General features: G+C 55.7%; 177 protein-coding genes, 2 tRNA genes, 1 riboswitch and 1 other annotated feature (1 of these 181 running past the window's edge). Of the genes, 93 read left to right on the top strand and 86 right to left on the bottom strand.

The annotated features are described in order from the left end of the window. Positions 1-88 precede the first annotated feature (88 nt). The 6 genes from CAUR_RS07620 to CAUR_RS07595 all read left to right on the top strand — a co-directional run bounded on the left by CAUR_RS07620 (position 89) and on the right by CAUR_RS07595 (position 4,993). Complete coding sequence (locus CAUR_RS07620; protein ID WP_012257344.1) at positions 89-637, top strand: GNAT family N-acetyltransferase; 549 nt, start codon at positions 89-91, stop codon at positions 635-637. A 113-nt stretch (positions 638-750) separates the two neighbouring features. Beyond that, the gene (locus tag CAUR_RS07615) at positions 751-1,524 is read left to right on the top strand and encodes a class I SAM-dependent methyltransferase (protein ID WP_012257343.1); all 774 of its coding nucleotides are present in this window, start codon (positions 751-753) and stop codon (positions 1,522-1,524) included. Between the two features lie 69 nt (positions 1,525-1,593). After that, a riboswitch (SAM riboswitch) is annotated at positions 1,594-1,700 on the top strand. Positions 1,701-1,774: 74 nt separating this feature from the next. Continuing rightward, on the top strand, positions 1,775-2,971 hold the full coding sequence (locus tag CAUR_RS07610; protein WP_012257342.1) for a trans-sulfuration enzyme family protein: 1,197 nt from the start codon (positions 1,775-1,777) through the stop codon (positions 2,969-2,971). Positions 2,972-2,974: 3 nt separating this feature from the next. Next, positions 2,975-3,898 carry a methylenetetrahydrofolate reductase gene (locus CAUR_RS07605; RefSeq protein WP_012257341.1) on the top strand — a complete coding sequence of 308 codons (924 nt, stop codon included), beginning with the start codon at positions 2,975-2,977 and terminating at the stop codon, positions 3,896-3,898. A 36-nt stretch (positions 3,899-3,934) separates the two neighbouring features. After that, positions 3,935-4,711 (top strand): type I methionyl aminopeptidase, encoded by a 777-nt coding sequence (gene map, locus CAUR_RS07600; protein WP_044233851.1) that lies wholly within the window; start codon positions 3,935-3,937, stop codon positions 4,709-4,711. 18 nt (positions 4,712-4,729) lie between these two features. After that, complete coding sequence (locus CAUR_RS07595; RefSeq protein ID WP_012257339.1) at positions 4,730-4,993, top strand: hypothetical protein; 264 nt, start codon at positions 4,730-4,732, stop codon at positions 4,991-4,993. 38 nt (positions 4,994-5,031) lie between these two features. Here CAUR_RS07595 and CAUR_RS07590 read toward each other — a convergent pair whose 3' ends face one another. Further along, positions 5,032-5,475 carry a hypothetical protein gene (locus tag CAUR_RS07590; RefSeq protein WP_015909063.1) on the bottom strand — a complete coding sequence of 148 codons (444 nt, stop codon included), beginning with the start codon at positions 5,473-5,475 and terminating at the stop codon, positions 5,032-5,034. Between the two features lie 424 nt (positions 5,476-5,899). On the opposite strand from CAUR_RS07590, the gene CAUR_RS07585 reads away from it, so the two are divergent. Beyond that, the gene (locus CAUR_RS07585) at positions 5,900-6,196 is read left to right on the top strand and encodes a YggT family protein (RefSeq protein ID WP_012257337.1); all 297 of its coding nucleotides are present in this window, start codon (positions 5,900-5,902) and stop codon (positions 6,194-6,196) included. Further along, complete coding sequence (locus CAUR_RS07580) at positions 6,193-6,579, top strand: hypothetical protein (protein WP_012257336.1); 387 nt, start codon at positions 6,193-6,195, stop codon at positions 6,577-6,579. The genes CAUR_RS07585 and CAUR_RS07580 overlap by 4 nt, the downstream gene beginning before the upstream one ends. A gap of 79 nt (positions 6,580-6,658) precedes the next feature. On the opposite strand, the gene CAUR_RS07575 is transcribed toward CAUR_RS07580, so the two are convergent. Continuing rightward, positions 6,659-7,072 (bottom strand): META domain-containing protein, encoded by a 414-nt coding sequence (locus CAUR_RS07575; protein WP_015909062.1) that lies wholly within the window; start codon positions 7,070-7,072, stop codon positions 6,659-6,661. Positions 7,073-7,300: 228 nt separating this feature from the next. Here CAUR_RS07575 and csx15 point away from each other — a divergent pair, with 228 nt between their 5' ends. Further along, positions 7,301-7,687 carry a CRISPR-associated protein Csx15 gene (gene csx15 / locus CAUR_RS07570; RefSeq protein WP_012257334.1) on the top strand — a complete coding sequence of 129 codons (387 nt, stop codon included), beginning with the start codon at positions 7,301-7,303 and terminating at the stop codon, positions 7,685-7,687. A gap of 19 nt (positions 7,688-7,706) precedes the next feature. Beyond that, entirely contained in the window at positions 7,707-8,873 is a 1,167-nt protein-coding gene (locus CAUR_RS07565) for a cysteine desulfurase family protein (RefSeq protein ID WP_012257333.1), read from the top strand. A 487-nt stretch (positions 8,874-9,360) separates the two neighbouring features. Here CAUR_RS07565 and glnA read toward each other — a convergent pair whose 3' ends face one another. Both glnA and CAUR_RS07555 read right to left on the bottom strand, forming a co-directional pair. Continuing rightward, on the bottom strand, positions 9,361-10,782 hold the full coding sequence (glnA, locus tag CAUR_RS07560) for a type I glutamate--ammonia ligase (protein ID WP_012257332.1): 1,422 nt from the start codon (positions 10,780-10,782) through the stop codon (positions 9,361-9,363). Positions 10,783-11,224: 442 nt separating this feature from the next. Further along, positions 11,225-12,043, bottom strand: coding sequence for a hypothetical protein (locus CAUR_RS07555; RefSeq protein ID WP_012257331.1), 819 nt, complete (start codon positions 12,041-12,043; stop codon positions 11,225-11,227). 358 nt (positions 12,044-12,401) lie between these two features. Between CAUR_RS07555 and CAUR_RS07550 the strand changes: the two genes are divergently transcribed. After that, on the top strand, positions 12,402-15,353 hold the full coding sequence (locus CAUR_RS07550; RefSeq protein ID WP_012257330.1) for a G8 domain-containing protein: 2,952 nt from the start codon (positions 12,402-12,404) through the stop codon (positions 15,351-15,353). Positions 15,354-15,661: 308 nt separating this feature from the next. Here CAUR_RS07550 and CAUR_RS07545 read toward each other — a convergent pair whose 3' ends face one another. Continuing rightward, a complete protein-coding gene (locus CAUR_RS07545; RefSeq protein ID WP_012257329.1) occupies positions 15,662-17,872 on the bottom strand; it encodes a glucosidase family protein in 2,211 nt (736 codons plus the stop codon). A gap of 332 nt (positions 17,873-18,204) precedes the next feature. Here CAUR_RS07545 and CAUR_RS07540 point away from each other — a divergent pair, with 332 nt between their 5' ends. After that, positions 18,205-19,908: an esterase/lipase family protein gene (locus CAUR_RS07540; RefSeq protein WP_012257328.1), complete on the top strand. Its 1,704-nt coding sequence runs from the start codon at positions 18,205-18,207 to the stop codon at positions 19,906-19,908. 288 nt (positions 19,909-20,196) lie between these two features. Further along, on the top strand, positions 20,197-21,615 hold the full coding sequence (locus CAUR_RS07535; RefSeq protein ID WP_015909061.1) for an aspartate ammonia-lyase: 1,419 nt from the start codon (positions 20,197-20,199) through the stop codon (positions 21,613-21,615). Positions 21,616-21,896: 281 nt separating this feature from the next. Here the strand turns inward: CAUR_RS07535 and CAUR_RS07530 are convergent, their stop codons facing one another. The 5 genes from CAUR_RS07530 to CAUR_RS07510 form a co-directional block, all read right to left on the bottom strand. Continuing rightward, complete coding sequence (locus CAUR_RS07530; RefSeq protein ID WP_012257326.1) at positions 21,897-24,287, bottom strand: ATP-binding protein; 2,391 nt, start codon at positions 24,285-24,287, stop codon at positions 21,897-21,899. 118 nt (positions 24,288-24,405) lie between these two features. Continuing rightward, the gene (locus CAUR_RS07525) at positions 24,406-25,335 is read right to left on the bottom strand and encodes an A/G-specific adenine glycosylase (RefSeq protein WP_242605097.1); all 930 of its coding nucleotides are present in this window, start codon (positions 25,333-25,335) and stop codon (positions 24,406-24,408) included. A gap of 17 nt (positions 25,336-25,352) precedes the next feature. Then, on the bottom strand, positions 25,353-27,719 hold the full coding sequence (locus CAUR_RS07520; RefSeq protein ID WP_012257324.1) for a RelA/SpoT family protein: 2,367 nt from the start codon (positions 27,717-27,719) through the stop codon (positions 25,353-25,355). A 399-nt stretch (positions 27,720-28,118) separates the two neighbouring features. Continuing rightward, on the bottom strand, positions 28,119-28,847 hold the full coding sequence (locus CAUR_RS07515; protein WP_012257323.1) for an MBL fold metallo-hydrolase: 729 nt from the start codon (positions 28,845-28,847) through the stop codon (positions 28,119-28,121). 352 nt (positions 28,848-29,199) lie between these two features. Further along, entirely contained in the window at positions 29,200-30,444 is a 1,245-nt protein-coding gene (locus tag CAUR_RS07510; RefSeq protein ID WP_012257322.1) for a hypothetical protein, read from the bottom strand. A 108-nt stretch (positions 30,445-30,552) separates the two neighbouring features. Here CAUR_RS07510 and CAUR_RS07505 point away from each other — a divergent pair, with 108 nt between their 5' ends. The 4 genes from CAUR_RS07505 (at position 30,553) to CAUR_RS07490 (ending at position 35,801) form a co-directional block, all read left to right on the top strand. Next, the gene (locus CAUR_RS07505) at positions 30,553-31,743 is read left to right on the top strand and encodes a class I SAM-dependent methyltransferase (protein WP_012257321.1); all 1,191 of its coding nucleotides are present in this window, start codon (positions 30,553-30,555) and stop codon (positions 31,741-31,743) included. Between the two features lie 37 nt (positions 31,744-31,780). Continuing rightward, positions 31,781-32,995 (top strand): MFS transporter, encoded by a 1,215-nt coding sequence (locus CAUR_RS07500; protein WP_012257320.1) that lies wholly within the window; start codon positions 31,781-31,783, stop codon positions 32,993-32,995. A 109-nt stretch (positions 32,996-33,104) separates the two neighbouring features. Then, positions 33,105-34,031, top strand: a complete 927-nt coding sequence (locus tag CAUR_RS07495; protein WP_012257319.1) for a branched-chain amino acid transaminase — start codon at positions 33,105-33,107, stop codon at positions 34,029-34,031. A gap of 1,065 nt (positions 34,032-35,096) precedes the next feature. Continuing rightward, a complete protein-coding gene (locus tag CAUR_RS07490; protein WP_012257318.1) occupies positions 35,097-35,801 on the top strand; it encodes a hypothetical protein in 705 nt (234 codons plus the stop codon). A 471-nt stretch (positions 35,802-36,272) separates the two neighbouring features. Here the strand turns inward: CAUR_RS07490 and fabZ are convergent, their stop codons facing one another. From fabZ to CAUR_RS07465, 5 genes are all read right to left on the bottom strand, one after another. Further along, positions 36,273-36,707 (bottom strand): 3-hydroxyacyl-ACP dehydratase FabZ, encoded by a 435-nt coding sequence (gene fabZ / locus CAUR_RS07485; RefSeq protein WP_012257317.1) that lies wholly within the window; start codon positions 36,705-36,707, stop codon positions 36,273-36,275. Positions 36,708-36,739: 32 nt separating this feature from the next. Then, positions 36,740-37,501: a class I SAM-dependent methyltransferase gene (locus CAUR_RS07480; RefSeq protein ID WP_012257316.1), complete on the bottom strand. Its 762-nt coding sequence runs from the start codon at positions 37,499-37,501 to the stop codon at positions 36,740-36,742. Between the two features lie 47 nt (positions 37,502-37,548). Beyond that, a complete protein-coding gene (locus tag CAUR_RS07475; protein ID WP_012257315.1) occupies positions 37,549-38,013 on the bottom strand; it encodes a hypothetical protein in 465 nt (154 codons plus the stop codon). A gap of 530 nt (positions 38,014-38,543) precedes the next feature. Beyond that, positions 38,544-39,596 carry a sortase gene (locus CAUR_RS07470; protein WP_012257314.1) on the bottom strand — a complete coding sequence of 351 codons (1,053 nt, stop codon included), beginning with the start codon at positions 39,594-39,596 and terminating at the stop codon, positions 38,544-38,546. 22 nt (positions 39,597-39,618) lie between these two features. Continuing rightward, positions 39,619-40,788, bottom strand: a complete 1,170-nt coding sequence (locus CAUR_RS07465; RefSeq protein WP_012257313.1) for a M20/M25/M40 family metallo-hydrolase — start codon at positions 40,786-40,788, stop codon at positions 39,619-39,621. Between the two features lie 2,595 nt (positions 40,789-43,383). On the opposite strand from CAUR_RS07465, the gene asnS reads away from it, so the two are divergent. Next, positions 43,384-44,706, top strand: a complete 1,323-nt coding sequence (gene asnS, locus CAUR_RS07460; protein WP_012257312.1) for an asparagine--tRNA ligase — start codon at positions 43,384-43,386, stop codon at positions 44,704-44,706. A 131-nt stretch (positions 44,707-44,837) separates the two neighbouring features. Here asnS and CAUR_RS07455 read toward each other — a convergent pair whose 3' ends face one another. The 7 genes from CAUR_RS07455 to CAUR_RS07425 form a co-directional block, all read right to left on the bottom strand. Beyond that, positions 44,838-45,278 (bottom strand): hypothetical protein, encoded by a 441-nt coding sequence (locus CAUR_RS07455; protein WP_012257311.1) that lies wholly within the window; start codon positions 45,276-45,278, stop codon positions 44,838-44,840. 78 nt (positions 45,279-45,356) lie between these two features. After that, positions 45,357-45,647 (bottom strand): Asp-tRNA(Asn)/Glu-tRNA(Gln) amidotransferase subunit GatC, encoded by a 291-nt coding sequence (gene gatC, locus CAUR_RS07450; protein WP_012257310.1) that lies wholly within the window; start codon positions 45,645-45,647, stop codon positions 45,357-45,359. A 21-nt stretch (positions 45,648-45,668) separates the two neighbouring features. Then, entirely contained in the window at positions 45,669-46,307 is a 639-nt protein-coding gene (locus CAUR_RS07445; protein WP_012257309.1) for a CDP-alcohol phosphatidyltransferase family protein, read from the bottom strand. A gap of 40 nt (positions 46,308-46,347) precedes the next feature. Beyond that, complete coding sequence (locus tag CAUR_RS07440; RefSeq protein WP_015909057.1) at positions 46,348-47,259, bottom strand: carbohydrate kinase family protein; 912 nt, start codon at positions 47,257-47,259, stop codon at positions 46,348-46,350. Between the two features lie 10 nt (positions 47,260-47,269). Beyond that, on the bottom strand, positions 47,270-48,376 hold the full coding sequence (locus CAUR_RS07435; RefSeq protein WP_012257307.1) for a ParB/RepB/Spo0J family partition protein: 1,107 nt from the start codon (positions 48,374-48,376) through the stop codon (positions 47,270-47,272). Then, positions 48,373-49,170, bottom strand: coding sequence for a ParA family protein (locus tag CAUR_RS07430; protein ID WP_015909056.1), 798 nt, complete (start codon positions 49,168-49,170; stop codon positions 48,373-48,375). Before CAUR_RS07430 ends, CAUR_RS07435 begins: the two co-directional genes overlap by 4 nt. A gap of 65 nt (positions 49,171-49,235) precedes the next feature. Continuing rightward, on the bottom strand, positions 49,236-50,639 hold the full coding sequence (locus CAUR_RS07425; protein WP_012257305.1) for a peptidoglycan DD-metalloendopeptidase family protein: 1,404 nt from the start codon (positions 50,637-50,639) through the stop codon (positions 49,236-49,238). A 164-nt stretch (positions 50,640-50,803) separates the two neighbouring features. On the opposite strand from CAUR_RS07425, the gene CAUR_RS07420 reads away from it, so the two are divergent. Beyond that, positions 50,804-51,382: a bifunctional nuclease family protein gene (locus tag CAUR_RS07420; RefSeq protein WP_012660668.1), complete on the top strand. Its 579-nt coding sequence runs from the start codon at positions 50,804-50,806 to the stop codon at positions 51,380-51,382. Positions 51,383-51,738: 356 nt separating this feature from the next. Then, positions 51,739-52,374: a xanthine phosphoribosyltransferase gene (gene xpt / locus CAUR_RS07415; RefSeq protein WP_012257303.1), complete on the top strand. Its 636-nt coding sequence runs from the start codon at positions 51,739-51,741 to the stop codon at positions 52,372-52,374. 102 nt (positions 52,375-52,476) lie between these two features. On the opposite strand, the gene ruvA is transcribed toward xpt, so the two are convergent. After that, positions 52,477-53,064, bottom strand: coding sequence for a Holliday junction branch migration protein RuvA (gene ruvA, locus CAUR_RS07410; RefSeq protein ID WP_012257302.1), 588 nt, complete (start codon positions 53,062-53,064; stop codon positions 52,477-52,479). A 49-nt stretch (positions 53,065-53,113) separates the two neighbouring features. Between ruvA and CAUR_RS07405 the strand changes: the two genes are divergently transcribed. Beyond that, positions 53,114-53,554: a methyltransferase family protein gene (locus CAUR_RS07405; protein WP_012257301.1), complete on the top strand. Its 441-nt coding sequence runs from the start codon at positions 53,114-53,116 to the stop codon at positions 53,552-53,554. 28 nt (positions 53,555-53,582) lie between these two features. Here the strand turns inward: CAUR_RS07405 and CAUR_RS07400 are convergent, their stop codons facing one another. Next, complete coding sequence (locus tag CAUR_RS07400; RefSeq protein WP_012257300.1) at positions 53,583-54,854, bottom strand: MgtC/SapB family protein; 1,272 nt, start codon at positions 54,852-54,854, stop codon at positions 53,583-53,585. Positions 54,855-54,857: 3 nt separating this feature from the next. Beyond that, the gene (locus CAUR_RS07395; RefSeq protein WP_012257299.1) at positions 54,858-55,664 is read right to left on the bottom strand and encodes a DUF429 domain-containing protein; all 807 of its coding nucleotides are present in this window, start codon (positions 55,662-55,664) and stop codon (positions 54,858-54,860) included. An 80-nt stretch (positions 55,665-55,744) separates the two neighbouring features. Between CAUR_RS07395 and CAUR_RS07390 the strand changes: the two genes are divergently transcribed. Next, positions 55,745-56,197 (top strand): chemotaxis protein CheW, encoded by a 453-nt coding sequence (locus CAUR_RS07390; RefSeq protein WP_012257298.1) that lies wholly within the window; start codon positions 55,745-55,747, stop codon positions 56,195-56,197. Between the two features lie 63 nt (positions 56,198-56,260). Here CAUR_RS07390 and CAUR_RS07385 read toward each other — a convergent pair whose 3' ends face one another. Next, positions 56,261-57,775 carry a phytoene desaturase family protein gene (locus CAUR_RS07385; RefSeq protein WP_012257297.1) on the bottom strand — a complete coding sequence of 505 codons (1,515 nt, stop codon included), beginning with the start codon at positions 57,773-57,775 and terminating at the stop codon, positions 56,261-56,263. Positions 57,776-58,768: 993 nt separating this feature from the next. Then, a complete protein-coding gene (locus CAUR_RS07380) occupies positions 58,769-59,191 on the bottom strand; it encodes a YbjN domain-containing protein (protein WP_012257296.1) in 423 nt (140 codons plus the stop codon). A 299-nt stretch (positions 59,192-59,490) separates the two neighbouring features. Continuing rightward, positions 59,491-59,755: a binding site (T-box leader), on the top strand. A 54-nt stretch (positions 59,756-59,809) separates the two neighbouring features. Here CAUR_RS07380 and CAUR_RS07375 point away from each other — a divergent pair. After that, positions 59,810-61,171 carry a TrpB-like pyridoxal phosphate-dependent enzyme gene (locus tag CAUR_RS07375; protein ID WP_012257295.1) on the top strand — a complete coding sequence of 454 codons (1,362 nt, stop codon included), beginning with the start codon at positions 59,810-59,812 and terminating at the stop codon, positions 61,169-61,171. Between the two features lie 59 nt (positions 61,172-61,230). Here CAUR_RS07375 and CAUR_RS07370 read toward each other — a convergent pair whose 3' ends face one another. Beyond that, entirely contained in the window at positions 61,231-63,183 is a 1,953-nt protein-coding gene (locus CAUR_RS07370; RefSeq protein ID WP_012257294.1) for a glucosidase family protein, read from the bottom strand. Positions 63,184-63,263: 80 nt separating this feature from the next. On the opposite strand from CAUR_RS07370, the gene trpS reads away from it, so the two are divergent. From trpS to CAUR_RS07355, 3 genes are all read left to right on the top strand, one after another. Beyond that, positions 63,264-64,274: a tryptophan--tRNA ligase gene (gene trpS / locus CAUR_RS07365; RefSeq protein WP_012257293.1), complete on the top strand. Its 1,011-nt coding sequence runs from the start codon at positions 63,264-63,266 to the stop codon at positions 64,272-64,274. 8 nt (positions 64,275-64,282) lie between these two features. Beyond that, positions 64,283-65,794 (top strand): anthranilate synthase component I, encoded by a 1,512-nt coding sequence (gene trpE / locus CAUR_RS07360; RefSeq protein ID WP_012257292.1) that lies wholly within the window; start codon positions 64,283-64,285, stop codon positions 65,792-65,794. Positions 65,795-65,994: 200 nt separating this feature from the next. Then, a complete protein-coding gene (locus tag CAUR_RS07355) occupies positions 65,995-66,558 on the top strand; it encodes a methylated-DNA--[protein]-cysteine S-methyltransferase (protein WP_012257291.1) in 564 nt (187 codons plus the stop codon). 471 nt (positions 66,559-67,029) lie between these two features. Here the strand turns inward: CAUR_RS07355 and CAUR_RS07350 are convergent. Continuing rightward, positions 67,030-67,106, bottom strand: a tRNA-Arg gene (locus tag CAUR_RS07350). 662 nt (positions 67,107-67,768) lie between these two features. Here CAUR_RS07350 and CAUR_RS07340 point away from each other — a divergent pair. From CAUR_RS07340 to CAUR_RS07325, 4 genes are all read left to right on the top strand, one after another. After that, positions 67,769-68,557, top strand: a complete 789-nt coding sequence (locus CAUR_RS07340; RefSeq protein WP_012257289.1) for a DUF4397 domain-containing protein — start codon at positions 67,769-67,771, stop codon at positions 68,555-68,557. Between the two features lie 218 nt (positions 68,558-68,775). Next, the gene (locus CAUR_RS07335) at positions 68,776-68,973 is read left to right on the top strand and encodes a hypothetical protein (RefSeq protein ID WP_012257288.1); all 198 of its coding nucleotides are present in this window, start codon (positions 68,776-68,778) and stop codon (positions 68,971-68,973) included. A 705-nt stretch (positions 68,974-69,678) separates the two neighbouring features. Beyond that, the gene (locus CAUR_RS07330; RefSeq protein ID WP_012257287.1) at positions 69,679-69,894 is read left to right on the top strand and encodes a hypothetical protein; all 216 of its coding nucleotides are present in this window, start codon (positions 69,679-69,681) and stop codon (positions 69,892-69,894) included. A gap of 1,380 nt (positions 69,895-71,274) precedes the next feature. Then, complete coding sequence (locus CAUR_RS07325; RefSeq protein WP_012257286.1) at positions 71,275-72,273, top strand: IS701 family transposase; 999 nt, start codon at positions 71,275-71,277, stop codon at positions 72,271-72,273. Between the two features lie 7 nt (positions 72,274-72,280). Here the strand turns inward: CAUR_RS07325 and nadB are convergent, their stop codons facing one another. Together nadB and nadA are read right to left on the bottom strand one after the other, a co-directional pair. Beyond that, entirely contained in the window at positions 72,281-73,933 is a 1,653-nt protein-coding gene (gene nadB, locus CAUR_RS07320; RefSeq protein WP_242605096.1) for an L-aspartate oxidase, read from the bottom strand. 56 nt (positions 73,934-73,989) lie between these two features. Continuing rightward, a complete protein-coding gene (gene nadA / locus CAUR_RS07315) occupies positions 73,990-74,961 on the bottom strand; it encodes a quinolinate synthase NadA (protein WP_012257284.1) in 972 nt (323 codons plus the stop codon). 306 nt (positions 74,962-75,267) lie between these two features. Between nadA and CAUR_RS07310 the strand changes: the two genes are divergently transcribed. Beyond that, complete coding sequence (locus CAUR_RS07310) at positions 75,268-79,479, top strand: adenylate/guanylate cyclase domain-containing protein (RefSeq protein ID WP_012257283.1); 4,212 nt, start codon at positions 75,268-75,270, stop codon at positions 79,477-79,479. 32 nt (positions 79,480-79,511) lie between these two features. Beyond that, positions 79,512-83,057 carry a peptidase gene (locus CAUR_RS07305; protein WP_012257282.1) on the top strand — a complete coding sequence of 1,182 codons (3,546 nt, stop codon included), beginning with the start codon at positions 79,512-79,514 and terminating at the stop codon, positions 83,055-83,057. A gap of 246 nt (positions 83,058-83,303) precedes the next feature. Here CAUR_RS07305 and CAUR_RS07300 read toward each other — a convergent pair whose 3' ends face one another. From CAUR_RS07300 to CAUR_RS07290, 3 genes are all read right to left on the bottom strand, one after another. Further along, positions 83,304-83,960 carry a response regulator gene (locus CAUR_RS07300; RefSeq protein ID WP_012257281.1) on the bottom strand — a complete coding sequence of 219 codons (657 nt, stop codon included), beginning with the start codon at positions 83,958-83,960 and terminating at the stop codon, positions 83,304-83,306. 2 nt (positions 83,961-83,962) lie between these two features. After that, positions 83,963-85,975, bottom strand: coding sequence for a sensor histidine kinase (locus CAUR_RS07295; protein ID WP_012660665.1), 2,013 nt, complete (start codon positions 85,973-85,975; stop codon positions 83,963-83,965). A gap of 213 nt (positions 85,976-86,188) precedes the next feature. Then, positions 86,189-86,941, bottom strand: a complete 753-nt coding sequence (locus CAUR_RS07290; protein WP_012257279.1) for an LLM class F420-dependent oxidoreductase — start codon at positions 86,939-86,941, stop codon at positions 86,189-86,191. A 152-nt stretch (positions 86,942-87,093) separates the two neighbouring features. Between CAUR_RS07290 and CAUR_RS07285 the strand changes: the two genes are divergently transcribed. The 3 genes from CAUR_RS07285 to hpf all read left to right on the top strand — a co-directional run bounded on the left by CAUR_RS07285 (position 87,094) and on the right by hpf (position 89,716). After that, positions 87,094-88,002, top strand: coding sequence for an MBL fold metallo-hydrolase (locus CAUR_RS07285; RefSeq protein WP_012257278.1), 909 nt, complete (start codon positions 87,094-87,096; stop codon positions 88,000-88,002). Then, positions 87,999-88,841 carry an MBL fold metallo-hydrolase gene (locus CAUR_RS07280; RefSeq protein ID WP_012257277.1) on the top strand — a complete coding sequence of 281 codons (843 nt, stop codon included), beginning with the start codon at positions 87,999-88,001 and terminating at the stop codon, positions 88,839-88,841. Before CAUR_RS07285 ends, CAUR_RS07280 begins: the two co-directional genes overlap by 4 nt. A gap of 281 nt (positions 88,842-89,122) precedes the next feature. Next, positions 89,123-89,716: a ribosome hibernation-promoting factor, HPF/YfiA family gene (gene hpf, locus CAUR_RS07275; RefSeq protein WP_012257276.1), complete on the top strand. Its 594-nt coding sequence runs from the start codon at positions 89,123-89,125 to the stop codon at positions 89,714-89,716. Positions 89,717-89,894: 178 nt separating this feature from the next. On the opposite strand, the gene CAUR_RS07270 is transcribed toward hpf, so the two are convergent. The 6 genes from CAUR_RS07270 to CAUR_RS07245 all read right to left on the bottom strand — a co-directional run bounded on the left by CAUR_RS07270 (position 89,895) and on the right by CAUR_RS07245 (position 106,476). Next, a complete protein-coding gene (locus tag CAUR_RS07270) occupies positions 89,895-90,281 on the bottom strand; it encodes a DUF4190 domain-containing protein (RefSeq protein ID WP_012660664.1) in 387 nt (128 codons plus the stop codon). Positions 90,282-90,299: 18 nt separating this feature from the next. After that, the gene (gene trpC, locus CAUR_RS07265; RefSeq protein ID WP_012660663.1) at positions 90,300-91,112 is read right to left on the bottom strand and encodes an indole-3-glycerol phosphate synthase TrpC; all 813 of its coding nucleotides are present in this window, start codon (positions 91,110-91,112) and stop codon (positions 90,300-90,302) included. A 923-nt stretch (positions 91,113-92,035) separates the two neighbouring features. Continuing rightward, the gene (locus CAUR_RS07260; protein ID WP_012257273.1) at positions 92,036-93,202 is read right to left on the bottom strand and encodes a C45 family autoproteolytic acyltransferase/hydrolase; all 1,167 of its coding nucleotides are present in this window, start codon (positions 93,200-93,202) and stop codon (positions 92,036-92,038) included. 480 nt (positions 93,203-93,682) lie between these two features. Further along, entirely contained in the window at positions 93,683-93,937 is a 255-nt protein-coding gene (locus tag CAUR_RS07255; protein WP_162015858.1) for a hypothetical protein, read from the bottom strand. A gap of 898 nt (positions 93,938-94,835) precedes the next feature. Further along, positions 94,836-104,273 (bottom strand): Calx-beta domain-containing protein, encoded by a 9,438-nt coding sequence (locus CAUR_RS07250; protein WP_012257272.1) that lies wholly within the window; start codon positions 104,271-104,273, stop codon positions 94,836-94,838. Beyond that, a complete protein-coding gene (locus CAUR_RS07245) occupies positions 104,221-106,476 on the bottom strand; it encodes an ATP-binding protein (RefSeq protein WP_012257271.1) in 2,256 nt (751 codons plus the stop codon). The genes CAUR_RS07250 and CAUR_RS07245 overlap by 53 nt, the downstream gene beginning before the upstream one ends. Positions 106,477-106,835: 359 nt before the next feature. Between CAUR_RS07245 and CAUR_RS07240 the strand changes: the two genes are divergently transcribed. Together CAUR_RS07240 and CAUR_RS07235 are read left to right on the top strand one after the other, a co-directional pair. Then, on the top strand, positions 106,836-107,588 hold the full coding sequence (locus CAUR_RS07240) for an MBL fold metallo-hydrolase (RefSeq protein ID WP_012257270.1): 753 nt from the start codon (positions 106,836-106,838) through the stop codon (positions 107,586-107,588). Between the two features lie 24 nt (positions 107,589-107,612). Then, positions 107,613-108,731: a glycosyltransferase family 4 protein gene (locus tag CAUR_RS07235; protein WP_012257269.1), complete on the top strand. Its 1,119-nt coding sequence runs from the start codon at positions 107,613-107,615 to the stop codon at positions 108,729-108,731. A 38-nt stretch (positions 108,732-108,769) separates the two neighbouring features. On the opposite strand, the gene CAUR_RS07230 is transcribed toward CAUR_RS07235, so the two are convergent. After that, positions 108,770-109,696 (bottom strand): eIF2B alpha/beta/delta subunit family protein, encoded by a 927-nt coding sequence (locus CAUR_RS07230; protein WP_012257268.1) that lies wholly within the window; start codon positions 109,694-109,696, stop codon positions 108,770-108,772. 104 nt (positions 109,697-109,800) lie between these two features. Continuing rightward, on the bottom strand, positions 109,801-112,194 hold the full coding sequence (locus tag CAUR_RS07225; protein ID WP_012257267.1) for a hybrid sensor histidine kinase/response regulator: 2,394 nt from the start codon (positions 112,192-112,194) through the stop codon (positions 109,801-109,803). 130 nt (positions 112,195-112,324) lie between these two features. Between CAUR_RS07225 and CAUR_RS07220 the strand changes: the two genes are divergently transcribed. The 4 genes from CAUR_RS07220 (at position 112,325) to CAUR_RS07205 (ending at position 116,427) form a co-directional block, all read left to right on the top strand. After that, the gene (locus CAUR_RS07220; protein WP_012257266.1) at positions 112,325-113,299 is read left to right on the top strand and encodes a carbohydrate kinase family protein; all 975 of its coding nucleotides are present in this window, start codon (positions 112,325-112,327) and stop codon (positions 113,297-113,299) included. Between the two features lie 21 nt (positions 113,300-113,320). Next, on the top strand, positions 113,321-114,175 hold the full coding sequence (locus CAUR_RS07215; protein WP_012257265.1) for a BtpA/SgcQ family protein: 855 nt from the start codon (positions 113,321-113,323) through the stop codon (positions 114,173-114,175). A 1,165-nt stretch (positions 114,176-115,340) separates the two neighbouring features. Then, the gene (locus CAUR_RS07210; RefSeq protein WP_012257264.1) at positions 115,341-116,129 is read left to right on the top strand and encodes a hypothetical protein; all 789 of its coding nucleotides are present in this window, start codon (positions 115,341-115,343) and stop codon (positions 116,127-116,129) included. A 109-nt stretch (positions 116,130-116,238) separates the two neighbouring features. Continuing rightward, the gene (locus CAUR_RS07205; RefSeq protein ID WP_242605095.1) at positions 116,239-116,427 is read left to right on the top strand and encodes a hypothetical protein; all 189 of its coding nucleotides are present in this window, start codon (positions 116,239-116,241) and stop codon (positions 116,425-116,427) included. 109 nt (positions 116,428-116,536) lie between these two features. Here CAUR_RS07205 and accC read toward each other — a convergent pair whose 3' ends face one another. From accC to CAUR_RS07185, 4 genes are all read right to left on the bottom strand, one after another. Then, a complete protein-coding gene (gene accC, locus CAUR_RS07200; protein ID WP_012257262.1) occupies positions 116,537-118,327 on the bottom strand; it encodes an acetyl-CoA carboxylase biotin carboxylase subunit in 1,791 nt (596 codons plus the stop codon). A 77-nt stretch (positions 118,328-118,404) separates the two neighbouring features. After that, on the bottom strand, positions 118,405-119,991 hold the full coding sequence (locus tag CAUR_RS07195; protein ID WP_012257261.1) for an amidase: 1,587 nt from the start codon (positions 119,989-119,991) through the stop codon (positions 118,405-118,407). A 376-nt stretch (positions 119,992-120,367) separates the two neighbouring features. Further along, positions 120,368-121,648 carry a flavin monoamine oxidase family protein gene (locus tag CAUR_RS07190; RefSeq protein ID WP_012660660.1) on the bottom strand — a complete coding sequence of 427 codons (1,281 nt, stop codon included), beginning with the start codon at positions 121,646-121,648 and terminating at the stop codon, positions 120,368-120,370. Next, positions 121,629-123,089 (bottom strand): NAD-dependent succinate-semialdehyde dehydrogenase, encoded by a 1,461-nt coding sequence (locus CAUR_RS07185; protein ID WP_012257259.1) that lies wholly within the window; start codon positions 123,087-123,089, stop codon positions 121,629-121,631. The genes CAUR_RS07190 and CAUR_RS07185 overlap by 20 nt, the downstream gene beginning before the upstream one ends. A 245-nt stretch (positions 123,090-123,334) precedes the next feature. Between CAUR_RS07185 and CAUR_RS07180 the strand changes: the two genes are divergently transcribed. Together CAUR_RS07180 and CAUR_RS07175 are read left to right on the top strand one after the other, a co-directional pair. Next, positions 123,335-125,428 carry an NAD(+) synthase gene (locus CAUR_RS07180; RefSeq protein ID WP_012257258.1) on the top strand — a complete coding sequence of 698 codons (2,094 nt, stop codon included), beginning with the start codon at positions 123,335-123,337 and terminating at the stop codon, positions 125,426-125,428. 218 nt (positions 125,429-125,646) lie between these two features. Next, positions 125,647-126,387, top strand: coding sequence for a class I SAM-dependent methyltransferase (locus tag CAUR_RS07175; RefSeq protein WP_012257257.1), 741 nt, complete (start codon positions 125,647-125,649; stop codon positions 126,385-126,387). A 75-nt stretch (positions 126,388-126,462) separates the two neighbouring features. Here the strand turns inward: CAUR_RS07175 and CAUR_RS07170 are convergent, their stop codons facing one another. Then, complete coding sequence (locus CAUR_RS07170) at positions 126,463-127,932, bottom strand: CARDB domain-containing protein (RefSeq protein WP_012257256.1); 1,470 nt, start codon at positions 127,930-127,932, stop codon at positions 126,463-126,465. A 252-nt stretch (positions 127,933-128,184) separates the two neighbouring features. On the opposite strand from CAUR_RS07170, the gene CAUR_RS07165 reads away from it, so the two are divergent. Further along, positions 128,185-128,619, top strand: a complete 435-nt coding sequence (locus CAUR_RS07165; protein ID WP_012257255.1) for a carboxypeptidase-like regulatory domain-containing protein — start codon at positions 128,185-128,187, stop codon at positions 128,617-128,619. 10 nt (positions 128,620-128,629) lie between these two features. Here the strand turns inward: CAUR_RS07165 and CAUR_RS07160 are convergent, their stop codons facing one another. The 3 genes from CAUR_RS07160 to CAUR_RS07150 are packed head-to-tail and all read right to left on the bottom strand — an operon-like array spanning position 128,630 to position 132,346. Beyond that, positions 128,630-129,808: a glycosyltransferase family 4 protein gene (locus CAUR_RS07160; protein WP_012257254.1), complete on the bottom strand. Its 1,179-nt coding sequence runs from the start codon at positions 129,806-129,808 to the stop codon at positions 128,630-128,632. A gap of 10 nt (positions 129,809-129,818) precedes the next feature. Next, entirely contained in the window at positions 129,819-131,078 is a 1,260-nt protein-coding gene (locus CAUR_RS07155) for a polysaccharide pyruvyl transferase family protein (RefSeq protein WP_012257253.1), read from the bottom strand. After that, a complete protein-coding gene (locus CAUR_RS07150; RefSeq protein WP_012257252.1) occupies positions 131,075-132,346 on the bottom strand; it encodes a lipopolysaccharide biosynthesis protein in 1,272 nt (423 codons plus the stop codon). Before CAUR_RS07150 ends, CAUR_RS07155 begins: the two co-directional genes overlap by 4 nt. A 528-nt stretch (positions 132,347-132,874) precedes the next feature. On the opposite strand from CAUR_RS07150, the gene CAUR_RS07145 reads away from it, so the two are divergent. Next, positions 132,875-133,363 (top strand): hypothetical protein, encoded by a 489-nt coding sequence (locus CAUR_RS07145; protein WP_012257251.1) that lies wholly within the window; start codon positions 132,875-132,877, stop codon positions 133,361-133,363. Between the two features lie 192 nt (positions 133,364-133,555). On the opposite strand, the gene CAUR_RS07140 is transcribed toward CAUR_RS07145, so the two are convergent. The 6 genes from CAUR_RS07140 to CAUR_RS07115 all read right to left on the bottom strand — a co-directional run bounded on the left by CAUR_RS07140 (position 133,556) and on the right by CAUR_RS07115 (position 141,615). Beyond that, positions 133,556-135,073, bottom strand: coding sequence for a YifB family Mg chelatase-like AAA ATPase (locus tag CAUR_RS07140; protein ID WP_012257250.1), 1,518 nt, complete (start codon positions 135,071-135,073; stop codon positions 133,556-133,558). A 136-nt stretch (positions 135,074-135,209) separates the two neighbouring features. Next, positions 135,210-136,169 (bottom strand): ABC transporter permease, encoded by a 960-nt coding sequence (locus tag CAUR_RS07135; RefSeq protein ID WP_012257249.1) that lies wholly within the window; start codon positions 136,167-136,169, stop codon positions 135,210-135,212. Then, positions 136,166-138,181 (bottom strand): dipeptide ABC transporter ATP-binding protein, encoded by a 2,016-nt coding sequence (locus CAUR_RS07130; RefSeq protein WP_012257248.1) that lies wholly within the window; start codon positions 138,179-138,181, stop codon positions 136,166-136,168. The genes CAUR_RS07135 and CAUR_RS07130 overlap by 4 nt, the downstream gene beginning before the upstream one ends. Then, positions 138,181-139,020 (bottom strand): ABC transporter permease, encoded by an 840-nt coding sequence (locus tag CAUR_RS07125; protein WP_012257247.1) that lies wholly within the window; start codon positions 139,018-139,020, stop codon positions 138,181-138,183. Before CAUR_RS07125 ends, CAUR_RS07130 begins: the two co-directional genes overlap by 1 nt. Positions 139,021-139,395: 375 nt before the next feature. After that, positions 139,396-141,015 (bottom strand): ABC transporter substrate-binding protein, encoded by a 1,620-nt coding sequence (locus CAUR_RS07120; RefSeq protein WP_012257246.1) that lies wholly within the window; start codon positions 141,013-141,015, stop codon positions 139,396-139,398. A 108-nt stretch (positions 141,016-141,123) separates the two neighbouring features. Further along, the gene (locus CAUR_RS07115) at positions 141,124-141,615 is read right to left on the bottom strand and encodes a DUF427 domain-containing protein (protein WP_012257245.1); all 492 of its coding nucleotides are present in this window, start codon (positions 141,613-141,615) and stop codon (positions 141,124-141,126) included. Between the two features lie 813 nt (positions 141,616-142,428). On the opposite strand from CAUR_RS07115, the gene recA reads away from it, so the two are divergent. Both recA and CAUR_RS07105 read left to right on the top strand, forming a co-directional pair. Next, complete coding sequence (gene recA, locus CAUR_RS07110) at positions 142,429-143,484, top strand: recombinase RecA (protein ID WP_012257243.1); 1,056 nt, start codon at positions 142,429-142,431, stop codon at positions 143,482-143,484. A 932-nt stretch (positions 143,485-144,416) separates the two neighbouring features. Further along, on the top strand, positions 144,417-144,560 hold the full coding sequence (locus CAUR_RS07105) for a hypothetical protein (RefSeq protein ID WP_157866404.1): 144 nt from the start codon (positions 144,417-144,419) through the stop codon (positions 144,558-144,560). Positions 144,561-144,849: 289 nt separating this feature from the next. On the opposite strand, the gene CAUR_RS07100 is transcribed toward CAUR_RS07105, so the two are convergent. From CAUR_RS07100 to CAUR_RS07045, 12 genes are all read right to left on the bottom strand, one after another. After that, positions 144,850-145,071 (bottom strand): tautomerase family protein, encoded by a 222-nt coding sequence (locus CAUR_RS07100; protein ID WP_012257242.1) that lies wholly within the window; start codon positions 145,069-145,071, stop codon positions 144,850-144,852. An 11-nt stretch (positions 145,072-145,082) separates the two neighbouring features. Continuing rightward, complete coding sequence (locus tag CAUR_RS07095; RefSeq protein WP_012257241.1) at positions 145,083-145,904, bottom strand: 2-keto-4-pentenoate hydratase; 822 nt, start codon at positions 145,902-145,904, stop codon at positions 145,083-145,085. Continuing rightward, the gene (locus tag CAUR_RS07090; protein ID WP_012257240.1) at positions 145,886-147,343 is read right to left on the bottom strand and encodes an aldehyde dehydrogenase; all 1,458 of its coding nucleotides are present in this window, start codon (positions 147,341-147,343) and stop codon (positions 145,886-145,888) included. The genes CAUR_RS07095 and CAUR_RS07090 overlap by 19 nt, the downstream gene beginning before the upstream one ends. Next, entirely contained in the window at positions 147,340-148,074 is a 735-nt protein-coding gene (locus tag CAUR_RS07085) for a 2-keto-4-pentenoate hydratase (RefSeq protein ID WP_012257239.1), read from the bottom strand. Before CAUR_RS07085 ends, CAUR_RS07090 begins: the two co-directional genes overlap by 4 nt. Before the next feature lie 60 nt (positions 148,075-148,134). Beyond that, positions 148,135-148,353 (bottom strand): tautomerase family protein, encoded by a 219-nt coding sequence (locus CAUR_RS07080; protein WP_012257238.1) that lies wholly within the window; start codon positions 148,351-148,353, stop codon positions 148,135-148,137. A gap of 12 nt (positions 148,354-148,365) precedes the next feature. Then, the gene (locus CAUR_RS07075) at positions 148,366-149,205 is read right to left on the bottom strand and encodes an alpha/beta fold hydrolase (protein WP_012257237.1); all 840 of its coding nucleotides are present in this window, start codon (positions 149,203-149,205) and stop codon (positions 148,366-148,368) included. 83 nt (positions 149,206-149,288) lie between these two features. After that, positions 149,289-149,792 carry a flavin reductase family protein gene (locus CAUR_RS07070; protein WP_012257236.1) on the bottom strand — a complete coding sequence of 168 codons (504 nt, stop codon included), beginning with the start codon at positions 149,790-149,792 and terminating at the stop codon, positions 149,289-149,291. Then, positions 149,789-150,820, bottom strand: coding sequence for a 4-hydroxy-2-oxovalerate aldolase (gene dmpG / locus CAUR_RS07065; RefSeq protein WP_012257235.1), 1,032 nt, complete (start codon positions 150,818-150,820; stop codon positions 149,789-149,791). The genes CAUR_RS07070 and dmpG overlap by 4 nt, the downstream gene beginning before the upstream one ends. Continuing rightward, positions 150,817-151,734, bottom strand: coding sequence for an acetaldehyde dehydrogenase (acetylating) (locus CAUR_RS07060; RefSeq protein WP_012257234.1), 918 nt, complete (start codon positions 151,732-151,734; stop codon positions 150,817-150,819). The genes dmpG and CAUR_RS07060 overlap by 4 nt, the downstream gene beginning before the upstream one ends. Continuing rightward, positions 151,686-152,492, bottom strand: a complete 807-nt coding sequence (locus tag CAUR_RS07055; RefSeq protein WP_012257233.1) for an IclR family transcriptional regulator — start codon at positions 152,490-152,492, stop codon at positions 151,686-151,688. The genes CAUR_RS07060 and CAUR_RS07055 overlap by 49 nt, the downstream gene beginning before the upstream one ends. A gap of 93 nt (positions 152,493-152,585) precedes the next feature. Beyond that, positions 152,586-153,566, bottom strand: a complete 981-nt coding sequence (locus tag CAUR_RS07050; protein WP_012257232.1) for a catechol 2,3-dioxygenase — start codon at positions 153,564-153,566, stop codon at positions 152,586-152,588. Positions 153,567-153,587: 21 nt separating this feature from the next. After that, positions 153,588-155,183, bottom strand: coding sequence for a 4-hydroxyphenylacetate 3-hydroxylase N-terminal domain-containing protein (locus tag CAUR_RS07045; RefSeq protein ID WP_012257231.1), 1,596 nt, complete (start codon positions 155,181-155,183; stop codon positions 153,588-153,590). 229 nt (positions 155,184-155,412) lie between these two features. On the opposite strand from CAUR_RS07045, the gene CAUR_RS07040 reads away from it, so the two are divergent. The 4 genes from CAUR_RS07040 to CAUR_RS07025 all read left to right on the top strand — a co-directional run bounded on the left by CAUR_RS07040 (position 155,413) and on the right by CAUR_RS07025 (position 160,548). After that, positions 155,413-156,219, top strand: coding sequence for an enoyl-CoA hydratase (locus tag CAUR_RS07040; RefSeq protein ID WP_012257230.1), 807 nt, complete (start codon positions 155,413-155,415; stop codon positions 156,217-156,219). A 533-nt stretch (positions 156,220-156,752) separates the two neighbouring features. Then, positions 156,753-158,291 carry a sulfatase family protein gene (locus CAUR_RS07035; protein WP_012257229.1) on the top strand — a complete coding sequence of 513 codons (1,539 nt, stop codon included), beginning with the start codon at positions 156,753-156,755 and terminating at the stop codon, positions 158,289-158,291. A gap of 5 nt (positions 158,292-158,296) precedes the next feature. Then, complete coding sequence (gene lgt, locus CAUR_RS07030) at positions 158,297-159,142, top strand: prolipoprotein diacylglyceryl transferase (RefSeq protein ID WP_012257228.1); 846 nt, start codon at positions 158,297-158,299, stop codon at positions 159,140-159,142. Further along, positions 159,139-160,548 (top strand): alkaline phosphatase family protein, encoded by a 1,410-nt coding sequence (locus CAUR_RS07025; RefSeq protein WP_012257227.1) that lies wholly within the window; start codon positions 159,139-159,141, stop codon positions 160,546-160,548. The genes lgt and CAUR_RS07025 overlap by 4 nt, the downstream gene beginning before the upstream one ends. Positions 160,549-160,635: 87 nt before the next feature. On the opposite strand, the gene CAUR_RS07020 is transcribed toward CAUR_RS07025, so the two are convergent. Together CAUR_RS07020 and CAUR_RS07015 are read right to left on the bottom strand one after the other, a co-directional pair. Beyond that, a tRNA-Glu gene (locus CAUR_RS07020) sits at positions 160,636-160,712 on the bottom strand. A 154-nt stretch (positions 160,713-160,866) separates the two neighbouring features. Then, positions 160,867-161,430: a hypothetical protein gene (locus CAUR_RS07015; RefSeq protein ID WP_012257226.1), complete on the bottom strand. Its 564-nt coding sequence runs from the start codon at positions 161,428-161,430 to the stop codon at positions 160,867-160,869. A 171-nt stretch (positions 161,431-161,601) separates the two neighbouring features. On the opposite strand from CAUR_RS07015, the gene cysK reads away from it, so the two are divergent. After that, positions 161,602-162,531, top strand: a complete 930-nt coding sequence (gene cysK / locus CAUR_RS07010) for a cysteine synthase A (RefSeq protein ID WP_012257225.1) — start codon at positions 161,602-161,604, stop codon at positions 162,529-162,531. A gap of 131 nt (positions 162,532-162,662) precedes the next feature. Here the strand turns inward: cysK and CAUR_RS21740 are convergent, their stop codons facing one another. Further along, positions 162,663-162,785 carry a hypothetical protein gene (locus tag CAUR_RS21740; protein ID WP_273067780.1) on the bottom strand — a complete coding sequence of 41 codons (123 nt, stop codon included), beginning with the start codon at positions 162,783-162,785 and terminating at the stop codon, positions 162,663-162,665. 149 nt (positions 162,786-162,934) lie between these two features. On the opposite strand from CAUR_RS21740, the gene CAUR_RS07000 reads away from it, so the two are divergent. The 16 genes from CAUR_RS07000 (at position 162,935) to CAUR_RS06925 (ending at position 186,446) form a co-directional block, all read left to right on the top strand. After that, positions 162,935-170,407, top strand: a complete 7,473-nt coding sequence (locus CAUR_RS07000) for a DUF2298 domain-containing protein (protein WP_012660655.1) — start codon at positions 162,935-162,937, stop codon at positions 170,405-170,407. Then, a complete protein-coding gene (locus CAUR_RS06995; RefSeq protein ID WP_012257222.1) occupies positions 170,404-172,848 on the top strand; it encodes a DUF2298 domain-containing protein in 2,445 nt (814 codons plus the stop codon). Before CAUR_RS07000 ends, CAUR_RS06995 begins: the two co-directional genes overlap by 4 nt. A gap of 92 nt (positions 172,849-172,940) precedes the next feature. After that, positions 172,941-174,602: a phytoene desaturase family protein gene (locus CAUR_RS06990; RefSeq protein ID WP_012257221.1), complete on the top strand. Its 1,662-nt coding sequence runs from the start codon at positions 172,941-172,943 to the stop codon at positions 174,600-174,602. A gap of 354 nt (positions 174,603-174,956) precedes the next feature. Beyond that, complete coding sequence (locus CAUR_RS06985; protein WP_242605094.1) at positions 174,957-175,922, top strand: sugar-binding transcriptional regulator; 966 nt, start codon at positions 174,957-174,959, stop codon at positions 175,920-175,922. A 17-nt stretch (positions 175,923-175,939) separates the two neighbouring features. Beyond that, positions 175,940-176,944, top strand: a complete 1,005-nt coding sequence (locus CAUR_RS06980; RefSeq protein ID WP_012257219.1) for a thiamine pyrophosphate-dependent dehydrogenase E1 component subunit alpha — start codon at positions 175,940-175,942, stop codon at positions 176,942-176,944. After that, positions 176,937-177,923 carry an alpha-ketoacid dehydrogenase subunit beta gene (locus tag CAUR_RS06975; protein WP_012257218.1) on the top strand — a complete coding sequence of 329 codons (987 nt, stop codon included), beginning with the start codon at positions 176,937-176,939 and terminating at the stop codon, positions 177,921-177,923. Before CAUR_RS06980 ends, CAUR_RS06975 begins: the two co-directional genes overlap by 8 nt. Before the next feature lie 7 nt (positions 177,924-177,930). Further along, positions 177,931-179,316 (top strand): dihydrolipoamide acetyltransferase family protein, encoded by a 1,386-nt coding sequence (locus tag CAUR_RS06970; protein ID WP_012257217.1) that lies wholly within the window; start codon positions 177,931-177,933, stop codon positions 179,314-179,316. Between the two features lie 13 nt (positions 179,317-179,329). Continuing rightward, on the top strand, positions 179,330-179,803 hold the full coding sequence (locus CAUR_RS06965; protein ID WP_012660654.1) for a transcriptional regulator GutM: 474 nt from the start codon (positions 179,330-179,332) through the stop codon (positions 179,801-179,803). Positions 179,804-179,888: 85 nt separating this feature from the next. Further along, positions 179,889-180,437, top strand: coding sequence for a PTS glucitol/sorbitol transporter subunit IIC (gene srlA, locus CAUR_RS06960; RefSeq protein WP_012257215.1), 549 nt, complete (start codon positions 179,889-179,891; stop codon positions 180,435-180,437). An 11-nt stretch (positions 180,438-180,448) separates the two neighbouring features. Beyond that, positions 180,449-180,982: a PTS glucitol/sorbitol transporter subunit IIB gene (locus tag CAUR_RS06955; RefSeq protein WP_012257214.1), complete on the top strand. Its 534-nt coding sequence runs from the start codon at positions 180,449-180,451 to the stop codon at positions 180,980-180,982. 72 nt (positions 180,983-181,054) lie between these two features. After that, positions 181,055-181,441, top strand: coding sequence for a PTS glucitol/sorbitol transporter subunit IIB (locus CAUR_RS06950; RefSeq protein WP_012257213.1), 387 nt, complete (start codon positions 181,055-181,057; stop codon positions 181,439-181,441). 17 nt (positions 181,442-181,458) lie between these two features. Then, positions 181,459-181,824 (top strand): PTS glucitol/sorbitol transporter subunit IIA, encoded by a 366-nt coding sequence (locus tag CAUR_RS06945; RefSeq protein WP_012257212.1) that lies wholly within the window; start codon positions 181,459-181,461, stop codon positions 181,822-181,824. Between the two features lie 214 nt (positions 181,825-182,038). Next, the gene (locus CAUR_RS06940; RefSeq protein WP_012257211.1) at positions 182,039-183,343 is read left to right on the top strand and encodes an NAD(P)H-dependent oxidoreductase; all 1,305 of its coding nucleotides are present in this window, start codon (positions 182,039-182,041) and stop codon (positions 183,341-183,343) included. A gap of 2 nt (positions 183,344-183,345) precedes the next feature. After that, a complete protein-coding gene (locus CAUR_RS06935) occupies positions 183,346-183,645 on the top strand; it encodes an HPr family phosphocarrier protein (protein WP_012257210.1) in 300 nt (99 codons plus the stop codon). A 34-nt stretch (positions 183,646-183,679) separates the two neighbouring features. Next, a complete protein-coding gene (gene ptsP / locus CAUR_RS06930; protein WP_012257209.1) occupies positions 183,680-185,422 on the top strand; it encodes a phosphoenolpyruvate--protein phosphotransferase in 1,743 nt (580 codons plus the stop codon). A 262-nt stretch (positions 185,423-185,684) separates the two neighbouring features. Further along, a complete protein-coding gene (locus tag CAUR_RS06925; RefSeq protein WP_012257208.1) occupies positions 185,685-186,446 on the top strand; it encodes a metalloregulator ArsR/SmtB family transcription factor in 762 nt (253 codons plus the stop codon). Between the two features lie 94 nt (positions 186,447-186,540). On the opposite strand, the gene CAUR_RS06920 is transcribed toward CAUR_RS06925, so the two are convergent. Genes CAUR_RS06920 through dhaL form a run of 5 tightly spaced genes read right to left on the bottom strand, consistent with a single transcriptional unit; the run spans position 186,541 to position 189,868 of the window. Further along, positions 186,541-186,864 carry a cupin domain-containing protein gene (locus CAUR_RS06920; RefSeq protein ID WP_012660653.1) on the bottom strand — a complete coding sequence of 108 codons (324 nt, stop codon included), beginning with the start codon at positions 186,862-186,864 and terminating at the stop codon, positions 186,541-186,543. Between the two features lie 14 nt (positions 186,865-186,878). Next, entirely contained in the window at positions 186,879-188,543 is a 1,665-nt protein-coding gene (gene ptsP / locus CAUR_RS06915; RefSeq protein WP_242605093.1) for a phosphoenolpyruvate--protein phosphotransferase, read from the bottom strand. An 11-nt stretch (positions 188,544-188,554) separates the two neighbouring features. Then, a complete protein-coding gene (locus CAUR_RS06910) occupies positions 188,555-188,827 on the bottom strand; it encodes an HPr family phosphocarrier protein (protein WP_012660651.1) in 273 nt (90 codons plus the stop codon). Positions 188,828-188,831: 4 nt separating this feature from the next. Beyond that, positions 188,832-189,224: a dihydroxyacetone kinase phosphoryl donor subunit DhaM gene (dhaM, locus tag CAUR_RS06905; protein WP_012257204.1), complete on the bottom strand. Its 393-nt coding sequence runs from the start codon at positions 189,222-189,224 to the stop codon at positions 188,832-188,834. Next, complete coding sequence (gene dhaL, locus CAUR_RS06900) at positions 189,221-189,868, bottom strand: dihydroxyacetone kinase subunit DhaL (protein ID WP_012257203.1); 648 nt, start codon at positions 189,866-189,868, stop codon at positions 189,221-189,223. The genes dhaM and dhaL overlap by 4 nt, the downstream gene beginning before the upstream one ends. A gap of 370 nt (positions 189,869-190,238) precedes the next feature. Here dhaL and CAUR_RS06895 point away from each other — a divergent pair, with 370 nt between their 5' ends. Further along, positions 190,239-190,931, top strand: coding sequence for a glycosyltransferase family 2 protein (locus CAUR_RS06895; RefSeq protein ID WP_012660650.1), 693 nt, complete (start codon positions 190,239-190,241; stop codon positions 190,929-190,931). A 26-nt stretch (positions 190,932-190,957) separates the two neighbouring features. On the opposite strand, the gene CAUR_RS21735 is transcribed toward CAUR_RS06895, so the two are convergent. Then, positions 190,958-191,092: a hypothetical protein gene (locus tag CAUR_RS21735; RefSeq protein WP_273067795.1), complete on the bottom strand. Its 135-nt coding sequence runs from the start codon at positions 191,090-191,092 to the stop codon at positions 190,958-190,960. Between the two features lie 252 nt (positions 191,093-191,344). On the opposite strand from CAUR_RS21735, the gene CAUR_RS06890 reads away from it, so the two are divergent. From CAUR_RS06890 to pxpB, 4 genes are read left to right on the top strand one after another with little or no spacing between them, the layout of a single operon-like run. After that, positions 191,345-192,625 (top strand): glycosyltransferase, encoded by a 1,281-nt coding sequence (locus tag CAUR_RS06890; RefSeq protein ID WP_012257201.1) that lies wholly within the window; start codon positions 191,345-191,347, stop codon positions 192,623-192,625. After that, on the top strand, positions 192,622-193,782 hold the full coding sequence (locus CAUR_RS06885; RefSeq protein ID WP_083772618.1) for an MFS transporter: 1,161 nt from the start codon (positions 192,622-192,624) through the stop codon (positions 193,780-193,782). Before CAUR_RS06890 ends, CAUR_RS06885 begins: the two co-directional genes overlap by 4 nt. Before the next feature lie 7 nt (positions 193,783-193,789). Then, a complete protein-coding gene (locus CAUR_RS06880; protein ID WP_012257199.1) occupies positions 193,790-194,551 on the top strand; it encodes a LamB/YcsF family protein in 762 nt (253 codons plus the stop codon). Beyond that, entirely contained in the window at positions 194,548-195,192 is a 645-nt protein-coding gene (gene pxpB, locus CAUR_RS06875) for a 5-oxoprolinase subunit PxpB (RefSeq protein ID WP_012257198.1), read from the top strand. Before CAUR_RS06880 ends, pxpB begins: the two co-directional genes overlap by 4 nt. Positions 195,193-195,728: 536 nt before the next feature. Here pxpB and pulA read toward each other — a convergent pair. Beyond that, positions 195,729-199,280, bottom strand: coding sequence for a pullulanase-type alpha-1,6-glucosidase (pulA, locus tag CAUR_RS06870; protein ID WP_012257197.1), 3,552 nt, complete (start codon positions 199,278-199,280; stop codon positions 195,729-195,731). A gap of 118 nt (positions 199,281-199,398) precedes the next feature. Then, a complete protein-coding gene (locus CAUR_RS06865; protein ID WP_012257196.1) occupies positions 199,399-199,971 on the bottom strand; it encodes a DUF1997 domain-containing protein in 573 nt (190 codons plus the stop codon). A gap of 192 nt (positions 199,972-200,163) precedes the next feature. Here CAUR_RS06865 and CAUR_RS06860 point away from each other — a divergent pair, with 192 nt between their 5' ends. From CAUR_RS06860 to CAUR_RS06830, 7 genes are all read left to right on the top strand, one after another. Continuing rightward, on the top strand, positions 200,164-200,409 hold the full coding sequence (locus CAUR_RS06860; RefSeq protein WP_012257195.1) for a hypothetical protein: 246 nt from the start codon (positions 200,164-200,166) through the stop codon (positions 200,407-200,409). A 203-nt stretch (positions 200,410-200,612) separates the two neighbouring features. Beyond that, complete coding sequence (gene proS / locus CAUR_RS06855; RefSeq protein WP_012257194.1) at positions 200,613-202,055, top strand: proline--tRNA ligase; 1,443 nt, start codon at positions 200,613-200,615, stop codon at positions 202,053-202,055. Between the two features lie 30 nt (positions 202,056-202,085). Further along, the gene (locus CAUR_RS06850) at positions 202,086-202,931 is read left to right on the top strand and encodes an STAS domain-containing protein (protein WP_012257193.1); all 846 of its coding nucleotides are present in this window, start codon (positions 202,086-202,088) and stop codon (positions 202,929-202,931) included. A gap of 15 nt (positions 202,932-202,946) precedes the next feature. After that, positions 202,947-203,810, top strand: coding sequence for an STAS domain-containing protein (locus tag CAUR_RS06845; protein ID WP_012257192.1), 864 nt, complete (start codon positions 202,947-202,949; stop codon positions 203,808-203,810). 130 nt (positions 203,811-203,940) lie between these two features. Next, complete coding sequence (locus tag CAUR_RS06840) at positions 203,941-204,819, top strand: STAS domain-containing protein (RefSeq protein WP_012257191.1); 879 nt, start codon at positions 203,941-203,943, stop codon at positions 204,817-204,819. Positions 204,820-205,049: 230 nt separating this feature from the next. Beyond that, positions 205,050-207,377 carry a sodium-translocating pyrophosphatase gene (locus CAUR_RS06835; protein WP_012257190.1) on the top strand — a complete coding sequence of 776 codons (2,328 nt, stop codon included), beginning with the start codon at positions 205,050-205,052 and terminating at the stop codon, positions 207,375-207,377. 409 nt (positions 207,378-207,786) lie between these two features. Then, on the top strand, positions 207,787-210,027 hold the full coding sequence (locus CAUR_RS06830) for an ATP-dependent helicase (RefSeq protein WP_012257189.1): 2,241 nt from the start codon (positions 207,787-207,789) through the stop codon (positions 210,025-210,027). On the opposite strand, the gene CAUR_RS06825 is transcribed toward CAUR_RS06830, so the two are convergent. Next, positions 210,014-210,919: a LysR family transcriptional regulator gene (locus tag CAUR_RS06825; protein WP_012257188.1), complete on the bottom strand. Its 906-nt coding sequence runs from the start codon at positions 210,917-210,919 to the stop codon at positions 210,014-210,016. The two genes, CAUR_RS06830 and CAUR_RS06825, sit on opposite strands and share 14 nt — an antisense overlap. Positions 210,920-211,170: 251 nt before the next feature. On the opposite strand from CAUR_RS06825, the gene CAUR_RS06820 reads away from it, so the two are divergent. From CAUR_RS06820 to CAUR_RS06800, 5 genes are all read left to right on the top strand, one after another. After that, complete coding sequence (locus CAUR_RS06820) at positions 211,171-212,232, top strand: ATP-binding protein (protein ID WP_012257187.1); 1,062 nt, start codon at positions 211,171-211,173, stop codon at positions 212,230-212,232. A gap of 345 nt (positions 212,233-212,577) precedes the next feature. Beyond that, a complete protein-coding gene (locus CAUR_RS06815) occupies positions 212,578-212,736 on the top strand; it encodes a Flp family type IVb pilin (protein WP_012660648.1) in 159 nt (52 codons plus the stop codon). A 292-nt stretch (positions 212,737-213,028) separates the two neighbouring features. Further along, complete coding sequence (locus CAUR_RS06810; protein ID WP_012257185.1) at positions 213,029-214,936, top strand: VanW family protein; 1,908 nt, start codon at positions 213,029-213,031, stop codon at positions 214,934-214,936. Between the two features lie 643 nt (positions 214,937-215,579). After that, a complete protein-coding gene (gene arsS, locus CAUR_RS06805; protein ID WP_012257184.1) occupies positions 215,580-216,602 on the top strand; it encodes an arsenosugar biosynthesis radical SAM (seleno)protein ArsS in 1,023 nt (340 codons plus the stop codon). Between the two features lie 20 nt (positions 216,603-216,622). Further along, positions 216,623-217,288: a TIGR04282 family arsenosugar biosynthesis glycosyltransferase gene (locus CAUR_RS06800; RefSeq protein WP_012660647.1), complete on the top strand. Its 666-nt coding sequence runs from the start codon at positions 216,623-216,625 to the stop codon at positions 217,286-217,288. Between the two features lie 88 nt (positions 217,289-217,376). On the opposite strand, the gene CAUR_RS06795 is transcribed toward CAUR_RS06800, so the two are convergent. Next, positions 217,377-217,841, bottom strand: a complete 465-nt coding sequence (locus CAUR_RS06795) for a GNAT family N-acetyltransferase (protein ID WP_012257182.1) — start codon at positions 217,839-217,841, stop codon at positions 217,377-217,379. A gap of 221 nt (positions 217,842-218,062) precedes the next feature. Between CAUR_RS06795 and CAUR_RS06790 the strand changes: the two genes are divergently transcribed. The 3 genes from CAUR_RS06790 to CAUR_RS06780 all read left to right on the top strand — a co-directional run bounded on the left by CAUR_RS06790 (position 218,063) and on the right by CAUR_RS06780 (position 221,353). Next, positions 218,063-219,295 (top strand): multidrug effflux MFS transporter, encoded by a 1,233-nt coding sequence (locus CAUR_RS06790; protein WP_012257181.1) that lies wholly within the window; start codon positions 218,063-218,065, stop codon positions 219,293-219,295. A 663-nt stretch (positions 219,296-219,958) separates the two neighbouring features. Further along, on the top strand, positions 219,959-220,435 hold the full coding sequence (locus tag CAUR_RS06785; RefSeq protein WP_242605091.1) for an SRPBCC family protein: 477 nt from the start codon (positions 219,959-219,961) through the stop codon (positions 220,433-220,435). A 96-nt stretch (positions 220,436-220,531) separates the two neighbouring features. Continuing rightward, positions 220,532-221,353 (top strand): DUF92 domain-containing protein, encoded by an 822-nt coding sequence (locus tag CAUR_RS06780; protein ID WP_012257179.1) that lies wholly within the window; start codon positions 220,532-220,534, stop codon positions 221,351-221,353. A gap of 300 nt (positions 221,354-221,653) precedes the next feature. Here CAUR_RS06780 and CAUR_RS06775 read toward each other — a convergent pair whose 3' ends face one another. Both CAUR_RS06775 and CAUR_RS06770 read right to left on the bottom strand, forming a co-directional pair. After that, on the bottom strand, positions 221,654-222,181 hold the full coding sequence (locus tag CAUR_RS06775; protein WP_012257178.1) for a PspC domain-containing protein: 528 nt from the start codon (positions 222,179-222,181) through the stop codon (positions 221,654-221,656). 225 nt (positions 222,182-222,406) lie between these two features. Next, positions 222,407-222,979: a macro domain-containing protein gene (locus CAUR_RS06770; RefSeq protein WP_012257177.1), complete on the bottom strand. Its 573-nt coding sequence runs from the start codon at positions 222,977-222,979 to the stop codon at positions 222,407-222,409. A 209-nt stretch (positions 222,980-223,188) separates the two neighbouring features. Between CAUR_RS06770 and rsfS the strand changes: the two genes are divergently transcribed. The 5 genes from rsfS (at position 223,189) to CAUR_RS06745 (ending at position 227,474) form a co-directional block, all read left to right on the top strand. Continuing rightward, positions 223,189-223,521, top strand: a complete 333-nt coding sequence (gene rsfS, locus CAUR_RS06765) for a ribosome silencing factor (RefSeq protein WP_012257176.1) — start codon at positions 223,189-223,191, stop codon at positions 223,519-223,521. An 8-nt stretch (positions 223,522-223,529) separates the two neighbouring features. Further along, complete coding sequence (locus CAUR_RS06760; protein WP_012257175.1) at positions 223,530-223,745, top strand: hypothetical protein; 216 nt, start codon at positions 223,530-223,532, stop codon at positions 223,743-223,745. A gap of 124 nt (positions 223,746-223,869) precedes the next feature. Then, positions 223,870-224,571, top strand: coding sequence for an SDR family NAD(P)-dependent oxidoreductase (locus CAUR_RS06755; protein WP_012257174.1), 702 nt, complete (start codon positions 223,870-223,872; stop codon positions 224,569-224,571). Positions 224,572-224,666: 95 nt separating this feature from the next. After that, on the top strand, positions 224,667-225,524 hold the full coding sequence (locus tag CAUR_RS06750) for a PAS domain-containing protein (protein WP_012257173.1): 858 nt from the start codon (positions 224,667-224,669) through the stop codon (positions 225,522-225,524). A 996-nt stretch (positions 225,525-226,520) separates the two neighbouring features. Continuing rightward, complete coding sequence (locus CAUR_RS06745) at positions 226,521-227,474, top strand: tyrosine-type recombinase/integrase (protein ID WP_012257172.1); 954 nt, start codon at positions 226,521-226,523, stop codon at positions 227,472-227,474. A gap of 62 nt (positions 227,475-227,536) precedes the next feature. Here CAUR_RS06745 and CAUR_RS06740 read toward each other — a convergent pair whose 3' ends face one another. The 3 genes in view from CAUR_RS06740 to obgE are tightly spaced (at most 3 nt apart) and all read right to left on the bottom strand, a layout consistent with a single transcriptional unit that may run on beyond the window. Beyond that, positions 227,537-228,358: an alpha/beta fold hydrolase gene (locus tag CAUR_RS06740; protein WP_012257171.1), complete on the bottom strand. Its 822-nt coding sequence runs from the start codon at positions 228,356-228,358 to the stop codon at positions 227,537-227,539. A gap of 3 nt (positions 228,359-228,361) precedes the next feature. Then, positions 228,362-229,843 carry a S10 family peptidase gene (locus CAUR_RS06735; protein WP_012257170.1) on the bottom strand — a complete coding sequence of 494 codons (1,482 nt, stop codon included), beginning with the start codon at positions 229,841-229,843 and terminating at the stop codon, positions 228,362-228,364. Further along, on the bottom strand, positions 229,840-230,686 hold the 3' portion of the coding sequence (gene obgE, locus CAUR_RS06730; protein ID WP_012257169.1) for a GTPase ObgE. The gene runs 473 nt beyond the window's last position; the window shows 847 of its 1,320 coding nt (coding positions 474-1,320); its start codon lies beyond the right edge, outside the window; it ends in the stop codon at positions 229,840-229,842. The genes CAUR_RS06735 and obgE overlap by 4 nt, the downstream gene beginning before the upstream one ends.

Raw genomic sequence — 230,686 nt, 5'->3', positions numbered from 1 at the left:
CGGGGAGTAACCCGACTGTAACTTCATGTGGTATATTTCACACACTTCATACAACAGATTTCCTCATCAACCCAGCAGGAGGTCGGGCATGGTTCAACGCAGCGCAGCGATGAGCAATGTAGCGCTAAAGGACAATCGACAGGTCACCATTCGGGCACTCGTGGAAAGTGACCGGGCAGCGCTGACAGAATTTGGCTTAAGTCTTCCCAAAGATGATCTCCTCTATCTGGAAGAAGATTTTACCAACCCCGAAATTATTACCCGCCTGGTAAATGCCTCGTTCGCCGAAAACTGGCGGCAGATGGTGGCCATTGCCGATGATGGCTCAATCGCTGCCTATGCATCAGCACGCCGGGTACCGGGCTGGTCGAACCATGTCGCCGAACTTCGCCTGCTCGTCAAGCCGGGATGGCGGCGCTGTGGCCTTGGCATGCAGATGGCGCAGGCCATTGTCGAAGCAGCTCGTGATTTAGGTGCGCAAAAGGTGACAGTAGCGATGTTAGCGGCGTTGAAAGCCGGTCAGGCCATCTTCTCGCGCCTGGGATTCGCGGTTGAAGGTCAGTTGACACGCCACGCCATTGATCGCAACGGCGATCTGCACGATGTGGTGATTATGTCGGCGTTTTTGAAGGTGTGATCATCCAATACAGGCAGCAACAGTCTCACGTCTCATCTCTGGCACAGTGGCAGGTTACGAACCCGATATTAAGAGCGGCTCTTTTCCCTGTCAATGTTTTACGGAGATTATGAATGAAACGTTTTTTGAGCGTATTACCCAACGACGTAAAACGGCCATTGCGTAATGCTCGTGACTTTGTGATTAGAGTGAAAAACCTGATGTTATACCAGGGCAAAAACCATTTTTGCCCTGTTTGTCAGAAATCATTACGTGCATTTGCACCTTACGGTCGGTCACGCCGTAAAGGTGCTTTGTGCATTTATTGCGGTTCTTTAGAGCGTCATCGGCTATTATGGCTCTATTTAACCCAAAAAACTGACTTGTTTGATGGCAGACCAAAGGATGTTCTTCATATTGCGCCAGAACCATGTTTCAAACCAATCTTTCACCAAAAGCTAGGGTCTGGTTATATCACGGCTGATCTGAACGACGATCACGTGATGGTAAAAATGGATATCACGAATATTCAGTATCCTGATGCGTCCTTTGATGTGATACTGTGCAGCCATGTTCTCGAGCATGTGCCAGATGATCGAAAAGCCATGCGCGAGTTCTGGAGAGTCCTGAAACCAACCGGTTGGGCAATCCTGTTAGTGCCGATTATGGCCGAAGTGACGTTTGAGGATCCCAGCATTGTCGATCCACAAGCACGATTTATTGCCTTTGGACAGGAAGACCATGTTCGTGTGTATGGACGAGATTTTCCCGACCGGTTACGTGGGGCAGGTTTTACTGTGCAAACAACCACGGTTACCGATCTCGTCCCCGACCCTGAAGCAGCCGTGCAGATGGGTTTAACCAAAGATAGTGGAGAGATCTACTTTTGCACAAAACTTCCCGGGTAATTGTCTGTGCTTCCCCCATTGACAACAACCTGTTCCCCTGCTATACTCACCACCAATTGCAGAACGCTGCACTCATCCAGAGCGGTGGAGGGACCGGCCCTGCGAAACCGCGCCAACCCGGCGGAAGTGAACCTGACGGGTGGCAACTCCGGCAGCATAAAGCTGGCAGATGAGAGGAGAGCGGCGTCTTCCCGTTAATCGGTAGAAGAACGTCATCTGACCTCTCGTCGCCTTGATGAGAGGTTTTCTTATGGCTATCGATCAGTTTACCGGACCCAGTACGGCCGCAGTTCACGCGGGTGAACCGCGTCAGCGTGCATTTGATGCCATCACCCCACCGGTTGTTCACAGTGCCACCTACACCTTCCGTGATAGCGCTGAGTTGATCGCTTTCCAGTCAGGCGACCTGGAGCGTGAAGAGTACGGTCGCTACGGCAATCCGACTGTACGAGCCGTTGAAGCGCGATTAGCCGCTCTCGAATCACCAACGGCACCTGCCGCAGCACTGCTTTGCGCTTCCGGGATGAATGCATTAACGACGGTGATGCTGGCACTTCTCCCATCAGGAAGCCACGTTATTCTGACCGATGACGGTTATCGGCGCACCCGCCAGTTCGTGCGTACCATGCTGGCCCGGCTGGGTGTGACGCATAGCGTTGTAGCTGCCGCCGATCCTGCCGCGATTGCGGCTGCTATCGAGCCGGGACGCACTCGCCTGATTGTTACGGAAGCGCCTACCAATCCTTACCTGCGGGTGATCGATCTGGCTGCCGTGGCAAGCATTGCCCGCGAGCATCGGATTAAGACGCTCATCGATGCCACCTTCGCTACCCCCTACAATATGCGGCCACTGGAATACGGGATCGACCTGGTGGTGCATAGCTGTAGCAAATATCTGGCAGGTCACAACGATCTGCTGGCCGGTGTGATCATTGGTCGGCCACCCATCATCAGTGCGCTGCGCGAAACTCAGGGTATCCTCGGTGGTATCTGTGATCCGCATACCGCGTATCTGCTCGGTCGTGGGTTGAAGACCTTCGCCCTGCGCATGGAGCGCCACAATCACAATGGTCAGGCAGTAGCCGAATTTCTGGCCCGTCATCCACGGGTAAGCCGGGTGCATTATCCGGGATTACCCGAACACCCCGACCACGCCGTCGCCCGTGCCCAAATGCGCGGCTTTGGCGGCGTTGTCTCATTTGAAGTAGTCGGCGATTTGCAGAGTGCCATGGCTGTGGTCGACCGGTTGCGTCTGCCGTACATTGCACCGAGCTTTGGTGGTGTTGAAAGCCTGGTTGAACAACCGGCACTTATGAGTTACTATGAATTGAGTAGTGAAGAACGGCTGGCGGTGGGTATTCGCGACAACCTCATCCGCCTTTCGTGCGGGATTGAGGATGTGAGTGACTTGATCGCCGATCTGCAACAGGCTCTTGCCGACGAATAACCTATGCATTCTACCCTTCAGCGCCGGCTCGCTGCCGGCCAGATTGTCGTTACCGGCGAGATTGCACCGCCAAAGGGGGCGGCACGTAGCCATCTCGAAGCATTGGCCCGCAACATTCGCGATTATGTCGATGCGGTCAATTTGACCGACAACCAGCGCGGTATTGCCCGCATGTCGTCGCTGGGTGGGAGTGTCATTTTGCAACAACTCGGCATTGAGCCGATCATGCAGATGACCTGCCAGCATCGCAATCGGATTGCCCTGCAAGCCGATGCGCTCAGTGCAGCGGCCCTTGGTGTTCGTAATTTACTGGCAATGACGGGTGACCATCCCCGGATTGGCGACCATCCAGAGGCCAAAAATGTCCTCGATCTCAATTCATTCCAACTGATCCGGGTCTTACGCACGCTACGCGATCAGGCGACGTTCCAATCCGGTACGCCGCTCAAAGAGGCGCCACGATTCTTTATCGGCAGCGTCGCGAACCCCAATGTTGAACGGGCTGCCCGCCTTGAGAAAAAGATCGAGGCCGGTGCCGAATTTGTCCAAACGCAACTCATCTTCGATGTCGGGCGATTCCGGCAGTGGATGGCCGATGTACGCGCAGCCGGTTTACACCAACAGGCGTATATTCTGGCCGGCGTGATGATCTTGCGTCGACCGCACTCGGCCATCTACCTGCGCGATCACCTGCCCGGTACCCTTATGCCGGAGACGGTGATTGAGCGAATGCAGCGGGCTACCGACAGCGAAGCGGAAGGGATCACCCTGGCTGCCGAACTGGTCAACGAGCTACTCAGCGTAGAAGGTGTGGCCGGCGTTCACATTATGTCGGTTGACTGGACGCGGGCGATTCCACGGGTCGTGGAACAGGCCGGTCTGTTACCCCGGCCACCGGTACCGTCAACCGAAGAGAATGTGCTATAACATATGTAGTACATGCTGATCGATGAAAGTACCACTATGGCTATCATTTTAAAATCTCCTGCCCAGATAGAACTCCTACGTGCTGCCGGTCAACTGGTGCGGCAGACGTTTCAGGTGCTGCGTGAGCATATTCGGCCAGGGGTAACGACGGCTGAACTCGATGCAATTGCCGAAGAGTTCATTCGCTCGCACGGGGCCGAGCCGGTATACAAAGGGTATGTACCCGCCGGACGGCGGAACTACATTCCCCCTTTTCCAGGCACGATCTGCGCTTCGATTAACGACGTGATTTGTCACGGTATTCCGAGCAAGCGTGATCGCCTCCGCCAGGGTGATATTGTCGGCATCGATATCGGGCTACGCCTCAACGGCTGGATCGGCGATGCGTGCGAGACCTTTGCTGTCGGCGAGGTTGATGATGAGACGCAACGACTCCTCGACGTGACCCGGCGTTGCCTTGAATTGGGGATTGAGCAGGCACGGGTAGGCAACCCCTTGCGGGCAATCGGTGCCGCAATTCAGCGCCACGCTGAAGCGAATGGCTTTTCGGTGGTGCGCGAATATACCGGTCATGGCCTGGGGCGTAATCTCCACGAAGAACCGACCATTCTGCATTACGACGATCCCCAGCAGACCCGCAAAATCGTCGCCGGGATGGTGTTCACAATCGAACCGATGATCAACGCCGGCACAGCCGCAACTAAAGTTGATCGCGATGGCTGGACGGTGCGCACTGCTGATGGCAAGCGGTCAGCGCAGTTCGAGCATACGCTGGCTATCACCGAAGAAGGGCCGATTATTCTGACGGCCTGAGCAGGAGGGGGATCAACGATGACGCTCGAAGAAGCTTTGATCGCAGCACTCGCTGCCGGTGATCGATCACGTGCCATCGAGATCGCGACCGAGTTGCATGCCCGTGGTATCGATGTACAGGCTATTGAGGCTGCACTGGCTGCCCAACCTCAGCTTGAAGAGCAGCTTTGGGCAACGCTCAACGAAGTTATCCCGATTTCACGGCGCGCACTAAAGCGACGAGCGATCCGTGCCGCCGAAGAACGGGATTGGGGGAACTGGGAAGAAGGGCGTCGTCGTTGATCTGGAGAAATGCGTATCCTGCGCTCTCACCCGACCTGCTATTGCACCCGGTAGATGACGATGGTCTGCTCACCACTATCGTCGCGAAGCATGATTTCTACCTGATCAGGACGGAGTAATCCACGCGACAAGGGATCGTAATTCGGCACACCCTCGATATAGTAGTAGTAGACGTTGCCCTCGTAGTGGAAACCCCGCACATTACTTGAGCGCACGAAAACTCCTGGTTTGACTTCGATGACGGGATCGATGATCAATCCGCTAAGACGACCCTGAATTTCATCGGTCAACCGAGACAAATCCGGTGTCGTGGTCAACGACGGGCGCGGTGGTGCGGATAACAATAGCCAGACAAGTACGCTTAGTAGCAGGCACAACTCTAACCCCACCATGATAAAAAAGAGGTTAGCGCGACCTGATCGCCAGAGATTCGTTATGGTTATTCGCTGCTCTGCCCCAACCGACGCCATTGGCTTGATCATGACGATTTCCTTGTGCACGTGACTGGATACCGGTTCTTGTGACTGTCATGCAGGCCAGGAAGTTAAGTGAGTATAGTGTAACAAACCACCGTAACCAATGCCATAGGTCTTCGGTCATATTTTGCTGAGAATAATCAACGTATCTGAAAGAACGTATCTCACCACTCTACCGTTACCGATGCCAGATGTGGCCGAAGATATGACATCAAGTGAGTTTCGCGATCAGAACTACACCACCACCCGACCAAAGCGCATCAGTTGCAACAATCTTTTAGATGAGAGGGTCTCATTACTGTCGAAACAGATACGGTACAATCTCTTGTGGAGTTTTCTCGTCTCACAAGCATTTTCTGCACAATGCCTGCCTGTAGCGCTTAATAGACGTACAATAGCTCTGTAAAGTTCCATCTATAGGATTATTGCGATGAATCGGCGACTGTTGGATCTCTTGCGAGAAGGTATTGCCCTGCTGGGTGGTGCACTTGGCGGTTTACTCGTGGTGCGGCTGGTGCTGAAATTGCTGGCCGCCCGACCCGACAGCCCGGCGGTGACCTGGCTCTACCATCTGACCGACCCTATCGTGGCAGCACTGGCAATGATGGATCGCGATCAACCTCGTTTTGGGGCAATTCTGGAACTGAGCACGCTAGCAACCCTTGTCTTGATTGTAAGCCTGACGGCCCTGATCTGGGTTGGCCTGGGAAGGATGCAGCACCAATGAGTGAGCAAATTGCGACAATCTTAAGCTGGTTACTCGTCATCATGTTGGTTTGTTTGACGCTTGCGGTTACGGTGCTCTGGCTGATCTGGCAACGGTTACGAAACCTGAATGTACCGCCGGATGCCGGTTTTTTTGAAACGATGCATTATCTGCCCATCGCACTGCCCATTGCCCTCGATTTGCTCGATTTTGGTCTTGACATTCTGGCAGCTCCGGTTAGCTGGCTGCTACTCGACCGACTGGGCTTGCGCGGCTTACGCAATAAAGCTGCGGTTGAAGCCCTCATTCCATTGACACAACCGATTCCTGTCTTCACACTGGGCTGGTTTATTGCCCGTCTGACCGGTTTGGGCAAGACGATTCTCGAAGAACAACGGCAATAGGCGCGAGTGAGGGGTAATGATGCATGCCCCTCACTCTACGGCACATTACCCGTCCGGTTACCGCATGGGCAACGGCGGATTAAAATGCCTGGAAGCGGAGACGAACAACACCATGTTCATCGCGCAGGGTCAGCGTCCCGGCGTTTAATTCGTACTGCGTTACAGCCTGCAACGCCTGATGAAACATCATCTCCTGAGTAGTCACTGCATCATCGGCGCAGGCCATCAGAGTCGTCACCACGTCGCTGATAGAGATTGTCGTTCCTTCAACACGATAGCTACCGCTAAAGGAATTACAACCGGCAAATCCGCTTATACGTCCGGTGTTATCAAACGCCATCGATAACGCCTGTTCTGATGGTAACGGTGGTTGACCCTCAAGTTCGATCAACTGCCACTGTCTATTGGTAAGATCAGTGGTGGGTATGCTACGATTCGTACAGGCTACCAGGAACATAACCAGTAGGAGCATTATTACCCGGATTGCACTCATAGGAAGATGTCCTTTCATCGTTCTGGTACATTCGGCGATGTGTCTGTTGATGCCTGTCTCCCCAGAACTCGCTGTTGGGCGGTGACGTCAGGCTATCAGTCAATCTCCAAACGTGAATCAACAGGCAAATGTTCCACAACCATTCACAACAAGCGACCCATCGCCAGCACTCTATCAATCAGTCTGCGCTACAATAGATAGAGAGATACGTCATACAAGGATTGAAAGATGATTATCCTAAACTATGCCCATCCCATCACCGCAGCGCAGCAAGAACAAATCGTTGCATTGACCGGCCAGCACATTGATCGATTGCTTGACATTCCCAGTCAAATCGATCAGCAACAGCCGTTACTCCCGCAAATCGTCGCCATGGCCGATGCTGCCGGTCTTTCGCCTCAGCAATGGCAGAGCGAAGCGATCCTGGTTAATCTCCCAGCTCTCAACTTCAGTGCCGCTGCCCTGCTGGCCGAGCTGCATGGCCGCATGGGATACTTCCCGCCGGTATTGCGAATTCGTCCAATAGCCGGTTCGTTGCCGCCTCGCTACGAAGTGGCCGAAATACTCAATCTCCAGGTGCTACGCGACGAAGCACGTACCCGTCGTGCTCAATAACCTTGCCGGAGAACCGTCTATGAATAGTCGCCTGATTTACCTTGACTACGCTGCCACAACACCGCTCGATCCACGAGTACTGGAAGCGATGATGCCATTCCTGACCGGCATGAGTGGAAACGCATCCAGCATCCATCAGGTTGGCCGGGCTGCATTGCAGGCGTTGGACGATGCGCGTGAGCAGGTAGCGCTGGTGTTAGGGTGTCAGCCAAAAGAGATTGTCTTTACCGGCGGCGGGAGTGAAAGCATTAATCTGGCCATCAAAGGGGTGGCCATGGCGCTACGGGCCCAGGGCAAAACCCATCTCATTAGCAGTACCATCGAACATCACGCCGTTCTCCATGCACTCGACTACCTGGTGGAATATGAGGGGTTTACGGTAACCCTGCTACCGGTTGATCGCACCGGTCGCGTCCAACCTGCCGATCTCAGTACTGCAATCCGCCCCGAAACCGCGCTCGTCTCGGTGATGTATGCCAACAATGAGACGGGTGTCATCCAGCCGATCACCGAGCTGGCAGCCATCTGCCGCGAGCGTGGCGTGCTCTTTCACACGGATGCAGTGCAGGCACCCGGCCAGTTACCGCTGGATGTGCATGCGTTGGGGGTTGACCTCCTGAGTCTAACCGCCCACAAGTTTTACGGGCCGCAGGGGGTAGGTGTATTGTATCTGCGCCGGGGAACACCGCTGGTGCCACAGATCAACGGTGGCGCTCAGGAACGCCGCCGCCGGGCCGGTACGGAGAACATCGCCGGTATTGTGGGGTTGGCCAAAGCCTTGAGCATTGCCGAGAGCGAGCGTACCGCGCACGCGAATCGATTACGAGCATTGAGTGAACGCCTGATTGACGGGGTGCTTACCCGCATTCCACAATCGTGGCTGAATGGCGACCGCCAGACCCGACTACCGGGCATCGTTAATGTAGGTTTCGCCTGTATTGAGACCGAAAGCCTCTTACTGCTGCTCGACCAGCGCGGCATCTGTGCCAGTTCAGGAAGTGCCTGCACCTCTGGCTCACTCGAACCGTCGCACGTCTTACTGGCAATGGGTCTCTCACCCGACGAAGCCAACGGCTCGATCCGCTTCTCCCTGGGCCGCCAGACCACCGATGAGCAGATTGACACTCTGCTCGATCTGTTACCCGATCTGGTCGCGCAATTGCGAACGCTGACGCCGTGTGCGTGATGCCGGGAGTGCATACCTGGCGTGCATTGTTTCTATGCTCTCTGTTTGATGAGAATATCTGCCCACCCATCAATCAAACCGGCAAAGGCTAGCGGGACACTCGAGCAACCGGTTTGTGTGAAGAGGGATAGCTGGATCACCGCTTACGCTGGGGATGCGCCGGGTCCACTTCTGCGCTTAGGATGGGGTGGAGGGTAATGGGTTAGCGTGGATCATATTCCCATGCGCCCAGGTATGCTCGTAACCGTCACAACGCGCATCGGGAGTAGAGCATTATGGGCGGCGCGAAGGCATGGCTTCTGCACGCCAGACTACGCGACACGAGAATACCTGCGTAATCGATCCGCATCAGAAGGCGAGGTATTGTCGTCACTTACCCCACCCGACAATGCTTCGGATGGGGGCGGTATTCATAGCAGGCTCGCGTGAGCAAAACAGAAGGGGCGCACCTGGAATGCGCCCCTTCTGTTGCGTATGTAGCGGGCTATTAAGCGTCGTAATACATCATGAACTCATACGGATGCGGGCGCAGCGACAGACCGACAGCCTCTTTGCGCTTGGTTTCGATGTACGTTTCGAGCAGATCGGTCGTGAAGACATTGCCCTTGAGCAGGAAGTGATAATCCTGTTCGAGTGCATCAAGGGCTTCGGTGAGCGAGCCGGGTGTGCTGCGAATGTCGCCCTTCTCTTCCGGTGAGAGTTCGTAGATGTCAACATCGAGCGGCGGTGGCGGCTCAATCTTGTTCTGGATACCGTCGAGACCGGCCAGCATCATAGCAGCGAAGGCGAGATACGGGTTGCACATCGCATCCGGCGCCCGGAATTCGATACGGCGCGCCTTGGGTGATGAGCTATAGGTCGGAATACGGATCGCCGCCGAGCGATTGCGCATCGAGTAGACAAGATTGATCGGAGCCTCGAAGCCCGGTACCAGCCGGCGATAGCTATTGGTGGTCGGGGCACAAATTGCCAGCAGCGCCGGAGCGTGCTTGAGAATACCGCCGATGTAGTACTGGGCCGTCTTCGAGAGCAGAGCGTATTGCGTCTCATCGAAGAAGAGCGGCTCGCCATCTTTCCAGAGGCTTTGGTGGGTGTGCATACCCGATCCATTGTCGCCGAAGATCGGCTTTGGCATAAAGGTAGCACTGTAGCCGTGCGCACGAGCGACATTGCGCACAATATACTTGTACTTCTGCACCTTGTCGGCCATATTGACCAGCGAGTCAAAGCGCATATCGATCTCGCACTGACCGGCGGTTGCCACTTCGTGATGGTGCAGCTCAATCTCGATCCCGATCTCCATCATCTTCAGGATCATCTCTGAGCGAATATCCTGAAGGGTATCGGTGGGTGGAACCGGGAAGTAGCCCTCTTTGTGGCGGATGCGGTAGCCCTTGTTGCCACCCGGTATTTCAGCGCCGGTATTCCAGACCGCTTCCGGGCTGTCGATATAGTAGAAACCGTGGTTGGCTCCCTGACCGAAGCGTACATCACTGAAGAGGAAGAATTCAGCTTCCGGCCCGAAGTAGGCGGTATCGGCAATACCGGTCGTCTTGAGATAGGCCTCGGCCTTTTTAGCAACCGTGCGCGGGTCGCGGCTGTAGGGCTGGCGGGTGATGGGATCGATAATGTCACAGATCAGTACCAGTGTTGGCACACTGAGGGTGGGATCGATAAATGCCGTTGATGGATCGGGCACCATCAACATATCGCTCTCGTTGATGGCTTGAAAACCCTTGATCGACGACCCATCAAAGCCCAAACCCTCGCGAATCATATCTTCAGTCAGCCGCGAGGCCGGCAGCGAATAGTGCTGCCACCCACCAAAGAGATCGGTAAAGCGGGTATCAACTATTTGAATTCCCTTGGCTTTGATCAATTCGATAACGCCCTTCGCATCCATCGTCATACAAGTCTACTCCTTGCTACACTAGAACGAACGCGGTCCTGCAGAACGAACGTGGTCCTAAAACAGGCAACGACGCCGTGGTACATTTGTGACCAGCGGCGTCGTATTCTTCCTGTCGGTATCCGTAATTGGGAAGCAGATGATACGCGACAAGCGTGGCAATCGGCACACCCGCTACAACCGAAGCTTTCAACGCGATGCGGCATCGCAACGCCGAAATGTCAACGGTTAAGCCGGGCCACATCAGTGTTGGCCGGAGCGCCTACGCAGGCGACGTGCAACATCTGCACCCATTGGGTAGTATAGCGAGCCAGGAGTATCGTTACTACGTTGAGAGGGTACAATCTTCACCATTGCCGGATTGGATGCTTTGCCTAATGTGCAGTGCTTACCGGGGCGTGCCTGACCGCCAGGTACAATGGGACATCATACGATGGCTGCATCACACGGCCCGTAAGCCAGTCTGGTCTGAAGAAGCAAACAGTGCTTTAGCCAATGGTACATACGCCGCTGCACGACGCACATAGTCACGTGCGGTCGGGTTGTTGCGAATGGCAACCGGATCAACGATGCCCTGATTGTGCCAGGCGGCCAGCGTTCGCCACGAAACCGGTTGCCCCTCCATCACCGCCCGCCAGACCCCGCGCTCAAGGTTCGCGGCCAGATAGTGTACTGCCAGTTCGTCGTTACTGATCTCCGCCGTCAATGCGGCGAACAAAGCTCGCTGATCGGAAAATGTCGTCGGATCAATCTGGCTGCCTGTAACTTGCAACGGGATACGCAGCACACGACCATCGGCGAGTGGTACCTCGCCAGACAGAATCTCGGCGGCAACCGAAGGGCGTAAATTGGCCGGCCAGACACTAAAATTGGCTCCCCAACCGTGTAAATTGAGCTGCTGTTGGGCACCCTGGTAGAGCGGTGTCACCATTCGCAGCGGTGGCACCAGCTCTTCCGCCCAGCCAAAATTCTCGTTGTAAAGAATGGTTGCAATCACGACCGCAAACTCGCGATCACTCATCCCTGACAGATGGGGGTGGTTGTGTCGGGCCGCAGCATCCAAAATGGTGCTGCGCAATCGCCGCATCCGGGCCGCAAATTCGGGGCGCACGAATGCTTCTATGGTCGGGCCAGGGCGAGTTGGCGGCGCGGCACGCACCTGTCGCCAGGCAGAATGTGCATGGACTGGGCTAAACCACAACGCCGCGTGATCTACGCCGATCAGGCAGAGCAATACCACGATCACAAGCAAGCGTCGCATAGACACCTCTCCCGCCTGTATGATACGCACACCGCTCTGGCAATAGTCAACAGTCCGCAGACGGATATTCGTGCCGGTAGCTCCTATGTACAAAGACGTAAAAAGGCTCGCTTGTGTTCTGGTCAACATACGAGGGGTCATCAAACAGAGGACGCACAAAGTACTATTGCCGGTACGTATTATTGTTCGTTATGCTGAAAAGAGAGTGTGATGATAGCGGAACGATCCGTGAGCGCACAATGATGTGATCGCATTCCACCCTGCGCCGGTGCAGAGCCTTTACGTTTCGTTGAGGTGTATTGTCCGCATCAAGTCATTATTCACAATCTGTCAACAACCCTGGAAAGGCGCAAACGGCATGGTTCGTTCTCGCTTCATTCACGTCAGCCTTCTGCTTGCCTGTTGCACTCTTGTGATCGCCGTTATTGCCGGCTCGTCCGTATCGCTGATTGCCGCACCGACCAAACCGCAGGTCTCCCTCAGTCAGGCGCAAACCTACGATCTGCACATTAATGCCGGAACTACGATCAACTGGTTCAATGCCGACTCGGTGCCGCATCGCCTCCGTGCGGTTGATGGTAGCTGGGAAACGCCGGTGATTGCACCCGGCGAACAGATCAATCAACCGTTCACGACAGCCGGTTTGTCGGCATTCCTGTGTGATTTCGATCCTGCCATGCGGGGCACTATTGTTGTACAGTCTACCCACGCTGTCTTTGTCCCGCTCGTGGCGAATATCACCGCTGAACGCTGGTCTGACCCGGCAACGTGGGGTGGCCGGTTACCCCAGGCCGGGGATGCCGTGACCATCCCGGCAGGCAAGGTGGTGCTCCTTGATGTCAGCCCACCACCGTTGCAGAGTTTGTTGATCGAAGGTGAATTGCGCTTTGATCGGCAAAATCTCAATCTCACTGTGGGCTGGATCATGCTGCACGGTCGCGGACGGCTACAGATCGGTACGCCGACGGAGCCGTTCACCCAGCGGGCAACCATTACCCTGACTGCGGCAAACCTGGATGAAGATGTGATGGGTATGGGAACCCGTGGCATTCTGCTGATGGGTGGAACGTTTGAAGCCTATGGTCAGACTCCAGATCGTATCTGGACGCGACTGGCCGATCACGCCGCTACCGGAAGCACAACCCTCACCCTTGCCGAGCCGGTTAACTGGCAGACCGGCGATCAGATCGTGATTGCGCCGACCGACTTCTACGGTGTCGCGGAGACTGAACGGTTGACCGTACAGGCGGCGAATGAAACGCAGGTAGCGCTGACGACTCCGTTGCAGAAGGAGCGTTGGGGGCGGTTGCAGTATGTCAGTCCGACCGGAATGACGTTGACGCCAACGACAGAGGTGACCCCGCTGGTGCTCGATGAACGGGCTGAGGTGGGGATACTCTCGCGGCGGATTGTGATCCAGGGTGCCGATGATGAGCGCTGGCGCAATGATCGCTTTGGCGCACACATTATGGTGATGGGAAACGGTGTCCTGCGCCTCAACGGGGTTGAACTGCGTCGAATGGGTCAGGGAGGCCGGTTTGGGCGCTACCCAATCCACTTCCATATGCTCTCGTATGCGGCAGATGGGAGTTTGATCGGGGATGCAACTCAGCAATTGGTTGCGAATTCCAGCATCTGGAACTCAGCCAACCGCTGTATCACCATTCACGGTACCAACGGCACCACCATTCGCAACAATATCTGTTACGACATCGCCGGACACGCGATCTTCCTGGAGGATGCTGTTGAACGCCGTAACCTGATCGAGAACAACCTGGTCTTGAAGGTACGTCAACCACCTGTACTGCTGTTGAACCACGACCGTGAAGCATTTCGCCGTGGCCCGTCCGGTTTCTGGATCACCAACCCCGATAACATTGTGCGCGGGAATGTGGCAGCAGATGCAGCCGGCAATGGTTTCTGGCTGGCTTTTCCCGAACGTCCACTCGGATCAAATAAACTGGTTCCGATCCGCCCCGCCAATACGCGATTGGGTATTTTCAGTCACAACGTTGCCCACTCGAACGGCAAGCCCGGCATTAATCTCGACTTTGCGCCGTTTGATGATGCGGGCAATACACGCGAGAGCAGGTACATACCAACCAGTGACGAAGGACCAGATCGGTACAACGCCAATCGAGTACGCTTCACGTTTAGTGACATCACAACGTACAAAAACAACGACAACGGTCTGTGGAATCGAACCTCCTGGCCTGATTATGTTCGCTTCGTCTCAGCCGATAATACCGGGATGTTTTTTGCCGGCGCTGGCGATGATGGCAACATTCGCGACTCGCTCATCGTTGGCGTGAGTCTGAGCAATCGAACGCCAACACCGATCCACGATCAACCGAATGCGGCGGTAGCCAGCTATCACAGCACCTTCGACATCTTCGACAACGTGATTGTCAATTTTGCGCTTTCCCCTCGTCTTGATCGGGCAAGCGGTGCTTTTGCCACCAACGACTACTATACCCGTCCGGTTGATCGGGGGCTGATACGCAATCCCAACAACATCCTGATCAACAGCCATCCGGGCCGCCGAGTCATTTCGCCCAATATCAACACCCCGGTCGGTAACGCGGCCATTGCCGGGGCACTCTGGGACCCGCACGGCTACTGGGGGCCGGCAGGTAACTACTGGGTGTATGATATTCCTTTCCTGACCGCAGGCAAATCCTGTGTGCCGGTCAGTGGTGAAGATCATACAAAGAGTTGCAACGGGCCATACTTTGGTGTCTTTGGCTTCAGAGTAGATGGAAGTCCTCTCTTCGAGCCGAGAATGCCGCTGACTATCTCCCGACTTGATGCCGGCAACCAGATCATCGATCAGTGGATCGTCGAGGATGGCAGCGGAGGTAGTCGCAATACGTTCAACATCGTGGCCCATATGCGCCACTTCGCTGCTGTGCCCAATGGTCGCTACCGGATAGAGTTTCGCGATGCGGTAACAGCACTGCCTCCCCCAACGCAAGAGGTCAAACTGAACCTTTCTAACATGCACACGACAGCCGACAAATTGATTCTGGCCGTGCCATTCAGCGGGAGCCGGACTGTGCAGGCGTATCTCACAACCCGCGAGTTGTATTGGGACGTTCAGCAGTTGGGAACGCCGGTACGCTATCTGACGCAAGTTCATTCGTTCGCTTCCCTGCTCACAACCGATAACAGCTTCTGGCAAGACAACGCCAGCAATCAGGTGTGGGTCAATGTGAGTGGTGGGATGGCGTTACCAGGGGGTGAACCGGCTAACCCCTTGTCGGATGAAGCGCTGTATCGGGTGACGTACCTGCGCATCTTCGCGCCGTAGTTGGAGCGGGTGATGAGAGGTTCGCTAAACAGCCGAACCTCTCACACTACTGCCCAGGCGGATGGCAACGTCAGACAGACCTGCTCTGCCCGCTCGTCGTCGCTATGACCCGCAGGTAAACCGCTGCGACCCGCTCCTGATCGTGAGCACGGCTGGCGCGACACGAGCAATGTATCCGGCAACGGTCTCCTCGCCGAAACGTGATCATGCTGCGTGTGGAGCGGAACCGCTGGTTCTGCGTTTCCAGGCTCAGGTGTGGTGGCAGAGTGATTGTCGGATCACGCCACCCACATCGACCTATCAGAAAGTCACCACGAAACAGTGACCATCACATTCAAGCGATCAAGCGCCACACCGGCATAGCGACTATTCCTGATATATTCGATAGTCGGAGTCACCGGCTGACCGGCAACGGTCATGGTGATCGCTTCACCGGCAGTTTCGGGCAAGAGGAAGCGCACATAGGCAGTGCGACCACTCCCGGTCACATATAACTGCATGCTCTGATCATTGCGTTGCCAGCGATAGGCGACATAACCATCGGATGCCGGATAGCGGGCAACCACTTCAACCCGGGTGATAGCCGGCTCTACCGGCCAGCGCGGGCTAATAATCGCGTCATCGTAGCGGCTGGCCTCATCAACAATGCCGGCCAGACCTTCAAACAAGGCCCCTAGCATTGCGCTGGACCCCCAACCGTCGGTAGGAATCGTATCAGGACCGGAAATACCGGGCCGACCGTCGGGGTAGTACCACAAATACGACGCATTTGTCAGCCGGAGCAAATTGGCGTAGCGACGCAGGATATCGAGACCATACGGCTCGAAGCCGAAGGTAAAGGCGCCACGGGCCAGCTCACCGCCGACTAACGGCATAATGCCGCCATTCACATACTCGCCGGGTTGTTCGCCTTTACCACCCGCCATCCCGAAACTACCTGCCGGGAACGGTGGATCGATACTGTACCACTCGGCGAAGGCACGATTGAAGTCACGGCGGGCATAATAACTCTCGACAATGGCCTGAGCCTGACCAACCGAGAGCACGCGCCGGTTGAGCGCATAGGCATTGGAGAGACTGATCTGATTTGACGCATCCACACCAACCGGAGCGAAGGTGGGGTCCTCTGGCACAAAATGGGTAAAGAAGCGCCCATTCCAGGCCAGATCGTTCAGCCGCTGCATGATCTCGTCAGAGAGCTGAAAATAGCGCTCGACCCGTGATTGTTCGCCAACCCGCTGTTCGATGCGGGCCAGCAACATCAGGGCATAAGCCAGCCCGGTATTATCGCCGTGGAAGGTACCCCAAATCGTATCGGGTTCGATCCAGTGGCGTGGTGCCGGTTTACCATCAGGGCTGATCGTGGTGGGGCCATAGGCAAAATCCCACATATCAATCGTATAGGGACGGCGTACCAATCCCCGCTCGGCATTCCAGCGCAGAGGATTGGTAGTGATGTAGTCGACAGCCCGACGCAACGCCGGCAAATGGCTACGCAACCATTCATCATCACCGGTCATCTGCCAGGCTTCGTATACGCCCTGAATGTAGAGAAATTCGACATCCGACTCCACCTCTTTGCGGAACGCCTGCACATAGCGGTCGGGATAATCGATCACATCAGGGAGGCTACCATCGGGTAACTGCGCATCACGAAAAGCGTCCAGCAGGCTGGTGACATCGTGCTCGAAATAGCGAAAGCCACGTCCCTGGTATACGTGATCACGAAGCCAGAGTAACGGGTTGTCGGGCGAACGATACCCGCTGATGAGACGACCGTTCAGTTCATAGCTCACCCGCGCCTCGGCCATCAGTCGCCGAATACGTGGGTATAACGAGTCGATGTCACTTTGCCCGCTGATCAATCTGGTTTGGGCGTCAAGAGTGACGATCTGACTGCGAGCACCGGCCAGCCTGCCATTGATCAGAGCTATCGCCCACTGCGGCCCCAACGCACCTCCTGCCGGCAACACAATCTCCCCTACGCCGTCTACGATGGTAGTTTGCCCTTGCGCACTCAGACGCGCTTTGGCATCGTAGAGCTGGACATCAACCACACCACTGTAATCAGGAACCTGTACTGTGATGGGAATGGGTTGTAGTGGCTGAACCATCGTCGCGGATTTGGCTACCGTTAGCGAGGCACGTTGTGGCGCAGGAGCCAATTCAACGACCGCCGCAGGGATCTGTTCGCGCCAGTTCGTCGGTAGCAGCTCGGCGACTGCACCGCCATTTTCGAGGGCTACAATTTTGATGGTAGCAAAGTACTGGACCAGCGCATCATCAACCCAGCGTGGTTCGCTTAAGGGGGGGCCAACTCGCGTACCGCCTGCTGCCTGCCATGCGCTACGGAATGGCTCGTTAACTGTTTCAGGTGCCGGCTCAGGCGTTGAACTGCAACTGATGAGTACTGTGATGATCAGGAACCAGAGAAAATGTCGTTTCATAACAGGCATTATAGCGGAATCTGGCAAACGTAACGCATGCGCAGTAGAACGGACAACGACAGCGAGTGTCATCCGAAGTGATGAACCTGTTGCAAACCATCGAAGTTTCAGCGACATGGCCACACGATGCGGTATCACCCTGACCGCAGATTGAACAATGCAACGCAAGACGGGCATCGATCACGGTTGGGACGGAGGCATAGCCCCCGCACTCCAAACATCGCAACACACCATCCTCGCAAACGCCCTATTCATACACTTTCCCCCTTGCAGCGAGCATTGCTCTCGCGTATACTGGTGATACTACGTCAAACATATCGGTCATATCGCAGACCTGCAATCTACCAGATCGCACAACAATCCCGTCTCCCCTCCGCGCAATGGAAGATGGACAAGGAGCCAGTATGTCGCGTCTACCCGTGATCTTCATCCCCGGCTTCACCGGTTCGTTCAACCTGCCGGTCCTGCTCGATTGGCGCGGTCCGACGTTAAATGGATGGAACTTTCCGCCATTTGTTGATTACGGGAAGACCTTCTTGCAAACCTTTACTCAGGCCGGTTATCGCCGTAATCGTGATCTCTTTGTGGCATTCTACGATTGGCGCAAACCGGTTGAAGAGAGCGCACGTCGCTACCTGATTGGATGGATCGACAGGGCAAAGAAAGCAGCCAATGCCAGCAAGGTTATCCTCATCGGTCATAGTATGGGTGGTTTAGTTGCCCGCAGCTACATTCAGTCACCGGAATACCCTGCACGTAATGATGTAGCCCGCTTGATCACACTCGGCACCCCGCACCGCGGCTCGGCAGAAGCCTACACCGCCTGGGCCGGTGCAGAACCTCACGCCGATGAGACGCTGCGCACCGTTTTCGCCGTCTACCTGTGGTATTTGCGCCATATCCACCCTATCCAGACCGAACTCGACAAGGTGAAGACGATCCACACGCAGGTGCCCGGTGTGCGCGATTTACTGCCGGTGGAAGACTATCTGTTAAGTGGCAACCCTCCGCAATTCAAACCGCTGAGCAGTATGGTCTCCCGTAATTTGTGGGGAGAGATGGCGAATCAGGTGACGGCAATTACCACGCTGACGCAGCGTGTTCCGGTGACCACCATTACCGGTGTCGGTTTTAATACGCTGAACACAATTCTGGTTGGGCCACCCCCAGACGATCATCCACTGCGCTACGCCGACGGTGTACCGCTTCAGCGCCACTACGATGCGCAGGGTGACGGCACTGTACTCCAACGCATGGCGACTGTGCCCCAGGCCAACAATCTCCCTGCAATTACGGTGAGCCACGGTGCGCTACCCGATAGTCCCCAAGCCCTGTCCTTAATCTTCCGAGAGCTGGGCATTGCCCCCGACGTGCTAGGCGCTGCTCCTACCCCAACACCATCCCCCACCCCACGGCTGATCATTATGACAGCTTCGCCGGTCGAGGTAGAGGTTGAGGTACCAGCCGGTCAACCACTGGCACCAGCCGGCGTGTTAGGTACCGGCGAAAAACGCGCAGCCCGTCGCAGTCGCCGGGTACGAGCACGAAATTATGGGCATGCGGGCAAGGCGCTCAATCTGGTCGTTATCGACAATCCAACCGCCGGTGATTATCGATTGATGTTACACGGTACCGACTACGGCCACGTTACGATTGGCGCTATGCTCACCGGTACAGGCGAACCGCCGGTGTTGGGTGGGGTCGGTTCGACAGCAGCGGCTGAACCAATGATCACCACCATCGAGAGTGAGGTTGCCCCCACGACCGATCTATTCTACACCTGCACCGTCTTGAGCACCTCTGACATCCCCCAACTCCAGTTTGATGCCCGCAGCACCATGGCCGCGGCGGTAGACAGGCTCGGTACAGCGATGAGTGAACGCGGTGGTGTGTTGGGAGCGGCCCCCATCGGTGACGACCGACTGCGCAGTGTCCTCAGTGGCGAGCCAGCCGCAGTAGAGGCAATCATGGCTCTACCACCAGCCGAGCGCCATCAGGCCATTGATCAGTTGATCGAGCTGTGCAAAGAAATGGTTGGCGATGACCGTGATCGGGCATTAGGGATGATCACAGCCTTGACTCAGGTGCGCAACGAGGTTGGTCGTTAGCGCAAGCGACTTCGCTTGCCGGGATGGGGGACACACCTGCGTTCGTCCATCATCTGTACTACGGTGTGGAGCAGGCTGGAAGCCAGCGCCACCACCCGCGCTGGCGCTTGCGCCATGATGTGCATCGTATACTACCAGATTTGACCGGCAATAGTACGCACGGAATGCACCACGACCGGTGCGACTGTATCTCGCCTGCGTTATGATACAATCGCCCTGTAACGCGACACAATCCATGCGAGACAGGAATGCATGGTCGCTTCCTGCTGCATGAAAGGAGCTGAACTCATGGCTGAAGGTTATCGCATTGAACGCGACTCGTTAGGCGAGATGCAGGTACCGGCTAATGCCCTCTACGGTGCCCAAACGCAGCGTGCGGTGCTGAACTTCCCGGTGAGCGGGATGCGGCCCTACCCGGCCTTCGTCTGGGCCCAGACGATGATCAAACGAGCCGCTGCTGAAGTGAACCGCGACCTTGGTCTGCTTGATCCGCAGATCGCCAACGCCATTATTCAGGCCGCCGAAGAAGTCCTGGCCGGCCAACACGCCGATCAGTTTGTCGTCGATCCGTTTCAGGCCGGCGCCGGTACGTCTCACAACATGAACGTCAACGAAGTGCTGGCCAACCGGGCTAACCAGATTCTCGGCTACAGCCTCGACGATCCGAAGAAACCGGTCAGCCCGAACGACCACGTCAACATGGCGCAATCGACGAACGATACCATTCCAACCGCAATCCGCCTGGGTTGTTTGTGGCGTCTACCCGAACTGATCGCCGCTATTGATGACCTCGCCGATGCGCTTGAACAAAAAGCGATTGAATTCGACGATGTCGTCAAATCGGGGCGCACCCACCTGCAAGATGCTGTTCCGGTGCGGCTCGGCCAGGAGTTCGGTGCATACGCCAAGGCCGTGCGCAACGACATGGAGCGCATCGTCACTGCCGCCAATCGGCTCCGTCGGCTAGGCATCGGCGGCACAGCCACCGGCACCGGTCTCAACGCGCACCCGGAATACCACAGCCGCATGGTCGCCAAACTCAGTGAACTCACCGGTCATGAACTTGTCTCGTCGGGGAACCTGTTCGAGTCGATGCAAAGCATGGCCGATCCCGCCGATTTCTCGGCCAGCCTGCGCACCCTCTGCATCACGCTGGGCCGCATCGCCAACGACTTCCGGCTCCTCTCTTCCGGCCCGGCGACCGGTCTCGACGAAATCCGGCTACCTGCCGTCCAACCCGGTTCCTCGATTATGCCGGGTAAAGTCAATCCGGTATTGGCCGAAATGCTGAACATGGCCTGCTACCACGTGCAGGGTTGTGACCTGACCGTAGCCCTGGCGGCACAGGCCGGTCAGCTCGAACTGAACGTGATGATGCCAATCATTGCGCACAACCTGTTTGAGATGATGCATGTGCTGATCGGCGCAATCAATGCCTTCACGACGAAGTGTGTGGTTGGCATCACCGCCAATCGCGAGAAGGCGGCGGGCTGGCTGGCGAAGAATGCCATTCTGGTAACGGCGCTGAACCCCGTGATCGGATATCTGAACGGTGCAGCGGTCGCGAAAGAGGCGATGGCTACCGGCAAAACCATCAAAGAAGTGGTGGTCGAAAAGGGTCTCCTTACCGCCGAACAGGTCGATGAACTCCTCGATGTACGGAAGATGACCGAAGGCGGGATTCAGGGCATTGCCGCAGCCGGTTAAGGCGCTCTGACCTGAACCAGAGATACAAGCGAGGGGTGGCCTGGAGCCGCCCCTCGCTACATTATGATCTGAAACACGGTGATTCTGACTCTTGTGATCGACGATGTACATCGTTCAGGCGTCATATTTGTACCGAAATGGCACCATCGGGCTTCTGGTCGGTCGTCGCAATGCGAGAGAGTTGGTTCAGCGCATCCGCGATCAAATGCGGTACCAGAGTGATGGCGTGTCATCATTTCTGCCGCACCAGAAGTGAAAAGAAGACAACCACGCACCTTATCTCAACGCGCCGTTTCGACGAAGCCTGCCAATGCGCGTTTGGCCCGTTCGCGGTCGTGATAGGCTGCCTGAACCGTCGTCATCAGCTCCTCGGCAGAGAACGGTTTACGCAACACGGCATACGCACCGCTGGCCGCCATTGCCGCAACCTGATCGGGTTCGATCTGGCCGGTGAACAAGATGATACTCGCCGTAGGATCGTAGGTGCGTAACACATTGAGGAGGCTGATCCCATCGAGTTCGGGCATCACGACATCGGTCAAAACAATATCGAACGGATTGGAGGTATAGATGGCTACGGCCTCTGCACTGTGTGCGCAATAGGTCACCTGATGACCCGCCTGTTCCAAAAGGGCGGTAAGTGTGCGGGCAGCAGCTTCATCATCATCAATCACCAGCATGCGCAGCGAGGGGATCGGGGCCTTGCTCGTTTCACTTTCCTCTTCTTGCACAATAGGTAGACGGATCGTCATCGTCGTCCCCTTCCCGACCTCGCTCTCGACATCAAAGTGGCCGTTGTGGTTTTTGATGATGCCATACGAAACGGCCAGACCCAGACCGGTACCCGATTGACTACCGGTGGTATTCTTGGTGGTCACAAACGGCTGGAAAATCTGGCGACGTACCGCTTCAGGGATGCCGCAACCGGTATCAGTAACCTGCAAGGTAATCCATTCGTTATCCGAGGTCAGTGATACGGTTAGCGTCCCCCCCTGCGGTTTCATCGCATCACGTGCATTGGTGAGCAGATTCAAAAAGACTTGAGAAATCTGACCAGAATCACAGATAGTCGGTGGTACCATATCGATCTGCCGGACAACGCGAATATTATGCTTACGGAGTTCTATCTCCATAAGAGTGAGCGTTCCATCAACAACTTCGCGCAGATCAGACAATTCCCGACGCGAGTCGCGGCGGCGGGCAAAGGTGAGCAGGCTGCCGGTAATGCTGCGACCACGCTTACAGGTGTCGAGCACGACCTTCAAAGCCTCGTTCTTCATTTCGACATCATCGTCGGCCAGGCCGAGTTGTGCATACCCCAGCATTCCCGAAAGCAGGTTGTTGAATTCGTGGGCAATACTGGCGGCAAATGTACCCACCGCAGCCAGTTTGGCCGAACGCCCCAGCTCGGTTTGCGATTCCTGCCAGCGACGAAAGAGGCGGGCATTCTGGATTACAGCAGTAGCGTGACGGGCAAACGCTGCCAGTAGACGTTGTTCGTCCTCTTTCAGCCCCCGTACCGTCTCAAATGCCAGACAAACGGCACCAAGTGGGGCTTGCTCGCCGAGCAGCGGAAGCATAATCACTGCCTGCCATGTTGAACGTTCGGTCAAGGCAGCCACCGGCGCCAGCATCTGAACTTGCTGATTGGTGAAGAGTGTCACCCGCTTCTGTTCCAGGGCTGTTTCATAGGCTTGCGGGAGCGGTACCGGTTGCGGTCCGACCCCTTCGGTAGAGACGGGTAAATGGTGGGAAGCGACTAACTGAAGGTTACCCTGGTCATCGTAAAGGGTAACCCAGGCGCAATCGGCTTCCATCAGAGCACTCAACCGTTCACCCAACAGATTGAGCATTGTCGGCACATCACGGCTGGTCATGAGTGCGACAATCAGGCTATGCAAATGATCGGTCTGACGCGACAAGGTGCGGAGACGGGCATTAGCCGTTTGCAATTGCGTATCAGCAACGCGCAAAGCCTCTTCTAACCTGTACTGACGACGCAGGCTGATTTGAACCATCGCCAGCGGTGCCATCCCCAACGCAAAAGCCCACACCTCCTGTTGCCAGAGAATAGCCAGCATCCCCCCCAGCGGAGCAAAGATCAGGGCATACCAGCCAGCGTCATCGATACGCCACCGCAATGCCAGCAGAAAACGCTCATCAGTGACCGGAGAAGACAGGCTGGCACTGGCCACCCGTTCAATCGAATAGATCACAAAGCCGCAGCCAATCAGGCCGATCAAAGCAAAAGGTGAGGCAATATCAGCACCAAAGGGATGCTGCTGCACAAATAGCATAAGCACCACGCTGCCGGCGGTAAGAGCGATCCAGCGAATAGAGGCCAGCGCCAGCGCCTGCCACCATGGGGACTGACGCGCCAGGGTGCCGGCGACTGCCCCTATCGCAGTTGCCAGCAAAAAGAGGGGCCATGGCAAAACGATCATGGCACTGATCAACAAGACCAGAGTCACGGCCAGTGGGCGGTCATGCTGGCGCACAATCGTCAACGCCTCAAAGATGGTAAGTCCAAGGGCAAACAGAATGGTGGCCAGCCAGGCAGCCAGATCAAATGCTGCCGGCGGGGCCAGCAAACTCGAAATGACTCCGACCAGCGCAGCAGCACTCCACAATCCGATCAGCGTACCACGCAAGGATGACGGAATGGTGTGCATGAAATTCTCTCCTCAACAGATGGCGAAATTGCCCGGGCAAGGATGGAAAACGGAACGTTGATGGGGCAACTCCTCGTTGTATATGTTGTTCAGTTAATGGTTCCTGTTATGCCCTCTTTCACTCTGGCAAACGCACTCCCTGATCGGTGATAATCAGTAATCCATCACGCGCCAGATCGGTCACCAGCCCTTGTAACCAGTCCTCGTGGTCGGCAGTGAAATCCGGGCGTAAGCGTTGACCCAATTCGGCTAACGGCAATACATCTCCCACCGGCAAGTCGCGGAGCACGGCAATAATACGCCCACGGTACCAGCGTCGCGAACCGACAAACGTCTCACCAGACCGTGACTCAGCCACCCGCTTCAGGGGTACTGGTGACATCATTGTATTGACCAGATCGCCATCCGCAACAATCGCATCGGCGTAAGCCCGACAATACTGACGTAGAGGGCAACGCCAGCACGCCGGATTGGACGTTGTGCAAATCAGGGCACCCAATTCCATGATAGCCTGATTCCACATCCAGCCCTGTCCGACCGGCAATAAGGTTTCGGCGTGAACCAGCAGCACTGCATCGGATGGTGTCGGAAGCAGGTCAGAACCGACACATAATCGACGTACAACGCGGCGAATATTAGTATCGAGAAACACGACATCCTGCTCGAACGCAAAACAGGCAATCGCACCGGCAGTGTAAGGGCCGATACCGGGCAATGTACGCAACACCGCCACCGAATCTGGCACTTTACCACCGTATTGTTCGACAATAATCTGCGCTGCCCGTTGCAGATTCACTGCGCGCCGGTTATAGCCAAGACCGGCCCACAACCGGATCACTTCAGCAGTTGGAGCGGAGGCCAGTGCTTTCAGGGTGGGGAAAGTAGCTAAAAAGGCGTGATATTTTGGAATAACCCGGTCAACTTGTGTTTGTTGAAGCATGATCTCGGCGACCATAATCGCGTATGGATCGCGAGTACGTCGCCATGGCAGATCGCGCGCGTTACCGGCAAACCATTCAAGCAGTGCAGAACGAAGAGCCGCTAGCATCAGATTTCGATCAATGATCATGTTTTACGGTAGACATCAATGACATCGGGTATTCGATTAAGCTTTTCAATCAATGGTGACAGTTGAGCCATCGATTGCAACGAAACCGTGACATTCAACACAGTACGCCCATTGGCCCAGCGCTTCCCCTGATTGATATCGGTAATATTGATCCCGGCGTCTGCAATCACATTTGAAATATCGCGCCATAAGCCAACCCGATCCCACGCTTCAATGCGTAACGGTACCGGGAACCATTGATTGGGGCCAGAACCATTCCCCCAACAGACCGGCATCAAGCGATTTCGTTCAGAGGCGCTTAGATTCTGAATCGTGCGACAATCGGTACGATGAACCGTCACTCCCCGACCACGAGTTGTAAAGCCAACGATTGGCTCACCGAACACCGGATTACAACAGCGGGCAAGGCGTGACGCAATTTTGCCGGTACCCTCAAGGTAGATTTCGCCGCTGGCACTGACTCGCGCCATGGGCTGAGTCGGCGCAGGTGGCGACGGCGGCGGCGCAGTCTCCTGAGCACCGAGCAATTTCTGCACCAACGCTCGTTCGTTCAGATCATCGACCCCAATTTGATAGAAGAGGTCTTCAACCGAACGTACTGTAGGCCCGGCCAGTTCAACCAGCTTCTCGAAACTGACCTGCATCAGGCCAAAGCGTTTCAGCTCTTTTTCGAGCATCTCGCGGCCAGCGATAATATTCTCTTCACGTTCGAGACGACGGAAATAGCGCTTAATATGGTTGCGGGCCGAGGGAGTCTTCACAAAACGTAGCCAGTCACGGCTGGGGCCACGTTGATTCTTCGAGGTCAAAATCTCGACAATCTCACCATTCCGCAACTGATAATCAAGTGGCACCATGCGGTCATTGACCCTGGCCCCAATACAACGGTGGCCGACCTCGGAGTGGATGCGATAGGCAAAATCGACCGGCGTTGAACCTTCAGGCAGGTCGATGATCTTACCCTTCGGTGTGAAGACAAACACGCACTCTTCAAATTCGGCGCGCAACATATCGACAAATTCGCGGTCGGTAGTTTCGTTGCGCCAGGAGATCAGTTCACGCAACCAGCGAATTTTGTTTTCGTAATCGCGATCACTGCGCGAATTGAAGCCCTCTTTATAACGCCAGTGGGCAGCAATCCCGTGTTCGGCCTCTTCGTGCATCTTCGTCGAGCGAATCTGCACTTCACAGTGCAAACCCTCCGGCAGGATCACGGTCGTATGGATGGAGCGGTAAGAACTCTCTTTGGGGGCAGCGATGTAGTCATCGAACTCTTGCATCACCGGCGTCCAGTTCATCTTGCCATGCACCACGCCTAAGGCCTGATAGCATGCTCCCACTTCGTTGTTGGGATCATCGACAATAATGCGCACGGCGAGCTGATCGTAGATGCGCTCAAGTGGCACCCCTTTGCGCTCCATCTTACGCCAGATCGAGTAGATATGCTTCGAGCGCCCGGTAACCTCTGCCTTAATACCTTCGCGGGCAAGCATCTCTTTCAATTGGGCAATGACCTTTTGCACAATGCGGTCACGGGCCTCTTTGCGCATGGCCAGGCCACGGGCAATTTCCTGATAACGGTCGGGATGCAGCGTTTTGAATGCCAGATCCTCTAGCTCCGATTTCATCTGCCACATACCAAGACGGTGGGCCAGAGGCGCATAGATTTCAAGGGTTTCCCGCGCCACCCGTTGCTGCTTTTGCGGCGGTGTGGCGTGAATAGTGCGCATATTGTGGAGCCGGTCGGCCAGCTTGATCAAAACTACCCGCGGGTCGTCGGCTGACGCAATAATCAATTTTCGGTACGTGCCAGCCTGTGCCTCTTCTTTACTCTTGCTCTCGTAACCGGAGAGTTTAGTCACCCCATCAACCAGACTGGCGACTTGCTGACCGAAAAATTGCTCTATGACCGAAATCGGGACACCGCTGTCCTCCACCACATCGTGCAAGAGGGCCGCGGCAATCGATTCGGTGTCAAGACGTAGATCGAGCAAGATGATGGCAACTTCAATTGGATGATCAATGTACGGCTGGCCTGATTGCCGTCGCTGCCCCTCGTGGGCAACAGCGGCGAACGCATACGAGCGGCGGATCAGATCGAAATCGGCTGAGGGGAGATACTCTCGGTGGCGGGAAATCAGAGCTTCAACTGAAGGTGAATGATATGCATTAATGAATGCTGTTTGAACCGACTCGAGTGATGCCTGACAACCACGACGTTGCTGTTGTTCAACAAGCGAAAACATCACCGGGTGGTTGAGCAATTCAGCCGATAATGGCGGCAAATCAGACATCATCCTCGTATGAGTCGACGAAGTTAATGTTAGTTCTGGCGAATGAGCGGTAATCGCTACATCATCCATAATCCGCTCCTATCCAGGCAGACTATTCACTGCCGTTTACAGGCAGTGAATGGGCAGGCCGGACGTACATGGAATGCCAATATGTATGATCTGAACACGACTTCGCCGCTACACGGATAATCTCGCAAAGACTATCTTTACTATCTGATACGAAGTGATTCTTGATCAAAAACGCCCGGCGTGCAACGCCAGGCCGCGTCCTCCATAATCGACGATCATCCGCGATCGCGACATATATACTCTTTATTTATGTAGCATAACACTCGCAAGCAGCAATGTCAAGCTGCGTCATATCGCACGGGAATTTCTTAATGCTTGGACGGGAGCAAGTGAAAGGCATCGAAAACCCGGATGCTTGCACCTGGATGAACGAATTCAGATCGTTATGTTTGTAGTACATCATCGCTTCGCCACAGCCGCAGCGTAGGCTTGCAGAGCACTTCCTGCGGCACCGGTGATAGCCGGCCCGTGGCCAAAACAGATCGTAGTACAGTCGTAGCGTGCCAGGCGCGAAATACTGTTGATTTCGGTATTCAGGTCTTCAATGACCAGTGGTAATTGTAACGACTTATCACGATGCATAACAGCATCGGCGACGAAGAGGGTCTTTTGCACGCGCCAGTACAGGCCGATTTGACCGGCGCTGTGACCAGGGATGTGAATCACCTGGAGACCTCCGGCCACCGGGATGATCTCGTTATCGGCGATGAGATGATCGACCCGCGCCGGTTGAATGGTTCGTGGCAAGAGCATCCTGGCAAGGCTGAAAGCCAGGCGATTGAACAGACCTGGAGAGCCATGCAGGGTTGGGCGTAGACACTGCCCCTGCGCAACCAGGTCGGCATCAGCAGGATGCATCCAAATCTGCGCCTGCGTGTATCTTTGTAATACCGCCAGATTACCGGCGTGATCGACATGATGGTGGGTTACGATGATATGCTTCACCTCTGCCGGCGTGCGGTCCAGTGCTGTCAACCCGGCCAGCACACCGGCGCCATGATCAGGATAACCGGTGTCGATCAGAGTCACACCTTCAGCCGTTAGCAAAAAGAACACGTTTACCGAAGTAAGTGGCATTGGCAGGGTCAGTTCGTACAAACCTGGAATAATCAGGCGTGGTGTTGCCATAGAACCTCACAGTGAGCAGATCTATCAGACGGCGGTCATGCACTTTCCAGGTTACCGTTTTAGATAATCTGCTCTCCGCATTGGCGAAATAACACAGACGTCTCACCCATTCGGCCCCTTACTTTACCCTTCGTCTTCATCATCACATGTTGGCAATAAGGACAACTCAGACACAGGTTTGACTATCAGCCGTAATGTTTCCTATCAGAGCCTTAGTAAACGACTCGATCATCTTCACATGAGACAACAGTGCGGAAGCGCGACTTCCGCACTGCGGTTGTATACGCTTTACTGAATGTATGAGAAGTGTATCCAGCAAAGCTCGCTGAACGCGGGTGTTGTCGGCCAGGTATCAGTAATTTTCCAGGAGCCACTGGCGCCAACCGGCATCAAACTCTTCATAGGTAATACCGAAGGCTTTTTGCAATGCTTTATCATAAAATTCGATACCGGTACCGGGTGTATCACGCACAGCAGCGGCAAACCGCCAGAACCCATCAAGTCCACCCTGCGTCTCGACAATGTACGCAACCAGCGAATAAGCGAACCCGTAGGCCAGGCCACGATCAACTTCAAGGGTGGTCATATGATCCATATCCTGTGGGCGGACACCACCGTTGGGATCAACCAGGGGAATAATGCGCCCCATCCGCACCGCAGCACTCACTGCATTCCGGCGCGGATTATTCGCGACATATTCAGCCAAACCTTCGCTCATCCAATCAGTGATGCGATATTCCTGCGCAAACGCCCGCGTGTACGCCCAGTGGGTCAATTCGTGCACAATCGTGCTGTAGAGTTCCGCTTCCCATCCCACATTCGGATCGTAGAAACCGAAGGCGTAGGAGAAGGGGGCAAAGATGTCGATCCGATCATTCCGTGGCCGTGATCCGGCGGAGTACCAGGCCAGCGAGTTTGGATTGACGGGAGGCGTAATGCCGAAAATCGGGCGGAGATACACATTGAATTTGTTTTCCGGAGTACGGCCCAGCGTATCGATCACCTGCTGTCGCGCTCGGACAACCATGTCCTCGATGATTGTGTTGACTTCGGCAGCCCATTCGTAGGTGTTGAGTGTGAAGTATTCGTTTTCGATCCGAATCTTCTCACCAAGCTGCTCCTCGGTCGGCTCACTCATCACCCAACGACCATCTTCAATCTGGCGGAAGAGAATATCACGGCGATAGCCGCCATCGTCAATTGCCGCTTGCCAGAAGCCATGGTCACGTGGTTTGACCTCAAGCACGCGCATCCGACCGAACCGGCTGCCGGCGAACGACGACTCTTGAAAGGTGTTGAAACGCTCTTCGACCAGCCGACGGAACGGAGCATTCGTTTGATCAACGACCGAACGCAGGAGTTCAATATTATTGGTATTGTATGCTTCAATATAGCTATCAAGCGCCTGTTGGATACCGGCTGCGACCACTTCCGGTGTTAACTCGGTTGTCACCGGTGTTGGCTCAGAAACCGGTACACTTGTTGCCGGTACAGCGGTTGGTACTGCCTCCGTTGCCGTTGGTGTTGGTGCTGGTTGATTGGTACACGCAACCAGCATCAAAGCGATCAAGATGATAAACCAGCCAGTCCTACGCATTATGACCCTCCCGAACAGAATCTGATGAAGACACTTTATTGTACCGCGCTTCAGTTCACTTTAGAGTATAGTATTTTGTAATTGTTGGCGACAGGTTGTTAAGCGTTTATGGATCAAGACCTTATTCGCTGGCTCAGCTCGCCAGAAGGAAGCGCCGTACTGGCCGATCTGGCGATACGTGACATACGTGAGGCGACCATCCTGAGTGAACTCAATCGGCTGCGGCGTTCACTGCCGGCGGCGCGAGCACGAGCTGCTATTGAGCAGGCATTGCTACGGCGACGGGCAATCAGCAAATTCCCCCAGGCAGACCGGATGCTCTTTACGCGCGAGGCACTGGCACAGGCGTCAGCAGCGCCTGTGGCCGCACATCGTGCCCGGCGGCTGGCCCAGGCCGGCAATGTAGCCGATCTCGGTTGCGGGATTGGCGGTGACACCATTGCACTGGCCGATGCCGGAGCGCAGGTGATCGCCGTCGAGCGCGATCCAATCAGGTTGGCGCTGGCGCGATTCAACGTTGAAGTGCTTGGGCTTGGTTCGCGAGTATCCTTTCTTGAGCGTGATTTGCTGCGCGAGCCGCTACCGTTAGCGGCAGCACTCTTCTGCGACCCGGCCCGGCGGAGTGGAGAGCGACGCCTGTTCGATCCTGATGATTTTCAGCCACCGCTCAGCCATGTACTGAGCTGGCGGCAACACACACCGGCTTTGGCGGTGAAATTAGCGCCGGGCATTCAACGTAGCGTCGTGCCGGAGGATGCAGAAGTAGAATTCGTGTCGCTTGATGGCGACCTGAAAGAGGCTGTTATCTGGTGTGGGCCATGTGCTACCACCAGTCGGCGGGCAACGGTGCTGGGTAGCGACGGGTCAATGTCAACCATGATCGCTGATGCAACGACAGCGCCATCATTAAGCCCACCATTAGCCGTGCTCTACGAACCAGACCCGGCTGTGATCCGGGCAGGATTGGTGGCTGAACTGGCACATCAACTCGGTGCGTATCAACTGGCACCCGATATTGCCTATCTCACCGCTCATACCGCCTTGCCAACCCCTTTTGCCCGCGCCTGGCCTATTATCACCTGGATACCGTTCCAACTCAAACGCCTGCGCGCATTAGTCCGAGAGCTTGATGCCGGTGTTGTTACTGTGAAGAAGCGCGGATCGCCACTCGACACCGATAGCCTGGCCCGTCAGCTCAGTGGTTCGGGGCAACGACACCTGGTGGTTGTCCTCACCCAAATGCCCGATGGGCCAATCGCGATTATCTGTAGCGCAGATCGTGCAGATATGGTAACGTAGGAACAGAATTGTTTGACTCATCAGAAAGTTAACCGATATGAACCTCTCGCGCTCAACTCGCTATCGGGGATTGATCATCCTGATCGTCATCAACTTTATGATGTATGCCGGCTTCTTCATGGTCATTCCCCTGGTCTCGGTACATTATGTGCAAACAATGGGTTTTGCTGCGGTGACGGTCGGGCTGGCGCTGGCACTTCGTCAACTCGTCCAGCAGGGGGTCAGCGTAGGCGGTGGGGTACTGTCGGATCGATTTGGCGGGCGCGGCCTGATCACCGCCGGCGTCCTGGTGCGGGCCGTCGGCTTCGCCAGCCTGGCCTTTGCCGACACACCGCTCCTGCTCTTCGGATCAATGTTGCTCTCGGCGCTCGGCGGTGCGCTCTTCGAGGCACCCAGTCGCGCCGGGATCGCTGCGCTAACCACGGAAGAAGAGCGGGCGCGGGCTTTTTCCATCAACGGCGTCGGTGGTGGGCTGGGCATGGTGATTGGCCCGTTTCTCGGTGCACTGCTGCTCGACTACGGTTTCAGTACCGTCGCGTTGGCTGCTGCCGCCTGTTTTGCCTTCATTGGCGCGATTACACTGTTCCTGCCACCGATTGAAACGGCGACCGACCGTAATCGGCTCGGTTTTGGGCTTGGGCTGGCACTGCGTGATCGGCCATTCCTTGCTTTCACTGCCCTTCTCATGGGGTACTGGTTTATGTGGGTACAGTTGACGATTAGTTTGCCACTGGTAGGTGAACGACTGGCCAATGCTGCCGATGCTGTGCGCTGGATTTACGGCATTAATGCAGGAATGACCGTCATCTTACAAATACCGGTCATTAGCTTATTCGAGCGCTGGCTGCGTCCGCTTAGCATCTTAATCCTCGGCATTGCTCTGATGGCGTTTGGCCTGGGGATGGTTGCGCTGGCCGGCTCCTTTCCACTCCTCATCGGATGTGTCATCATCTTCACCTTTGGCACTCTCCTCGCCACACCGGCGCAGCAGAGCGTGGCAGCGGCGTTGGCCGACAAACGAGCACTCGGTTCATACTTCGGAGTCAATGCACTTGCGCTAGCGGTAGGTGGTGGACTGGGCAATCTGAGCGGTGGCATGTTGATCGATCTGGCCGCTGCATTCAATCTGCCCGCATTGCCATGGCTGGCGTTTGCCGGGATTGGGTTCATCAGCGCCGTTGGGCTTACAATACTCGGCAACTACTTGCAATTGCGCAGTGCAACAGCGCAACTGGTTGGCATGCATCGCTAACGTTAGGCGCCACAACCGCGCAGCCAGACGGTGCATTCAGAACAGACCTACAGACCACAAGGTACAATATCCGATGTATACATCGCGCTAACTAGAAAGGAAACAAGCCGTGCCCAACAATCGTTTTGCCTTCTTCAACGGCGAGATTGTCCCTATCGAGCAGGCACAGGTCAGTGTGATGACCAATGCGCTCAATTATGGTACCGGTTGCTTTGAAGGGATACGCGGCTACTGGAACCCTGACCATCAACAGCTCTATGTCTTTTGTCTGCGAGAACACATGGAGCGCCTCCATCGCTCGGCCCGTATCTTGATGATGAAATTACCCTACAGCACTGAAGAATTATGTCAAATTACAATTGAGCTGTTGCGACGAGAAGCCTTTCGCGAAGATGTCTACATCCGACCACTCCTCTACAAGAGCGATCCGGCCATTGCCGTTCAGTTGCACGGCCTGACCGACAGCTTCACAATGTTTGCCGTCGGGTTCGGACAATACCTGGCCGGTTCAGCAATCAAAGCCTGTATTTCATCGTGGCGACGGATCGACGATAACATCATTCCCTCGCGGGCCAAAGCCTGTGGCGCCTACCTCAATTCGGCGCTGGCGAAGAGTGAGGCGTTGCTGAACGGTTATGATGAAGCCATTGTGCTGAGTAATGATGGTCACGTCGCCGAGGCATCAGCAGCGAACCTCTTTATCGTGCGAAATGGAGTGTTGATCACGCCACCGACCAGTGGAGATATTCTGGAAGGGATTACACGCCAGGTGGTGATGGAGTTAGCGCGCAATCAATTGGGCATTCCGGTGCGTGAGGCGCCAATTGACCGTACCGAACTCTACGTGGCCGAGGAAGCCTTCTTTTGTGGTACCGGTGCTGAGATCAAGCCTATTGTTGAGATTGACCGGCGCCCGATAGGTGACGGGACGGTTGGGCCGATTGGGAGAATGCTGGTTAATCTCTACGCCGATGTGGTGCGTGGTCGGGTGAAGAAATACCAGCACTGGTGTACACCGGTGTATGAACTGGCATAAATCGCTTTCCGGTTTCTTATCACTATAGCAGGTTATGAGATACAGCAGGAGCGGGTTGAGTAAACTCGCTCCTGTCGGCATGGATAAGCCATCAATCACCGTGTGACCGGTAGAGCAAAGAGCAACTCCGGCGAGGTGAACTGATACCAGCGCTTGCTCCACGACGTGCAACGTTTAGATGCCATCCCCGTGCTGCCACACCCACAGCCACCAGTGGGTCGTCAAAGACACGGGTGAGCCGGTTTAGTGCGTCTGTGTTCAGGTGCAGCACACTTTCGTTACGTTCAGAAGTGATCTGCGGCCCGCCCCCACCATAACTCACCCCTGCCGGCAGCGGATACTTACGGTGCAGGGCAGGTCAGTGCCTGCCGGGCCGGGTGGTGGCCGAGCCGGAGGCTCGTGCTCCCAGGGGGCAGGTCAGTTTGTGCACTCCGCAACCCACCCCCACCCGCACCTGCTCCCGCTGGAGGCTTCTCGTTACCTATCATGCAGATAACGTCCTCACTGCGTAGGTACGAATGGCCTCACGATGACCATCGCCAGGGAAGACGCCTGCACAACCGCAAAACGGCTCTGAACCAGCGACTATCCCACCGATAGAAAGTAGGGGCGCACGGTTGCGCGTCCCTCTACCGGCCACGGCTGGTACGTAACAAGAGTGATGCGGTTCTTGATACATTATACCAACTCTTGCTCAACAATATGCATCGTTCAGGTGTGTCACCAACGAGTCACCGGTGGGTTATCGTCGGCGTGGTCGTAGGGGCACGGCATGCCGTGCCCCTACGCTCCTGTCATACCAGCGCTGGGTGCCAGCGCTGCATCGTTCAGGTGCAGCACCGGAGCCGGTGTTGATTGGCAAGCATGGTCACGTGTGCGCTGATCACACATTTGATATGATTTGCAATATCGTTATATTTCACCACTCTGCCAGCCTCTTGATCAGAATGATTAACCGCTCCCGTTCATTGTCGCAGCAATCAATACCTGGCTTGTCAAAGAGTATGATATGCAATATAATGAACTACATTCACAAGCGTTGGATAACATAACGGGAGGCGTGCAATGGAGATGGAATATTCGCTGGCGCTGGCGCTGGAGGATTACCTCCCGGTGATCTTCTCGCTGGTTGGAGTGTGGTTTATCGCTCGCACCGTCTCGCAACTTGACCGCGGTCTGGGGAGCATGGTCTACGTCGGTCTGGGCTTACTTGCCGTTGGTGGCGTTTTAAAAGCAACATGGAAATTACTCATGGCAATCAACGGCACTGATATTCCTCTCTTCAGTCAGGCACTCTTTCCAATGATCGCTCCCGGCTTTACCCTTATTGCCACAGCAGTCTACAGCTATACGCGCCAGTTGCAGGGCAAACCAGGACTGCGCCGGCCATGGCTCGTGCCACTGATTGTGATTGCTTTGTTTGGCGGTGGTTCGGCATTGATTGCAAGTAATGGTGGGCCGTGGCGTGTGCCACTCATTATGCTGGCAACGCTTGGTAACACCGCTCTCTTACTGATGCTGGCGATAGGCGCCTGGCGACGCAATATGCGTCCGCTGGCAGTAGTGTTCGTGATCGTGCTCCTCACCATCATCGGTATGTCGCAGATGGCAAATAACGTACCACAAACGATTCCAGTGCAGTGGTTCGAGCAGATTGTGCAAACACTGGCTCAGCTTGCCTTCTGTCTGGGAACCTGGCAGCTTACCCGGCAAATGGAGCAAGAAGTTCCGGCGCGCAGGCTGGCCCTGGCCAATTCAAGGCTGTCTTGAGCGTTTGATTGAGGGGTAGTTCACTGCGTTCCAGGGAACATAGACTGTTGCGTAAGTCGAGCAGGGGCCAGCGTATGTGCCCCTGCTCACGTGTTGGCAGTTCATCAACAACAAGCGAGGGTAACCCAAGTTGCTACCTTATTTCACCACAGAGACACGGAGGATGTAGATAACTCGGATTGCTTCCGAGAGATGTGACGTAGCCGTCTACAGGAACTGGCTGCACCCCATATCGTTCGTGCAGTTACGCCATACGGTATTGAGTGCGGCTTCGTACTATTCATCCTGACCATCAGCCTCCATAGCCTGCTCATAGCGTAGGTGACAACTTGAGCGGGGGTTATCACTCAGCCAGATGAACAACCGTGCGTATAACCGACGCGCACGCTATCGGCGCTTTGATACAGGTAGCTTGAGTCAATTCTCAAAGACAGACATTCGTAAGCCGTCCAGTCGCAAACCCATACCTTGCTAGCGCGAAGGATCGGTCAGCGCAAAGAGCAATTCGGCCTCGCAGGCCAGTTGATCGGCGACCGTAGCGCGGGCCTGGCCTTTACCGACTCCACGCCGCATCTTCTCCAGTTGCACTTCCAGACGCAACGTATCGCCAGGTCGCACCACGCGCTTGAAGCGTGCGCCATCGATACCGGCAAAGAGCACCAGCTTGCCGGCGTTTTCCGGTGCACTCAGAGCAGCCACTGCCCCGGTTTGGGCCAGTGCTTCCAGTATCAGCACACCGGGCATGATCGGATTGCCGGGAAAATGCCCCTGAAAGTATGGTTCATTGGCCGATACCAGCTTTTCACCTACCGCACGCACACCCGGCTCTAGCTCCATAATCCGGTCAACAAGGAGAAAGGGGTAGCGGTGAGGAATGAGCGCCATGATCTCTTGAATTGACAGCATAACACAAGACTCCTTCAGACTACAGGCGCAGCTTAGCGCCGGGGAGAAGCAACGGCAATCAGACGCGGACTGCCTGACGAGTATGGTTCGAGATCGTAACTCCCATAGACTGCGCGAAGGGTAAAACCGGCACGGGCCAGCAGATGTTCAAGCTCGAAGCGGTAGAGCCAGCGCATGGTGAACTGCATCGTGCGTCGGGTAAGTGTACCGTTCGCAGCGGTTTCATCATAGATAAAGGTTACGTGGCTTATCTGCTCCGCCGCATCACTCTCGATGACGACAAATTTTTGCACAAAACAACCATCGAGTTCGTAACTGCGCTCAAGCTGTACCCGACCATCTTCGCGAGTGATTGCCAGCGGATCGGGGTTGAAGAGATCGATAATCAACGTCCCCCGCCGGGTCAATGCCCGACGAACAACCGCCAGTGTGGCCAATTGATCTTCGATGGTTGTCAAATGCATGAAGGAATTTACAGCCACAAATGCTAACGGAAACTGATGTTCAGGCAATATGACACTCCGCACATCAGCTTCAAGCAGTGTTACCCGGTCGAGTAAGCCTTCCGCATGCAATCGTTCACGTGCCAGGGCCAACATTGCCGGCGAGAGATCGACGCCGGTCAGTTGAAAGCCGGCACTGGCCAGCGGCAGCAGCACGCGGCCAGTACCACACATCAGCTCAAGGATCGGCCCACCGGTACGCCGTGCCCATTCACGGTAGAAGGGAATGTCGTCGTGAAAGTGGCGAAAATCGGCATCATAATAGCGGGCAAATGGATCGTACAAGTGCATATGATTTCAAGTAGATGAGAGGTGTAAATACGCCGGTCACTAATCGCCTATGGATTGAGCACCAAAAACAGCACACCAAAGACAAAACCAATCACGATCAGGCCCAGAATCCCGAAGAGGAGAATGCGCGGATCGATAATCGGCTCAAAGCGTGGCGCACCTGGAAGCTGGGTCGCAGACGTCGGCATGCGCGGCGGCTCAGGTGGCGGTGGCGGAACACGAAAAACCTCTTCTGGCGATGAGGGGGGCATACGGAAGGTATCGTCGGATCGCGGTATCGGTAGTGAGTCACGACCTTCAGCCGCCCGCCGCAGCGCACCAACGATGCTGCTCCCAATCGAGAAGACGATGATAAGAACAATAATCGCAATGAAGAGTTCGGTTGTGCCAATCGGTATACCCGTCTGAAAACTGAGCCAGCGAGCCAGGGGTGGTAGAAATGACGGGGCCAGCACAAACAGGAGAAATATAACCCAGCCGAACCAGCCTGAGCCACGACGACGCTCTTCCATATGAATTCGCGGGCGATGACTGGCGATGTCAGACACCAGCAGACGCCCGCTCCTCCTTTCTAGCCATATCAGAGATCGCAGTCCATTTGTTCGACAGCTTTCATCTTACGTTCAAACTCCCCAGTGGGGGGATGATTGTATTGTACGTTGTCAGAGAAGTCGTTGGCCACAAGGATAGCGAGAAGGTCACAGTTCTATCTTAACCCAGGTTGCCAACTATGCTGTGAGCAGGCCACGGAAGGCTGACTACCAGGATGAACAACACGACGCTGCGCACAACCTCGTGCAGCGTACCTGACCGGTATGCATCGTTTGGGTCGCAGCCAGTTCCGTAGACACACTACGTCACGCACATCTGGTATGCCCATCCTCCATGTCTCTGTGGTGATATAAGGGAGCACCTTGGGTGACGATCTATCCGCGTTCATCCGCCTCACCCGCGTCCATCCGTGTTCCACCCATCCCCCCGTCGCGATCAACGATCCGCACCGCTGTGGTGACGTAAGGGGGCAACCTGGATTATCTTAATTTCACGAATCGGCAACCGGTGCTGCCCGAACGATCAGGCGGTGTGAATAGACGCCGATTGGCACACAGGTGATCAGGGTCAGCGTTTCGCGACTGGTCGGCGCCAGAACCCACGTCTCATCAGGAAGCACTGTGAGCACTTCGCGGACAGTATAGCGCCTGATTTGTCCATTGACAGTTAGCAGAACCTCATCGCCAACTGTGATCGCGGGCAATTGATTGAAGATGATGCCCCGGTAGCCGACATGGCCGGCAATCACAATATTACCGGTCGTACCGGGATAGCCGCTGATCGGCCAGTAATGAACAGCCGTATAGCGTGGCACATCCCAGGCCCCAAAGGAAAAGCCAGCACTCACGACAGCCGTATCAACTCCGATCCGTGGCACCTGCACACGGGTAGGGCGTACCGCCGACCAGGCTGCATCAGGGGTAGCCACCGCCTGCATAGCCCACTCTGGCGCCGGATTGGCTGCCAGCCATTCGCGTCCCAAATGACCGAGCAAGACTTGATAGCGGGGGGGATTCTGCGGATGCCACTCGAAACGGGCACGCTCAAAGAACTGCACCAGACGAGGCTGACCGTTGTTGTCGATGTATTCAAACGGCTCTGAAAGCGGAAAGCCAAATGTCGGTAAGCCACCATTCGCCCACCAAAACGAACGGAACGCACCACTCAGACTGTGACCGGTTTCAGGAAAGAAATCGGCATTGGGTGGTGGGGCAGAAAGTGGCGCAAATGCCGGATGTGTCGCCAGCGCCGCCGCCGCCCACCGACCGAGATGCCCAACCTGCACCAGCGCCAGTTCAGCGTGCCATTCAAACCTGGCCCGCTCGAAGTATTGCACAGGGCGGCCATCTTCGATGAACACCTCGGTGAGGGGATAACCAAAAATCGGCAACCCTCCCTGTCGATCATAGAACTCACGAAACGCATACGCCAGCGTATGACCAGTTTCACGAAACAAGATCGGCGTGCCGGCAGCAGTATTCGCAGTAACCGGCACGGGTGAGAGGATCAACACCATCAGGAGAACAACGAGCAGTTTACGCATATGTATTGAATCCGCATCCTCATCATATCGTTTCAAGGGTATTTGCTGCCAGCGAAAGCAGAAGTAGCGCCTGCATTCCCCGACTCAGGTTAAACGGCAAAATATACTCATCGGTACGATGGGCATTGCCACCATCAGTCAAACCAACACAAACCGCAGGCATCCCCAGACTCAATGGAATATTGGCATCGGTGCTGCTCTGCTGAAATGAAATCTGCGCACCGACCATTTGATAGGCTGCGACTGCGGCCTGAACCAGCGGATGTTCACGAGGGATAGCACCTGAAGGCCGATCTCCCACTTTAGTAAGCTGAATGTGCACATCCGGGTACTCAAGCGCAACTTCTTCGACCAGACGATACACTTCATTGACCAGATCGGTGAGCGCTGCCGACGATACCGAGCGTAGATCGAGGAGCATGTTGGCGTGCTGGGCAATTGTATTCACCGACGTGCCACCACTGATGGTACCGATATTAAACGTAGTACGGGGAGACGATGGTACCTGCAATTCGGTTAACCTAGCAGCCAGCCGAACCAGAACGTGAATGGCGCTCGGTGTACCAAAATTTCCCCACGAGTGACCACCAGGGCCGGTGGCTTCAATCCGAAACCGACGGACACCAATCGCCTGATGGTGAAGCGACCCGAAATCGCAACCTTCAATGACGACCACCGTACTCAGACGGGTTCGCAAGCGCTCAACCACCCTGCGCATACCGCGGAGATCGCCCAGACCCTCTTCACCAACATTGGCTACAAACCAGATGTCGCTGGTATTGGGCAGATCAAAGCGCTGATACATCTCAGCCAGGCGCAGCAAGCCGGCAACACCTGCGCTATTGTCACCGATACCGGGGCCATACACTCGTTCACCTTCATAACGAATCGAGAGATCGGTATCGGCTGGAAAAACGGTATCAAGGTGAGCCGAGATCAACAGTCCTGGACGTGCGGTACTACCCGGGCGGCGGCCATACACATTTCCCAGATCATCAACCTCGACATCGTGCAGACCGAGGGCTTGCATACGCTGGCTGACAAGCAATGAGCGTGGTCGTTCAGCAAACGTTGGCGCCGGAACCTGTTGAATTTCAATTGCCGTAGCCAGTGTTGGCCGATAGTCGGCAAGATCAGTCAAAGCAGCCCGCACAGCGGGGTGAGTATACCATTGCTGAACGACAGCTTTCATCGCCTGATCCTTCTGTTGTTCGATAATTCACTCCGGAAATAGATCATCTTTTGGCTGGCACGGGATGTTTTTGTAGCAAACACAACTTGTTTACGACGTATTTCCGTCGCACCTTACGCAGCATATCGGTAGATTGCTTCGCGGGAAGAAACTGACCCTTGCGCTTCATATGACTCAACACGATAACCACACTCGGAAGTTGCAACACAGACGAAAGGTGATATGGTTGTTTTGTTCAGCAAAGCAGTACAGCTGCCAATGGGTAACGCTCTGAATTGCTTAGCCAACAATCTTTACTCGCATCGTTGCATATCAACGCACACTAGCATACATCATCATAACGTTCCCTCGGACTATGTTGTTATCCCGAACCGGCCACCGTCTGGGTGTGGTATTTGATACAATAGTTCCCGTTGCACCGCTTTGCACTGCTGATTTCTGGACTGACAATATAGCACAGAATGCCAACACCCGCAAAGGTGTTCGACAAGCAACACCTCGCTGTCAGTCTTGCCCGAAGCTGAACGTATCATAGCCCAAGTTGCTACCTTTATCACCACAGAGGCACGGAGGACACAGAGGATGGGCATAACTCGAGTTGCTACCGTAAGGCGTGAAGGAGCGTGTCTGAGGGAACTGGCTGCTATCCACATGGTTTATACAGTTCAGTTATGCTGCACGGTGTTGTGCGCAGCGTGCAGTCAGCCTCACGTGGCCTGCGCACAGGGTAGGTGGCAACCTGGATTATCATTATCATAATCCAAGTTGCCATCTTACGTCACCACAGCGGTGCGGAGCGTTGAGCGCGACAGGGAGAGGGGTGGAACACGGATGGACGCGGGTTTGGCGGATGCACGCGGATAGATCGTCACCCAGGGTGCTCCCTTCTATCACCACAGCGACACGGCGGATGAGCATCCCAGATGGCCGTGACGTCGTGCGTCTACGAAACGGGCTGCGACCCAAACGATTCATACCGGTCAGGTACGCTGCACGATGTGGGGCGCAGGGTCGTGCTGTTCATCATGGCAGTCAGCCTCACGTGGCCTGCGCACAGGGTAGGTGGCAACCTGGATTATCATTATCATAATCCAAGTTGCCATCTTACGTCACCACAGCGGTGCGGAGCGTTGAGCGCGACAGGGAGAGAGGTGGAACACGGATGGACGCGGGTTTGGCGGATGCACGCGGATAGATCGTCACCCAGGGTGCTCCCTTCTATCACCACAGCGACACGGCGGATGAGCATCCCAGATGGCCGTGACGTCGTGCGTCTACGAAACGGGCTGCGACCCAAACGATTCATACCGGTCAGGTACGCTGCACGATGTGGGGCGCAGGGTCGTGCTGTTCATCATCGCAGGTAGTCTTTCGTGGCCTGCTCACAGTGTAGGTAGCAACCTGGATTATCATTATCATAATCCAAGTTGCCATCTTACGTCACCACAGCGGTGCGGAGCGTTGAGCGCGACAGGGAGAGGGGTGGAACACGGATGGACGCGGGTTTGGCGGATGCACGCGGATAGATCGTCACCCAGGGTGCTCCCTTCTATCACCACAGCGACACGGCGGATGAGCATCCCAGATGGCCGTGACGTCGTGCGTCTACGAAACGGGCTGCGACCCAAACGATTCATACCGGTCAGGTACGCTGCACGATGTGGGGCGCAGGGTCGTGCTGTTCATCATGGCAGTCAGCCTCACGTGGCCTGCTCACAGGGTAGGTAGCAACCTGGATTATCATTATCATAATCCAAGTTGCCATCTTACGTCACCACAGCGGTGCGGGGCGTTGAGCGCGACAGGGAGAGGGGTGGAACACGGATGGACGCGGGTTTGGCGGATGCACGCGGATAGATCGTCACCCAGGGTGCTCCCTTCTATCACCACAGCGACACGGCGGATGAGCATCCCAGATGGCCGTGACGTCGTGCGTCTACGAAACGGGCTGCGACCCAAACGATTCATACCGGTCAGGTACGCTGCACGATGTGGGGCGCAGGGTCGTGCTGTTCATCATCGCAGGTAGTCTTTCGTGGCCTGCTCACAGTGTAGGTGGCAACCTGGATTATCATTATCATAATCCAAGTTGCCATCTTACGTCACCACAGCGGTGCGGAGCGTTGAGCGCGACAGGGAGAGGGGTGGAACACGGATGGACGCGGGTTTGGCGGATGCACGCGGATAGATCGTCACCCAGGGTGCTCCCTTCTATCACCACAGCGACACGGCGGATGAGCATCCCAGATGGCCGTGACGTCGTGCGTCTACGAAACGGGCTGCGACCCAAACGATTCATACCGGTCAGGTACGCTGCACGATGTGGGGCGCAGGGTCGTGCTGTTCATCATGGCAGTCAGCCTCACGTGGCCTGCTCACAGTGTAGGTGGCAACCTGGATTATCATACCATCAGCACTAACCACACTTTACCGACCGGATTTGATACAGCAAATTATCGGTCAAAGGAATCTAATCACATTCGCCACCGGCAATTGTGGCCTGGGCGAACACCTGCCGACCAATTTGCCAGCTATGCCAGATCGTGGCATACTGACGCTGTAGAAAGACAAGACAGATAGCGATAAGGAGCGTCTATGTCGCTGTTGCCAACTGCAACCGTTGCGACCATTGCCCGTTACGTTGGTCAGCGCGTTACTCTGGCCGGCTGGGTCTACCACAAGACCGAGAAAGGTAAACTGATCTTTATTCTCTTGCGCGACGGTAGTGGAACAATTCAATGTGTCACATTTAAGAAAAACGTCAGTGAAGAGACCTTTGCTACCGCACAATCACTCACCCAAGAGAGTTCTTGTCGTATCACCGGCAGCGTGCGAGCCGACGAGCGAGCGCCGGGTGGGTACGAACTTGATGTTGAGTCAATTGAACTCATTGGCCCTAGCCACGAATATCCAATCACTCCCAAAGAGCACGGGGTTGAATTTCTGATGGCACACCGCCACCTGTGGGTACGTTCGGCGAAGCAGCACGCCATCCTACGGATTCGGGCCGAGGTCATTGCCGCTGCCCAGGAGTGGTTGAACGAGCAGGGGTTTGTGCGCTTCGACACCCCGATCCTAACCGCGACTGCGGCTGAAGGCACCACAAATCTGTTTGCAACCGACTATTTCGATCTGGGCAAAGCGTATCTGGCCCAGACCGGTCAACTCTACGTTGAAGCCGGTATGATGGCGTTTGGGAAGGTATACTGCTTTGGCCCAACCTTCCGCGCCGAGAAGAGCAAGACTCGCCGGCATCTAACCGAATTCTGGATGATCGAGCCGGAAGTAGCCTTCGCCGATCACGAAGACAACATGCGTCTTCAAGAGGAATTTGTCAGCGCAATTGTGGCCCGTGTGCTGGAGCGGCGACGAGACGATTTGCAGACCCTGGAGCGTGACACGACCCTGCTCGAACAGGTACGACCGCCGTTTCCGCGGATTACCTACGATGAGGCTATCGAGTTGATCGCTGCGCACCAGGGGGAAGTGGAAGGTGCCGACCCATTGCCGTGGGGCGAAGATTTCGGTGCTCCTCACGAAACCTTGATTGCCTCGAAGTTTGATCGCCCGGTCTTCGTTGAACGTTTCCCATCGGCGGTTAAGGCCTTCTACATGCAACCGGACCCGGAACGCCCAGAAGTTGCGTTGTGTGCCGATCTGTTGGCTCCGGAGGGATACGGTGAGATTATCGGTGGTTCACAGCGCATTCACGACCCGATCCTTCTCGAGCAACGCATCCGTGAACACGGTCTGCGCATTGAAGACTACGAGTGGTATCTCGATCTCCGCCGCTATGGGACAGTGCCACACAGTGGCTTTGGCATGGGCATTGAGCGCGTCGTAGCCTGGATTACCGGCACTCGCCACATTCGGGAAACAATACCGTTCCCACGCCAACTGTATCGCATCTATCCATAAAGGAGATACGACCGGTAGAGCTACTTCCATCAAGCAGCCAGACACAATAATCAGCGCGGAGGGGAAAGGAGTGTTCCCCTCCGCGCTGACTGTTTTAGCTTGTGATAGAGCGTGGGATCAAACCGGAAATGTTACTGCCGTACCACCGTTCGCCGCACCTGCTCGACTGCACGTTGAGCAGTGGTCAGGTATGCCGCATAGACACCAGCCCGATTGAAAGCCAGCGGCGTCGCTGCACCAACGGCAAGAAGTGCCGGTACCCAGAAGAGAACGAAGAACTGCGCCAGCCAGGCAAAGAGCAGACCACCACCGATCAGGGTATTGAGCAACGCGGTGCTTCCACGTTGAGTATACCCGTATCCCAGCAATTCACGAAGGTTAGCGATCAGGAGTAACAGCCCGGCAAATGCGCCAAAATGCATCGTCAGGCCGATGTTAAAAAACCGCATCAGAAAATACACCAGCAACCCGAAAACAATCACGCCCAGAATGATCAGGTATACCGGCTTAACCGGATAGCCGCCGATCACAACATACGGGCGTCGTGGGCCATTACCATAGTTGCCGTACATCGTCGTATCCTTTCGTAATGGATAACATCACTATTACTGCCGGTACGACGTTCACCAATGGGCAAAAGTTGCACCTGTTCACTCGTCAAACACTGCCCGTACCCGAAACATACCATCTTGCTGATCGGGGGCATTTGCCAGGGCCTGTTCCTGGGTCAACATCTCGCCTACCACATCAGGTCGCCAGACCGTCGTTAACCCGGTGACCTGCGCAGTTGGTGGCACATTGCTGACATCGACTTCCTGCAACATCGCGATATAATCAAGGATCGCTGAGAGTTGCGCCTGCATCAGAGCAATTTCTTCATCCGACAACGCAATCCGGGCGAGTCGGGCCACGTGACGAACTTCTGCTTCAGAGAGCGCCATAGGAACCTCTATATGTTACAACTAGATAATCCCAGATTCCTTTCGCAGTTTGGGATCGCGAGCCGAACCAACCAGCATCTGACGAGTGTATAACAGGCGCTGTACGGCAGTAATGTGGGATGCAATACCCACCGCAATAACCGCCCATTCCAGCACCGGTCGATCAGGAAAAAACGGCATCAATATCAGACCAATGAGCAGCAGACCGAGCTTCTCCTGTCGTCCGGCAAATCCAACGTTGCAGGAAGCAAGCTTCCCGGTCGCCTCTGCCCGAGCACGGACGTAGCTAGCCATCACCATTCCAAAGATCGCAAACAGCGTCCAAACCGGTGCGACCACTCCCGATAGCATCAGCCCTCCCATGACAAAGGCCTCCGCGTAGCGGTCGGTCACATGATCGAGCACTGTTCCATACTCGCTGGCCATCCCACTTGCGCGAGCAGTTGCACCATCCAGCACGTCAGCAAATCCCATGAGCAAGATAACGACAATGCCCCACCAAAACTCACGTTGCGAGAGCAGATAACCGGCCAGCACACTGAACAGCAGACTCAGATAGGTTAGTATATTTGGGTGAATCCCCAAACGGGAGCAAAAATGACCAAGCGGAAGCGAGGCCTGTTCATAAAACTGACGAAAACGAGCAAGAAATGGCATCATTGGCACTCTTCCTTTACTGACGATCTCTCTGAACTACACCTTACAACTTGGACTGTAACAACAAAGACATTGTCCGACGTTCTACTTCTCCTAAGGAGATCGGTGCATCAGGTCCGGTATATTCAATCCAGATTGACGCCGTCGCAGCACCGGTACAACCGGCCCGGAAGAGATCGTGTGGTGCAGAGAGATAGGAGTGAATAAAACCGGCCATGTAGGTATCTCCAGCACCGGTCGGATCGCGGGCATCGGTCGCATAAGCCGGGACAGGAATGGAACGTTCACCATCATCGATATGGGAACCTGCCTCAGCGATTGTCACAATAGCAATCGCGCAACCAGTTTCGCGTAGGCGACGCGCTGCCGCTGCCGGATCGACCCGCGGATCGATCCCGGTAATCACTTTTGTTTCTACCTCGTTTGCCTTAATCACGTGACAGAGCGGCGCAATGGCAGCAAAATCGTCTGGCAAGAAGTGTTCGATCCGCCCATCGACACCAAATCGCCGGAGGAGGCCCTGTGGATCAAGAAAGATCGGGGCATCAGTTCGATCTCGAATAGATCGGATCAGGTCAAGGGGCGTCTCTTGCAAGATCGGGCCAACAATCACGGCTGACGCACTGGTAACGATGTCAGGCACGGTCTGGATTGGCTCGGCAACACCGAGCACATCAAGCGTCCGATCTCCGCGCGTATCATAGACCAGCTTAAAGCCACCAGTCTGGGCCGATAATGAGACAAACGGTGTGATACCGTAGCGCAACAGATCAGACTGAAACCGATCAGCATAATCAGGTCCAACCCGGCCAACCAGCGCGGTCGTTCGACCCAGGCGACTGAGCGCCAGACAGGCATTCGTCGAACAACCAGAGAGAACACGTCCGCCGGTAGACACCACCGGTGTAATAATCTCGTCGTATACCGGATTTCCAAAAGCAACAATCATTGTCATACGATTACCACTAACTATTCCCAGACAGACGATCATACAAACCCTGTAACTGTTCGTCATCGTACAGGGTAATTGTTACTTTAATCGTGCGCCCGCTACGGGCGATCTGAACTGGCGTTTGCAGCAACTCTTCAAACATCTGTTGCGCCATCTGATCCTCTGGTGAACGAGTAGCGGGTAGGCGTTGGCGTTCTGGTGATGAAATCGTCCTGCCTGGAGAAGGCATCTTCCCGCCAAGTGGTTCTACCACCTGCGCCAGAGCCGTTTCCAGATCAACGCCACCGGTGAGCGCTTTGCAGAGCCGATCAGTCTCAGTCAAGCCAAGGTGATGGGTGACAATCGCTTCACAGGCGGCGTTTTGAAGCTGGGCATCACCGATCTGAAGCAGGGCGAGAGCCTGCGCCGGCTCAAGCTGACCAGCGCAAAGTGCATGACGGGTAGATGCTGCCAGGCCGGGTTGAGCCGCGATCTCACAAAGATGCTCGATCTCACGAACAGAGAGAGCACGCTCTTTGATTAATGCAAGCGCAGCCTGCTGATCCGTTGCGTCCTCGATCCGCAACAGTGCCCGCCCATGTCCGGCACTAATTGTGCCATCGAGGAGAGCCTGACGAGCCACGGGAGAGAGGCGCAACAGGCGACGACTATTGACAATTGCCACGCGACTCTTGCCGACACGCCGGGCAATTTCTTCATCGCTCAAGCCAAACTCACGCCGCAAGGTTTCGTAGGCCTGAGCCTCTTCCAGGGGGTTAAGGTCAGCCCGTTGGACATTTTCAACTAGCGCCAATTCGAGAAATTGTTGCGGTGTCGCATTTTTTATGATTGCCGGAATGGTAGCAAGACCGGCCATACGGGCAGCGCGTAGCCTGCGCTCGCCGGCGATCAGTTCATAGCCCCCCTGCTGGTCTTCACTCACGATGATCGGCTGGAGCACGCCATGGGTCTGAATTGAAGCCACCAGTTCAGCGAGCGTGGTCTCATCAAAGGCAGTACGGGGTTGGGCACGGTTAGCCTTGATTGCCGAGACCGGCAATTCCCGCACCGGTGTCTGATCAAGTGATGCGGCAGGAATGAGAGCATCGAGTCCACTTCCCAGTCCACGCTTCCGGCTCATACGACTCGTTCCTCCCGTCCGATCAATTCTTCGGTTAACAGGGAATAGGCTTGTGCACCACGACCATGCGGATCATATTCGTAGGCGATACGTCCATGACTGGGAGCTTCACTAAGCCGTACACTGCGCGGGATCAGGGTACGACAGATGAGGCGGGGAAAGTAGCGTTGCACCTCATCTACCACTTGTTGCGCCAGATTGGTACGACCATCGTACATCGTCATTACTACACCAAGGATGCGCAGGGTAGGGTTCAGACTCTCCCGAACTCGTTCCAGGGTCATCTTAAGCTGTGCCAATCCTTCCAGGGCCAGATATTCACACTGGAGCGGGATCAGAACGGCACTGGCAGCGCAGAGCGCGTTCACAGTGAGTAACCCAAGTGATGGTGGACAGTCGATAACGATCCAGTCGTAGCGCTGCAAAAGTGGCACCAGGCCATCACGAAGTCGCCACTCGCGCCGTTCTACGTTTACCAGCTCAATGGCAGCGCCTGCCAGTTCTTGATCGGCAGGAATGATGTCCAGTCTTTCCCGGCCACTTGAACGAGGAATTGTTTCTGGTGGTGCACCACCGAGCAAGAGATCGTAGGTCGTTACTGTCAGTGAGGTCTTCGCAATCCCAAGGCTGGTAGTGGCATTCCCCTGAGGATCGATATCAACGAGGAGAACACGTAAGCCTCGCCGGGCAAGTTCGCCGGCGAGGTTAACGGCGGTCGTCGTTTTGCCAACCCCACCTTTCTGGTTGGCAATCGCGATGATATGTGGTTGTGAATGGGTTAGATGTTGTTTCACGTGAAACACCTGCCTCAAGCAGCCACTCTGAGCGCTATTGTACCACAGGCAGGCACAAAACAACATCAAGGAAGATAACGCAATGGATTGACGGCACGCCCATTGACGAGAATGGTGAAGTGTAGATGAACGCCGGTTGAATAGCCGCCTCCAGCGCGATCATAGGTACTTCCCATATAGCCAATTAGTTGTCCGGCACTCACTTCCTGTCCGACCCGCACAACTGGCTGGGCAATGAGATGACCGTAGATCGTTTCGATACCGCCAGGATGCCGAATCTTGACGCAATACCCATAACCACTACACCATCCTGCCTCACGTACCCGTCCACTACTCGCTGCAACGATTGGTGTCCAGGCACGATTGGCAATATCTATCCCGTTATGAAATCCACCCCAACGTGGCCCGAAACCAGAGGTCAACACCCCTCGTGCAGGCCAGACCCAGCGCGGTGGAGGCGGCGGAAAATCGCGGACTTCCGGAAGGGCTGCGACTTGCGCCGGATCAACCTCTAACAAATCACTCCGAATCCAGCCGGTAATATCGCCGATTTCAATCTTTACCCAATCATTGTACCGCCCCCGCAAAGCCACCTGCCGACCGGCTGCCAACTGCGCCTGCCGTGGATGATCAGTGCTTGGGCCGGATCGAACATTTGTTTCATCCACCAGTACAATACCAACCGGCTCGGCACGACGCTGGGCAAACGCAGCCTCCTGTTCATTTGACCACGGCAATCGACCACCTGGAATAAATATTTCGCGGCCTATTACCAATTGACCGCCAGGCAACCGATTCGGTGCAAAAGTGGCTATAGCTTCCGGTGCCACACCGTAGCGCTCGGCCAGTCCCGCAAGGGTCTCTCCTTCAACGACCGTATGTGTTAACCCAGCCAGGTGTGGTATGCGCAACGGTTGTCCAACCCGCAACGCATCGCCACGATCCAGTTGGTTTGTCCACACTAACGTGCTGAGAGGAATCTGATAGCGCTCGGCTACCTCTGCCAGCGTTTCGTTCTCAGCCAGCATGTGGGTTGTTTGAAAAGCGGTCAATACCGGCTGAGGCGCCCGTAGCGCCGGCGCAATTGGTTCTGGCTCGACTGTCTTTGAGGGGGTATGACGTACCGCCGGCGCAATTCGTACTATCTGCTCTGCCGGCACTACTGAAGACAATTGCGTCACTATCGCGTCAGACACCTCACGGGGATTTGTCAGCGATTGAAGAGGAAGTGTTCGATCAACGATCAAAACGCCAAGTACCCCAACTATCAGCAAGATATGAGCTAACTGCCGGGAAAGGCGGAGCTGCCAGCGTAACGCTCGTGACCGGATCGAACCTTCGACAGAGGGTTGCGTAGCAACCCAGTAGCCATCGCGTACATGGCGAACAGTCCGCCGCGCCGCAGCCAGCCGCCGCTTGCTGCGCAACCATCGCTCTAACCATGGAGGATGATGAAATACTACGTGCATGCTTCTACTCTCACCTTCTCTGTAGAGCATACACGTAGTAGACTGCTTTGTCAATCTTGACGGCATCTTTCATCGCATGATAAGATATAAGCGTAGAATTTTCCGCTGCCCAGTCCGGCGTCGCTTTGGCTTCCGGTGATGGGCGTTCCATGAAAGGCCGGCTAATGATACGAGTCGTTGTCGATAGTATCCGTGTCAGCCTGTTGACGCAGAGCCGGGTCGTCGTTCTCCGCGAAACCGAAGGGAATCGCTACCTGCCCATCTGGATCGGCCAGTTTGAAGCCGATGCCATCGCGATGGCCATTCAGGGTCACGAACCGCAACGACCGATGACCCACGACCTGCTCAAGGCTGCCATCAGCGAGTTAGACGGACTTGTCCGTCAAATCTATATCAGCGATATTCGCGATAATACGTTCTTTGCACGTATCCTGATCGATCAGGCCGGGCGGACGGTTGAGCTTGATGCGCGACCCAGTGATGCTATTGCACTTGCTGAGCGAGTACAGGCCCCTATCTTTGTTGCTGCTCATGTGCTGGATCAGGCAGGGGTCCTCTTTGATGAGGAAGAGCAGTCAGATGATGCTGTTCCTCCTACACCGGTATCACGCAACGAGGAGCCTGCGTCAGAGGCGTCCTCTGAGCCTGAACCTGAGCTGAATGAAGACTCCCTCTCCATCTTCCGCAATTTCATTAATACTCTTGATCTCAATGACCGTGACCGGCCTGGTGAGAAGTCTTGAAGTCTGTTAGATGGTGTTTAACAGAGGGCGGTTAAACCGCCCTCTGTTATTTTGACCGGCTTGTGGATAACTTGCGATATTATGTGGAAAACTTGGACTGTTTGTGGATAACCTGCGGAACAAGTCGTTGATAGCTCGTGGAGGATTTGCGTAAGACACTTCGTACATTGTTTTGATCACTCCTTTTGTGGATAGACGTTCACAAGTCGTCCACATGCGGTTTGAGGCATTAGAATAAGCTGGAAAGACTGCTGTCCACACTTTCCACAAGCCTACGATCATGACGAATTTCTTCTTGCGCTTTATTATTTTGATGTTAAGGGAGTTACCTGTTTATAGTGGTGTGGATATATCCTATGCAACTGGTTGAACGCTTTTTGTGCGAACCCTTTCCTCCGCTTGCTCAACGTATCATCCAGGAGGGTGTTGTTGTTAATGATCGTATCCTCAAGATCGATCACTTCCTCAACCATCGGATTGATACAGACCTGATGTCTGCTATTGGTGTTGAACTGGCAACTCGCTTACAACCATTTGCCGCTGAGTTAATTCTGACCGCAGAGGCAAGTGGTATTCCACCGGCGCTGGCCACAGCCCTTGCTGCCCGGTTGCCTCTCGTGTATGCGAAAAAGTACGATCCCGATGTTCCAGTGCCGGCATTGACCCGCCATATCCATTCACCAACCCGTGATCGTCAGGTTCAACTGGCAATCTCAGCCCGCTTTATTCCTGCGGGGAGTCGTGTGGCGATTGTCGATGATTTTCTGGCTAATGGTCGTACTGCACTGGCTTTGGCCGATATGGTGTACGAGGCTGGAGCTACTGTGGTTGCCGCAGCATTTGTGGTTGAAAAGCAGTTTCAAGAAGGGCGGTTGTTGCTGCAAAAGCTGGGAGTCCCTATCATCTCGCTGGCACAGATTACGCGCTTTGTTGATGGCAGGCCTCTTATTTATGGCTGGCCATCATCTGTGCCGGGACAATCAGACGGGTAGGTTGTTCCTATCGGAAACCTGTAGTCCCGTGGGCGAATGACAGAGATATTGATTGGCTTACCCTGATACGGAAAAAGAGCGCACGGTCAGTTTTGCTTCTGTTCAGGCACTACCAAAATAGCGTAATGCCAGTCGTAAGCGCTCTTCCAGGGTTGGCGGGGCATCTCCCGGTAGGGCCGCAATTGCTGCGGCTGCTTCTGTAGCGCTGTACCCTAGACTGATCAGGATGTCGGTCAGCTCACGGTCGAGAGTGCTCACGTTGCCTGGAGTCGTGCCGGATAGCTGGCGCAAATCGATCTTACCCCGGAGTTCCAGCACAATCCGTTCGGCAGTCTTCTTGCCGATTCCTGGCACTCGTGCCAGGCGTGCTATATCGCCACCGGCAATACTCTTTTGTATCTCATCGGGAGAGCCACTCGATAGCAGGTTTAAGGCGATTTTGGGGCCTACTCCGCTGACACCAATCAACTGCTCGAACAGGTTGCGTTGAGCTGGATCGCTAAAACCGTATAATGTCAGCGCGTCTTCACGTACAATGAGCAGGGTGTAGAGGAATGTTTCACTACCGATCTGACCAACAGCATTCAAAGTAGAACGCGGAGCGTAGATGAGAAGTCCCACCCCACCGGTCTCGACGATCAGGTGGTCGATACCGATGCTCTGAATGATGCCGCGGATTGATGCAATCATACTATGCAGTCCTTACACACTATTGTTTGAAGAGAGGTTTCGGGTGAAGATGCGTTCGCCATTCTACTCAATAAGTCTGGTGCTTGCTCAGTTTGGATGTTTGGGTGTTATTGTGCTGAGTGGCCCCCTTATCCCAACGTCGCTACTCCCACTGTGCTTGCTGGTAGCCGGTTTGGCTTTAGGCCTGTGGGCTTTGTTCACAATGCGTCTTCGCCGTCTCTCGGTCTTCCCTGATCCCTTGCCCCACACCGAACTGATAAGTTCCGGCCCTTATCGTCTCGTTCGTCATCCAATGTACACTAGCCTGCTCCTCGCCACCCTGGGCTGGATACTGGCGTTGCCTGTATGGTGGCGCTGGGGATTGTGGTTTGGTCTGTTGATTGTCCTCATCACTAAGCTGACGTATGAAGAGCAGTTACTCCAGTCTCGGTTTGCTGACTACCAGACGTATCAACAACGCACCTGGCGACTGTTTCCATGGATCTGGTGATGGTAGTCGTCATCAGCGATATGCGATCTTACCATGGCCAGAGCAGTCCGACCAGCATGGCACATGTCATTAATGTGAATATAGGCGCCATGGCCTTTCGCAAGAGGCTTGAACCTCCGCCAAGGACAATCCCTCCTTTCACCAGGGTGTTGGTCAGGACGGCAGTACCGATAGCCCGCGCTGCGGTCTGCTCGCCAATTCCGTCTCTAACTGTTGCCAGCTCGCTGAGTGAGAGGGTTATCGCATCCACGTCAACTAATCCGCCAAAGATGCTGGAGAGATAAATTCCGGCATCACCAAACCAGGTTCGCGCCAGGTTTGCGCCGATCAGGATGGCGGCGTACAGTAAGCTGAAACCGATAGCCGACCGTAGCTCCAGCGGATTGCTAAGCGTTAGACTGCTCGAATCGTTGCCCTGCGCTTGTTTTACTAACCAGAGACTCCCAATCAGGCAAGCACTGCCGCCGATGGCAATGATTGGCCATAGAAAGGGAAGGACATTCGGTGCAATCGCACCGGTTAGGATCGCCACTCGCAGGAACATAACACTCCACGCCAGAAGAATGGCCAGCGCATACGCCCGACTCAACGCTGGTTCGCTGTGACTACGCTGTGTATTACTCAGGGTTACTGCCGTTGATGAGACGATTCCGCCGATGATGCCGGTTAATGCAATACCGCGGGTTGCCCCAATGATCTTGTGTAGCGCATAGCCGCTGAAGTTGAAGGTCGAAATGAGGACAACCAGAAACCATATCTTCTGGGGATTGATGACATCAAATGGCGCCGGAGCTACTGATGTGCTGGGCAGGATCGGCAAGATGATCGCACTGATTGCCGCCAGTGTTAGGGCCGCTTGCATGTCTTGGGTACTGAGCCGATGTGCGAAATCGTGTAGGCGACTTTTCAATGCCAGTAAGCCCGCAGTTGCTACCCCTACAGCCGTGGCTAGTGTTCCGTACCCCCAGGCAATCAGGCCACCGCACAGGAGTGTAGTAATGAGCGCCATCTCACTGGTTAGCCCCAGTCCTTCCTGACCACTGCCTACAACATACGCGGCAATTAATAGTCCCCCTACGATGACTATCAGAGCAGCAAAGATGATCGGTGCCTGTAGGGTAATGCCTGCTAACCCTCCTGCACAACCAATGAGACCAACGATGGCATACGTGCGCACGCCGGCAAATAACTCGCCAACGCCGGTGTAGGCATGCTCGCGTTGTAAGCCGATCAATGCCCCGATGAGCAAGGCCAGGCCAAATTGATAGAAGAGTTCGGTTGTGGTTCGACTGTCGAACATAGCCTATCCCTGATTGATCGGCGCTGCTGGGGTCTTTTGTTCGTACCAGTATGGGGTAAAAATTGCCCCACCGTCAACTGTGCCGAAGCTGCGACATCTCGCTGCTCCCCAACGATGACCATAGAGCGCAATGTAGGCACATAGTACCGCATCGGCTTCGTCTTCGATAGCTTTGAGTGCCGTTGCACCTGTATCGCTCAGATCAACCTTCTCCCAGATGCGGTCAACGCCAATCAGCGGCGGATCGGCGTGGATCAAACTGCCCAGCAGGTCGAGATACCGCCGCAGTTCGTGTCGCCGACTGACTAAGGAACGTCCCTGGCGCGCTTTGTATTGCAGAATCCGGGGCAACCCGAAGAGAACGATGGTTGCCGGGTGTGGAAAGACTTCAACAATCAATCGCCCGCCGCCCCCGCTCTCAATCGTTGGTGTGTAGCAGAATCCATCACTGGCCAGTGCAGCAATGATTTCCTCGCCACGCAAACCACCGTAACGTCGCAGCAACTGTCGGTTTGCCGGGTGTGGCCCGGCGTGATACTGACGAAACGCTGCCGCTAACTCGGCTTCAGCCAGACGCCGACCGGTCTCATTTGGTACGAGGAGTGGAGCGTCAATGGCCAGGATGGCCGGCGCATCGCCACAGGTAGCGCGAATTGTCGCCACAATCTCTGCGGTCGTCTTCAAATGGTGTGGACGAACTATCAGATGCGCGCCACTCGGTGTACCCCAGGCTGCCGCCAGGCCACTGGGATTGCGCTCTGACCACGCCAGGTCCAGGCCGAGATAGATGGTTGTCGGTGGAACGTTCATTGCTGGTTGCCTGATTATAACGCCGGTAGCCGGTTATTTAGAGTACAGTATAGTCAAATCTGAACGACAGGGAGGTCAATATGGGTACAATAAATCCCCCCTCAACGGCAATGACCATCGTTTGCCGGATTGGAAGCCGGTTTGTTGCACTGCCAATGCAGACAGTAGTTCATACCGCTCGTTTCGCTGAACTAACGCCTGCCAGCGATGTCTCGGCAATCGTTTGTGGTGTGGTCTCGGTGCATAGTGCGACAGTACCGGTTATCGATGGCCGTTCGCTGCTCGGTGAGCCACCTGGCTACGATCTCGGTAGCTATATTCTGCTGGCTGCTTCAGATATTGATCAGCCGCCAGAAATCGGCCTACTGGTTGATGAGGTGATGAGCATCCATCGGGTGGGTGCCGATGGCCTGGCACCGGTTGATCACATCGACGGTATTTCATGCGGTGTGATCCGTGATCTGCCGCAGCCTGCGTTACTGCTTGATGTCGATGAGCTGTTTGCACTGGCCCACGGCAGTGCCCGCGATTAAGGTTTTGAATGGATGGGTGCCGGGCGTTGCCCCGGGGCAACGCCCACGCTGATGCCTGGCAGGCTAATGGGCAACCGCGGTTGTCTGGTGAAGCGGTAGGTCTTCACCGATAAAATGTACAGCGCTCTTCGCTGCTTCCAGAATGGTCATCAAGCCACTACCTGGATGGACTGCCCCACCGATCCAGTAGAGGTTGCGTGCGCCATTGTGGCGGATATGCGGGCGAAAAGGGCCGAGTTGACTCCAACTGTGAATCAAATTGAAGACTGCACCCAGATAGGTGTGGTGCTCGTCACGCCATGTCTCCGCAGTGTACCGTCGTTCAACGACAATGTGGCGTTCAACGTCTTCAAAGCCGAGTTTGGCCATCTGCCGGATAATCAGGTCGCGATAGCGCTGCTCGACCGCTGCCCAATCGACCGGATAGCGCAGGTTAGGAACTGGTACCAGCACGAAGAGGGTGCTGTGTCCGGGCGGCGCGTTGGTTGGATCAACGATAGTCGGGTTGCATACGTAGAATGATGGGTCATCTTCATCCAGAACGGCACTCTTCGCCCACAAAGGATCGTTGCGACGAATGTTGGCCGACAGGTAGAGTTGATGGTGTGGCAGATGATCCCAACGCCGGTTAACGCCCAGGTAGAGCATAAAGGTCGAGCATGAAAACTCCATCGAGTTGAGCTTCTGGTCGGTGTATGTGCCGCGTGCGTGGGGCGGAATAATATGAGTGAGCGCGTGACCAAAATCGGCATTCACGACTACTGCATCAGCCTTTATCCGTTCGCCACCGACCAGCTCAACGCCGCAGGCCCGTCCCTCTTCTACCAGTACTTGCTTCACCGGACTGTTGTAGTGAATAACAACACCCAGGTCGGTTGCAGCTTTCGCCAGGCCGGCGGCCAGGGCACGGAAGCCGCCACGCGGGTGCCAGATGCCGTCGGCAAATTCGAGAAAGGTTACCAGGCTGAACACGCTGGAACACGCGGTTGGGTGCATGCCCAGATATTTGGCCTGGTATGACAGCGCGTAGACGACCCGTTCGTCGCGGAAGAAGCGCTTGAAGTGATCGTATAAGCTCTCCCAGGGGCGGAAGGCCAGCGCAGCCGCGATCTCGCGAGGTTTCAAGTAGCCGAGTGGACTGCGCACCGGTGTGCCCAGGTATGGTTCATAACCGACCACATTCTTACGGATATGCTCGATATACCAGCGCTCAAACTCTGCCGGCAATGCTGGATCAAAGCGGGCCAACTGTGCTTTGAAGGCTGCAATGTTTGAGGTCAAATCAAGATATTCACCATCCCAAAAGCGAATGCGGGTATTTGGATCGAGCCGGATGAGCGTGACATAATCGCTGAAACGTAACCCGGCACTGCTAAACAACTCATCGTAGACCCGTGGCACTTGCAAGATCGTTGGCCCCGTGTCGAAATGGTAATCACCGAGTGAGAAGCCGCGCATGCGTCCACCCGGACGATCAACTGCTTCAAAGATTTCAACCTGATAGCCCTGACCGGCTAAGCGAATGGCGGTAGCCATCCCACCAGGGCCGGCGCCGACAATAACAATTCGTGGTGACACTCCCTACTCCTCTATATGATGATGAAAACATGTACTCCTGTTTGAGTATACACCGCTTTTGATAGCCGGTCACGCTGGCTATTGGGTGTTTCTGACGCTGCTGCGAATACACCGGGGTGACTCTTGGCAACAATGGCTCGTATCAGGAGGGGCAGCAGTGGGGCGGGTTATTAACCTCATCCACCAGATTTCCACAACTCCTGATAACGGTGCCTCTGGGGGATGTATTTCATCGTATCGTATCCTGCCACGGCATGCAGTCTCTGAAAAATGTCCTTCTCTGCGGATGTTGTTCTGATTGGGGTAGTTGATCTTCCATCTCACCAGTGAGGCCCCAGGAGAGAGGTTGTTGAAAACAGTCCTCCTGGTCTGTCTTGGGAGAGATGTACTGTATCGCAAAGCTCTTCGTCTCTTGTTGTAACGAGATGGGTATAACGTCCATTCACACCACATGTGTCTGGCTTCTCAATGCCTTCCCCTGCTGTACCGGGAATGCACAGGGTTATCGGCGAATAAAACCTCACATGTTGAGGAGATTGTGGATAAATGGTGGAATTTGTGGATAACATGAATGCTGATCGTTGGTTCGTTGGACGTTAACACATATCTAATGCCTGGTTAATCCAGAGCTAATCTGTGCAAGCTACGATACTGTGCGTCAGGCGATCTGATTTGCGGTGGTCGTCGCCGGGCAAAAATCTCCTAATCTACACACCGCCCCCCATCCCCCTCTCTCCGGCCACCGATGTGTGGGTGGCCGTTTGCGATTCATGCAGGTATCGCATTGGGCATGAATATCGTGAAATGCAAGGCGTTTACGTTTTCCACGATCATGAATTGCGAGAAGGGAGCATGAATTGCATCCTCCTTTCTCGTTGTGCATATACAGGTATAGAAGATGTGGCAAACTCAGGTTCGGAGCCGGTTCATAGCCTCCGAAGGGCCGATCCGTCTGGAGCTGTGTGGTACGGTGATGAGAGGATGATCGCCTGATCAGGCAATCACGTCGGTTTCATCCTTTGCCAGAGCCGCACGCACGTGGTCAATGAACGTTCGGGTAGCAAAGATGATATTCCGTCGCGTGACACCACCAGACACCACGAGATAGCCGTCGAAGCCAATGTCGCCACTGCGATCAACATAACTTCGTACAATGTGCAGCTCGTCGTTGATACGATTGACGTACAGTATTCGGTCAGCCAGATCACGGTCAGGGTTGGCGCGAAACTGAGACATGAAACGAATTTGCTCGCCCTCACGGATCGGAAAGACCCAAACCCGGAAACCCTGACGGAGACAAACATCACCATCACTGTCCAGTTCAACGTCAAAGTAGGCGTCGTTGTAAAGCTGGAATAGCCACGCTCGGTTGACGTGTGCCGGATAGACAAGCTCTTCAGGCTGGGCGCCAGTCATAAGATGACCCTTTCTCTGCATTAGAACACAGTTCACGACAGCATTGTCCGTTGCCGGCCTGATGAATTGCAGAGGACCTGGATCAATGTTCTGGCACTTCGCTCTTGAGCAATTCAGACAGGAGTATGGTTGCGGGCATACTGTTGCTTGCTATTATAGCAATCTGACTTGTTTTTGACTATAACTATCAGTGCTGGCAACTGTCCGATCCCATTGCGCGTGAGCACGGTGGCAGCACAGCAGGTAACCGGCATTGACACTCCCGAACGTGAATGGTATACTACGGCCACGTAAAAGAATAACCGACGTTGATCAGGAAGAGTAGCGAGTGTGGCGACAATCCAGCGAGCCGATGATGGTGTGAGATCGGCACGTTCGGCGCTCGTGAATGGGCCTGTGAGTCGCACGGCGAACCGGGTTTGTCCCGCAGTAGTCGCTGCCGGAGACGCCACCGTTATCAGGGCGCTAGGTGTGAAGCGGCTTTGCCGACAGCACCTGTAGAGTGCGTCGCTTGCGTGAGCGGCGGCGAACGAGAGTGGCACCGCGGTTTTTCCCGTCTCTCGACCAGTTCGGTCGAGAGATTTTTTTATTCGTCTGTTGCAGCAAGGAGAGGTGTCTGTGGAAACGGTCAAGTATCTACTCAGTGAAGATCGCCTGCCGGAGACCTGGTACAACATCGCTGCCGATTTGCCATCGCTGCCGCCGCCGCCATTGCATCCGGCGACGGGTCAACCCATTGGCCCCGCCGATCTGGCGCCACTCTTTCCGATGGAGCTGATTAAGCAAGAGGTGAGTACCGAGCGCGCTATCCCAATTCCCGATGAGGTACGGGCCATCTATCGACAGTGGCGGCCAACACCGCTCTTCCGTGCGCGCCGGTTAGAGAAAGCCCTTGATACGCCGGCTCGTATCTACTACAAGTACGAAGGGGTTAGCCCTGCCGGTAGCCACAAACCGAATACCGCGGTGGCTCAGGCGTATTACAACAAGCAAGAAGGAGTCCGCCGCCTGGTCACCGAAACCGGTGCTGGTCAGTGGGGGTCTTCCCTCGCCTTCGCCGGTGCGCTCTTCGGGCTTGAGGTTGAAGTCTTTATGGTGAAGGTGAGCTACAATCAGAAGCCGTATCGCCGGGCGCTGATGGAAACATACGGCGCACGGGTGGTGGCAAGCCCCAGCACCGAGACGGCTGCCGGACGGGCTATTCTGGCGCAAGACCCCGACAGCACCGGGAGTCTTGGTATTGCGATTTCTGAAGCAGTAGAAGTTGCTGCGCAGCGTGATGATACGCGCTATGCGTTGGGTAGTGTGCTCAACCACGTGCTGCTCCATCAGACGGTGATCGGGCAGGAGGCAATGATCCAGATGGAGATGGCCGGTGATTATCCCGATGTGGTGGTTGGCTGTACCGGAGGTGGTTCAAACTTTGCTGGCATCGCCTTCCCCTTCATCGGTGCGAAGCTGCGCGGTGAACGTCCGTTGCGCGTGGTTGCCGTTGAACCGGCAGCCTGTCCGTCGCTGACCAAAGGGAAGTATGCCTATGACTACGGTGATACTGCTCATCTGACACCGCTGGTCAAGATGCATACCCTTGGCAGCAGCTTTGTGCCCCCCGGTATTCACGCCGGTGGCCTACGCTATCACGGCATGGCACCGCTGGTTAGTCATTTGCTTGAAATTGGGGCAATTGAAGCGATTGCGATCCAGCAGCTTGAAACCTTTGCTGCCGGTGTGCAGTTCGCCCGTACCGAGGGCATCTTGCCTGCCCCTGAAGCAAACCACGCCATTGCCGGTGTGATCCGCGAGGCGCTCCGCTGCAAGGAAGAGGGTAAGAGCGAGGTTATTCTCTTCAATCTCTGCGGCCACGGCCATTTCGATTTGCAGGCCTACATGGATTATCAGGCGGGGCGGTTGCGTGACTACGAGTATTCTGACGCCGAGGTGGCAATGGCGCTGGCCGGTTTGCCTTCAGTTGGGGCCTAAGCTGATTAGCCGCGAGGCGCATGGTTGTGCGCCTCGCGGTAGCAGGGGTACAGCGGGTACTAGCGACGGGGTTTCAGCGTGGCCGCGACGTTGATGATTGGGCCGGTAGCATCGATGACCAGATAACGGCTAAACCCGATCTGCTCGATCTGCACCGGTAACGGCGAGTCGTTCAGTAACACGATGCTGGGTTCTGTGTTGGATGGTAAGAGCAGACGTAACCGAAATGATTCACCACTGCCGGTTGCTGTCAGCTCAAGTCGTGCCGGTTGAAGATTACTGGCCGGCGTTAACCGCCACTGGTAAGCGACATAGCCATCACTAGCGGCGTAGCGGGCGACAGCGTAGACATCACGAATTTCGTGTATCGGATCGGCTGACCAACGTGGGGAAAGGGTGACTGACTGAAAACCGATATAGCGGTCTTCGATGCCGGCGGCGCCTTCGATCAAGGCTCCCAGCATCGCACTGGAACCCCAGCCGTCGGTTGGTAAAAACTCGTTGACCGGGGCAATACCACCGGTGGGGTAGTACCAGAGATATGTGGCACCGGTGCGTTCAATCAGGTCAATGTAGCGTTGTAAGATGTTGAAGCCATACGCTTCGTAGCCATAGCGAAACGCGCCGCGTGCCAGTTCGCCGCCAACGAGCGGCATGACACCACCGTTGACATATTCGCCGGGTCGCTCACCCAGGCGTCCATTCATACCGAAGGCGCCTGCCGGGAAGGGAGGATCGATGCTATACCATTCGGCAAAGGCAATCCGGTTGGGGTCATTCAACCGACGTAGATACTCGGCAATGATCGCCCGCCCCTGCGTCTCGGTTAAAACGCCGCGATTGAGGGCAATTGCGTTCGAGAGACTTAATTGATTGGCTTCATCAACACCAGGTACATCGTAGGGGACGAGTTTCACATGGTGCGTGTAAAAGCGTCCATTCCAGCTCAGCGCATTGAGGCGCGTCATCAGATCGGTAGCGATAATCCGGCGCACTGCGGCCAGATCACGCTGCCCGGCAGCCTCTTCCATCAGCGCCAGGGCATGCAGCGCCGCCGCCAGACCGGTATTGTCACCGTGGAAAATGCCCCATTTGGTCTGCTCATCGATCCAGTGACGCGGCCCCAACTCGCCGTTGTTCGGGTTAACCATCGGCGAGCCATATTCAAAGTCCCAGGTGTCGATGGTAAAGGGTCGCTTGACCAGGCCCAGGGTTGCATCCCAACGCAGCGGATCACGCATCGTGTAATCGATGGCGCGTTGAGCTGCCGGCAACATTCGCAACATCCATTCAGTGTCACCGGTCACCTGCCAGGTCTCGAAGATCAACTGAACGAACAGATATTCAACATCAGCTTCGACCGGTGTGCGGAAGGCGGGAATGCCCCATTCCGGGCGGGCCAGAAAGTCCGGCAGGCTACCATCTGCGGCCTGGACCCGGGCAAAGGCTTCAGGCAGCGAGCGCAGATCGTTCTCAAAATAGCGGAAAGCCCGGTTTTGGTAGTAGTGATCACGCAACCAGAGCAACGGGCTGTCGGGAGAACGATAGCCGGCTACGGGTTGTCCATCAAGCAGATAGCTCAATCTGTCGGCTGCCATGAATTGGCGAACAGTCGGGTACAACCGATCGTAGCCGGCCACGCCGCTGCGCAGTGTGGTCTCGGCTTCAAGCCGGTAGAGTGTTCCGTTTGCTACCATCTGGCCATCGGCAGTGAAGAGAGCTGCCCAGTGCGCACCCAGCGCACCGCGCGGCGTCACTTCAACCCATCCCTGCCCATCGCTGACTGTCAGCGGAAAAGCACCGGCAAAGCGCGCACGGCTGTCGAACACAATAAGATGGGCTGGCCCTGTATAATCATCGATCCGAATTGCAACTGGTGCCGGGATCAATGGTTGTACCGTTGGATTGAGACTGGTAAAACTGGCACCACTCTCTGCCCGTACTGGCGGTGTTGGTGTACTCACGGTGCCAAGTACGACGATCAGCAGGAAGAGGAAGAGAAATCGTTTCATTGCATACCTGATATGAAAGCGATACCTGACATTGCTTAGTATAGCATGTTTCGCATTGTAGCCTTAAGGAGAGAAACCCTATGACGCGCAAACCTCGTGTCTTCTCAGGCATCCAGCCGTCGGGCAACCTGCATATCGGTAACTATCTGGGTGCGATCCAGCAATGGGTTGCCGGGCAGGGCCAGAAGACCAATTTCATCTGTATCGTCGATCTGCATGCGATCACCGTACCGCAAGACCCAGCCGACTTGCGTCGCCAGACCCGCGAGTTAGCCGCCTTGTTGCTGGCTTGTGGTATCGATCCGCAGCAGACGACGCTCTTCGTGCAGAGTCACGTGCGGGCGCATGCCGAGTGTTCGTGGGTGTTCAGTTGTATCACACCGCTTGGCTGGCTCGAACGCATGACCCAGTACAAGACGAAAGCGCAGAAGCAAGAGAGCGTGATGACCGGTTTGCTCACCTATCCGGTCTTGATGGCGGCAGACATTCTGCTCTACGATGCCGACGAGGTGCCGGTTGGCGAGGACCAAAAGCAGCATATCGAGCTGACCCGCGATCTCGCGCAGCGCTTCAATTATCTCTTTGGGGAAACCTTTGTTATTCCCAAACCAGTCATTCGCGAGAGCGGCGCTCGCATTATGGGCCTCAACGATCCGACAGTCAAGATGAGCAAATCGGAAACAACCCGTGGTCATGCGATTCGCATTGTTGACGATCCCGACGAGATTCGCTGGGCGATCAAGCGGGCAGTTACCGACTCCTACAACGAGATTCGCTTTAGCGATGACCCTGATCGTGCCGGGGTGAATAATCTGTTGCAAATCTATGAATTGCTGACCGGGCGTAGCCGACCAGAGATCGAAGCACACTTTGCCGGTAAGGGGTATGGTGCGCTGAAGCGAGAACTCACCGAGGTAGTGATTGAGTCGTTGCGCCCGATCCGCGAGCGCTACTACCAGTTGATGAACGATCCGGCGGAGCTTGATCGTATACTGGCGATTGGCGCCGAACAGGCACGTGCCGTGGCTGAACCGAAGATGACGCTTATCCTTGAGCGGGTAGGCTTCGTATTACCCAATGACCGTAGATAAGGAATTGTATGTACTATCCAACCCTCGATCAATTACAGGAGTTACGCCAGCAGGGTAATCTCTGCCCCATTTATCGCGAGATTATGGCTGATCTGGAGACGCCAGTATCAGCCTATCTCAAGATCGCTCAGGGTGGGCTGGGCTTTCTCCTCGAAAGTGTGACCGGTGGTCAGAATATCGGTCGCTACTCGTTCATCGGCAGCGATCCGTATATGGTGCTGCGTATGCACGACGGTGTGGCCCAGGCGACCCATGGCGGTTACAAGCAGACCCTCACCTACACCGATCCGTTGATCGTGCTGGAAAGTTATCTGAACGCCTACCGCCCGATTCGCCTGCCCAATCTACCGATCTTCGTCGGTGGTGCGGTCGGCTATCTCAATTATGAGTCGGCGCGCTACTTCGAGCGCCTGCCGGTACCTCCAGTGCGCCCATACGATATGCCCGATAGCTGGTGGATGTTTGTTGATACGCTGCTGGCCTTTGATCACGTGCGCCACAAGATTATCGTTATTTCGCACGTTCATCTCGATGTCGAAGACCTTGCCGCTGAGTATCAGCGCGCCGTGCAGCGGATCGAGACCCTGATCGCACGTTTACAACGCCCGCTACCGCCGGGTATTGGCTTGAGCCTGCGCAACTACGAACCACACAACACACCGGCGCGGGTGATGACCAACCCTATCGTCTCGAATCGGACCGAGGCCGAATTTAAGGCGGCGGTGCTGCGGGCGAAAGAGTACATCATGGCCGGCGACATCTTCCAGGTGCAGATTTCGCAGCGCTTCAGCAAAGCCACCAGCGCCGATAGCTTCACCATCTATCGGGCATTGCGCACGATCAATCCTTCACCGTACATGTTTTACATCCGTACCGGCGAAGGTGATCTGGTTGGGGCATCGCCTGAGATGCTGGTACAGGTCCGCGATGGGAAGGTGACCACGCGCCCTATCGCCGGAACCCGCTGGCGTGGTCGTGATGCGGCTGAAGATGAACAACTGGCTGCCGATCTCCTGGCCGACGAAAAGGAGCGGGCTGAGCATCTGATGCTGGTTGATCTGGGACGCAATGATCTGGGACGCATCAGCCAGCCCGGTACGGTTCAGGTGCCGGTGTTCATGACCATCGAGAAGTATAGCCACGTTCAACATATTGTGTCAGAAGTGACCGGTCTGTTGCGGGCTGACTTGAAACCAATCGATGCGTTGCGAGCCTGTTTCCCTGCCGGCACCGTGACCGGCGCACCGAAGATCCGGTCGATGGAGATCATTGCCGAACTTGAAGGTGAGCAGCGGGGGATTTATGCCGGTGCCGTTGGTCATCTCGGTTTTAACGGTGACCTCGATACCTGCATTGCACTCCGCACGCTGATTGTCAAAGACGGTATTGCCTATGCCCAGGCCGCTGCCGGTGTGGTAGCCGACAGTACGCCGGAGTATGAGTTTAACGAAAGCTGTAATAAAGCAGCCGCTTCGTTGCGGGCTATTGATCTGGCCGAAGAGCTACAGGCCGGTGGCTAGAGGCTGGCTCGCAGCTTAGAGTGTTGCACCAGATGAATGTACGTGCCGCAGCTCACGGGGGTGAAAGCGCAACCCTCGCCCCCGTGAGCTGAAGGCATGATGGGCTTGTCTGGCAAACGATGGTTGAATACGTGCCAGAGACATATCGCACGGGGTTGCAGTCGGGTGATGCTGGCAATAGCTGATCGGAAGTTGCCCCCATGCCAAATCACGACTCTCAAGCACGAGATGATAAACGTGCTGCTCGTGTCAGACCGATACGAGAGGTTGCATATGCAGATAGCCCCCTCGGTCGAGTGTTGGTAGCTGCGACCGATAGCGGTCTCTGTGCGGTCTATTTAGGTGATGATGACGCAGCACTGCTGGCTACACTCCACGCTAGCTTTCCGGTAGCGGGCACTGCCGCTGGTGTTCTGGCGGAGACTGCGGCATCGGCAATTGCAGCCTATCTGCGCAACGAGGCACCGCTCCCCGCCTTCCCACTTGATCCAATTGGTACCCCCTTTCAACAACTGGTCTGGCAGGCGCTTTGTACGATCCCGCGTGGGAGCACCCGTACCTACGGTCAGCTAGCTCAGGAGTTAGGATTACCAACCGGCGCTGCACGGGCAGTCGGACGGGCCTGTGCGAGCAATTCACTGGCGATAGTGGTGCCCTGTCATCGTGCCCTGGGGAGCGATGGCAGGCTCCATGGCTTTCGCTGGGGGATCGAGCGCAAGCGTGCGTTGCTGGCCCTTGAAGGGGTATTCCTGCCGCTTCTGTAGTATCAAATCTGGTGCTACAGCGGTCATACATGCTGGTACCGCACCTGATCACAGAGGCGTGGAACCAGTGTAATCGCTGTACGTGTCGTGGGATCACACGCTGGAGTGGATACCGTTACCGAGAGGGTTCCCCGTATTCGCCTGGTTTGGAGTGCGGCAGCCATACTGTCGCAACAGCCGCGCTCACGATCAGATGCGGGCTACAGCGGTACCCTGGATGGCGATGGCGCTACGAGCAGTCGCGTCGTATGGAACCAGACTGACCAGGCGTGAATCTAACGGTGTGTGAGGGGTGCGCGGATCGGAGGGAAGGGGTAGATGCCCCAACGACGATTGATGACCCCATGTTCATGAAAATTTGACATAAAAGAGCATGCGTAGGCACGACATATACATTGCCTGGCGCTACTAGAGGGAGTGATCGGCGACATTGCTGAAAAGATATAAGCCCACCATATTTGGTGGGCTTACTGGCGACCCCGGTGCGATTCGAACGCACGACCTTTTCCTCCGCAGGGAAACGCTCTAATCCACTGAGCTACGGGGTCGTATTCCGTTTGCCCGTGCATTATAGCATAGTTTGGCTCATGATGCAAATGCCTGCTGAAGGTTTTCCGGCCATACCAGAACCTGTTTTACGTGCTGCGAACGATGCGTTCCATTGAATGGCAACCTCACCTGATGTAGAAGTCATCACTTGTGAGCACACCATCATGCCGGCGGCGATCGCAGATACAGAGAACGGCGTTTCGGCTGTACCCACCGTGGTATGACCTGCCGGTGTGGATATGGTGTTCAGGTTGGGTTGCCGGTGACGCATGGTTTGGCGTGCGGAAGGCCACGCTGCCGCATCCACCGTGCGCACTGACAGGCGTGGATCGCGGCGCGTACCGGTGCCGGTACGTGACCCTTGTTACACCAGATTTGAGGTCATTCCTGGCACCACCACCCTCGCTGAGCGCGACCAAAGCCAGAACGCTCAGCCGGTCTACCTCACGTTCGATTTCGATAGAGAGAGTCGTGTCGCCCCTGGCATATACCAGACGACGTAACGCCACTTTGATGAATTTAAAGAACTCACGTTTTGCATACATCCACTCATCACCCTCCTGCGTAAAGAGAGGTGAAGCCAGAAATTGTGCAATCAATTTTCAAAAGATTGGCAATTCTGGGACAAAGGGGATCGACATTGTACAAGGAGGAGTGTTTCATGGCTCGTAAACTGTTCACCGCTCTGACCACGGCGTTACTGTTCGCTCTGTTGATCGTTCCGGCAGCCTTTGCCCAAAGTGGCACTGCCAAAGTTCGCGTCATTCACGCTTCACCCGATGCACCCGCAGTAGATGTGTTTGTCAATGGCAATGCGGTGCTCACAAACGTCGGCTTTTTCGCCGCCAGCCCGTATCTTGACTTACCGGCGGGTACTTACCGGGTACAGGTTGCCCCAACCGGGGCCGGTGCTGGTTCGGCAGTGATTGATGCGAATCTGACCATTGAAGCTGGTCGTGCTTACACGGTTGCTGCGGTTGGGCCGGTGGCCAGCATTCAACCACAGGTCATTGTCGATAACCTGAGCGCTCCTGCGGCCGGTCAGGCAAAAGTGCGCGTGTATCACTTCTCCCCCGATGCGCCGGCAGTAGATGTCAAGCTGGCGAATGGCACCACGCTGATCAGCAATCTGGCCTTCCCCAATGCCAGCGACTACCTCGAAGTGCCGGCTGGGACCTATGATTTGCAGGTAACGCCGGCAGGTGGCAGCGCAGTCGTTATCAACCTGCCGGGAACCACTGTTGATGCCGGTCAGATTTACAGTGTCTTCGCCACCAACTTTGTGGCCAACATCACTCCTCAGCTCGCGGTGACTGCACCGGTCACGACGGCTGCACCGGCAGCTCTGCCGACAACCGGTGGTGATACCCTGCCGTTGGTTGCTCTGTTGGTGATGGCTCTGGCATTAACTGTCGTGGGTGGATTGACTGTGCGCCGCAGCATGCGCTAATCTATTCTGCGCGCGTTTGGTTGTGAGAGAGTAACATCGCCTGCACCATTTGGATCAGGAACCTCACGTCTCGATCAGGAGCGATGTAACAGTCGCTCCTGATTTGTACTTGACATCACATGTGAATTAGTGTATAATTGACAATAAGAGGTTGCCGAACACCTCTTTCTTTTATCGGGATAAATAGTGTTAAAATAACACTTTTAAGGAGGGACGCTATGATAACCCTTGCTCTGCTTGGTCTCATCGTATTCGTGGGCGCAACGGTGGTAGGGATAGCGCTCCCTCGCCCTGTATCGCCGCCGGTTATCTATGTGCGGACTGAAGTACCGCCTCATAACGGGGAAGGAGATGCCGGTTTTGGGTTGTTGATTTTTTTGATCCTGGCTGTCGTTGTGGCACTTGCGGCGCAGTAGAACTTATTTCACCTGAGTTGCTATCTATATTGTGAGCAGGCCACGGAGGCTGACTGCCAGGAACATCACGACATTGCACGCAACACCGTGTGGCGTAACCGCATGAACGATGCGAGGAGCAGCCAGTTCCTATGGCCGCACTTTGTCACGCCTCACTGTAGTAACCCAGGTTATACCCATCCTCTGTGTCCTCCGTGTCTCTGTGGTGATAAAGGTAGCAATTTGGGTTATTTCATAAAAGCTGCGCTATCATGCTACCCAACCATCACACAGGCTCATGAACGCTTGCCAATCACCAACGACAGTATATCCTGCTCCCAGTCTACCGGTATGACAGCGCGAAGGGTTTATGCCTGTCTCCAGTGCCATCACGCGCTGGATTAGCTGCCTTGCCCGCTCGTTATGCGCGTGTTGCGCGGTGTAGAGTGCGGCAGCCATGCTGCCGCAACGGCTGTGCTCACGATCCGGTTCGTGGCAGGCGTTGATCCTGCTGGCGACGAGGATACTGTGGGGCTTGTCACAATCACCGAGTCTGTCAGTAATAAATTGAGATAGCTTCTGGTAGCTGTTTTTTGGAATAAGTTCTAGTGTCACCGGGCAAAATTGAAACTTCAGGCTCTATCTTAACCTTTTGGTAACGACTTCGTAACACCGTGTCACTATTCTGATACCAAGACTTGTCGTAGACATTCGATGGAGCCTGCAATGCGCACTCGTCTCAAACTGAAACCCGGTCAGCGTGGCACCAAGAAGCTACAGGCAATGTATGGGGATCGTCTCGTCTGTGTCCGCTATCGATATGATATCGAGACTGGTCGCCGTTTCAAAACGATTGAATTGATCGTAGATGAAAAAGCCTGGTCACCGCGAGATCATGACGAGGAGCAGTTTGGTCGCATTGGGGACGTTGCGGCCGATTGATTCCCTGGCAATTGCTTGCCGGCGATATGTGAGCCGTTAAATAGGGGTTTGACCTCTGCTTAGGGCAGGGTGTGGCACCGTGCATATATGGGGTGTTTCAGGGAGTGATACCAGCTCTTATGCAAAGGTGGGCCTGGTTCAGGGAATACCTCTGGGCTGAAGTAGCGCACCCCCGATATGCCGAATCAGCGTTCCCGCTCCGCCCAACGTTGGATCACGTCTCGGTGTGGATACCATTGCCAGATAGAGTTCCCCGTGGCGCGTTACCTGGCGTGTGGCAGCCACGCTGCCGCGTCAGCCGTGCTTTCGCTCCGGTGCGGGTCGTGGCGTTTGCTCCGTGAGTCACGCGACACCGTGCGGACATCATCGATAGAAGATGTGACCTGAGCACATCTGGAAGTAGCGGAGTCTTGGCTTAGGGGCACCACCTCTCTCTGCACCGCGGACGCGCCGTATCAGCGTTCACAATCCGCACACAGTGGGATCACGTTTCAGCGTGGATACCGTTGCCAGACAGGGTTACCTGTGTCGTGGCGTTTGGCGTGCAGCAGCACGGCTATCGCAGCAGCCGTGCTTTCGATCAGGTGCGAGTGGCAGCGATTGCTCCGTGAGTCACGAGAACAAGTGTGGTCATCACACGTCTGTCAGGCTTGACCATCCGTGATGAGTTGCCGCGTGTGAGCGGTGGTGTGGGTTGGGGTGCAATCGTTCAGTCTGCCTGTCAACCTTTTTCTCTCGTTCTGTGACAGTAGAAAGGCCACCCCTCGGAGTGTGGCAATAGCTATCATCGGACTGATGAGCAGTAATGCACAGTATCAGTGAAGATTTGATATAAGCCGGGCTTTTCGCCCATCTTACCCGCAGAATTGAACACATCAGATCAAATCTTGACCAATACGGTGCAGCTTCACCGCGACTCTCAATCGTCCTTAGTCAGCCCAGCCCCTGCACGGCGTTTTGTTCCCATGGGGCAGACTGCCAGGCCACGCTTATGCTTCCCCGTCATCAGGAGCACGTACCGACACGGGTACGTGCTGTAAACCGTACCTGCCGGTACACGCGATGAATGCGGCAGCCTGGCTTTCGCACGCCAAACCGTGCGCCACGGGCAATCCGGTCGGAAAACCGTACCCACGCCGGCGTGTGATACCACGGCGTGGGTAGTGTAACTGCCGTTCTCTGTATCTGCGCTCGGACCACTGTTGTCGGCGTGGTGGTGCAACCACGAGCGATGATATATGGCAAACCAGATTTGATATCAGCAGGAGTTACGCAGTTCCTTCCCGATGAAGTATACGTGAGGCGATAAACCGTGTTCACACTTGTTGCACTTGTCGCTCCGTCTCCCGTGTTTCTGGCTGACGATGGAGGTGTACGCTGATGAACCCACCGAAATGTGACGAACTGGATTATATCCACGTTCTGGTCGCAGCGCAGCACGTGTTCAGCAATACAGCAGCAGCACGCTGCCATCCGGGAGCGCCCACGAACCGTCCGGCGCATGCTGCCTCCACGCGTCTGCTGCACCGGTGTCGTGCGGATGGCACTGCCGTGTGGGACGAGGTACGCCCCTGGGTGTCATTGACCACGGGCTGCTTGATGATCGACGACACGACGCTGGACAAGCCATATAGTCGGGCGATGGAGCTGGTTACCCGCCATTGGTCGGGGAAACATCAGCGGGTGGTGGTAGGTATCAATCTGATCAGGATGCTGTGGACTGATGGGAATGCCCACCTGCCCTGTGACTTCCGTATCGACGACAACGCCCACGATGGGTTGACCAAGAACGACCACGTCCGGGCGATGGTGCAGGCGGCGGCCGCACGCGGGTTTCAGCCTCGCCTGCTTGCCTTCGCCAGCTGGTATGCGAGCCTGGAGAACCTGACGCTGGTGCGCTCGCTGCCCTGGCAGTGGCTGACCCACCTGAACGCCAATCGCCTGGGTGATCCTGATGGGTCGGGCAACCGACCGATCCGGGACGTCCCGATTCCGGCTGCGGGCACCATCGTGCATCTGAAGGGCTATGGCTTCATCAAGGTGGTCGCGATAGCCACCCCAGCCGGTGGCAGTGACGACTGGGCCACGAGCGACCTGGCGATGCGTGCCGACCAGTGGGTGGAGGACGCCCGGTACCGGTGGCGGATCGAAGCGTACCATCGCGGGATCACGCAGTACTGTGGCATTGAACGCGCCCAGCACCGCGCCGCTCGTGCCCAGCGGAATCACATCGGTCTGGCGCTGCGGGCCTTCCTCCGCCTGGCATGGCACCGGTTGCGGACAGGCACGTCGTGGTTTGAGGCCACAGCCGCCATCGTCCGTGAGGCGATACGAGCCTACCTGGCTCATCCACGCTCTACCCAGCTCTCAACTGCGTAACTCCTGATCAGATCAAGACATGCGTCCCCTGTCGCTCGTGGCTAACCGCCGTCGGCGGTGCAATCGTCGGCACAAACGCGGGTTCGGCGTCACGTCGCAGGATGGTATGTTTGCGCCAGGCTTCCTCTGATTGCGGGTAATCCTGCCGGAAGTGGCCACCACGGCTCTCAGTACGCAACAAGGCCGCAGTGACGATCAGCCGTGCCGTCAGTCCGGCATTAACAGCAGTGATGTGATCGGCTTCGTCTGGCCCGGCACTGATTGGCCACTCTGCCAGCCTTGCCAGTGCGCTTCGAAGGGTTGATCCGTCTCGCAATGGCCCGGCGGCTCGCATGATTTCGGCCAGTGTAGAGCGCCAATCGGCAGGAAGTGGCGTGGTAATTGGTGCTATCGGAAGCGGATCAGGCATAGGAACGGCTTGCCCGCGATAGGTAGCGGCGGCTTCACCGGCCCGGCGACCAAAGACAAGGCATTCGAGTAACGAGTTGCTGGCCAGCCGATTCGCGCCATGCACACCCGTACAGGCGACCTCACCGGCAGCGAAGAGTCCCGGCAGATTGGTTGCGCCACTCAAATCGGTACGTACCCCTCCCATGAGGTAGTGGGCTGCCGGTGCCACCGGAATCGGATCTCGCACCGGATCAATACCGTCGGCCCGTAAACGGGCACAAATGGTCGGAAAATGATGCTCGATCTGATCAGGTGGCAGATGGGTCAAATCGAGCAAGACGTGATCGCAGCCTTCCTCCTGCATTGCTGCAACAATGCCGCGCGTTACCACATCGCGGGGTGCCAGTTCGGCACGCGGATCGTAGGCCGGCATAAAGCGCCGACCGGTTGGCGTGTAGAGCAATCCACCCTCACCACGGGCAGCTTCGGTGATCAGAAAGCCATAACCGGCGCGGGTGCGATAGACCGTAGGATGAAATTGCACAAACTCCATATCGGCAATCTCGGCTCCGGCGCGGTAGGCCAGCGCAATGCCTTCACCGAGTGCCGTTGGTTGATTACTGGTTAGCCCGTACAACGCACCAGCGCCGCCACTGGCCAGCACGGTTGCCGCCGCCAACACTCGCCACCACGACCCATCAGCCTGGCGTACCAGCGCTCCGACCACGCGCTCATCGGCAGTTAACAATTCGACCGCCTGGGCCTGCTCGCGCACACTGATGAGTGGCGTGGCACGCACTCGCTCGATCAACACCTGGGTTACAGCCCGCCCGGTTGCGTCGCCGACGTGAACAATGCGCCGCCGGGAATGCCCTCCTTCCAGCCCTAACGCAAATTGATCGGCATCGCGCTCGAAAGGTACCCCCAACATCGCCAGCTCACGCATCAGTGCCGGTGCTTCGTGGGCAAGCACTGCCACGGCTGCCGGATCACACAAGCCGGCTCCGGCAGTAAGCGTGTCGGCAACGTGAATGCCAGGCGAGTCGGCCGGGTCCAACGCGGCAGCAATCCCGCCCTGGGCCCAGGCCGAGTTACTTTCGGGGAGTGAACCGCGTGCCAGAACGAGCACGCGCGCACCGCGGGCAGCCGCGGCCAGCGCTGCAGTGAGACCGGCTGCGCCGGCGCCAATGACCAGGACATCAACAAAACGGTCGCGTACCGATGGCATGCGCTGCAGAATGCTGCGTTGAGTAGGAAGGGCTTCCATCATATGCTCCTCTGCCAGGTGTGAGGTGAATACTTCAAATGTGCAAAGATTGCGCAGACCTACAACGCCAGCATTCGGTCAATGGCGATTCTGGCCCGTTCGGCAATCTCCGGCGGTACTGTCACCTGTTCGCGCAGGTCGCGTAGACTGTCGCGCACCTTTGCCAGCGTGATCAGCTTCATGTAGCGACAGCTTATCGACTCATCGATGGGAACAAACTGCTTATCCGGATTGGCTTTGCGCATCCGGTGGAGCACGCCAATCTCGGTGGCAACCACAAAACGGCTGGCCGGTGAGCGGTTGACATGCGCAATCATGCCCTCGGTGGAGAGAATATGCGTGCCCCGACTCTCAATGGCGCCGCGAGCCACATAATCCATTGCGCTACTCACACAGCCACATTCAGGGTGAATCAGAAACTCGGCGTCAGGCATTGCCGCTCGCTTCTGTTCGATCATGGTTGGCCGGATGGCGGCATGGACGTGACACTCGCCGGCCCAAATCTTGAGCGGTCGCCCTGTTTTGTGGCGTAGATAACTGCCGAGAAACATATCAGGCAAAAACAAGATGGTTTTATCGGCGGGGATGGCGTTAATAACTCGCTCGGCATTGCCCGACGTGCAGCAATAATCACTTTCTGCCTTGACAGCAGCACTGGTATTTACATAACTTACAACAACCGCACCTGGATTCGCAGCTTTCCACGCTCGTAACTGCTCTACGGTAATCGAGTCGGCCAGCGAGCAGCCGGCGTTTGCATCGGGAATGAGTACCGTCCGCTGCGGATTAAGGATGGCGGCAGTCTCGGCCATAAAGTAGACACCGCACACCATAATGACGTCAGCGTCGGTCCGGGCTGCGGCCTGCGCCATACCCAGCGAGTCGCCGACATAATCGGCAATCTCCTGAATTTCGCCGTATTCGTAATTATGTGCCAGGATGATCGCATTGCGTTGGCGCCGGAGGTCAGCAATTTCGGCGATGAGGCTGGCAGCCGTTTCACCGGTTGTTTCGTAGATCTGGGCGACCATGAGATATTCTCCGATTTAGTGTTATTATTACACTTTTAACAATTGCGATGAGTATACACCTCCGACGAGATATTGTCAAGAGGTCACTAACAAAAATGTTAGCCAACTAGCCCTTTTTTCCCCCTTCTCTTTTGCCGACTTTGGCTGCACAATAGGTCTATCAAGGCGAATCGTAGCTATGCAGAGATGTCTCATCCCCTGCATCTGTTGCCATCTGCCGGGCGTAACCTCGAAACAAACTTCGGCGACGAGTCGTTTAGGTATATACAGGTAAATACCTTCCGCATCGTCGGAGTAGTATAGTATATGGACACTATAATGACCGGGCAGTTGACTGAATGGCGTGATCTGGAAGGCTACCTTGAGCCACATCAGCTTGCCGATTTGATCACAACCGGCGATTTAGCCGCCGGAGTACGTGCGCGCCTGGGCAGTGATTTGCGGGCCAGGCTGGCAGCGCACGCTGCTTATATTCCGGCGCGTATTGTTCACCAGCAACTGGCCGATCCGCAGCCCGGTCGTACCGGTGGCTCGTTTTGGGAAGGATCGCTCCTTTTCGCTGACCTCTCCGGTTTTACCGCGCTGTCGGAGCGCCTGTCAGAGTTAGGGCGCCAGGGGGCAGAAGAGGTTTCGGCTATCGTTAACCGATTGTTTGCCGCCTTGCTGCATGAAGCGCAGGTGCGGGGTGGGGTGTTGCTCAAGTTTGGTGGTGATGCTCTGACCGTTTTTTTCGATGCAACGACTCTGAACGATGATCACGCGCTTGCTGCCTGCGCCGCCGCCCTGGCGATGCAGAGTCGGATGGGGGAATTTGCCCAACTCTCAACGCGGCTAGACAATTTTTCCTTGCGTTTGCGCGTTGGGGTTCACGCTGGGCGAGTCTTTGCTGCCGAGGTTGGCGATCAGAGTCATATTGAACTGGTGGTCACCGGACCGGAAGTAAATCGGGTTGCATTGGCGCAAGAGATTGCTGCACCGGGTGAGGTTGTTGTCAGTGACCAAATCTTGCGGTGTATTGCAGGTTATCGGGTTGAACCGCGTCAGGCGGGGTTTTATCATCTCCTCGATCTGCAACCAACAGTAATCCCGTCGGTGCCGTCGTTAACCTGGTCGCTCAGTGGCCCGGATGATCTGGCAACGCTGAATCGGCTGGCCCGCCAGCTCAATGCTCTCCAGCCCTATCTTGTCCACCGCTTACCACGCCGTTTTCTCGATCCTGCTGCCGGCGAATTGGGTGAATTTCGCCCAGTGACCGTGCTCTTCGCCAACGTCTACGATTTTTCCCGCTATCTCATCAAGCTCGATAGCGATCCGGAACTGGCTGCGGCTATCTTCAATGCCTACTATCGACGTGTGCAGGCAGTGGTTCATCACTACGAGGGTATCATCAACAAAGTCGATATGTATACCCACGGTGATAAACTCATGGCCTTGTTTGGCGCACCTACAGCTCACGAAGACGATCCGATCCGTGCTGTGCGGTGTGCCCTTGAATTGCGTACAGTCATCCAGGAGGCAAACCAGGAGATCGGTAAGTTAGCGGGAACCCTTGCCCCGCCACTGGCTCAGAAGATCGGTATTAATACCGGTACTGTCTTTGCCGGGCGGGTTGGTGGTGCGGCACGTTATGAATATACCGTGATGGGGCCGGCGGTGAATCTGGCCGCACGCCTGATGGCTGCCGCTCCGGAGGGGGCTATCTACCTCTCGCCAAGCTCGCAGATGGCCGTGCAGGATCAGGTTGTCTTGCAGGCCGCTGCACCGCTGACCTTGAAAGGGCTGAGTGAACCGGTTACACCGGCACAGGTTGTCAGCATTGCCCCCGTCTCCAACCGCCATGACGATGAGCAACTGGCGGTAGCACCTCTGATTGGACGTGATGCCGAGCTGAAACAGGTGTTAACCACAGCCCGTACTGCGCTGCGCGGACGTGGCGCCACGATTGCACTGGTTGGGGAAGCAGGTGCCGGTAAATCACGCCTGGCCGAGGAGGCAATTCAGCGATTGGTCATTGACTCGACGGTCCATCAGGATGACTATGAGGATGTGCCACCGTTCACCATTCTCTTTGGCGATTGTCAAAGCTACGAACAACGTACTGCCTATGCGGCGATCCGCGCACCATTGATCAGTGCTCTGGGTCTTGATGCACGGAGTGCACCAGATCAATTAGCTGCCAATGTCGTTCATCGCCTTGAACACCTGGTACCGGAACTCAGCCGCTTTGCACCGCTGCTGGCCGATGCGCTGGCGTTGCCGATTGCTGATACGCCGTTAACTGGCGGGTTGTCCTCTCAACAACGCCATGATCGATTGCAAGAGCTATTGGTTGAGATCTTTCTCCGTCTGGCTACTCGTGAGTCGCTTCTGCTGATCCTGGAAGATTGCCATTGGGCCGACTCGCCATCGCTCGAGGTCCTTGAGCGGTTGAGTAAGGCTGTTTCAGGCCGTCGTCTGGTCTTGTTACTCACCTACCGTCCTGAAATGGTATCACCAGCCCCATGGGATAGTCATCCCAACACCATCCGCATCGAATTAGGTGAGCTACGGCCAGAAGACAGCCGGGCACTGTTAGAAGCACTCCTCGGCGGACCGCCGCCGGAAGAGATGTTGCCGCTGCTGGATCGCACTCAGGGTAATCCCTTCTTCATCGAGGAGTTGGTACGGGCATTAGTTCGTGATCGGCTGTTGATTCGCGACAGCGCAGGTGCTGCGTGGCGATTGGCTCGTCCGGTTGAAAAGATCGAGCTGCCCCGCAGTATTGAAGGGTTGCTGATTGCCCGCCTCGACCGTCTGGATGAACCACGCCAGGAGCTGGTGCAGGTTGCTTCTGTCATTGGCCGACGTTTCCAGCGCCCGGTGGTAGAGGGCGTCTACTCTAACCCGCCGGTGCTCGATGAGAGCCTGGAGCGCCTGATCGATCATGAGTTGATCCAGGCCGATCAGCAGGAGCGCATTCTGGCCTACATCTTCCGGCATGCGCTGTTGCGTGATGTTGCCTACGAGGGCATTCTGTACGCTCGCCGGCGCATGTTACACGCTCGTGTGGCCCGGCGGATCGAAGAGATTGCTGCGCATCAGCTCGAAGAACAATACGCAGTGCTGGCGTGGCATTTTTTGCAGGCCGAAGAGTGGCAGCCGGCACTACATTATCATCTCCTGGCTGCCGCTCAGGCGCATCGTCGCTTTGCCAATCGCGATGCGCTGGCGCTGTACACAACGGCCCTGAAAATTGCGCCGTACCTGGCGACAGTATGGGACCCAAATCGCTTAATCGACCGGGTCGCCGAAATTCATGAAGCAATTGGCGATATTCATCTGACATTGGGTGAATATGATGAAGCAGAGCGGAATTTTCGCGAAGCACTTCAGTTAAGCCTGCCTTCTGCCGATCAACCGGTAAGCGAGCGCTGGCTGCGCCTGCACCGTATGCTGGCCTCAGTCGAAGAGCGACGCTCGAATTATCAGCAGGCGTTTGCGCTGTTAACCGAAGGGATGTCCCGCGCTCATCAAGGGTTGTTGGCCGAAACCGCCCGTTGTTATCTGCTTGGTGCCGGAATTGCCTACCGCACCGGCGATTATACCCACGCAATGGAATGGGCGAATATCGGTTACAGGCTGGCTGTGGAGAGTGCTAGTCTGACGGATCAGGCCAGAGCGCTCAAAATTATCGGCAATATCGCCAGTGATCAGGGAAATCGGACACAGGCTGTCGAAGCCCTCAATCAGGCACGTACTCTTTACGAACAAGCGAACATGCCGGCTGGTTTGTGTGATGTGCTCAATGACCTGGGCCGTGTCTATACCCAGGCCGGACGTTGGGCCGAGACCATCGCGGTGTTTGAGCAGTCAATGGCGATTTCCGAGGCCATTGGCGATGTACTGGCTACGGCTCGCACGGCCAATAATCTGGCGGTTGTGCTGGTGGGTCGGAATGAACTCGAACGGGCCGGTAAGCTGTACCAGCGTGCCGGTGAACTCTTCGCCCGCCTTGGTTCCCGGCTGGGTGTAGCGGTGACGGGCTATAATCGCGGTGAGGTGTTACTCAATCAAGGACATGCCGCTGCTGCCCTGGATCTGTTCATCACGGCGATTACCGATCTGGAGTCAATTAATGCCCGCAGCTTTCTGCCAGAAGTTCTCCGACTGGCGGCGCTGGCCGCACTGGCACTGGAGGACGTTGCAGGTGCGCGTGCATACGCACAACGTTCGCTAACGATTGCCGAAGAATTAGGCCAGGCCGATGATGCGGCGATTGCAGAGCGGGTGTTGGGTGAAATTGCCCTCGCGGCAGGTGATTTGTCAACTGCTGCCGAATTGTTCGAGCGGAGTGGCAATACGCTGGCTGCGTTGGGCAATCGTTATGAACTCGGTAAGGTTCGTTATCAACAGGCTCGTCTGGAGTTGGCGCGTAAACAGTATTCGACAGCAGCGGCAGCTCGCGCTGAAGCACTTGCTATCTTCACCGAACTCGACGCCCAACGCGATCTGGCGCTTACCAATGCTTTACCGGTTTGAGAGCAACCCTCCCCTGGGTAAAGGAGAATCCTATGCAACGCCTTCTGTTCGCATTGGTGTGTTTCGCTCTTCTTGTGGCGCCGATGGCGTTGGATATGCGTCCGCAACCGGCAACCGCGGCTTCACCTTCACCGGTGCGTCTCACTGAGATCACCAATTTACCGGAAATTGCCGAGATCGAGCCAAATAACCGGATCACGCCGCCCGGTGTTTCGGCCCAACAAATTGCGTCCGGTCGCACCGATAGCTGGCGACAGCCGATTACCGGTGTGATTACCTCTTCTATCGATATTGACTACTTCTATTTCGATATTAGTGCCCCAGGTTCGCTGGTGACGATTGAACTCACCAACTTGACTGCTGACTACGATCTGGTCTTCGGTGGTGGGGTTGATCCGGCAACCGGGCAGGGTGGTGCCACGAATACCTTTGAATTCGATGCCGGTCAATCTGGTTTAGAGGATGTTACCCAGATCGGTGGACAGATCGCCTCAATCGGTGGGCAGATTGCCTCGATTGGCGGTCAGATCGCCTCAATCGGTGGACAGATCGCCTCAATCGGTGGACAGATTGCCTCGATTGGCGGTCAGATCGCCTCAATCGGTGGACAGATTGCCTCCATTAGTGTCAATCCGGGCAACAATGACGAGCAAATCGAGATTATTGTCTGGCAGCCAGGGCGCTATTTTGTCGCGGTTGCTCCTTCCAACGCTGGCGAAACCAGCTCTCAACCGTACCGACTCACCATTACGCTCGAACGGAGCACATTGCAATCGTTAGGGCCGGCACCGCACGTGCAGTTTCTGACCGATAGACCTGATCCTGATGTTACTACGCTCTACATCATCAATTCCGCTCGGATGCAGGGGGTATACCCTGGTGAACTTACGGCAATTAATGCTATTACGACGACCCTCTCTTCATCCACTGGCTATTCTGGGCTTACGCAACTGGTCTGGGGTGAGTCTGAAAATGCCCTGATCCTGGAGAAAGGTGCCGTCATCGATCTGGCAAACCTGGAAGTGATTACCGGTACGCTGCCGTTTAGTCAATTGCTCAACGACTGGTCGCAACCGGCTAATCAATCAAATCCGCTCTATGCGAATTATCTGGCCCAGATCATTGACCATGTGATCGAAGCGGCTATCGCACCTGCTGGGAATGGTCTTTCACGTGATGTGCGGGTTCGTTACCGGATGCGAGCCAATAACGACTCCAATCTGGGTAATGAAACCAACCAGACAACACCATACCCGAATGTGCGCAATATCGTGTTGGTTGGCGGGGATGAGATTATCCCCTTCTTCCGTCTACCCGATCTGACAACGATTGCCAACGAAGCCGATTACCTCGACTATTTGAAGACGATTGATCCGAATACGAACGGTGCGAGTCTTATTTCACCCAACAATCCACTCGGTGCAGCATTGCGCAACCGCATGCTGCTTAGTGATAACCCCTATGGCGCCGACCGACCCTACCGCTTTTACGGGTTTCCACTCTTCGTGCCGCGGCTGGCTGTAGGCCGCATTGTTGAAAGACCCTCCGAGATTGCCGATTTTCTGCGTCGCAACGCACCCGGATTTGGCGAGGAGAATATATATCTGCGTGATGATTTCTACTATCCACGCAGCCTGTCTATCACCGGCTACGACTTCTTGATTGACGGGGCTAACGCAATCTCGCGCACCTTGCAGCAGGCAACCAGTATCAGCGTCACGAAGCGGGTCTTAAACAATAATACCTGGAATCGTGCGCAGTTTGAAGCCGAATGGCTTGAGCAACCGCTTGACACACCGGGCTTCTTTTCTTCTCCTCTGGAGTTCTATTCTGATACTCAGACCCTCGTCAGTTCGCTCAATGCTCACTTCGATCACTGGCAACTGATCCCGGCAGTTAGCGGTAGTGGGAATCCGAACTTCCCTGCCGATCGCATTCTGTCGGTGGGTTATTCTTCAGGATTTCCGTCTGCTATCCCGTCTAGCTCGTGTGACTTCTATCCTTCTATTTGCCCTGGCTTCTTCTACAACACGCTCTACTATTCAGTGGGCTGTCATAGTGGGTACAATGTGCCGTATCTCGCCATCGATCAATCACTTGGGCCGCGTATCGATTTCTACGCTGCCGATTTTGCCCAGGCGTTCAATCGCCATGCCGGGAACTGGATCGGGAATACCGGCTATGGCTATGGGACGCTTGATGGCGTGGATTACAGTGAGCGTTTGGCGGCGTTGCTGACCCAAGAGCTGGTACGGAATGAGGTGCGCCCCGACCCTATGGCAGAAAACGGTGAAACCTACGTGGGGCGCAGTATCGGCGAGGCGCTGGTCAATGCGAAGCTCCGCTATCTGCGCACCTCACTCGGTCTCAATGCCTACGACTACAAGGTGCTGGCAATCACCACCCTTTACGGCTTGCCGTGGAAGCGTATCTTCGTGGATAACCCATTGTCGGCACCGGTCGAAGACCTGAATGCTGAGCTGCCCGCCGGTGACCGTACCGCACCCACGCCGATTGCCGGTAGTCAACTCACCCGCACGATAACCTTTACTATCAACTATGACACCAACTATCTGGAACCAACTCGCAGTGGTCAGCGTATCCGGCTAGATGCCAGCAACTTTACAATTAGCGATACATTCTTACTTGCCAGTACCTTTAACGTTACCCCAACGGTTACTATCCTTAATAATAACCTGATCGGGATGCCGGGATTACCCGCCTTTACTTACGACATCACCGCATTGTCGGGTAGCGATGACGATAGTGAACGTAATCCGTTGGTAGTGCGTGACATTATCTTCGTAGGTGGTCAGTACAATACGGTGAACAATTTCAATCCAACGATTACACAAATCGTGACCGAAACTTTTGAGCCGTTGATCACCACGACGATTGAACCCGATTTCAGCGCCGGGATTGGCTTCTGGGTGCCTGATCGCTTCTTCGGTCATAGTCGCACCGAGGGCGACAACGGCCCTCGTGATACCCTCATCAGTACTGCGGCCCAGTTCCGGGCGACCGATGGTGTTACCGGTACGTTGCGCACCTATACGCAGCTTGTCTTCCAGGTGCTCTACACTGATCCAGAGGCCGAAGATGCTGAAGAGGCGCTGGCTGACCAGACACCGCCAGTAATAGAGCGGGTGCGCATCGCCGGTCAGGATGTAAATCTGCAAAGTGTCTCAACCTTGATCGAGGTCTTTGTCAGCGATCCAGATAATCCCACCAATCCACAGGTCACTCTAACAGGTGTCTATCTTGCCGATGATAATGTGACCTGGACGCCACTCACTTTCTCGCAGGATAGCCAGAATCCACGCCGCTGGACGGCCAGTGTGCCACGACCCTGGCCTGATGTACGGCTCATCATTACAGCGATTGATCAGGCCGGTAATTCGGTGATGTACACGGCAAAAGGGCAGTTTACGCCACCGACGTATCAGCTCTTCCTGCCGGTAATAAATCGTAATCAATCGGCTCTTTCCGGTGATGATGATGCCGGCGGTAGTGCAATGGGTGGTCAGTTGTATTTACCTATCGTTTCCCAGGATGCAGCGAAATTAGTGCGCGAATAGGGTCAAGGTTAATTAAGAGGTGTGAGTCTGGTGGCGTTTTGCTAAGCTCCATTGGCTTGACAAGATTGTTCGATGGCTATAGTGAGGAGAACTGAGGTAGTTGCAGGTTGTAGTGTAGAGCAGTCCTGCTGCCCCCAGTTCTCCTTACGTTCTCTCGCTGTATTATCAAATCTTGAGCAATACCGGAAACTGGATATGAAGCAAGTTCTACCCTGACGATATGGGAGCGATCCCGATCCCCATTGCCTACAACAAATGCTCTCGCGCCCAGAGTGCAGCCTGAGTGCGGTCGCGTACTGCCAGCTTGGCGAAAATCACGCTTAAATGATTCTTAACGGTTCCTACACTCAGCGCAAGTTGTTCGCCGATCTCTTGATTGGTGTAGCCTTGGGCCAGTAGTCGCAAAATGTCGCGTTCGCGTGGTGTGAGGATGCTGGTAACATCGGATGGCGATGAGGAAGCGGTGACTGGTGTGGGAGCCAGACTGGCCAGGCGTGGCAATAATTGCGCAATGATCTGCGGGTGAATCAGCGCACCGCCTCCAGCAACAGTGCGAATGCTATCGGCCAATACTCGATGATCGACATCTTTCAGCAGGTAACCACGAGCGCCGGCAGCGATTGATTGCAGGACCCGTTCATCATCGTGGAAGGTAGTTAACATAATTACTGCTGGGCGTGGGCCGCGTTCGGCAAGTTTCCGCGTCGCTTCTACCCCATCCATGACCGGCATCATCACATCCATAAGCACCACATCGGGATCGAGTGATGCAACCAGCTCAAGCGCCTCGCGCCCATTCCCGGCCTGACCAACAACTTCGATATCAGCTTTGCGCGACAGCAAGGTCGCGATACCGGTGCGAATGAGAGCCTGATCATCGACTATCAGAACGCGGATCGTCATCGTTATTCCTCGTGGTCAATCGGAAGCACCAGCCGTAATCGCCAGCCTCCTTCCGGTAATGCACCGGCTTCGATCCCGCCTCCCAGCAACTCTGCCCGTTCTCGTAATCCAACCAGCCCAAAACTCCCGCTCCCCAGATCGATGTGTGATCGTGGTTGATCCGAACGATCATTATTGGTGACTGTTACAACCACGTAACCACCTTCGGCGCTGACGTAGACGATAATCGTATCGGCACTGGCATGCTTGCAAGCGTTGGTCAAGCCCTCTTGGACTGCCCGGTAGACACAGTGCGCTACCGGAGCAGGTAATTGATTGATCTCACCATGAAGGTTCAGATCAACTGTAATCCCTGTACTCTGGGCACATTGACGTACCAACTGGTGCAGGTTCTGCGTCAGTTCTTCAGGCTGGAGGGATAAATCAGCGTCAACTACTGCCAGCAGACTTTGCCAGGCGCTGTGCAGCAATTCCCGGCTATGCGCCAGATGGTCACGGGCGGCTGTCGGGTCTTCTGTAGCCAGATCGGCGGCCAGTTGGAGTTCGAGGTTTATCAAGACCAGCTTTGAACCCAGATCGTCGTGCATTTCACGGGCAAAGCGTGATCGTTCTGCCGCAATCGTAATGGTTTGAATCTCGTTTGCCTGTTGCTGCATCTCGGCAGCGAGTAATTGCATTTGCCACTCGACCTGCTGACGCCGACGCAACTGATAGCGCGCCAGGATGAGCGGTGCCCCTACCAGCGCCACGGCAACGCCGAGACCGAGAATGGTGGCAGCATCAAGGGTTAGCGATTGCCAGAAACCGATGCCTAGCAAGAGCAGTGGAAAGATACTGCCGAAGAAGATCAATTGCAGGGTCGAAAGCCGGCTGGCCATTTGCCATGCCACCAACAGCAATCCCCAGAGAAGCGGTATCAGATTGGTCACTGCTGCCATCAACGTAATGGTCAGCGTTTGCACTACCAGGCCAATCTGGATGAAGATGGTCTGCCGAACGTGTTGGGTACAGGCACTGGCTACAATCAGCAGGCCACCAAGTACCACCAGCCAGAGCAAGGCTGGCAGCGAGAGTGGATTGGGCTGGATAAGTGCCAGGCCTACCGAAAGACTGACAAAGAGCGATGGTAGGAGCCAGGCCAGCACAGAGTATGGGCGAGGTGCAATCAGGGTTTCTTCTAACGTGTTTGCCAGTGCCAGTCGTGCTGGTTGCCGGGTATCGTCACTCTGGAAACGGAGAGCAGTGACTGCGGCACGCAGGCGATCAATTGCAGTTGCGGCAGCGGCACGTGGCAGATCGAGCACTGCATGTAAGCGATGTAAGTTGGTTTGGGCAACCGCCAGCGCACCCGTGATACTTTGTTCGGCCTGTGCCAGTGCCTGCTGAACTTCGTCGGCCAGTAGATGCAATAGCCGTTGCCGTTCTTCGTGGGCCACGCGCTGCTGAACATCGCGGAGGAATGTCGAGAAAGCTGCTGAGCGCTGCTGCATCTGCTGTAGCATCTGCTGAACCTGTTCACTGCGCCGGAGATGCCGGGCGTAGATAAAGGCGGCGATGATAGCGCAGGTAGCGGGGAAAGCTATCGCGAGGTTACTCTCTAGCCATCCAATCAGGTCATGCGAGAGGCGGTAACGCACGATTGCCCAGATCATCCAAATGCCGACAGCCATTATTGCCCATAACCATGGCCGGAAGAGCATAATGCCCTGCAGAACCAGGATGAGATAGATGTAGTCAATCAAAGGTGTTGGGTACAGTAGTTGCGCACCGGCCGCAGCGGCCAGCTCAAGACCAATCAGTATCACCTGTCCCCATACGGTCAGGAGGCGCAGGGGGGTAATCCATGCCAGCCCAACCATACCCACTAAACAGGCCAGCATACCGATCAGTCGGGGCCAGGCCGTCCGCAGTACCGGGTCACTCAGAGCACTCAAAGCAACAACCAGCACCACCAGCGAGAGCAGCACAAGGAACGCTAATGCTGCTCGCTGATAACGGGAAATGACGGCTTGCATGAATGACGATATGCGGTGTTTCATACCATGAAGTGTATCACATCGTGCAAACCATTCGTGCAATTCAGGTTGTACGGGCCACTCATAGCTGCTCTTCGGTTGAGGATTGCAGTGTTGGTTGGACTGCAAAAACCTGTCGGGTGAGGCAGACGAAAATCTTTCCTTCGTCTACCTCGCCCGACGTGATACAGGTTATGTAATTTATGTCAACTTCTAACCGCGCAGTTTCAGCAGCTCCTCAACCGGTGCGAAGTTCCACGGTTCACCCATCCCAATGATGATGTGGGTGGCACCGGCTTCAAGGTACGGTTCAATCGGCTCACCAGCTCGCGGTGACACACTACGCTCGATGGTTGCCGGATCACGTCCGATCTGTTCGCACCACTGATCGAGGATGGCATTCTTGCGCTTGAAGTTTTCAATCGGACCAAAGCCGTGCCAGATGTCGGCGTGTTCAGCAGTAATGCGCAGGGTGACCTTTTCACCGCCACCACCGATCAAGATTGGAATGCGGCGCAGCGGTGGCGGTTGATCGGCGGCCCATCGCTCTTTGATAATCGGCAACGCCTGCCGAAGTGCGCGCAGACGGTCGGCAGCCGTCCCAAATTCGTAGCCAAACGTCGTATAATCTTTTTCAAACCAACCTGCGCCCAGCCCAAGAATGAGTCGTCCACCACTGATATGATCGACGGTCTTTGCCATATTCGAGAGTAAGGCTGGATTACGATAGCTGTTGCAGGTGACCAGACATCCAACCTCGGCCCGTTGGGTGATGACAGCCATTGCCGTCAGGAGCGTCCAGCCCTCGAAATGGGGACCATCTGGCGGCCCGTAGAGAGGAAAAAAGTGATCCCAGTTCCAGATCGTGTCACAGCCAATTGATTCGGCATATTGAACAGCTTGACGGTACGATTCCCACGTGGTGTGTTGTGGATGAAGTTGAACGCCAACGCGAAAACGAGACATCTTTTGCCCTTTCTGGTGAAGCGGCGATAAACAAAATGACACTTAAAAAGCCTGCACAAATTGCGTTTATGCTGTAAACTGTGTGTTGCAGTGCTGCATGATATTGCGCACCTGGTTGCGTTAATACGACATAATATTGTACAGGTGCATGGATGAGAGTTCGTATCTGGGGCACACGAGGATCATACCCTGTCGCAAACGCCAGTATGTTGCGCTATGGTGGTAATACAACGTGTGTCGAAGTGGAAGCCGAAGACCACCATATTATTCTTAATGCTGGTACCGGTCTGCGCATGTTGGGGGAAGCTCTTCGCCAATCGCATGCTCCACCGAACCGGTTCGATCTCTTAATTACTCACACCCATTGGGATCATATCATAGGTTTTCCGTTCTTCGCCCCCCTGTTTGACCCAAATTCAAAAATTGATATCTATGGCCTGGCCCGTACTCAGTCGAGTCTGCGTACAACTCTGGCCGGTGCATTGAGCGATCCTCTGCTTCCACTCACCCTCGATGATCTACGCGCTCAGATCAACTTCTTCGAGATTGGTGCCGGTCATTGTCTTGAGTTGGGGCCGGTTCGGGTACGCACTGCTCTCGCTAATCATCCGTACCGCGCATTAGCCTATCGGTTAGAGACTGACCAGGGTGTGTTGACGTTTATTCCCGATACAGGGCCGTTTCATACGGTGCTCTTTGGCGAGCAACGCATCGAATGGACTGGTCAGCCCACTGCTCGCAGCCAGAGCGAATTGCGTGAACTGGCGGCAATGAAAGAAGCGATTCTCGAGCTGGCATATCGTGCTGATTGGTTAATTTACGATGCGCAGTTTACCGATGCCCAATATGCCCGTTTTCCCCATTGGGGGCACAGCAGTGCTTCTCAGGCGCGTGAAATTGCTGAAGCAGCCCAGGTGCGTCAGTTGATCCTGTTTCACCATGATCCTCACCGTACTGATGCTGAGTTGGATCAGATCGTTGCCGAGCAGCAGGCAGCCGCAGTACCTGGATTGATCATTTCTGCCGCGTTTGAGGGTATGGAGTTAGCGAGGAAGCCATGAAGGTTCGTTTCTGGGGAGTACGGGGGTATGTACCGACACCGAATGCAGCGATGTTGCGCTATGGCGGTAATACCTGTTGTACCTCAGTTACCGGTGAACACGGTGAACTCATTGTGCTTGATACTGGAACTGGCTTCTGCATGCTGGGTGATGAGTTGATGCAGGGTGAATTCGGTCGTGGTCGTGGCACACTGACTCTGTTGATCAGCCATACCTACTGGGATCATATCCTCGGCCTGCCTTTCCCCGGCGTTGTTCACATTCCCGGCAACCGCCTCGATATCTACGGCCCCGATAGCACTCGTGGTTCCCTGCAAATGGTCTACGATGGCATGCTCTCGCCAGTCTATTCACCTGTGTTTGGACTGGCTCATATCGGTGCTACCCATCGATTTACCCCCATCTCAACTGAACCATTCATCGTTGGTCAACTCACTATTCGGGCAATGCCCCTATCATATCGCCCTCATTCACCAATCTGGGCTTACCGCCTGGAAGAAGGTGGGCGGGCTTTGGTCTACATCACCGATGTCCGGTATAGTGAGCGTGGTATTCGTGAAGCCGCGATTGCCTTTGCCAAACAAGCCAATGTCCTTATTCACAGTGCTCCCTATTTGCGGGATGAGCAGGTAGAGGATTACGGTCATAGCCGGGTTGAAGATGCTATTGAGATGGCCCAGGCTGCTGACGTTGAGCGCCTGTTGCTGTTTCATCACGCCCCGATGCGCACCGATGATGAACTTGATGCGATTGTTGCTCACTTCCGGCAGATGTTAGCTGCGCAAGGTAGCCCGCTGCAATTGATCGCTGCTGCAGAAGGGATGGAACTGGTAGTGTGAGTAAATATATCGCATGGTAAACAGTTTCTCACTGTTCGTGTCTTGCGTGACGGCTAGTGGCGTAGTAGAATACGAGAAAGGTTGCGACGTTGGAGCTACATCGTAGTAGCGATTTTGCTGGAAGCGAGGCACTATGACCCTTCAGGTCGGCCTGACAATTTCGCAAACCATTGCCTTTTGAGAAATAGCTCGGTCCTCGCCGTGCTCAATGGCGGGGGCCGGGTTGTTTTTTATCGCCCCGCCCCCTGTTGAAGGTGGGCAACAGCGGATGGAGGAGACCGATGGAACTGACCATCAAGAGCCGCAACGGCAAAATCTCGGATCGTCAGCGGGCACACATCGAAGAGAAGCTCTCGAAACTTGAGCGCTATCTTCACGGCATTACCAGTATCACTGTCGAAGTCCAACACGAACAACAACGCAATGCCGGTGAGGTCTATCGTGTGCAGACGACACTGGTTGCCGAGCACGGCGTAATTCTGCGTGCCGAAGAGCGCGCACCCGACCTCTATGCCGCGATTGATGAAGTACAGGAGGTGCTTCAACGCCAGATTGCGCGCTACAAAGACAAGTATTGGCGGCGAAGCCGTGAACAACGGCGCGCTCCCAATGGGTTAACCCCGGCGGAAGAGGTTGCTATCGCCGAGGCAGAAGCGGCAGCTCTTGCCACCCCAACTGAGGTTGGATCAGAGGCCAGGGTGATTCGCACCAAAACGTTCCGTCTCCGCCCGATGTTCGTTGATGATGCGATTGAGCAGATGGAATTGCTCGGTCACAATTTCTTCGTCTTCCAGGATGCCGAAACGATGCAGGTCAGCGTGCTGTATCGACGGCGTGATGGGAATTATGGTGTGATTATTCCCGAAGTTGGCTAATACCAACCGTTAGCCCGATGCAGCGTGCTCTTCAGTATCGGGTAATCACATGAGTGCGGAAGCAATCCTTCCGCACTCATTGTTTATGTGAAGGGATTATCAACTGACAATATGTGTGATCAGCCTGCGTGCGGTCTATGCCTTTGTGGTGAGATAAAGCTATATCTCGTCGTTGTATTTATACCGTTACCACCAGGACGATCAAAAGCACGCACAGTGCCAGTCCGGTGAGCACGAGATGCGCATATCCTAACGCCATTCCGATCAAGGCAATCCCCTTACCGGTGACGATACCGTTCCCGCGCTGAACTGCTCTGTGCCCCAGGTGGCCGCAAATGACAGCCGGAATGGCCAGAAATAACGGGACAAAAAAGAGAATCCAGGTCATCACTCCACAGATGAGGCTGGCAATGGCCAGTCGGCTGTTTTGGGCCGGCATTAGCGGGGTCGTTGTGTCAATAGCCGGTGTTATGTTGCTCTCGATTGAGGACAACCCGTGACCACAGGCCGGACAAAATCGTTCTGTACCGGTAACAGGGTACCCACAGGCAGGACATCGTCGCACAGTAAACACTCCTTGCTGTTATGCGGTCGCTAGCGTTCGCACCTGAAGCCCAATATCCGGTGCTGTTACTAATGCCTCTCCGACCAGGATCGCGTCGGCACCGTAGCCCCGCACCTCGGCGACGTGGTCGGGGGTAAAAATACCGCTCTCACTGACTAGCAGTGGTCGTTGCGTTCCTGATGGCAGATGATCTGCTATGTTCCGGGTTGTCGTGCGGTCAGTCACGAATCGGTGCAGATCACGGTTGTTCACCCCAATGATTGGTGGTTGGATGCGTAGTGCTCGTTCCAACTCAGCCACAGTGTGTACCTCTACCAGGGCATGCATTCCCAGTTCATAGGTTAGGGTGAAAAGTTCAGCCAGTGTCTGATCATCGAGTGCAGCCACAATTAACAAAATGGCGTCAGCACCGTAGGCGCGCGCTTCATAGACCTGGTACGGATCGATGATGAAATCTTTCCGAAGCAAGGGTGTGCCTGCTGCCTGAATGTCGGGCAGCGCACGAATACCGGCCAGGTAGGTCAGGCTCCCCTGAAAGAATCGCTGATCGGTCAATACCGACAATGCCGCCGCGCCGTTGGCCACGTAGGTACGGGCCAGGGCCAGATGGTCGAAGTTGGCCAGCAACACACCACGACTGGGTGAGGCCTTCTTGACCTCAGCAATGAGGGCCGTTGCCGGCCCCCGGCGTAGTGCAGCGGCGAAATCACGAATCGGTGGCGCATGCCGAATCCGGTCATGCAGAGCAGCAAGGGGAATTTTGGCTTGTTGACGACGTACTTCCACTCGTTTGTGGGCTAATATCTGTTCCAGAATGGTTGGTTCGCTCATGAGTTGTCCCTGGTAGCATGTGCCGTCGGTTGCTTCGACCCTCATCCGAGGTGCGACTGGCAATACCTGTTGCCGATAGACGATAGCCGATAATCGCCATCTATTGTATCATCAATCACAAGCGATTGCCGACAGGTATGAACGGCTGCCGAACCTCTGTCAGTTCCATCATCTTCAGGAACAGAACACTACGCCAGATAATTTTCCTGCCTCTTGCCCACCACGTTTGTTATGAAGGGTGGAAGCCACACTTGCAAACCCTGCTTTGCTCCGTACCTGAAAGGCTGCTCCAGATTGTCGATCAGCCGCTATCGTGCACCGGTACCAGGTATGGCATGAAAAGGTAACGGATGTTGCCTTGCACAGTAGGTGGCATATCAAACCGGGTTTGATAAAAATCGTGACCAACAATCTACCGTCACGCTCCACCCTTAAGCGCTCCAGCGTGGTTCGTCCACCCTGGCAGCTATCTTGAGCGCGCGCCTCCCTCGCTTCACCATCTGCAACGCTCCGTGTGCCCCCTGCCAACGGCGTAGCGCACCGCTGCATCAGCGAGCGACAGCGAGGGCCATCCGGCACCGGTGGCAGGTGCGGGTGGGGGCGTTTCGCATCCACTATTGCACGCAGTATCTCTGACTCTCACTCATTCTTGAGCGATCCATCGTCGTGGGAAGCCTCAGCAGCCATCCTGGGAGCGCGCGCCTCCGGCGTGCTTCACTACCTGTAACGTCCCCAACACCCGTGCCGCACAGATTGCAGCTCCCCACTACTTTCTCACTTTCTATCTCCTATCTCCTATCTCCTATCTTCTATCTCCTATCTTCTATCTCCTATCTTCTATTCTTCTATCTCCTATCTTCTATCTCCTATCTCCTATCTTCTATCTCCTATCTTCTATCTCCTATCTTCTACCTTTTATCTCCTCAAAGCATGAACGGCACAAACGGCGCCTGACAGGGAATATTCGCGGCAACGTGCATTGTACGCCCGCGAAGATCAATGATGACACCACAAACGCTCTCGTTGCGATCAACCGCTGCCACGCGCGGATCGGGGTGTCGGCAGATACAGCGGGGCGCACCGTCGTGATCGCGAAGAATTACCTGTAATACATCCAGATCAATCTGGCCCGCCGCAGCGTGCAAGAGTTCCCACGCTCGTCCATACCGTTCTCTCGTCGTTGAGGTTGGTTCCAACGGGCATTCACCGGCGGCAGTTCCTCCGTCGAGGCAGTGATTGGCGTGCGCCAGCAGTCCTTCTTGAGCAGGTATTTCAGCAATACCGGTAGGGGTCAACTCTAGCGCAACCAGTTCACCATCGGCACCGGCCAGCGTAATACACGATGAACCGGCTGCTGGGATTTGACTGACCAGACGGCGCGCTGTTACGGTATCAGTTGACTGTAGCATCTGCCGCAACAGGACGTGAACCGGCATTCCCTGCTGTTGACCGTCAGCGCGTGAACGGAGCAGATTAAGGCCAACAGCAATCCCGGCTTCATTGAGACCAATTTTCGCTACCATCCCTGCTTCGGTGAGCGTCAGCAGTGTAGGTGTGTCAGGACCGCTCACGCGCAACAAGACACAGGCGGCACGCTGATCACCCTGCCAGTCCCAGGTTTGGGCCAGCCAGACGCGACCATTTGCGGTGGCCGGTGGGCTAGCCGCAGCGGTGGTGCATTCACCATCATCACTGCCGGTCGCCGGTGTTGCTGGTAGTTGCTCTTGATGTTGGGGAACCCCCGCCGCTCGATTGCGGGCCAGCGCAGCCGCTGCTTCAGGATGATGAAAACCAACCCCGACACCGGCCAGCAACTCGGTACGCACATTCAACGCAATGATCTCAGCCAGAGTGCGACTGGCACCCACTGCAATCCCTCGCATCTCGGTGAGTAAATCAGGCGCTACATCATGCAACAGTGGTTCATAAGCCAGAGCTGCCTGCTGAACCGCTTCCCAATCCATTCCGCGCCGATACGCAAACAAGCGGGCATAGCTGGCAATGCTGTGGCGAATGAGTGCTGCCGTCGCTGCCCCGTACTGCTGACCACGCTCAAATGGCTCACCGGTAATGGTAACAAGTGGAAACATCGGTTTGTTCTCCTGTTGCAGTCATGAGATATGCGCTGTGCTCTATCGTACCACCCTGATGGGGAGATTGTCTACAAATCGGGAGCATAAACTAGAACGCCTTTGTGGGCAAGCTATCGATCCAACGCGCGGTAATTCGCAGAGTAATGCCAGTTCGCGATACGGGAATACCTGTCAGGCAACCTTTGCAGTCGTCACCTAGAAGAGTTTTCGTGTCAAATCTGGTGTCGTAAACGTCATCGCACGCTATCTACCGTTACTCTTAGCTGATCCCATGAGCGATACCATCGCGATGCGCCAGCGCCGGCAGACATCCTGGGAGCGCGCACCGGAGGTGCGCTTCAGCACTTGCAACAGCGTGCTGTACCTGCTGCCAGCAGTGTATCATCCAGCACGCGACAGCATGCGCCATCCAGCACCGGCGGTTCCCGCTCCCAGCGGGCTATGCATTACCCATACCTGGTTTCAACCACGTGCGTATCAGCAGGCATGATCACCATGGGTGCTGTTGTGGACAACTGGCCCGGTGGTAGTGCGCCGCTCCAGCCGTGCCGGCACTGCTGGGCTGGATGGATTGCCGTACCCGCTCGTTATGCGCGTGTCGCACAGTTTGGAGTGCGGCAGCCATGCTGCCGCACCAGCCGTACTCACGATCCGGCGCGTGGCATACCGTTGCCCATCCTGGTCACGAGGGTGCTGAATGTGCTCGTGCCGATCATCGAGTCGGTCCGGCATGCATGAGCTACCTGTGCGTAGACGTTTGGTTGTACCAGGTTCGTGCCTGCGCACCAGCGGCCACGGCCAGTACCTGACGGCGGTTGAGAGGAATACCTCCACGCAGGCTGGAAGCCTGCGCCACGGAAAGCCTGCGCCACGGAAAGCACTTGCAGCCCGGCCTAATGCAGCGTGACATGTGAGTAATGCATAGCTAGCGGGAGCGGGTGGGTTCGTGTCTGCATCCCCTGTGAGCACGCGCCTCCGGCGCGCTTCACTACCTGCGCCAGCGTGTTGTACCTGCTGCCAGCAGTGTATCACCCAGCACGCGACAGTAAGCACCATCCTGCACCGGGAGTTCTCGCCCTCAGTGCAGGCGTGTCGCGTACCACCACCTCTTGCGCATCATTCCTCACCCTGGCGCTGCCCCTGAGCGCAACTGCCGGTGATGACTGGTAACACCTGACAGTGCTCCAGTACTTACTTACGCACCCGCATGGTGCACATTGTCAGTCAAGATTTCATGGCTCCGTGGCGACTTGCCCGGCGTGCAACAGGGCTTCAGCCCGAATGAAGCCAGGTGAGTTTGCAATCCTATCTCAATCCATAGCATCCCGAGGGTATCGTCAGGTAAGGATATCCCATGCAGATAGCCCATCCGCGTATATCTGTCAGACCCGCGTGCATCCGTGTTCTGCAGATGATCCCCACGGATTTTCGCGGATGTAGCGGATATCCGCAGATCGCCCTATCACTGGTGCCAGGCTGTTCTGAGATAACGAAGCGTGGTTGTCGCTCGTGCCCTTACATAGTTCTGGAGAGGGTTGCATACGGTTGGGTAGGGCGTTGGCCCGCCTGATGATGAACAGGTTGTAACCCACGCTTTACGACATTATGGCCGATAATTCAGCCTCCGTCATCACGGTACAATCCGCACAATCACATAGTCTTGCCATTGATACGGCTGACCACTCTGGTCAGTGGCCGTCGCCTGTACCGTGATTGGGCTTGCCCCCACCGGATTTGCACCGGCAACCAGCGGTATACTGAAGGTGTTGCCTGAACCCGCTGCCAGCAAGCCAATATCAATAGTCATCGTCTGACCGCTAATGGTGCACGTACCAGGGGTTCCTGCACAGGCACCGCTATCAAAGCTGATCCCATTCGGCAAGGTGATTGTGATCTGGAAATCACGGGCGGCGCCGGCGGTAATGCCACTTGCCTGATTGGTATAGTCAACAGCCAGATTGAACGTATTTCCGGTTGATACCGAAGATACCGATGATGCCTGCAACGCCACATCAGGTGTGGGTGGGATGTTCAGGTAGAGGGGTACGCCAGTCTGCCCTTCCTGAATGAAGTGGTTCTCGCTCGTAGCGCTGTTCGTGCAGGTGACAATCCGCCACCAGCCCGGCTGCGGTGAAAGGATAACGTCACCGCCACGAGTTGTTGTTGTGCCGTTGTTCCACTGTCCATCAGCCGAAGCGGTACCTGCAATCCCGCCACTCTGTCCGGTGGGATCGTAGACTGATCCGGGTGGATAGTAGCGTACCCAGCCACTACCAACATCGTTCAAGTCGAAGTTGTGGAAAGCGACACTGCTCTGCCCTGGTGCTACATACTGGAAGAAGGTAGTACAGAACGGTGTTCCCGGTGGATGGCGTAGGGTTTGGCGTACAATACTCTGTACAATCTCGTCGCCGCTTCCCGGTATGCCATCTAAGTCGACGGTAGGTGTACCGCTGCCACTCCAGCCACTGCGCACAGCCCATCCATTCGTATCATCGTCTGGAACACTCGCGACAAGCAGATAGACTCCGCACGGGGTCGTACCGGGAATGCCCGGTAGAGCAACCCAGGTCGTGGCATCGCCAGTATTGGGGAGATAGGTGGCACTGGTCACCAGAGTACCAACAGTTGGTGGATAGCCATCACCGGCCTGCCAGCCAACCGGCATGCGATACAGCGTAAAGGTGGTACTTTCCGCTACACCTCGGATAGCATCGGTGAAGTTAGTGGCTGGGTTGATCGACGGGCTGAGTAATTCAACCGCCAACAGACCGCTCACGCCACACGGTACGTCAATGCGGACGATTGAGGCACCTTCATTCATGCCGTAGAAGTTCCAGTTGAAGGTTGTGTAGTTAGGGCCGGCAGTTTGCAATGCCGTTGGGTCTTGGGTTAGCAATACCGGTGTCGCATCGACGATGGTGACAGTTGTGGTAGACGGATCGCCCAATGTCGCACCGGTTGGATTACTCAAACTTACCAGAATCGTCTCGAATGGTTGATCGCTGCTCGCGTTGTTCAGTATCTGGATCGTGAAGGTCCGACTCGTTTCTCCTACTGCAAAGTTCAGAGTGCCACTTACCGGCACATAGTCGTGCGTTGGTGCCGATCCATCACCTGGCTGGGCCGTTCCGCCGGTTATGGTTGCGTAGTCAACGCTCACTGGTACAGTGGCTGCCCGGCTCAGGGTGACGGTTAGTGTCACCAGGCCGGCGCTCTCGTTAACGACAACATCACCGGTGGCAAAGCGTACTGCCGGAGGATCATCATCACGAATGGTTCCCACGCCTATCCCATCACCGATGACGACCATCTCATCGGTCACGATGGTGGCTGGCTGTCCGGGCAGAGTGGCCCGTGGGTTGCTCAGGTTGACGGTGAAAAACTCATCGTCTTCAGCCAGCGTATCGCCAATCACGCCCACCGGTAATGTGACCTGGAGTGAACCGGCAGGAATGGTGAGGGTGCCGGCTGAAGCACCGTAATCCAGGATAGCGAGTGCAGTGCCATCGGTGGTTGTGTAATCGAACAAGATATCTCGATCCGACACCCGATTGATGCGCACGATAAAGATACTGTTTGTTACACCGCTATCACCTTCAAACCGTGTAACATCGTCGATGCTAATCCGCACCGGCTCGTTGTCGCGGTTGAGGACGTTTACACTATTCGGAGTCGGCGGCAGGCCGTTGTAGAAGGGATCGCTGCTTACCGCTGGCGCAAGCTGGACTGTAAACGGTTGATGTCCATCTTCCAGCAGATCGTCTACGCCGGTGACCGTCAGTATTGCGTCGATATTCCAGTTTGTATTGTCAAAGATGACACTCGTCGGGGCGACACTGCCCTCGGTTGGGTCGCTAACCGAGATATTGACCTGCACCGGTGCTGTCGGCTGGCTGGTGAGACGCAGTCTTAACTCGATACTGTCGCCATTTTCCGAGACAATCAACGGTGCCGGCGGAACTGTGACCACAAATCCTGCGGTGTCGTTGTCGACGATGGTGAGATCAAGCGCAGGTCCATTCAGTCCAGCGTAGAATGGATCGCTGCTGCTTGCCGAATGGGTGATTGCAATCGTTTGGGTCGCTTCAGCAATGGCGTCTTCCGGTACAGCGATAGTGACAGGTTGCGGCGTGTTCCAGGTTGCCGGCGTAAAGGTCAGGTTCAAGATCGCCTGTCCGTTCAAGGTTACCTGACCCTGGCCGTCGATGGTGACGGTGACGTTGGCTGTGGGCTGGGTTGCCAGCGCAACGCTGTAATTCATACTACCCCCTTCGGTAACGGTGAGGGTAGTGGCGCTGATCACAATATCCGGAATATCATCATCATTTACGGTCACCGCCAGGATGATACCGCTCAACCCACTGTATGCCGGGTCTACGCTGGTTGTGGCGTGGGTGATGGTGCGGTTGCGTGGTGGTTGGGCAATCTGATCGACATTCGGTTCCAGCACACTAACGGTCTGAGGGTTGTTCCAGTTGGAATCGTCGAAGGTCAGCGTTGCCGTTGCTCCACCATTCACCTGCAACAATCCTGCACCGTTAATAACGACAGTAACCGGCGCAAGCGGTTCGCTGGTCAGGCTCACCTCATACGTCCCCACAATACCTTCAGTAATCGTCAGGCTGGTCGGGCTAATGTTCAGACCGGCAGTGTCGTTCTCGATAATCGTCACCGTAAGTGGTACCGCCGGCAGGCTGGTGTAAACCGGATCACCTCCAGCCAGCACATGGAGCAGCGTAACTTCGTAACTGATCCCCGGCGTCTCGTCGATCTGGTCGTCAATTGCCTGGACATTGACGGTCTGCGCCGTATTCCAGTTGCCCGGCGTGAAGGTGAGGGTGAGCGTTGCCTGCCCATCCAGCGTCACCTGGCCCTGACCGTCCACGGTGACAGTGACATTCGCGGTCGGCTGGCTGGTCAGCACCACGGTGTAGGTCGCCGCCGGCCCATCCTCGGCCACCGCGAGTGTCGTGGGATCGATCACGACGCCGGCAGTATCGTTCTCCCCAATCGTCACTGTGAGTGGTGCCGCCGGCAGGCTGGCGTAGACAGGATCACCGCCACCCAGGATGTGGAACAGGGTCACATCGTAGGTTGTCCCGGTCGGGGTCTCGTCAATCAGGTCATCAATGGCCTGGATGGTGATGATCTGTGGTATGTTCCAATTAGCCGGCGTGAAGGTGAGGGTGAGCGTTGCCTGCCCATCCAGCGTCACCTGGCCCTGACCGTCGATGGTGACGGTGACATTCGCAGTCGGTTGGCTGGTTAGCACCACGGTGTAGGTCGCTGCCGGCCCGCCCTCGGCCACCGTGAGTGTCGTGGGATCGATCACGACGCCGGCAGTATCGTTCTCCCCAATCGTCACTGTGAGTGGTGTCGATGGCAGGCTGGCGTAGACAGGATCACCGCCACCCAGGATGTGGAGCAGGGTCACATCGTAGGTTGTTCCGGTCAGGGTCTCGTCGATCAGGTCATCAATGGCCTGGACACTGACGGTCTGCGGTATATTCCAGTTGCCCGGCGTGAAGGTGAGGGTGAGCGTTGCCTGCCCATCCAGTGTCACCTGGCCCTGGCCGTCGATGGCGATGGTGACATTCGCAATCGGCTCACTGGTCAGCACCACGGTGTAGGTCGTCGCCGGCCCGCCCTCGGCTACGGTGAGTATGGCAGGCGTTACGATGAGACCGGCGCTTTCAGTTTCGGTGATGGTTAGTGTCAGCGGTGCCGGTGCGAGCGCGTTATACACCGGATCGGTAGAACCGGCAACATGGCCTATCGTCACGGCATAGGTGTTCCCTGCCGGCGACTCGTCATTTGGATCATCAATGACGGTGAAGGTGACGGTCTGTTCAACATTCCAATCAGCGTCTGTAAAGGTCAACGTGATGGTTGGTTGACCGCTAAACTCAATCTGGCCCTGGCCGTCAATGGTGACGGTGACATCCGCTGTCGGTTGGCTACCCAGCCGCACCGTGTAGGTTGCCGTGTCACCTTCATTCACGGTCAAACTGGCAGGGGTAAGGACAACCGCAGCGACATCGTTCTCAACCACGGTCACCGGTAGCGCAGCCGCTGGCAGGGCACTGTACACCGGATCGGTACTGGCTACGGCGTGCGATAGTGTCACCAGATACGTAGCACCACTGATGGTTTCGTCGATTTGATCATCGATGACAGTAAAGGTGACGGTCTGATCAACGTTCCAATCAGCCTCTGTAAAGGTCAACGTGATAGTTGGTTGGCCACTAAACTCAATCTGGCCCTGGCCGTCAATGGTGACGGTGACATCGGCTGTCGGTTGGCTGCCCAGCCGTATCGCGTAGGTTGCCGTATCACCTTCATTCACGGTCAAATTGGCAGGGGTAAGGACAACTGCAGCGACATCGTTCTCAACCACGGTCACCGGTAACGCAGCCGCCGGCAGAGCACTGTAAACCGGATCGGTACTGGCTACGGTGTGCGATAGTGTCACCAGATATGTGGCACCACTGATGGTTTCGTCGATTTGATCATCAATGACGGTAAAGGTGACGGTCTGATCAACATTCCAATCAGCGTCTGTGAAGGTCAGCGTGATGGTCGGTTGACCGCTAAACTCAACCTGGCCCTGGCCGTCAATAGTGACGGTGACATTCGCTGTCGGTTGGCTGTCCAGCCGCACTGCATAGGTAACGGTGCCGCCTTCATTCACCGTCAGGCTGGCAGGGGTAAGCACGACCGCAGCGACATCGTTTTCAAGAATGGTTACCGGCAACCCAACCGACGGCAGAGCATCGTAGATCGGGTCATCGAGGCTATTGATCGCGTGACCGAGCGTTATCGAATAGCTTGAACCGGTCGGCGTCTCGTCGATCTGGTCGTCAATTGCCTGGACACTGACGGTCTGCGCCGTATTCCAGTTGCCCGACGTGAAGGTAAGGGCCAGCGTTGCCTGCCCATTCAGTGTCACCTGGCCCTGGCCGTCAATGGTGACGGTGACATCCGCCAGCGGTTGGGTCGCCAGCCGCACAGTGTAGGTACCTGCCGGCCCACCTTCGGCTACCGCGAGAGAAGTGGGATTGATAATCAGCCCGGCCACATCATTCTCGGTCACCGTCACCCGCACCAGGCGGTCAGCCAGGGCATTGTAGACTGGATCGCTGACACTCGCCACGTCGTGGCGCAGGTCAAGCTCATAGGTGGTGGTGAGGGTCTCGACGACGTTATCATCAATTGCCTGCACGCTGACGGTTTGCGGCGTATTCCAGGTGGCAGTGGTAAAGGTCAGGGTGAGGGTGGGCTGGCCGTTGAGCAGGAGCTGACCGCTGCTGCCAACCAGCGGCGAGGCGGCGCTGACCAGCTCTGGTGTAATAGTAACGGTGACATTCGCCAGTGGCCGGGTGACCAGGCGCACGGTGTAGGTGCCTGCCGGCCCACCCTCGGCTACAGTGAGGGCGGCGGGGTTGATAATCAGCCCGGCCACATCATTCTCGGTCACCGTCACCCGCACCAGGCGGTCGGCCAGGGCATTGTAGACTGGATCGCTGGCACTCGCCACGTCGTGGCGCAAGTCAAGTTCGTAAGTGGTGGTGAGGGTCTCGACGACGTTATCATCAATTGCCTGTACACTGACGGTTTGCGGCGTATTCCAGTTGCTGGGCGTGAAGGTCAGGGTGAGGGTGGGCTGGCCGTTGAGCAGAAGCTGACCGCTGCTGCCGACCAGCGGCGAGGCGGCGCTGACCAGCTCTGGTGTAATAGTAACGGTGACATTCGCCAGTGGCCGGGTGACTAGGCGCACGGTGTAAGTGCCTGCCGGCCCACCCTCGGCTACAGTGAGGGCGGCGGGGTTGATAATCAGCCCGGCCACATCATTCTCGGTCACCGTCACCCGCACGAGGCGGTCGGCCAGGGCATTGTAGACTGGATCGCTGGCACTCGCCACGTCGTGGCGCAAGTCAAGTTCGTAGGTGGTGGTGAGGGTCTCGACGACGTTATCATCAATTGCCTGCACACTGACGGTTTGCGGTGTATTCCAGGTGGCCGGGGTAAAGGTCAGGGTGAGGGTGGGCTGGCCGTTGAGCAGGAGTTGACCGCTGCTGCCGACCAGCGGCGAGGCGGCGCTGACCAGCTCTGGTGTAATAGTAACGGTGACATTCGCCAGTGGTTGGGTCGCCAGCCGCACGGTGTAGGTGCCTGCCGGTCCGCCTTCGGCTACCGCGAGAGAAGTGGGATTGATAATCAGCCCGGCCACATCATTCTCGGTCACCGTCACCCGCACGAGGCGGTCGGCCAGGGCATTGTAGACCGGATCGCTGGCACTCGCCACGTCGTGGCGCAAGTCAAGTTCGTAAGTGGTGGTGAGGGTCTCGACGACGTTATCATCAATTGCCTGCACGCTGACGGTTTGCGGTGTATTCCAGGTGGTCGGGGTAAAGGTCAGGGTGAGGGTGGGCTGGCCGTTGAGCAGGAGTTGGCCGCTGCTGCCGACCAGCGGCGAGGCGGCGCTGACCAGTTCCGGCGTGATGGTGACGGTGACATCCGCCAGCGGTTGGGTTGCCAGACGCACGGTGTAAGAGTCGGTACCACCCTCAGTCATGCTCAGGGTAGTTCGACTGATGATCAGAGCTGCGGTATCGTTCTCAATAATCGTTACCGGCAGTAATGATGGCGCTAACGTGTTGTAAATCGTATCCCCCGCGCTGGTCGCCGTGTGACGGAGGTGGACGAGGTAGGTTGTTGCCGGATCGAGCGCCTCATCGATTTGGTCATTAATAACCTGTACACTGACCGTTTGCAGCGTGTTCCAGTTGCCGGGTGTGAAGGTCAACGTCAGGGTGGGCTGTCCATTGAGGAGTACCTGATTTTCGCTCACGATGAGCGGTGAAGCCGGATTGACAATTTCCGGTGTGATCGCGATGGTCACCGGTGCAACAGGTTGGCTATTCAAACGCACAGTGTAGGTTGCAGTGCCACCTTCGTTAAGCGTTAGATTCGCTGGCGACAGCACAATACCCGCCAGATCATTGTCGATAACGGTCACTGCGACATTGGCAGTCAGTCCATTGTAGAAGGTATCTGCACTGGCGGCGCTATGCGTAATCTGCACCACCTCACTGATGCCCTCATCAATCTCATCATCAATTGCCCGTACCCGGACTGTTTGCAGGTCATTCCAGTTTGCCGGCGTAAAGGTTAATGTAATCGGTCCAGAGGTGGTCTGATTATTGAGCAAGACTTGATTCGACGGCGTTATCGTTACCACCACATTTGCCGTTGGTTGGGTTGCCAGTCGCACCTGGTAGAGTGCTTCTGTTCCACCCTCGGCGACCGTCAGGCTAAAGGGCAGCGTCACAATACCTGCGGTATCGTTATCCGCGATTCGTACACTCAACACCGGTAAACTTAACCCCTGATAAAATGGGTCGGTACTACTGGCAGCGTGACTTACCGTTCCCGGATGCGGTGTCGTTTCGGCGACCCGATCGTCAATGGCCTGCACCGTCACCGTTTGAGGAGTAGCCCAATTGTCGGGGGTAAAGGTGAGCGTTGCCGGTGTCGTCGTCACCTGGACGCCATTTAGCGTAATGATTACCGGTGCGGTTGGTCGGCTGCTTAATCGGATGGTATAGGTACCATTTGGACTACCTTCAGCCACATCTATGAGCGAGGGTTGCAAGATGATACCGGCCTGATCATTATCCTGAATTGTGAGAGTATGGACATCAGGTGAACCTAGTGTCGCATTGACTGGCGAAGTAAGCCGAATGATGATAGTCTCATCGGCTTCATCTTCTGGATCGTCAATAATGGGGATCAGTAGGCGTGCGGAACTGGCCCCTGCCGGTATGACAATCGTTCCGCTGCGTAAGCCGTGATCGGCCAGTGATGCCGTTCCGGCAATCGTGTAACTGACACGGGCATCCAATCCCGACAGACGATCCAGCCGTATGGTAACCGAGGCCAGACCATCCCCTTCCTCGACAATGCTCACGGCATTGGCAAAACTTATTACCGGTGGTGAACTGGTGTCGATAATGGTTACGCTGGCTGTGCCTGGTATACCTATGAAACCGCCTTCTGGGTTAAAGAGCCGGAGCGTGAAAGTTTCAGCCGGTTCGTACAGATCATCAGCGATGATCGGAACTGTAAACGTTTTTTGTTGTTCACCAAGGGCAAAGACCAACTGCCCGCTCGTTGTCGTGTAATCATCACCGGGCAAAGCACTACCTGCAATCGTTTCGTACCGCACCCGTACCGTCTGCTCGGCTGGCGCGCCCAGTCGAACAGTGACTGTCAGTGTCCCGACATTCTCGTTCACACTGATACTACCATTCGCAAAGAAGAAGATCGACTCGCCGGGGCGAGGTGTTGGCGTACTCGTTGGTACCGGTGTTGCCGTACGGGTAGGTGTGGCGGTAAACGTTGGTAGCGCCGTGCGAGTTGGCGTGGCCGTTGGTGTAGCTGTTGCCGTTCGTGTTGGCGTGGCAGTAGGTGTAGCTGTTGCCGGTGGTAATGTTGGTGGCGATGTTGGCGGCAACGTAGCCTCTACTGTTGGTGGAGGCGAAGGTGTGGCCGTCCGGGTTGGGGTCGCCGTCCGGGTTGGGGTCGCTGTTCGGGTCGGTGTTGCCGTCGGTGATGCGGTTGGCGTACTCGTCGGAGTAGCCGTATTCGTTGGTGTGGCCGTTGGCGTGGCTGTTGCCGTGGGGGTGGCCGTCGCCGTTGGCGTGAACGTTGCCGTCGGTACCTCAATCACGATGACCGGAACATCTGTTGGTTCGGTCTCTGGTGTTGTTACCGGAGTTGACTCTTCTTCTGGTGCAGCAATGACACTGGGGTTGAACGGTGGTAACAGGGGGCCACCGCTCCAGAAACTATAATCAGCCCTTCCGCTGCTACTCACGTCACCGCTGAACCACTCCATGCGCGGCGCAACCTGATCGATCATCAGGTTGATCACAAGCGAGATCAGCAGCAGTAATAGCAACAGAGAGCCGAGAATCAGCCAGGGCAATGGTCGTCGGAGACGATCACGGTCAAGCAGCCGATTCCAGGCCGGTTGCTGGTTTTTCAGGAGTGGCGGTATCATCGGCGTACCGTAATGTGAAGAAGAACGTACTTCCCTGACCTGGCGCACTCTCGACGCCGATCGTCCCCCCTAGACGCTCGATCAGTTGCTTGCAAATAGCTAAGCCCAATCCAATGCCACGTTCGCTGGAATTAATCCCCTCACTTGTCCCATCACCGCGAAAGAAGCGCTCGAAGATTTGTTGATGCAAGTTGGGTGGGATGCCACGCCCTGTATCACTAACCTCAATCCGCAATGTATCAGGTTGAGGCATAACACGAACGGTGATAGTACCGGCACTCGTATAACGCCGGGCATTGTCAAGCAACTGAAGCATGATGGTGCGGACATGATCGAAATCGGCCAGGACCTTTGGCAACTTCTTTGGTATTTCAACTTCAAGCCGCAATCCCTTTGCTTTGATCTGTCCTTGCGTCTGCCAGATTGCATCTTCGATTGGCCGCTGCACCTCAATCGGTTCGAGAGTGGATTTCAGTGAACCAGAGTCGAGATTAGCAATGGTGATGACATTGCTAATCAGGTTTGTCATGTTGTTTGCCTGCAACCGAATTGCTTCAACGAAGCTCTTCTGTTCATCTTCGAGTGGTCCGGCCAGACCACGCGCCAGCAGATCGGCGTTCCCACGAATGACCGTGAGTGGAGTGCGAAGCTCGTGGGAAATTGTACCGATAAAGTTTGTTTTTGCCCGGTCGACCATCACCTCTTCGGTGAGGTCTTGCAAGACGGCGACATACCCTAACAGATGCCCATCATCTTCACGTACATCTTCGACTGACAGCCGAACAATATAATCGCCAAGGGTATAGAGATTTTGGGCACGTTGATCGCCAAAGCCCGGAATACCTTCAGTCAGTGGTTCGAGCGGTAGATCACTGAGGCGTTTGGGTAGGGCTGTATCATCACTCAAACCAAGCAGGCGGCGTGTAGCGCGATTAATAGAACGAATCTCGCCATGGACATCAATAAAGATAATACCGTCGGTGATACTTTCGACGATTGCAGTGCGCTGGCGAGCTTCGGCACGTACCTGGGCAAGTAATTCAATCAGGTACTCGGTCATTCGATTGAATTGTCGAGCCAACACACCAATCTCGTTCTGCGTATTCACTGACGCACGTCGTTGCAGATCGCCGTTCACGATGGCACTGGCTGTTTCCGCCAGTTCTTCGAGGGGGCGGGTAATGCGACGGGCTACCCACAAACCGAGTACGGCAATGCCCAGGCCTAAGCTGAAGGTGATCAGTACCAGCAATGGGCTGATATTGTTCCACGTTAACAGCACCTCTTCGCGGGTACGGGCTGTTGCCATGATACCAGCACGTCCCCCACGGATGGTTAACGGTACATAAGCAAATTGATACTCGACACCATTGATCGTTTCGATGGTGAAGAGGGTTTGTCCATATGGATCAGGATTGGCTTTAACCTGTGAAACCAGCTCTTGCCGCAGCGGTGCAGGTCGCGCCTGACTGCTAAAGGTAGTGGCTATCAGATTTCCTTCCTGATCGTAGAGAATGATTCCATCTAATCGGGATTGTTGTACAACGGTGTTGAGCAGGTTATCGATACGAATTGCTACGATCAGGCCGCCAACCACCTCATTACCCCGTCGTACCGGTGCGATAGTTGCCAGGTAGAGCGTCTGCGTATTGCTAAACTGGATCAGGCCGGCGTATTTATCACCACGCTCATCGGCCTCACCATTGAGGATGCGTGACGTAAACCAGGCACTGCTGAGATCAATTGAGTCATGAGTAATATATGTCTCTTCACCGGCGAGCGGTGGCCGCTCAAAATCGACAATCGTGCGACCGCTGCGGTCAAATGCCATCAACCGGTCAAGGCGGACATCACTGCGACGGGTACCTTGCAGGAAGAAAGGTTCGAGGGCGAGCCGCAAACCTTCAACGTTGTTTTCATAGAATGCGTCGGCCACTGCCGGTGCATTGATGCTCTCGTTGCGCTGGGCGAAAGCTACTTCGCGTAAAAAGTTGAGATTCGCCTGTTCCTGAGCAAGAAAGGCATCGCTAACCGTGCGAGTTGCTGCGGCCAGCTCGTTGTCAAAGCGATCCTGTTGTTGACGGGCGAGAAAAAAAGCGACAATCGTCAATCCTACGATTGCTACCACAATCGCAAGGAGGAGGAAGGGGCCGATAATCTGGTATTTGAGCTGTTTTTGCAGCTCGCCAATCAGCCGACTCATGACTGTCTTCCTGTAGTACGTTGGTTTGTCGTCCGACAGCGAAAAGGATGCGTGTCATAAGCCTGTCTGTCTGAGTGACGTACTGTACTTCCACGTGCATCCCGCTGGTGAATGATACATTCCTCCATTTCAGGTCGCTCACCAATAGTATAAGACAGGTTATGACAATTGCGAATACCTTTATGATGCCAAATGGCTAACAGTTTATTTATGTACGAAAAGCCTGTAGTACGATATAGTTTAAGATAATGCGTTGTGATATCTGAAGCTAAAACCGCAAAAGCGCTTTTCGTCGTGTTGTCATGGTATAATGCCGTCGAGTGTTTGGATTCATTGTTTATTCATCTCTGTGCGGCGCCATGCAACTACGCTTTCTCGGCACCGGTACGTCGATGGGCGTTCCCGTTATCGGCTGCGATTGTCCAATTTGTACCTCTTCCGATCCTCGCCATCACCGGTTACGTACATCGGCGCTGATCCGCAGTCATGGTCTCACGATTCTGATCGATGCCGGCCCCGATTTTCGCATCCAGGCGCTGAATGCCGGTCTACGACGCATTGATGCGGTACTGTTGACCCACGCTCACTTCGATCACGTGGCTGGTCTCGATGATTTACGACCGTTCTGTTTGCGGCAGGGTTCACTGCCCGTTTTCGGCAGTGCGCGAACGCTGGCCGATGTACGACAGCGCTTTGCCTATGCGTTTGATGATACGTCACAGGGTTCTTCGCGCCCCTCGATTACCCTTCACGCTGTGGAAGAACCGTTTCAGATCGGGCCATTGACGGTTGTGCCGATTGCCGTTCCCCACGGTACCTGGATGATTACTGCCTATCGGATTGGTGCTCTTGGGTATGTAACCGACGCCAGTACGGTACCGCCATCCGCTGTTATGGCACTCCGTGGTGTGCGAGTTTTAGTCCTTAATGCGCTGCGTGCTGAGCCACATCCAACCCATCTCTCGATTGCCGAGGCGGGTCGGGTGGCACAAGAAGTCGGCGCTCAACGCACGTTTCTGGTTCATATGACCCATTCTGTTGATTATCGAGCCGACTATGGCCTGCCGCCTGAGGTGACCTTCGCCTACGATGGCCTTGAGATTGAGGTTTGATCCGCTGTTACCGAATAACACACGATGATTCGTTTTGCAATCGATGCCCGCTTACACGCCTACCGTCAGGGTGGTATTACCCACTACACGCGCAGTCTGGCGACAGCCATGATCCCGTTGCTCGGTGATGATGAGGAGTTGATCGTTTTGGAGCACGTCCGTGCCCGTACCTCGCTCGTTACTGCGGCACGCCGGAGCCGGTTGTTCACCCCACCGCATCATCCACTCGAGCAGCTCGCGTTACCAGTCGAAGTCTGGTTTCGTCGCCCCTCGCTGCTGCATAGCCCCGATTTTATTCCACCTTTGATCCGTACCTTCCCATCAGTCATTACCATTCACGATCTCGCATTTCTGCACTTTCCAGAAATCCTCGACCGGGCAGCACGGCGCTACTATGGTCAGATTTATCAGGCTGCTGCCAGCGCCGAGGCAATTATTGCGGTATCGCAGGCGACTCGTGATGATATTGTTGATCGGCTAGGGGTACCACCCGAACGAATCACGGTCATTTATGAAGCAGCCGATGCCCGTTTTCGTCCCTGGCACCTTCCTCCAGGTGCAACGCGAACGATAGATGGTCAGATGCTGAGAAACGATACGTTCTTGCTCTTTGTCAGCACCATCGAACCGCGCAAGAATATTCCTACGCTGCTGCGCGCTCTGCGCATCTGTTGTGATCGCCGACCATCGGTCAATTATCACCTGGTGCTGGCCGGTGCACGTGGCTGGCTTGATCAACCGATTTTGTCACTGATCGGTGAATTGGGTTTGCAGGATCGGGTCACCCGGATTGGCTTCGTTAGTGGTGAGGATCTGCACTGGTTGTATGCAGCCTGCCGTATCTATTTGAATCCATCGCGTTACGAAGGGTTTGGATTACCGGCCCTTGAGGCCCTGGCCTGCGGTGCGCCAACTATCGTCGCCGATACCAGCAGCCTGCCCGAAGTGGTTGGTGACGCCGCCTGGCTGGCACCGCCACTCGATCCAATTGCCTGGGCCGATCTGATCGAGAAACTCTGGCACGACGACTCGGCGCGGAAGGAACTCTCCCGGCGTGGGCCACAACAGGCGGCACGCTTTTCATGGACAACGGCGGCACAACAGACATTAGCCCTCTACCGCCAGTTAATCAGACGATTCTGAGGATGTGTAGAGCTGCTGCAACGCAACAGCTCTACTGTTTAACCCTCCGTTATTTCGGTGCGTAAAAGAGGATGCAGATGTGTTGCCGCTAGCCAGGCCTCGATGCCGGCCGGTGGCGAGATGCCCCGTTCGGAGATAATGCCGGTCAACAAATCGAGAGGTGTCCGGTCGGAATACGCGGTCTGCACCGTAATGCCCGGCGGTGCGTCTGGCCAGATCTGGTATGGCGCCATTGATGGATGTGGTGGTAAACGATAGCCGGGGGGGAGCAGTTTTTCACTGGAACAGAGCGTGTAAAACGGTACATCAGTCGCATGGGCGGCCAGGGCAAGCGGATATGTTCCGACGCGGTTGATCAAGCCGTCGCTACTGATCAGATCAGCGCCAACCAGGACGAGCTGACAGTGGGCGACCTGTGTGGCTGCTGAGGCATCGGTGATAAGCGTTGTGTTAATACCACTTGCGGCCAGCTCGCCGGCCAGCATTCTCCCTTCTCCAGCGGGGCGACTTTCCGTACAAATGACTCGTGGTCGCCGACCGGCGCACTGCGCGTGACGCAGCGCCGCTCGCACCGTTGTACTGCGGCCAATGGTGAGAATTGTGGCTTCCTCGCTAATCAGACGAAGGGTTGTTTCAGCAATTGCTGCTTCATGGACATGCAGGCGGCGGCGAAAATCATTTGTCGTTTCATCGACCAATCGCAGCGCCGTCTCACTCTCGTCTGTCTCGTCGAGACGCCAGAGTAAGCCATTGACCAGATTCACCAGTGGCGCTATCGTTGGGTGGCTGCGAATTAATGCTCGCCCAACGGTAAGTATCTCGCGTTGCACATCAGCGCGATCAGCCATCGGTCGGCTACGTACTGCCCTGGCCAGTATCTCTGCACATTTTTGGGCTATTTCTACGGCACCTGAGACCGTATCGGCTGCAATTGCGGCAACGGATTGGGCGATAAATGGATCCATAGAAATTCCTGTGCCGGCATTCAACAAATACACATCACTGGCTTCATTGCCAGCCTTCACCTTCCGAATCTTACCATAGCACAGGTTGGTAGTGTTCAGAGTCGTTAATTTGTTTGCCGGTGAGGGAGATTGCGCAACAGTTCGGCCAGTTGTGGAATTGAAAACGGTTTGGAGAGCAATTTACCACGGAGTTGCTCTTTCTGTTCTGGTTTCAGTGTGCTAAGCGTGTCACCGCTGATAAAAATGATACGCTCGGCCAGGTGTGGATACGTGCGCCGAATCGCTTCGCTGAGATCAAAACCACTTTTTTGCGGCATTCGCAGATCGGTAATCACCAGATCGAACGGTTGGGTTGCCAGCGCTTTCATTGCCGCATCGACATCGCCAACTGTTGTTGTCTGATGACCCAGTTCACCAAGCAGGCGTTGCAGCATGTGCCGAATGGTTTCTTCGTCATCGACCACTAATACCCGTTGACGCGGGCCACTCTCTATCTCTAATGGTTGCTCTGGTGATGATGTTTCGGTAATCGATGTGCTGATCACCGGCAGACGGATGAAGACCGTTGTGCCTATGCCCTCATGGCTTTCAACCCAAATCTGGCCCTTGTGCTCTTGAATGATGCCATAGCAGATCGAGAGACCAAGTCCGGTACCCTGACCAACCGGCTTCGTGGTGAAGAACGGATTGAAAATCTTATCGAGATATTGGGCCGGAATACCGATACCGGTGTCACTAACGGTAATTTCAATGAACGAACCGTCACCTGTTTCACAGTTCCGGGTGCGAATGGTCAAGACACCGGAGCCTTTTTCACTCATTGCCTGGCGAGCGTTCGTGATGAGATTGAGCAGCACTTGCTGCAACTGATGGGGATCGGCTAGCGTTTGCGGCAACTCCGGATCGAGTTCGAGCTGGACAGTGATATTGTCTACTCGCAACTGATACGCTTGTAACGATAGCGTGCTCTGCACAACCTCATTTATCTGGACGAGCAGGCGTTCTGGTTTGTGCTCACGGGCAAACATTAACAGGTTCCGCACGATGCGACTGGCACGGTCGGCTTGTTGACGAATCTGTTCAACGTCGGCACGAACATCTTCCGGCAGAGTGCGATTGCGCATCAGTAATTGCGCATAACCAGAGATGCTTGCCAGCGGGTTGTTTAATTCGTGCGCAACGCCGGCGACTAACTGGCCAAGTGCCGAGAGTTTATCCGACTGAATGAGTTGCTGTTCCAGGCGACGCCGTTCGGTAAGGTCACGTCCGACACAAACAATCATTGCCTGGTCGTCAACGTTCAGGCGTTGTGCATTCATCTCAACAATCGCCAGCTCTTTTGATTGACGCTGGAGTGAAACGGTAAACGGTGGCTGTGGCAAACCACTCGCTACCCGCTGGAGCGCTTGCGCAATTGTGGGCCATTCCTGCGCCAGACACCAGCGTTGTAGTGATTGTCCAACGAGATCACTTTCTGCAACGCCGAGAATCTGCGCACTACTCTGGTTACCACTGATGATACGCCAGCTCGCGTCCAGCATCAGTATCATATCGGAGGCGTTGGTAAAGATGGTTCGATAACGTGCTTCGTTCCGCTGTGCTGCCTGGTACAGGCGAGCGTTTTCGAGCGCAATCGCTGCATAGTCGGCCAGGGCAGCGAGCAGATACTGGTCGCTCTCACTGAAGCTGCGATTGCTTCGGCGATGATTGACAACCAGGACGCCGGTAATCCGATCTCCAACCTGCAATGGTGTCTGGAGTGTTGCCTGAACGACGAATGCCGGTGCAATAGTGATCGGTTCACCGGTCACACCACTGTGCAGGCGTAGTGATTTTCCGCTTTGAATAACCTGACCTGCCAGCGAATTTGTAACTTGGAGACGGAGCTGGTGCGGTGACTCAACGGCGACATTACGGAATGCCAGGGGTATGAGTTCGTTCCCCTGATCACTGTATTGAAAGAGCATTCCCTCATCGGCCTGCGTGATATAGACAGCCGCTTCCACGATCCGATCCAGCAATTGACGCTGATCAATCAGCGCAGTGACCGATTTGCCAACGCGAGTAAGAACAGTTAACTCTTGCACCCGCTGCTGGAGGAGACCAACCAGGCGATCTCGTTCACGCTTCAGGCGCCGTTCGCGTAGAGCCTGGTCAATCGCTTCACGGGCTTCAGTATCGGAAAAGGGCTTGATGAGATAATTGCGGGCACCAAGGCGAAATGCTTCAACCGCAATCATTTCGGATCCGTGAGCAGTCATTAAAATGACCGGAATATCGATCCCTTCCTGGGTTAAGATGCGGAGAAAGTCAAGCCCGTTCATATCGGGCAACTGAAGATCGAGTAAAATCAGGTCAGGCTGATGGGCGCGCAATCGTGCCAGCCCACCCTGACCGGTGAGGGCAATTGCCGCCCGGTAGCCCAGCTCTGGCAGCACGGTGTTGGCCAGCATGCGCCCCACGTGCTCACTATCATCAACCACAAGGATCTCTTCCATGGTGAAGGTTCCGATTTGATCTCATGTAAGGAGAGGTTGGTCAGGTTGTAAGTAGTATATAACGATAACCAACTCTGGTGTAGAATTGTACATGGAAGCTATGCTAACTGCAACTTTGTAAAGGATAGCCATGGAAGCGGAAACGCGGCGAATTGTGACGACGCTGGGCGACATCAATGTCGATCTCGGCTTTTTGTTGCCGCACTTTCCTCGCGAAGGCGACGACAATCCGGCGATGGCGGTACATTGGGGTGGGGGTGGTGCCGGTCTCAATATGGCAGTTGCGGTTGGGCGGTTGGGAGCTATTCCCTATTTGATTGGTCGGGTTGGGAATGATCTGGCCGGCTCGTTTGCGCTACAGACGGCACGCACCCATGGTGTGCAGGTCAGTACAGTCCAGGTTGATCCGGGCGCTGCTACCGGTTTATGTGGTATTGTGGTGACCCCTGGCGGTCAGCGCAGTTTTCTGAGCTTTCGCGGTGCAAATGTCTTTTGTGATGCCTCTACAATTACGCCTTCGCTCATCCGCTCAAGTCGTTTGCTGCTGATTGGATCGCACGCCCTACTTGATGATCCACAGCGTTCAGCCGCACTTCAGGCAATGGAACTGGCAATCGAGCAGCGTTGCCCAATTGTGCTTGATCTTTGTTTGCCGGCGATTCGTGTTGCCCGCCGCTTAATCGTGCGGCTCTTACCACAGTTGTGGCTCCTGACCATGAATGAAGATGAACTGCGGGCCTTGTTGCCGGGTCAGAGTATTGCCCAGGCACTTGATAGCTTGCTGAGCGCCGGTGTGCAGCATGTGGCGATCAAACGTGGTGCCCAGGGGTGTAGTGTCGCCAACAATCAGGGACGCCGACTCGATGTTTTGCCGCCTGCGGTGTCAGTCGTTGATACGACAGCATGCGGTGATGCGTTTAGCGCTGCGTATGCCTGGGCATTGATCCACGGTCTCGATCTGTCGCAAAGTGCAACGCTTGCTAATCTGGTCGGTGCGCTAACAGCGACGCGCCACGGTGCAGTTGAGGCAATTCCTGCAGCAGACGAGATTCGGAGTCGGTTGAATGTCACTATCGCTGATCGCTTGTGGCCGTCTGTACCGTAAGGTACGGTAAGGAGTTTAGATATGCCCCCAATGTGGAAAGAACATCTTGATCGCTTGCGTTTGCGCGATTTGCGCGAGATGTTTCGTACTGCCAAGCCGATCATCGGTATGGTTCACTGCTGGCCTCTCCCCGGTGCTCCCGGATATACCGGCTATGGGATGCAAACAATCATCGAGCACGCTATTCGTGATGCTGAAGCTCTTGCCGAAGGTGGGTGTGATGGCTTAATTGTCGAAAATATGTGGGATATTCCGTTTCGTGCTGGCCCTCACGTCCCGCCAGAGAGTATCGCTGCCCAGGCCGTGGTTGCTCACGCCGTGCGGCAGGCGGTTCCTGAATTACCCCTTGGGATTAATCTTGTTCACAATGGCGGTGTGGCTTTGCTGGGCATTGCTATTGCGGCTGGGGCCAGCTTTATTCGTGTGTGCATGTTCACCGGTGCCGGGGTGTGGGATGCCGGGAGCTGGGACGAAGGGTGTGCTGCCGATCTGATGCGTCGGCGTAAAGAGCTGCACGCCGAGTCGATCAAGATTTTTGCCGATGTTGATAAGAAGCATTCGGTACGTTTCCCAGGCATTGATCTGGTAACCCATATCGAATGGACACGATTTTTTGGCGCCGATGCAATCATCGTCTCTGGCCGTATGACCGGTGATGCACCGGATATTGCAAAGGTCAGGCAGGCACGAGAGCTGGCCGGCGATACGCCCATCCTGCTCGGCAGTGGTACTACCGAACAGAATATTGCTGCCTTTATGGAGGTAGCTGACGGGGTTATTGTTGGCAGCAGTATCAAACAAGACGGTGAGATTGCCAATCCGGTGGATGTGAACCGGGTGCGCCGGTTTGTGGCAGCGGCACGTGGCCGTGGCTAGGCTCATCTAAGATTATCGCTCTGCTCGTTGCTGGCTGTTCAATCCAGGTTATAGCACTGGCACCGTGCGCATGGTGCCAGTGTCTACCCTGCCTCTCGTACAGGTGCGGGATGTGACCATCGCTAACAGGTCATGGTTCTACACTTGCTATAGTACTTTTGGTTTGATTGAAGATAGTACTGATCTTGTTCCTCAACGGGACTATCACACTATTGCAGTGCTGGTTGCCGTAAGATAAGATAGAGTTGAACGGTAAACGTATTTGACATTCTACTCCGCCGTTCTCCAGGTCAGGTTGTTAGTACGGCGTTACGGAGTATCAACAATCGTTCGCCCACCATCGTAGCTAGCGTTGCAGCTTTATCTCACCAGACATTGTAGCACCAACCTTGCCAGTTGTTGAACGCGACGTCGTAGAGATCCTCATCTTACAGTACGTTGTTCGGCAAAATCATCTAACAGCCTTGACCACTCAACGCCCCACCTATCGGCGGGGCGTTTTCTTTGTCAACTTTCAGGTTTGTCGATGGACAGATATAAGCTTCATATCAGAGCTGGTTTAATATTAGTCATTGCACGCTATCAACCTCACCTGAACACCGCACCTGCGGGCGCCGCACTGCGGTGCGCAAGCACTGTCAGTCCTGGCAACGCGAGCCTCCGGTTTGCTTAACACTTACAACGACCTGCCGCGCCTGCTTCCTGCAGTATCGCCCTCGTGAATCAACACGCGATAGCGGGAACCATCCGGCACTGGCGGTTCCCGCCCCCATTGAGGAAGTGTCGTATACCACTACTGACACTGCACCACCGTCACCCGCTCGCCACCCATCACACTGGTGCGGTGTTTGGGTGTAACAGATCGTGAACCAGTTTGTGGGCCATTGACGAACCACCAATGGCTTGTCGAGAGTACGCTGGCAGCGAGCCAGCACGGGTCTGACAACCTGCATGATGCATAGTACCAGTCAAGATTTGATATGATACGTTGTCGGCAATCCTGGCCTTGCATTGGCCGCGCTGCTAAGATCTGAGTGAATGCCTTGCGTTGTGTAGGCGTAGCATACATTGTGCTCGATAGCAGCCCTACGGCAGTAGACATTTCATCTTGTCACGCCTGAGAGCCGAAGTGTTCGCATACTCACTTCTGGGAAAGGATTGAATAATGAATGTCGCTTTGGCCGCCACCCATCATGATCCTGATGGTCGGCTCTATGCGCAGATGGTACGTGCCTTTCCGCGTCTTCGGCAGTATTTTGATAGCATCGCCATTCTCTTGACTCCAACCAGTGCCGCCCAGACCCAAAGCTGGCTTGCGCAGGCTGACATTACCTTGCGCGTGGCGCCGCCTGATGAGCCGATTGGTCATTTGCACCTGGGGCGCTGGCGGAGAGGAGCGGTTGATCTGGCATTGCAGGCGTTTCCTGATGCCGATTGGTTTCTGTTTTGTGATCTCGACCGGGTGTTGCACTGGATTGAATACTGGCCTGATGAGCTGATGGCGACGCTGGAGGGGTTACCAGCGGCTGATGTGACAGTGCTTGGCCGCACGCCACGGGCGCTGGCCAGTCATCCGCGCGCACAGGTAGCGACCGAGTCGCTGGTGAATGAGGTGTTTGGGCGCATGACTGGGTATGGGTGGGATGTGATGGCCGCAGCCAGAGGTCTGTCAAGGCGGGCAGCTCACCTGATTGCGACCACCAGCCGGGATGATAGTATCGGCGCCGATTGTACGTGGTTGCTATTGGCTCAGCAGGCAGGGTTGACTATGGTGTATCGGGCCACGGAAGGGTTAGAATTTGAGACCCTTGATCGATTTACCGATGAAGTAGCGGCTCTTGGTAGCGCAGAAGCCTGGATCGAGCGTTTCGATGCCGATCTGCGCAACTGGCTTATGCGGGTTGATCTGGCCCGTACCGTCATTGCTGCGCTGGCTGCATCCAAAGCGCAGTGATCCCGATCAGTCGATTGGGTTAGTCGCCGGCTTCTGTACACACCGTGGATGCACCTGCTGGTGTAGTGCAGTTTCACGGACGTGCCCGTGGCACATGGTATGGAGTGCGGTGGCCACGCTGCCGCATAGCCATGCTCACGCGCAGGCGCGGGTTGCAGTGCGCATTGTGCCGGTACGTGCCTATGATGATGGGGATGTGCGGGCACGGGCAGTAGGGGTACGGCATGCCGTGCCCCTACCAGTGCCGGCGTTGTATCGTTCCGGTGCAGCATCAGGGTCAGTGTTGGCTGGTGAATGATGCCCTCTATTCTGACAGATTTGATATAATGTGACTGTTGAAGTTGACATAAAAATGGGCGAAGGCAAATCCCTCGCCCACCGGTGTGATCGGTTTTCACGACAGGTTCCTATTTGCCATTCGTGTTATTCGCCGTATTCTGATACGTTGCCAGCATCGCCCCGGCTTCAACCGTCGTTCCCACCTCAACGCGTACTTCAGCAATGGTGCCACTATGCGGCGCGGTGATCTCATTCTCCATCTTCATCGCTTCCACAATGAAGAGCACCTGGCCCGCTTCCACCTGCTGCCCATGGGCCACCCGCACCGCAACGACACGACCCTGGATTGGGCTGATCACCGCATCAACCGGCGCGGCCAGCGTCGTCTTCTTGGGGGCAGCACGGCGCGCAGGTGCTGAACGTGATGGCGATGCAACTGGTGTCGCATTCATACCGTCGCCAAAAACGGCCACCCCAAAACGCCGGCCATTGACTTCGATGGTAAATCGGCGTGGTTCCGGTGCCGGTTCAGCCCCTGCTGAAGCAGCCGTTGGTGGCGTTAGCTCTGCCGCACGGGAGAAGAGTTCGGGATGGCGCGGAATAAAGTTGACGGTCGCTGCACCTGCCGTAAAAACAGGATGTTCAAGCGCGGCCTGATGGAATGGAATAATGGTCGTGACACCCTCAATCCGGTACTCGGCCAGTGCCCGTCGCATACGGGCAATTGCTTCCTGTCGGTCACTTCCCCAGGTGATCAGTTTGGCCAGCAGCGAGTCGTAATGTGACGGCACGGTATAGTAGGCGCGCACGCCGCTATCTACCCGTACCCCGAAGCCAACCGGCTCGTGGTATTCGCCGATGGTGCCCAGTGCCGGGCGAAAGTTGTGGAGCGGGTCTTCCGCATTGATCCGACACTCAATAGCGTGGCCGCGGGGCACTACATCCTCTTGTTTGAACCAGAGCTTCTCGCCCTGGGCAATCCGAATCTGCGCGGCAACCAGATCGATGCCGTACACCATCTCGGTGACGGTGTGTTCGACCTGAATGCGTGTGTTCATCTCCAGGAAGTAGTAGCGCCCATCCTGAAAGAGAAACTCCAACGTGCCGGCGCTGACATACCCGACGGCTTTTGCCAGCCGTACCGCGGCAGCCCCCATCTCTGCCCGCAGTTCGGGCGTCAGGGCTGGCGAGGGGCACTCTTCGATCAGTTTTTGATGGCGGCGCTGTACTGAACAGTCGCGTTCCCCCAAAGCTACCGCATTCCCATAACGATCAGCCAGCACCTGGATTTCAATATGTCGCGGATCGTCAAGGTATTTTTCGACGTACAGTTCACCATTCTTGAACGCGACTTCAGCTTCACGCCGAGCTGCTGCGAAGGCTTCATCAACCTCTTCCGGTGAACGCACCACGCGCAGACCACGCCCACCGCCACCGCCTACCGCTTTGATCGCAATCGGGTAGCCGAATTCTTTCCCCAATCGCCGCACCTCTGCCGCATCAGTAACCGGTTCGAGCACACCGGGAACAACCGGCACGCCGGCAGCGGTCGCTTCACGGCGGGCAGCGGTCTTGCCACCCATGCGCTCCATGGCTTCGGCGGGAGGGCCAATGAAGATCAGACCGGCTGCGGTGACTGCACGGACAAAACTGGCATTTTCAGCTAGAAAACCATAACCGGGGTGAATCGCCTCAGCACCGGTAGCTTTGGCCGCTCGGATAATTGCGTCAATATTGAGATAACTTTCAGCCGGTGAAGGTGGGCCGATCAGGAAGGCATCATCGGCATACGCCACGTGCGGGGCGTCGCGATCCGCTTCGGAATAGACGGCGACGCACCGCAACCCCAATTCCCGGCAAGCGCGCATCACGCGCAGGGCAATCTCTCCACGATTGGCAACCAATATTGTACGAAACATCGCAGCGCTCCTCAATGCTGCTCTCGTCGCTTCAACGCTGTGCGACGCCGGCACCAATTGTAGCATAGCGCCGTGTGTTACAGTGGCAGCGGTAGGTGCCCGATAAAATCCTCGGCATGTTGCGCGACGCGCAAGAGCAGCGATTCACACCAGGGTCGGGCAATCAATTGGGCGGCGCGAGGTAACCCGTTCTCTTCCCGTCCGGTTGGCAGGCTGAGAGCAGGCCATCCCAGGAAGTTCCATGGCCCGGTAAAGGACGTTGGTGTCGGCACTCCCAGTGCCGGCGCCGGCCCCGGTGTGACCGGTGTGATCAGGACATCGATCCCGGCCAGACGTTCTGCCACCCGCCGACGCAGGTTGGCCCGCGCCTGTTGGACGCGAACGGCATCTACCGGCGAGTAGATGAAGGCGGCCAGAATACGCTGGCGCATAAATTCCCCATACTCGTCGAGGCGAGAGCGTAGCCATGGCAGATGCAAGGCGGCTGCTTCGATTGCCAGCAGTGCCGGGTTGAGTAACCGTAACGCTTCCAGTTCGGGAACTTCAATCGGTATGACAGTCGCGCCTCGTTCAGCCAGTGCGTCGGCAACGCGCTGCATTGCGGCCAGCCCAGCCGCATCGGTTATTGCCTGACCACTGCCATCGGCGGTAAGAAGTCCAATTCGTACCTGATCAATATAATCTAGCAGACCGCTTACCGCAAAAGGCGACTCCGGTCGCAAGGTGCGGTGATCGCGTGGATCAGGCCCGGCGATAGCCTGGAGGATGACGGCTGCATCGGCGACTGAGCGGGCCAGCGGGCCGGCATGATCGAGTGACCACGACAGGGGAAATCCGCCGGCCAGGCTTACCCGGCCATGGGTTGGTTTGAGACCGACGATCCCGCAGTGCGCTGCCGGTATCCGGATCGAGCCGCCAGTGTCAGTGCCGATAGCGGCATAGGCCATCACCGTACTGACAGCAACCGCACTACCGCTGCTACTGCCACCGCTATCCCGCTCTGGATGGTAGGGGTTGGCAGTCGGACCGTAATGGGCATTATTCGAGCCGGGTGAGTAGGCGAATTCCGACATCCGGGTTTTGCCGATAATGATGGCCCCGGCTGCCCGTAAACGCGCAACCACCGTCGAATCGCTGCTCGCCATAACCCCGGCGCGAATCCGTGATCCGGCTGCGGTCGGGTAACCGGCGACATCGAACAGGTCTTTCACCGCTATCGGTACGCCGTGCAGTGGACTGCGAATGGTGCCGGCCCTGATTTCGGCGTCGGCAGCCCGTGCGTCGGCCAGGGCACTTTCGGCCATCACAATCTGAAATGCGTTTAAGCGGGCATCCTTTTCCGCGATTTGCTCTAACGCCCATTCAACCACTTCAACCGATGAAAGGGTGCGCTTCCGAAATTCTTCGGCGACACCCATGATGGTGTTCAGATCGTCGGCGGGCAGCGAAGTGTCACCACTGTCTGTCTGATCGCTGCTTACCGGCAGACTGGTGGCGTCGAGCATATCGGGCAATTGCTCTTGATCGACGGTATCGAGCAAGCGTTCGACATCGGCAAACCGGCTGAGAAAGCCCTTTTCCAGAATGCCGGCGAAATCGGTGTCGGTAGCCGGGATACCTGCGGCGTGTAAGGCTGCCTGCAATCGTTCAATAAGCGCGTCCATAGATGCTCCTTTTCAACAGAGGCAAGGTTTGCGTGGTAATCATTCATGCAAGACTCGGCAACAATCCCTTCTCCAATGTGTACTCAACGTGTAGCAGTCAGTGGCGTGAGGGAGCCATAATGATGCCTTGATCATTCTTACAGGTGACTCAGCGATACATTGCGGCGGGTACTCCGTTAGATCGACCGAACGCAAGGGAGTAGCGTTATCTGTCCACAACGCTATCACGCCCCAGATTGGCTACCTTCCACGCTTTGTGATGCCCGTATCGCATAGTTTGGTATGCGGAAGCCATACCTCCGCACCAACTGCGCGCAATACCTGGTGTGGGTCTCACCGGTCAACCTGCCAGTCACGAGTAGATTGCTGCGTTCTCTCACCGTAGACACTCTTGCGCTGCTCGCCGACCACTGTCAATTGCGCCGTGGACTGTTTGCGGGTTGCTGTCGAACGCGGTGGCTTCACCGGCAAAATGCAGCGATCCTTCTGCCGCTGCCAGTGCCGGTCGTGCCCAAGCCATTCCCGGCAGCAGATGGGCATAGCCACCTCTGGCAAAAGGATCATGTGCCCAGCGATAGCGGCGAAACCCGGTACACCGCCTGGCCACATCGTCACGGCCCAGGATGCGGCTGAGTTCGGCGAGTCCCAGCGTTCGCACTGTATCATCGGGTAAGCGGTCAAGTATTTCGGCCCGACTGGCCGTTACGTAACAGCAGATTAGGGGCGCACTCAGATCGGGATGGGCCGGCGTCCACCAGCGGGCAAACAGGCCGCCGTGCGCAGCGTAGGCAAATCCGGCATCCCACAGCGGCTCATCGAACCAGAAGAAGTGTTTGGTGGCCGATAAGGTGCGAAATGCGGTTATTGCCGCCTGTTTGGAAGCGGAAAGTGGCGGATCAAACCGAATCATCCCGGCAGCCAGCACTGCTACTGGTACCGTGATGATGCAGTGACGCGCCCGCAAGATGCTGGCCGGCGTTTTAATCTGAACTTCATCAGCCTGATGGATGATCGCGTGTACCGGCGAACCTAACCGAATATCGAGGTCTCGTGCCAGCCAGTTCAGCAGCGTATCGTAGCCTTCACGCAACCGGAATTCGCGAGGACCGGCGCGATCTCCGCGTATTTCGCGGGCCAGATCAACACAACTAAGTGTTTCCAGTTCAGCGCAACAGGTCTGCGCCAGGACGACATCGGCAATCGGTAGCCTGGCCGGGTCAACTCCGCGCTGTATCAATTCGGCGGCCAGGGAACGATCAGCAGCGTCATCAGCGTACTGTGTCGCCAGCTTATGCCACACATCCCGTGCCGCAGTAATTGTCTGCCAGGCCGGGTCTGTGGCCGGTAAATCCTGGACTAAGCGGGCAGGTGTACCCCAACGTAACCCGTTGTAACGGTCAACCTCAGCGAGGGTCAGCCCGGCCATGTGCGCCAGCGCTACCGTACTGGTGTGCTCACCGTGGATCAACTCGGCCCCTAACTCGATTGGATAGGGGCCGCAGCTCCGTTCAGTCCAGACGCGGCCACCGATGCGTGGCCGGGCTTCAACAATGGTTACCCGTGCACCGGCGTTGTGCAAGGTGCGGGCCGCCGCCAGGCCGGCTGCACCGGCGCCAACGACGACCACATCAAATACGTCAGATGCCAATCGAGACATACTTGATATCCAGATATTCGTCAATACCGGTTGGCCCGCCTTCGCGTCCGATCCCACTCTGCTTGACACCGCCAAACGGTGCCTGTGCTGTCGAGGGAATGGGATCGTTGATACCGATGATCCCGTATTCCAGCCCTTCCGCCAGGCGCCAGACCCGACCGACATCGCGGGTGAAGGCGTAAGCTGCCAGACCATACGGCGTATCATTCGCCATCCGAATCACTTCTGCCTCGTCGTCGAAGGGAATGAGCGGGGCAACCGGGCCAAACGTCTCTTCACGGGCAACCAGCATATCGCTGCGCGCATCAAGCAGCACCGTCGGCAACCAGAAATTGCCGCCGAGCGGGGCAGGTCCGCCACCAACCAGAACTCGCGCACCGGCAGCAATAGCATCGTGAACGTGACGTTCAACCTTCTGGCGGGCCTGATCATCGATGAGTGGGCCAATGTTGACCCCCGGCTGTAAGCCATCACCAACCGTCAGGCGGTTGACTTCAGCCGCAAAGCGTTCGGCAAAGGCCGCATAGATAGGACGCTGCACAAAGATACGATTCGCACACACACAAGTCTGACCGGCGTTACGGAACTTCGAGGCTACTGCGCCGCGAACCGCAGCATCGAGGTCGGCATCAGCGAAGACGATAAATGGCGCATTTCCGCCCAATTCCAGCGACACCCGCTTAAGGGTGTCGGCTGAGCGGCGCATCAGCTCTTTGCCAACCTCGGTGCTACCGGTAAAGCTAATCTTGCGCACGCGAGTATCGGCGAAGATCGTGTCGGCGAAGGGGCGCGGGTCCTGACAGGTCAGGATATTGATCACGCCGGGTGGGGCACCGGCCTCGCTGAAGAGTTGGCCTAGCGCCAGTGCCGAGAGCGGGGTCTGCTCGGCAGGCTTACAAATGACCGTACAACCGGCGGCCAGGGCCGGCCCCAGCTTGCGGGTTATCATCGCGCTCGGAAAGTTCCAGGGTGTAATCATCGCCACTACACCCACCGGTTGACGTAACACCAGAATCCGTTTGGCGTTGGTCGAAGCGGGAATCGTCATGCCATAGATGCGTTCCGCTTCACCGGCAAACCAGCTCAGAAAACTCGCAGCGTAAGCGATTTCGCCGCGTGCTTCGGCCAGCGGCTTGCCTTGTTCGAGGGTCATAATAGTGGCGAGTTCTTGCTGCCGGTCCAGCATCATCTGCGCAACCCGCCGTAACAAGGCGGCCCGCTCACCGGCTGGGGTGGCTGCCCAGCCCGGCTGAGCGGCTACGGCTGCCGCAATTGCAGTTCGTGTCTCTTCGACGCCAGCGTTGGGGACATAACCCAACACTGTGCCATTTGCCGGATTGATTACCGCAAACGTTGCCCCATTGTTTGCATCACGCCATTCGCCATTTATCAGCAGACGCAATGGCAGCGTTGACAGCACGTCCTCTGCGGTCGCAGTCATCGCTCACTCCTTTCTCAACGGCACCTTCGGCGAACAGAATAACCAGTTTTCGGGTAACCTGTGCTTCTTCTATTGTACAGCGTTTGCCCAGAGAGTATACTAACAGTGGTATTGGACAACGGGTGAACGAGGGCTGGTCTCAAGCGAAATCACCTTTCTGGCAGGCCGACATTTCTTTCAGGTAACGGCTATCCTGATAGCACGCCAACCTGTTCATTAATCGCAACACAGCCGTGGATGATTATATGCAACCATTCTTCTCGATCTATCGCCACAATCTGGCCCGATTAGCGGTGGCTATTCCCGCAGTACGGATTGCCGAACCGGTCTTCAACGCTGAACGAACGATTGCTCTGGCCCGGCGTGCTGCGGCTGAAGGGGCAATTCTCGTGCTGTTCCCCGAACTCGGCATCTCGGCCTACAGCAACGATGATCTCTTTCAGCAGTCAACCCTCCTCGATGCGGTTGAGCAGGCACTACTCACGATTGCTGCGGCGGCCAACGACATCAATGCCCTGCTGCTCGTCGGCGCTCCCCTTCGGCACGAAGGCCGGCTTTTCAACTGTGCGGTAGCCATCTACCGCGGACAGATTATTGGCGTTACGCCGAAGAGTTATTTACCGAATTACCGGGAATTTTACGAAAAACGCCATTTTGCCGCTGCCCGTGATGCTATCGGTGACACTATCCAACTGGCCGGTCAGAACGTACCTTTTGGCACCGATGTAATCTATGACGTTACAACCCTGCCCGGTCTTGCTGTACACGTTGAAATTTGTGAGGATTTGTGGACGCCGCTCCCACCCAGTACCTTTGCGGCGCTAGCCGGGGCGACAGTTCTCTGCAATCTGTCGGCATCAAACATCACGATTGGCAAAGCCGATTACCGGCGGGCGTTGTGTATGAATCAATCGGCGCGCACCCTTGCCGCCTACCTCTACTCGGCTGCCGGGCCGGGTGAGAGTACGACCGACCTGGCGTGGGATGGACACGCGCTGATCTGCGAAAACGGCGAGCTGTTGGCCGAGTCGCAGCGCTTCTGCGACGAGGAACAGATCATTTTTGCCGATGTCGATCTGGAACGCCTGCTTCAGGAGCGCGCCCGCCAGACCAGCTTTAGCGACAGTATTGGCGACTACCGCTCACACGTGCGTCACATGCGCCGTATCCCGCTCGCCATCACCCTGCCGGTTGTGACCGACCTGCGGCGCAGTGTTGCCCGCTTCCCCTTTGTGCCCAACGATCCGGCGACCCGTGATGAACGCTGCTACGAAGCCTACAACATCCAGATGCACGGTCTCATGCAGCGCATGCGCAGTGCTGGAGTGGAAAAAGTGGTGATTGGTGTTTCGGGCGGTCTCGACAGCACCCAGGCGCTGATCGTCGCGGCCCGCACGATGGATCGGCTGGGGTTGCCGCGTCAGAATGTCCTGGCCTACACGATGCCCGGCTTTGCGACCAGCAGCCAAACCCGGCGCAACGCGCACGCGCTGATGACAGCGCTCGGCGTGAGTGCGCATGAAATTGACATCCGCCCCTCGGCGTTGCAAATGCTCCGCGATCTGGGCCATCCGGCAGGCGAAGGCGCAGCCGTCTACGATGTCACGTTTGAAAATGTACAGGCCGGCGAACGAACCTCGCATCTGTTTCGCCTCGCCAACTACCACAATGCGATTGTCGTCGGCACCGGTGATCTGAGTGAATTAGCACTCGGCTGGTGTACCTACGGAGTAGGCGATCAGATGGCGCACTACAACGTCAATGCGTCGGTGCCGAAAACCCTCATCCAGCACCTGATTCGCTACGTCATCCGCAGCGGCGAACTGGGAGACGAAGCCAACCGGGTGCTAGAGTCAATTCTGGCGACTGAAATCTCGCCTGAGCTGGTACCGGCTTCGAGCAGCGACGACAAACCGGCGCAACGCACCGAAGAGATTATCGGGCCATACGCGCTTCAGGATTTCAACCTCTACTACATCACCCGCTACGGCTTTCGTCCGGGTAAAGTTGCCTTCCTCGCCATGCACGCCTGGGGTAATGCCGACGTTGGTGCCTGGCCAGAGGGGTTACCGGCAAACGAGCGGCGCGCTTACGACCTGCCGACCATCCTGCACTGGTTACGGGTCTTCCTGTTCCGCTTCTTCCAGATCAGCCAGTTCAAGCGGTCGGCCATGCCCAACGGTCCCAAAGTCGGCTCAGGTGGCTCGCTCTCGCCGCGCGGCGATTGGCGGGCACCGAGTGATGCGCGGGCAACGGTGTGGCTGGCTGAACTTGATCGGGTGGTGGCGGAGGTGGGGGATACGCTTGAGAAAAAGCATTGGGATGTGCGAAATGCATGATCGCACCGATCTGACGCATGAGAAAGTGAGATAATCACCAGCGAAGAGAAAATCGGTGTCATCCACGCAAAGCCATCACACCGTACCACAACGAGTCTGGGAAAGACGGATGATCGATATAGGAGTCTTGCCCAATGTTGAGGTGAAGGTATTACTTTCACCTTCCCTGATAGCATTCTGCGGATATGCGCTTAGAATTCTACATAAGGTGCTATGTTATGTCATTGTATACAACGGCACGACGCTGGCTAGCCACGAACTCTTCACGTGTTTACTTAGAACGCTTTCTGCAACAAGCTGCCCGACAACTACCGGCAGGTAGCCGTGTGCTTGATGCGGGTGCAGGAGATTGTCGATACGCTGGCCTGTTTCAACATACCAACTACATAGCCGTCGATTTTGCGAAAGTGGCGAAGCCATACGGTGAACTTGACGTCATTGCTGATCTGGTTCATTTACCATTTCCATCCGCGTATTTTGATGCGATTATCTGCACCCAGGTGCTTGAGCATCTTCCAAAACCGCAGATTGCATTGGGCGAACTACACCGACTGCTGCGTCCCGGCGGAAAGTTATGGCTCACCGCGCCACTCTACTACGAAGAGCATGAGGCGCCATTTGATTTTTATCGCTACACCCGGTTTGGTCTCGACCATCTGCTTTCCGCTGTCGGTTTTCAGATCACATCACTCACACCATTGGAAGGCTACTGGGGAACACTGGCGTATCAATGGCGTTCGGCAGCGTACCAGTTACCCTGGATACTGCCCTCCTCCTATGGCAGTCCTATCGTGCGACTTGTTTCAATACCTTTTCTGATCACCATGAAACTGATGTTAGCAAGCGCGAGTGTGTTTGCCACGCATGTAGACCTGCGGTATTACGATACATCACGCTGGCATTGTAAAAATTACAAGATAGAGGCGTATAAACCAGATATACCCCAAAGTACCCTGTAGCAACAGTAAGGTACATACAAAGAGCGCGGCACACAGGTGCGTGCCGCGCTCTCACCGTCCCTTTAGCCTATCAAATTAATTGATCGGAATAGCGTTATAGTCTTCGGCGACAATATCTGCCGTGTTCGTTGCCGAGTTCGCCGATGCGATACGAACAACGGCGACAATCTGACAACCGGTTCCGGCACATTCAATCGTCGCACTGCCACCAAAGCCACCGATGTAGCCAAACTCCGCAAGGTCGGCTGTCGTCTTGCCTGCCGCAGGTGTGGCAGCGATGGGGGTCGAGTTCGTCTTCTGACCAGAGTTGATAGAGCTGATCGTATGGGTACCAATCAGATTACCATTCAAATCGTAGTATTTGACCGTAATGGTGCCTGAAGCACCCGAACCGACATTCTGAATGGCAATAAATGCGCGTTGTCGGTTACCGGGGTTAATATCGAAGCGGGTTTGCGTCCAGCGCACATAAGGTGCTGCCAGCTTGCTGGCACCGGCAGACGCACCAACGAATGCGGTGGCCAGTGCGGCGTATGCCGGGCTGCCTGAGAAGACCTTACCAATGGCGACAATCGGTGCGCCCGAACTGGTAATGGTTGCTGAGCCACTAAAATTACTCGGGATACCAGAGGCACTGCATGTCTGGAAGCTGAATTTCGCGTTAGCCGGAATATTTGCGGTCTGAGTTGCAACTGTATTGTTGTTTGTATCTTTATACGTCACAGTGACAGTTGCCGAATTTGTGGTGCTGGTGTTCTGCACAGCATAGGCAGAGCGCTGCTGAGTGCTACCAAAATTGCAGAGGGCGCTTGGCATGTAGACCGTATTACTCCCCTGGGCAACACCCTCAAACGCGCTCACTTTGTAAGAAGTATCGGTTGTTGCTTCAATTGCCGTAGCCACAACTTTACCGGTAGCTTGAATGGTTGCCGATCCGTTGAAGCTTGTGCCGAGCTGGCTAATGGTACCGGCATCAAAGAAGCGAGCGGTACCAACATTCAATGAAAAGGTCTCGGTGTGGGTAGGCGTGGCTGAACCAACGGCAAAAAATCGCAACGTTACGTTAACATTTGTTGTGTCAGCATTTTGGATTGAGAATTTGGTGGTCTGATTAAACGTATTCTTCAATACCGTTGCAATCAGAACGTTGTTGCTACCATCGTTGCTACCAAAGCCATTGGACAGGGGGCGATTGCGTACATTTGCATTCTGTGGCAATTGCACAACCGTCGCCACAATTGGCTGATCCGAGGAAATGACCGCCGAACCCTGCCCGGAAAAGCCGCTCAGCTCGCTTGTTGAGCCAACATTGAGCGATGCACCGGCATTAGCAGCAAGAGTGCGGCTGAATGAAATTGGCGTACCGCCCGATGTCGGGTAAAAGGTAAACGTAATGTTTGCGGTAGCGGTGCCGACGTTCTGGTACGTAATGGATGTGATAAAGTTGGTGTTGTAGGCACTGCCCTGTGCGCTCACCGGAAGTGCAGAATGAGTTGCCAGGAGCAGCGCAATCACTGCTAAAAGGGCATTGAACACACGACGCATAGCTATCTCCTCTCCTGAACCGATATGCTCGTTCGGTCGTATCATACTGTTGCTGCGCAGGATTAGCGATACCACCAACAGGTTATTTGCGCTACTCGCTTTGGGTAATAGGCTTGCACTGAGCCTTGATTGTAAGTAACATTAGCGATACGAGATCGCGCTGGTTGTGCTTGTGTAAAAATGGAAGAAGCTACGTTCTTCTGAGATAACAAGATTTATTCGCTCGTTGCCAATGATGAGGTGGAGGGAGCCTTGCGTACCATTATCGTCTTGTGCCTGTTGTTGAGCTTGACCGCTTGCACCACAGCTCAACCTACACCCACGCCCACTGATGAATTAATCATTCCAACCCCGGTAAGTGGGCAGGCTGTTGTCTATGGTCGGGTACTTTCCAGTATTACTGGACAACCAATCTATCGAGTTCGGGTGGCTTTCGCGGAAGTGATTCGCAATGGTGAAACGGCGATCTTTGTCGATGACGCTGCCTTTAGTCCTTTCGCCGAAACTGACACCGATGGTCGTTTTGTGCTGCCAGATTTGCCACCCAAAGAGTACGTGATTGTCATCGGTGACCCGTTTGGCCTCAATGATGTGGTGCGTAATCCTGATGGATTACCAAAGGTGTGGAACATCGAAGCCGGTCAACAGCTTGATATTGGCGAGGTGCGTGTCAATATCGGGGTCTAATACTTTTGGGTTATTGGCTTGTTTTGGGTATTAATGAGCGATACAGCCGTTCATATTGTCGCGCCGCAGCGGTGATCGAGAATTGTGCTGCTCGTTCGCGGGCAGATGTTGCTAATCGCTGCGCCAGTCCAGGATTGCTGATTAACCGGATCATTGCTTGCGCCAGCGCCGGTGGACTCTGCGGTGGCGCGAGCAAGCCAGTTTGTTCGTGTAGAACAAGTTCACGTGTGCCGGGAATGTCAGTTGCCACAACGGGTGTGCCAACAGCCATCGCTTCCAGGATGACTGTTGGTAGTCCTTCCCATAGCGATGCTGAGAGCAGTACATCAAGACCGGCGATAATATCAATTGCATCGGGACGCGCCCCCAGCCAGAAGACTGCCTGAGACAAACCAAGAGCGGTAGCTTGCTCCCTAAAGCGTTGCGGCTTTTCGCCGTAGCCATCTCCAACGATAATCAGTACAGCGTGGGGTAGCTGCTCGCGTACCAGCGCAAAAGCCTGCAAGGCATCGGGGATACCTTTCTGTTCGGTCAGCCGTCCAACTAATCCAAAGAGAGGAATATTGGGATGTAATCCCAAATCCTGGCGAATGTTTGTACCGCGTCGCTGCTGAATTATCCGCTCAATGTCAATCCCATTATTAATTGCCCAAATTGGTTGCCGGGTCATGCGCACCAGGAGATGGTGACGTAAATTGTCAACAATTGCGCTCGATACACCAACCTGCACAGTGGCAAGGAATGGATAAAGCATTGCGGTGGCTAATCGCAATAGTGGATGATTGGGAAATTCGCAGGTGGTATGACAGGTACGAATCAAGGGGATAGACCGATTTGTTAATCGCAGACCCATCCCAATGACGCCGGCATATTCACCGTGAGTATGAATGATGTCGGGGCGAAGACGTTTTATTAACGCACGGAGGTCTGTTAGTGATTGAACTACAGCGTGTGTCATGCGGGGATTGTAAGGCGGGCCATAATGGACCTCGATCCCATCATGTCGTAACTCGGCTTCCCACTGTTGTTCAACCGGTCGATCAAAGCGCCATAGACAAACCATCTGTACGCGAAATAGCCGCCGATCCAGCGCCTGTGCCAGCCGGATACTGTAGAGTTCCAACCCTCCGCCCAGATCACCTACGATCAGGCCAGGTATCAATTGAACCACACTGATACGACCGTCCATAGCCCGACTTTTATTCCTTTCCATATCGACTGGCAAGTTCATGCCGGAGCGCTTGCTGACGTGAACGAGCCGTAGCGATATAGGATTTGATGTGATCAGGCAGTCCTTCCCGCTGCAAGCGGCAAAATGCCTGCCAGAGATCTGCAACGTTCACATGTTGAATGTCAAGGCAGCGATCAGGTAAACCCATATCGGATAGAATGCCGATACTCTTAGTCAGATAACCAATCGATAGGGCTGGTACGCCGGCATTTGTTGCCAAAATAAAAGAGTGAAGGCGGGTTGCGACGAAGTAATTCATGCACCCGTAAAGTGCCTGGAGCAGTGCCGGGTGAATGGGTTCATTGAGCATCACGACTCGTGCTTGATGTCGCACCCTTTGATACAGCCGCATATTGACCAGTCGGTCATCTTCCTCCTGGCCAGGGCCACAGGTCTGGGCAAACAGGACAACTACCGCACCCTGGTCAGTTAGACGATTGATGAACTCAACTAATGTCTCCTCGTAGTGTTGTTGTTGTCGAAAGTGTGAATTTTGGCCCTGCCAGTTGATAGCAGTAATACCAACGTACATTGTTGCCGCGTTGGGTATCGACAGTCGCCACCGCAACCATGCCTCGGCCACTTCGGCTGGAGCCGAGGGGAAGGCGAAAGCCAGATCTGGTTCGTAACGTGCTTCTTTTGCTCCCAAATCTTGTGCGCGGCGGAGCGAGATTGACTCACGGGTGAGTACCAGATCGGCTCTGGCTACAATCTGTCTCGCCAACCAGACTTGCAATGGATGATGGAATGGTCCAATGGATTGTGGCAGCATGACCAGCTTGCGCCGCATCACAAGTGCGCTGAGACTCAGTGCAGAGGCAAAGGTGAACCAGTGGTAGAGATACCCGCCACCACTTGCCACAACCAGATCGGCTGAAGCCAGTTCTGCGAGCAAGGCTTGTTTTTGAGGATCACGGAAGACTCGGATTGGTTTGCCTGTCCAGCGTACCAGGAGTGCGCCGATCAGTAAGAGGATGAGATACCATCCGCGAATAAATCGTGATGCCTTAACAGATTGCCGGTGCTGGTTGAGTTCGACCCCCCAGGCTGGTGGTGCAGCGTAGATTCGATAGGTTGGGAGCAGTGCCCGGGCAAGTGCTGGCTCGTTGAAGGTTATGCTAATATCAGCTTGCGGGAAAGCCGCGTGAAGCAGATTGAGAGTCTGGAGCAGAATTGCATAATCACCAGCATTTAACACTGAGTGATTATTGATCAAAACGATCTTCATATGCGTGTCTTGTGCAGTGTGTAGAGTGCGCCGATCCAATAGAACACACAAAGTGCTAGCTCAACCACGATATACGTTGCAGTTGCACCCGTGACACCGAAGGAGGGGATGATGATCAGACCTAACAACAGGCTGAGGATGACAACGATACTCTGCATAACAACGCGCAAGCGTTGCGCACTTAGTGCCAGCATAATGGCAACTGCAACGAAACTGAGGGATTTGAAGAGCGGTACCAGGCTAAGTGGTGTCAGCAAAGGAACCACTGCCTCGTATTTATTGCCGTAGAAGAGGCGGAGCAGGTCAGCGCCAAACCACCAAAAACCGAACAAGGCAATGATTCCATAACAGGTAGCTAAACCAAATATGCCGAAAATTATATGATACCTCTGTCGTCGTTCAATGTTTTGGCGACTCAATAGAGGTAGGCTTACATTGAACATTGCCATAGGTACCAGAAAACTCATAGTGATGAGATTGATCGCAGAGCGAAATATACCAACATCTACATCACTGGTAAACAATGCCAGAATGGCGATTTGAGCCTGAGAATAGATATTTGCCAGTACATCGGCTAAAACAAAAAAACCGGCACTCCGTATCAACTGCCCCAATCGTAGAGGCCGCCATGCTCCACGCCAGTGGTTGGCCAGTAATATTGCCGCAATTATCAGGACAGTACCACTTACAATGCTCTGGCCGACAACCAGTGTCGCTACCTGGGGTGGCCAGTTCATCAACAGGAGTATCAGCACCACTACCAGCAAGGCGTCGAGACTCTGTAAAACAGCGACCAGCCCATTTCGACTGAGTGCATGGAACATTACGTAACCGGTATTAAGGTAGCTCTCGGCAATGATGCCAAGCATGCCGACGATGATGAGCCAACTCAGATCCGTCTGGTTCCAGGCCACTACTAATGCCCCTATAAGGATGCTGGCTGCACCGAATTTCAGGACTAGCAGGCGGCGAGCATTGAACGACAACAGGCTGGGGTCTCGACCACCTTCGCGGAGTAACCACGTGTCAAACCCAAGCCCCAGCAGGTTTGATATCAAGGTCAGAGTGGTAACTAGTGTCGCATATTGGCCATACAAGGCCGGCCCCTCAAAATAACGAACGAGTAAAATACCGGCAACTGCGCTGAGTATCCTTCCCAGAAGTGAGCCAGCAGCTACCGCTACAAAACCTCGAATGAGGATGAGCATTGCTGGTGAGGTGACATGGTGTAAGTGGTGTTTGATCGCAATAAGTTTAGGTGATGTCATTATTATTATTGTCTGATGTGTTGCTCAGTAAATCTTCGTTTCGGTTTGAGAGGTTTCTTTGAGTTCCGGTTGATAAATTCGATAAGTAAGTTTTGTCAACATTGTTGTTAAAACATGTTTGTATGTTATTAATTATGTTTGATTTTTCTTTTAAAAGACTTTGATTTATTTAAGAATGGCGCGAAAGATTATACCAGATAGTGTGTATGATTGTCAATAACGTCGGTTCTTCCTTGCACAACAGTGATATGTGGTTGGGGAAAACGGTCTTCAGAGAAATATCTCTTTCAGGTCGGTCAGGTATTTTTGTTTGGTGATATTGTCACGAACTCCAGATCCTCCATGATGGTGCTGCATACGTCTCTTTTCTGCTTGACACCTTTTCTGGATGGCTGATAGTGTCTTTCTGAATGCAAATGTAATCTATGTATTTATTAATGTCATGACTTTCTATGCTATATTACACTATCAGCGTGCGGTATACTCTTGGGGGACAATCGTACTGCAATATCTTTCTACGAGGTTACTATGTATCGTCTCTTCATCGGCTTGCTCTGTCTACTTGTTATTTCTGGGTGTGCAAACACAACCGTTTCAGAACCTTCACCTACGGCATCAGTTCCTTATCCGGCTTATCCGGTAGAACCAATTCCCACCAATCCGGCTGCGAGTTATCCAGGACCTGATAGCAGTGGTCAGTCGCAGGCTACTCTTTTCTTTTACATTGCCGAACCGGTACGAGTGTCTGATAGCCAGATTCAGGGTGGTGGCCCTCCACAAGTGCCGATCCGTGTAATCAATTTGTCTCGTAACAATGCGGTAATTGCCGACACAGTGGTAGGGGCCGATGGTCAGTTTGTCGCACCGTTGCGTGATGTCGCTGCTGGTGATTCGGTGGCAATTATTTTTAATGAGCAGGTTAGTTCTGCGTTTACCCGTGAACAGTTGCAGCCGTTTAGTGTACAAGTGCTGCCTTCCGGTGAACTGGTGATGAGTAGTGTGGTTGTTGCTCCCTGATTTAATGCGACTGCATGTTCTACCTCACGCCCGTTGCTTGTGGGGTGATCGTAACAATCACCCCACTATATGATGACGATGTCCAGAGGGTGAGGAGAGAATTTGCCTTTGTTATGCCACAACAACATGTTGTTCCTTTTCAGGAATAGCCAGTCGTCGTACTCTATTCGGGCCAGTCCTGCCCCCTCTCCCCTACTCCACCTGCCGTGGACGATACTGAATCGCTTCGGCAACATGCACGGCGGCGATCTGTTCTGCACCGGCCAGATCGGCGATGGTGCGGGCGAGGCGCAGGATGCGGTGGTAGCTGCGTGCCGAGAGGTTGAGCCGCTGGACTGCCGATTTGAGCAGGGATTGCCCGGCCTGATCAAGGGCGCAGAAGGTGCGAATTTCGGCAGGGCCGAGATCGGCATTGCTCCGGCAGCGTGGATGGCCGTTGAGGCGTTCGATTTGACGTTGACGCGCTGCAATGACGCGCTCACGCACGACTGCTGATGGTTCTCCCGGGGCCAGGCTGCTCAGTTTGTCGTATTTGACCCGCGGCGCTTCAACGTGGATGTCGATCCGATCCAGCAGTGGCCCGCTGACCCGGCGCTGGTACCGGCTGACCAGCGCCGGTGAGCAGGTGCAGGTGCGTTCCGGGTCGCCATGCCAGCCACAGGGACAGGGGTTCTGCGCTGCGACTAGCATGAAGGCCGCCGGATAGGTGATGCTGCCATGCGCCCGGCTGAGGGTGACAATCCGATCCTCAAGGGGCTGGCGCAAGACCTCCAGCCGATTGCCGAATTCGGGTAGTTCGTCGAGGAACAGGATGCCGCGATGGGCCAACGAGATCATGCCCGGTCGCACCCGACTCCCACCGCCGACCAGGCCGGCGGTCGAAACAGTATGATGTGGTGCGCAGAAGGGGCGCTCGCGGATAAGGGGGGTGTCGCGTGGAAGTTGTCCGGCGACGCTGTATATCTTGGTGACCTCCAATGCTTCGGCAAAGCTGAGCGGTGGCAGAATGGAATGGAGTGCTCTGGCCAGCATGGTTTTGCCGGCGCCCGGTGGCCCACTCATCAGGATGTTGTGTCCGCCCGCTGCTGCGACTTCCAGCGCTCGTTTAACGTGTTCCTGCCCGCGAACATCGGCAAAATCGACTGCCCCGCCTGGTGGGGCCGGGGTAAAGCCGGTGGTGCCGGTGTAGGGTCGTAATGGCCGTTCACCACTGAGATGGGCGATCAATTCTCGTAACGAACGTATCGGGAAGATGCGTAAGCCCTCGATGAGTGCGGCCTCTGCGGCGTCTTCAGCCGGTACGTAAATGGTCGAAATGCCATGGGAACGGGCTACGGCTGCCATCGGCAAAATCCCGTCGGTATGGCGCAACGTGCCATCTAGCCCCAATTCACCAATAAAGACAGCATCACTGACATCGGCTATCAATTGATCAGTGGCAATCAATAATCCCAGTGCGATGGGGAGATCGTAGGCCGGGCCGGCTTTGCGCAGATCGGCGGGAGCGAGATTGGCGGTGATGCGGCGCATCGGAAAGCTCATCCCGCTATTGCGCACGGCTGAACGTACCCGTTCGCGACTCTCGTGGACGGCGGCGTCACCCAGCCCGACAACGCTGAATGCCGGTAGACCACTCAGGACGTCAACTTCGACCGCAACCAGGACCCCATCCAGGCCAATAACAGCACAGCTCAGAACTTTGGCAAGCATCGCTTCTCCGGCTTTCGCTAGACTATCCTGCTACTTCTGATGTCCTATTAATAGAACCGGAGATCGGCTGCAAAAGGTGCGCGGTTTTGGCAATTTTGCTCAAAAATCATTGGCTGGTGGTCGAGAATCGCCATCCTCAAGAGCTGCGTTCGTCACCGAGCCGGATGCGGGGGTCGAGGAGGGCATACATGAGATCGGCCAGCAGATTGGCGACAGCAAAGATCACGACGGTAATCATCGCTACCGCCTGGAGCAGCAAGAGATCGCGGCGGTCGATGGCAAAGGTCAACAGACGCCCAATACCCGGATAGTTGTAGACGTTTTCGACCACGATCAGGCCGCTAATCAGCCAGCCGAGGCTGATGGCAATCACCGTAATGGCCGGCAATAAGGCATTGCGTAAGACGTGTCGGCGGAGAATCGTTGCCGGTGACAGTCCTTTTAGCATCGCGGTGCGGACATATTCCTGCTCACGTTCGGCGATCACCCCGGTGCGCGTTAGCCGGGCGATGTAGGCCAGCAGTACCAGCGTGGCCGTGATTGCCGGCAATACCAGTTGGGGGAGTACCTCGAAGAATGAGGTGTCTGGCCGGATCGATGAGTTGGCCGGTAGCCAGCGCAGGCGAAAGGCGAAGAGATCGATGAGCAGGAGGCCGGTGACAAACTCTGGTAGACCGGTGACCGCCAGGGTTGAGACGCTGATGACTGTGTCGTCGGGTTTGCCGGCCCGCCAGCCGGCCCATACCCCCAACCCAATCCCCAACGGCAGTGCGAGGGCTAATGTTGTGCCGGCCAGCAGGAGTGAATTGCTCAGGCGTTCCATGACCAGCGGTCGAATCGGTTGGCGTGTGCTGTATGCGATGCCCCAATCGCCGGTGAGAAGTCCTCTCAGCCAATCAATGTATTGGAGTGGCAATGGCCGATCCAACCCCAGTTCGGCACGCAGTGCAGCCAGCGCCGCTTCACCGGCTTCGCGACCGAGGAGGACTCGGGCTACATCACCGGGTAAGAGGCGACAGATCAGAAAGATGATCAATGAGCTGATCAGCACAGTGCCGCCGAGCAACACTATTCGTCGTAACAGATAACGTATCATGGCGTGATTGCTTCAGGCTGTTGAATGGTTTGCAGTTCTTCGAGCGGAATATGACAGCGTAGACGGTGCCCATTCCCGGCTTCGCGCCACGGCGGTGGGGTAGTCACGCAAATGTCGCCGAGTGCTCGTGGGCAGCGCGGTTGGAACGGGCAGCCATGGTGCGGTGGAGCAGTACCTTCTTCAACTTCGCGCAGACGGAGGCCGTGCGCACTGGTGGCAGTTAACAGCGCTTCGGTGTACGGATGAAGCGGCGGTTGTAAGACGGCGGTGACCGGCCCCTCTTCGACGATCTGCCCACGGTACATTACGGCCACGTCATCTGCCAGGTAGCTCACGACGGCCAGATCGTGGGTGATGAACAGATAGGCAATGCCGGTGTCGGTTTTTACGTCGGCCAGCAGATTGAGGATTGCGGCCTGCACCGAGACATCAAGCGCCGAAACGGCTTCATCGAGCAAGAGCAGATCGGGTGCTGCGGCCAGTGCGCGGGCAATCGCGACCCGCTGTTTCTCGCCGCCACTCAGTTGGGCCGGTCGTCGTTCGGCGTAGCTGATCGGTAGTTTGACCAGTTGCAGCAGCTCTGGCACGCGCTGCACGGCGCGTTGGCGATCCAGCCCTCCCAGGCGGATGAGAGGGCGGATAAGCGCTTCGCCGACGGTAAGCGCCGGATTAAGGGCTTCTTGCGGATTTTGCAAGACCATCTGCAAGCGCCGTAGTTGTTCCCGACTACGGTGTTGAATGGTCGGCGCTAACGTCACATCGATCAGATCGATGCTGCCAGAGGAAGGTTCGGTCAAGCCGATCACGCAACGGGCAAGGGTTGTTTTGCCGCTCCCACTTTCGCCAACAATCCCAAGCGTGCGATTGCGCCGTAGCTTCAGATCAACATTGGTTAGGGCCTGAACAACCGACGGCGGTTTCCGGCGCATCAGATCGGTCAATGAGCGACGCTGGGTGATGGTTTTTGTCAGTTGAGTTGTGCTCAGCAAGACCTCGCCATTGAGCGCGGTAGTTGTCACAGTGGGAGAGGGAGATGGGCTATCCATAGTCACCTGCTGCCAGTAGTGGCAGCGTGTCCACTGATTATTGTTCACGTCCAGGAGTGGTGGCCGTTCATTGCGGCAGCGGTCATCGGCCAGAGCGCAACGCGGTGCAAAGATACATCCCTTTGGAAGCGCGTCGGGTGCGGGAAGCACGCCGTCGATGGGTTGTAAGGGATGATGATTATAGCGCAGGCCCGGACGTGGCAGGCTGCGCAGCAAGCCCTGGGTATAGGGATGGCGCGGTTGTTGAAAGAGCGATTCTGTCGGGGCAAGTTCCACCAGTTCGCCGGCGTACAGGACTGCGGTACGAGTAGCAATCCTCGCCACAAGGCCAAGATTATGCGAGATAAAGAGTGTCGCCGGCTGACGCTCGGCGATTAATTCGGCCAGCAGATCAACCACTGCTGCCTCGGTAGTGACATCAAGGCTCGTCGTTGGTTCATCCAACACCAGCAGACGAGGTTCGCCGTGTAGGGCCATGGCGATCATCACCCGCTGCTGCATACCACCGCTCAATTCGTGGGGATAGCTGCACATCACGCGCGCCGGATCGGCAATCTGGACACGGGTCAGCAGCGCTAATGCCTGCTGCGTTGCTGTTGTCCGATCACCACCGATAGCCTCGATCAATTGTTCGCCGATCCGCAGCGTAGGGTTGAGCGCGGCCAGTGGATTTTGTGGCACCAATCGCAACGAACGCGCCCACAGGGGACGGAGCGCCGAGGCGGGCAGATGGGTCACATCCGCACCATCAAGCAGTATTTGCCCGGAACTGATGTGGCCACCGGCCGGTAGTGCTCGCAAGACTGCCAGGCCAAGGGTGCTCTTTCCACTACCACTCTCGCCGACCACACCCAGCACGTCGCCGGCAGTGACTGTCAGGCTGATTTCACGCACAACCGGCAACATCTGCCGACCAACTCGATACGCCACGGTAAGATTATTTACAGCTAAAACCGGTACTGTCATCAATAACCTGCCATCTCGCCACGGATCGCCCGCCGCACGCCCTCGGCCATGAGGTTGATGCCGACCACCAGCAATGCAATGGCCGTTGCCGGTACATAGAGCGACCATGGAGCAAGCGCGAATTCATTGCGCGCTTCGAGCACCATCAAGCCCCAATCAGGGCTGGGAGGCTGAACACCAACGCCGAGGAAGCCCAGCGATGCGACGAGAAAGATCGCATACGAAAAGCGGAGGGCGGCTTCCACGGCCAGCGTTGGGGCTACCAGAGGCAACAACTCGCGCCACAAGATGTACCCAAGGCGTTCACCGCGCATACGCGCTGCCTCGATAAAACCTCGCGACTTGAGCGATAATACGACACTCCGCACAACGCGAGCCACGATTGGCGTGTAGACCAGTACAATCACCAGCAGCACACCGGTACGCGAAGGGCCAACCGCACCGAGAAGCAGCAGTGCCAGCAGTAGTGCCGGCAGCGCGAGCAGGCCATCGAAGAGGCGAAAAACCAGCTCTTCCAACCAGCCGCCTAGATACGTTACGCTCACGCCAATCAGTGTGCCAAGTACCACCGCCAGCACGGTACCTCCCCCGGCAAGCGACAGAATATCGCGTGCGCCGTACACGATCCGGCTCAACAGATCGCGACCAAGCCGATCAGTGCCGAGCGGGTGCGCGAATGAGGGTGGTTGCCGGATCAGATCGGCGTTCTGTGCAGTCGGACTGTAGGGTGCGATCAGCGGCCCAAAGAGTGCCATCCCCAGAAAGCAGATCACGATGACGGTGCCGGTTGCAGTTGCCGGGTCGGCAAAAAAGGCTCGTCTCAACGACTGAAGATTCATGGCTCGGTGACGGGATCAATGAGTAATTGCGGCTTGCAAGACCAGCTTTATCAGAATGCCGTAACGCCGATCCGAAGAGACCTTACCGGGATGGGAGAGGGTATGACTTTCACCTTCCCATCCATACATCCTGTCCTCTTCAGACAGGTATTAGCGCCTGTGATGCACATTGTTTGAACGTACTACGCTCTTATCTCGTTCATCTATCCGGTGAACTGCCCGGTTGGTGGAACTCCTTCCACATTCAGCCCAGGCATTCACCGGTTTGGATGCGGAAGCCACGCTTCCGCGTCCATCATGATCTGCACCGAACGGCTTTGGTCACACCAGGCCACTATATGATTTAGCAGCCCAACTCCTCGTATCCTTCCAGGATCACACCGCGATTGCCGCCAGATCGGTACGGCCCGGAAATGCTTTCGCTACATAACCGCGCAGCCCTTCACGATGCGCACTGAGTTGCGCGAAGAAATAGGGAATGATAATTGGGCCGCGTTCGATCAGAATACGCTGAATCTCGCGGTAGGCGCGTACCCGTTCTTCCTCATTGAGGGTAGTACGGGCTGTGGCTGCCAGGGCATCAAACTCGGGATCGCTGAAATGACTCTCATTCCATACGGCACCGCTAACGAGCATGACGTCGAGGTAGAACTGTGGAATCGGTCGCGAACCCCAACCGGTAATTCCCAAATCAACCTCAAGCCATCCGTTATCACCATAGTACACACTTTCCGGTTCGACAATCACATTGATGTTGATGCCGGCTTCAGCCCATTGCTCCTTGAGCACCACCGCCAGATCGGGCCGATCCCCCGAATCGGGCACGTGGAGATCGAGTTGCAAGCCATCAGGATACCCGGCGGTTGCCAGCAATTGCCTGGCCGTAGCCGGATCACGGGCCGGCAGCGGTGTCTCTTCCGAATAATACGCGCTGAAGAGAGGGCCGATGGGACTATCACGCCCGACCGCCCCAAGGCCGGCTTTGACCTGGCGAAAGATCGCGTCACGATCAGTTGCCAGCTTAAGCGCCCGAATAACCTCTGGCTTATTACCCGGCTCACGGTCGGCCCGCAGGCGTACCAGATCAAAGCCATTTGTAGGTGTCTGGACGGTAACGACACCACCCGCTTGTTGCAATGTCTGGAAGAGTGGCGTGGGCATGCGCAGCACCAGATCAACCTGCCCGCCACGTAAGGCATCGACTGCTGCGGCCTGATCGGCAAAAAAGATAATCTCAAGGCTGGCAACGGCTGGCTTGCCGGACTGGAAATAGGCCGTATTTGCCGTCAGATCGATCCGATTCTCGGTGCGGTATTCCACCACTTTGAAGGGGCCGGTGCCGTTAAACGCTGTTGCCGGATTCTCGGTATTGGCGAGCAGAATCAGGGCGTGGTTATCAGACAGGTCGTACAGAAAGAATGGATTTGGCTCGGTAAGTGTGAAGACGACCGCGCTATCGCCATCAGCGGCAATATCGGCAATGTTGGCGTAGAGATCGGCGGTTGGTAACTGCAACGCTGGATCACGCAGTCGGTTAAACGTCCAGACCACATCTGCCGCCGTGAGCGGACTGCCATCGTGAAAGGAAACTCCGGTGGCCAGGTTGAGCCGATAACGCAAACCATCGTCGCTGATCGTCCATTCCCGTGCCAGCCGGGGCACGATAGCATTGCTCGCATCAATGTCAACCAGATAATCGTACACGTGGTTGAGAATGAGGATTTCGGCATCAGATGAGGCGAATGCCGGATCGAGTTGAACGGGAATCTCGCTCGCCACCCGTAAACGCCCCGTTGGGCCGGCGGCTGGCGATGGTGGAGGTGATGCAGGGGCCGGCGTAGATGCGCCACCGCCACAAGCAGCCAGCGCAGTTGCACCCGCAGATAAGCCAAGGGCCAGACCCAGACGCAGAAAGGCTCGTCGGCTCATCCTGCCGGCCAGGACTTCAGAACGGGCCACCTGCAACAGGTGCAGTCGTTCGTCCGCAGAACTCATGAAACTGTCCTTTCCTTCTAATGCAAATGATCCTGGCACAACCTCCTGTGCGTCAGCGATGACTTTTGAGCGCATGATCGGGCAAATGGGATGATCGAGCGTGCCAGGCTACCATCCCCACGTTCCCGGCCCACCTTTGAAGGGGCCGACGACATCACTGGTGATCCAGCCACCGTAGAATCCACCCGGTTGCGGAGTGACCTGTTCATCATCAACATAGCAGGCGTCCATTGGCCCGGCGTAGAATGCGAGATAGCCGCGGATGGGGGCGAACGATGGTGTTGGATCGAGATACGACCAGGCCGCCTGCACGGCGGTGCGTTCACCAACAACTACGTCGTAATACGCAGCAATTCCCTTAAACTCACAGAACGAACGCGCTGTATTTGGGCGCAAAAACGCCATTTGTACATCATCTGGCGGCACATAGTAAACCGGTGGATGACTGGTTTCCAGTACCCGAAATGCGCGCTGACTATCCACTATCGTGATACCGGCAAAGATCACCCGGATACGCCGCGATGTTGGTTCCAGTCGCGGGGGACGAGGGTAATCCCATACCGACTCCTGTCCGGGTCCTGGTGGAATGCGCTTAATCATCGGCAAGCTCCTGTGGCATATCACTGTGGACTATCTGCAATATACCACATTCTGTATGGCATATCACCCTGAATCGTTCGTTGATAATACTGTTGTTCCCGATCTGACCAGAGCCTGTTTCAAACCGTACTGTGACCCGATTGGAAAGAAATCGACATCGGCGACGGGATTGCGGCAAGCGTGATGCCAGCGCTCTATGCAGATGGCGTAACAGCAATGAGGATGCGATCCGCGACATCTGTACCTCACCTGTATCGCCACAATAGGTCAAATATTGCATCCACACAATGCCACTTCAGGGGAGAAATGAGGTCGCCCTGGCTCACTCGACCGGGATTGCAGAGGTAGATTGTGTGTATGGTAACTCAAGTTGTTACCTATACTGCGAGCAGGCCACTGAAGCAGACGGCCAGGAACATCACGACATTGTACGCAACACCGTGTGGCGTAACGGCATATTTGAGGAGCAGCCAGTTCCTATGGACGCATTTCGTCATGCTTCACGGTAGCAACCCAGGTTATACACATCATCCGCTGTGTCCTCCGTGTCTCTGTGGTGACAAAGGTCGCAACTTTAGTTACGGTAAGAGATTTCTTGCCGAAAATCCGTAATCCAGTGCACCAAAGACGCAATGAGAGCGGTATACTAATAGGGAGGAAAAATCAACGACATCCCTCTTGCTGAAATCGCACACCTGTGCTATTATAGCACATATGTACGGGGCAGGCAACGGCGTTGACAGCGCCCTCCCCATCAAGTAGAGTAGCAAGAGGAGTGTACGTGTGAGCAAGAACAATGGAGGAGCGCCCGCGATGGCTATCACCCCGGAGAAAGAAAAAGCGCTCGCGGCAACAATGGCGCAGATCGACCGCAAGTTCGGTAAAGGTTCGATCATGAAGATGGGCGAGGCGAGCAGTCGGCTGGCAATTGAAGCCATCCCGACCGGTTCCATCGCGCTCGATATTGCCCTCGGCATTGGTGGTGTACCGCGAGGGCGCGTTGTCGAAATCTTTGGCCCTGAGAGCAGCGGTAAAACCACACTGGCCCAGCATATCATTGCAGAAGCGCAGAAGATGGGCGGAGTCTGCGCCTTCATCGACGCCGAGCATGCCTTTGACCCGGTCTACGCTGCGCGGTGTGGAGTCAACATTGATGACTTGCTCGTTTCGCAGCCGGACACCGGCGAACAGGCGCTCGAAATCTGTGAGATGCTGGTTCGCTCGAATGCAATTGACGTGATCGTTATCGACTCGGTCGCCGCTCTGGTACCGCGTGCCGAAATCGAGGGCGAGATGGGCGATTCGATGCCCGGTATGCAGGCCCGGCTGATGAGTCAGGCGTTGCGCAAGTTGTCAGGTGCCATCAGCAAGAGCCGTACAGTCGTAATCTTCATCAATCAGTTGCGCATGAAGATCGGCGTTATGTTCGGCTCGCCGGAAACCACGACCGGTGGTCAGGCCCTGAAGTTCTACGCCTCGGTACGGCTCGACATTCGTCGTGTGGAAACCCTCAAGCAAGGGCAGGAGGCAATCGGTTCGCGGGTACGGGTGAAGGTGATCAAGAATAAGGTTGCACCGCCCTTCCGCCAGGCGGAGTTCGATATTCTGGCCAACGAAGGTATCTCGCGTGAGGGCAATATCATCGATATCGGTACTGAATTGGGGATTATTCGCAAGAGTGGCGCATGGTTCTACCTCGGCGAGGATCGGCTCGGCCAGGGGCGGGAAAATGTGCGCGAGTTTCTGAAGAATAATCCTGCCCTTACCGATGAGATCGAGCGCCTGATCAAAGCGCAGGCATTGACGAATCCAACGGTGATTGCGCCGAGCGTCGATGTTGGTGACGATGACGCTATTTTTGAAGAGTAGTACGCTCGGCGTGCGAACGAAATAGCGATCTTGGGGGCAGGTTTTGAAACCTGCCCTTTTCTGTTGGTCCAATGGTAGGGTGGTTATTGGTGGCAAGATTACTGTGTATTCGATTGCCATGCGGGTATGCAATGGGTTGGCGAGTCGGCGGTTGTTACGAGGCGGGTTGAGCAGCCGGCGGGTTAAGGGGGCAGCGGGTTAAAACCCTGCCTCAATACGTGGAAGGCCGGCGGGGATGCCTGACGGCGGGGCGGGGGAGATAGCGGGCGTGCTCCTGGATAGCCCCGCAGGGGCTTGCACGTTGTCAGGGAGGGCTTTAGCCCGCCTGACGGCGGCTATGCACTACCCACATGTCGCGCTGCATTAGGCCGGGCTGCAAGTGCTCCGCGTGGCGCAGGCTTCCAGCCTGCGTGGAGGCATTCCTCTCCACTGCTGTCAGGTGCTGACCGTGGCCGATGGTGTGCCGGCACGAACCTGGTACAACCAAACATCTACGCGCAGGTATCGCATGCATGCCGGACCGACTCGCTGGTCGGGATGAGCACATTCAGCCCCCCGTGACCAGGATGGGTAACGGTATGCCACGCGCCGGATGGTGAGCGCGGCTGGCGCGGCAGCATGGCTGCCGCACTCCATACGAGGGCAATCCGGGCTGGAAGCGGTATCCTTGCCGGTGTACGGGATGGGGACGAGATACAGCCATTTGTTCGTGATATGACCATCCGGGGCACCCCTCCACCACGCGCCGGATGGTAAGCGCGGCTGGCGCGGCAGCATGGCTGCCGCACGCCATACGAGGGCAATCCGGGCTGGAAGCGGTATCCCTGCCGGTGTATGGGATGGGAACGAGATACGGCTATTTGTTCGTGCTATGACCATCTGGGGCACCGCTCCACCACGTGCCGGATGGTGAGCGCGGCTAGCGCGGCAGCATGGCTGCCGCACTCCAAACTGCGCGACACGCACATGATACGCGGGTACGGCAACCCATCCAGCACATGCTGGTACGGCTGGGTCGGCGCACTGTCACCGGGCCAGTCGCCCACAACAGCACCCATGTCGATCATACCCGCTGATACGCACGCGGTTGACACCAGTTGTGGGTAATGCATAGCTGCCGGCGGGGCGGGGGGATAGCGGGCGTGCTCCTGGATAGCCCTGCAGGGGCTTGCACGTTGTCAGGGAGGGCTTTAGCCCGCCTGACGGCGGGGCTGATCTGACCGATCCTGTCGGCGAGATATGAGCGAGCGCTGCAACCGCATTCGATGGGTGCAGGTGGTGCAGAAGCCGGTCTGCCAGGTGCCGTATGGTGCGATACAGAGCAGGATAATTGCTACGCTTTACCCATCACCTATCTGTTGTTTGTCACTGCTGGTCTGGCTCAGCCGTGGTATCGCTATCAGGACGATCAAGATCGATCACGGCTAAAGTGTTTTCAGGCGACACGATCTGGATAATCAATTGCAGCCGGCCCGGTGGCGTACCGATAACGCGCTGAAAGATAGCACTGGCTTCAGCAGCAAATGCCTGCTTCCGGGTACGGTCTGGCGGTCGATCCCCGCTGTAGAAGACTTCGAGCATCGGCATCTGAATCTCCTTCACACGAACCGTAAGTGGAGTGGTGGTTGATCATGCATTTCCAGCGTGAACAGATCGCCGCGTTGCACCGGAATTGTTGCTGCCAAAGCTCCAGAGATCACAATATCACCGGCACGCAGCGGAATCCCGAATGCGCGCAGTTTGTTCGCCAGCCATGCCACCGCCAGTGCCGGATGCCCAAGCGCAGCGGCACCGGTACCAAAGACGGTGGGGCGACCATTGTGGCTCATCACCATACCAATGGTGCGCAGGTCGCTGCTGCGCATTGCCCTGCTCCAGGCGCCAATCGTCAAGCCACCGTAGGAGGCGTTATCGGCAATCGTGTCGGCTAGCTTAATGCGCCAGCGATCAATGCGACTATCCACAATTTCGATAGCTGCCGCCAGTGCCTCGGTTGCTGCCAGCACCTGTTGCGGGGTAATATCCGGCCAGTCGAGGGTTTCTCCAATTAGAAACGCAATTTCACCCTCGACCCGCGGTTGGAGAAAGATTTCAAAAGGCGCTTCAGCGCGCCCATTTCTGGCCGGAAAATAGCGCGAAGCCCATAGAGTGCCATAATCCGGCTCGTTGACGCCCATCTGCTCTTGCACAGCTTTGCTGGTCAGGCCGATTTTGCGCCCAATGATCCGCTCGCCGCGCTGAACGCGCATGTCTGTCCAATGCGTCTGAATCCGGTAAGCAATGTCTGCATTGGTAATGCCCTCGCTTTCGGTGAGGGGAAGTATGGTGAAGCGCTCTTCCCAGGCCTGATCGAGCCGTTGTGCCAGAGCGATAATAAGTGCGTCATCGGTGGTTTGGGTTGTTACTGATTGCTCAGGCATATCGTCTTTGCCTCCGTGTAGAACTCAAGGCTGTAGTGCCCACCTTCCCGGCCAATTCCACTCTGTTTCATACCACCGAAAGGTACGCGCAGATCGCGCACAAAAAAGTCGTTGATCCAGATCGTTCCGGCTTCCAGGGCCGATCCCATCCGTACTGCTCGCCCGACATCACGAGTCTGTACCACGGCGGAAAGTCCATAGCTGACGCCATTGGCGATGGCAATCGCTTCCTCTTCATCGTCAAAGGGCACAACCGTGACGACCGGACCAAAAATCTCGTCCTGGCAAACCTGATCATGCGGCTTGACGTCGGTAATGATGGTGGGCTGGAGAAAGTTGCCTTGGGCGAATGGTTCCGGCAAGACGGGATCTGTGCCACCGGTGAGGATGTGAGCGCCATCGGCGCGAGCCAGATCAATAAAACCGGTGACCCGTTCGTAATGTTCACGCGAAATGAGTGCCCCCACCCGCGTTTGGGGGTCAAAGGGATCGCCAACCTGAAGCTGAGATGTAGCCCTCTGAAAGCGGGTGAGAAATGCTTCGTAGATTGGCCGTTGTACGAGCAATCGCGGCCCGGCGAGACAGAACTCTCCCTGATTAAAGAATGAGGAGCGCAGGCTAATCGCAACGGCGCGATCAAGATCAGCATCGGCGAAGATAATATTCGCCCCTTTTCCACCCAATTCAAACGAGACCCGTTTAAGAGTTGGTGCCGCAGTAGCCATGATGATCTTGCCAGTGGTGGTCTCACCGGTGAAAGAGATGAGCTTTACATCAGGGTGACGGGTTAGCAGCGCACCTGCCGAGTTGGGACCGAAGCCGTGAATCACATTAATCACCCCCGCCGGCACCCCGGCAGCATGAGCCAGTTGCGCCAGCCGCCAGGTACCGATTGGGGTCAGTTCAGCCGGCTTTAGTACGACGGTATTCCCAAAAGCCAGCGCTGGCCCCATTTTCCAGGTCGCCTGGAGGAGGGGAATATTCCAGGGCGCGATGAGCGCGGCAACGCCAACCGGCTGGCGCAGCACGTAGTTGATATAGCCGTTATCCATCGGATAGGACTCACTGCCGTGGGTAACGGCAAAATCGGCAAAAAATTCGATATTGGCCGCGATACGGGGGATGTAGCCGGATCGATTCTCGGTAATTGGACGCCCGACATCCCAGGTTTCGATGGCCGCCAGTTCTGCTTCGTGATCGCGGATCAATTGGGCAAACCGCTTGAGAATCAGGCGGCGTTCGGCAGCCGGCATCCGGCTCCATTGGCGAAAGGCGCGGGAAGCGGCGGCGACGGCTGCGTCCACCTCATCGGCTCCGGCCTCTGGTGCCGATCCAATAACCTGGTTGGTGGCCGGATAGAGAATATCAAACCGCGATCCTCCGTCAACGAACTGACCATCAATGTAGTGACTGACGTGAAAAAACGGGTAATCCATCATGCATCTCCTATCAATCGCGCCTGAAGGATGGTATTACCGCACGTGACTTCGAGGACACCGGCACTGGCCGGTACGGCCTGAGCCGGCGAACCGAGAAAGACGATTTGTCCGGCAGCCAGACCGCCGACAGCCTGTGTCAGCCAGCCCAGTTGTTGCTCGATATTGCCCAGAGCGGCGACCTGACCGGCAGTGCAGAGTTCACCGTTCAGGTACAAACATAACTCGCCGGTTGGTACCTGGTCGAGGAGCGACTCACCGAGCAGAAATCCGCCACCAGAGGCATTATCCGCGATGACTTCAACGGCGCTGAAGCGGTAGTCAGCCCACACGCTATCGAGCACATCCACACCCAGAAAGATACCACCGATGGCGCGAGCGATCATGCCGGGTTCGGCGTGTGCCGGCAGGCTGTGGCGTAAGACGACAGCCAGCTCTGGTTCCAGGCGCGGCTGAATGAAGTGGGTGAGCTGTACCTCACGCTGGTAGATCATGGAACGGCTGATACGTCCATAGATTGGTTGCGCTAAGCCCATCTGGCGTTGCTTCGCCGGGCTAATCAGGCCAAGTTTGTATCCAATACACGCGGTATCCGGGTGATGCATGCGCTGAATACGATAAGCGCCATTGAGATCGACACCCCAATCGGTTGTTCGACCAACCAGGGTGCGGCGTGTCTCACGAGCGGTTTGAATTGCGTCGGCAAGACTTGCTTCGGCAGCAGTAAGATCCATAGTCATCTCCGTGCGGTGACACGTTATGCGGGTGAATCGCAAATGTTCTGAACAAACGAGTTACTGACCCTGGGTTGACGTAGAGGCTTGCTGGCGCAACTCAGCCATTGAAATCCCCCCGACAGTCCAGTGGGTTGGGGGAACCTCTTGAATGATCAAGCGCACCTCTGCCAGTGGCACGTCAAAGGCTGCTGCCGCTGCTGCCGAAAGCGCACGGGCCAGTTCAGCCTTTTGCTCTGTGCTCCTCCCCTCCAGCATCGTAATGCGCAGAAGTAGCATATCACCGTCCTCTCAGGTCTCGGCAAAAAATGTACGCACAAGCTGATGAAAGCGTTGACTGTGTTCAATCTGGGTCCAGTGGCTACAGCGTCCTATCACATGGAGTTCAGCATTGGGAAGCCGGTTGAGCAAATAGTAGCTGGTATCAGCCGGGACAATGGCATCATCGCGTCCGTGGATCAGCAGCACTGGATGGGTCATCCGGCGTAACGCGGCATCGGGTACGATCAATGCATCGAGGTGTTGCTGACGGGGAGCCGGAAACATGGCAGTATACGAGCGCCAAACGTCAGTACGCATCGCTGCGGTATAGCGTACCCGCACAATCTCATCAAGCCGGTCGCGCACAAACGCATCATCGTAGACAAACCAGCGAATGGCCTGGGCCAGCAAGGCTGCCGATGGATCGTCGTAAAACCCCCACAGGCGATCAAGTTCTGGTGTCAGCCGACAGGGTGCGCCAATCGCTCCCATCAGTACCACCCGCCGAAATCGTTCTGGCGCTTCCAGTAACAAGTGCAACGCAACTGCCCCACCCATCGAATTGCCAACCAGATCAACCCTGGCTAATCCCAACGTATCGAGCAGAGCCAGCATCTGATCAACCCACAACCGCATCCAGCGCCGAATGTCTGTCGGTGGTGGATCGGGGTGCTGACTATCGCCAAATCCGATCAGGTCAGGCGCCAGACAGTACCACTGTTCACCCAGTGCCGGTAGCGCCAGGTTCCAGTTCGACCAGCCATTGGCACCTGGGCCGGAGCCGTGAATGAAGAGGATGGCCGGTGCATCGCCAGACCCCTGTCGATGGAGGGCGGTTGTGAATTGACCGGTGATGATGTGTTCAACCATCGATTTATCCTGTCTTGTACAGACTGTAGCTGTCTACCAGGTCTTGGAATGTAGATGATTAAGGATCGTGTATCCTCTCGCATCTACACGGCAGCCATCTTGCCGTACTGCCCCCGGAAGAAGAGCAGTGGACGCCCTTCGCGATGGTGCAGATACTCCACCTGGCCGATGAAAAGCGTGTGATCGCCTGCGGGATGGGCATCGGTAATACGGGCTACCACATGCGCCAGCGCATCGGCAAGCAATGGTGTTTCGGCGTGCCAGATGAACGTGGGTTGCAGACCGGGAATTGGCTTGCCGCTAAAATGACGACTGAGCTGCTCTTGATCCTCGCTTAGTTTACTTACCCCGTAGCGACGGCCAGGGGCCAGCAGACTATGCATGCGTGAATGGCAACCAATGGAAACCAGCACCAATGGGGGATCGAGTGACACCGACAGAAACGCATTCGCCGTCATGCCGTGAATCTGGCCTTCATAGGCTGTCGTGACGACCGTCACTCCGGTTGCAAAACAGCCCATCGTGGAGCGAAAGAGGCGTGGATCGATGGCCGGAACCTCTGCTCGTACTGATACTGCATTGCTCACGGGCGAGACTCCTTTCGCGCACTTGATTGATGCCGGCGACTCAGTTCGAGCGCAACATCGATAATCCAATCTTCCTGGCCCGCTACCGCCTGACGACGGCCCAACTCGACCAGAATTTCACGCGGATCGACGTTGTATTGAGCACCGGCGCGCTTGGCGTGTAGCAGAAATGTTGAATAGACACCAGCATAGCCGATGGTGATGGCATCCCGATCGGGGAACGGTTGGAAGGGCATGATAGGGGCAACCACATACTCAGCCGCATCCATGAGACTGAAGACATCAAGACCAGGATTGAGTCCCAGCCGGTCAAGCACTGCGGCCAGCAATTCGGTTGCCGCGTTGCCGGCACCGGCCCCCAAACCTCGTAGACAGCCATCGATCTGATCGGCACCGGCTTCGAGCGCTGCCAGGGTGTTGGCGATACCAAGCCCTAAGTTGTTGTGTGCGTGGAATCCAACCTGCACTGATAGGGTGTCTTTCAGCGCCTGCACCCGTGCTGCTGCATCCTGGGGTAGCATCGCCCCCGCCGAGTCGACAATGTAAACGCAGTCGGCGCCGTAAGACTCCATTAATTTCGCCTGCCTGGCCAGCTCTTCGGGGGGACGCATATGGGCCATCATCAGAAAGCCAACCGTCTCTAACCCCAGCTCTTTTGCCAGACCAAAATGCTGTTCAGAAATATCTGCCTCTGTGCATTGTGTCGCAATCCGTACTACTTGCACCCCACGGGCCACCGCCTCTTTCAATTCTTGCCGGGTGCCGATGCCCGGTAGCATCAGGGCAGCAATTTTCGCTCTTTCGGCATGTTGACGAGCCGTTTCAATTAAATCAAATTCTGATGTGTGCGAGAAGCCATATTGCAGCGACGAACCGGCCAAGCCATCGCCGTGACTCACCTCAATCACCGGCACGCCGGCCCGGTCGAGAGCCTGGACAATCGTAGCTACCTGCTGGCGGGTAAACTGATGACGCATCGGATGTGAGCCATCACGGAGCGTTGTATCGGTCAGCCGTGGTGGTTTCATACGGTCACCTCCAGTTTCGACAAGAGGTGTGCGGCGAATAGTTCACCCACCCGTCGTGCGGCGGCAGTCATGATGTCGAGATTCCCGGCATAGGTTGGGAGAAAATCACCTGCACCTTCAACTTCCAGGAGCATAATGATGACCGGTCGCTCACCCCACGGCGTTGATCGTTGTTCGATGACAGGCAAACTCTTTAACCGATAGCCGGGAACATACTGTTGTACATCAGCGACCATCTGTGCCACCGATTGGCGGACGGTTTCTTCATCAAAATCGCCCTCTGGCACAACGTAGATGGTATTCCGCATCAGAATCGGTGGATGCGCCGGGTTCAAAATAATAATCGCCTTCGCTTCACGGGCACCGCCGATGGCTTCCAAGCCCCGTGCTGTGGTAAAGGTAAACTCATCGATATTCTGGCGTGTGCCTGGCCCGGCTGAACGACTCGCAACGGTGCTCACCATCTCGGCATAGCGAACGGCTGTTACCCTGCTCACCGCATAAACCAGCGGAATGGTTGCCTGTCCGCCACAGGTAATGAGGTTCACATTATGTGCCTCAAGATGCTCACCGAGATTGACCGGTGGAACCACATACGGCCCCCGTGCAGCCGGTGTCAAATCGATAGCGATGCGTCCATGATCGCGCAAAAGCCTGGCGTGGCGCACGTGTGCCTTCGCGCTGGTGGCATCAAATACGATACGAATATCAGGATCGGCCAGAATCGATTCAATGCCGTCAGTTGCGGTCGGAATACCGATCTGTCTGGCGCGCGCCAACCCTTCAGAGGCCGGATCGATACCTGCAACGAGCGCCAGCTCCATTCTGCCCGGCTGCTTCAGCAGTTTGTACATCAAATCGGTGCCTATATTGCCGGAACCGAGGATGGCGACTTTAACTTTGTCGATTTGCATGCAGATGTTCCTCCATAGTATCCCAACCGCTCAGAGATACGTTGCGCACCTTCAACGATTGCGCGCGTGTATTGTTCGCGATGCTTGCGAAAGCGGTGGGTGGGAGTCGAGAAGCTGATGGCAGCAATCACATTCCCCTCATAATCACGGATTGGAGCTGCCACACAACAGAGGCCAATCGAGACCTCTTCCAGATCGTATGCATACCCACGTTGGCGCACATGGGCTAACTCTTCGGCCAGCGCGTCAAGGGAGGTGATGGTGTTGGCGGTGAACGGGTAGAGTTGATCATCACCAACCACCCGCAGAACCTCTGGCCAGGGTTGGTGTGCCAGCAAGACCTTACCCACGCCAGAGCAGTGAGCCGGCAAGCGCACACCAATCCCCGACAGCTCGACCTGCAATCCCTGCTGGCCGCGTAATTTCTCTAAATAGACAACCGTCCCTGCTTCGAGCACGGCCAGATGCATCGTCTCACCCCATGCTGCAACCATCTCTTGCATCACGGCCCGCGCCTCTTCGCGAAACTCTGTCGTTTTGAGCAGGGTTTGGCCCAATTCGAGCAGGCGCCATCCTAATCGATAACGTCCCGGCCCCACCCGGCGGAGCAGATTTTGTTCGGCCAGACTACTCAACAATTCCGAGACGCTTGATTTGGGTAATTCGAGCGCTTTTGCCATATCGCCAACACTCCATTCCGGGTGCATCGGCGTAAATAGCGTGAGCGCTCGCGCCGCTTTTTGCAGAGTTTGCAGCATAGGGTGCTCCTTCCTGCCTGATCACCGTTGTGAGGTAAGGCATTGACGGAAAGCGCAATCATGCAGGGTGCTTGCGCTTTCCGCGAGTAGTGATTATGCCGATGCCAGTGCCGGCTCTTGTTCGTGAACAACCGGCGTACCGTAGAGGAAGAATTCACCCGGCAGATTACCACCGAACCAGACAATCCCGGCTGCCAGGGTCTCTTCCGTCCAGACAATCGGCTTCCACGCCGGATCGAAGATCAGGTAGCCAGGATCGCCAAACAGTTCAACCCGATTGCCACCCGGTTCGTAGACGTACATAAACATCGCCTGGCTGATGCCGTGCTTGCCGGGGCCGGCTTCAATGAAAATACCTTGCTCGCGGAAGACATCGGCCAGATCGTTGAGATTCTGGGGATAGCCGTACCAGTAGCAGACGTGGTGCAATCGACCACGGGCACCCTTGCCGTCGCGCATGAGCGCCACTTCATGCACTAACGGCGAGACACTCAACCAGCAACCGGCTTCGATCCCGTTGTTGAGCATAATGTGCTCACGGAGCCGGAAGCCCAGCTGTTCCATCATAAATTGCTTGTTGACGGTCACATCTGAGGCGAGCAGATTGACGTGATCGAGACGGCGGACCGGTACGCCGCGCAAGGGGCGCTTCTGGGGTCGATTGAGCAGTGGCGACTTCTGATCCTCTGCCGGCTGGAAGTAGTCAACTTCCCACAGAATCTCCATCGGGTGACCATCGGGAGTCGTGAATTGATAGGCCGGCCCATGGCCGAGATCGCCGTCCAGCCAGCCGCGACCAAAGCCAGATGCTTCGAGCGCCTTCACCCGTCGCTCCAACGCCTGTGGTGAACTGGCCCGCCAGGCAACGTGGCCCAGTCCCGGCTCTCTGGCTTCGGTAATCTTGAGGGTATGGTGGTACCAGTCTTCATAGGCCCGCAGATAGACTGACTGACCCTGTTGGGTTGTCACCTCCATACCGAGCAGGTCGCGGAAAAACCAGAGTGTCTGATCAGGTTTGGGCGTTAAGATTTCGACGTGGGCTAACTGGTGAGTGTCAAAGATCGGCTCGCTCATACATCCCTCCTTTGTGCTTAACTAATGCTGACCCATCACAACATTGACATCGGTTGGGTTGATCAGATCATTCGTTGTCCAGCCATCGAGGTCATACTCGGCCATGCAGCGTTCGGCAAACGATTTCATTTGGGCCGTTACACCCATAGCCATCGCCGCGCCGAGGGTCTCGATCCGGATATTCTCGTGATTGCCGGCGTAGTTCCGCTCGTACAACTCGTGGCGACCACCAAATTCGGTACCCATGGCATCCCAGAGCAGTTTCATCAACTTAATCCGCTCCAGAGCACTGTAGCCGTTTGATCCGCGCACAAACCGATCCAGGTAACCACGCACTTCGGGGTTCTTCAGATCGGCGGCGTGCGAAGGGAGATAGATCAAGGCGCTGGCCACATCTTTCTCGATCAAATCTTTGATCTTGACGTAGGCGTCCGGTGCCATGACCCGATACGCGAAGGCAGCTTCGAGATTTGGCAGCAGGTAACCATCAACCCACGGCATCGGGTTACGTACCATCGCCTCTGTCAGTTGCCAGAAGAGATTGCGATATGTGACAATCTCACCCAATCGCGCCTGCACACCACGAAACTCGGCAACGCCGGTTGCTTCTACCGCTTTGAGCATCAGGCCGGTGATGAAGTCAAGTTTGACGGCAAAACGTACCCCGCCGTGGAGTGGGAAGCGATGACCAAAACCGGACAGCGGGAAGAAGGTGTTGACCTTCTCAATGTCGCCGTAGACAAACACGTTTTCCCAGGGGATCAAGACTTGATCGAACACCAGGATAGAGTCGTTCTCATCGAGACGGCTTGAGAGCGGGTAATCGAAGGGACTGCCGGTGACTGCCGCATTATACTCGTAGGATGTGCGAGCGATCAGCTTGATACCGGGCGCATTCATGGGAACGGCGAAGATCAGCGCAAATTGCTTCTCTTTGATGGGGAGCGGCCCGTAATGCGCAATAAAATTGACATGGGTCAGGGCACTGCCGGTTGCTACGACCTTTGCCCCTGAAACGATTAGACCGGCATCAGTTTCGCGCTCAACGTGCATATACACATCACGAACCTCGTCTGGAGGCCGGTTGCGGTCAATCGGTGGGTTGACAATGGCGTGGTTCCAGTAAATCAGCTCTTCCTGGGTCTTCCGATACCAGCGGCGAGCATTTTCCTGGTAGGGAGCATAAAATTCAGCATTAGCTCCTAACGTACCGGTAAATGCGGCTTTGTAATCAGGTGCGCGCCCCATCCAGCCGTAGACGGCTCGCTGTAGTTCGGCAATGGTGTCTCGCGCCCGCACCAGATCGGCAACCGTTCGCGAGCCAACGAAGAAGGGATGTGTCCAGCCGCCACTGCCGGTATCGGTCGGCATTGTCCACTTCCAGTCTTCAGGCCCACCTCGTGCCACGTCTTCCTGGTGCAATTCGTGCAGACGATCATACCAGCGTGCCACCATACGCGCCGAGTTGCGAAACGCCGGATGGGTAGTAACATCCTTCACCCGCTCCCCTTGAAAGTAGATCACTCGATCATCGCGCAGGCTGTCCAGATACTCACGCCCGTTCATCGGGCGCGCACCGGCTACGGTAGTCTCCGTCATCGCTTCGGATACCGTCATAACCTCACCTCCCTGTGAAATGAATCCCAGCGCCGTTGCCGCGTTGTGGTATATCCCTGGCTTTTTATCTTCGCGGTGATTTTGATTATAGGGGGAGCACTGGCCGGTGTCGATAATGAAATTCGACATAGTCGAACGCGGGTTGAGATTGTGGAAAATGTGCGTGACAACCTGTCTTCGTGTACAATGGTGACAGTTACCCCAAACCATATTCATACGGAGGTCTACGATGGAAGGACACGAAGTTGCTGTCGAACCATTCGTCTTGAGCGAGATTGATGGACGTGGAGTGGTTCGCCTTACCCTCAACCGGCCACGCCAGTTCAATGCCCTGTCGGAAGAGATGCTCGAAGCACTGCAACGTGAACTCGATGCGATTGCCGCCAATCCGCAGGCACGGGTGGTGGTGTTGGCGGGCGCCGGTAAAGCCTTTTGCGCCGGTCATGACCTCAAGCAGATGCAGGCGCATCCCGATCAGGCTTACTACGAAGACCTCTTTGCCCGTTGTACGCAGATGATGCTGACGATACAGCGCCTGCCGCAACCGGTCATTGCACGTGTGCACGGGATTGCCACTGCCGCCGGATGCCAGTTGGTAGCAATGTGTGACCTGGCTGTTGCGTCGACTGAAGCAAGGTTTGCCGTGTCGGGGATTACGGTTGGTCTGTTCTGTTCGACACCATCGGTTGCGCTGTCGCGCAATATCGGGCGTAAGGCCGCTTTCGAGATGCTGGTCACCGGTGAGTTTATCGATGCCGTTACCGCACAGCGGTTAGGGCTGGTCAATCGGGTAGCAGCACCGGCAGACCTCGATGCCGAGGTGCAGCGATTGGTGGATGCAATTTTGGCGAAGCCGGCAGAGTCGATTGCTATCGGCAAGTCGCTCTTCTACCGCCAGCTTGAACTGCCAATGGAAGAAGCTTACCGGCTGGCCGGGCAGACGATGGCATGCAACATGATGGAACCGTGTGCTCAAGAGGGGGTCAGTGCATTTGTCGAGAAGCGTCCGCCGGCGTGGGCGAATGTCGAACGCTAACAACAGGAGCTATACTACCCACCTTTTGGTGAGTAACGCACGAAAGGTAAGCGTCCGCGAAACGATGATTGTGTGTCCCTCCGCTCGACGAGGCTTTGCAACGCTGTAGCACGTCGTCCTCACTTGCCGGGTGTTGCTAACGCGAAGGTGGTACGTGAACACGGTTCGCCGGTTCATCGTACCACCACTGCCGGCGAGTCGGGCACGATGCAAGCCTGATGGAGCGTGAGGGATACGGAAGTTGTACGCGATGTCTACCCAGACCCGACTGTCGTTGGCAGCAGACAACAGCGGGTATGCCATACCAGGCGGGACAGTTGGGAGTGGAGTGTGGCCCGCAAGCGCTAGCTGGATGCAGGGGCAGGGTCTGGCTGTCAGAGGATGTCAGCAGGCAGGCCAGGGTTGCCTCAGTACCCTGCGTCAGACGCGGCGCAGGGTACAGTTGTTGTTGATACTGTCTGAACCTCCTCTCATGGCCATGGAGTGGTATACTGAATTTATCAGGACCGACGTTTCCAAGAGGAGGAACCTTTGTGAGTCGGCGTCCCGATATTGTGCTGATCGTGCTGGACACCCAGCGTCGCGATAGGCTTTCGTGCTACGGCTATTCCCGACCGACCTCGCCTCACCTCGATGAACTTGCGGCTGAATCGACCCTCTTCCATCGTGTCTTTACCGCTGCCCATTGGACGATCCCATCGCACGCTTCGATGTTTACCGGTCTCTATCCATCCGAGCACGCGACCAACCAATCATACGCGGCGCTCCCTGCCGGCATTCCAACGCTGGCAGAACGCCTGCGGGCAGGTGGGTACATGACAGCGGCGTTCTGCAATAACCCACTGGTTGGTGTCGTTAACAATGGTTTACAGCGTGGTTTCGAGAGTTTTCTGAATTACAGCGGTCTGCTGACCTCACGTCCGAATCAGGCAGGCGCACGTGCCGGCCCGATCAGTCGTTATCGTCAGTGGTTCAAAGGCCGCCTGGCAGCAGTCCTTAACCGTATTCAGAACGTATTTGCTCGTTCTGAGCTGATGCTGGAATTCGCGTTCACGCCGCTGATGGTGCCGATCTGGCAGACGGCGCTCAGTTTCAAAGGGAATACTCCCAAATCGCTCGGTGATGCGGCGCGCCTGCTGATCGAGCGGCGCGGTGTTGAGCCAAACCAGCCCATTTTTGCCTTTATCAATCTGATGGGCGTTCACATGCCGTACCATCCGGATCGGCGGATGATCGAACGGTTCGCGCCAGACGTGATCCGCGACCGGGAAGCAGCGCGCTATGTACGCCGCTTCAACGGCGATGTTTTCGGCTGGCTTGCTCCATTCGCCGGAGCAGATGAACGGTATCGCCACGTGCTCAGTGACGTGTACGATGCCGAGGTCGCTACGCAAGATGCACATCTTGGCGAATTTCTGCGTCGTATGCGCGAGAGTGGTGCGTTGGACCGCACGCTACTCCTGATATGCTCTGACCATGGTGATCACCTGGGTGAGAAGGGTATGGTTGGGCACGCCATGTCAGTCTACAACGAACTGATTCACGTACCGCTGATAGTGCGCGATCCGGAAGGCGACTTTCCGCGAGGTACGGAGGTCAATCATCCCGTATCATTGCGAAGGGTATTTCACACGCTCCTCAGCGCCGCCGGGATCGCCAGCGGCGCTGAGTGTGATCGCTCACTGGCCCAATCGCCTGCCGCCGATCCTGATGGTGGAACGGTCTTCAGTGAGGCAGAACCGCCGCAGAATGTTCTGGGTATCATGCTGCGTCGCCAGCCCGAGCGGGTGCGTGCAAATCGCTTCGATCAACCGCGCCGTGCCGTGATCAGCGGTTCGTATAAATTGATCCAGACCGGGGAGGATCAGGTTGAGTTATACGATCTCGATGCCGATCCCCGCGAAACGATTGATCTGGCGGCTATATTACCGGAACGAGTCGAAGAACTTCAGGCGCGCCTCAGCGCTTTTGTACGCCGTACCAGTGCCGTAGCACCGCTTATTCAACGTGCTGAGAGTGTGGATGATCCGATCTTGCAGCGGCGTTTGAGCGAACTAGGGTATCTTGAGTAACACCTATGTATCCACCTGTTGATCCGGTCATTATTCAACTCGGCCCACTAACCCTGCGCTGGTATGGCGTGCTGATCATGGCGGGTGTTATGCTGGCCGCGTGGGTTGGCTCTCGCCATGTTGAGCGCCGTGGGTTTGATCGCGAGTCGGTGTGGGACCTGTTGCTCTGGGTGCTGATTCCGGGATTGTTAGGTGCGCGCCTCTACTATGTCTTCATCCAGTCATCGCGTGGCCCGGAAGGATTGGAGCGCTTTTTGAGCAATCCGGCGAGCATTCTGGCAGTGTGGGAAGGTGGTCTGCACATCTTCGGCGGGTTCATATTTGGCGCGCTTGGATTATGGGCGTTTGCCCGTATGCGGAAGGTGCCGATCCTTGTCTATGCCGACGCGATTGCGCTCGGTCTACCGCTGGGGCAGGCTGTCGGGCGGTGGGCCAATTTTATTAACCAGGAACTCTACGGTCCACCAACCACCTTGCCGTGGGGATTGCGTATCGATCCCGAATATCGTATCGGGCCGTACCGCGATCTGGTGGCATTCCCAGAAACAACCCGCTTCCACCCGCTTTTTCTGTACGAATCCCTCTGGAACCTGATCGGCTTCGCGTTGATCTTTTTCATCTGGCGTCGTTACGGTGATCGCTTGCGTGATGGTGATATAGCGCTTATGTACCTGGTATGGTATCCGTTGGGACGCTTCTTCATCGAGTTTCTCCGTACTGACTCGTGGTTTTTCCCCGGAACACCGTTCAATGTCGTACATGTCCTTTCATTCGCTGCGGTTGTTGGCGCATCCGTGCTGCTCTACCGGCGGTACCGCTATCCAACCGTGAGCGCAAAAGCTGAATCATGACTTCTTTTCCCCGTCTCCTCATTATTGGTCTTGACTCCGCCGAGCCGTCGCTGGTATTTGAACGCTGGCGTGCCGATCTGCCCACGCTGAACCGCCTGATGGCCGAAGGGGTCTATGGCGAACTGGAGAGCTGTATCCCGGCGATCACTGTTCCTGCCTGGAGTTGCATGATGAGTGGGCGCGATCCGGGCGAACTCGGTGTCTATGGGTTTCGCAACCGTGTTGATCGTTCTTATGGTCGCATGGTTGTTGCCGATAGTCGGGCAATCCGGTTTCCACGTTTGTGGGACATCCTCGGTGACGCGGGGTGGCGTGTAGCAGTGATCGGCGTGCCCGGTACGTATCCGCCATCCGCAGTCAATGGTACGCTGGTCTCCTGCTTCCTCGCACCGTCGACCGATGCGACTTACACCTTTCCCCCGACACTCGCGGAGCGTCTGGCTGCCTGGAGCGCGGAAGCGACGCCGGGACACACCTATCTACTCGATGTTCCCGATTTCCGATCCGATGACAAAGCGCGCATTGTGCGTGACATCTATGCCATGTGCGATCAACGTTTCGCGATTGCCGAAGCGTTGATCAGGGAGGAGCGCCCCGATGTGCTCATGCTGGTGGATATGGGAGTGGATCGTATTCACCATGCCCTCTGGAAGCACATGGATCCGCAACATCCGTTGTTTGTTCCCGATTCACCCTTCGCCGATGCGATTCACGCATACTATCGCCACGTAGATACCCAGATTGCCGCTTTACTGGCACACTGCGCTGCTGAGACGGCAGTGCTGGTCGTGTCTGACCACGGGGCGCGGCCACTTATGGGAGGAGTGCGAATCAACCAATGGTTGATCGCTCAGGGCGATCTGACGCTGCACACGATACCGGACACGCCAACCAGCCTCGATCAGGCGGATGTTGACTGGTCGCGCACCCGTGCCTGGGGAGCAGGCGGTTACTACGGACGCATCTTTCTCAATGTGCGTGGACGCGAACCGCAGGGAGTCATTCCGCCGGCGGAGTATGAACGTGTACGCACCGATCTGGCGGCGCGACTGGAAGCAATGCCCGGCCCCGACGGTCGTCCACTCGGAAATCGGGTCTTCGTGCCACAGCGCCTCTATCGCGCCGTGCGCGGCGTTGCCCCTGACCTGATCGTCTACTTTGGCGATCTTGCCTGGCGGGCGGTGGGAACGGTCGGCGGCAATGGACTATTCACCCGCGAAAACGACACCGGTCCCGATGACGCCAACCATGCCCAGCATGGCCTTTTCATCTGGCGCGATCCGCAGCGTCCTGGTAGGGGACAGCGCCTCGGCAATGTACAGATTTACGATATACTGCCTACCCTGTTGAGCCGGTTCAACATCCCGATCCCCGCAGGACTACGCGGTACGGTATTGGAACTGTAAAGTGCTGATGGTCAATGTTGCCGATTCTGCCACTGACATTGAGGTTTTGCAAACAGAAAGCGCACTGCAACAGGCAGTGCGCTTTTATGGTGCCCCCAGCGGGATTCGAACCCGCGATCTCCACCTTGAAAGGGTGATGTCCTAGGCCACTAGACGATGGGGGCCTGACGAGCTGGCATTATACCATACTTTGCGATTGTTGCAACTGGTCTAAAGTCTGACCGGTTGCCGACCAGCCGTGCGTGTGAGCAGAGAGGTGGTTGGTGGCGCAGAGACGGTTCAAGCACCGCCCCTGTGCCAATGGATTGAGCCGGTGCGCTACGCATCAGGCAATTCATCGTAGTAGTCGGCCAGACCGGCCAGCGTCATCTGGGCCAGAAATGGAGTGACCTCGTTGCCGAGTGAGGTGCGGAACGCACTGTAATCAATCGCCACCGCCGCCTTCCAATCGCCTGCTGTGGTAAAGCGTGGTAAATAGCGGCGCAACTGCGCTGCCAGCAGCCGACGCGGATTGGGAAGGGCAAAGAGCAGGACGGCCTGCTGAAGGTACTGCGAGAAGGCCGTTGGGTCTGACTCGTCGGCAACTGGTGGTTCACCGAGTTTGTCGATAATTCGACGAATGATCTCCGGCCCGATATGAAGCGGGTTAAACATCGGATCGCGGAACAACTCGACACAGTAAGCGTCGAGTGCCGCCGGATCGCGGTGCAATTCAAGGGCTAATGCCCGTTGACCGTTTAATGCCCGCACTGCCTCGGCAATCCGCGCCTGCTCATCTGCATCGGGCGGATCGGCCAACCAGGTGCCTGCGCACCGGGTTAAACGAATTGCCTCTTCTCCACCGCCGGCTCGATCTACCGGACGCACTGCACGACCGCGCATTGCTTCTCCCTCTTGTTTTGAATGAACCGTTGCGCCGTCCAGTATAGCATGAACTGTCTGCGTGATTGTTGCCACAAAACTTGACTTTTTTGCCTGACAAATTGACATTTATTGCTGCTCTGAGTACAATAGCAGATAGAACGTAAATAGTTTAGCGTAAAGGAGCCAACTGTGGCCCGTATTTACAACTCGATCACAGAACTGATTGGTAACACGCCGCTGGTGCGGCTTAATCGCGTTAATGATACCCAGGCTACCGTGGTAGCCAAGCTCGAATTCTTCAACCCGGCCAGCTCGGTCAAAGATCGTATCGGTCTGGCAATGATCGACGCTGCCGAGCGTGAAGGGTTGATCCGACCCGGCGAGACGGTCATTATCGAGCCGACAAGCGGCAATACCGGGATCGGTCTGGCGTTAGTCGCTGCGGCACGTGGTTACCGGCTAATCCTGACGATGCCGGAAACGATGAGCATCGAACGGCGCAAACTGTTGCGTGGCTTTGGCGCCGAGCTGGTGTTGACGCCGGGTAGCGAAGGGATGCGGGGAGCCATTGCTCGCGCCGAGGAGTTGCTGGCCGAAATCCCCAATAGCTTTATGCCGCAGCAGTTCAAGAACCCGGCCAACCCGGCCATTCACCGTGCCACTACCGCCGAAGAAATCTGGCGCGATACTGACGGTCAGGTCGATATTGTGGTCGGTGGTGTCGGTACCGGTGGCACACTCACCGGCATTGGCGAAGTGCTCAAACCGCGCCGACCGAGTCTGCGCATTGTCGCAGTCGAGCCAGAGGCTTCGCCGGTGTTGTCGGGTGGCAAGCCTGGGCCGCACAAGATTCAAGGCATTGGCGCCGGGTTTATCCCAGATGTGCTGAATACCAGCATTCTTGACGAGATTCAGCAGGTGAGCAACGAAGATGCCTTTGCGATGGCCCGTCGGCTGGCTCGCGAAGAGGGTTTGATGGTCGGTATCTCAAGTGGGGCTGCGGCGACCGCAGCGCTGCGCGTGGCCCGCCGTCCGGAGAATGCCGGTAAGCTGATCGTCTTTATTGTGCCCTCAAACGGTGAACGTTATCTATCAACGCCACTCTTCGCTGAAGAGTGATCAGCCGCCGGAACAACGACCGATTGCCCCAACCTTATAGTTGGGGCAATTTTACTACTCGCATGAAACGCATCTACATCTGTCTTGGGCCACATTGCCGCGGGCGCGGTGCAGCCGATGTTCACATCGCATTAGAAGATGCTATCTGGCGCGCCGGCTTGTCCGATCAGATCACGTGTATCGCCGGTAGTTGTCAGGATCGTTGCACTATTGGCCCCAATCTGCTTGTCTATCCGGGCGGGCGTCGGTTTCACGGCGTGACTCCAACGGAGATTCCTACTCTCATCGCACAGCTTGCTGATACCGGTGTATAATGCCAGCGCATGCGTCGAATGCGCTGTTTCGCTGTATCATCGATCAAGCAGGCTGACTATACGTCGTGGGAACCGCTGTGCAACAGGCTATGCTCCGCTATCGAGTCTGGTTCGTCCGCCTTGGGCTGACGGCCATTTTACTGTTAGGGTTCTACCTGCGGACGCTAAATATCGCTGATTGGGACTCTGGAACCGGTCAGCATCCTGATGAGCGCTTTTTTACGTATGTCGCCTCAACGGTACGACTACCGGGCGATGTAGCTGAGTTTTACGACTCCAGTCGTTCACCACTTAATCCGCGTAATTACGAACAGTTTCCCCTTTACGTCTACGGGCCGCTCCCTATCATGCTGACGCGGGCCGTCGCGGTGATGCTGACTCCACCAGAAGAGCTGCCGGCGCAGGTGCTCACGATTGCCGGGCCACCACGGGTAGGGGCCGATCCAACAGCGCCAACCGAACGACGTACCGATTACGGGCCGGCAATTGCCAACCCGGAACGAGCCTGGCCACGCCTGACACCTCTGATCTGGTGGCTGAATCCCGACCGCGTTAATCTGACGAGTTACGGTGAGATTGTTAAGGTTGGACGCATCCTGGCGGCGCTGTTTGATCTCGGTAGCGTCGTCCTTATCTATCTGATTGGCTGCCGTTTGTTTCGGCGACGGGTGGGCCTGATAGCGGCACTGCTGACAGCACTCACGGTCATGCATATTCAGCAGAGCCATTTCTTTGTCGATCCGGCCTTTTCAACCTTCTTCTGCCTACTCGGGTTGTACTGGACGGTGCGGGTTGCCCAGGGGGGTGGCGTTGGTTCGTATCTCGCGCTCGGTCTGAGTATCGGAGCAGCAAGTGCTAATCGGATCACGATGGTGACGATTGGTGGCCTGGCGGTGGTAGCAACACTGATTGCGGCTCAACGGGTATTGCAGGGGCAGCGCTGGTCGACTCTCGTCAATCGCTGGGTGCAGCGCGAACTGTTGCTCTTGATCCTCGCCGGCCTGGTCTCGTTTGTCGCATTCCGCGCCCTCGCTCCCGATGCGTTTATCGGCTCGCGAGCCGATTCGCCACGCATTGATGGCCCGTCGCTCCTCCACGGTGCCGGGTTTTTTGATATTCGGCTCGATCCCCGCTTTCGTGAGAATTTAACCACGGTACGCGCCCTGGTGACCGGTGAGTACGACTTTCCGCCCGGTCAGCAGTGGGTTGGCCGACCGGCCTATATCTTTCCGTGGCTGAATATGGTGTTGTGGGGGATGGGGCCGTTGCTGGGGCTGGCGGCCTGGGGCGGATGGCTCTTCTTCGCCGGGCGGTATGTCCGGCGTGGCTGGCAATGGGCGCTTCACCCGACATCACTCATTGGGCGGCCATGGCATCCGGCCTGGGTGCTCTGGTGTTGGGCGACGTTCTATTTTGCCTGGCAAGGCAATCAGTTCGCCGTCACGCTGCGGTACCTGCTGCCAATCTATGGTGCGCTTACGGTGCTGGCGGCCTGGGCACTGGTGACTCTGGCCCGGTGGGGACGCCGCCGACTGCATGCAGTTGTCGCGGTTCGCTCGATCTCCTGGCGGCAGCGGCTCACCGGTACCACACAGCGCCTACTATTCTGGACAGCCAGAGTTGCGCTGCCGGTCGTGCTGGTAGCGACCGCTGTTTGGGCCTATGCCTTCTCACGCATCTACACCGTTCCCCATTCGCGGGTACAGGCAGCACGCTGGCTCGCCGAGCATGCCCAACCCGGCAGTGTTGTCATGTCCGAGCGCTGGGACGATCCGCTCCCGTTGCAGGCCACGACAAATGCCGCCTGGAACATCACCTTTTTTGGGATCGATTCGTCACCGTATGCCGAGGACGAACCGGTCAAGTATTTCGGTAATGGCAGCGAACCCGGTCTGCTCGATCAGCTCGATCAGGCTGATTACATCACGCTGACCAGCAATCGTGTGTACGATAGTACCTCACGGTTGCGGATGCGCTATCCGGCCCTGATGCGCTATTACCACTACCTGTTCAACGGTGAACTCGGTTTTGAGCTGGTGGCGGAGATTACCTCGTATCCAACGATCCTCGGCATTCGCATTCCTGATTGGATGGCCGAAGAGGCTTTTAGCGTTTACGACCATCCGCGCGTGCTCATTTTTCAGAAGACACCGCTCTATAGCCGTGAACGGGCCGAGCGATTGATCACCGAAAATGTCGAATGGGGCGAGGTGTATAAGTCGCCGCTTTTGATTGCCGACCGTAACCCAACGGCTCTGCGCCTGACCGAGAGTGTCTGGCCACGATACGCGGCTGGCGGTGAATGGTGGTCCTGGTTGGGCACCACTCCCTTCGCCGCGATGTGGTGGCTGTTCTGGCTGGAAGGATTAGGGCTGGCGATCTTTGCCGTGATTGGGCCACGCTTACGTAACCTGCCCGACCGGGGATATAGTCTGGCCAAGATCGTGGGTCTCTTGCTGGTCGCGTATCTGGCGTGGTTGGGAGGCAGTCTGCATCTGGTACCGTTCGCACCGACCACACTCTGGACAATCGGGATGGTTGTGCTAGGGGTGGGAGGATTCATCGGTTGGCGTGAACGTACTACATTGCGCCGCATCTGGCACGAGCGCTGGTCGGCGCTCGCTATGGCCGAGATGGTCTTTCTCGCTTTCCTGCTCATTGGCCTGACGTTGCGCTGGTTCAACCCCGATCTCTGGCATCCGGCACGCGGCGGCGAGAAGCCCATGGACTTCGCCTACCTCAATGCGGTGCTGCGGAGTGCTGCCTTTCCACCCCTTGATCCGTGGCACGCAGGTGGGTATATCAACTACTACTACTTTGGGTTTGTGCTGGTTGGTGCGCTGATTCATCTCAGCGGTGTCGCGCCGGCAGTCGGCTACAACCTCGGTGTGGCGACGATCTTCGCGCTGACAGCGTTGGGGGCGTTTGGGGTGGTGTATAACCTGCTGGCAGCACGTTCACCGCAACCGCAGCGTGAACGAACAGCGCTGATAGCCGCCGGATTGGCGCCGGTTCTCGTCTTGCTGATCGGTAATCTGGCGCAGGCTGGCTGGTTCTTGAACGGCTATGCCGCCGAACAGATGGCCAAAGGACGGTATGAGTGGGCCTTTTGGGATGCCACCCGCATTACCCCGGGTACCATCAATGAATTTCCCTTCTTTACGTTTCTGTTCGCCGATCTTCACGCCCATATGATAGTGATGCCCCTGAGTCTGGCGGCATTAGGGCTGGCGCTGGCGTGGATGCGCAAGGGAACTGCCGCACACTGGTGGATCATCGGTCTGCTGGGCCTGGTCGCGGGTGCGATCCGGGCCACCAACACCTGGGATTATCCAACGTTTGTTGGCCTGGCCGGGTTGATGGTGGCGCTGGCAACGGGTCGGCGCTGGCGCCAGGCCGGGCGAGGGTGGCCAGCTACACTGCTGGTTGCGCTGGTCGTTGGGGCTGCTCCGGCTCTGGTCGGAAATATCCTCTTTGCGCCATTTATTGCCAGCTTTGCCACCGAATCCAGTGGCATTGCCCTCTGGCAGGGGCCTGGCTTTACCCTGCTGGAGACGATCCTGACCGCTGAACGCACCACAACCGGTCAGATCGTTCAGATTGGTGGTCACTGGCTCATCATCTGGTTCGTGTTTGTGGGATTGTGGGCGTGGCGACAGCGGGAAAGCCTTTTGATAGTGATTGTGCCGCTGGCGGTCTGGCTGGTGGCCCTGGGCTTGAATCTGCCGGCAATCCTGCCTCTGATCGGCGTGCTGGTCACAACAGCCTGGCTCTTGTGGCGCATCCGTCGTCGTTCATTCACGATCATCGTGCCGCTACTGTGGGCGTTTGGCGGGATCGGGCTGTGGGCCATGGTTGAGATGGTGGTGGTGCGCGGTGATGTAGGGCGCATGAATACCGTCTTCAAATTCGGCCTGCATACGTGGATACTGCTTGCCCTCGCGACCGCGGTTGCGCTTCCCTGGTTGTGGGCAGCAACGCAGCGATTGCTTCCTTTCTGGCGTTGGGGACTACGCAGCCTGTGCGCTCTCTTTCTGGCTGCCGGCCTGGTGTACCCGGTCACCGCTGCTCCGGCCCGGATTGCCGACCGCTGGAACCCTGACGCACCGCGCACGCTTGATGGCGCGGCATTCCTGAACACTATCACCGAGATGCGCAATGGCCCCGGCTACTCACTTGATGAGGATGCGGCAACGATTGACTGGTTGCGGCGGAATGTGCGGGGAACGGCGATCATTCTCGAAGCTCATCAACCATCGTATCAGTGGGCCGGGCGTATCGCAACCTTTACCGGTCTGCCGACGATCCTCGGTTGGGAGTGGCACCAGATTCAGCAGCGCAGTGCAGTCAACGCAACGCCGGTCATCAATTATCGTCAACAGGTCATTGCCGCGATCTATAACTCTCCCGATCCGACAACAGCGCTGGCGGCGATCCGTCGCTATGGCGTGGAATATATCTATGTCGGCGGGGTTGAACGACAACTCTACAGTGCTGAAGGACTGGCAAAATTCGCTGCGTTGGTAGATCAGGGCGAACTGGAACGGGTCTTTCAGGCCGGGCAGAGCGTGCTCTATCGCGTGCGCACACCGGGCCAGCCACAGATGCTGACCAATGATCTGCCGATCCGCGCCCCGTCGCTGCGCACGACACCGGCGCTGGAGTTGTTGCAGCCGGTGCAGGATTTACCTTCAGTGGGCCGATTGAGCTGGAATACCATGCTGAACGAGCAGCCGTGGCTGGCTATCGTGGCCTGGTTACTCGTCTGGTATCTCATCGCCGGGCTGGGTGTATTGCCTGCCTATGCGGCTCTGGGGGTACACGGTCTGGCCTGGGCACGCCCGATTGGCTTGATCTTGTTGGGGTATGTCATCTGGTTGCCGGCCAGCCTTGGCTGGTGGCGGTACGATAGTGCAGGTCTGGCGGGTGGGCTGCTGGTACTGATCGGGATTGGGCTATTCCTCTGGTGGGTTGGCGTGCGCCCTGAGCGAGCGGCGTGGCGGTCACTCCTTCCCGGCGAGGCGATCTTCCTGGCCGGTTTTGCCGCCATGACCATTATTCGCGCGCTGAATCCCGATCTGTGGCATCCGGTTTGGGGTGGTGAAAAGCCGATGGAGCAGGGCTTTCTCAACGCCATCCTCCGCAGTCCCCAGATGCCACCCTACGATCCATTTTATAGTAACGGGTATATCAACTACTACTACTACGGCCTCTATCTGATGTCGGTGCCGATCAAACTGCTCGGTATCGATTCGGCAGTCGGTTTCAATCTGGCATTGGCGACGCTGTACGGCATGCTTCTGGCCGGGGCTTACGAATTGGGCACTCGTCTGGGTGGGCGTCGTCGCTACGGTATTGTCGCTCTCAGCCTGATCGGTCTGATGGGGAATCTGACCAGCCTGATCCCCGCCGGCTGGTCGCTGGGAGCACAGGGATTGCGCCTCTTGCTGAGTGGTCAGGCCGAACTGCTCGGTGATTGGTTTGTCGGGCCGAGTCGCGTCATTCCCTATACGATTAACGAATTTCCGCTCTTCAGTTTCCTGTACGCCGATCTGCATCCGCATCTCATCGCACTGCCGCTGGCGCTGCTGGCAATCGTCTGTGGCTGGCACCTCATCTTGCGCCCTCAACGTCCGCTCTGGCTCCTCAGCGCACTGACCCTGGGGACATTAGCGGTGACAAACTCGTGGGATTTTCCGACCTACGGTCTGTTGTGCGGGCTGGCAATTATTGCCGGTGCTATCCGTCGCACCGGCTGGCGCTGGCAACCACTGACGCTGGCCGTCGTGCAGGCCGTGGGGCTGGGGTTGGGATCGTTGCTGCTCTTCGCGCCCTTCTTCGACCGCTACTGGCCGATGGTACGTGGCATTGGCCTGGTCACCACCGGTGTCACGCTTCCCCTGGATTATCTGCTTATCTACGGCGTGCCCCTGATCATCGTGATTCCGGTGATTGCCGGTGGATTGCTCCAGCGCTGGCGAAGCGGCTTTGCCGGTCGCCGCTGGGCACTAATTGCAAGTGGGATCGGTCTGCTGATGATCATCGGTGCTGCCGTCCCCGAACTGGCACTGCGGCTGTCGCTGTTCGTTGTGTTGATGGTGACGACGATCTTGCTGATGCGACGGGCAGCCGGCGCACCGGCATGGTATGCGCTTCTCCTGTGCTGGGTGGCGTGGGCGGTGTCGTTGGGGGTAGAGATTGTCTACATCCGCGACCATCTCGATGGCAGTGACTGGTACCGCATGAACACTGTCTTCAAGTTTGGTCTGCACGTTTGGGTGTTATTGGGGCTGGCGGCAGCTGGCCTCTTGCCCCGGCTGCTGCGTGGCTTGCAACGCTACGGTGGTTCCAGCGCCGTCATGGCAGGATTGGCGATCATTGCTATTCCGGCCATAATCGCCGGTAGCTATGCACCGGTGGCGATTCCCTCGCGATTGGTGACCCGGTTTGATGTCGAGACTGGCCCGACACTTGATGGTATGGCCTTTATGGAACAGGCCACATTTACCTACGATTGTCAGGCGTTTGGTGGGTGCGCTCCCGATACAGCCTTCGTCCAGGTTGATCTCAGCGGTGATGCAGCGGCGATTCGCTGGCTCAACCGGCAGATCGATGGCACACCGGTTGTGCTGCAATCGAGCCTCTGGTTCTACCGCGCCTACGCTATTCGCGTGGCCGCAGCCACCGGTTTGCCGACGGTGATCAGTGCGCTGCACGCTGATGAACAGCGTGATCCGGTGGTCACCGGACAGCGGGTGCGCGATGTCGAGACCTTCTTCACCACCACCGACCCTGATACCGCACTGCGGATTCTGGCCCGCTACAACGTAGACTACGTCTATGTCGGGGGAGTTGAACGGGCATTCTACCCACAAGGTCTCTCCAAATTCGCAGTGTTGCGTGATCGCTATCTCCGTTCGGTCTACGAACAGGATGGGGTGACCATCTACGCCGTGACCGATTTACCCGACAGTTATCGATTCTTACGCGCCGAAAGGCTGCCGGTGGCTCAACCTGCGCCACCGCCATCGCCGCCCCCCAACGAACCGGTGGTCGATCTGGCGGAACTTGAAGCCGCAGTTGCGGCACAACCTACCAACGGCCCACTGGCATTTGGTCTGGCCGAAGCCTATCGTCGGCAGGGACGGCTTACCGAAGCCGCAGAGGTGTTGGCGACCGCTGCGGCTGCCAACCCTGATGATGTCGGCCTGCACCATCTCTGGGGCGACATCTTAGCCGACGCCGGGCGCTACGAGGAGGCCGAGCAGGCGTATCTGGCCGCAGTGCGGGCCAGCCCAACTGCCGGGAATTACAATAAGCTGGCAACTGCCCTGATCGATTGGGGCTGGTTGGATAAGGCTGAGATTGCGCTAGGGCAGGCGTTGAGTACTGATCCGGGCCTGCCCGACCCCTACTTCCAACTGGCCCGGCTCTTCATGCAACGCAACCAGACCACCCTGGCCCAGGATGCGTTACAACGCTACCTGCAACTGGCACCGGAAGGCCGCTGGGCCGGAGAAGCGCGCCAGATGCTGGCACACCTGAACGGAGGCCAACCATGAGCGAACTGGTCGGCGATGTGCTGATCTGGTGGATCACCGTTCAGGTCTTTACCATTGTTGGCTGGCCGGCTGCGGTGCGGCTGTTTGGTCATCTACCCGGCCTGGCCTTTGCCCTGGCCCGTCCGCTCGGCCTGCTACTCAGTGGTTTTACCGCCTGGCTACTGGCGATGCTCGGATTGGGCCGGTTCGAGCTGCCATTGATCATCATCAGTCTGTTGCTGGTCGGGGGCAGTGGCTGGCTCTGGTTATGGCGGGGGAACCATCGGCGCTTACCACCGATAGCGGTGGCACTGCGTGGCGAAGTCATCTTTTTGCTCACCATGCTCTGTATCGTCTGGTTGCGGGCACACGATCCGACACCGTGGGGTACCGAGCGCCCGATGGACTTCGCCTTCTTCAATGCCATTCAGCGGAGCGGTCTCTTTCCACCGCAAGACCCATGGCTGGCCGGTTACAGCATCAACTACTACTACTTTGGCTATCTCTTGATGAGTGTGCCGGCGATGATCAGTGGCTTACCGCCGGCGACTGCCTACAATCTGGCGCTGGCCCTGCTGGCCGGAATGACGGCGCAAGGGGCTGCCGGTCTGATCGAGACGCTGTTGGGGCTGCTCAAGCGGCCTCCACCGGCCTTCGTGCGGGTCGGACTGGGTGTGCTGGGGGCGCTGATCATTCTGGGTGCCGGCAATCAATCGGGTGCGCTTCAGGTCATGCTGGGTGATGAACGGGTGGTGGCCCTCGATGATCGTCAGCTTCTGGCGGCGATAGCGCAATCCTGGCGCGGCGAGTCGATCATCGTTTTACCTTACGCGACAAACGCCCAGGACTTTGGCCTGATCGAAAGCTGGCGTCGGGCCGACAAGTGGAACGATTTCAACTGGTGGTGGCCGTCGCGTTCGCTGTGGGATGGCTACACCATCCCCGGTGATCCACCGCAGCGCGAACGGCGCTACACGATTACCGAGTTTCCGTTCTTCAGCCTGCGCCTGGGTGATATGCATCCGCACGTGATGGCATTGCCCTTCACCACGTTGGCAATCGGCTTGGCGCTGGCGGTTGCGACCCTGTCCGGCGGCGCACAACGTTCTGACTGGTTCACGCGCATCGGGCACGGCATCATCCTCGGCAGCCTCTACGCGATCAACAGTTGGGATTTGCCGACCTATCTCTTGCTCTACTGGGGAAGCCTGGCACTGGCTTACCGGCAACCGACTGTCGCCTTCCCCTGGCGTGCCTGGTTGCGCGAAGCAGTGATCATCGCCTTGCTGGCATTCGTGCTCTTTCTACCCTTTCACCTCACCTTTCGGGCACCGGTTGGCGGGGCAACGCCATGGCTTGATCTCCCACTGCTCAATCGCCTGACCAGCATCATCGGCATCTACCTGGGGGAGCGGAGTGGCTGGCACGCCTTTATCATCATTTTTGGTCTGATGGCGCTGCCGATCATCGCCGGTAGCTATCTCTACCGATCAACCACCGTAGTTGATAATACGGGCGTGGCGATCAGCGAGATGCCACGCTGGGTGGAATGGCTACCTTTCATCCTCCTTTGCATTGGCCTGCTGATCGGTTTTCCCCTGCTTGCTCTGGCCGGTCTGGCCGTGTACACCGGCTGGCGAGCGCTCACGACCGATGAAGCCGGTGTACGCTGTGGGATGCTGATCGCCGCGCTGGGTAGTTCAGTCCTGTTCGGCGTCGAGATCATCTACATTCGCGACGTATTCGAGGGTCTATCGGCGCGGATGAACACCATCTTCAAGTTCTACTACCAGGTCTGGCTGCTGTGGGGCGTTCTGGCGCCGGTTGCCCTCTGGTGGGTTTGGGCATTGGCGTCTGGCCGGCAACGTCTGCTGGCCGGATTGGTGAGTGTGTGCACCGTCCTGTTGCTGATCGGAGCCAGTGTGTACCCGTGGATTGTGGTGCGCGACATCGGGCGCGGGCCGATGATCGGCCTGAATGGTTACACGCCGCGTGAACAGACGACGGCGGGGGCAGCCGCGATTGCCTGGTTGCGCCAGTATGCTCCGGCGGGCAGTGTCGTGCTGGAGGCCGTGGCGGTAGAGAACGAGGCCGCCGTTGCTGCGGGTAGCGAACAGCCACGGTGTGGCGGCTCGTACAACTGGCAAGGCTTTGGTGGCGTGTCGGCAGCGAGTGGTCTGCCCACCGTGTTGGGATGGGTCGGTCACGAGATGCAATGGCGTGGTGGCGACCAACAGGCCCTGGCCGAGCTGGGGCCACGCTGCATTGCGGTTGACACCATCTACCGCAGTGGCGATCTCAACCGGATCAGGCCGCTGATCGATCAGTACAGCGTTGATTACATCTACGTTGGTAGCCTGGAACGTGAACGCTACCCGGCGAGCAGCCTGGATGTGCTGGCCCAGATCGGCACCCCCGTGTTTGCGCAGGACGAAGTCGTAATCTATCGGGTAACGCGCTGAGCGCCGATGGCAAAATCTCTCCAGCCGAGCCGCAAGATGAATGTATACTGATCATGGAACGTGTTTTGTAAACAGTGCAAGAAAGGTTGTCCATGGCAGCAACGAGCGACTACGACGTGATTGTCGTAGGTGGTGGTCACAACGGCCTTACCTGTGCCGGTTATCTGGCCAGGGCCGGTAAGCGCGTACTGGTACTCGAACGACGCCCGATTGTCGGCGGAGCCGTCTGTACCGAAGAGGTCATCCCCGGCTACAAAATCGATGTTGGCTCATCGGCCCACATCATGATCCACCTTACCCCGATTGTCCGTGATCTCGAACTCGAACGTCATGGTCTCGAGTACATCGACATGGACCCGTATGCCTTCTATCCACTTCCCGACGGGAGTGGCGCCATCTACTTCTACCGCGATGTTGAACGCACGTGCCAGAGCATTGCCACGGTCAGCCCGCGCGATGCCGAAGCCTACCGGCGCTTCCTCGATTTCTGGACACCCCTGAACGAGGCGGTGTTTGATGTCTTCCTCAATCCGCCATCAGTTACCCGGCTGTTCGGCAAAGTGGCGTCGAGCATTCCCCGCTTGCCGAAAGCTGAACAGAAGGTGTTGGAAGTAACGCGCCGGCTCTTCACCAGCTATGCCCAACTGATCGAAGAGACCTTCGAGAGCGAGGCGATGCGGGCAGCGATGACCTGGCTGGCGGCGCAGAGCGGCCCACCACCGGACGAAATCGGTGCCGGCGACTTTTTCGGCTGGCACGCCATGTTGCACTACAGCGGCGCCAAACATCCCCGTGGCGGTTCGGGCATGCTGACCCAGGCCATGGCCCGCTCGCTCAAAGCCATGGGTGGTGAAGTCATCCTCGATGCCCCGGTGCGGCGCATCCTGGTGCAGAACGGGCGAGTGCAGGGCGTGGAAACGGCAGACGGTCAGCGCTATTCGGCCCCGATTGTTGTTTCCAACGCTCACGTGCTGACAACTTTCCTGCAACTGGTTGGCCCCGAGCACTTGAGTGCCGATCTGGTGCGACGCCTCAACCACATTCGGATCGGGAACGGCTTTGGCATGACCGTGCGCTGCGCCGCCGAAGAGCTGCCCGACTACATCGCCGCCCGCAGCTATGGCCGCCCACACGAGAGTCACCACGGCCTGCAACTGCTGAGTCCCAGCATGAACTACGTGCGGCGCGCCTACGAAGACTACCTGCGCGGCGAACCCAGCCGCGAACCGGCGGTGATTGCCATGACCTTTTCGGCCATCGATCCCGATGTGGCACCGCCCGGCAAGCACACCGTATTCCTCTGGTCGCAATACTTCCCGTACCAGCTCAGCAATGGCCGGCATTGGGACGACATCCGCGAGTCGGTTGCCGACTCGATCCTCGAAGTACTCTACCGGTACGCGCCAAACATGCGCGGCAAGATTATCGACCGCTTCATCCAAACCCCACTCGACCTTGAGCGGCGGATCGGCCTGCTGCGGGGCAACGTCATGCACGTCGAGATGAGCTTTGACCAGATGTTCTTCTTCCGCCCCCTGCCAGAACTGGCCGGCTACCGTACCCCGATTCGGGGGTTATACCTGACCGGCGCCAGCACCCATCCGGGTGGCGGCGTCTTCGGCGCTAGTGGCTACAACACTGCGCGAGTGGTACTGGCCGATACCCGTGCCCGGCGTTGGGGACCAATCGTGCTCGGTGCCGGCGCACTGGCCGCCGGAGCGGTCCTCGCCGGGCGCAAACTACTGCGGGACTAACCGCCGCATATTGACGGAGAGGCGCTGCTGGCGCCTCTTCGGTTTGTACTGACATGTCGGCTCATCTCTGATAACAGTGCACTCTGTTTGAGCATACTCTTATGGGCTCTTTCAGCTTCCCACCCCTATAGAATTCCACTGCAAACGTAGGAAAAGACGTCTCCCGTCGGTTGCCGGCACATGAGGTGTGGTTACTATGTGAGGTGACTCTCATGAGCGAAGAGACTCACAGAGTGAGCTGTTAGCTTTCACCGCCCTTTTCACATGTGTGAAAGATTTTCACATACGTATTGATTGATTGTTCTTGTTTCGGTAATATGTGAGCAACCATTATAAAACCGATAACTAAGAGTTATGGAAACTCGTCGCATGGAGCTTTTGGCAAGGATTGCCGAAATGTATTTCGAGCAACAACTGACACAGAGTCAGATTGCTCAGAAACTAGGTTATTCACGATCAATGATTTCACGCCTTATAAGCGAAGCGCGTGAGCAGAGTATCGTGGAGATTCGAATTCATTACCCACTTCAACGAGTACGAGAACTTGAGGTGTATTTACAGAAGGTTCTCCAGCTCAAAGAAGTTCGCGTCCTACAGCGCGGCTCCTTAGGTCATTCTGAAATGCTTCGTCGCTTGGGAGCGCTGGCAGCGCTCCTCCTGGAGGCTCATCTGCAAGAGCACATAATTATCGGTACTTCATGGGGAACAGCGGTATATGAAACTGTCAATGCAGTACACAGTCAAACGTTGGAGGGATTGAGAGTTATTCAAATGATCGGCTCTCTAGGTACACTGAACTCAGACATTGATGGACCAGAGCTGGCCAGACGTTTGGCGCGTTTACTCGGGGGGCAATATTCAACCCTCCCATTACCACTAATTGTTGATAGCGAAACAACGAAGCTTGCACTACTCAATGCCCCCCACATTAGACGGGTAATGTATCAGTTCAAGCAGATTGATCTCGCATTAGTTGGTATTGGTACTATCGATGTTGAGCATGCCAGCCTCTTGCGTGCAGGGTATCTCGACTCTTACCAATTGGAGTCATTGCGCGAAGCAGGTGCAGTAGGTGATGTGTGCGCTATTCATGTGGATATTGATGGTAATCTGGTAAACACCCCATTAACACGTTGTATTGTCGGAGTAGATCCTGCGACCTTGTGCTCTATCCCAGTGCGGATCGGGGTTGCTGGAGGTCAATCGAAAGCTTTGCCTATTGTGGCAGCCAGCCGTGCAAAGTTCATCAATTATTTAGTGACTGATGAAATAGCTGCCCTCCGAATACAGAAGTTTTTTGAGGGTGATGGAACTCTGTGAGGAGATAAGTCATACTTATGGAAATGCTCATGTCTACATCAGAGATTTTCTCTCCCGATCATAGTAAGCTCATCAACGAATTAGGGAATGAACGCTTGCGTGAATGGGTGCTTAGAATGCAGATTATTCGTGCTTTTGAAGAAAAAGCCGAAGAACTGTTTGCGCGTGGATTAGTACACGGCACGATGCATCTTTCGATCGGGCAGGAGGCTGTGGCGATAGGTGCTTCTGCAGCGATGAAACCTGGAGATTATTTGCTTAACCATCATCGTGGCCATGGACATTGTCTGGCCTGGGGTAGTGATGTACGGCTAATGATGGCAGAGTTTTTAGGCAAAGAAACAGGATATTGCCGTGGTCGTGGTGGATCAATGCACATTGCTAATGTTGAAATGAATAATTTGGGTGCAAATGGTATTGTTGGTGGTGGTATTCCCATTTCAGTTGGTGTTGGATTGAGTATTAAAAAGCGCCGATCTTCTCAGGTTTGTCTCACTATTTTTGGTGATGGTGCAGTCAATACTGGTGCTTTTCACGAATCCCTAAATATGGCCAGTATCTGGAACTTACCCGTGGTTTATCTCTGTGAGAACAACCAATACGCTATGTCAATGCCGATCCAGAAAGCGTGCAGACTCAATCACCTGAGCCAGCGAGCTGCTGCATATGCGATAGCTGGAATAACGGTTGATGGTAACGATGCATTAGCAGTGTATGAAGCAGTTCGCCAGGCTGTGGCAAGAGCGCGAAGTGGTTATGGGCCAACACTTGTTGAAGCGATTACCTATCGTTGGAAAGGTCATTCTAAGAGTGACCGTCAAGCTTATCGGAGTCGTGATGAGGTGAAAGATTGGCAATCTCGTGATCCAATCATGCGATTAGCCAGACTGATTCAAATGAGTGACGCTGAATTCAAAGCTATCGTTGATCAAGCTCGGACTATGATCGAGGAAGCGGTCGAATTTGCTCAGGCCAGTCCGGAACCTGATCCTGATACTATTTTTGAGGGATTGTATGCGTGAAATTACTTATGTCGAAGCAATTCGTGAAGCCCTACGGCAGAAGATGAAAGAAGATGAAACGGTTTTTTTGATTGGCGAAGATATTGGCTTGTATGGTGGTGCATTCGGTGCAACAGCAGGGTTAATCGAAGAATTCGGCGAAGATCGGGTTATCGACACTCCGATTTCGGAAGCTGGTATTGCTGGCGCTTGCATTGGTGCAGCATTAACAGGTTTTCGTCCTGTAGGGGAGATTCAATTCATGGATTTTGTTACCCTCAGTATGGAGCAGTTAGTATTGCAGGCAGCGAAGATTCGTTTCATGTTCGGTGGTAAAGCCAGCGTACCCTTCGTTTTGCGCATGCCGGGTGGTGCAGGTACCGGAGCGGCAGCTCAGCATTCAGAAAGTTTGGAGAATTGGTTTGTTCATATACCGGGCTTGAAAGTAGTAATGCCTGCAACACCCTACGATGCGAAGGGATTGCTCATCGCATCGATTGAAGACAATAACCCTGTCATATTTATCGAACATAAGCTTTTGTATAAAACAAAAGGTGTTGTACCAGAAGATATATATCGAGTTCCTCTTGGAAAGAGTCACGTAGTTCGCCAGGGTCGTGATGTCACAATTGTTGCCACTTCGGTGATGGTACAACGAGCACTTGAAGCTGCTGAACAATTGGCTCGAGAAGGAATAGAAGCAGAAATCATTGATCCGCGAACGTTGCGACCTTTAGATGATGAACCAATTCTAGAGTCGGTGGTAAAAACCGGTAAGGTGTTAATAGTGCATGAAGCTGTTAAGATGGCTGGCTTTGGTGGCGAGATCGCTGCTCGGATCGCTGAAAGTACGGCCTTTGATTACCTCGAGGCGCCTATTTGCCGACTTGGTGGACTCGATATTCCCATCCCATATAACCGAACTCTTGAATATCACGCAGTGCCTCAGATTGAAAATATTATTGCGGCTGCTCGTGATTTAGTAGCATTAAGAGTGTGAGGAAACAATGGTGCGTGAAGTAATTATGCCAAAATTTGGCTTTACCCAGGAGACTGCAGAAATTGTTCGCTGGATTAAACGTGAGGGTGATTTGGTTGATATTGGCGAACCGATTGTTGAAGTAACTACTGATAAGGTCAATATGGAGGTTGAAGCACCTGCACGTGGTGTACTTGGTAATGTGCGCTATCGAGAAGGTGACGTCGTACCGGTAACGGAAGTTATCGCGTACATTATGCCACTCGAAGAAGTAGGGGTGCAATCCGCAAGTCAGAGCGGCACAGACCATCATATGGTTGTTAACTCTGCACCTTCACAACGCAGCGAGCCGAAGGCAACACCGCTTGCTGAACGGGTAGCTCGCACAGTTGGATTGTCTCTTGACCGAATCCAGGGTAGTGGTCCAAACGGACGAATCCTTCGTCGTGACGTAGAAAACACTCTACGGCAGTTATCAATGAATAAAGTTCGAGCGGTGCCGGCAGCACGCCGATTAGCACGTGAAGCAGGTATTGATATAAGCAAAGTGAAAGGTACGGGTCCTCATCATCGTGTGCAATCCAGTGATGTGCAAAATTATTTGGCTACCAGATCTTCATTAGATGCGACATTTACCACGTCTGGGCCAATCAAGCAACCCGAAGATGTTGTGACGTCTTCAACCATCACTGGTGATACCCAAACGCAATCCGGTTATCGCAAGCTGCCGCTCACAGGCATGCGTCGTACCATTGCTCGCCGACTCCAGCGGAGTGCACAGGAAGCTCCACATATCCAGCTTGAGGTACGCGTTGATGTAACTGAGGTAGAAGCACTGCGAGCTAAAGCTAATCGACACCATCTTGACGAACAGCCTAAAGTTAGCTTGACAGCTATTTTTGTGAAGAGTGCTGCATGGGCATTGAAACGGCACCCTTACCTAAATGCCTGGTTACAATCAATTGGGCATGAGGAACAGATCGTCTTAGTTGATGAAATTAATATTGGTATTGCAGTTGCGCTTGAACAAGGGTTGATTGTACCAGTAATCCGAAAGGCAAATGAAAAGGGGATATTACAAATAGCTCGAGAGATCGACGACCTGAGTCAGCGGGCTCGTACTGATAAACTACGTCCAGATGAGGTCGTAGATGGTACTTTCTCTATCTCTAACCTTGGTATGTTTGGTATAGAGCGCTTTTCGGCAATTATCAATCCTCCACAGGTTGCTATTTTGGCGGTTGGTGCAGTATGTCGAGAGGTTGTTGCTGATGAAAATAATGGAATTTCAGTTCGTCCCCTTGTGAAGCTTACACTTTGTGTCGATCACAGAGTTGTCGATGGGGCGGTGGCTGCTGCTTTTCTTCACGATCTCAAGGTAGTGCTTGAGGATCCACAGGTTATGTTGTTATAAAATGGGAGGTGATATGCAGCCAATAGATATTACTGCAAGTACTATCATTCTTGGGTTGGCCGCTGCCTGGATTTTGCAATTGTTCCTTTCCTATTTTCAATTACGTCAATTCTACGGCCGAGTAAGTCAACTGCGCAGGTCTGGTCGCCTGGTATCAGTTGGGATGGCAGGATCTGCCTGGAGGCGTCGGCAATATGCTATTCTCGTTGTCGATCCAGAGACAAACGAAATTTGTCATTGTGAACAACTATCTGGATGGACAGTGCTAGCAAGACTTAAGCCGCTACCTGGATTAGAAGGCATAAATGTCCGTGATTTGTTAGACGAGAGCATATCACTTCCCAGACACATTCATCCAAAACTTGTCCTTGCCTTGCGGAATGCGGCTCAGCATATCGTTGAATTCAAAGCACGGCAGATAGAGGAGCGGGATCAGACTTTTGTTGAGTCGACTCCTTCTGCCGAAACCACTTCTTTGCGGAATTGAGCTGAAAGGAGGTCATACAAGTCGAAAGTGTGCGCAGGGTCTGGGAGTGGTCTAATCGTAGCTTAGTTATTCAGGGAGGTAGGCAATGGAATTTTTAGTTGATGCCGCTGTATGGTTCATCGGCTTATTCCAGAAGGGCGCTGAGACGTTCGTCGGACTGGTAACCGGTATTGTTCCACTTGTCATTGTACTACTGACAGCCTTCAATGCTCTGGTTGCACTTATCGGCCAGGAGCGGATCGATAAGATTGGAGAGGCAGCCGGCAAAGAGGGTTTTCTGTACACCCCATTACGTTATTTGGTCTTACCGGTTGTATCCGTCTTCGTTCTCACCAATCCGATGGCATACACAATGGGACGCTTCCTGCCCGAGCGCTACAAACCAGCGTTCTACGATGCAGCAGTATCTTTCGTTCATCCCCCACTTGGTATTTTTCCTCACGTGAATCCAGGCGAGTTATTTGTGTGGGCAGGTATTGCCCAAGGTATAACTGCTGGCTACGGCAGTGAAGAAACAGCGGCACTGGCAGTACGTTATCTGATAGTTGGCTTAATTGTCATCTTCATTCGTGGTCTTGTTACTGAGCGAATAACTGCATTCCTGTTGGCACGACGTGTAGCCTATGCGGCTTAGGAGGTAAGGCGATGGAGGGTATAACAAAGCTGTTAGAGCGCATCGGTCGCGGAGCGGGAAAAGTAGTCGGTGTGCTCTACCAATCAGGGCGAGAAGCTATCGATCAGGTTGTGAAAAATATCCTGCCCTTCATGGCATTTATCTCTTTCATTATCGGTGTTATTCTCGCCACCGGCATTGGCGATATTTTGGCGCGAGCCTTGCAACCACTGGCTACAAATCCTGTAGGCCTGGTTATTATGTCACTTATAATCGGTTTGCCGGTACTATCGCCACTTCTCGGTCCAGGTGCCGTGATTGCCCAGATTATAGGCACGTTATTAGGAACTCAGTTTGCCAGCCAGGCACTCCCGGCATATGTTGCCTTGCCTGCTTTATTTGCTATCAACCCACAAGTAGGATGCGATTTTATCCCTGTTGGTCTGGCATTAGGTGAAGCTGAGCCTGAGACGGTCGAAGTTGGGGTGCCGGCAGTACTGTTCTCTCGACTTATTACCGGTCCTATTGCTGTCATCATCGCTTGGATCTTCAGCGTTGGTCTTTGATCTTTGAAGGGTATGAAGCAACTTTGTCTCAAGCTTCATACCCGAATCAAATCAAGAAAGGAGGATATGTCTATGACTGAGGTGAAAAAGTACCGCAAGGTTCGGATTAAGAAGGGACCGAAGGGTTGGGGGGGGCCTCTCATTATTGAACCGAAACCGGGAAGGGATCTCATTTATTCAGTAACTGGTGGCGGTATTCATCCTCTGGCTCAACATATCGCTAATCTGACTGGTGGGCGACCGTTTGATGGGTTTAAATCAAAGGCCGATTTTAGTGAAATTGCGGTTGCTGTGATCGATTGTGGAGGTACTGCGCGCATTGGCGTCTATCCTATGAAAAAAGTACCGACCGTTGATATCTATCCAACCTCGCCTTCTGGTCCATTGATGCGCTTTATCACTGAAGAATATTTTGTCTCGGGTGTAAGACCGGAAGATGTGGAATTGATCGATGAGTAATACTAGCGGGCATTCGCATGATCAAATTTTCAGCGACTATTTCTGCAATTGGTCCGCTTGTCGACGAGTTTTGTTCGGCAGGGATAATGGTTTTCTTCGGACAAAATGCGCCGGACGAATTACGTAGCTTTGCCATTCTTCACGATGGTGGAACGCTCATCTCAGATGTAGTCGTGGGAGACGTGTTTTACATTGGTGATGAGCGTTTCACAGTCCTTGCTGTGGGAGAGGTTGCGAATCAAAACTTATGTTCACTTGGTCATTTCGTAATCAAGTTCAATGGAGAGAAAACCCCTGAAATGCCTGGTGACATTTGTGTTGAGATGCGCCCACTCCCACACATTAAAATAGGCGAAACCTTTGGTTTTGCGTCTGATCCTTAATTGGAACGAGATGTTTTATTACTCAATATTATAATCTTGTTTCAAAGAAGTTAATTGCAGGATAAAATATTAAATTTCGAATCAATTTAATTAATCGTTAAAAATACATGTCAAGAATGACATGTGATGGATATCTTTGCTCTTTCTGACTTTAATTTTGGTGGCGCATATACTTTTCACCCGGAAGAAATTTTAGCCCGAAAGGATTTATGCCATGTCTTTACGAGAACGTCTCATTCAATATTCCCAACACCAAAAGATGATACGAGTAGGTTTGGTTGGTGCCGGACAGATGGGCGTCGGCTTTATTAGTCAGACTGAAAGGATGGAAGGTTTGCGAGTGGTAGCGGTTGCGGATATTATCCCCGGTCAAGCAGAAAGTGGTTATTTAGAGAGTGGTGTATCACCCGAGATGATTATTCATCTTGATGAGGATCCAGAAAGGGCAGCTGAGTTAATTGATTCAGGTCATCGAATTGCAACAGTTGATGCGGCTTTTCTCGTTCAGATTGCAAATCTGGATGTTATCTTAGAATGCACTGGTATCCCTGAAGTTGGTGCTCGTGTTTGCTATGCTGCTATCCAACATAGTAAGCATGTTGTCAATATGAATGTTGAAACAGATGCTACGATTGGTTATCGTTTAGCTAAATTAGCTGCCGAGAGAGGTGTAATTTATACTCTTGCCGCAGGCGATGAACCCGGTGCCATCAAAGAACTGTTTGATTTTGCTGATGCACTGGGTTTTGAGGTGGCCTATATTGGTAAAGGAAAGAACAATCCCCTTGATCGGACAGCTACGCCTGATCGTCTGCGACTACAAGCGCAGAAACAAGGCATGAATCCTAAAATGTTGACATCATTTGTAGATGGTACAAAAACCATGGTTGAAATGACTGCAATCGGCAATGCTCTTGGGTATGCACCAGAAGTAACAGGAGGATATGGTCCCTCTTGTACAGTAGCAGATTTACCAAAAGTGTTTATTCCTAAAGCACTGGGTGGTATTTTTAATAACACGAAAGTGGTTGATTTTGCAGTTGGTGATGTGGCACCTGGTGTATTTGTGGTTATTACCACGGATCAGCCTAAAATCATTCGTGACTTGCGTTATCTCAGATTGCTTGGTCATGCCGATCATAACTATTGGACATTATATCGTCCTTACCACCTTGCAAATCTTGAAGCACCTATTACTGTGGCACGAGTTGCACTTGAGAAGGAAAGGTTTCTTGCTACTTCTCGTTCACCTGTTGCAGAGACGGTAGCTTATGCTAAACGTGATCTATATCCTGGAGAGGTTATAGACGCTTTAGGTGGCTTTACCGTATACGGCATGATTGAACAATTTGAAAAAGCTCATCGTGATGGTGAAGTGCCGTTAGGTTTGATCGTTGGGGCAACGGTGATACGTCCTATTAAAGCACATTGTCCAATTCACTATGATGAGGTTGAATTGAACAAAAGCCAGGTTATTTTTCAGCTTCGTCAGGAACAAGATCAATTATTGGGGTGTTAGCTATGAACACACAAGTCTCAACAATCATTACTATTGATCATCCAGCAGGTCTGCATGCTCGTCCTGCAGCGCGTTTCGTGACACTGGCAGCTAGATTTCCCTGTTCCATTACGGTTCGTAAGTTGAATGGTTCGAAGCCACCAGTCAATGCTAAAAGTGCGCTAGGTGTACTAACGCTAGCAGTTAATCAAGGCGATACAGTAGAGATCGTAGCTCAGGGCGATCAAGCTCAAGAAGCGATTAGCGCTTTAATCGCTCTTATTCGGCATAACTTTGAGGAATCGACAACTTCTCATTCCTGATCAGGGATCTTTCTGAGTAGAGGATCTGGAAAAGATGCCACGATATCAAGGTCAATCAGGTTCACCTGGGATAGCTATCGGTCCAGTATTCGTTTACCATAGCCAACAAGTTACTATCTCTGAACACTCTGCCGATGATCCAATAAGTGAATGGCGTCATCTTCAGCATGCTTTGCAACAAGCACATACGCAATTAATAGCACTAGAAGAACGAGCGCGTAAGATTGCTGGTGAGGAAGAGGCAGTAATATTCGCTGCGCATCGCCTCTTCCTCGCTGATGAAGAACTGTTAGCAACTTTGCGGACAATGGTGCTACGTGAGCATCGTAATGCAAAGGCCGCAGTGTATAAGGCGTTTGAGCAATATGCGGAAGCACTCTCAAACCTTGAGGATGAGTATTTTCGCAGTCGTGCTCAAGATGTGCGCGATGTGGCTCACCGTGTGCTACGGTGCCTTCAGGGATCAGAGAAAGAGGAAAAGGCTGGAGAAATTGTTGAACCAATCATTGTGGTTGCTGAAGATTTAACACCTTCAGATACTATCCAATTTGATCGTGATAAGATATTGGCTATTGTTACCTCTCGCGGTGGCCCAACTTCTCACGCAGTGATTTTAGCTCGAGCAATGGGAATACCAGCAGTAGTGAGTGTCCCTCTCGAGTTGTCTGATATTCGTAATGGTACGTTAGCTATAGTGAATGGTAATAGTGGCCTCTTTAACGTTGGTCCTACTCTCCATGAACTAGAGATAGCTCGTAAAGAAAAGGAACTGATCGATTCTCGTTACCAGTTCGTTTTAAGTCAGGCTACTCTGCCGGCAGTGACTAAAGATGGCTCTTTTCATCCAGAAATAGTTGCGAATATCGGAGGTGTTGAAGATGCTAAATCAGCTATTGATTTTGGGGCCGAAGGAGTAGGATTGTTTCGAACAGAATTTCTTTATCTGCAACGAAATAATGTCCCTACACTTGCGGAACAAGTACGTGCCTATCAGGATGTGCTTAAGGTAATGGGTAACCGTCCGGTAGTTGTACGTACTCTTGATATTGGAGGAGATAAAGAATTTCCCTATCTAGGTACACAGAAGGAACCAAACCCTTTTCTTGGTTGGCGGGGAATTCGCACAATTCGTGAACGCCCAGATATTTTGGAACAACAATTTATTGCTCTGCTTACTGCTGTTGCTCAGACCAGCACAAGCGGAACTGGTAGTGATCTTCGTATCATGCTACCAATGGTGTCTTCACTGGCTGAGGTGGCAAGAGCGCGAGAGATCTTTGAAGAGGCTCAGACTTGTGTACGAGCACAAGGACTTCCTCTTCCAGATAAGATTCAATTTGGTATTATGGTTGAGGTTCCGGCAGCTGCATTATTAGCAGATCGCTTTGCGCCGTTAGTAGACTTTTTCAGCATAGGAACGAATGATCTGACTCAGTATACTTTGGCTGTAGATCGAACAAATGAACGAGTTTCGGTACTGGCGAGTCCGTATCATCCGGCTGTCCTGCATCTTATTGATAAAACAATCCGAGCTGCTCACACAGCAGGAAAGTGGGTGGGGCTATGCGGTGAGCTAGCAGGTGATCCTCTAGCAGTTCCACTTTTACTTGGTTTACATCTTGATGAGTTTAGCATGGCACCGTCTTTCATTCCGATAATTAAAGATATTATTCGTCAGTGGTCTTTGCCAGCTGCTGAAGCCGTAGCTCAACAGTGCTTACAATTTTCTCTTGCAGCGGATGTTATCGAATACCTTAAACAACAGCAACCGCATTAGCTTGTTCGTTTAAAGAAATTTGACAAGGCGAAGATTATTGCGGGTGTGGGGGTATAACCAAATATGAAAAATATGAATGGCAGCGAGGTTCCAGAAACGTTCCATCTTCAAGTTTACGCCACACGACTTTGGTTATCCTGTGCAAGGTGTTCTTGAAAAGGTTGTGTGTAGCTTGATACTCTTCCCTCTTCCATCTCCTTGCCGAACCAGCCCGGCTCTGGTACGATACGGGCACGCCGTATCGCAGAGAGTTTCAAACCCTATGAACTCACAACCTTCTTCCTCAGCACTGAACGGGCTGCGCCTGCTGACCGACGAAACGCGCTGGAAGATCATCCAGTCCCTGCGCGACAGTGATCGCCAGGTGAGTGAGCTGGTGACGACGCTCGGTCTGGCCCAGAATCTGGTCTCGTATCATCTACACGTGTTGCGTCAGGCTGGCCTGGTACGTGCCCACCGCAGCGACGCTGATGGGCGGGTTGTCTACTACAGCCTCGATCTGGCAGCGATGGCTGCCCTGCTGACCGGCATCGGTGATGAACTGGCATTGCCGGGCACCCGTCCGCTTGAACTACCGGCGGTGAAAGTAGCATTCCTGTGCCGCGCCAACAGTGCTCGCTCGCAAATAGCCGAGGCCTGGTTGCGTGTGTTGAGCGATGGTCAGGTCCAGGCGATGAGTGCTGGAACGCACCCGCAAGCTGTCCATCCGTTAGCCATCACTGTCATGGCAGAGGTAGGGATACCGATTGATCAGCAAGTTTCCAAATCGATCACAATGATCATCGATCAGCGTCCTGATCTGATTGTAACGGTGTGTGACATTGCGCGCGAGGAGTGTCCGGTGTGGCCAGAGGCCGCCCGCCATATTCACTGGAGTGTAGCCGATCCGGTGGCTATTCAGGGTACTGCTGATCAGCGGCATGCCGCCTTTGTCGCCGCCCGCGAAGAATTGCGCGAACGGGTGCGGGGCCTGCTGGCGTTATTGCCGCGTTGGTTTGGGGGGGGTGCATCACACGATACGTAGGGGGTATGCTCAGGATGGGTGTGCAGAAGCTACGCTTCCGCGTCCCCTGTACATCGACCGGATGCGTGTACCTATGATCCCCCTCTCGCGACTATCAATCGCCATCAACCTGCAAATAATCGGCTCGTGGCGGACTAAAGGTGTCAATCGCGAGTGTATCCTCTACCGTCCACACCGCGTGGGGGGTGCCACCGGGAATAGCAACCGAACGACCTGCCGTCGCGTCGATGATCTCTTCACCAACCTGAAACCGCAACCGGCCACTTACCACATACGCCACCTGGTCTTCGGGATGGCTATGCAGCGGCACGTGACTTCCGGCTGCCAGCCGTACCTCCATCTGATAGATACGGTCGGTGAGGGCAATGCGCCGGCGGTGAACGCCGGGGAAGAGTTCGATCCAGGGTCGCTCGGACATAGAACCTCTCAGACTCATTCAACCCGCTGCACCATCCGGGCTGCAGCGGCCTGCGCTTCAGCCCACGAAGTCTGCGCCAATCGCTCTTTGACGACCGGGATACGTGCCGGGGCCATGCTCAATTCGTTGAGGCCCAGGCCGGCCAGGGCAACCGCAGCATCCGGTTCGCCACCGAGTTCGCCACAGATGCCAATCGGAATACCGGCCTGCTGTGCGGCGCGAGCGGCCAAATCAATCATCCGCCACACTGCCGGATCATCGGCCCGATATTGCGTGGCCAGCGTCGGGTGACCACGATCAACCGCCAGCGTGTACTGGGCAAGATCGTTACTGCCAATACTGAAGAAAGCGGCGTGGCGTGCAAACTGATCGGCCAGTACCGCCGCTGCCGGTGTCTCAATCATAATGCCCAGCGGCGGATCGGCGCGATGTTCAATCCCGGCTGCGGCCAGCGCGGCGGCTGCTTCACGCATCTGCTCTTGCCCCCAGACCAGGTCGGCCAGCGTGGTGACCATCGGCAGCATAATCCAGATGTCGCCGTAGAAGGCAGCACGCAGCAATGCCCGTAATTGCACCTGGAAGAGATCAGGACGCTGCATCGACAGCCGAACGCCACGCACCCCCAGAAATGGATTGGCTTCAGGGGGAAGCGGTAGGTAGGGCAGCGGCTTATCGCCACCTACATCGAGCGTCCGGATCACAATCGGACGGTTGGGCAGTTCGGTGATGACGGCGCGATACGCTGCAAATTGCTCGTCTTCATCGGGAGGTGCACTGCGATCAAGGAAGAGAAACTCGGTCCGAAAGAGGCCAATCCCTTCGGCACCGTTGTCACGGGCCAGGCGCGCCTCGGCCGGACGACCGATATTTGCCCACAGCGCGATTGAGCGGCCATCGCGCAACCGACCGGGAAGATCGCGCAGGGCCGCCTGGCGGCGGCGGGTCTCCTGAATGGCGGTCATTCGTTCCTGAGCTGCCTGTAGTGCCGCTTCATCTGGATCAACCATCACCAAAGCCGCATCACCATCGAGAAGAAGCGTCGTACCGGCGGGGATGTGCAGAATAGCCTCTCCCAACCCGACAACCGCCGGCACCCCACGCGAACGGGCCAGGATGATGGTATGACCGGTTGGGCCACCGCCGGCAGTGGCAAAGCCGGCAACGTGATGCGGAAGATCAACCGTCTCTGCGGGAGTCAGATCATCGGCGATAACAATGGCGCCGGGTGGGATCGGCGGTGGCGCGTGATCTCCGCTCAGCGCACGCAGCAACTCAACTCCAACCGCGGCAATATCGGCTGCCCGTTCACGTAAATAGTCATCGTCAAGCGCGGCCAGCGCCTCTTCCATCTGGCGCACCACCGTCTGAATCGCAGGAATGAGGGGCTGACCGTCGAGCAGCAATGCAGTTACGCCGTCAGTCAGCGTTTCATCTTCAACCAGCAGCGCCTGTGCATCGAAGAGATCGGCTTCGCGCAGGCCGGCAGCACGCTGCCGTTCAGCCAGTGCCCGTAGGCGGTGGGCCGCGGTGTGTTGGGCAGCGTGAAAACGGGCCAGGGCTGCTTCTGGCGGTTCATTGGGTGGATCGGTAGGGATGGACACTCGTTGCCAGTGGTACGCTGGCCCTAACGCCAAACCGGCAGCTCCCCCTGCACCACGAAGTGTCGCCGACATCATCATGCCTCTACCTGCTACTCGCCAAAATTCTCTTCCACCAGTTTGGTTAGAGCAGCAATGACTTCTGCCTCATCTTCACCACTGGCACGCAACCGGATTTGGTGTCCCTGACGAACACCAATCTGCAACAGATTAAAAGCAGTGACCGGCAGCTCCTTCGTTTGCGGTCGGCTCAAATTCTGAATAGTCACCGTACTCTTGTAAGCACGGACAGTTTCAACAAAGAGCTTTGCCGGTCGTGCGTGAAGACCAACCGGATTGGTCACGGTTAATATCACTTCAGTCATAGAATTACTCATACACCTTAATCAGGTCGCGGGCCTGCAAGGCAGCGCTGGCAACGTGTTCAAGGGTGGCTGTAGCGCTGGTTGCCTCAATCGCAGCCAGATAAGCCCCCTCTACCAGCGGCGCATTACTGATATGGACTGGTGGGCCGGAAAAATGCTCCAGAGCTGTTTCCACACTCATCACAGCACTACCCAGATCGACCAGCGCCAGAATGCCGTCGGTGGTACGCAACTGTTCGAGGCCGGCCAGAATGCGTTCGACGCTGGTACCAAGCGAGCCATCACTGGCCCCGCCAGCAGCGATAATCGGAATCTGACCCCCACTGATTTGGCCGACAAACTCTTGCACGCCTTCTGCCAATCGTGCGCTATGCGAGACGATCAAGAGCCCTATCATGCCTCCTCCTCATTACGGCTACACGTCATCGCCAGCGCTCGTAACAGATACGCCGTCGAAGTTGCTCCCGGATCCTGATGCCCGATACTGCGTTCACCAAGGTATGAGGCACGTCCCTTCATCGCCAGCATAGGGATGGTTGCTTTTGCCCCTGCCTCAGCAGCCGCAGCCGCAGCCAGCAATGCCCGTCCTAACGACTTGCCCTCGGCCAGCGCTGATTGGAGCGCTTCGATAGCCGGGGCCAGCGCATCAACCATCGTCTTTTCACCGCGTTGCGCTTTGCCACGCGCCACGATGCCGGCCAGGGCAGCCTCCAGGGCCAGGACAACATCTTCGTCACTCAGTTCATGCCGATCTGCCAGAGCCATACCGGCGCGAACGAAGGCAGTACCGTACAGGGGGCCGGAAGCACCGCCTACTGTCGAGACAATCGTCATTCCGGTCGTCTTGAGCACGGTGCCGATGTCTTTGTCGGCAACGGTGGGCAGGCGGGAAAGCACCGCAGCGAATCCACGATCAAGGTTTGCGCCATGATCGGCATCACCAATTGCTGCATCCAGTGCAGTTAGCTCGTCACGATGAGCATGAATAATTTCCGCCGCCGCTGTCAAGAAGTGCGTGACGTGTTCTACTGTGATTGGCATCGTTGCCTCGCTCGTAGTTGCATCATGCGCGCTGGTCTGCAAACCGCGCATGCTAGATCATCTAGATCATGACGTCGTACCCGCATCATACCACGGATACACCAATGCTTGCGCGGCAGTAGGCTGGCGAACGAACTTGCCTTTTTCTATGCTAGGGCATGACAGGTGCTAAATCAAGATCCGATGCCTTCGTTCACCGTTCATTTTCGTTTCAATTCTGAAACATTTCAGGCGATCAGTGCCGTTTTGCTCATTTCTGTCAGTGGAGACCACGTATTTACCTCTTGCTGCTATAATAGCTGCTATGGCTGTCTGAGGTCTTTCCTCGGTTGTATCAAACACCGATTTCTGTATGAACCATCATCTTCCAATGAAACGTCCATTGCTTTCAGTTATTATTCCCTGTTATAACGAAGCTGCTACCCTTCCGCTGATCCTTAATCAGGTTGAAGCTGTTAATCTCGATAAAGAGATTATCATCGTTGATGATCACTCTACCGACGAGACACCGGCCATTCTGGAAGAGCTACGTCGTTCTCGTCCCCATATTACTGTCATCCGTCACCCTCACAATCGCGGCAAGGGCGCAGCAGTGCGTAGTGGTCTGGCGCATGCCCGTGGTGAGATTACTATCGTGCAGGATGCCGATCTGGAGTATGATCCCCAGGATTATTACGAACTGGTCAAGCCAATTGCCTCCGGTCGCGTTGATGTCGTCTTCGGCAGCCGTTTTCTTGGTCGCCATACCGGTATGTATTTCTGGAATGCGCTGGGGAATAAGTTTTTAACCTTCCTGACCAATTTTTTGTTTAATTGCTGGATCTCCGATATGGAGACCTGCTACAAGGTGGTACGAACCGATATTTTGCGTGATTTGCGGTTGGAAAGTGATGATTTTCGGATTGAGCCGGAGATTGCAGCGAAGGTTCTGCGCCGAGGTTATCGCATTTATGAAGTGCCGGTGAGCTATTTGGGGCGTACTTATGAAGAGGGAAAGAAGATGAAGCCTATTCAAGGGTTTTACGCGATTTTTGCCCTCTTTAAGTATCGGTTTTGGTGGTAACCTCAACGACCAGTTGGGGGCAGAAATCATTTATCACCTTTTGGTGTTTCGTCGAGGAGAAAACGCTTCTGGCTTCGCTTGCCATCGCTCTCTTCCCATACGACCGGCGTGTAGGGTAGAGGCGTGGTGCGCCCTGCACCTATGACGACACTCACGGTCATGCCACATCGTTCATACCAGTTGAAGATGATGTTCCGTGATGGTTTGTACACAGGTTTCGAACAGGATGAACCCCGCTTTTCCTCCCCGCCGGGTCATGCCGCCACCAGTTTTTCTGCCAATACTTGTGCAATCAGATAATTTGTGATACAACACTCGAGAAAGGCAGGTTTTGTACCTGCTTACTATTCCGCTGAGGGGCGGGCGGTACGGGTTTTCCGATACGCTCGCTTTTCATTCGTTATGAGGAATCCATGCGAGTGGCAATGTTGAGTGTGCATAGTAGTCCGCTGGCCCGGTTGGGTGGTAAAGAAGCGGGCGGGATGAATGTCTACGTGCGCGAGCTGGCCCGTGAATTGGGGCAGCGGGGGATACTGGTTGATATTTTTACCCGTAGTCAAGACCGCGATACGCCAATGATTGTTCCTCTGAGCCGTGGTGTGCGGCTGATTAGCCTGCACGCCGGCCCGGCAGCACCTTACGATAAGAACCTGCTCTTGACCTATCTGCCGGAGTTTGTCAGCCGGGTACGCTGTTTTGCCGATGGTGAAGATTTGAGTTACGATCTCATCCATAGCCATTACTGGCTGTCAGGTGAGGCTGCTCTACGCCTGCGGCGGGTCTGGCGGGCGCCGGTGGTGCACATGTTTCACACTCTGGGCGCTATGAAGAACAGTGTCGCCCGCTCCGAGGAAGAGGTGGAAACGAAGCGTCGGATTGCAATTGAGCGGCGGTTAATGCGCGAGGTTGATGCAGTGGTTGCGGCAACACCGCTTGATCGAGCGCAGATGGTCTGGCATTATGGTGCCGATACCGGGCGAATTCGGGTCATTCCGTGCGGGGTTGATTTGCGTCGCTTTCAACCGGGGGATCGCACTGCGGCACGGGCGGCATTGGGCATTTCGGCAGACGCGATCCTTCTGGTGTGTGTGGGGCGGATGGAACCACTGAAGGGGATGGATGCCCTGATTCGGGCGGCGGCGCGGTTGCTCGCCGACCATCCAGAGTGGCGTGATCGCTTGCAGGTGGTGCTGATCGGTGGTGAAGACGAGACTCAGGCCACACTGTGGAATGGTGAACAGCGCCGTCTCGATCATTTGCGCCGTACCCTGGGCGTGCAAGATCAGGTCGTGTTTGCCGGTGCCCAACCCCAGGAACGTCTACCGCTCTATTACGTGGCTGCCGATGTGGTGGCTGCTCCCTCGCATTATGAGTCGTTTGGGCTGGCTGCCCTCGAAGCACTGGCCTGCGGTGCAGCGGTCGTCGCCTCTAACGTCGGTGGATTGGCATTGACGATTGAAGATCGCCATAGCGGGTTGCTCTTCCCGCCCGATAATGATGCTGCGTTAGCTGCCCAGATTGAACGTGTTCTGACCGACGCAGAGCTGGCTGCACGTCTGCGTTCGGCTGCGGTACAGCGTGCAGCCGAGTATAGCTGGCCGACCATTGCGCGTCGCATTGCTGCGCTTTATGATGAATTGACTGCCGCAAATGCAGCGAATTGGGCGGTACGGCGATTGGTACGGGTGTCGTGAAACCATCATTGGCTTTATTGATAGTAGGCGCTCTTTACCTGGGTGTGGGCTGGATGTTGTCGGCTATCGGGCCGAGTCTTCCTGGCCTTGCAGCTCAGGTCGGGCGTGAAGTGACCGATCTGGGCGCTGTGTTTACGGCGTTTTCCCTGGGTGGCGTGCTGGCTTCTGTAGGCGTCGGTTCGGCCATCCAGCGCTGGGGGATGCGTCCCGTGATTGCAATTGGTGCTGCGCTGATGGGTGGCGGCATGCTGGCACTCGGTTTCAGTCCGGTTCTGATTGGGATGTTGCTTGGGGCCGGTATGGCCGGTTTTGGTTACGGCGGTATGCTGGCCGGCGGGAACCTGCTAATCGCACGCCTGTACCATGGCGCTGCCGGTGCCTTGAATGCCCTGAATCTGTTCTTTAGTGTTGGTTCAATTGGCGGCCCTTTGCTGGTTGCGCTGATGTTGACACTTGTCGACCGTCCCCAGGCTGCCATCTGGATCGGCGCACTGCTCATGCTGGCTCTGGTCTGGCCGGCCACCCAATTGCGTGAGCCGACGCAGGCCCCCTCCGCCCAGATGGCCGGGCCGCCACGCTGGCTGGCAGCCGTGATGTGTGGGTTGCTGATGTTTACCTACATCGGTACCGAAATCGGCATTGGTGGTTGGATTGCGCTGATTCTCGAACGCGGTGGTGGTCTGGCTGCGCCGATTGCAGCCCTGGGCAGTAGTCTGTTCTGGGGGATGTTGACCGCCGGGCGCATGGCGGCCATCTTTTGGGGAGATCGCCTGGGTGCGTTGCGTATGCTGCTCTTGTGTCTGATCGGTCTTGGCTCCGGTGGTTTGCTGTTAGTCATCGGTGTTAATCAGGTCGCTTTAGCACTGGTTGCAGTTGCGCTGATGGGGCTATCGTGTGGCCCGATCTTCCCTACGACGATGCTGTTGATCACACAGTCTGCTGGTCGTAGTGCGGCTGCGCTGAGTGTTGCGCTGACCATCGGTACCGGTGGTGGGTTGTTTCTGCCGGCACTCTTTGGTCAACTGATCGGCTGGTTTGGCCCGGTGAGTGGCGCAATTCTGGTTGTGGTTGATGCCGGTGTGATGCTATTGCTGCTGCTTGTGGCACGACATGGGATGAAACGGGTGCCGAGAATTGCCGAGGCACCAGTAGGGTAGCGAAGCGATGTTGACGATTGATATCAACTGCGATTGTGGTGAGAGTTACGGCGCTTTTCAGGTCGGTGACGACGATGGTATACTGCCGTTTGTCAGTTCGGCAAATGTCGCCTGTGGCGGTCATGCCGGTGATCCGATGGTGATGCGGCGCACTGTCCGGCGTTGCCGTGATCTGGGGGTGGCGGTTGGTGCTCATCCTTCCTACCCCGATCTGTACGGCTTTGGCCGCCGGGTATTACCGCTAACACCGGATGAGATCGAGGCGTGGGTGCTGACTCAGATCGGTTCTTTAGCCGCAATTGCCCGCTCGGAAAAGGTTGAATTGCGCCATGTGAAGCCTCACGGTGCGCTCTACAATGTGGCCGCCCGCGACCTTACCGTGGCGATGGCGATTGCCCGTGCCGTGGCTGCCTTCAGCCGTGAACTGGCTCTGGTTGGATTGGCCGGCTCGTTGCTGATCACCGCCGGCCACGAAGTCGGCGTGCCGGTGCTGGCAGAGGCTTTTGCCGACCGTACCTACGAAGCCGATGGTACGTTGCGCAACCGGCATCATCCCGATGCCCTGATTATCGATCCGGCAGCATGTCTGGCCCAGACACTGCATATTATTCGCGATGGTGCGGTCAGAGCCGTTGATGGCACACTCGTGCCATTACAGGCCGCCACAATTTGTATCCACGGCGATACACCGGGTGCCGCGCTGCGAGCAGCAACGATCCGTCAGGGTCTGGCTGCCGCAGGCATCACCGTACAGGCGCCACAACGATGAGCGGACGGGTAGATCCATTTGGCGAAGCAGCGTTCCTGGTGCGCTGGCCGACCGATCTGGCCGGCGCAGGGGCACCGCTGGCCGCAATGGCTGCACTCCAATCCGATCCACCCCCCGGTTTGATCGATCTGGTGCCGGCAATTGACTCGCTACTGGTCTGTTTCGATCCGTTGATCGCCAATCGTGATCTTCTTGCCGCCCGTCTGGCCGATCTGGCTGCACATCCACCCTTAACCGCGATGCCCGTCGGACGTGAGGTGGTTATTCCGGTGCGTTACGGCGGCGATGAGGGGCCTGATCTCCACGAGGTCGCTGCCCAATCCGGGTTGTCACCGGATGAGGTAGTGGCCTTACATACCGGTACCGTACAGCGTGTGCTGATGATCGGTTTTGCTCCGGGCTACCCTTATCTGGGCTGGTTACCGCCAGCCCTTCATCTGCCACGGCGGGCAACGCCGCGCCTGGCAGTTCCCGCCGGATCGGTGGCAATTGCTGCCGGTATGACCGGTATCTATCCGACAAAGTTGCCCGGCGGCTGGCATATCATCGGTCGCACCGGCCTGCGATTGTTCAATCCGACTGCTGATCCACCGACGCTGTTGCAACCGGGTGATCGGGTGCGCTTTGTGCGAGAAGAGTGACCAACGCCGGTATTGGGCATCCTCTTCGCCAGTGTATCTTCGGGTAGGGGCATGGCATGCCGTGTCCCTACCGCATCAGGTTGATCTGGATTTGCACCAACACCTGGGAGCGCACGCCTCCGGTGCGCACGGGCATCGCCGCCTTGCCCCAACACCCGACAGCGAGATCAATCCGGCATCAGTGTTCCCGCTCCCAGCGGGGGCGGGTGAGGGTGGGGGCGAGTCAGTATGCCCTGGGAGCGCGTGCCTCCGGCGCGCACAGGCATCGCCCCCTCGCTGGGAGCGCGCGCCTCCGGTGCGCACGGGCATTGCCGCCTTGCCCCAACACCCGACAGCGAGATCAATCCGGCATCAGTGTTCCCGCTCCCAGCGGGGGCGGGTGAGGGTGGGGGCGAGTCAGTATGCCCTGGGAGCGCACGCCTCCGGCGCGCTAATCGCCCCCATGAACCAATACCCGAGTTTGAGCAAGCGTTGACATAAAGACGAAGAGACGCACCATCACGGTGCGTCTCAGATACTTCCGTCACCGCTCAGAACTACCGTGCGCCGCCACGACGCCGGGCAACGAATATCCCGGCCCCAACCAGCGCAATAACGACGAGCACAATCCACAACCAGACCGGCGCCCCGCCTCCCTGTGCGGCAGGTGCTGGCGTGGTCGGCGCCGTCGCCTCCGTGCTGGCGGTTGGCGCCGGCTCCACCGCTACTGTCGGCGTCGGCTCAGGGGCGGGGGCAGGTACCAACGGTCGCGGCCCAACAAAGACCGCCGTGGTGCGTCCGGGCACGCTGAAGGTGCCGTCGGCGGTATAGCGCGATTGCGTGACCCGCTCATCGCTCGATGCGACCTGAACGTCGTGTAAGGACAGATCGCCATTTGCCAGTTCGGGGATGGTAATCGTCACTGTCTCAGGCCGGGCATTGAACAAGACCACCACCTGCCCGATGTTCGGATCGAGTCGGCTTGGGCCATTATCACTGATGCTCATGACGATTAGACCGGGAATCTGATCAGGCCCGTTATTGAAGAACGAAACCATGCGCTCGACCTCGGCAGCCGTGCGCAGACGGAAGAGAGGTGTACTGCGCCGGATGCGGAGCATCTCGCGGAAGTGTTCATACGTCGCCTGCATCAGGCTGGCGTCCGGTTTGAGTGCCGGGTTGGCCAGCAATGGCGCCATGATCGGCCAGTTGCTCTGGTTGTCCCAGGCCGGGGGCAGACCGGAGCCAAAAGTATTCTCCTGACCACGCCAGTCAATCCGGTTGAACCAGTCCGATGAGTTGTAGCTGTTGCGGTCGAGCGATTTCGAGCGCAGCAGTTCATCACCGGCGTGGAAGAAGGGAATACCCTGCGCCAGCGCAGTCAGTGAGAGACCGAGTTGGGCCATTCGTGCTCGCTCGGCGATAGGTGTACCGGCTGCGGCCTTGAGTTGTACCGCATCAAACAGCGTTTCGTTGTCGTGGGCTGAAACGTAGACAATCTGCTCTTGCGGATCAAGCGTGTAGCCGCCGGCTGCGCCACGGTACTTGATCTGCTCACCGGGTACGAGACGACCTTCGTAATTGATCATCCGGTAGGTCTTCAGGTTACCGGCCAGGCCAAGTTTGATCAAATCGGTCTCAGCCAGCAGTTTGACCCGCTGCGCATCCGGTGTCCCTTGCGGGAAATCACTCGGATCGGTAGCCAGACCGGAAATGAACCCCTGGAGCCGTGGATCGTCGAAGGGACCACCGCCACGGGCTGCGTCGCGGAGGCGGTCTGAGAAGGTACCGATACCGGTACCGGCCATGTTGAATTGGGTAGCGTTAATACCACGGGCATTATTGGCGACTTCACCAAAATTCCAACCTTCGCCGTAGATGATGATTGATTTGCCATCAACCCCATCGCGCTCTAAGGTCAGCGCATCGAGTGCTGCGCGCACCGCCAGCATGTTGTCCTTCATGTGATGGCCCATCAGATCGAAGCGGAAGCCATCAACTTTGTAATACTTCGCCCACAGCACCACCGAGTCGATCATCAACTTCTCCATCATGCGATGCTCGGTCGCCGTGTTCGCACAACAGGTGGAAGTCGTGACATTGCCGTCACCGTCGAGTCGGTGATAGTAGCCGGGCACGATACGATCAAGGACTGAGCGAGGATTCTGACCACTGGCGTTGGTGTGGTTGTAGACAACATCCATCACGACGCGCAGGCCAGTTTCATTCAGCGCCTGCACCATCTCGCGAAACTCAAGCGTGCGCTGTGGCCCATCAGGATTGGTGCTGTAACTTCCCTCCGGTACTGAGTAGTGGAAGGGATCGTACCCCCAGTTAAAACCATCAAGATCACGGATTGGCTCGATCAATGCCTGTTGTTCAGGTGAATCGGGTGGGAGTGCCCGAAGCTGGTCGTAGGGTAAGGGCACCTGCTGCTCACGAATCTCTTCGATAGTGGCAATGTCAAATACCGGCAAGAGGTGAACATGGGTGACACCCGCGTCGGCGAGTTCGGCCAGATGGCGCATCCCTACACTGTCACGAACGGTGAAAGCGCGGAACGTACCACGCAGGTCAGCCGGAACACTCTCGTCGAGAATGCTGAAGTCACGCACATGCAACTCGTAGAGAACCACATCCTCCGGCGCTTCCAGCGGTGGCTTGCGCAGTGTCTCCCAGCCCGGCGGTTGTAATGCCGGATCGTTCAGATCGATAATCTGGCTGCGGGTACTGTTGGCGCTCAGCGCCACCGAATAGGGATCGGTCACCAGGTTGGTCACCACCCGCCCGGCAGCCGGTACGTAGACATCCACCTCAAACAAATAATATTGACCGATCCAGCTCGCTTCACCGCGAATACTCCAGACGCCGGTCGTGGCGTCGAGCGTCATTGGCAGCACCACTGCCCGCGTATCCGGTTGGGAATCGGCAAAGCGGTGCAGCCGCACCTGACGGGCCGTTGGGGCCCAGACCCGGATTGTCGGCAGGCCATCTTCAATCGTGACCCCTAGCGGGCCATCGTAGGGGAAGAGAGCATCAAGAGCACCGGGGATCTGGACGCGCGTGGCATCAAGTGGCTGCCCATTTTCATCGTACATCGCCACCACCAACTGACCACGGGTCAGCCCGATCAAACGTGCCCGGTCGAGTGGTGGCAGCTTGAACGCGCTAAATCCTGCCAGGTGGGGAAACTTCTTCAGCGCTTCGCCAGGTCCAGCCGGCGAGAAGGTGAGATCGATCCGCTGACCACCAACCACCCCTTCGGGGGTCAGTTTCAGATTACCGCCTGGATCGCTGAACAAGGCATACTGATAACGTGGCGTGCCGATCACATTCCAGACAATCGTATCGGCATCAACCCAATAGGCACGGGCACGCGAAATATCGCCTTTAGGTGCCCCAGCAGTTGAAATCGTCACTTCGCCACTCCCTGCGTTATAGCCGATATAGACCTCACCACCTTCGGCAACGGTAATGGCAAAAGGCGGTCCACCGGCGCCCCCCTCACCAATTGCGCCGTCAAGCGTCTCACCGATAGCCAGCCGGAGCTGGTAATCACCGGCAGGGATACGGTTGGTAGTAAACGTATACAATCCGTCACCATCAGGGTCTTGCAACCACGAGCCAAGACAGGTTGGATCGTTGGCCGTCGCACACCCGAGGGCCGTCTGAAACTCCCCAACCGCCACAATAATCGGCGTATTGATGCTATCGGTGACCCAATGCGTCTTGTGATCGTAGATAAAGCGCACGCTGGTTGGGGCCGGTACCTGTAAGGGAATGTTTGGCCCATCACGGCGCGCATTCAGACCATAATTTTCAGCCCAACTGTCGTTGAGGGCAACTTTGTATTCGTAGGCGCCGGCAGGCAAATCGAACCGGGCGCTCCAGAGGTCTACTGCCGGATCGTAGGTCAGATAGGTGATACTACACGATGGTTGCCAGTCGCCGGGACACCCCAGGACACTCTGGATGGTACCGGGAATAGTGACCGTTTTCGGGTCGGGTGTATTTTGGGCGGCGACCGGAAAACTGGCCAGTGACCAGCAGATCAATAGCAGAACCGACAGTGCTGACAAGAAGCGTCGCGGCCAGACAGGGAGCCACATAGTCGTCCTCTACAGATAGTTGAATGCGGAACTATTTGTGGATAGTATAGCACAACATTGGCGAGCCGCGACAGGACATCGGCTCGCCTTAAAGCAATGCTTGAGAGAGGTATTATGGCTACTCGTTGCCGATCCAGGCGTGAAAATCGATATCGACGGCCCGCGAAAAACCACTAATCATATGGTTCATCTTGTGTTCCATTGCCCGCTCGCCAATTGCCTGCAACACACTGCCGGGCATAAACCAGAGCACCTTTGGCACCGGGATGGTCATTGCCAGTTCAACCGTATATTCGACATCGGTACCGTGGGCATGGGGATAAAACACGGCCTCAGCAAAGAGCTGACCTGGGAAGACAAAACCACTAAGGTCAATCGGCGGACCATCATCAACCGGCATAATCCGAATCAGGCGATGAGGCTCGAATGCAGCAGCCACATCGAAGTAGCCGGCCATCGCATGGCCGTGGCCATCAGTTGCTCCGACGATCAAGCGGTAGCGGTTAGGGCCATAGGTGAGGACATCAATCACATCGGGGAGCAGACTGAAGACAGCCGGCACATCGCAGAAGTATTCATAAGCGAGATCGAGCGGCCCCCGAAAACGAAAGAGGTGTACCGCAGCACCACTGAGATCGACGGCCCGGCGCTGCTCTTCGTTGGTTACAGAGGGTGTGTAGGGCGCCGACATAGACGCTCCTTGTGGTCGGGGTTTGTGAACCGACACAACTTTCATATATGACATCAATTACCGCCAGTATAGCATCTCTGTGCGCCTTGTGCAAGTGTAAACCGGATTGACGTTTTGCTTTTTACGTAATAGAATACAACCAGAACCGCAATGACAGTTCGCAGCCGGGCTGGCCGCAGGAAGGAGCGATCCATGTCAGTGAAAGAGAGCGGCGGCATCTTTGGCATGATGTTCCGCGAAGTAGGTTTCTTCTGGGAACAGGTTTGGAATTGGGCAGAAGAGCAGGCCAAAGCTGATCGCGAACAGGAGAAGATTGATCAGCAGCGTCGCCTGGCCGAAGCGCAGGCTCGTTTGCTCGAACAGATTCGCCTGGCCAAAGAAGCCGGACTTGATGTTGACCGAATTATGGCAACGATCCAGCAGGAATTGAAGAAGTAGTCGGCCTTCCCATACGATATAAATACAGGTGTTTTCAAAGCAACTGACGGCGGTGACCATCTGGTCACCGCCTTATTATGGTGTGCAGTTCCCGTATGCCAACAAAACCGCTTTGCAATGAGTTTTGCCATATCAGCTATAATAGAGGGAGTATGAATAGAATGTAACGCCTACAGCATATCATCATCAGCCCGAGGAACGGCATGCCAAAAGAGGTTATTACCCAACGGAGTGTTGATTACAACCAGTGGTACCTCGATATTGTGCGGGAAGCTGATCTGGCCGAGGTTGCCGAAGTTGTCCGTGGTTGTATCGTCGTTAAGGCCCACGGCTGGGCGATCTGGGAATTGATGCAGCGTGCACTCGATGATCGGATCAAGGCAACCGGTCATGCCAACGTGCAGTTCCCTCTGCTCATCCCCAAGAGCTTTATTATGAAAGAGGCCGAGCACGTCGAGGGCTTTGCTCCAGAAGTCGCAGAAGTCACCCGCGCCGGCGGTGAAGAACTGGCCGAGCCATATATTATCCGTCCTACCAGCGAGACCATCATCGGTTATTTCTACAGCAAGTGGATTCGCTCGTACCGCGATCTGCCTTTGCTCTACAACCAGTGGGCCAACGTCATGCGCTGGGAAATGCGCACTCGTCCTTTCCTGCGCACGGCTGAATTCTGGTGGCAGGAAGGTCATACTGCGCATGCCACCGAAGCCGAGGCCGAGGAAGAGACCCTGCGCATTCTTCACGACGTTTATGCCGATTTCGTTGAAAAAGAGATGGCCGTGCCGGTCATTCGCGGGCTTAAGACTGAAAAAGAGAAATTTCCCGGTGCGCTACGTTCATACTGTATTGAGGCAATGATGCAGGATGGCCGGGCCTTGCAGGCCGGTACGTCGCATAATCTTGGTCAGAATTTTGCCCGCGCCTTCGATATTACCTTTACCGATCAGAACAACACCATTCAGTACGCCTGGACGACCAGTTGGGGGGTAAGTACCCGTCTGATCGGTGCGCTGATTATGACCCATTCGGATGATGAGGGGCTGGTTTTGCCGCCTCGGCTGGCTCCCATTCAGGTGGTGGTAGTGCCGATTTACAAGAACGACGAAGAGCGCAGCCTGGTGATGGCCGCCGTTGAGCAGATGACCGCAGCCTGGAAGGGTCGCCTGCGCTTCAAAGTTGATGACCGCGACAATTACAGTCCCGGTTATAAATTCAACGAATGGGAGTTGAAGGGTGTTCCGGTTCGGATTGAAGTTGGGCCGAAAGATGTGGCAAAAGAGACGGTGGCTCTCGCCCGCCGGGATATTCCCGGTAAAGCCGGCAAGAGCTTCGTCCCCCAGGCCGGTCTGACCGAGCGGATTGAGGCATTGTTGAACGAGATGCAGACCGCACTCTTCCAGCGTGCACTTGCTTTCCGCGAAGCGCACACTGCGGATGTCACCAGCTACGACGAATTGAAAGAGCAGATCGAACGAGGCTTTGCCCGGGCCTACTGGGCCGGTGATACCGCTGATGAAAAGCGCATTCAAGAAGAGACGCGGGCGACAATCCGTTGCATTCCGCTCGAGCAGCCGGGGTCGGTCGGTCGCTGTGTTTACACCGGTCGCGAAACGGATCGTCAGGTAATCTTTGCCCGTGCCTATTGATGCGGTATCTGTTTAGTGTCGGAGAATACCATGAGCGCCATCCTGAGCAGCCTGGCTGCATTCATTCGTGAACGGTTACCGCAGACAGGTGCGCGTTTGCTGCACGCTGTACAGAGCAGTAGTAGCGGATATGCCTCAATCCCGGCTGACGAACTCCGCCCCGCCCTGCAACGTTCGGTTGAGACGATCTGTGCTGTCTTTGGTGACAATAATGCAGGCCCGCTGAACGAATGGGCACCCTACATCGGTGAGCGACGCGCCCGGATGGGCCTGTCGCTCGACGATATGATGAGCGTCGTCTCAGGTATCCGTGAGTTTTGCTGGCAGGAGTTAACCGAATTCGGCAGTGATCGTCTAACCATCGGTGATGTCCGTCAATTTGAAGATGCCATCAGTGAATTTAACCGCTTGCTGTTGTTGGGCTACAGTCAGGCAATGCTGACCCTCCAGCAAGAGTTGCATGATCAGGCCGAACAGATTGCTGCGCAGCAGCAGACTATCCGCGAGCTGAGCACACCTATTCTACCGCTCTACGAAGGGATTCTTGTCTTGCCACTGGTTGGCGCAATTGACAGTTTCCGCGCCGGCCAGATTATGGAACGTCTGCTAACAGCCATTGCTGAACGTCAGTCAGATATTGTGATTATTGATATTACCGGGGTGCCGGTGATCGATACTGCGGTCGCCAACTATCTCTTGCAGACGGCGCGGGCGGCGCAGTTGATCGGTGCCCAGGTGATTCTGGTCGGTATTGGCCCGGAAATTGCTCAGACGATTGTGCAACTGGGTGTTGATCTGCGTGGAATCCAGATCGGCGCCAATCTTCAGGCCGGCATTGAACTGGCATTAAGTCAGCAAGGCTACACCATTCGCTGATCAGGTGAGGTACTGATGCCCCAGGTCATTGCTAACATCGTCGCCTTCTGCGAGGCACGCCTGGTCGAAACTGCTGAACGGTTTACCGATGAGCTTCGTAACCGCCACGCAAACTATGCGGCCATGGATCGGGCTGTACTGCTGCAAGCGGTAACGACGTCGCTTAAGACACTGATCCAGGCGATTGGAACCGGCGATTTGAAACCATTTCTTGACCATGCCCGCTCAATTGGTAAGGCACGGGCCAGTAGTGGGTTCATTGCCGCCGATATGTTCGGTGCCTTGAATGAATTGCGCCGCATTGCCTGGAGTCTGATAGAGGATTTTAATCGCGAACATCAGACGGTGACCGTTAATCATGTGCGGCGATTAGAAGATATTATTCACGCTTTTGGACAGGAATTACTCACCAGTTTTAGCGTTATGTATCGTGATGTGCAGCTTCAGATCAATGATCAGGCTGCACAGATCGCGGCTCAACAGCAGACTATTCGTGAGTTGAGCACACCGATCCTCCCGCTCTACGAAGGTATTCTGGTTGTGCCACTGGTCGGGGTGATTGATAGCTTCCGTGCCGGCCAGATCATGGAACGCCTGCTCACCGCAATTGCCGAACGTCAATCAGACATCGTGATTATTGACATCACCGGCGTGCCGGTGATCGATACCGCAGTTGCGAATTATCTCTTACAGGCGGCACGGGCAGCACAATTGATCGGGGCACAGGTGATTCTGGTCGGTATTGGCCCGGAAATTGCCCAAACTCTTGTGCAACTTGGAGTTGATCTGAGTGGCATCCAGGTCGGAGCAACCTTGCAAACCGGGATCGAGCTGGCACTCCAGCGTACCGGCCATGAAATAAGACCACTGCAACGATAGACGCCAATCGCAGGCTGTCGCCATCTGGTTACGGAAACCTTGCCCTACGCTCCGCAGACAAGCGTGTGTTAACGGGTGTTTGACGTCGCATCCTTTCCGACGATACGTCGTGTAGCGACAAGGAGGTCGCGTGGCAGATATCTTCACCGATCTACAAGACTTTCTCCTGGCCCGGCGTTCGGCAATGGAACACGCACTGGCGCAACAGGTGCAACGTCAGAGTGCCGGTTATGCTCGCTTTAATCAGGAAGAGTTGTCATTTTCGGTAGGCACCACCATCGAATCACTGGCGGAAGCAATTGGTACCCAAGACCTGCTACCGTTGCTGGCGTATGCAGAAGCGCTTGGTGAAGTGCGCGCTCATACCGGGTTTTTGCTCAGCGATGTCTTGATAGCAGTCGATATCTTTCGTTCACTCATCTGGGACGTGCTGATGGCCTTTGCCGCTGAGCGCCCGGATTGTACCGTTGACACGGTGCGCGCTATAGAAGATATGCTGGAGCAGTTTAGACGTGCTATTGTCACCAGTTTTAGCTTTACGTACAATCAATTGCACCACCAGTTTCGCGACCAAACCGATCAGATTGAGGCTCAACAACAAACTATTCGTGAACTGAGCACCCCCATTCTTCCGCTTTACGAAGGGATTCTGGTCGTGCCGCTGGTCGGCGCGATTGACAGTTTCCGTGCCGGCCAGATGATGGAACGCCTGCTAACGACGGTTGCCGAACGTCAATCAGACATTGTGATCATTGATATTACCGGCGTGCCGGTGATCGATACCGCTGTCGCGAGTTACCTCTTACAAACAGCACGGGCAGCACAGTTGATCGGTGCCCAGGTGATTCTGGTCGGTATTGGCCCGGAAATTGCCCAGACTATCGTCCAGCTTGGCGTTGATCTTGGCCACATTCTCATTGGCGCTAATCTGCAAAATGGGGTCGAGCTGGCATTTCGACGGCTGGGGCGGCAGATTGTGCGTAAGAGAAGCGATCATCATGAACGATGATAGTTTAGATTTGGCTGGCTTCAGAGATAAACGCACAATCTTCGCACGGCTTCTGCCCAACATTGCGATTGTGCCGCCCGTTGCAATCGTAACTCGACTATGCTAGAATAATCCACGTCTACCGTAAGGGTTTTTTCCACCATAACCAGCGCCCCGCGTGAGAGTAGTATCACACGCTGCGCCGGCAGGTACATCGGTTCGTGCATTCGTGCAACGAAGGAGTTGGGATCATGCAGGATCTGAATGCCGTCCAAAGCCTTGCAGTCTGGGCCGTTCTCGTCATCTCACTGCTCGGTATCGGTTACGCCTTCTTCATTCGTAGTCAAATCCTCGCCCAGGATACGGGCACTCCCAAAATGCGTGAGGTCTGGGGTTTTATCAAGACCGGCGCCAATGCCTATCTGAGTCAACAATTCCGTACAATTTCAATTTTGATCGTGATTTTGACGTTTGTGCTGGCAGCAAGTGTGTTTATTATTCCCCCCACGACTGAAGCCGTTGAACGTTTTGGGAGTAAAGAAGCGGCAACAATCTGGGTTGCCATCGGGCGGGCAGTAGCCTTCCTGATGGGATCACTCTTCAGCTATGCCGTTGGCTTCGTCGGCATGAATGTGGCGGTTGAGGGGAATGTGCGGGTCGCGGCGGCAGCCCGGAAAGGTTATAATCCGGCGTTGCAGGTGGCGTATAAATCCGGTTCCGTGACCGGCATGCTGACGGTCGGTCTTGGTCTGCTCGGCGGTACGCTGATCTTTATGGTGTTCGGAATTGCCGCCCCGGATGCACTGCTTGGTTTTGGCTTTGGCGGATCGCTGATCGCACTCTTCATGCGCGTTGGTGGTGGTATCTACACCAAGGCGGCTGACGTCGGCGCCGATCTGGTGGGCAAGGTTGAGGCCGGTATTCCAGAAGATGATCCCCGCAATGCTGCCGTCATTGCCGACCTGGTAGGCGATAACGTCGGTGACTGTGCCGGTATGGCTGCCGACGTGTTTGAGAGCTTTGAAGTGACCCTGGTCTCGGCATTGATCCTGGGATTGGTGCTGGGTGATGCTGTGGTTGGTACCATCGGTGATGGTGCTTACGATCTGCGCTTTATCATCTTCCCATTGGTACTGCGCGCCATTGGTGTTGTCGCGTCGGTGATCGGCAATCTCTTTGTCACCACCGATGAGCGCAAGCGCAATGCAATGGCTGCGATGAATCGCGGCTTCTATATTGCTGCCGGGTTGGCAATTGCAGCCAGTGCCGCAGCTACGCCCGTCTTTATGGTGAACGAAGCGACCGGCGAAGTTGACTGGCGACCGTTCTTCGCCACTCTGTCGGGTGTGGTGCTGGCAATTGTGTTGGATAAGCTGACCGAATACTTCACCAGCACCCACTTTAGCCCGGTGAAAGAGACTTCTAAGGCTTCACAGACCGGATCGGCGACCAATATTCTCTCTGGTCTGGCTCTGGGTATGGAGAGTAGCGTTTGGGCGATTCTGGTGATCTCGGCCTCGATCTTTACGTCAGTCCTGATCTACGCTGGCGAGCCAGCGGCTACCCAGTTTACCGCTATTCTCTACGGCGTGTCGCTGACCGGTATCGGGATGTTGCTGTTGACCGGCAATACCATCTCGATGGACAGCTTCGGGCCGATCTCGGACAACGCGAACGGGATTGGCGAGATGGCCGGCCTCGACAAGAATGCCCGCAATGTGATGGACGATCTCGATGCAGTTGGTAACACGACCAAAGCGGTGACCAAAGGTATCGCTATCGGTTCAGCGGTGATTGCAGCAGTGGCACTTTACGGGTCGTATTTCACCGACGTGAACAAGGTCTTGCAGCAAATGATCAATGAAGGCCGGCAAGGTATTGAACTGCTGGCGTCGATCAACGTTGCTGCTCCGCCGGTATTTATTGGCTTGCTCATCGGTGGTGCAGTACCATTCCTCTTCTCAGCACTCACCATCCGCGCCGTCTCGCGGGCCGCGGCACAAATTGTCAATGAGGTGCGCCGGCAATTCCGTATTCCAGGTTTGATGGAAGGCAAGGTGCAGCCCGACTATGCCCGTGCCGTCCAGATTTCAACCACCGCCGCTCAGAAGGAACTGATCAGCCTGGGCTTGATCGCGGTGATGGTACCGATCATCGTCGGCTTTACATTGGGTGTCGAAGCGTTGGGTGGCTTCCTGGCCGGGATTATCCTGACCGGTCAGTTGATGGCAGTATTCCAGGCCAACGCTGGTGGTGCCTGGGATAACGCCAAGAAGTATATCGAAGAGGGGAATTTCGGTGGTAAGCACAGCGAGCCGCACAAGGCCGCAGTTGTGGGTGATACGGTCGGTGACCCCCTGAAGGATACGGCCGGCCCGGCGCTCAACCCGATGATCAAGGTCATCAACCTGGTCGCATTGATCATTGCACCCATTGTGGTGACCATCGAACCCGGTAGCCCCGGCGTGATTATCGCCATGATCATCTGTGGCGCGGCGTTGGTCTGGGCAATCTGGCAGAGCAAGCGCGAGAGCGAGGCGCTCAAAGAGATCGCTCAGGCACCGGCTTCGGCTGATTAAACACTTGTCTATGCGATGAATAAACCCCCTGTGCTGAACTGCACAGGGGGTTTTAGTCTGCCGGCTTTTCCACATTGAGGCAGGGTTCCACCTTACCGGCTCGTCGCACCACCGACTACCTCATAGCGCCTCATCTACGTAGCGAACGGATGACATGCTATCCAGCCATCATCCTGGCGGCGCACCTGAGTGCAGATGTGCTGAAGCGATGCTTCTGGGTCAGCGACGACCCACGTGGCGTGTCGCCGGCACACCCGGTAGCACGTTAACACGAAGATTACACCTGGACAATGCTCATTATTGTCAAAAGTTGATATCATCATCAAACAACCCACCTGCCAGCAAAGCAGGTGTGCTATACTGTTCGTGCCTGAATTGTCAGAACGTATTACCAATTCCCAAATCGATCATGACAGGTGATCTTTTAGCTAACCTCAATGAACCCCAGCAACGTGCCGTGACCACCGTTACCGGGCCGGTGCTGGTATTGGCCGGGCCGGGAAGTGGTAAGACTCGTGTGCTTACCCACCGGATCGCCTATCTGATCGCCGAGACGGGGATTGATCCGCTTCAGATACTGGCAGTCACCTTCACCAACAAGGCAGCGCGTGAGATTCGCGAACGTCTGAACCTGCTCGTGGGCGAAACCGTTGCTCATGAGATAACCATCGGTACCTTTCATGCGATTTGTACGCGCTGGCTGCGACGCGATATTGTTCATCTCGGTCGTGAACGTGACTTCGTGATCTACGATAGCGATGATCAAGAACGCCTGATGAAGCGGGTGTTGCGCGAACTGAATCTCAATGAAAAGCAGTATCCGCCGCGCGCTATTCTAGGGGTCATTTCACGAGCCAAAAATGAGCTGGTTGATCCAGAGGCATTTGCTCGCACTGCCCGTAGCTACTTCGACGAGATTGTCGCCCGTTGCTACACACGGTACCAACAGCTCCTGATTGAAAGCAACGCGCTCGACTTCGATGATCTGCTCGTCGAAACGGTGCGCCTGTTCCAGGAACATCCTGCCATCCTTCATCATTACCATCAGCGCTACCGGTTCCTGCTCGTCGATGAGTATCAGGATACGAACCGTGCGCAGTATCTGATCGTGCGTGCTCTTGCCGAACGCGACCGCAATCTGTTTGTGGTCGGGGATGAAGCACAGAGTATCTATGCCTGGCGTGGCGCCGATATTCGTAATATCTTGCAATTTGAACACGATTATCCCGATGCCAGGGTGATTTTGCTCGAACAGAATTATCGCAGCACGCAGGCTATTCTCGATGCTGCGCAGGCGTTGATGCACGCCAGCCCCCAACGCAAATACGCCAAAAACCTCTGGACGGTCAACGGCAAAGGCGAGGCGGTCACGCTGTACGAGGCAAGCGATGAAGAGGACGAAGTCCAGTTTGTCGTTGATGAAATTCTGCGCTTAATCGCGGAAGGAAAGGCTCGTCCCGGCGATTGCGCCATCATGTACCGTACCAATGCGCAGTCCCGTCTGGTTGAAGAGGCTCTCATTCATGCCGGTGTGCCGTACTACGTGGTTGGTGGGGTGCGTTTCTACGAACGCAAAGAGATCAAAGATGTGCTCGCGTATCTCCGGCTGATAGCAAATCCATACGATAGCGTCAGTCTACAACGCATCATCAACTGGCCAGGTCGTGGGATTGGCGAGCGTACCGTTGCGGAGCTGATCGCCTGGGCCAGGACGTTGGGACTACCACTCTATCAGGCGTTGCGCGAGATTGCCGACAATGATGCGATTTCCCATCCCTTTGGTGGACGAGCGCGTACTGCACTGACTGAGTTTTATCGCCTGCTGAGCGAGCTGCATCAGTTGCACGGAATGATGGCGCTGAGTGATCTGATCGATTATCTGCTCAATCGAATCGACGTGCGCGCAACCCTCTACAGCGAATACGATGGCGATGAAGCCGATGATCGCTGGCGCAACGTGCAGGAGTTACGAAATGCGGCCTTGAAGTATGTCAACTTGCCGGTTGAGACTCAACTTACTGCCTTTCTCGAAGAGATTGCTCTGGTTGCCGATGTTGATGCGATTGATCGCAACAGCGATACGGTCACCTGCATCACACTCCATCAGGCGAAAGGGCTTGAGTTTCCCTGTGTCTTTCTGCTAGGGATTGAAGAGGGACTGCTGCCGCATAGCCGGTCGCTGGATAACCGCGACTCGATTGAAGAAGAGCGCCGTCTCCTTTACGTCGGGATGACCCGTGCCCAACGGCGTTTATACCTCTGTCATGCGACAAAACGCACCATGTTCGGTCGCGTGAATATCGGTGCCCGCTCTCGGTTTCTCAACGACATTCCACCGACACTCGTCCAGCAGGTGCATCGTCGTGGTTATCGGGCTATTCCCGCTGTAGCTGGGACAACGTGGCAGTTCCGCACCTCTGGTCAGTCTGAGCAGAACCGACGCACGTCAAGAAACCAGGCTCCGCTTCCCACACCACAAAAAGCCGTTTTCTTCCCTGGACAGCGCGTGCGACACGCCACCTTCGGCGAAGGAATTGTCGTTGACAGCCGCCTGATCGAAGGTGATGAAGAGGTGACCGTCCGTTTTGCTGATCGCGAACGCCGACTATTGGCGAGTTTTGCCCGGCTTGAACAGCTTAGGGACGGATAAAGGTCTCAATTGGCCGCTGGCGCACTTCGTTCACCAGAAACTCGCGCAAGGCACGGGCTGCCGGCGAAGCTGTGCGATCACTCCGCCAGACCAGGCCGAGTGAACGGGTCAGATGTTGGTCAGACACCGTTAGGCGCACGACATCAGTACAACCGGCGACAGCCAGGGCAGGTACCAGCGACACTCCCAATCCGGCGGCCACAAACCGCACCAGGGTTTCCGTTTCCCCGCCCTCCAGCACGGTCTGAGGCGTAAAACCAGCCTCGCGACAGGCCTTTAAGGTTGCTTCGCGCAACTCATAGCTTGATGGGGATAGAATCCAGCGTTCGTGACGCAACTCCGTCATCATCACTTCACTGCGCCGGGCCAGTGGGTGGGTCGTACTGACAATCAGAACCAGCGGCTCGTTCAACAGCGGGGTTACCGTCAACTGTTCATCGGTCACCGGCAGCGCAACAACGGCTAGATCAGTGATACCGGCTTCCAGCAGATCGAGCAGTGACTGTATCCCTGCCTCGTGCAGGCGCAACGTGATACCGGGATACCGCTGATGAAAGATGGTGAGCAGTGGTGGCAAGAGATGGGCACCCACGGTTGGAGGTGCGCCTATGGTAACCCGACCGGCTTTCAAGCCAATGCGCTCGGCCATCGCAGCCCGTGCCTCTTCGACCTGAGCAAGAATGGCCCGCGCATACGGTAACAGAGCTTCACCAGCTTCTGTCAGGCGTAAACTACGCCCTACCCGATCAAAGAGGGTAATACCCAGTTCCCGTTCAAGCTGACTGATCTGCTTACTGAGTGCTGGTTGGGCGATATGCAGCTCGGCTGCGGCGCGAGTCACGTGTGAATGACGGGCTACGGCTTCAAAGTAGCGCAGATGGCGAAGTTCCATACTCTTGCCCTTCCGTATTAGCGAACACTCTGCATGGTATGATACCAAATCCCGCCGGTTATGTGCGTTAGGACTTGACAATTGAGGTGGACGTGTCATTGTCGTGATCGCACGACGAGATAATTCAGCGTAACCGTGATTAACAGGCCGGTCGGCCGGGTTGCACACAAAACGTTGCATCCTCTGGCTGAACCGTCTATAATCTGAGCAGCAGAGAGACCGGTTGCACGGGCAGCAGAGGAGAATCAGCAGTGTCAGGCGAAGAACTACAACAGCGCATCACAAACGCCATTCAGGCCTACCGCGACGAGATTGATCGCACCCGCCGTGAAATCAACGAGGTAGAGTCGTTGTTGCGCCAGAATATGGCTGAAGTGGATCGGTTGGCGATGCGCGAAACCTCAATCGCCAACCGGGTACGTGATCTCGATGTCAACCTGGATCGTTACGAGAAAACCGACATCAAGACCTTCTTCAGCACGCTGATCGAAGTGCAGATGCGCTTGCAGACCATGCGAGCGCAAGTCGATCAGTTGCAAGCCCGTCGCGAAGCCCTGCGCAACCGGCAGAGTCTGCTGAGTGATGTGGTTGAATTGCTGGAACAGGCTGCAAGTGAGTTAGCGCGGAGTGCAAAGGTCGCCGATCTCCCCTTCGATCCGCAGACCATGATTGCCAACATTATTCAATCGCAAGAGAGTGAACGGCTGCGCATCTCGCTCCAGATGCACGATGGCCCGGCCCAGGCGATGAGCAACCTGGTGCTGCGGGCTGAAATCTGCCAGCGCTTGCTTGACCGCGACCTTGATCAGGCCCGTGCTGAACTGGTTGCCCTCAAGACAGCAGTCAATAACACGCTGCAAGAGACGCGCAAATTCATCTTCGATCTCCGACCAATGACCCTCGACGATCTGGGTCTGGTACCCACCCTGCGCCGCTATGTCGCTCAGGTTGCCGAAAAACACAAGATCGACATTAACCTGATGGTGCAAAACCTCGACCAGCGTCTGCCAGGTCACTATGAAGTAACAATCTTCCGGTTCATTCAGGAAGCTATCAATAATGTTGTACGCCATTCTGGGGCGACCCAGGCCCGCGTAATGCTCGAAAACAGCGACAACGTCCTTCAGATACTGATCGAAGACAATGGGAATGGCTTCGCAGTCAAAGAAGCGATTGCCAGCGCTGGTACCCGCAAGAACATGGGGCTGGCGAACATGCGCCAGCAGATCGAGGTACTCTTGCAGGGCGAATTTGGTATTGAGAGTTCTATTGGTCGCGGCACGCGAGTGGCGGCGACCGTACCGTTGCCGTGAGGTTCCTCACATTGCTGTTAGTGGGCACGACGTCCGAACAGGTATCGATGTTCGGGTTATTTGACCGTATTGCGCAACTGATATGTTTGACAAAACCATCGACTTATGAAATAATGTATTACGATAAATAGTAGTACTATACTTTGTACGCGATCAAAATAACAAAATCTTCATCGACGCATAGTACATCAGTACCTTCATTCGTCTCCCCCTATCTTATTCAGTACCGACACAAAATAGTACCCTCAGGCTATTGGCAAAACCTGCCCGAGCATATATACTACGAAGCGTGGAGAGGTACTCCACGGGAATAGTAAAACCGCACTAGTATTCAGGATGTTCACAATGCTTCGCAGCTTCTTCGCCAAGGAAGAGGGCCAGGGTCTGGTCGAGTACGCACTCATCCTCGTTCTGATCGCAGTCGTCGTTATCGGTGCTCTGACCCTGCTCGGCCAGAACATTAGCGACCTGTTCAACAATCTCGCCGGCACCATTCAGCCGTAATTGTCGTTATCATACGACACTCAACCACACCCGACCAAATGGCCGGGTGTGGTGCTTTTTTCTGCCTGATCTTTGCCATGCTGATGCCTCCTGCCCATATCAGCAAAAGGAATACCGTGTTTCCAGCTTCCAATCTTGAAACAGGCGCGCTGTCGTTTCGTAGTTCCCAACCTGTTCTACCCCGACGCCAACCTGCCAGATTCACTTTCATATCCTGATCCGAAACTTGTCGCCACGCTCAAGGTTTTGTACAATGCGAGTAATCCGGTGTTATTAAGGTTGCTGCATCCGTATGCCGAACAATCGCTACTATCAGGAATATGGCCCGATCTATCGCCGTCGAGCCGGACAACGTCCACCGCTTGCCGACGACGAACTACCACCTGATGAGCCGCGCCGCCCCCGTGTGCGGCGGCCAGTGCGCCATCGGCGGCGGGTACCGGTCTGGTTGTGGCTGGTGGTAGGCTTAGTCCTGCTTGTCGCAATTCCCACCGGTGCGCTGTACGCCGTGGATATAGTGTATCCTGAAACGATTTTGCCTGGCGTTTCGCTCAATGGCGAGTCAATTGGTGGTTATACGCGCACCGATTTGATTATCGAGTTGCGGCGGCGCTATCGTTCCTTCGAACAACAGCCGGTGACACTTACCTTTCGTGATCAGCAGTGGCAACCGACACTCGCTGAGTTGGGGGTCGCCTTTGATGTGGAACGGCTGGTGAATAGTGCCTTTGCGCTTGGGCGGAGCGGTGATCCGCTGACCCGGGCCTATGAGTTGTGGTTGCTCTGGCAAGAAGGAATTGATATAACGCCTCGTCTGACCGTCGATCTCGCGCAAACCCAACGCTATCTGCTGGGTCTGGCGCCACAGATCGAGCGATTGCCGGCTGATGCTGTCCTCAGTCTGGCCGATGCCCGCGTGGTTGGTCAGCCCAGTCAACCGGGTACGCAGCTTTTGGTTGACGCGACGGCAAATGATGTGCTGCTGGCTATCCGTGCGCTTCAACCACAAACGGTGCCGATCCGCACTCGTCAGATCGTGCCACAGATTGACGATACCGATCTGGTGGTTGCCCAGCAGATTGCCGACCAATTGCTGCGGAGTGCGCTTGAGTTGAAGGTCGAAGACCAGACAATCGTCTGGACGCCTGAACGTCTGGCAGAACTGCTGCGGGTAACACCGGTTGATGGTCGACTAACAATAGAAGTTGATCCAGATCGTCTTGCCCGTGCCGTGGAAGGGCTGGCGCAGATGATTGATACCGGTACCGCCGAACCGCGCCTGCGCTTCAGTGACGGTCGGGTGCGGATCGTCGCCGAGGGACAGCCGGGGCGGCGGTTGCGTCAGGCTGACGCGGTGACTGCTATTGCCGATGTGCTGATGCAGCCTTCACCGGTAACCCGCACGCTGACTCTACCGGTTGAGCGGGTTGAACCGCAAATTACGGCAGCAACCCTCGACAATCTGGGCATTGTCGAGCTGGTGGCAGAAGGGCGGAGCAGTTTTGCCGGCTCAGCTCCATACCGCATCACCAACATTCGCGCCGGTGCAGCCCGTATGAACGGCGTATTGATTGCGCCCGGCGAAGAATTTTCGTTTAACCGCCAGTTGGGGGAAGTCAACGCCGAAAATGGCTTTGTTGAAGGGTATGCCATTATCGGCAACCGGACTCAGCTCGAATGGGGTGGTGGGGTGTGTCAGGTGAGCACAACCGTCTTTCGAGCCGCGTTTTGGGCCGGTCTGCCGATCACCGAACGCCATGCCCACTCGTTTTACATAAGCTGGTACGACCGTTTCGGACTCGGCCCGAACGGCGATGGTCAGGGTCTCGATGCCGCAATCTTTACCGGGGTGCAAGACCTCAAGTTCATCAACGATACCGGGCGCTGGCTGCTGATGCAAACGAGTATTGATGAGCAGGCACAGGTGCTGGTCGTCCAATTGTATGGCACCCGTCCTGAACGCGAGGTGCGGATCGAAGGCCCAATCATCGCTAACGAGGTACGTGCACCGACTGAGCCGGTCTATATTGATGATCCTTCACTGCCGCGTGGAACAATACGGCAAACCGATGTTGCGCGCAGTGGTCGTGATATTTCCATCTACCGCATCGTGACCGAAGCAGATGGTGAGGTGCGACGCGAGCTGTTCTTCACCCGTTTCCGCCCATGGCCTAATATTTTCGTTCGTGGTAGCGGGTAGGTGTGCTCGTGCAGTGATCGGTGTGTGAATGTGTTTCCGCAGGTACGATTTGTGCGTAAGCATGGAGAAAACTTCTACGTATCGCACAGCGAGAAGGTTGTCCTATTCTGGAGTGTAGAACCTATTTCAAAAAACGTCTACGAGAAGGTATCCCGTTCATTCCTGACCGACTCTATAGGAGCACACCCGGCATACCCGTGACCAGTAGAGTCAACGGTGTGCCACGCGCCGGATCGTGAGCACGGCTGTTGCGGCAGCATGGGCCGCACGCCAAACGTCGCGACAAGCGCGTGCCGAGTGGGTAAGCACCCCATCCAGCGCGTGATGGCATAACAGGAGCAGCTCTCTGCCAACGGGCCAGGTGCAGGACGGGCAGTCTGTGGTGATTGGCAAGCGTCATGCGCCTGGGTGACAGTCTGGGAGCACAATAGCATCGTTAGGATTTTCCAAACCCGTCTGGTACAGCAGGTGTAAAGAGGATTTCAGATGGTCGAGATCGTCTCTTCCGCGCTCTTAATCACATGCCACAGGCATTGCCAAAACAGGTATCATCCGGCGACGTGATTGCTGTGTGGTTCAGTAGGATCACGCCTGATGCTCCTTGTATTGCATGGTATACTCTCTAATACAAGGAGTAGTAAAAATGCCATCAAAACGGTTGATTCAAACGTTGCAGCGGCAGGCACATCCATTGGCCAATCCGCTGATCCAGCAACAGGTGCTGGCACAGGTGCCGGTGCCTGCCTTCAATGAGACACTCCTGGCCTATGGTCTGGCCCCGCTACGGGCCGAGTCGCGCATTGATGTCTTGCAGATCAATGTGGGACGACGCTGTAATCAGACCTGTCATCATTGTCACGTTGATGCCGGCCCCGACCGCAAGGAGGTGATGCCGCCGGAAATTGTCGCCGCCTGTCTGGATGTGCTGGCACGTTGGCGGATTCCGACGCTCGACATTACCGGTGGTGCGCCGGAGCTGCATCCCGCATTTACCGAGATTGTTCGTCAGGCACGTGCGCTGGGCTGTCATGTGATCGACCGCTGTAATCTGACGATTGCCCAACTGCCAAATTATCGTTATCTGCCCCGATTTTTTACCGAACATCAGGTCGAGATCATTGCATCGTTGCCGACTACCGATCCGGAGTCGACCGATGGTCAACGTGGTGAGGGAGTCTTTGCGCAATCGCTGGTAACGTTGCGCGAACTCAATGCGTTGGGCTACGGTATTGAGGGCAGCGGTTTGCTGCTGAATCTGATCGCAAATCCAACCGGCCCTTATCTGCCGGAGGCGCAGGAAACTCTCGAACAACGCTGGCGGCAAGAGCTGGCTACCCGTTATGGCATAGTCTTCAATCGCCTGTATACGCTCACCAACATGCCGATCAGCCGCTATCTGGCTCACTTGCAGGCCAATGGCGAGCTGGAAGCATACATGCACCTACTCGTTCAGGCGTTCAACCCGGCGACAGTGAATGGCTTGATGTGTCGCACCACGCTCTCGGTCGGTTGGGATGGGCGACTCTACGACTGTGATTTCAATCAGATGCTCGATCTCGCGTTGCCGCAGACCATTCGCGATGTGACCATCGCCGATCTGGCCGGACGCGAGATTCGCACCGCAGCACACTGTTACGCATGCACCGCAGCCGCCGGCTCCACCTGAACAGGCGCTATCGGCACGCCGTGAGCGTGCATCCAGCGCTCGTGATGATGGCCCGTCGCCCTGAACCGGGACGGGTTAAGACCCGTTTGTGCCCGCCTTTGACCCCAGAGCAGGCAACTACTCTGTACGAAGCGTTTCTTTATGATTTGACGGCGTTGTTGCGGAGTGTACGTGGGGTGCAGCCGATCATCGCGTATGCGCCGGAAACCGCTGCCGATTACTTTGCCCGCCTTGCCCCTGACCTTGCCCACCGGCCACAGGTTGGCGCTGATTTGGGTGAACGGCTGGCCAACATCACCGATGCGCTCCTGAACGAAGGCGCGCCGGCAGTGGTTGTGATCGGGAGCGATAGCCCTGATTTGCCGGTGGCCTTCATCGAACAGGCTATTGCTGAATTAGCGCAAGGGGCCGATCTTGTGCTGGGGCCGGCCAGTGATGGTGGTTACTATCTGGTTGGGTTGCGCCGACCGGCACCAACCCTCTTCACCGGCGTCACCATGAGTACGCCAACCGTACTGCGTGATACGCTGGCGATTGCCGAACAACTGCGGCTTCAGACCTCGCTCCTTCCCCTTTGGTATGACATCGACACCTTTACTGATCTGCACCGCTTGATCGCCAGTTCAGCCTCTCTGACCCACACCCGGCCACTATTGGAGCACGTGCTGGCACAGGCTGGAGGATGACGTGGTGGCAGATATATCAATCATCCCCCACAAAACACACACTGCACACAAAGGTTTGCGCACGTTTCACGAGACATAAACCCCGGCTTCAATCCACTGCTGCAAGTGTATAGCGGAGCCGTGGTACCGGTCGGTTCCATTCTGAGATAGTCTCCCCGATCACGGTACATCCCATGTTGCGATAGAAGCCGACGGCATGTGGATCAGCGTCCAACTCGATCTGCGCAATTCTCTGCGCACGGCATTGGGCAACGGCATGGGTAAAGAGCATTCGCCCCACGCCCTGACCAATCCAGGACGGTATCACCCAAAGGTCTTCGAGTATGGCCGGTGAGCTATCGACAATCAACCGGTACCAGCCAATCGGCTGCCCCTGCTGATGAGCAGCAAAGACCAGATCGTGATCAATCGCCGCTGGGGTGATGATCGGCGAGGCGGCCCACTGGCTGATGAGATGGTCGGGATAGCCCCAATATCGCTTGGCAGCCACAGCAATTTGCTTGAGCAGCGCTGCGTCGGACGGTTGAGCGCGGACAATGATTATTGCTGACATAGCTCCTCCGGCTGAGGGGGAAACCCTGCTTTACGTATAATACCGCAACCTGCTGCCAGGGTGGAAAAAGACAGTGCCCTCGCCGCCGATAATCCCAGAAACACCATCCTGCACCCGGCGCAAAACTCTTTGACAAAGCGAAGATTGTCTTGTCAAGATTGCGCAAAGAGGGCATAATACGACGAAAACCTATCAGATAGCGTAAAGGAACTGGAAACGTCATGTCATCGTCAAAACTCACACACGGCCCGCAAACCGGCGAATTTATCGCCATGATGGCTCTAATGACCTCGCTGGTCGCTATGTCGATTGATCTGATGTTACCCGCCCTGGCCGATATTGGCGCCGATCTCGGCTCCCCCCACGAGAATGCCAACCAGCTTGTCGTCACGATGGTCTTTCTCGGCCTGGCGATTGGTCAGCTTCTCTACGGCCCGCTTTCGGACAGCATCGGGCGTAAACCGGCGATTTACCTGGGATACGCCATGTTTGGTGTTGGCTCACTGCTGGCTATCTTCGCCATCAATTTTCCCATGATGCTGATCGGGCGTCTGCTTCAGGGGTTGGGCGTGGCCGGGCCACGTGGGGTCTCAATGGCGCTCATTCGGGATCGCTTTGCCGGGAGAGCGATGGCGCGGGTGATGTCATTTATTATGGTTGTCTTCATCGTGGTACCTATCATTGCGCCGGCTATCGGCCAGGCTATCCTGTTTGTGGCTGCCTGGCGCATCATCTTCGTCATCCTGCTGGTGCTGGGGGTAGTATCACTGATCTGGTTTGCGCTCCGTCAGCCGGAGACACTTCCATCCGAGCGCAGGGTGCCGTTGTCGGCACGCCGAATGATTGGTGCGCTCCGCGAAGTACTGGCGAACGCCACCACGCTCGGTTACACCCTCATGGCCGGAGCAGTGTCGGCCATCCTGCAAGCGTATCTGAATTCGTCACAGCAGATTTTTCAGCAGCAATACGGTTTAGGTGCACTGTTTCCACTATTTTTTGCGATCAATGCCCTGGCGATTGGCCTCGCTTCATTCGTGAATGGCCGCCTCGTCATGCGCTACGGCATGCGTCCGCTGGTAAAAATTGCGCTGTTTGCGTTGTGCAGCATAGCCCTGCTCTTTGTCGGGATCGCTCTGATCACCGCCGGGCAACCGCCGTTGTGGAAGTTGATGGCGTACCTGATCCCGTGTTTCTTCTGTCTGGGCATTCTCTTCGGCAATATGAATGCACTGGCGATGGAACCACTCGGTCATATTGCCGGTGTAGGTTCGGCAGTAGTTGGCTCGCTTTCCACCTTCGTCGCGATTCCGCTCGGTGCGGTTATTGGGCAGGCGTACAACGGCACAGTGACGCCACTGGCGATGGGGTTCGCTGTACTGGCCTTTAGTGCGCTGGTCTTGATGTATTGGGCCAATCGCGATCAACCTGAGCCGGTAGTTGTGAGCGAAGAGTAGCACCTGGCTGCTGGTCATTCCGCAAGTATGCTGTGAAATCTAACAAGTACTGGTAGGGCAACCGCTGTAGGAGCGTGGGTCGGGCTGGAACGCCTGTGTCGTGGCAATTGACGCGCACCGGCGGGGGCACACGTGCGGCGCGTTCACACTGTTGGCAGCCTGCGCCAGGATGGTTTGTGGGTTGAGACTTTTGCGAAATGGTTGCTGTTCAATAGCTAAGGCATGCTCCAAACAGCAGGCGGAACGTCTGTGCCACGATCCGCTCCCCCGCTCACACCCCGTCTACGCAGCACGTATCGTCACAGCAGACGGCAGTGCGTTGCCGTGACCGGCGACGAAACCGCTGCGCCCCGCACCTGATCGCGAGCACGGCAGGCGCGGAGCGTGGCTGCCGCAGGCCAAACGACACATCACGATCCGCTCCCCCGCTCACACCCCGTCTACGCAGCACGTATCGTCACAGCAGACGGCAGTGCGTTGCCGTGACCGGCGACGAAACCGCTGCGCCCCGCACCTGATCGCGAGCACGGCAGGCGCGGAGCATGGCTGCCGCAGGCCAAACGACGCTCCTCATTGTATTTTCATTAATAAAGCTATTGACATGTCTGTGCAAGGGTGCTATGATGACTGTGCAAAACATTGACAGTACAGAGACAGGAGACCATGATGATTAAAGTAGGACGGCGCTGCCACATAGAGGGAGTAACGCCAGAGCAGGTGTTCGCCACCCTTTCTGACCCGGCATTGATCAGCCAGATTTTGCCTCGCGTGCAGAAGACAGAGCTGCTCAATCGTGATGATGTCGCACGTCGCGCCCGTCTGGTCACCTATATGTCAATGGGTGGTTTGTTCGGCACGATCCGCTGTGAAGGTGATCTGACCTGGCAAGACAACCGCGAAATCGTCTTCACCGTGCGCACGCCGCTACCGGTTGAGACGCGCTGGGTGCTGAGCCAGGCGGTCAATGGTACCGATCTGCAGGTTATTATGGGAATTGATCTGGCACCACTTCTGGGCATGATGGCATCGTTTGTGCCGGAGAAGACCGTCGCCGATATGCTGGGTGCCGATCTTGAGACAGCATTGCGAGGTGTCGCTCGCCAGGCTCGTCAGACATTAACTGCCCGCGCCGCAGCCTAATCAACTCTGTCCCTGTCTCTGGTATAATCGCAGAGCACCAATTGCACGGTGCTCTGCATTCTTTTTGCCGCTCCGGCGAGTGCGTCGGGGGAGACTATGATTGACGTTGTGCAGATCGGGTTGGGGTTTGTGCTCAGTATTGTGATCGGCGGTGTTGCCTTTGCCCGCCGTTCACTAAGCGAAAGTGGCTGGCTGGGTGCGGTACTGGTAGGGACATTGACGTTTGGTTTTGGTGGTTGGGCCTGGGGAATTACCCTGATCGTCTTTTTCGTCAGCAGCAGTCTACTCTCTCACTACAAAGAATCCATCAAAGAACGGCGAGCAGCAGAAAAGTTTGCCAAGGGCGGCAGGCGCGATTTCTTTCAGACCATTGCCAACGGTGGGTTAGGTGCACTCTGCGCGGTCGCGTATGCCTTGAACGACCAGCCGGCGGTATTACTGGCAGCATTTGTCGGGTTGATGGCAACGGTGACTGCCGATACCTGGGCGACCGAATTGGGCGTACTCAGCCCGCATGAACCACGACTGATTACGACGCGCCAGCCGGTACCACCGGGAACATCCGGCGGTGTTACCCTGATGGGTACCTCAGCGGCTGCCGCAGGCGGGTTGTTGATTGGCATCACTATGTTCCTGCTGAGCAGTATCGGTGGTACGCCGCCGTGGTGGATGATCCCGGCTGGTCTCCTTGGAGGTCTAGGTGGTGCGCTGCTCGACAGTCTGATGGGAGCTACCGTACAGGCGATCTACGTCTATCCCGATGGCCGCGAGACTGAACGCCGGGTGGCCCGTGACGGCACTCCCAATCGCTTTTTGCGCGGCTGGCGCTGGATGGATAACGACCTGGTGAACCTGATCAGCTCAATTGGTGGTGCCCTGATCGCGGTGGTGATTGCGGCAATGATGGGGGCGCTTTGACAGGCCGGTGACAGTGGGTTGGCGAAGGATGTTTCGCTACCGCTATCCATTCGCTGATACCACAACAGCGGCTGGTCAGGCCAAGAGGGTTGGTAGTCGGGCGAATGACCTTGTGCTACCTGTGAAGGGAAGGCGACACATACGCCATCTCATTCTTGCCGAACCCTAAACGTTGCGTGGTACAGATTGAGGTGGTGAACACAGGGGAATTCACGGTAGGGGCGCATGACCGTGCGCCCCTACCCTGGCCTTCTACGATAGTGTTCATTCCCTGTTTCTGGCTGATGTGACCGGTTTCATTTAGCGTCCACGTCGCAACAGCACCAGGCCGGCCCCAATCAACAGCACGGGGAATAGCAGCGAGAGATTCACCCCCAATTGCTCAAGCAGAATGATACCGCCCACACCGATCAGAATCATGCCGAGTAAACTCCAGTTACGGCGACGCGATGGTGTCGTTGTCAGTTGTACTGTCTCACTGGTTGCCGGGCCACCGATAGGCTGACCGGTAAGTGGATCGAAGCGGTATGAGGGATCGGGAGCATATCCGACCCGTGCCTGCCCACTCACCTGACTCTGGCTAACGAAAGCTTCCTGCGGGGCGAAATTTGCCTCACTACCTGTCGAGGAGAAGGGTGTCGGAGGATTCTCTCTTGGCATAATCAGCCAGAGCACCAGATAGATCGGCAGGCTAATGCCATTGATGAAAAAGATCAGCACAAAGATCAAGCGCACAATGACCGGATCAACGGCGAAGTAGCGAGCCAGGCCGCCACACACACCGCCGATCATGCGATCTGTTCTACTCCGGGTAAGTCGTGTCTGCATATATCGGCTCCTTCCAGCCAGGGCCAAAGAGTTGTGCCCACGTATTCTGCGAATTTGACGAAAGTTTTACCAAATAGTTGCAACCACGTCTGCTCACCGTCACGAGACCATATGCGGGCAGCGATTCATCGCCATGGGTGAACAGGCTCATGCCTGGTATCAACACGCTCGTACAGGCACAACCCTATTGCAGGCACGGCTGGCGCATTACCAGCGCCTCACCGGTTACCCACCGTTCAGTTTCCGTTCAGATTGCATGTGGGTGAACACATCACGATACACCGGGAACGTATCGCGCCACAGCACCATCCGCACCAGACCAGGGGCCTGATGGGTATGCAGATCATCGATGAGCGTTTGCAGGACTAGCGGTGCGGCACGAGTAACCGGAAAACCGTAGATACCGGTGGCAATACTGGGAAAAGCGATACTTTGTAGACCATACTGACGGGCCAGCGCCAGGCTTGCGCGATACGCGCTTATGAGCAGCCGGTCGGCTTCTGATGGTGCATAGTGGTCGAAGATAGGCCCAACCGCGTGAATGATATAGCGTGCCGGCAGAGCAAAGCCGGGCGTAATACGAGCTTCGCCGGTTGGACAGGGAGCAACAGCATCACATGCCCGTTGTAGTTCAGCAGCTCCGGCAGCGCGAAAGATTGCACCGCAGACACCACCACCCTGCAGCAACTGTTCATTAGCGGCATTGACAATCGCATCAACCTGTTGGCTCACGATATCGCCCTCGACCACCTCAAGACACGCCTGCCCAATACGTAATGTTAGCGGTTCATTCATCATCCATCCTCCTCTCTAAACAGCCAGGTCTACCGCAGACCCCCATCAGGTACCGGCAGAACTGTGAATACGGCAACACCATCCCCTACCCCGTCCATCGTAAATTAGCCGCAGCGATCCTGCTATAATAGTTTTACAAGGTGCGTCAATTGTGATAGGATTCAGGATGATACGATAATACACTACAGGAGGAGAGAACCATCGAGACCGGAATGATTGCCCGCCGCATCGTCGAGCTGGTAGAAGACAAGCAGGCGCACGACATTGTCCTGCTGGACATCCGCTCGCAGACAACCATAGCCGACTACTTTATCATCTGTACCGCCGACAATGATCGGCAGATGCGAGCGATCATCGACCACATCGACGAGAAGATTTCAACCGAGCACGGGTTAAGCCCGCGCTTTGAAGGGAGCGCCGACACCGGCTGGGTTGTGCTCGACTATCGCGATATTGTGGTGCACATCTTCAGCCAGAGCCAGCGTGAGTACTACCGGTTGGAGCGTCTTTGGAGCAAAGCGATGCCGGTAGTCGTTGTGCAGTGAGGAAGCATATGGGCAAGGAGACTGCGCGGCGCAAAGCAGCGTCGCGACGCAAACGGTTCGTTCTGTTCGCCAGTGGGGCAGCGTTGGGTAGCGCGTTAGGCCTGATCGTCGGTTCAGTGCTGACATTCTGGATCGGCGAAGGTGCAGCGCGGGCCATTCAGCGTGGTTTGCGCCGACTCGGTGGTGATGACGGACGACCGCATTTCGACCTGCTGATGCAGTAGTCAACACCAAAACGGGTAACGATGGGGTTGCCTGCAAGGAGTGCTCTCCGTTTGTCTGAGCATAGAGGCGACTCTGGCGTAGGTGTGCGCCAGAGTTGTTTATATATCTACGAGAGGAAGAGCCATGGATTTGGCAGGAAAGGTTGCGATTATCACCGGCGGCACAGGGGGATTAGGAGTAGCGGTTGTCGAACGTTTGGCGAATGCTGGCGCTACGGTTGTCGCCCCCTTTGTGAAAGAGGATGCATTTCGGTCACTTGCCGAGCGTATACCGGCAGTAATCGGCTTACCGCTCGATCTCACCGATGAATCGGCAACCCAGGCCGCCTATCGCACGATTGCAACCACGCATGGTGGGATCGACATCTTGATCAACGCTGCGGGTGGCTTCGCCGGTGGCGAGCCGGTGCATCAAACGCCATGGGCGCTCTGGCAGGTGCAGCTTGATATAAACCTGAAGACGGCTGTAATTTCGTGTGCCGCTGCCATTCCCCACCTGATTGCTCGCGGTGGCGGGGCAATTGTGAATGTTAGCAGCCGGACTGCGACTCAGGCCGGTGCCAATCTGGCGGCCTATGCGGCTGCCAAGCGAGCGGTGCTGCAACTGACCGAAGCACTGGCTGCCGAATTGCGCCCTCATGACATTACCGTCAACGCCGTATTACCAAGTGTGATTGATACACCAACCAACCGCTCGGCAATGCCAAAAGCAAATCATGAATCCTGGGTGAAACCAGAAGAGATCGCCGCCGTCATTCACTTTCTCGTCAGCCCGGCAGCACGGATCATCAGCGGTGCAGCAATTCCGGTGTATGGGAGGGCTTAAAAGAGTTGACAACAGAGTCGTCTTTCCCCTACAATCACCCGTAGCCCCGTTGCTCAGTGACCATGCTGTCAGCTCGATGTGGAAAGAGGTCAGTCATGGCACTTGATCCCCAAAGCCTGCTTCAGGAACTCAACGATTTGCGTCATCGTTATGCAATGCTGGTGCGGGCACTACGACTGATGATCTACGATTATGATGTGGTTAGTGGCGAGATTAGCTGGAGTGGCGAGACCGAGCATGTCTGTGGACGGACGTTGAGTGAATTGAGTGGTGGTATCGCGCAGTGGGAAGAATTGATCCATCCAGATGATCGCGAGCGGGCAGTTGCATTACTGGGGGAAGCTGAAGCTCGCTTGAGCGAATATGACATTGAGTATCGCTTTCTCCACAAAGATGGTTCGTATGTCTGGATTCTGGATCGCGGCTACTTTCTCGCCGGCCCGGATGGGAAAGCGGTACGGATGGTCGGTATGATGCAAAACATCAGTGAGATCAAGGCCATCGAGTTCGAGCGCTTGCAGATGCAGGCAGAGATTATTGACGCGCAGGAGCGAGCCTTACGTGAATTAAGCACGCCGCTGGTGCCAATCAGTGATCGGGCCGTGGCTTTACCCCTGATTGGTACCATTGATCAGCGCCGGGCTAATCTGATCATTGAAACGTTGCTGGAAGGGGTGTCGGCACGCGGGGCTGAGATCGTGATTGTTGACATCACAGGCGTTGCGACGGTTGACACCTTTGTCGCCGATGCCTTGATTCGCGCGGCGCGAGCCGTGCGCTTACTTGGGACGCGGGTAGTATTGACCGGAATCAGTCCTGAAGTAGCACAGACACTGGTTAGTCTTGGTGCCGATCTGAGTATTTTTGAGACACGGGCTACGCTTCAAGACGGTATTGCGCTGGCAATGAATGGGAGAGAACAGTTCAGAGCTGGTGGACGAATGATGCGGTGACGGGTGTGTCGGTTGTTTTGTTTCGCACTTGTGGGGCTATCCGTGAGCACGCCCGGTGCCCACTCCCGCCATCAGGCGGGCTGAAGCCCTGCCTGACGCCGTGCAAGCCCCTGGGGGGCTATCCGTGAGCACGCCCGGTGCCCACTCCCGCCATCAGGCGGGCTGAAGCCCTGCCTGACGCCGTGCAAGCCCTTGCGGGGTTATATCCAAGAGCACGTTCGGTTCCACTTCCTGCCGTCAGGCAGGTGAATTTTTACCTGACGCCGTGCAAGCCCCTGGGGGGCTATCCGTGAGCACGCCCGGCACCCACTTTCTGCCGTCAGGTGGGCTGAAGCCTTACCTGACGCCGTGCAAGCCCCGCCAGGTCTGTCCGCGAGCACGCCCGGCGCCCACTTCCCGCCGTCAGACCAGCCCCCGAGGGGCTTCCACGTGGTGAGGCAGGGTTTTAACCTGCCGACCCCTTAACCCGCCAATACAACCCGCCGGCTAATACCCCACCAACCTGCTCACTTCGTCGCCAACACCCGGCAATTCGTCTCGTCTTAACTAATCAGGCAACGTTAACACCTGCTCAGGCTCTATATTCCCAACAATTTTGTGCTGCCGTATGATCCGGTTTTCTGTTCGTTTTCATGACGATAATAGTTTTGCCTTGAAGCAAAAAATATTCATTTTTAGAACTAGCATGAGGTCAAAGCATTTGCTATAATGCAATCAATACCGAACACAATGAAGCTGTTCACGGTGTTATGCTGCTGAAGATCGCATCTTCGGTATTCGGCAGTTATCACACAGTGATAATGTGTTCACTGTTCCCATCTTCGGGAGGAGCACCTATCTGTTATTGTGAGATAGGGTCGTGATAGATAATTGCAGCGCAGAGTCAATCTGACAGGAGTGTCATTGCTTACGGCGCTGACCGGTGCGCTGTGAGCTACTTGCTGTGCATACCCTGAAGAGAAGTATCTTCATCACAGCAGGAGAGAGGAGAGTCGTATGTCTGAGGCGAACGGAGCCGGTTCACAGCATGCGCGCACCATTATCAGCGAACTCGAACAATTTTTGCACGATTTGAAGTGCGATGATGGTTTGAGCGACAATACCATCACTTCGTACCGCTGTGATCTGCGGACAGCCGGGCTTGCTCTAAGCCAGGAGCTGAGTGCTATCACGACGGCTGATATTCAGCAGTTCCTGGCGCGGCGTCAGGAGCAACCGGGTACAACGAACCGACGAATTGCCAGTCTGGGTCGGTTTTTTCGCTGGGCATTAGAGCGTGGCTACGTGACGCACAATCCGGTTGAACAGATTGATGGGCGTTTGCCCACCGAACACCGGCCGCAACCGATTACCAACGAGGCTGAGCTACGCGCACTCGATCAGGCGATTGCGGCAGCACCACAGCCCTACCGTCTGATCTTTACGATGCTGCGTGAAATTGGTATCCGCACAGACGAGGTTTTGAATCTGAACGTCGGTGATGTGATTCTTGAACCCGGACGCGAGATGCTCCTGGTTCAGGACAGTAAGAGTGGCAGTAAACGGATGATTGTCTTGACCCCTGACGCGATGCCGCGCTCGCTCCGCGGATTGCGGGTATGGGTACGTGATATGGAGGATGCTGCTCCGGAGACACCGTTGTTCCGCTCCTCACGCGGAACGCGAGTATCGTATGATACCCTGCACCGCCGTTGGGTGGCCGTGTGCAAAGCTGCCCGCCTGATCGACATTGTCGATGGCCGCGAGCAGCCCCGCTATACTTTGCACCACCTGCGGCATACTGCTGCCGCAGAACTGATTGCATTCTACCCGGAACAGGTTGTGCGACGTATCCTCGGTCATCGTGATCCACGGTCGACCCGCCGTTACAGTGAGCTGGTTCGGAGTCGTGCTCATACCGCCGAACGACCGGTTAGCCTCCAGGTGCCATCTCGGCGTGAGGCGATGTAGCGCCCCGACCGCGCCCGATGATCGTTCGGATTGATGCGGCGGCGTTCAGGCGCCGCCATTTGTTATCCCAAAAACTGACGTAAAGCCTGGAAGGTTGGCTCGTACCCTGGCCCACGCAGCATGTTGTGGTTGGTGCCCGGAATGGTTACCATCTGGACAAGATCGGCTGGTGCCGTAGCCCGTAACTCGTCCTGGATCGCCGGTGGAATGATTGTGTAGGCAGGCTCGGCCAAAAGGATTAATACCGGTATCTGCACCCGGGCAATGCGCGGTACCAGTGTCCAATCCTCTGGCATGAGGAAGAGTCCGGCTACCTGCTCGTACCTGCATTCAGCCAACGCCTGGGTCTTCCAGTAGTAATCACAGGGATGCCAGTCGGGATTCAACTCGCGTAGGCGTGGGAGAGTCTCGGTGGGTGGTTGACCAACACCAATAGTAAACTGGGGCAACAGCGAGGGCGCAACGGCTGCTTCCTGGCGAACGAGTGGATCGAGCAAGACAGCTCGCCTGACTGCGGCGCGAGCCGGATGCTGTCCACTGATGAGAGCCAGTGTTGTTGCCCCACCCCACGAGTGGCCTACCATCGCCAGATCGGTGATTGCGAGGGCCTGGATCAGGTCGCCGACAATCCCGGCTATGGTGTCCATATCGTGAGCAGGGCTGAGATCACTCTGGCCATGACCGGGTAAGTCAACCGCAATCACCCGCCAGCCGTCGGCAGCCAGGTCGGCACCTAATCGCCAGAGGGTGACCGCACTGCTGGTAATGCCATGACACAACAGAACGACCGGTCCGTCCGCAGGCCATTCCAGGTAGCTGACCCGCCCATGCGCGAGCTGGATTGCCTTACGTTGCGCTGAGATGTGACATGGTTCGCCTTGCATGACTCACCTTTCTCCAATGCTTACAAAGTCAGAGAGGACGGCTTTTAACGCGGCGAGTGACGGTTCGTGAATGTACATCATATGGCCAGCAGGATAGAAACTCTCGCTAATCTGGCTGCGCAGTGCCGGATCGAGGGCCAGATGACTCAGCGTATAGCGGGTGGCAAAGTAGGGGGTTGCCAGATCGTAGTATCCACTTGCCACATGTACCCGCAGAGCTGGATTCCGATGCATTGCCCGGCGCAAGGTCTCGGCGACATCCACATAGCGGTTCTGATGGTCGTTGAAGCTCCAGGGCCAGACGCGCTCGGTGAGGATTTCATAGGGCAGGTCACTGCTAAAGCCCAACTGCTGACGCACGTAGTCGTTGAGAGCTGCCGTGTACGGGCCAAGAATGGCCGCCAGACTTGGATCTAACTCGACCGTTTCGCCTACCGCGTCACGGTCGCTACCGGTAAACCGGCTATCAAGCCGACCAACTGTGCGTTGCTGATCGCGCAATAATTCCTTAACAAACCGATCATCGCGAATGCGTAATCGTGAACGTTCAATATACTCTCGGCTCAGGCCGGTATAGCGTGCCAGTTGGGTGATGATGCGCTCGGTAGCGGATGGATCAAGCTGGTCACCTTGCAACAGGGCCAGTGCATAATCGCCAAGGGCAAACGCCTCTGCCGCACGTAAGGTTGTGATCAGATCGCGTTGTAGCTCTGGTTCGAGGCGGCGATGGTAGAAGGCAGTTGCGGTGTAGGCCGGCAGGAAGAGCATGTACGGCAAGTCGTTGCCGTGATCGAACGAGAGGGTCTGAAAATGCAGCACGGCTGAAATCAGCATAAGCCCATTCAGGTAGAGGCCATGCCGCTCTTGTAGATAGCCGGCCAGACCGGCTGCCCGTGTGGTACCGTAACTCTCACCGGCCAGATATTTCGGCGACAGCCAGCGTCCATAGCGGCTCACGTAGAGGCGGATGAAATCGCCGACCGACTCGATATCTTTGCGAAAATCGTGGAACTGCTTCGCCGACTCACCTGCGACCGGTCGGCTATAGCCGGTGCTGACCGGATCGATGAAGACGAGATCACTGACATCGAGCAAAGAGTATTGATTGGGCGTCAGTCGACCGGGTGGTGGTAAAGGCCAGCCTTCCTCTTGCATCAAGACGCGGTGGGGGCCGAGCAAGCCGAGGTGTAGCCACACCGATGATGAACCTGGGCCACCATTAAAGGCAAACGTAATTGGCCGCCGACTCAGGTCGGTGACATCATCACGGGTGTAGGCGACAAAGAAGATACCGGCTCGTGCCTGTTCACCGGTACTGACACCGTCTTTCTCGGCCTCCTCCTTCATAATGATGATGCCGGTAGTCGCGGTGTAGCCGATTTCCACCCCGTTAATCGTCACTGAATGATGGGTCTGAACGATCTGATCGGTCGGCGGCGCCGATGGCGCCGGTGGTGGGTTTGTAGGTTGGTTCGTTGTTGTCATAAGGCATGCTGTCCGCTATCATCCCAGACTAATTCAGCCCGTCCAATCCGTACCAGATCACCGTCCTGCACGCCGGCCGCAATCAGGGCTTCGTTAATCCCACTCGCCTCAAGGACGCGCTGAATCCGGTCGAGCGCTTCATCTTGATCGAGATTGCTCATCGCGATCAAGCGTTCAATCTTGATCCCACGTACCCGGAAAGCCTCACCTTCACGTTCGATGGTAAAGGCATTCTCATCAACCTCTGGCAGAGGCCACTGTAGGGGTGGTTCGTCGGGATCGACCGGATCGCGCTGTGGTGGAGGATCGGCCCGCAAAAGGTCGGCAACCCGGCGCAGGAGGGGTTCGATACCCTCACCGGTGGCCGCAGAGATCACGAAGAGGTCTTCAGGAGCCACCGGCAATCGTTCACGTAAGATCGGCAGATTTTCCTGGGCAGCGGGTAGATCGGCTTTATTGAGAGCCACGACCTGCTTGCGTTGGGCAAGTTCAGGCTGATAGAGGCGCAGCTCGGTGTTGATCTGCTCGTAATCATCCCAGGGATAACGACCATCGACACCAGCGGCATCGATAATATGGATCAACAGCCGGGTACGTTCGACATGGCGCAGAAAATCGTGACCGAGACCCACGCCGGCGTGAGCGCCCTCGATCAAACCGGGAATGTCGGCTACCACAAAGCGTTGCAGGCCAACTTCGACAATACCCAGGTTCGGAGTGAGTGTGGTAAAGGGATAGGCGGCAATCTTCGGGCGGGCGGCGCTAATGACCGACAGCAGCGTAGACTTCCCGGCGTTCGGAAAACCGACCAGCCCTACATCGGCCAACATCTTTAGCTCAAGT

The sequence above is a fragment of the Chloroflexus aurantiacus J-10-fl genome, from assembly GCF_000018865.1.
In the GTDB taxonomy this organism is placed as follows: domain Bacteria; phylum Chloroflexota; class Chloroflexia; order Chloroflexales; family Chloroflexaceae; genus Chloroflexus; species Chloroflexus aurantiacus.
This window is presented reverse-complemented; position numbering and strand designations above follow the sequence as displayed.

What these genes read in the sequence shown, in the direction of transcription:
- CAUR_RS07620 (WP_012257344.1), top strand. Translation starts at nt 89, where the DNA reads ATGGTTCAACGCAGCGCAGCGATGAGCAATGTAGCGCTAAAGGACAAT.
- CAUR_RS07615 (WP_012257343.1), top strand. Translation starts at nt 751, where the DNA reads ATGAAACGTTTTTTGAGCGTATTACCCAACGACGTAAAACGGCCATTG.
- CAUR_RS07610 (WP_012257342.1), top strand. Translation starts at nt 1,775, where the DNA reads ATGGCTATCGATCAGTTTACCGGACCCAGTACGGCCGCAGTTCACGCG.
- CAUR_RS07605 (WP_012257341.1), top strand. Translation starts at nt 2,975, where the DNA reads ATGCATTCTACCCTTCAGCGCCGGCTCGCTGCCGGCCAGATTGTCGTT.
- map (WP_044233851.1), top strand. Translation starts at nt 3,935, where the DNA reads ATGGCTATCATTTTAAAATCTCCTGCCCAGATAGAACTCCTACGTGCT.
- CAUR_RS07595 (WP_012257339.1), top strand. Translation starts at nt 4,730, where the DNA reads ATGACGCTCGAAGAAGCTTTGATCGCAGCACTCGCTGCCGGTGATCGA.
- CAUR_RS07590 (WP_015909063.1), bottom strand. Translation starts at nt 5,475, where the DNA reads ATGATCAAGCCAATGGCGTCGGTTGGGGCAGAGCAGCGAATAACCATA.
- CAUR_RS07585 (WP_012257337.1), top strand. Translation starts at nt 5,900, where the DNA reads ATGAATCGGCGACTGTTGGATCTCTTGCGAGAAGGTATTGCCCTGCTG.
- CAUR_RS07580 (WP_012257336.1), top strand. Translation starts at nt 6,193, where the DNA reads ATGAGTGAGCAAATTGCGACAATCTTAAGCTGGTTACTCGTCATCATG.
- CAUR_RS07575 (WP_015909062.1), bottom strand. Translation starts at nt 7,072, where the DNA reads ATGAGTGCAATCCGGGTAATAATGCTCCTACTGGTTATGTTCCTGGTA.
- csx15 (WP_012257334.1), top strand. Translation starts at nt 7,301, where the DNA reads ATGATTATCCTAAACTATGCCCATCCCATCACCGCAGCGCAGCAAGAA.
- CAUR_RS07565 (WP_012257333.1), top strand. Translation starts at nt 7,707, where the DNA reads ATGAATAGTCGCCTGATTTACCTTGACTACGCTGCCACAACACCGCTC.
- glnA (WP_012257332.1), bottom strand. Translation starts at nt 10,782, where the DNA reads ATGACGATGGATGCGAAGGGCGTTATCGAATTGATCAAAGCCAAGGGA.
- CAUR_RS07555 (WP_012257331.1), bottom strand. Translation starts at nt 12,043, where the DNA reads ATGCGACGCTTGCTTGTGATCGTGGTATTGCTCTGCCTGATCGGCGTA.
- CAUR_RS07550 (WP_012257330.1), top strand. Translation starts at nt 12,402, where the DNA reads ATGGTTCGTTCTCGCTTCATTCACGTCAGCCTTCTGCTTGCCTGTTGC.
- CAUR_RS07545 (WP_012257329.1), bottom strand. Translation starts at nt 17,872, where the DNA reads ATGACACTCGCTGTCGTTGTCCGTTCTACTGCGCATGCGTTACGTTTG.
- CAUR_RS07540 (WP_012257328.1), top strand. Translation starts at nt 18,205, where the DNA reads ATGTCGCGTCTACCCGTGATCTTCATCCCCGGCTTCACCGGTTCGTTC.
- CAUR_RS07535 (WP_015909061.1), top strand. Translation starts at nt 20,197, where the DNA reads ATGGCTGAAGGTTATCGCATTGAACGCGACTCGTTAGGCGAGATGCAG.
- CAUR_RS07530 (WP_012257326.1), bottom strand. Translation starts at nt 24,287, where the DNA reads ATGCACACCATTCCGTCATCCTTGCGTGGTACGCTGATCGGATTGTGG.
- CAUR_RS07525 (WP_242605097.1), bottom strand. Translation starts at nt 25,335, where the DNA reads ATGCTAGCGGCTCTTCGTTCTGCACTGCTTGAATGGTTTGCCGGTAAC.
- CAUR_RS07520 (WP_012257324.1), bottom strand. Translation starts at nt 27,719, where the DNA reads ATGGATGATGTAGCGATTACCGCTCATTCGCCAGAACTAACATTAACT.
- CAUR_RS07515 (WP_012257323.1), bottom strand. Translation starts at nt 28,847, where the DNA reads ATGGCAACACCACGCCTGATTATTCCAGGTTTGTACGAACTGACCCTG.
- CAUR_RS07510 (WP_012257322.1), bottom strand. Translation starts at nt 30,444, where the DNA reads ATGCGTAGGACTGGCTGGTTTATCATCTTGATCGCTTTGATGCTGGTT.
- CAUR_RS07505 (WP_012257321.1), top strand. Translation starts at nt 30,553, where the DNA reads ATGGATCAAGACCTTATTCGCTGGCTCAGCTCGCCAGAAGGAAGCGCC.
- CAUR_RS07500 (WP_012257320.1), top strand. Translation starts at nt 31,781, where the DNA reads ATGAACCTCTCGCGCTCAACTCGCTATCGGGGATTGATCATCCTGATC.
- CAUR_RS07490 (WP_012257318.1), top strand. Translation starts at nt 35,097, where the DNA reads ATGGAGATGGAATATTCGCTGGCGCTGGCGCTGGAGGATTACCTCCCG.
- fabZ (WP_012257317.1), bottom strand. Translation starts at nt 36,707, where the DNA reads ATGCTGTCAATTCAAGAGATCATGGCGCTCATTCCTCACCGCTACCCC.
- CAUR_RS07480 (WP_012257316.1), bottom strand. Translation starts at nt 37,501, where the DNA reads ATGCACTTGTACGATCCATTTGCCCGCTATTATGATGCCGATTTTCGC.
- CAUR_RS07475 (WP_012257315.1), bottom strand. Translation starts at nt 38,013, where the DNA reads ATGGAAGAGCGTCGTCGTGGCTCAGGCTGGTTCGGCTGGGTTATATTT.
- CAUR_RS07470 (WP_012257314.1), bottom strand. Translation starts at nt 39,596, where the DNA reads ATGCGTAAACTGCTCGTTGTTCTCCTGATGGTGTTGATCCTCTCACCC.
- CAUR_RS07465 (WP_012257313.1), bottom strand. Translation starts at nt 40,788, where the DNA reads ATGAAAGCTGTCGTTCAGCAATGGTATACTCACCCCGCTGTGCGGGCT.
- asnS (WP_012257312.1), top strand. Translation starts at nt 43,384, where the DNA reads ATGTCGCTGTTGCCAACTGCAACCGTTGCGACCATTGCCCGTTACGTT.
- CAUR_RS07455 (WP_012257311.1), bottom strand. Translation starts at nt 45,278, where the DNA reads ATGTACGGCAACTATGGTAATGGCCCACGACGCCCGTATGTTGTGATC.
- gatC (WP_012257310.1), bottom strand. Translation starts at nt 45,647, where the DNA reads ATGGCGCTCTCTGAAGCAGAAGTTCGTCACGTGGCCCGACTCGCCCGG.
- CAUR_RS07445 (WP_012257309.1), bottom strand. Translation starts at nt 46,307, where the DNA reads ATGATGCCATTTCTTGCTCGTTTTCGTCAGTTTTATGAACAGGCCTCG.
- CAUR_RS07440 (WP_015909057.1), bottom strand. Translation starts at nt 47,259, where the DNA reads ATGACAATGATTGTTGCTTTTGGAAATCCGGTATACGACGAGATTATT.
- CAUR_RS07435 (WP_012257307.1), bottom strand. Translation starts at nt 48,376, where the DNA reads ATGAGCCGGAAGCGTGGACTGGGAAGTGGACTCGATGCTCTCATTCCT.
- CAUR_RS07425 (WP_012257305.1), bottom strand. Translation starts at nt 50,639, where the DNA reads ATGCACGTAGTATTTCATCATCCTCCATGGTTAGAGCGATGGTTGCGC.
- CAUR_RS07420 (WP_012660668.1), top strand. Translation starts at nt 50,804, where the DNA reads ATGATACGAGTCGTTGTCGATAGTATCCGTGTCAGCCTGTTGACGCAG.
- xpt (WP_012257303.1), top strand. Translation starts at nt 51,739, where the DNA reads ATGCAACTGGTTGAACGCTTTTTGTGCGAACCCTTTCCTCCGCTTGCT.
- ruvA (WP_012257302.1), bottom strand. Translation starts at nt 53,064, where the DNA reads ATGATTGCATCAATCCGCGGCATCATTCAGAGCATCGGTATCGACCAC.
- CAUR_RS07405 (WP_012257301.1), top strand. Translation starts at nt 53,114, where the DNA reads ATGCGTTCGCCATTCTACTCAATAAGTCTGGTGCTTGCTCAGTTTGGA.
- CAUR_RS07400 (WP_012257300.1), bottom strand. Translation starts at nt 54,854, where the DNA reads ATGTTCGACAGTCGAACCACAACCGAACTCTTCTATCAATTTGGCCTG.
- CAUR_RS07395 (WP_012257299.1), bottom strand. Translation starts at nt 55,664, where the DNA reads ATGAACGTTCCACCGACAACCATCTATCTCGGCCTGGACCTGGCGTGG.
- CAUR_RS07390 (WP_012257298.1), top strand. Translation starts at nt 55,745, where the DNA reads ATGGGTACAATAAATCCCCCCTCAACGGCAATGACCATCGTTTGCCGG.
- CAUR_RS07380 (WP_012257296.1), bottom strand. Translation starts at nt 59,191, where the DNA reads ATGACTGGCGCCCAGCCTGAAGAGCTTGTCTATCCGGCACACGTCAAC.
- CAUR_RS07370 (WP_012257294.1), bottom strand. Translation starts at nt 63,183, where the DNA reads ATGAAACGATTTCTCTTCCTCTTCCTGCTGATCGTCGTACTTGGCACC.
- trpS (WP_012257293.1), top strand. Translation starts at nt 63,264, where the DNA reads ATGACGCGCAAACCTCGTGTCTTCTCAGGCATCCAGCCGTCGGGCAAC.
- trpE (WP_012257292.1), top strand. Translation starts at nt 64,283, where the DNA reads ATGTACTATCCAACCCTCGATCAATTACAGGAGTTACGCCAGCAGGGT.
- CAUR_RS07355 (WP_012257291.1), top strand. Translation starts at nt 65,995, where the DNA reads ATGCCAAATCACGACTCTCAAGCACGAGATGATAAACGTGCTGCTCGT.
- CAUR_RS07340 (WP_012257289.1), top strand. Translation starts at nt 67,769, where the DNA reads ATGGCTCGTAAACTGTTCACCGCTCTGACCACGGCGTTACTGTTCGCT.
- CAUR_RS07335 (WP_012257288.1), top strand. Translation starts at nt 68,776, where the DNA reads ATGATAACCCTTGCTCTGCTTGGTCTCATCGTATTCGTGGGCGCAACG.
- CAUR_RS07330 (WP_012257287.1), top strand. Translation starts at nt 69,679, where the DNA reads ATGCGCACTCGTCTCAAACTGAAACCCGGTCAGCGTGGCACCAAGAAG.
- CAUR_RS07325 (WP_012257286.1), top strand. Translation starts at nt 71,275, where the DNA reads ATGAACCCACCGAAATGTGACGAACTGGATTATATCCACGTTCTGGTC.
- nadB (WP_242605096.1), bottom strand. Translation starts at nt 73,933, where the DNA reads ATGATGGAAGCCCTTCCTACTCAACGCAGCATTCTGCAGCGCATGCCA.
- nadA (WP_012257284.1), bottom strand. Translation starts at nt 74,961, where the DNA reads ATGGTCGCCCAGATCTACGAAACAACCGGTGAAACGGCTGCCAGCCTC.
- CAUR_RS07310 (WP_012257283.1), top strand. Translation starts at nt 75,268, where the DNA reads ATGGACACTATAATGACCGGGCAGTTGACTGAATGGCGTGATCTGGAA.
- CAUR_RS07305 (WP_012257282.1), top strand. Translation starts at nt 79,512, where the DNA reads ATGCAACGCCTTCTGTTCGCATTGGTGTGTTTCGCTCTTCTTGTGGCG.
- CAUR_RS07300 (WP_012257281.1), bottom strand. Translation starts at nt 83,960, where the DNA reads ATGACGATCCGCGTTCTGATAGTCGATGATCAGGCTCTCATTCGCACC.
- CAUR_RS07295 (WP_012660665.1), bottom strand. Translation starts at nt 85,975, where the DNA reads ATGCAAGCCGTCATTTCCCGTTATCAGCGAGCAGCATTAGCGTTCCTT.
- CAUR_RS07290 (WP_012257279.1), bottom strand. Translation starts at nt 86,941, where the DNA reads ATGTCTCGTTTTCGCGTTGGCGTTCAACTTCATCCACAACACACCACG.
- CAUR_RS07285 (WP_012257278.1), top strand. Translation starts at nt 87,094, where the DNA reads ATGAGAGTTCGTATCTGGGGCACACGAGGATCATACCCTGTCGCAAAC.
- CAUR_RS07280 (WP_012257277.1), top strand. Translation starts at nt 87,999, where the DNA reads ATGAAGGTTCGTTTCTGGGGAGTACGGGGGTATGTACCGACACCGAAT.
- hpf (WP_012257276.1), top strand. Translation starts at nt 89,123, where the DNA reads ATGGAACTGACCATCAAGAGCCGCAACGGCAAAATCTCGGATCGTCAG.
- trpC (WP_012660663.1), bottom strand. Translation starts at nt 91,112, where the DNA reads ATGAGCGAACCAACCATTCTGGAACAGATATTAGCCCACAAACGAGTG.
- CAUR_RS07260 (WP_012257273.1), bottom strand. Translation starts at nt 93,202, where the DNA reads ATGTTTCCACTTGTTACCATTACCGGTGAGCCATTTGAGCGTGGTCAG.
- CAUR_RS07255 (WP_162015858.1), bottom strand. Translation starts at nt 93,937, where the DNA reads ATGCCGGACCGACTCGATGATCGGCACGAGCACATTCAGCACCCTCGT.
- CAUR_RS07250 (WP_012257272.1), bottom strand. Translation starts at nt 104,273, where the DNA reads ATGATACCGCCACTCCTGAAAAACCAGCAACCGGCCTGGAATCGGCTG.
- CAUR_RS07245 (WP_012257271.1), bottom strand. Translation starts at nt 106,476, where the DNA reads ATGAGTCGGCTGATTGGCGAGCTGCAAAAACAGCTCAAATACCAGATT.
- CAUR_RS07240 (WP_012257270.1), top strand. Translation starts at nt 106,836, where the DNA reads ATGCAACTACGCTTTCTCGGCACCGGTACGTCGATGGGCGTTCCCGTT.
- CAUR_RS07235 (WP_012257269.1), top strand. Translation starts at nt 107,613, where the DNA reads ATGATTCGTTTTGCAATCGATGCCCGCTTACACGCCTACCGTCAGGGT.
- CAUR_RS07230 (WP_012257268.1), bottom strand. Translation starts at nt 109,696, where the DNA reads ATGGATCCATTTATCGCCCAATCCGTTGCCGCAATTGCAGCCGATACG.
- CAUR_RS07225 (WP_012257267.1), bottom strand. Translation starts at nt 112,194, where the DNA reads ATGGAAGAGATCCTTGTGGTTGATGATAGTGAGCACGTGGGGCGCATG.
- CAUR_RS07220 (WP_012257266.1), top strand. Translation starts at nt 112,325, where the DNA reads ATGGAAGCGGAAACGCGGCGAATTGTGACGACGCTGGGCGACATCAAT.
- CAUR_RS07215 (WP_012257265.1), top strand. Translation starts at nt 113,321, where the DNA reads ATGCCCCCAATGTGGAAAGAACATCTTGATCGCTTGCGTTTGCGCGAT.
- CAUR_RS07210 (WP_012257264.1), top strand. Translation starts at nt 115,341, where the DNA reads ATGAATGTCGCTTTGGCCGCCACCCATCATGATCCTGATGGTCGGCTC.
- accC (WP_012257262.1), bottom strand. Translation starts at nt 118,327, where the DNA reads ATGTTTCGTACAATATTGGTTGCCAATCGTGGAGAGATTGCCCTGCGC.
- CAUR_RS07195 (WP_012257261.1), bottom strand. Translation starts at nt 119,991, where the DNA reads ATGGACGCGCTTATTGAACGATTGCAGGCAGCCTTACACGCCGCAGGT.
- CAUR_RS07190 (WP_012660660.1), bottom strand. Translation starts at nt 121,648, where the DNA reads ATGTCTCGATTGGCATCTGACGTATTTGATGTGGTCGTCGTTGGCGCC.
- CAUR_RS07185 (WP_012257259.1), bottom strand. Translation starts at nt 123,089, where the DNA reads ATGACTGCGACCGCAGAGGACGTGCTGTCAACGCTGCCATTGCGTCTG.
- CAUR_RS07180 (WP_012257258.1), top strand. Translation starts at nt 123,335, where the DNA reads ATGCAACCATTCTTCTCGATCTATCGCCACAATCTGGCCCGATTAGCG.
- CAUR_RS07175 (WP_012257257.1), top strand. Translation starts at nt 125,647, where the DNA reads ATGTCATTGTATACAACGGCACGACGCTGGCTAGCCACGAACTCTTCA.
- CAUR_RS07170 (WP_012257256.1), bottom strand. Translation starts at nt 127,932, where the DNA reads ATGCGTCGTGTGTTCAATGCCCTTTTAGCAGTGATTGCGCTGCTCCTG.
- CAUR_RS07160 (WP_012257254.1), bottom strand. Translation starts at nt 129,808, where the DNA reads ATGGACGGTCGTATCAGTGTGGTTCAATTGATACCTGGCCTGATCGTA.
- CAUR_RS07155 (WP_012257253.1), bottom strand. Translation starts at nt 131,078, where the DNA reads ATGAAGATCGTTTTGATCAATAATCACTCAGTGTTAAATGCTGGTGAT.
- CAUR_RS07150 (WP_012257252.1), bottom strand. Translation starts at nt 132,346, where the DNA reads ATGACATCACCTAAACTTATTGCGATCAAACACCACTTACACCATGTC.
- CAUR_RS07145 (WP_012257251.1), top strand. Translation starts at nt 132,875, where the DNA reads ATGTATCGTCTCTTCATCGGCTTGCTCTGTCTACTTGTTATTTCTGGG.
- CAUR_RS07140 (WP_012257250.1), bottom strand. Translation starts at nt 135,073, where the DNA reads ATGCTTGCCAAAGTTCTGAGCTGTGCTGTTATTGGCCTGGATGGGGTC.
- CAUR_RS07135 (WP_012257249.1), bottom strand. Translation starts at nt 136,169, where the DNA reads ATGATACGTTATCTGTTACGACGAATAGTGTTGCTCGGCGGCACTGTG.
- CAUR_RS07130 (WP_012257248.1), bottom strand. Translation starts at nt 138,181, where the DNA reads ATGACAGTACCGGTTTTAGCTGTAAATAATCTTACCGTGGCGTATCGA.
- CAUR_RS07125 (WP_012257247.1), bottom strand. Translation starts at nt 139,020, where the DNA reads ATGAATCTTCAGTCGTTGAGACGAGCCTTTTTTGCCGACCCGGCAACT.
- CAUR_RS07120 (WP_012257246.1), bottom strand. Translation starts at nt 141,015, where the DNA reads ATGAGTTCTGCGGACGAACGACTGCACCTGTTGCAGGTGGCCCGTTCT.
- CAUR_RS07115 (WP_012257245.1), bottom strand. Translation starts at nt 141,615, where the DNA reads ATGATTAAGCGCATTCCACCAGGACCCGGACAGGAGTCGGTATGGGAT.
- recA (WP_012257243.1), top strand. Translation starts at nt 142,429, where the DNA reads ATGGCTATCACCCCGGAGAAAGAAAAAGCGCTCGCGGCAACAATGGCG.
- CAUR_RS07105 (WP_157866404.1), top strand. Translation starts at nt 144,417, where the DNA reads ATGGCTGCCGCACTCCAAACTGCGCGACACGCACATGATACGCGGGTA.
- CAUR_RS07100 (WP_012257242.1), bottom strand. Translation starts at nt 145,071, where the DNA reads ATGCCGATGCTCGAAGTCTTCTACAGCGGGGATCGACCGCCAGACCGT.
- CAUR_RS07095 (WP_012257241.1), bottom strand. Translation starts at nt 145,904, where the DNA reads ATGCCTGAGCAATCAGTAACAACCCAAACCACCGATGACGCACTTATT.
- CAUR_RS07090 (WP_012257240.1), bottom strand. Translation starts at nt 147,343, where the DNA reads ATGATGGATTACCCGTTTTTTCACGTCAGTCACTACATTGATGGTCAG.
- CAUR_RS07085 (WP_012257239.1), bottom strand. Translation starts at nt 148,074, where the DNA reads ATGGATCTTACTGCTGCCGAAGCAAGTCTTGCCGACGCAATTCAAACC.
- CAUR_RS07080 (WP_012257238.1), bottom strand. Translation starts at nt 148,353, where the DNA reads ATGCTACTTCTGCGCATTACGATGCTGGAGGGGAGGAGCACAGAGCAA.
- CAUR_RS07075 (WP_012257237.1), bottom strand. Translation starts at nt 149,205, where the DNA reads ATGGTTGAACACATCATCACCGGTCAATTCACAACCGCCCTCCATCGA.
- dmpG (WP_012257235.1), bottom strand. Translation starts at nt 150,820, where the DNA reads ATGAAACCACCACGGCTGACCGATACAACGCTCCGTGATGGCTCACAT.
- CAUR_RS07060 (WP_012257234.1), bottom strand. Translation starts at nt 151,734, where the DNA reads ATGCAAATCGACAAAGTTAAAGTCGCCATCCTCGGTTCCGGCAATATA.
- CAUR_RS07055 (WP_012257233.1), bottom strand. Translation starts at nt 152,492, where the DNA reads ATGCTGCAAACTCTGCAAAAAGCGGCGCGAGCGCTCACGCTATTTACG.
- CAUR_RS07050 (WP_012257232.1), bottom strand. Translation starts at nt 153,566, where the DNA reads ATGAGCGAGCCGATCTTTGACACTCACCAGTTAGCCCACGTCGAAATC.
- CAUR_RS07045 (WP_012257231.1), bottom strand. Translation starts at nt 155,183, where the DNA reads ATGACGGTATCCGAAGCGATGACGGAGACTACCGTAGCCGGTGCGCGC.
- CAUR_RS07040 (WP_012257230.1), top strand. Translation starts at nt 155,413, where the DNA reads ATGGAAGGACACGAAGTTGCTGTCGAACCATTCGTCTTGAGCGAGATT.
- lgt (WP_012257228.1), top strand. Translation starts at nt 158,297, where the DNA reads ATGTATCCACCTGTTGATCCGGTCATTATTCAACTCGGCCCACTAACC.
- CAUR_RS07025 (WP_012257227.1), top strand. Translation starts at nt 159,139, where the DNA reads ATGACTTCTTTTCCCCGTCTCCTCATTATTGGTCTTGACTCCGCCGAG.
- CAUR_RS07015 (WP_012257226.1), bottom strand. Translation starts at nt 161,430, where the DNA reads ATGCGCGGTCGTGCAGTGCGTCCGGTAGATCGAGCCGGCGGTGGAGAA.
- CAUR_RS07000 (WP_012660655.1), top strand. Translation starts at nt 162,935, where the DNA reads ATGCTCCGCTATCGAGTCTGGTTCGTCCGCCTTGGGCTGACGGCCATT.
- CAUR_RS06995 (WP_012257222.1), top strand. Translation starts at nt 170,404, where the DNA reads ATGAGCGAACTGGTCGGCGATGTGCTGATCTGGTGGATCACCGTTCAG.
- CAUR_RS06990 (WP_012257221.1), top strand. Translation starts at nt 172,941, where the DNA reads ATGGCAGCAACGAGCGACTACGACGTGATTGTCGTAGGTGGTGGTCAC.
- CAUR_RS06985 (WP_242605094.1), top strand. Translation starts at nt 174,957, where the DNA reads ATGGAAACTCGTCGCATGGAGCTTTTGGCAAGGATTGCCGAAATGTAT.
- CAUR_RS06980 (WP_012257219.1), top strand. Translation starts at nt 175,940, where the DNA reads ATGGAAATGCTCATGTCTACATCAGAGATTTTCTCTCCCGATCATAGT.
- CAUR_RS06975 (WP_012257218.1), top strand. Translation starts at nt 176,937, where the DNA reads ATGCGTGAAATTACTTATGTCGAAGCAATTCGTGAAGCCCTACGGCAG.
- CAUR_RS06970 (WP_012257217.1), top strand. Translation starts at nt 177,931, where the DNA reads ATGGTGCGTGAAGTAATTATGCCAAAATTTGGCTTTACCCAGGAGACT.
- CAUR_RS06965 (WP_012660654.1), top strand. Translation starts at nt 179,330, where the DNA reads ATGCAGCCAATAGATATTACTGCAAGTACTATCATTCTTGGGTTGGCC.
- srlA (WP_012257215.1), top strand. Translation starts at nt 179,889, where the DNA reads ATGGAATTTTTAGTTGATGCCGCTGTATGGTTCATCGGCTTATTCCAG.
- CAUR_RS06955 (WP_012257214.1), top strand. Translation starts at nt 180,449, where the DNA reads ATGGAGGGTATAACAAAGCTGTTAGAGCGCATCGGTCGCGGAGCGGGA.
- CAUR_RS06950 (WP_012257213.1), top strand. Translation starts at nt 181,055, where the DNA reads ATGACTGAGGTGAAAAAGTACCGCAAGGTTCGGATTAAGAAGGGACCG.
- CAUR_RS06945 (WP_012257212.1), top strand. Translation starts at nt 181,459, where the DNA reads ATGATCAAATTTTCAGCGACTATTTCTGCAATTGGTCCGCTTGTCGAC.
- CAUR_RS06940 (WP_012257211.1), top strand. Translation starts at nt 182,039, where the DNA reads ATGTCTTTACGAGAACGTCTCATTCAATATTCCCAACACCAAAAGATG.
- CAUR_RS06935 (WP_012257210.1), top strand. Translation starts at nt 183,346, where the DNA reads ATGAACACACAAGTCTCAACAATCATTACTATTGATCATCCAGCAGGT.
- ptsP (WP_012257209.1), top strand. Translation starts at nt 183,680, where the DNA reads ATGCCACGATATCAAGGTCAATCAGGTTCACCTGGGATAGCTATCGGT.
- CAUR_RS06925 (WP_012257208.1), top strand. Translation starts at nt 185,685, where the DNA reads ATGAACTCACAACCTTCTTCCTCAGCACTGAACGGGCTGCGCCTGCTG.
- CAUR_RS06920 (WP_012660653.1), bottom strand. Translation starts at nt 186,864, where the DNA reads ATGTCCGAGCGACCCTGGATCGAACTCTTCCCCGGCGTTCACCGCCGG.
- ptsP (WP_242605093.1), bottom strand. Translation starts at nt 188,543, where the DNA reads ATGATGATGTCGGCGACACTTCGTGGTGCAGGGGGAGCTGCCGGTTTG.
- CAUR_RS06910 (WP_012660651.1), bottom strand. Translation starts at nt 188,827, where the DNA reads ATGACTGAAGTGATATTAACCGTGACCAATCCGGTTGGTCTTCACGCA.
- dhaM (WP_012257204.1), bottom strand. Translation starts at nt 189,224, where the DNA reads ATGATAGGGCTCTTGATCGTCTCGCATAGCGCACGATTGGCAGAAGGC.
- dhaL (WP_012257203.1), bottom strand. Translation starts at nt 189,868, where the DNA reads ATGCCAATCACAGTAGAACACGTCACGCACTTCTTGACAGCGGCGGCG.
- CAUR_RS06895 (WP_012660650.1), top strand. Translation starts at nt 190,239, where the DNA reads ATGAAACGTCCATTGCTTTCAGTTATTATTCCCTGTTATAACGAAGCT.
- CAUR_RS21735 (WP_273067795.1), bottom strand. Translation starts at nt 191,092, where the DNA reads ATGACCGTGAGTGTCGTCATAGGTGCAGGGCGCACCACGCCTCTACCC.
- CAUR_RS06890 (WP_012257201.1), top strand. Translation starts at nt 191,345, where the DNA reads ATGCGAGTGGCAATGTTGAGTGTGCATAGTAGTCCGCTGGCCCGGTTG.
- CAUR_RS06880 (WP_012257199.1), top strand. Translation starts at nt 193,790, where the DNA reads ATGTTGACGATTGATATCAACTGCGATTGTGGTGAGAGTTACGGCGCT.
- pxpB (WP_012257198.1), top strand. Translation starts at nt 194,548, where the DNA reads ATGAGCGGACGGGTAGATCCATTTGGCGAAGCAGCGTTCCTGGTGCGC.
- pulA (WP_012257197.1), bottom strand. Translation starts at nt 199,280, where the DNA reads ATGTGGCTCCCTGTCTGGCCGCGACGCTTCTTGTCAGCACTGTCGGTT.
- CAUR_RS06865 (WP_012257196.1), bottom strand. Translation starts at nt 199,971, where the DNA reads ATGTCGGCGCCCTACACACCCTCTGTAACCAACGAAGAGCAGCGCCGG.
- CAUR_RS06860 (WP_012257195.1), top strand. Translation starts at nt 200,164, where the DNA reads ATGTCAGTGAAAGAGAGCGGCGGCATCTTTGGCATGATGTTCCGCGAA.
- proS (WP_012257194.1), top strand. Translation starts at nt 200,613, where the DNA reads ATGCCAAAAGAGGTTATTACCCAACGGAGTGTTGATTACAACCAGTGG.
- CAUR_RS06850 (WP_012257193.1), top strand. Translation starts at nt 202,086, where the DNA reads ATGAGCGCCATCCTGAGCAGCCTGGCTGCATTCATTCGTGAACGGTTA.
- CAUR_RS06845 (WP_012257192.1), top strand. Translation starts at nt 202,947, where the DNA reads ATGCCCCAGGTCATTGCTAACATCGTCGCCTTCTGCGAGGCACGCCTG.
- CAUR_RS06835 (WP_012257190.1), top strand. Translation starts at nt 205,050, where the DNA reads ATGCAGGATCTGAATGCCGTCCAAAGCCTTGCAGTCTGGGCCGTTCTC.
- CAUR_RS06830 (WP_012257189.1), top strand. Translation starts at nt 207,787, where the DNA reads ATGACAGGTGATCTTTTAGCTAACCTCAATGAACCCCAGCAACGTGCC.
- CAUR_RS06825 (WP_012257188.1), bottom strand. Translation starts at nt 210,919, where the DNA reads ATGGAACTTCGCCATCTGCGCTACTTTGAAGCCGTAGCCCGTCATTCA.
- CAUR_RS06815 (WP_012660648.1), top strand. Translation starts at nt 212,578, where the DNA reads ATGCTTCGCAGCTTCTTCGCCAAGGAAGAGGGCCAGGGTCTGGTCGAG.
- CAUR_RS06810 (WP_012257185.1), top strand. Translation starts at nt 213,029, where the DNA reads ATGCCGAACAATCGCTACTATCAGGAATATGGCCCGATCTATCGCCGT.
- arsS (WP_012257184.1), top strand. Translation starts at nt 215,580, where the DNA reads ATGCCATCAAAACGGTTGATTCAAACGTTGCAGCGGCAGGCACATCCA.
- CAUR_RS06795 (WP_012257182.1), bottom strand. Translation starts at nt 217,841, where the DNA reads ATGTCAGCAATAATCATTGTCCGCGCTCAACCGTCCGACGCAGCGCTG.
- CAUR_RS06790 (WP_012257181.1), top strand. Translation starts at nt 218,063, where the DNA reads ATGTCATCGTCAAAACTCACACACGGCCCGCAAACCGGCGAATTTATC.
- CAUR_RS06785 (WP_242605091.1), top strand. Translation starts at nt 219,959, where the DNA reads ATGATGATTAAAGTAGGACGGCGCTGCCACATAGAGGGAGTAACGCCA.
- CAUR_RS06780 (WP_012257179.1), top strand. Translation starts at nt 220,532, where the DNA reads ATGATTGACGTTGTGCAGATCGGGTTGGGGTTTGTGCTCAGTATTGTG.
- CAUR_RS06775 (WP_012257178.1), bottom strand. Translation starts at nt 222,181, where the DNA reads ATGCAGACACGACTTACCCGGAGTAGAACAGATCGCATGATCGGCGGT.
- CAUR_RS06770 (WP_012257177.1), bottom strand. Translation starts at nt 222,979, where the DNA reads ATGATGAATGAACCGCTAACATTACGTATTGGGCAGGCGTGTCTTGAG.
- rsfS (WP_012257176.1), top strand. Translation starts at nt 223,189, where the DNA reads ATGATTGCCCGCCGCATCGTCGAGCTGGTAGAAGACAAGCAGGCGCAC.
- CAUR_RS06760 (WP_012257175.1), top strand. Translation starts at nt 223,530, where the DNA reads ATGGGCAAGGAGACTGCGCGGCGCAAAGCAGCGTCGCGACGCAAACGG.
- CAUR_RS06755 (WP_012257174.1), top strand. Translation starts at nt 223,870, where the DNA reads ATGGATTTGGCAGGAAAGGTTGCGATTATCACCGGCGGCACAGGGGGA.
- CAUR_RS06750 (WP_012257173.1), top strand. Translation starts at nt 224,667, where the DNA reads ATGGCACTTGATCCCCAAAGCCTGCTTCAGGAACTCAACGATTTGCGT.
- CAUR_RS06745 (WP_012257172.1), top strand. Translation starts at nt 226,521, where the DNA reads ATGTCTGAGGCGAACGGAGCCGGTTCACAGCATGCGCGCACCATTATC.
- CAUR_RS06740 (WP_012257171.1), bottom strand. Translation starts at nt 228,358, where the DNA reads ATGCAAGGCGAACCATGTCACATCTCAGCGCAACGTAAGGCAATCCAG.
- CAUR_RS06735 (WP_012257170.1), bottom strand. Translation starts at nt 229,843, where the DNA reads ATGACAACAACGAACCAACCTACAAACCCACCACCGGCGCCATCGGCG.